This window comes from Nitrospirillum iridis (assembly GCF_014205765.1).
GTDB classification, from domain to species: domain Bacteria; phylum Pseudomonadota; class Alphaproteobacteria; order Azospirillales; family Azospirillaceae; genus Nitrospirillum; species Nitrospirillum iridis.
The window spans coordinates 114,577-283,006 of record NZ_JACIIZ010000010.1 but is presented as its reverse complement, the minus strand read 5'-3'; the positions used below and the strand labels follow the sequence as shown (position 1 = coordinate 283,006).

Genomic DNA, 168,430 nt, shown 5'->3' with positions numbered 1-168,430 from the left:
CCCCGTGATCTGCGACCGCTTCGCCCGCGCCATCTTCACCTCCATCATTCCCAAATTTTAGGGTGATGGCTCTCCACTTTTCCAGGGCAAGTCCAATGGCAAGACCACCGGATTCGCAGGTGATGTCCGAGCAGGGCCGTTTGTGGTTCATTCGCTTATGAGAGCTGGCCTCAACTGCCGTTAGCGGATCAGTCCCCTGCTATAAATATCTAACGGCATCTCGGTCGTATCCATATCACCCTTGAGCAGGCTGATGCGGGCGGCCGATCAACACGCCACACCAACCTAATCTCCGACTGAACCTGGGGGCCATTCTGGCAGCCTCACCGGCGAAACTTCTTGCGTAGCGCAGTCGCGATCTCCCAAAGCGCTAGGGCAGCGCCCGCACCTGCCACGATTGCCAGCAGAGGAGGGTGTTCGGCGAGAAAGTCGCCAATGACCTCGCTGATCTTATCCATGCCGAAAATGCGAAAGTGTTCCATCAGGTGATCTATGACGATCTCGATGAATTTCTCGAATACTTCCATTTGCCTACAATTTCATCAAAGATTTTTGCGTAAAGTTGCCAGCACTCAAGATCAGGATGGAAGAGTAGCCCGCACGAAACACCAGTAATGATTACGCCAGAAGATTTCTGTTTTACCAACATGCTATTTGTGGCTAGATGCTTTATCGGCTTCTCAATGGTCACGAATTGCATACCCCGAATGTATATTTGGGAGGGGGCAGTATGTCGGCGACTAACTGGCAGTGTGCGCTGTGCGGAGCGGTCAATCCCGGAGAATCCGTGTTCTGCGGCAATTGCGGGACGGCTTCGGCGACGCAGAGCGGCCTGGCGCCTGGGAAGAGCCCCGCCGCGGGTGCCGTGGAAAACACGGCGAAGACCATCGGTGGCGCCGCGGCGCCTGAAATCCTGTCCTCGTCCGTTCACGGGCAGCGCTCGGCACCCGGCCGGCTGCTCGGCGGTCTCAAGGTCTATACCGGCGTGGTCACGGTCGCGGAGCGCAACATTGAAAAGCACACTGAGACCCAGAGCGTCTACGGCGAACCGGGGCATGTGGTGGCGACGCATACGATCGATACCTTCACGCACGACATCCGCTTCCGCCTCATCGTGCAAGACGCTGGCCGGTCGCTCCAAATCCCCGTTCAGGTCAATATCGACCGGACCTTTCTATTTGTTCAGGACGGCGATCTCGTCACCCTGATTGGTCGCCCCGCTCGGGAGGGATTGTTCGAGGATCCGGCTATTCTCAATCACGCCGGCCGTTTCACCATGATGCCGGCAGGCTGGCGCTGGCGCGCCATCATTTCCGCATGGCTCGCCGTGATCGGGGGCTACTATTCGTGGTCCTTCACCACCCCGCTCCTCGAACAGGATCTGCAGCAACAATACCGATATCTGTTCAACCTGCTGCACTGGGGCGGGGGCATCGCCTGCCTTGTGGCCGCTTTCCTTCTCGCCCGGCACTGGTGGCGTCGTGGCACCCTGAAGAGGGCGGTTAGGCAAATCACAGCTAACTTCGGCGAGAGTTGGACCAGGCGGCGCTACCAAAATCCGACAGGCACGGTGGAGGGCGTGTTCGCCTTTTCGCGTGGCACGTCGCAACCGACCGAGTGGATCAGTTTCCGCCTTGGCCTGGCGGGACAGGATGGGAAGGTGCAGGACTGGATCGCGGCGGCGGCACCGCAGCGCGAACTGGTCACTGATTTGCGTCGCGGTGATCAGGTCGAACTCCATGGAAGGTTCGCCACCGGCATCATCCATCAGCCCAGACGCATCACGCTTTCGGTGGGGACATGAACGCGTCGGCGGGGATCAGCGGCTTCCGGACAGTCGGCGCCGGCGACCTTGATGCTCTGCAGCGGATGGATCCGCCGCCTTCTTTCCGCCTTGATCGGCCGGTCTCGCCGATCCCGCTCGAGGCGCGCATCCTCTTTCGTCTCGACGAGGTGGGTACCACCTTCGGGACGGGTCCTCGCGAGCGGCCCCCCCCGTCGGGAGAGGCGGCCGCCCCCCCCCCCGGATGGGCGCCGCAATCGCTGGCCTGTACCAAGCGGCGACGCGCATCGCCTTCGGCATCGAGGAACGCGACCAGGCGCTGCGTGTCACCCTGGGAAGTTGGGGTGCGAACACCGCCCCCTCCGGCGGGGTGCTCCTCCGCTCGCTTCGCGGCGTGTTCGCGCCAGTGCGTGCGACGCGCCTCGCCGTTGAGCCGCCGCCGGCCACGCTGACCCGGTGGGGCCTGCTGCGGGGCGTGCCAGCGCCCGCCGACCCAGGCAGCAGCGATCCTGGCGGCAGCCGGATGGACCAGCTTGTCCGTGCCATGGCGGGGCAACCTTGGGCGTTTTCGGTTGTCGCCACGCCGGTACCAGCCGACGAAATCTCGCGGATCCGGCTTAGCCTGCTTGAGGAGATGCGGCAGGTGGAATCGGCCAGCGCCGCGATGGGGGCTGTCAACCGGCTGACCGCTCTGTACCTCGACTATCTCGATCGCCATCTCGCCGATGTCGCGCTTGGCCTTGGCACGGGGCTCTGGCGGACGGCGGTCTATGTCGGCGGTACCGACGATGGTTACCCGGCGTTGGCCGGCTTCGTGACCGGCGTCTTCTCGGGCGAGCGCGCCGTGCATGCGCCGCTGCGCGCCCTTGAGCACAGGGTTGTCGCCGGGTGGGCCGCCGACTGGGTCCTTCCCGATGAGCGCGGCGGCGACCTGGCCAACCCTTACCCCTACCAGACGCTGATGACCTCGGCTCGTCTCGCCGCCTTGGTCGACCTGCCGACGGTCGAGGCCAACGGCTTCGCAATTCGCCGTAACGCCCGGTTCGACGTGGCCCGCCAGCGTGTCGCGACGGGTTCAAACACGCTCCTGCTGGGCCGGATCAAGGACAATGGCATCCCAGCGGCCGATTACAGCGTGGGGCTCCCGGGCCTCAACCGTCATGCGTTCATCACCGGCGTCACCGGGTCCGGCAAGACCAATACGATGATGCAGCTGCTACGGCAGCTGGATGCCGCGAAACTACCTTTCCTGGTGATGGAGCCGAGCAAGAACGAATATCGCGCGCTCGCCATTGAGCCCCAATTCCGCGGGCGGATGCGCGTCTTCACCGTGGGCGACGAGCGCTATGTGCCCCTGCGGCTCAATCCCTTCGAGGTGGTGGGCTGGCCGGAGATGCCGCTCAGCGTGCATATCGATCTGCTCCGCTCCTGCTTTGTCGCCAGCTTTGGCACGTGGACGCCACTGCCCCAGATCCTTGAACGGGCGCTGCACGAAATTTACCGCGATCGTGGATGGGACCCGATCAGCAATACCAATGCGCGATTGCCCAAGGGCGCCGATCCCGCCGCCGCCTTCCCCACGCTCGCGGATCTGGCGCGCAAGGCGGACCTGATCGTCGCGACGCTTGGCTACGACGAGCGCGTGCGCAACGACATGCGCGCGGCACTGCTCACGCGCATCAACGGCCTGCGCGTCGGTGGCAAAGGCGCGATGTTCGACTGCGCGCGGTCGACGCCGATGGCCGAACTGCTGGACGGGCCGGTTCTCCTCGAACTTCAGAATATCGGCGACGATGACGACAAGGCCTTCTTCATGGCGCTGCTGTTTATGCGGCTGGTCGAGCATCGCCGCGCGTCCGGGACCCCGGATGGCGGCTTCGCCCACCTTCTTGTGATCGAGGAGGCGCATCGGCTGCTCGCCAACACCGGCCCGGCCGGTGGCTCCGGCGGCGACACCGTGGAATCCGATCCGCGCGGCAAGGCGGTTGAAACCTTCTCGAACCTCATTTCGGAGGTCCGCGCCTACGGACAGGGGCTGGCGGTCGTTGATCAGGTCCCGACCAAGCTCGCGCCCGACGTCATCAAAAATACCAACATCAAGATCGTCCATCGCGTCGTCGCCGCGGACGATCGGGCGGTGCTGGCCGGGGCGATGGCGATGACGGAGGAGCAGAAGGCGGCGATGGCCGTGCTGGCGGTCGGCGACGCGATCCTGTTCGAAGAGGGCGAGGACGCGCCCCTCCTGGTCGCCATTCCCCGCGCCAAGGACCTGCCGGGCCAGACACCCCTCGTCGACGCGGCGCTGCGGGACCTGATCGCGGCGGCCGAGGCCGAGAGCCTCGGCAGCTGCGGCGGCGTTTGCGCGGGCGGCGCGGCCGGGTGCCGCGAAGCGGCGGCGGCGGCCGACCAGCCACTGATCGCCCGGACCTTCTCGAAACTCGTCGTCTCCATGCTCGTCGATGCCGCAGCCCGCGGACGGCTGTGGCCGGACCTCATGGAGACTGTGCGTATCAAACGGCCGGAAGCGGCGGCGGCCGCTTGTCGGCCATGCCTGGTTCGGCACCTTGCGACCCGTCTGGCCGACCGTTGGGGTGCCCGGCGGCGCTGGACCTATCCCGAGACGGCCGCCTTCCGCGCGACATTGCTCGATCTGATGGGTGACGGTGACGTGCCTGGGCCTGCGCCGGCCCAGGCGATGGCCCAGGCACTGGCGAGGATCTCGGCCGGCGCACCCGTCTGTACCGCCTGCGTCGTCGTCGCGACCCGCTTCGGCGACATCTCGATCTGCCTGCCGCGGCTCGCGGTTGATGACCTGATTGATGAGGAACTGTTCGCCGCGACCTTCGCCAAGGCCGACGAGGATGATGTCGCTGACGATGCCGCCGCCGGGCGCGTCCACGGTATTTGCAACAGTGCCGCTTTCGAGCTCGTTGAATATCCGAATACCGCGCAGGATCCGGCCGCCCGCCCCGCGATCACCGTCAATGCCCGACGCGCCCTCGTTTGCTTCGGCTACCAGATGCTCGCGCGCAATTATTCCCGCGCGCCGTGGATCATCAACGGGCGCCTTGACCGCCTGCTGGCGGCGCAGGCCCCCTCCAACGAGCCGGATACGGAATCCGACACCACCGAAAGGACAGACGGCGATGAGAGGCAATGACGCCAGTGACCGGTCGATCGCGGCGGCCCGCCCGGACAAGCCCAACGGGGCGGGGGTGCCGGCGCCCGAGCTGTGCACGCCCCAGTTTCAGAGCGGAGATGCCACCGTCGCCAGCACCGAAAATCCGATGATCAAGCCGGGCCGGGATGCGAAGCTGAAGCGCCGCTCTTGAGTCCGTCGAATATCCGAATACCGCGCAGGATACAGCCGCACGCCCCGTGATCACGGTCAACGCCCAGCGCGCCCTTGTTTGCTTCGGCTGCCAGATGTTCACGCGCGGTTAGTCCCGCGCGCCGTGGATCATCAACGGGCGCCTTGATCGCCTGGTGGCGGCGCAGCCCCCCAACGAGCCGGATACTGAATCCGACACCACCGAAAGAGCGGACGGCGATGGGAAGCAATGACGCCAGCGACAGGTTGATCGTGGTGACCCACACGGACCAGCCCAATGGGGCGGGCGCGCGGGCGCCCGACCTGCCCAATCCCCCGTCTCCGAGTGGAGATGCCGCCGTCGCCAAGGGGGCGCAGGCGACGGCGGACAAATCGGCGGCGGGGACCGAAAATCCGATGGTCAAGGCGGGCCGGGATGCGAAGCTGAAGGAAATCGATCACCGCGATCCCGAAAAGACCAAGGGAAAGGGCATCGTTGACAGTCTCGAACGCGGCTTGATCCGGCGCGACCCCAAATGGGAAGCGATCGCGCAGACGATGAAGGGCCTGTTCTTCAAGAGCGATGGGACGCTGCGCAGCAAGGAGACCGTCCTCGACGCGCGCGTGACGCTCGACATGAATAAAGGCGACATGACCCGGCTGCTCGGGATGGTCGCTCCGCTACGTCCGCTTTCCAATGATACGACGATCTATTGGGCGCCCGACGGCGGCCCCAACGGTACCACGGCCGATATCGAAACGCGGATGCGCCAGGATGCCTTCAAGGCGACCCTCGGACACACCACGACCACGGGGCAGCTCGCCGCCATCGCCGCTTTCCTGCGTGGGGAGAGCCCACAGGACGTGCAGCGCAAGGGGCAGGCAGGGGATCAGGCGCAGAGCATGGCCGGCATCGTCTCCACCGTTGAAACAGGGAAGGCCGCCGGCGTCGAAACGGGCCGCCGGGCGACGGCCGACCAGGCCGCCACCCGCAACCAACCGCGGGTCGAAGCGCCTGCCAAGGCGGCGGGAGACACCGCCGCGACCAAGTCGCCCAAACCCGGTGGAACGCCCGGGGCGACGGCGGAGGGGCGTGAGGGATCGTCGCCCAAGGCATCCCCCGAGGCGAAGGCTGGTGGACGACCATCCGGGGGTGAGACGGCGGGGGCGACATCCGACAAGGGCGCGACGACCGCCGGCACGAAGGGCCGATCAAGGGCGGCGACCGCCGCCGGGGACGGTCGGAAACCCTCGGCCGCGCGGGCTGTCGATGGCGCGCGCGGCGACATCGGGGCCGGGGGCCCCGGCGGCGGCAAGAAGCTGCCCGAGACGGTTGAGGAATTCACCAAGGCATTCAATGAAAGCGACGGTAAATTTCTGAACGACCAAGCCAAACAAATTCTGTCGGACCTCTGGGCCGCCCGCAGCGGGAATTACAGTAGGACGATCGCGATCGGTTTCGGGCTAATCGACGGCAAGCTCTCCTATGTCGTGCACGTGAGCGACCTGAATGGCTGGCGGGTTCTCAATGGCCGGCCGGATTTGCTTCGCGGCGCGAGGCTTGGCCCGCCGCCGCCCCTGGTTAACCGCCTTTTGCCGGAAGACCGGCATACTGAGGTCACCGCGGCCCTCCAGCTTCGGGGCGAGGGCGCCCAGGGCGTTGTCGTCGCGACCTCTGGTGCGGCATGCAAGGGCAACTGCGAGGTCATGTGGACAACGCACGGTTCCCCCGATGACGTCTGGCATACCCATATCAACTGGGAACGCGTCAAAGCGAACCAAGCGAAGAACGCGCGGTGATAACCACCTCACGGTATAAACCACGGATATTCAGATGCTCTTGAGACTGATCGGATAGCGGACGATCCGGAGTGTCGTCGGCGGGACGGTGACGTTCGCGCTCCAGGCGAACGCGTCCACCCCGCGTCGCTGGTATCCGATCCTGCCTGCAGGCCTGTCGCTTGTGGGCAAACCGCGTTACGCCGCCGAACCACAGGTGCTCGACCAGCACTATGAGATTGACCGAAACGGGGCGTGGCGCCGTTGGTATGAGTCCGAAAGAGTCCACGCCATGGCCTTGAATGGTTGGCGCGCGTGGCTGTGGTGTCCGTGATGGCCGGTCCCCAATCGGGCCGGCCGCATTCAAGGGAACGACCGCGCTCTGGCCGTCATCAACGACAGGGTGGCCGCCGCCCCGTTGGTTACCGAAGACGGCGGCCCCGACCCCGGCTCACTCCAGCCGGGCCACGCCCAGTCCCAGCACACTGACGCCCGGCGTGGCGCTGGGCGCGCCGCTGGCGGTGCGAATTTGGCCACTGGTGTCGCGGATGCGGATCATCCGGGCCGTCACCGGCGTGCCCTGGTCGGCCAGGCTGAATGTCTGGGTGACGCCAAGTGACCGCCCCACCTCGAACCAATGGGTCCCACCGGTGTCCACGCTGGCCTCGACCACATAAGGCCGGGGCGGCTGATCGGCATGGATGAAGACCGTCAGATCATCATGTCCTTGTCCGACGATGCTGTGTCCGGCGAAGGCCAGGGTGATTTCCCCCAAGGCGCCCAGCGAGACGTAGCCGTGGTCCGGCGCCGTGGTGCAGTCGCCCAGGCAGGCGTCGGCGACCGTATGTTGGTTGGCCCCGGGCGCCGCCTCATACCCCAACTTGACGTTCGCCACCGTGTCCGCGTACCGGAGCTGGCCGGGGTCCACCAACAGGGTCTTCGGCACCACCGTATGTCGGTTCAAGGTGACGCCGACATGGGCGATGTGGCCGTCGGGGTAGGTCAGGACGCGGGTGTAGCTGCCGTCGTGGTTGTCGGTAATGGGCCCCGTGAACGTGGCGCCTGACGCCGGAAACGCCAGCGATGGGTCCAACTGGGGATCCAGCAAGGTCGCGTTGTTGAACCGGTCGCGGGGGTGCACGGTCACGGTCGCCTGGGTCAGCGGCTGCCCGTTTTGCACAATGCGCAGATAGTCGACCTGGAACGGCGTGTTGGCCGCCACGGGTCTGGCGACGATCTCCACCGTGCGGCTTTGCTCCCGGCGGTAGGGGGTGCCATCGGGCAAGGCGCCGACCGCGGTGATGAGGAAGCGGTAGGTGCCGGGGACGGTCGTGTCGTGCAGGGTCGCCCCATAGACGCCGTTGCCCTTGCCGTCGACCATGGGCACGGTGAAGGTATTTTCCACCGCGCTGAATTTCAAACCCGTGGAGATCAGCGCGATCTGTTTGACGCCGATGGAATCGATGTCGGGGTTGCCGCGGCCCTGTCTTTCACGTGCGGCGTTATAGTCCCGGGGCGAGACGGGGGTATTGGCCAACCAGTTGGTGTACGAGGTCGCTGGTGCCGTCACCGTCAGGGTGACGGCGGCGCCGGTCAGCGCCAGCCCCTGGAGCAGGATTTGCGCGGACAGGCCGACGGTGGCGCCGGCGACATAGTTGGGCCGGTTGAACTCCACCCGCAGGTTCAGCCGGGTGTCGGCGATGATCTGGTAATCGTAAGGCTCCTGGCCGCGACCTTCGTGGGTCTGGTCGCGGTCCTGGGCCTTGGGGTCCAGCCGGATGAGCAGGGTCCATGTGCCGTAGCGGGGATTGTCGGGGTCGGCCCTGTTGGCCAGATAGTCCCGATCGAAGGTCAGCATGCGGAAGCGCGGATTGGTATCGACGGTATAGTCAGGCCCCGCCTTTTCCAGCACTTCGCCCAACGGCGTGCGCACCTGGACGATCAGCCGGCCGGGGTTGTAGGTGCTCCACGCCACTATGAAGGACAGCTTGTCATCGTACTCGGTGACTGGGACCTTGTGCACGATCTGGGGGTGGGCTGGCGTCAGCACGCCGCTGGGGTCAGCCAGACTGTCGAGGGTCAGGCCGCTGAACAGCAAGCCCTTGATGAATTTCGCGGTCAGGTCTGGGCCGCTGTCCGCCTCGGCGTAGTGGTAGTTGGCGGCGCTGCCTTGGTAGGCGTTGGTTACGATCTGGTTCAGCAAACCGGTGTTCACGGGTTCCACCGCGGCGTTGGTATTGCCGTAGCCCAAGGCCGCCACCTTGATTTTCTTGGGCACGAACCCTTGGCCCGTCGTCCCGTTGCCGAAGAAATCGTTGGGGAAGGGCGGATGGCTGTTGTCATTGCCGTCCGTCATCAAGATCAGCCACCGCCGGTTCAAGCCCTGGGCGTCCGCTTCGAAATAGCCCCCGAAGGAGCCGGGGTTGGTGCCGATGGCGTGGGCGATGGCGGCCCCCATGGGGGTCGCCGCGGCGTTGAGGCGGGCGAAGTGCAGATCGATCTTGCCCTTGGCGTCGCCGACATTGGCGGGGCTGATCGGAAGCATCGCGGTGAAATCGGCGGCGCTGGGCGAGGCGACGGGCAGGGGGCCGGCATAAGGGCCGGTGGGATCGGCTGGGAAGCCCAGGATGTTGGGATACATGCCGACAGCGAAGTTGCCCTTGTCGGCGCCGAAATTCTGGAGCACGGCCAAGGCCGCCTGGACCCCGGTGACCAATCTGCCCCAGCGGGTGGATTTGTTGTCAATGCCGATGAGGGTAGTTTCCCCAGCCGGGCCGTAAGCCATGCTGCCCGACCCATCGAGCATAAAGGCGATTTCCAGCTTGCCGACGCTGGCGGTCAGCGCAACGCGGCTATTGTGGCCCGCCGCTTTCTGAGCGGTGCCGTCGTTGCTGGTGATGTCCAGCGTGGCCGCCAGGGTCTGGGGCGTGGCCACCGGCAGCAAGGTGACCAGGATGTCCAAATTGCCGTTCGGCGGGATGGAGGCGCCGCCCGGCACGGTGACCATGAAACTGGCGGCGCCGGGGCCGGCGGGGGCGCCGCCGATGCCGGTCAGGGGGCCTGTGCCATGATTGAACAGGCGCAGCGTCTGCGTCGCCGTCTCGCTGATCAGCGCGTTGAAGCCGATGGCGGTCGCCGCCTCGATCCATGGCTGCTTACTGTCGGCGTCGCTGTCCGCGGCGACGAAGGTGAAACCGCGCGCCACCGCGTCGTTGTTGATGATGGTCAGTTTCCAGGTCGACGCCGTCGCGACATACAGGAAGACGCTGATCAGGAAAACGCCGTTGGCCTCGACCGTCAGGAAGGCGTCCGCGACATAGGGGTTGGGCAAGGTGGACGGGTCGTTGATGGGTAGCGCCATGTTGACCATCAAGGCGACGGCGGCGCCAGTACCCGCCTGCAGCTTAAATGTTGGCGCGACCGCCCCGCCGACCAGGGCGACGCGGATATACATCGTCGGCTGGGCCTCGGCGCTGCGCCGTTCCTGCACCAGGTCCACCGTGATGCCGGCACCGCCGGGGGGAACGGTGAGTGGGGCGGTCTGTGGCTGGGGATAGACATCGAAGGCCATGATGCTGGCTCCTTACGTCTTGAGGACTCAGGGGGGGGATATTGGCGGGGATGCACCTCATTGAGCGCCCCCGGTTCGCTGACGCTCACCGGAAAGGCGCCAACTGTTCGCGCTAAGCAGACTTTCCGAACTCCGCCCCCCATGGGCGGGCTCGGAAACCTGCTTAGAGGGCGTTGAACGGTGTGGCGCTGGCGATGGCGCCGGCGCTGGTGTTCACGGTGATGGTGTAGGGGCCGGCCACCAGGGTCGGCACGGTGACGGTGATCTGCGTGGCGCTGGAATTGACGATGACGGCAGGTGTCACGCCGAAGGACACGGCCAGGCCAGGCTGATTGAAGTTCGTGCCGGTGATGACGACGTTCTGACCCTTGGGCCCCGACTTGGGCACGAAGGGGGTCGCCGGATCCAGGGTGGGGCCGTTGACGGGGCCGCCGCCCCCGCCGCCCAGGACGGTGAAATGATCGACGGAGGTCACCGGTCCGCCGCCGTCGGTGCTGATGGAAACAGTGTAGACGCCATTGGGCAGGTTGGGCACCACGACAGCGACCTCCCCGCTGGTCGGGGGTGCCGACAGCACGGCCGCGATGTTGCCGAAGGTGACGGTGGGGGTGCCAATGTTGAAATTGCGTCCTTCCAGCTTGACGACGTTGCCGACCAAGCCGGTTTTGGGTACCAACTGCCCCCCCGGTGCGGAGAAGGCCGGCAGCAGCAACAGGCTTTCCAGCTTGGCCAAGCGCTTTTCCAGGGCGGAAATCGACAACCCCTTGTGCCGGATGTCGGTGATGGCGGTCTGAAGGATGGCGACCGCGGTTGTGGGCGTGATCAACTGGCGGGCGATGACGGCCAGGCCGTAGTACACATGGCCGGCGATGAAATCGGTGTCGCCCGGCGCCGGGATGGTGGTTCCGACCCGCGTGCGGACGCACCATTCGCGGCGCATGCGGGCGCAGCTTTCCGTGCCCAGTCCGCTCAGCACCAGGCTCGGGTCCTCCTGCGCGGTCACCAGCCGCTCTGAAATATCCAGGTAGACCAGAACATTGCCGTTGAGGACCGGGATCGGCTGGATTTTTGGGGCGCCGTCGGGGCCAGGGGCGGTGAACAGGGCCTGACCCTTGTAGGAGATGTCGGCCTGGATCAGGACATCCAGCCCATCGGCGATACAGCGCCCGGTGTTGCGCAGGGCGATGGCGTAGTTGGTCGTGCCTGGGGCCGCCGGCGCCACGCCGGCGCGGATGATGAAGTCGTCGGTGGCGCCGGTGGCATCAATGCGGAAACCGTCGCTGCCATCGGGGATGCCGTCACCGACATACCATTTCAGGAAGGCCCGCAGTTCGAATTTGCGGATGTCGTCCAACTCATTCCAGTCGGCGTCGACGATGGGGACGCCCTGTTGGAGGCGGACATTGCAGCGGGCCTTCAGTGGGTCGAAGGTGCTGTTGGTGATTACCGCCATCTTCCTCTCCCGTGGTGGCACTCAAGCGCAAGGGCGCGGACTTAAAAGACCAGCCAGATCGTGCGGGTCAGCGTGCTGACCGGGTCTTTGACGATCACCGGATGGGTCACATAGTTGATCAGCGACTTGACCCCGCCGATTTGCCCGACCAGGCCGAATTCGCGCAGGTTGGCGGTGGCGTGGTTGCCATCCGGCCAAGGCGGCAGGCCGGGTCCCAGCGTCGCCTTGATCTGCAAGCGGTTGGTCGGCGTCGCCGTCACCGCCGCCCCGTCCAGGAAATCAATCTGCATCGCCGCGGGCGGAACCAGGAAGGGAAAGGGGTCGACCAGCGCCGATTGCGTCGGGGCGCCTGGCGGCGGGCCGGACACGTCCCAGCCGTCGCTGCCCCGGCCGACCCACAGGCCCTGTATGGCCAGGCTGATCCCGCCGCCATGAAGGAAACCGGCCAGCAATCGCCGGCAATCGCTGACGATGGTGTTGCGCTTCCAGCCCCGGTCCCATAACACCCGGCCGTCGGGCGTTGTCAGCGCGTCGTGGTAATGGCCTTGCAGCGCCATCGCCGGATATTCGGCGGGCGGCGGCTCGACCGGTGACGCTGTGGCCGAGGACGTTGTCGTGGCGATCATCCCTCACTCCGTTCGTATTGGCCTTATTGCAAGGGCGGGAAAAAGGTCCGGCGCGTCAGCGTGGTCAGATCGGCTGTATCGGCCGAAACATCGTCCGTCTTGTTGGATTCCAAAATCAGCAGGCCCGGCATGGCGGCGGCGGTGCTGTCGGTGATCGGCGGCATGAGTGAGACGAAGGGGAAGTCGTCGGCATAGCTCTCCGTCGGGCCGCCATCGGGGTAGAGGTATTCGACATCGGTCGCTTCGACGATGATCACCACGGCGCGCAGGTTGATGGGCAGGAAGCGCCTCACCATCTCGCTCAGCCGTTCCGTCTCCTGCCGGGTCAGCGCCGCGCCCTGGGACGCCCGGCGGACATAAAAGCCGACCGTCCCACGGGTGTAGAGTTCGTCGTCGCGCAATGTGCCCGCGCCGTCCGGACGGCTGGGCGTGTAACTCAGCATGTCACCGAAGCTGCGGCGGGTCCGCAGGCGGTTGAGATCGCCCAAGTCCGCAGCGACGGTACCGCCGTATCGCCGTTCCGTTCCATTGTCGGGCACGCGCTGGCTGCCGGGGCGCCCGGCGTCGCCTGTGCCGGCCTGGACCAGTGGGACATTGGCATCGCTGCGATGGAACAGCCAAAGGTCGGTGCCGACCGTGACCGGGGTGGGCGCCCCGTCGGACGATGCCCCGGCCGGAAGCGGCGTCAGCGGACCAATGACGCCGTTGAGGCCAACGTCGACCGACCAAAGGCTTAACCCGCCGCCCCGATCGGACGAGAAGAACACACGCATTCCAGCCGGCAAGGGCTGGATGCCGGGCGCGCGATCCGACGACCGGCCACCCAGGGGCGGCGTGGTGACCACCCTGTCGGGCCCCCAGGTGCTGGTGGGCGGATCGAAGATCCGATGGTGCAGGCCCCAGCTTTCCTGTTCGGTGCCGATGCCGACGCGCTGCGACCAGAACAGCCAGATCCGCTTGGTGGCGTCCACGGCCAACGCGGGTTCGCGGTTGCCGCCCCCGCCGTTGGCCAGTTCCAACGCCGCGGACCAGCCGGTATACGCGGCGCGACCCGCCGGATTGGGGACACCGCCGCCCAGCAGGTCGAGGTTGGTGACCGTGCCATCCGGTGTGATGGTGCTGGTGCCTACGGCCGTTCCGACCCAAGCCGTACCGTCCGGTCCCAGCGAGAGGGCGCGCGCGTCATCACTGTTCAGCCCCATCGTGGTGTCGAACACGCGCCAGGCCCCGGCCGGCGACCTGAGGCTGACGCCGGCCGGGGTGGCGACCCACAGCGTACCGTCCCCGCCGATGGCGACGGCGCGGGTATTGGTGGCCTTGGCCACCGTGACCGCGCCCTCTGGCGCCACGACGGCCAGCCCGGCGGTCGTTGCGATGTACACGGCGCCGTCAGCACCCAAAGCGACATCCTGGACATCGTTGCCGGGCAGCCCCGTGGCGACTGTATGGATCTGAAGCGCGCCGGACGCCCGCCGGCGCACGGCTCCGGCGGCGGTCGCCGCCCACAGCGTGCCGTCGCCGTTTAAAGCCAGGGCCCGGATGTCGTTGGATGGCAGGCCGCCGCCGATGTCCAGTGTGGTGATGGTCCCCTGGGGGGCCAGGAGGACGAGGCCGGCCGCCGTGGCGATCCAGGCGCTGCCGTCGCCGGCCAAGGCCAGGTCGCGGATGTCCGGGGAAGGTAGGCCGGCCACAGTGGTGACGGTGCCGTCGGGATGCCGGACGGCCACGCCGGCGGCGGTGGCGATCCAGGCCGATCCGGCGGCATCCACCATGATCGCCCGGATATCCGCGGCGGGCAGGCCGGGGACGGGCGTCCAGGCGCCGGCGCCATCGCGGCTGAAGGCGCCGTTGGCCGTGCCCGCCATCACCCGGTCATTCCAGTACGCCGTCAGGATTCGCCAGGCCCCCGCGCGATGCGACGCCCAGGCCAGACGCACGCCGCCGGCCGGATTGTTCACCGCCGTCACTTCGGCGTGGCGGCCCCGCCCACCGGCATCCCAAGGGGTGTTCCAATCGATCTGGTCGTCCCAGGACCCGGGTGTGCCGGTGGTGCCGCGGTTGTCGAACCCCAGCGCCCGCGCGGCCCCGCGCGAGTGGCTGAGGTCCACCCCGATGCGGGTCGTGGCGCCGCTGGCGATGGTGCTGAATCGCAGGGAACCGTCCCGCTCGCGTGCGGCGCGGACACGCGTCAACTGCCCGTTCATGGCGGTCACCAACTCGGCGGCGGTGGCTTTCGCAGGGTTGGCGAAATTGGCCGCGTGGACCGTGTACAGGTCCAGCCCCGGCCAATTCCCGGTGAATGCCAGTGTCGCGCCATCGACAAGGGCGAAAGGTTCACTGACACGGCCCGAAATATGGGCCGGTTGCGGCGGTCTGGCCGTGCCCAGCGTCCAGCGCAGCCGGCTGTTCATGGTCAGCGGATCATCAATCCAGGCCAGCCAGATTCGATCATCCGGCAGGACCGCCGCCGCCGGATCGGCCTGCGGTGTCACGCGGCTGGGGTAGACTGGCCGTGAGCCACGCCATGCGCCGTCGGTGAAGGTCTTGTAATGGACCCGACGCATCGCGGCGCCGCCGGCTTCCGCCGCCGCCTCATCCACCGCCACCGCGGATGCGGGCCGTGTGGGCGTTTCCCAGGTTCCGTAGAAGAAGCGCACCCGGCCTATGGAGTCGGTTCCGGCCGACAGCCGCCCCTCTGGCGCGTTTTCCAGGGAAACGAGACTGTTGTTCGCCGGAACCACTTGCAGCCGTGACACCGAGCCGGTGGTCTTCGAGGCGATGACCAGCGTGGCCGCCGCCGCCGTGGCCCTGACTTCGGGAAGGGCGGCGCTTAGGGCGGCGCCGACCTCTGCCGCCGTGGCTTGGCTCATGTCGATGAAGTCCCCGGGGCCGAAGCGGACCGAAACGGGCGGCAGTCCGTCCGCCGCAAGCGTCAGGGACATGCCGGGGCGCAGGGCATAGGGACCGGCCTGCAGGCTGGTCAAGGCGGCGGCGGTGCCCACCGATCCGCTGGCGGCCTGGTTGGCGGCGGGAAAGCCCAGCGCCTGGGCCGCATCATCGGTCCCGTGCCAGCCCAGGCCCCCGGCGTCCGGAGTGATGGCGTAGAGATTGCGCCGTGGCGGCTGGTTAGACTGCGCGATGTTCTGGGCGAATTCCGCCACCTGGGTGGACCAGCCGGTATATTGGGTGACCAGCGCGCGCAGGCCGGGCAGGGTTCCCACCAGGCGGTACAGCCGGCTGGCCGCCTTGATTTCGTTGCGTTGTTGGGGAATGTCGACATCGACGCTGAGATCCCAACCTATCCATTGCGCCAGCGTCGGAAGGTACTTCCCGTCGACCGCGTCGACATCGTGCAGGGTGCGTAGTCCCTCGGCTGTTCCTCGCAAGGAGTCCAGCGCGATGCCGAAGGGGTCGATGAAGCGGCGGAGCTGGCCGAAATTAGGCGACAGCTCCGGTACCGAGGTGCTGCCCGGGGTGTCCGGACGGACCTGGACGTCGTGGCGGCGATAGATTTCTGGCAGTGACAGATACAGGGCCCGGTTCTGGCCGTAGCTGTCCGTGACCTGGGCGGCGCTGCGATAAGGCGTGGCATCGGCACCGCCGTCAGGCAGGGACGCGCTGAAAAGCTGATAATAATAGACTTGGTTGGCCAACAGCGCGCCCGGCGACGCCCCCGCGTCCAGGATTTCCACCTCTTGGCGCCGAGCGACGCCGCCCAAGTCAAACACCGTGGCCGTGGTCCGGCGCAGGATTTCGATGTAGCGTCCACCGGTGAAGATGGCAACGGAGAGGGGTTCGAACACCCTGCGCTCGCCGTCGCCGATTTCCTCCCAGCCGTCCAGGTCGGTGACCGTGAGCACGCCCGCCACCGGTGGCGGCGGGAAGCCGGTGCTGTCATAGACCAGATAGGGATCCGGCGCGCCTGGCGCCGGGTAGGCGTAGTCGCGCCGCTTGCGCCGTAGCGTCACCGGCGGGATGTCGGCCAGTGTCTCGCCCATGCCGGGCACGAATTGCCAGGTGACGCGGATGCGTCTGCCCACTATGTCGGCACGTGCGGCGAAGCCGGTGACTTTCATTGCGCCGCTTCCAGCAAGTCGACGGTCAAGCCGCCCAGCACCGGGATTTCGAAGTCCTGCAAGATGATGCGGCCATCCTGGGCGACATCGATCTGGATCGCGCGGCGCAGCAGGGCGGCGACGTCGATCTGCCGGCCTTGCGGCTGGATGGGCAGGAAGGCCGCCGCCGCCGCGATCTCCTGGTCGGTGAACTGGGTGGTGGGGCTATCGCCACGACGAAACCGGGTCACCGTCATGGCGGTGACGCCCGCCACCGCCTCCACGGTGCCGTAAACGTCGCTGAGATAAAGCGGTCGGCCGAAATCGACGTTGGCGAAGGCCAGAAGCCCCTGCACGGCCGCTTCCGCCGCCTGCCGCACCGCCGCCATCTGATAGCGTTTGTCGTAGACAATCTCGATGCCGACATCGATGGGGATGTATGTGGCATCCAGGATCTCGACGAAGGTACCGGCCATCCGCTTGTCTTCGAAGTAGGCGATCAGGCGCCGGCGCAGTGCTTCTGGAACGGTGGTGGCGACATCGCCCGCCGGCGCCACGTAAAGCTCGATAGTGTTCCAGGTGGGGGCGGATGCACGCACCTTAGCGACACCGCCGGCCTGTTGGGCCAGCGCCACATAGTCGTTCAAGGTCACCGCCCGCTGGCCGGAGCGGAAGGCCAGCGGGCCGAAGGACTTGGCGTGGTTGATGTCCTCATGGTCGGTGCCGCCGGCGGCGGCGGCCGGATTGCTAACCGCCGCCAGCCGGGGGACAGCGGTTTTGAGGGTGGTGATGGTGTTGGCCGGCACATTGCCGGCGCTGCCGCCTCCTACGTGCCAAGTGGCCCGGATATTGTTGGTCGCGGTTGGCGGCACGCGGCCGTAGGTGCCGTCGCCGAAGCACACCCGGGCGATGTCGGCCTCGTCGAATTCCACATAATAGTCGCGATCTTCAGCCCGCGACAGCGTCAACCCACCATCGCTGGCGGTCTCGTAGAGCAGGCTGTCGACCCGGCGCCATGTCACCCAACCGGCGCCCTCGTTCACCTCCACCACCAGCGTGTCCAGGATGACGGGCGTGCTGGGCAGGGCGAAGGACTGGTTGGGCTCCCCGGTGGATGAACCGATGACCGCGGTGGGTTGGACGGCACTTTGCATCACCGGCAGGCCGATATAGGCCAGCTTGCCGTTGGCGGTGGGGACCACCTGGTCGGAGGCGAGATCGATGTCGAGGTCCGCGCCAAGGTATTCGAAGATTTGCGGACCGATTTCGGCCGTCGCGACCGATGTGAACTGCGCGCCCCCCGGCACCGTGACGATGGTCGCGCCGCCCAGCGTGGGGGGCTTGAAGAACAGTGTCAGTTCGGCCGATGCCGCGGTGGGCGGCGCCAGCCCGTATCCCACCAGCCGCAGGGCGTTCAGCACGCTGCGCCGCTCCACCGCGGTTTGCAGGAAGCTCTCATTGGCGATCCGGTCCTGGTAGTACAGGACGACATCGCCCATGTAGGCGAAGAGATCGACCAGGACCATGCCCAGGTCCGCGGGCGATTGGTCGGTCCATTCGGGCAGGCGGTGGTGGGCAAGCGCCAGCATGGCCTGCCGCAGCGACTGGTAATCCTTGTTCGTGTAATCGATGATAGGCGTGCTGGGCATGGCCATCCACTCGTGACAAAAGCGCCTGGAACAGGAGCTTTCAGAACAGGGGCAGGATCAACTGATCGGCTACGGGCTCGGTGGTGAAGGTGTAGTTGAGCACCATTCGCACCTCGCCATCGGATTGCGTGATGGCGGTTTGGGTCACCAGGACGCGCGGCTCGAACTGCAGCAAGGTCTGCTGAACCTGGCTTTGCAGCAGCGACGCCAGGACGTCGTCATTGGGGTCATGGACCAGCGAATGGACGCGCGTGCCGAAGTTGCGCAGCATCGGGCGCTCGCCCACGCGCGTGCCCAGGATCAGCTGTATGTTCTGGCGCAACTTGTCGGCGCCCGTGGCCCAGGCGACGCCGCCGGTGGTGGGGTCGATCTGAAAGGGATAGCCGGGTCCCGCGACATCGCTGATCATGGTGTCCTCACTGGAGTTTGACGCTGCCGGCCTGGCTGCCGGTGCCGATGGGCTGTTGCGCCTGGTTGACGACGGCGACCGTGATGCCAGCGATATCGGCGCTGAGCAGATAGGCGTGCACGGCTGCCGCCAAATCCTGGGACAACTGGTTCAGGATCTGCTCTTGCACCGCGTTGGACTGGGCGGGGTCCGCTGGGGCGGCCGTGTTCTTGGCGGCCTCGAAGGCGGCCTTGATCGCGGCTTGCAGGGTGATGGTGTTCAAGGGCATCGTGGCGGTTCCGGTCAATCGATGGGGCAGGCCGGCGCCGCCGGCAAGGTTGGCAGCGGCGGAAGCGCCGGCAGGGCAGGCAGGCCGGGTATCACCGGCGTCGGCAGTGATGGCGTGGGCAGGGCCGGGGTCGCAGGTAGGCCCAGGGCCGGTGCCGGTAGCGTGGGCAGGGGCGGCAGCGCTGGCAGGGTTGGCAGGCCGGGTATCACCGGCGTTGGCAGCGACGGCGTCGGCAGGGTCGGGATGGCCGGCAGGCCCAGGGCCGGAACAGGTAGTGAGGGCAGGGCCGGCAGCGCCGGCAGGACGGGCAACCCGGGGATCACCGGCGTTGGCAGCGCTATCGACGGCAGGGGTGGAAAGCTGCAGTTGCTCATTTCATCACCGTCCCCGAACTGAGGTAGGGTTGGCCGGGGAGGATCAGCGGACCCGGTGGCGTCGGCGGCCCGGACGGTCCCAGCGCCGTCGCATGGACGTGCAAGGCAAATGCGTTCCACAACGGTGCCAGGGAGGTGGTCAGGAAGGTCGGTTCGGCCGCGGGATCGCCCGTCAGCGATACCACCGGGGCCTGCAGGATGATCTTGCCGCCGGTGATCCGAACCGTATCGTCGGTCAGTTGCACCATCGTCTTGCCGCCCTTCTCGGTGATGACGATGCCGTCACCGCTCATGGTGACGATGTTGCCGTGCTGTTCCACGAAGCTGGCGGTTTGCTCGTCGGTGTCCAATTGAACGTAGGAACCGGTCTGGTTGGCGATCAGCACGCTGCCGTTCTTGTCGATGCTGATGAAGGCGTTGCCCTTGTGGCGGATGACGATCTTTTCCTCACCCGCCTTGTCCATGATCTCAATGGTGTGGCCGGACGCCGTTTGAATGATCCTGTTGTCGGGCGGCGACAGGTCGGCGGGCGCGGGCGTGGCGCCCTTCGGGTACCAAGTGCCGACCCAGATGGCGTAATCCTTGTCCCCGCCCTCGAACTCCACCCACACCATGGCGCCCACGGCCGGGATGAAGAAATGGCCGTAGGGCAGACAGGGACGGGCGGTGATCTGCGCGTCGGCGCCGAAGATCGAGGGCAGGGTGACCACGATGCTGCCCATGTTGTCCGGGTCCTGGTCGTTGGCGACGACCTGGCCGCTGTATTTGCCGTAAAACTTCCCGACGTGATGGCGTAGATCGTCCAGCATGGCATTCACCTCGTGGCCGAAAATTTGGTCTGGAATGTGCTGCCGTCGACGGGCTTGCCCTTCTTGTCGGTCATTGTCAGCCGCCGGTAGACATGGGTGACCTTGTGCACGTACCAGTCGCCCTCGACCCACAACGGCAGGCCCTTGATGGTGATCTTGCCCTTGGCGCGTAGCATGACCGTGCCCCGGCACAGGCCCTGACCCGAATAGCCCAGGATGCGCGTGGGGTCCTGCTGGATGGATTGCTGGGCGCGCGCGGGGTCCGAGGGCTGGGCGCCAACGGTTGTCTTGGGCCGGGAATCGGCCGGCTTGCCCGCCGCCTGCGCCATGGCGCCCGCCGCCTGCGCCAGGGAGGCGTCAGCCTTGGGGTCGACCTCCAGCGGCGGGTCCCCCGGCGGTGGCGTCACCGCCTGCGTCACCGGTTGGCCGGTCGCGGGGTCGACCACGGTGACCGTGCTTTGCGGCGCCGCGCCGCTGCCCACCCGTTGGTAGGTGAACTCGATCAGGGGGCCGATTCCGCCGGGGCAGTAGTGCAGCATGCCCATGGGATCACCCTTCAACAGGCTTTGCTCCGCGACGAAATAGAATTTCGACTTGTTGTTGTTGACCTCGACAAAGGTTCGGGCCTTCCATTTCAGGGCCGCGTCTTGGATGAAGTCCCAGTCGCTTTGCCCCATGGGCTTGCTCCACCGGTTGGTGGCGCTGAAGACGGGATCGGGGTTGGGCAGGATGTCCCCTGGGACCAGATCGCTGTAGTCGGCGACGATCGCTTTCAGCGCGTCGCTCAACTTGCCGGAGATGAAGGTGCGGTCCTTGGTTTTGTTCTGCTTCATCTTGTAGGACAGGTCATAGGCGGTCAGTGTCACCCGTGCTTGGCCCGTCCCGGCGGCCTCCGCCTTCACCGCCATGACGATGCCTTCGAATATCAGGGCGTTCTGATCGGACCAGCCGAGGCTGATCTGGACCTTACTTTGCTCTTGCGTGATCGCCGCGACGCTGTCGGCGCTGTCGAAGACCACCCGGGCGCGGTCGATGGCGCGGTCATGGTCTTCCACGTCGATGGATTCGACCTGCGACTTCATGTCGATGCCTTCGATCTTGACGGTCGCGTAGGGCGTGCTGTCAGCCATCAGCCAAAGCTCCGGTTGCGCACCACGGTGCCAAGGTCGTTGGCGCCGGGAATGTTGATGAGACTGCCGGGGGCCAGATCCAGCGGATAACGCAGGTCGTTGGCCTCCGCGATCCGCCACCACTGCGCGCTGTCGCTGTAATAGCGCCAGGCCAGGTACTCGATGGTCTCCAGGCCCGAAACCAGATGGCGATAGATCGTGGTCCCAGGCATCGGCGATGTCGGCGGCCGGATGGACACCGTTGGGTGGGCGATCCCGGCGGCGTCGGCGACCGGGTAGACCGCCGATTTGTAGTAGCGTGAGGTGATGGCGACCGGCATGGCGCGGCTCCGTTTGCTCAAAGGTCAGGAAAACAGGTTGATAATCGGCGTGGTGGCGAGGAAATCGCTGCCTATCCCCTTCCGGTTGTAGCTTTTGGCGATGTTGATCGTGCGCGTGAAGAACTCGACGATTGGCGTCAGCGAGAAGCTCTGTTCCTTCAGGGTGACGCTGACGTCGGCGCGCAAGGCGTTCCCGTCTTCCTGGAAGGCCGTGACCTTGATGTTCAGGTCGGTCATCACGCAGGTGACGGAAAGCCCGCCGTAGAACAGGTTGCAGGGCGGCGGCTTATTGAGGCAGGGGAAGTCGCCGCCGATCATCTTGATGACATCGACAACGTCGACGGTGGGCACCATGAAGGCGCGCAACACGGCCAGGTCCGGCTCGATACTGCCGCCATAGTGGTCGTCGCCGTCCAACGGGCCCGGTACCGAGGCGTCCAGTGAGAAATCGATGGAGAAGGTGCGCTGGTCGCCGCCCTCCGCCTCCAGCGGCTTGGTGGCGATGATCAGGGAACCGATCTCGTTCAGATCGTTGGATAGGCCGGTAAGGGTGCCGACGAAGCCGGTCGCGGCGCCGGTCTGATCGAATTTCCAACTGCCGAAGCCGTTCGCCTCCTTGTACCGATAGCTTTTCTTCTCCGACAGCAGATCGGGGTTGAACTGGAAGCGGAAGATCAGCGGAGGAAGCGTCGGGATCAGTGAGATGCTGGCGAGATAACCGGTTTTCCGTGTCATGGCGATGGCGTCCCCTTCATACCTGCAGCAGCGGTGAACCCGCGCCGAAGCGCATTCCCCGCTGGTCCATCTCGTGCATCAGCTCGACGATGGCTTGCAGGAACTCTTCCGGTGAGTGGTCCCCCAGCGCCTTCATCACGCCGGGGATGCCGCCCGGCAGCTGGCGATCGGGCGGGGGCATCAGCTCGATCACCAGATCGTCGATTTCCACGGTGGCGCGGGGCCGGTCGATGACGCTGGGTCCGATCGCCTTGGCAGCCAATGATGTCGCGCCCTCCGGCCCGCTGGTCGGTGTCTCCTTGATGAAGGCCGTGATATTGCCCAACAGCGACTTCAGTCCGCTGGGGCTGGACAGCCAGCCTTCGTAAGCGCTGGCGATCAGCGCCAACTCGCTGGATGGCTGGGCGCCCACCGCCGCTTTGGCCGCCGCCTGGGCCGGGTCCAGGGTGCCCGCCAGCGTTTTGGCGCTATCGCGCAGGGTCGCGATGTGTTTATCCAGCGCCGCGGTGAACACCCGGTCACTGGCGGCGCCGTCGAGCTTGTAGCCCACCTGCATCGCCGCCTTGCTGGTGTCGCCGAAAACCGTTCCCATAAGGTCGATGACGTTGGCTAAAGATTTGTCGATGGTATCGCGCAGGCCGCCGACCGCCTTGGGGTCCAGCAACGTGGCCGACACGTCGGGGAATTTCGGCAGTGCCGGGGGGCTGCCGCCGGGGAAGGTCGTCGGTGTGATAGACAACAGCTTGGCGCTGTCCAGGGCGTCGCTGTCCGTCTTACTCAAACTGGTGTTCCGCACCAGCAAGACCAGCGCCGGCAGGATGTAGGGCAGCGACTGGATGGCATAGACGGCGACCCGGAAGATCCGGGTGTCGGCGATGGTGGTCATCGCCGTGACCACGGTTTCAATCAGCCATTTCAGCAGCGCGTCGATGGTGTTGGCCAAGCCCTGGGACAGGAACTGGATGGCCGCCAGGGCGGCATCGAACACGCTGTTGAAGATTTTGAAGATGGAGGTGATGACATCCTGGATCGTGAGGCCAAGAATGCCCAGCACGTTGGCGGCCAGCTTGGCCGCGGCTGACAGCGTGTCGAACAGGATCAACAGGGCGACACCGCGCAGCAGAAGCGCCTCGCGCAGGATGAACTGAAGCAGTTCGATCACGGCCAGCTTGATGGTGTCCAAGCGCGATAGCAGCAGGGCCAGCGTGCCGATCACTTCCGGCAGCAGCAGGGTCAGGCCCTTGATCACCAGGGTGATGCCCCGGACCAGCGCGTCCGCGGTCTGCAAGACCATCAGCCAGCGGGTGGCGCCCGGCGTCAGCGGATTGCTGGTGTCCGCCGCCTTTTTGGGGTCTGATGCGGCCTGGAACAGGGCAGTGAAACTGTCGACCACGTCCTTGATCTCGCCCAGCTTGTCGAACAGGCTGCCGCTTTCGCCCGTCTTCGCGGCCGCGTTTTGGCCGTCTTTGGCTGGTGGCGTGGTGGGGGCGAGGTTCTTGACGATCCGTTCAACCGTGGCGGCGATGCGCTCCACCTGGGCGATCATCACCGGCAAGGCCACGCCGGCGATGGTGCCGCCGATCAGGCCGCCGAACAGGCCCCCGAAAAAGCGTCCGATGCCGCCCAGCAGGCCCTCCAGAAGGCCGCCGCTGGCCGGGGCCAGATCATTGATGTTCACCACCCAGACCTTCAGCGCGCCACCAAACAACGGGGGTTCACCCCAGCGCGGCCCCGCGGTCAGGGCGCTGGCGAAGGTGAAGGTGGTATAGCGCGCCGTGCTGCGCTCGATATCCTCCAGCGAGCGCCGGGTGTAGCGCAGTTGCGTCAGCAGCAGACCAATTTGTTGGATGAGTTCGTCCATCATTCACACATAACTGGAGACGGCATAAAGCTTCAGGCGGGTCTGCCCGTCGCTGTAGGCTTGCTGGACGGCGGCGCGGAACTGGGCCGCCACGGCTTGGGCCAGGGGGACGTCCACCTCACGGCCAGCCGCCTTGATCACCACCTGCTTGACGTGTGACCGGGCCAGGGTCGCGCGTTCCGCCAGGATCCGAGGCGAGGTCATATTCAGCCGCACCGTCGCCTCGTCGCCCCGCGCCGTCTTCTCCGCCCAGAAATCACGCATCTCGCGGAAGTAGGCGGGGATGGCTTCCCCCAGCAGGGCGAAGCCGCCATAAGCCAGCCACTGGCCGAAGGCGTCCGCCACCGGGTCGGCCGGTTGCGTGGCGATCTTGGCCCGCAGAGCGTCGGCATCGACGCCGAAGACGGATTGGGCTTGGCGCACGGCTGTTTCGGCCAGCCTTTGGAACCGGCCGTCGGCCGTCTGGGTGGCGATTTGGCCGGCCTGACTGGCGAACTCATCCCCCAGGATGTTCAGCGCCACCGACCCCACGCCCAGGATGTCCTTGGCGCTTTGCGGCAAGGTGCGCGCCAGCCCGTCGATGGCTTGGCGCAAGGCCGGAAGACCGGGTTTGAAGATGGTGTCGTAAAGATTGGGGGCGCCGTATCCGGCGGGCCATTTGATGGGGGCGGTTTCCGCCGGAAAGCTGGGCGGCTTGCGCAGCATGTTCCAGAACAGGGATGGCAGGGCGTCGACGCGGCCACTGACCGATGGAGGGATGAAAGGTGCATTTTCGATCAGGGTTTTGAGGGCCAGCGAGTAGGCGGTCAGGGCCACGCGGACAGCCGGGCGCGCGATATCGGTGCCAGCGGTGATCAGGTCGTCCAGCGTGATGGACGGCATCAGCGCGGTCACCGGTCCCGCCAGGGTGGACCCGAACGCGGTGCCCAGGACGCCCCCGATAATGGGGCCGAGGTCGAATTGCAGCACCGCGTTGACGGCGCTCAGCACGGTATTCACGTAACCGATATATTTATTCAGGTAGCTGGCGACGGCCTCGAACCAGGTTTTCAGCTCGCTAACCACCAGCTCCGCATAGTCCAGCGCGAACTCGCCGAAGAAACGGACGTGCGCGATGAGGACGATCTGTGCGCTGATGGTGTAGGACAGAACCTTGCGCAGGATCCGGCGAAAGTCGATGAACACGAAGTCCAGCACCAGTTTCCGATAGCCGTTGATCTTGGCTTCAATCCGGGCCAGGGCGCCGATGACGGCCTCTTTGACGCGGATGACCACACTATCCCAGAACGACGTGGCCAAAGCGGGCAGGGCCGGGATCACCAGCACGCCCGCCAGGATGAAGCGGCCGTAGCGGTCGAGCGTATCGGGCAAGGATAGGGCGCCGCCCGCCGCGGGGACGTCACCGGCGGGCGGCGGCGGGGGCAGGATCGCCCGCAGATGGCCGACGAATCCCCGCAGCTGGCTGGTGCTGCCGGCGATGGCGCGCCACGCCAGCGCCGCCTCGCCCCACAGATCTCCGGCGCGCCGCCGGCCGGGATCGGTGCCGTCGACGCCGGAATGGCCGAACAGCCGCTGGCCCATGGCCCCGTCCACCGGTCCGGCGAAGCGCTCCACCGATCGGCCGATGGCGTCAATGGCGTCAGCGAAGGTGGCGAAGGCCGCGGGCAGGATCAGGTCCTGGCTGATCTGCTGTCCGATGGTGCCGATGCCTGCCACGAACCGGCTGCCGGCGTCCCGGGCCCGCTGGGCAAAACCGGGGGCCGGCTCGCTGGGGCCCAAGCCGCGCGCCTGCTGCGCATCCAACCACAAGCTCACCGCGTCGCCCTCGAACCGGAGGACCGGGTAGCCCCGGCTACCAGCCTCCAGTAGGTCGGCGGCCTTCACCCGCTTCTGCAGCCATAGCGACAGCGCTTCAAAGCTATGGGCGATCTGCCGCACCGGCATGAGCAGGAATTGTCGGAAAGCGTCGGTGATCTCCGGGAAGTCCAGGCTGATCGGCATGGCTCATCCCCCCGCCACGGCCAGGCCCTGGGCCGGCCGTTGGGCCGGATAGGCCAGCGCGTTCATCGCTTCTTGCAGGCGTACCTGGAAGGTGTCGGCATCGGCGCGCGCCAGGTCGACACCCCGGATCACCAGGCGGTGGACGATGGGGCGCAGTTGGCCGTTGTCCGGCAGATCCAGGACGGGGAAGTCCTTCTTCTCGGCCTTCAGCTGATAAAGACTGATGTCCAGCTTACGAAAGACGTCCAGTAGGGTTCCCATCTCGACGCGCAGGTCGCCCGGCAACACCCGTCCGACCACGGCGCTCAGCAGGTCGCGCAACCGCAATTGATCGACGCGCAAGGCCGCCAGCGCCTTCCTGGGTTCCTGGCCCAGCCGGCGCGCCAGGACGCCCTGTTCGGCGTCGAAGACCTGGGTCGGCTTCTGCGCCGCCGCGACGCCCGCCTTGGCGGCGTCGCTGAACGGCAGATAATCCTGGAACAGGGCGCCGCCATATTTGATGTCGATCTCCGCCCACTTTTCGATGACGCCCAGGCCGCCGCGGGGCGGCCCGCCCCGCGCGCGCAGGAAGTCTTCCGGCTTGGTCAGTTTCAGGACCGGGAAGTCCTTGGGCAGGCTGGATCCGCCGCCGGAGGACGACGGACCGGGCGACAGCGCGTCGGCGGCGATGGCGAAGGAGATTTTCGCGGATTCGATGCGCACCGCCAGGGGCTGTGCCTGGATGATGGCGATTCCCATCTCCTTCGCGGCCACGGACCAGCCGATGATCGCCTTGCTTCCTTTGTCCACCGCCTCTCCCAATTGGTCGCCGAGATCGGTGAACAAGGAGGTGAAGACCAGATCAAAGACGGGGAAGACCAGCCCCAGTTGGACCACCACGAAATCCAGCCGGTCGGCGGCGAAGGGCAGGATGCGGTATACCGCGCCCCCGATGTCGTCAAAGATGTCGCCGACGGTATCCACGACGGCACCGATCAGGCCCTGGAAAGCCGCCATCTGCTCGGCCAGCGGCTCGATCAGCGGTCCCACCCGCACGATGATGAAGGCGAAAAACGCCAACACGAAGGGCACCAGGCCGGCCAGCTGGTCGAACAGGCCCAGGATGTCGCGCAGTAGCGGGTTGGCGATCTTGTCGCGGGGCCCCAGCAGCACCTTCAGGAAGGCGGTGGCGGCGATCAGGAACAGGGCGGCAGCGCTTAGCAGGGCATACACGTCGCGCAGTTGGCCGGGGTTGGTGATGGCCAGCACCAACCGCTCGAAAACGGCCAGCGGCAGCAGGATGGGGCCAATCACCGGACCCGCCAGCGGTTCCAGGATCAATAGCCAGGCTTTCCAGCCCAGGGCGCCCGATAGCGTCCGCAGCCAATAGGGTAGATCGCGCACCATCACGGCGACCGCCAGCAAGGCCGCCGTGGGGGAAAGGGCGATGCCCAGCACCTCTCCCGCCAGTCCGGACAGGGGTTCGGCCAGATTGGGTCCGCCGATATCCGGTGCCAGGGATGACCGGGCGCGAAAATACTGCGTGCGCAGGGCATCCAGGTTGTCGATCACGACGCTGACGCGTGATCCCCTCAGGGGCAGGGCGCGGCCGAACCAATGGATCAGGAAGGCACCGCGGGCGCGATCGATCAGCAACTCCTCCACCCGCACCAGGTGGTTCCACGGCTCAAGGTGGAACGCCCCCCAGCGCAGGGTGTAGACCGTTTCCTGAAGAAGAAGCGCCAGCGGCATGATGCTAACGCCTTCTCGTCGCGGCGATTTGCGCGTTTTCCCGTTCGATCTGCTCGATCAGCAGGTCGACGAACGCCTTACGTTCGGCAATCTCCAAATCCATTATTTCGCTCCACGGCCAATGCAGGTGGTAGGCCAGGAAAAAAACCTCTTTGCGCAGGTTTTCCTGGTCTACTCCTGGGACAAAAAATTGGTCATATCCAAGCTTGACTTGAACGCGTTGCCGCAATTGGGGCAGCTGATGTCGCGGATCAGGTCGACGCCGGGGGCGGCCTGGTTCAGGGCCCGATCAATCAGCCGGCGGTCGGTCAGCGTCAGTTCCGACAGGATCTTGGGCCCGATCGCCTCCAGCCGATGCCGGGGCAGGTCGCCGAGGGATTTCAGGCAACGCGACAACAGCGCGTTCTTGCCCAGGGACGCGTTCTGGCGCATCTGGGGGGCGACGGCCGCCTCGTCGGCGCCGGTAGGCAGACGCAAGCGCAGCGCGCGGTGCTCCGTGCCGTCCTTGTCGACGTAGCCGTCCTCCAATTCGACGACCACGTCCTCGATCGCCTCTTGGTCGCCCAGGGTGCGCACCGGCAGTTCGTCCAGGTCCTCGACCAATTGGAATGATTCGCTGCAGGACGGACAAGTGTAGTTGGCCTGAAGCTCCGATCCGAAGGTGATGGCCCGCAACTTCAGCAAGAGGAAGTTGCGATCGGCCGAATACATCCCCTCGACGGGCCCCGACCCGTTCTTGGGCATATCGCCCAAGCGGACCAGGCAGCTATGCAGCAACTCGGTCACCAGTTTGCCGCCGTTGCGCTGGTTGCGCCGGTCGGCCAGGATCGCTTCCTCCTTGCCGGTCATCTTGCGCAGTACGGCGTGGCGGTGGGTATGGCCCTCGTCGTCGGTATAGCCGATGGGCAAGGTGAATTCGGCTTCGCGCCGGCCGGAACCCGGGGTCGTGCTCATTCGCGTTTTCTCCGAAGTGTAAGGACGCTGGGGCCGGGCGGCTATTCGCGCGTCAGGCCTTCATGTTCCAGCACGATGGTTTGCTTCATCAGGCTGACCGAACCGGCTTCCAGGTCGGTGAACTTGGACGACTTGACCCAGGCGTTCTTGAACGCGAAGGTCAGGACGACCTGACCGTTGTGCAGCTTGTGGATCATGCCGTTCTTGCGCACGCCGGAGCCGCCGTTCTGCAGCGCGCTCAGGTTGAAGGTGGCGGCGAACCAATCGGCGAACCGCTTATCCTCCGGGCTGCCGTCGACATAGCGCTCCACTGTCAGCGGCTCGAATTTGATCTTTGTCGCCGCGATCTTGTAGACGTGGTTGGAACCGCCATCCGGTTGCTCGATGGTGTCGATCTCGCCTTCGCTCAATCCCGAAATCTTGGTGACGCCGGGGCTGGGTGTGCCGTCGACGTAGAAGATGAACTCGTTGGCGCGGTAGCTTTCGTAGAAGTCGCTGACCTTAGGCATGGGAAAGCCCCCCTCTGTTCTCAGGATTCGCCGGCGCTGGCGCCGCTGGGCTGTTGGCCGACCACGATGACGATCGTTTCCGCGGGCCGGGACGGGTAGAAGTAGATCTCGACGGTCAGGTTGCCCTGGTCGACTTGGTCCGGCGGATTGTTCGAGGCATCGCAGATCACGGTGAAGACCTGCGCCGCCGACCCTGTGCCGAAGGCGCCCTGGCGCCACAGCCCCAACAGGAAGGGTGTCACCGTCTGGATACGGATGGCGTCCCACAGCGTGTCGCGGTTGGGTTCTTGGCGAACCCAGCGCAAACCGGTCTTGAGGCTGCTCTTCACATAGTTGAACAGCAGCCGAACGTTGACATACAGCCAGCGGGTGTCGGTCGACAGTGTGCGCGACGCATCGATGATGACGCCTGAGCCGGGCACCGCGCGGACGCCATTGACGCTACCCTGCTTGACCAATGCTGTATGGTCGGTGTCGCTCAGGCGGTATTCCACGTCCAAGGCGCCCAGCAGGTTGGCCTCGTCGCCGGCCGGTGCCTTCCAGATGCCGCGCGCCGTCGCGACGCGGGCGAAGACGCCCATGACATGGCCGACAGGCGGCAAGGTCTTCAGTGGGCTGGCGCCGATTCCCACCGGGTCGGAGACAACGATCCAGGGGCCGTACAGCGCGCCATAGACTTTCTTGCCTTGGAAGGCTTGCCCGTAAGCGATGGCCTGGCCCGCGGCGACGAAGCCCTGCGGGACGGCGCCCACATACATGCAGTCGCCCCGCCCCGCGCAGTAGGCCAAACCGGCGATGGCGATGGCTGGGTCCGTCCGCTCGCACGTGACCAGTTGCACATCCGACGCGTCGAAGGCGTAAAAGCCCGTATGGGCGGCCTGGTCGCCAATGAAGTCATTCGACGTCGGCGTGCCATCGCGCCCTAGCGTCAGGGGCGTGAAGGCGGCGGTGACCATCGGCACGTTGGCGCCGACGGCGCTGGCGCTGTGCAGATCGGTGGCGTCGACATACCGCGATCCGCTGACGGGATCGTTTATAACCGCGACCGCGTAGTTGGCGGAATCGTGCTCCATCGACAGGGCGGTCCACGTTTCCACGACGTGGGCGTCGTCGTTGCCGCCATAGGCGATGGTGAGGTTGAAGGTCACCCGGGTGACCTTCAACTTCAGCGCATCGAAGGCGGCGATGTTGGCGACCGCAGGCCCCCAGCCGATGGTGTTGGTCTGGGGCGTGATCGTCAGTAGCTTGACCATGGCCGTGTTGGTGCCGTCGCTGATGCGCAGCGCGTCGCCCACCGCGAAGGGGTCCAGACTGGCCAATTGGGTGGCGGTGGTGGTGCGGGCGGCGGGGGTGCCGGAGGTCGGGCTGGCCATCGTCGCCAGGCCCAGCGCCGCGTTATTGGTCGTCACCTGAAGCTGGGTGAAGGTGCCGGACAGTTTGGCGGCGGCGGCGGTGGAGGTCAGGACCAACTGGCTGGTGCCACTGAGCGATGCGATCAGTTGCGTGGTTTGGCGGTTGATCGCGTCGCGTATCTGCGCCGGGGTCGCCAGGGCCGGGCCGCCGGGGAAGTCCGCCGCCTTGAATGTCAGGACGGTGGGGGCGACCTGCCCATCGATGGCGATCGACAAGGGGGGGAAGGCCGACATGTCCACGGCCGCCGCCAGCGCCGTGCCTGTCACGGTGGCGGGCGCCGTTTCCAGCAGCCGGACCGGCGTTTCGGCATGGGTCGCCACGCTGACATACAATTGGCTGCCCCAGGTGCCCGGGTCGTCATGACCACGGAACCCGGCATTCAGCTTCAAGGTGTTGTTGGCACCGCCATCTTGAAGCGACACCGTGGCTGGCAGGGCGCCGGTCAGCGCGTCTGAGGAGACGACGCGGTTGATGTAGGCGGTCTGGCCGCCATTGTCGAAGAACCCTTTAAGCAGGTAAGCCCCCAGGCCCCCGGGGAAATAGCCGCCATAGCGCGCCACGAATTGCGGAAAGCTGGTGACCGCTGCCGGTGCGTTGGGCGCGCCGCGCTGGGTGATGATGTTAAACGCCGCGACCGATGTCGACGCGCCCACGATCGCGGGCGATCCGGTGCCATCGACTTCGACAATGTTAAGCCCGACATTGTAGCCCATTTATGCCTCCACCTTTCGGGCGCCGCGTGACTTCTGCGCGACGGGGGGGGCGGCATCGCCTTCATCGGCGGGTTCCGCGGCCGCGGGGGGATCCGCCTCCTCATGCAGTCCGATCAACCGATCCGCCTGCAGAACCTGCAGTTGGCGCGCGGCCAGATCGCCAACCGACACCGCCAACCGCCCGCGCGGCGGTAGCATCACCAGCCCACTTGGCAGATGCAGTTCTAGAGGCTGGTTCTGGTGGTTTGTGATGATATGACGAACCGGCTGTGCATCGGTCACGGTGCGTTCCCCTCTTGATCGGGGGCACCGCCCAGGCGGTGCCCAGATTACAGCGTCGGGTTTAGGGTGATTTGAAATCCGTGTTGACGGCGATGATCTTGGTGGGTGTCACCCGCGTGCCCGGTCCACCCTGCAGCCGGGTCGAAACCTTGTAGAACAACGGGATCCGGTCATCGCGAAAGCCGCCCAGGCGGTTGATCGGCGGGACGCAAATGCTTTCGAACGGCAACGGATAGCCGTTGACCCGCAATTGCCCCCGCAGCGGCAAGGCTTTGAGGACGAATTCCAGCATGGCGACTTGCGCCGCCCGGTCATCCGCTACCGCGGTGATCTGGTAGTAGAGCTCGAAGGCGCTGCCCGGCGGATTCAGGGCATATCCCTGGTCCGTGAAGTCACCACGCGTCGGTGCCGAGTCCGTGCGGTCGCGGGAATAGGCGGCGTCGTACTGCAGAATTTGGATATAGGGCGGGTTGGTGGCCAGGGGCCCATTTGCCGGATGAAGCACAGCCGGGATGGCGGTCCCCCCGATCGACAATATGCCGTCCAGTTCGGCTTTCAGTGCCGTGTCGACATCGCCGATCATGGCCTCGCGCACGGCGATCAGAGCGTCCAGCCTGCAGTTGAACGGGCTGTCGGCGTTGGCGCACCTCAGTTGAATGGTCGTGACGGCGCTCCCCAAGGCCGCGGGGAGATCCGCCAAGGTGAGGCGGATCGCTTCCCACCGCCCCGCTTGCGACACCGGCAGATAGCGCTGCCAAGTATTGCCAGGATCGTTCAGGGGCACCGCCGCGCTGGCCAAGCGCATCTCCAGGTAGAAGCGCCGCTGCGCCGTGCCGTCCGCGGGCCGGTCGCCATTGAGCCAGAAGCGCAATTCGCTGAACGGGGTGAGGTCGATCGGTCCCAGGTCGCGTCTTAGCGTGTTGTTCAACGCGTTGATGTCGCCGCTCACCTTGGCGGCGGAAACGTTCAAGCTGGCTGGTGGCCCGGGGGGCGTCGACGTCGTGTCCAGCGCCATGGCCAACGCGGTGGATGGCGAGATGCCATCCGGGGCCAGCGCCTTCCATAGGCCCGTGTTGGTTATGGGATCGATGACCATCATAGGCATGGCGCCTCACCGCGCGGTTTGGCTGTTCTCAGCAGCGTTTCGGCCGCCTGACGCTTCTCGGCGTTGAAGCGATAGACGGGATCGATGCCAGTCATGGTGGTTTCTGTCAGGAACGCCTGGTCCACCAGCCAAGCCAAGGCGACGCGTGTCTCATCGACCTTGCGGTACACGGTCTCGTTCAATAGGCGCCACCGTGCGATCCCCTCCAGGCTGTCGGCAGCCATGGGGTTGCGCAGGAAGTAGCGCAGTATCTCCTCGGTGACCTGATCTGGACGGGTGCCGCTCGACATGGGGTGTTACCGCTCGGTGCGATGGGCTTGCTTTCCTTAGGAGCAAGGCGCGTGCCGGGCCGGCCGTGATGACGATTATCTATTTAAAACATTGCATTAAGGGAGTTCTCGGGTACCGTCCGCCATGGGCGGGGTGGGTCCGTATGATCCTGGATTGCGAACAGCCCATCCCCAAAAACGAGAGATATGCTGACGGCAACCTTCTTTGGTTGTAATTGACCCAGGTGGGTCAATTTTGACCCGGTCTCCCAGGCGCGACGGCGGACTTCCAGCGTTCACTCGGGCGGCCCAGCGAAGTCAGATTCCCGTGCGGGGTGTGGAAGCCAATGGAAAGCGGGCGCGGGTTTGCCGCCCGGCGCGTTGGGCGGGGCTGACCGGACTCCGACCGCCGCGAGATTGTCTCAATGTCCGGGGTAGTCGCGGTCGACGCCGTAACGCTTGACCAGCCGCCCAAAGGCGCGGCGGTCCTTCTCGGCGATGCGGGCCGCTTGAGACACGTTGCCGCCGCATTCCCGCATCAAATCTTCGACATACCGTTTTTCAAAGCGCTCGATGGCGTGGGTCCTGGCGATGCGGAAGCTGCCGAGAACCCCAACACCTTTCCCGTTGGGAGATTTTTCCGAGGGGCCGCATGTTTCGGCGATGTCGGTAGCCAGGATCATCGAACCTTCGGAAAAGAGGGCGGCCCGGCGCATGGCGTTGTGCAACTCGCGAACATTGCCGGGCCAATCGTATTCGGTAAGTTTACGCAAGGTGCAGGATGCCAGGATCTTGCGCGGGAGATCGGCTTCCGCGCAGAGGGACGCCAGGAAATGCCGGGCGAGCAGGGGAATGTCGCCTCGCCGTTCACGCAGCGGGACCAAATCCAGGCGCAGGACGTTCAGCCGAAAATAGAGATCTGCGCGGAATTGCCGAGCGTGCACCAATCCTTCGAGGTCGCAATTGCTAGCGGCGATGATCGCCACATTGGTCGACAGGAACCGGCTGGATCCCAAGGGGCGATAGGTTCGCTCCTGAAGCAGGCGCAACAGCTTGGATTGCGCGGTCAGCGAGAGCGAATCGATCTCATCCAGGAACAGCGTGCCGCCCTCCGCCAGCGCCACCAGACCTTTCTGGTCATGTCGCGCGTCTGTGAAGGCACCGGAGACATGTCCGAAGACTTCATTCTCGAAAAGGTGGTCGGGCAGGGTGGCGCAATCGACAGGAATGAACGGAAAAGCGCTGTGGGGGCCGATGCTATGGATGGCACGGGCGCAAAGTTCCTTGCCGGTGCCGGTTTCGCCAGTGACCAGCACCGGTCCCTTGCCACAACGGGCCGCCAGCGGAATTTTCGCGAGGGTTTTCAGAAACGCCGGGTCGCGTCCCACCAGGCCGGACAGGGCGACTTGCCGCGCCAGACGCTCCTTGATCTCGGAGGTTTCGTCGCCTGAACCGTCACTCCAACCGTGGCCGAGCAGCCGAAGGATGCGGTAATGCAATTCGCCGTCGTGCAAAGGCACCACGACGAAGTCGTCCGCGAATTCGGCGGCCAGCCGTATGAGGTCGGCGTCGGTATCATTCCGCAATATGGCGATCATAGGCGCCGTCGCCCGACCGATGGGGGCGGTGCGGAGAACTTTCTCTGCGCGCGCAGGGGCGTGGAGGGCGGATAGCAGAATGAGGTCCGTATCGCCGGTTCCCAGACGATCAACTTGCAATCCGTCCCAAGGGACCTGTTCGCATGTCATCTGCGGGGCCGCCTGTTCCAGGTCGTTCAGGCAGCACCTGATCGCGGCATCGGTCTCCCCGATAAGCAGCAATCGCGGTTTCATGTCTGCCGATCCTTTTGTTCCTGACGACGATGGTCTTAAATAACATCGGCACCATGATGCCCTCATGGGGCATCCGCTATAGCAGAATCGGATCAATGGCAAATTTGTGATGTCATATTAGAGAATAATGAGCATATAATAGTATTTAGAGTTCGCAACACCGTGGGCGTATACTTCATTAGTCGTGAATCTGTAAGATAGATGCTAAGTTTATATTAAAGGATTATGAAATTCGTGCTGCGCGTCAATTTAAAACATCACGGATTTAACCTTAAGATAGCACGTAGTTTGTTGGTTTCAACCAACTCAAAATAAATAGCAAAAATGTACACGCAGGGCTTTTGGAAGCGCATCCAGCTCCAGGGGCCTGTCCCTGAAACCGCTCTCCCCGTGCCGCCCCACGCGCCCGCGTCGACCGTATCTTCAAACGCGAAACCGGCTTCGTCACCCTCGACCGCCTGGACATCCCGGTGGAACCTGCGGGCGACACGGGGCCGGGGGTGCCTCGACGTCTTCCCCGGCCTTGCCAAGACATGCGAAAAGCTGGGCATCTCGTTCCGGGGCCATGTCTCTGGGATGGAGATAGACGAAGCCCATTCCCTGCAGGCGCGCGATCTCGGCCACGCCACTCGGCACCACATCCTCCTCCTTCACGCCATACAGGTCGGAAAGCGCCAGCTTCATTCCCTCCAATGTGTTGCGGCAGATGAGGAAGTGGACCCCTTTCCCCCGCAGCGTATCGATCTGTCGGGCGAGTTCCTGATCCTGATCACGTCCCCTCGCGTGGTGTAACAGGCGCCCGGCCATTTTGATCTCTCGAAGGCTTGGCCAAAATTAAGATTGATTAACGCCCAGAACCCGTAGAACCCCCGGGTCCCCGTTGGCCAGGTCATGCGTTAGAGGACAGAGGGTGCGGGAATAATTTATGCGCGCCGCCTGGCCTGCCAGGGCGACTGGGGCGTCTGCCGGTGACCGCTACCTCCTAATTGCTGGCCGTGACATGGGGGCGAGGCGCTAGAGCCCCCGTGGGCATACAATCAGGGCGTCAGCCCGAAGGCGATATCCCCTCGGCAACGGGGTCTTGCGCCGACCAGCAACCGCCCGTGCCGACCTTTTCTCCTCCCTTTGCGTATTCGTGATCGTCACCGGCGGCAACGCGGGGCCGTCCCCGCAAATCGCCAGCAGCCCGTCGCGATGTCGCCGCCATGAAGAAGGCCCGGGTCGCCCTCACGGGGCAGGGCGACGGCGGCCCCGCCGGCTCCGCGCGTTGCCGGCTGCCTAACGCCGTAGCGAAATCGCCCCCGCGCATCTGTTGGTTGATCTCATTTTTGGCGCACAAAAATGCAGAAAACCCGTTGCATGGAATTTCATAACGTGCCACTGATATTTCAAACAACGGGCACTGGCATCTCGATGTCATAAGCCCATCGATCAAGGGAGAGGACGTTCATAATGAAGCGTACGTTGATGGGGCTCGCCCAAGGTGTCGCGTGCTGCGCCCTGCTGCATGCCATGGTAGGCACGGCCTTCGCCCAGCAGGCGACGGCCCCGGCCACCGCCACCACAGCCACCGGCGACCAGGGCCTGGAAGAGATCGTGGTCACGGGCATCAAACGCTCGCTGCAGATCGCCACCGAGATCAAGCGCAATTCGGTCAACGTCGTCGACAGCATCGCCAGTGAAGACCTGGGCAAGATGCCGGACCAGAACGTGGCCGAATCCCTGCAGCGCATCACCGGTGTCGCCATCGACCGCAACCGCGGCGACGGCCAGTTCATCTCGGTCCGCGGCCTGGGCCCCCAGTTCAACACCGTCACCCTGAACGGCCGCATCCTGGCCACGGAAAACGTGGGGCGTGAGTTCAGCTTCGACGTCCTGCCTTCCGAATTGATTTCCGGCGCCGACGTCTACAAGAGCCCCAGCGCCAACATCAACGGCGCCTCCATTGGCGCCACCGTGAACATCCGCACGGTGCGCCCACTGGACCAGAAGCAGGACCTGGTGGTGGCCGGCAGCGCCCGCGCGCTGTATGGCGAGCTGGCGGACAGCACCAACCCGTCGCTGTCCGGCGTCGTCAGCTGGCACAACCCGGAATCGACCTTCGGCGTGGCGCTGGTGGCCTCCTACGAGAAGCGCGACAGCCGCGATGACGAGTTCGACATCGGCGCCGGCCATGTGAAGCGCGGCAATGTCGACCCCACCGACTACTGGTACGGCCGCACCGCGCCTGCCGTGGGCAGCTTCACCGGCGTGGACATGCCGTCCAACCTGTCGCCCTTCTTCTATGAGACGTCGCGCAAGCGCACCGGCCTGAACGGCACGGTCCAGTACGAGCCGAACGACAACCTGACGTTCACGCTGGACGGCTTCTATACCAAGATGGACCAGATCGACCAGTCGCAGGGCCTGGCCTACGACTTCTCCTCCGGCACGCTGGTCGACCAGGTGGTCAAGAATGGCTCCGCCGTCTATCAGAAGATCGTCGGCGGCACGGTGGATCAGATCGTCACCTACACCCCGCGCCTGACGGAAACGTACCTGGTGGGCCTGAACACCGCCTGGCACAAGGACGCCTTCAAGCTGGTGTTCGACGCCTCCACCTCGCAGGCGACGCGCAAGGGCAAGGAAGACAGCATCTTCTCCACCATCCGCCGCCGCGACATGACCATGACGTTCGACCGGCGCGGCGGCAACCCGATCTACGACTATAACTTCTCCTCGCCCACCATCTCCAACGTCGCGACCGACGTGAACAACGTCGGCGCCCACTACAACCTGTGGGGCGGCACCGACTATAAGGATGAGGTCAACGAGGCGAAGCTGGATGGCACCTGGGATCCGGGCGGCGGCGTTTCCATCTCCGCCGGCGCGTCGCACCAGGAACGCACCAAGACGGCGGACGCCATCAGCCAGCCCGGTTCCGTGGCCTGCGCCTATTGTGGCGGCTCGGTGCTGCTGCCGTCGTCGCTGTTCACGCCGACGACCATGGACTTCTTCTCCAAGTATAAGAGCGACAACATCATCCGCAACTGGATCACCTATGATCCCAAGGCGATGGTGAACTACCTGATGTCCCGGCCGGAGGGCATCTACACCCGGCCCGTGGCCGACCCGGCCGCCAGCTCCCGCGTGAAGGAGAAGGTGAACCTGGGCTATATCATGTTCGACCTGAAGACGGAGATCGGCGGCCTGCCCCTGTCCGTCAACACCGGCGTGCGCATCGAGGACACGACCTACACCAGCGCCGGTGCCGCGCAGACCGTGCTGAGCGCCAAGCCCAACGGCCTGGGCCAGAACATCATCGTCCTGTCGGATGTCCAGCCCATCAGCTTCAGCGGCCACTACACCGACGTGCTGCCCTCGCTGAACGTGAAGCTGGACCTCACGGACGACCTGGTGGCGCGCTTCGCCACCTCCCGCGTCATGACCCGCCCGACCCTGTCCGACCTGTCGCCGGCCCAGACCATCCTGTCCAACCCGGGCAACGAGCAGATCACCAAGGGCAACCCCGACCTCAACCCCTTCCGCGCCTCGCAGGCGGAATTCGGCCTGGAATGGTACTTCCAGCATCTGTCCATGCTGTCGGCCGCCGTGTTCTACAAGAATATCGACAGCTTCGTGGCCCAGGCCACGACGCCGCAGAAGGTGGACCAGGTGGTGTTCCAGGTGACCCAGCCCACCAACGGCAAGGGCGCCACGGTGAAGGGGCTGGAGGTCGGTTACCGCCAGGTGTTCGACATGTTGCCGGGGCCGTTCGACGGCCTGGGCGGGCAGGCCAGCTTCACCTACGTGGAAAGCGACGCCAAGTACGCCAACGCGGTCAGCGGCGCCAGCTACGGCCTGCAGGGCCTGTCCAAATACTCCTACAGCCTGGTCGCCTTCTATGAGAAGCACGGCATCCAGGCGCGCCTGGCGTACACTTGGCGCGACCGCTTCCTGCAGCTGGCCAGCGGCCGCAACGGCGATCCGGAATATTTCGACGCCTACGGCCAGCTGGACGCCAGCCTGTCCTACGACCTGACGGAGAACATCTCCGTCACCCTGGAAGGCCTGAACCTGACGGATGAGGACGAGTTCATCTACTCCACCACGCCCGACCGCACCAAAGAGTACCGCACCACCGGCCGCCGCTTCGCCGCCGGCGTGCGGGTGAAGTTCTAAGCTCATATGTATACGGCATCTGATCGCGGCCGCGATCAGATGCCATCCTCAATCGCCGGGCGCCCGCATCCGCGGGCTTGGCTTCCTCGCTCCGCCCTGCGGTGCTCGCTGCGGGGCCGGCAGTCGCCGGCCTGGGATCAGTTTTCCTGCCCGTCTTCCCAGTACCGTATCCCTTCCACCCGACTATGCCCCCATCCCGGAAACGGGATGGGGTTTCTTTTTGGACGACTGCCGGGGGGCTATTTATCAGCGGCACGAGGTTTGACTCGTGCCGCTGTAGGACGCGACTGCGTCCGCCGGAGCGAGTACCGGAGGAACGGAGCGAGGATCAGCCAAGGCGGACGGATGTCCGCCGCCCGGCGTCTGAGGGGCATTTGAACGGTCACGTTCAAATGCGACGGTATCAGCCCCTCAGCGCAGGCCGCCGCTGGCGGTCAGCCGTTCGCCGGTCAGCCAACGGGCGTCGTCGGAGGCGAGGAAGACGGCGACGGCCGCGATGTCGTCCGGCCGGCCTATGCGGCCCAATGGGGTCTGCGCCACAAAGCCTTGTTCGAGGTCGGAGCCGATGACCCCGGCGGTATGCGTGCCTTCGGTCTCGACAACGCCCGGGTTGATGGCGTTGACCCGGATCTTGCGCGGCCCCAATTCATTGGCCAGCACACCGGTGATGACGTCCACGGCACCCTTGGTCCCGGTATAGACGGCCGAGTTCGGCATGAGCACGCTGGTGGCGGCGGACGAGATGTTGATGATGCTGCCACCCTCGCCCAGGTGCTTCGCAGCCGCCTGGGTGGTCAGCAGGAGGCCCAGCACGTTGACGTCGAATATGCGGCGGTAATGCGCCTCGGTCACTTCCTCGATGGCGGCGAATTCATAAACGCCGGAGTTGTTGACCAGGATGTCCAAGCGGCCGAATTCCTTGACCGCCGCGTCGATCATGCCCTGCACCTGGTCCGCCTTGGTGACATCGCCCTGTACGGCGATGGCCTTGCCGCCGGCCGCCGTGATCGCCTGGACCACCGTGTCCGCGCCGGCCTTGCTGGAGGCGTAGTTGACCACCACGGCGGCCCCTTCCGCCGCCAGCGCTTTTGCGATTCCGGCGCCGATACCTTTGGAGGCGCCCGTCACCACGGCGACCTTTCCTGTGAGCTTGGCCATGTTTTCCATTCCTTTTGAGCGTGGCAGCCACCGACGGGCGGCTTTGTACCATAGTTCGGAATATCGGAACTATTGAAGCGGCCATCAACCCCCCTCATATTAAAAAAATCATGAGACCCCTATTCCACCCGTCCGTTGAAGATGTCCGGCCAGAGGCGATCCTCCACGCCCTGTCCGATCCGGAGCGGGCGGCGATCTTCGCCGAGATTTCCGGGGCCGGGTGCGTGCAGGCGTGCTCGGCGGTCGCGGTCGTCGGTGATCGGACCATCCCGAAGTCATCGCTGTCCCACCACATCAAGGTGCTGCGCGAGGCCGGCCTGATCCGCTGTGAACGCCACGGCGTGGAGATGCGCAACCATTCGCGCTGCGGCGAGATCGACGGGCGCTTCCCCGGCCTTCTGGCCTCGATCCTGAGCGCCTACGCCCTGGTCGCGCGCAAGGTTTGCGGGGGGTGAGCGGGGCCGCGTGCGCCTGTGAGGGCCATGGCGGCCTTCGCGTTCTTCGAGGGGCGCCAGTTGTTGGGTGATGCCAGCCTTGCCCACGTGTAGGGGGACTTGGGGCCCGGACCGGCAGAAATGGGCCGCTAGCAGAACGGCGCCTTTCAGAAGCGGGACAGGTAAAAAACGGAGACTGCCCACAGGTTCAAATCGTGGGCCTGCAACCACCGAAAGCTCATCCGGGCGATAGCCTCAGATCACTATGCTTTCCGTTCGGTCAACTGGCATATCGAGTTGCGCCAACAAGAACCGACCAGAGTGAAGGCGGAGCGTCCAGATACCTTCTGTGTCCAGCCTCACATTGAGAGAATGAAACCCGCGATAACAGCCTCCTGGACTAATCGCCATTGGGACAACCAATGCCTGACGCCTTACCTCGCTACCATCTGGGCGAATGAGAGATAGGAATAGCCCTCGCGGCTCGGACCACTGGCACGCAGACCATCGCAGCGCGTAGACCACGGGCAAAACAATGTCCAATGGAAGGCATGCAGCGCGGAAGTTGCCCCAATCCGCCCCCAGGAGGTACAACAGCCCGTCTCGCATCTCTACGGCATTGGCGATTAGGAACGTTGTAACCCTGAAATTCTCCCGAATATCTGCTATGGTAATTTCAGTGGCACCTTCAGGAAGAGTAGAGCCCCCAGCCTTACCTCCAGAAGCACCAATAGTCTTCAGTACCTTCCCATCCTCGGTCACAAAATTGAGGATGGAATCCTCCCCGTCACCACCATGTACTCCACCCTTACCTACAATGACTTCGACCCGATCCAGACCATCCTTCCGCATCTCAGCCAAATCTATCACGGCTGATACAGCCTCTCCCCCACCTCCGCCATCTCCTCCCGTCGCATCATTACCATTAGCACCACCGCCGCCGCCGCCAACGCCCGGGACAAAATCGACGCTCAGACCAGCTAACTCGTCCAACCCGAGCTGCGTCGGTCGATCTACCGGCCACGGCAAGGTGTAGTTGCCACTATCGATTCGGTGTCCACCACCATCTCCTCCCCTACCACCGCGAGCACCACGGCCAACGGCCCCACCTCCGCCACCGCCTGCCCCAGGTGCCTTACCACCTTCGCCCCCCAGGCTGACTGTCGAGCTACTGATAACGACACCTGTATCTGACTGTGAGGCGTCGATGGCCTCTCGAACCATATCCGCATCAAGTGCCCATCCTTGCTGGACGCGGTCGTACTGCTCTAACTGCCTCTGCTTCCATTCTCGTAGCCGCTCAGGAGGATGGGCTGAAAGCGTTTCAGGAATATCGATTTGAGCAGCGTGCTCTACGCACATCAGAATCAAATTTTGCTGAGCTCGATTATCCTCCGCCGACTGGCTGGGATCCCATCGAGGTCCGCCTTCCCGCCGGGCATGAATGTGGCAAACCCTGGAATTGAGTGTTCTCGTCCCGGTCTCATTGTCCAGCCTATATAGCGTCCGAGAGCAGCCTTCAAACGCACACCCGAACGCATGTGCGTATAATGACTTCACGGTTGCTTCGGTAGGTGGCGGATGCTCAATCGGCATGAGGCAACTCAGCTATATCAGCTGATTTCGCGATACGCCGATCTGCCCCTACAGTCCAGAATTTCCATTGCTAACCACCCCTTGGGAATTGGGGGACACGTTGCTAAACGCGCCCCCAGCGTATGATGCCATCCTGTCAAAGTTCGCTTTCGGGAGATCGCAAAGCCGCTCCCCGCACTCAAGCAGCGGCTTTGCCCTACCCCACCCCTCACGCCAGGATCGACCGGTCGATCTCCTGGATGGTGCGCACGCCGGTGAGGGCCATGGCGACCTTCATTTCCTTGGCGTAGATCTCCAGCAGCTGGGTCACCCCGGCCTCGCCGCGCGCCGCCATGGCGTAGAGCCAGGCGCGGCCCAGCAGCACGCCCTGGGCGCCCAGGGCCAGCATGCGCACCACGTCCAGGCCGGAGCGGACGCCGCCGTCGGCCAGCACGGTCAGGCGGTCGCCCACCGCGTCGGCGATGGCGGGCAGGGCTTGCGCCGAGGACAGCGCCCCGTCCAGCTGCCGGCCGCCGTGGTTGGAGACGACGATGCCGTCGGCGCCGATGTCGGCCGCGGCCCGGGCGTCGTCGGGATCCAGGATGCCCTTGATGATCAGCGGGCCGTCCCAACCCTGGCGGATCCACTCCAGGTCCGACCAGCAGATGGACGGGTCGAAGTTGGACCCCAGCCAGCCCATGTAGTCGTTCAGGCCGCTCTTGTCGCCCAGCACCGGTTCCAGGTTGCCCAGCCGGTGGGGGCGGCCCTGCAGGCCCACGTCCCAGCTCCACCCCGGCTTGCCCATGGATTGCAGCACCCGGCGCAGCGGGGCGTTGGGGCCGGACATGCCGGAATGGGCGTCGCGATAGCGCGTGCCGGGCACCGGCATGTCCACCGTGAAGACCAGGGCTTTGGCCTTCAGCGCCTTGGCCGTGGCCAGCAGGTCGCGCATGAAGGCGCGGTCGCGGATGACGTACAGCTGGAACCACAGCGGCCCATCCGTGCCGGCCTCGACCTCGGTCAGCGAACAGATGGAGACGGTGGACAGGCAGAAGGGCAGGCCCGCCTTGTGCGCCGCCCGTGCCGCCTGCACCTCCCCCCGGCGGCGGAACATGCCGGCGATGCCGACCGGCCCCAGCGCCACGGGCATGGCGACGTCCTGCCCGAACAGGCGGGTCCCCAGCGTGATGTCGGCCACATTCTTCAGCACGCGCTGGCGCAGGGCCAGGGCGCCGAGGTCGGAGACGTTGCGGCGCATCGTCTCCTCCGTCCCCGCACCACCGTCGGCGTAGTCGAACAGAAAGCGCGGGAGGCGGCGGCGGGCCGCCTCCCGGAAATCCCGTGGAGAAGAGATGATCATGCCAGTGGTTCCCATGCCTATTTTACCAACGGCATTTGATCGTGACCGCTCAAACGCCCCCTCAGACGCCGGGCGCCAGCATCCGCTGGCTTGGCTTCCTCGCTGCGCCCCCCCTTTACGCTAACTGGGGGTGCTCGCTCCGGCGGACGCGGTCGCGTCCTACAGCAGCACTGGCTTGAAGCCCGTGCTGCTGGTATCAGGCGTTCGACCAGCCGCCGTCGATGACGTTGATCGTGCCGGTAGTGTAGGAGGAAAGGTCGGAGGCGAGATAGAGGGCCAGTTCGGCGATCTCCTCCGGCCGGCCGATGCGGCCCATGGGCTGGCGGGCGACGAAGGCGGCGCGGGCGGCGTCGGCGTCCCCCGTGGCGGCCAGGCGTTCATCCAGCGACGGCGACTGCACCGTGCCGGGGCAGATGGCGTTGCAGCGCACGCCCTGGCCGACGAAATCCACAGCGACCGACTTGGTCAGGCCGATGATGGCGGCCTTGGTCACGCCATAGGCGAAGCGGTTGGGCACGCCCAGGACCGAGCCCGCCACCGACGACATGTTGACGATGGAGCCGCCGCCGCGCGCGATCATGCCGGGCAGGAAGGCCTGGATCATGCGGAAGGCCGCCTTGACGTTCAGGTCGTAGGAGAAGTCCAGGTCCTTCTCCGCCGTCGTGGCCAGCGTGCCGGCATGGACGTAACCGGCGCAGTTGAACAGCACGTCGATGGCGCCCACCTCCGCCGCCAGCGCCTGGATGGCGTCGCCGTCCAGCAGGTTCAGGGTGCGGGGCTCCACCCCCTTCAGCGTGGCCAGCGCTTCGGCATTGATGTCGAGGGCGATGACCCGCGCGCCCTCGCGGGCGAACAGCTCGGCACTGGACCGGCCGATGCCCTGGCCGGCGGCGGTGACGATGGCGATCTTGCCTTCTAGGCGTCCCATTACGTGTTTCCTTCAGGTTATCCCAGCGGCATGACTATGCCGCTGTAGGCCCCGACCGGGGCCGCCGGAGTTTTGCGGGGAGCGGTAGCGGACTGCAAAACGAGGAAGCCAAGCCGACGGATGTCGGTGCCCGGCGATTGAGGGCGGCATTTGAACGGTTACGTTCAAATGCCGTTGGCATGACTAGACCGGCGCGTCGGCGCGCAGCAGGCCCTGGTGTTTCAGCTCCGCCCACAGGGCGGCGGGGATGGGGTGGCGCATCAGGCTGACGGCCCGTTCCACCTGGCCGGGGCTGTTCATGCCCGGGATGACGGAGGCCACCTGGCCATGGGCCAGGGGGAATTGCAGGGCCGCCGCCGCGAGGGGCACGCCGTGGGCGTCGCACACCGCCTCGATGGCGGCGACGCGGGCCACGATGCCCGGCGGGGCCGGCTGGTACTGGTAGTTGACGGGGCCGGGGCCCTTCACGCCGGTGGCCAGGATGCCGGAATTGTAGGGGCCGCCGATGACGATGCCGACGCCGCGCCGCGCGCACAGCGGCAGGAACACGTCCAGCGGCGACTGGTCCAGCAGGGTGTAGCAGCCGGCCAGCAGCATCAGGTCGTAATCGCCGTGGGCCAGCGCCTCGACGCAGACTTCCCACTCGTTCACGCCCAGGCCGATGGCGCCCACCGCCCCGCCGTCGCGCAATTCCCGCAGGGCGCGATAGCCGCCCGCCATGAACTGCCGGAACGTCTCCGCATGGCGGTCGCCCTGGGCGTAGCGGCCGATGTCGTGGACATAGAGGATGTCGATGCGCTCCCGCCCCAACCGTTGCCGGCTGGCCTCATAGGAGCGCATGACCGCGTCATAGGAATAGTCGAAGCGGCTCTCGAACGGTTCCGGCGTCACGAAGCCCTGGCGGGCCCGGGTCAGGTCCGCCTCCGGCACCGGGTCCAGCCGCCGCCCCACCTTGGTGGAGATGATCAGCGCCTCGTCCGGATCCAGGGCCGGCAGGTAGCGGCCCAGGCGCTTTTCCGACAGGCCGAAGCCGTAGTGCGGGGCCGTGTCCAGGTAGCGGATGCCGGCGTCCAGGGCCGACCGGATGGTGGCCTCGGCATCCTCCTCCGGCATGGCGCGGTAGAGGTTGCCGATGGGCGCGGCGCCGAAGCCGAGGGCGCCTAGGCCAGCGGGGTCGAGGGGCGAAGGGCCGAGGGGGGAAGGGTCGAGGGGGGAAGGGTCGAGCGCCATGCTTATTCCACCGCGCCCCACGCCACCGTGCGCTGGCGCTGGGTGCCCAGGCCGTCGATACCCAGCTCGATCACGTCGCCGGGCTGGAGGTAGGTGGGTGGGGTCTGGCCCAGGCCGACGCCGGCGGGGGTGCCGGTGCTGATGACATCGCCCGGCATCAGGGTCATGTAGCGGCTGATGTAGCTGACCAGGTGGGCGACGCCGAACACCATCTCCGCCGAGGTGCCGTTCTGGTAGCGGTGGCCGTTGACCGTCAGCCACATCCCCAGGGCCTGGGGATCCGCGATCTCCTCCTTGGTCGCCAGGAAGGGGCCGATGGGGCCGAAGGTGTCGCAGCTCTTGCCCTTCACCCACTGGCCGCCATGCTCCAGCTGGAATTCGCGTTCCGACAGGTCGTTGATCAGGACATAGCCGGCGACATGGTCCAGCGCCTTTTCCAGCGGCACGTGGCGGGCGACGTCGCCGATGACCACGCCCAGCTCCACCTCCCAATCCGTCTTCACCGAGCCGTAGGGGATGACGACGTCGTCGTTGGGGCCGCAGATGGCCGTGGTGGCCTTCATGAAAAGGATGGGCTGGGTCGGCAGCGGCAGGTTGGACTCTGCCGCGTGGTCGCGGAAGTTCAGGCCGACGCAGATCATCTTGCCCACGCGTCCCACGGCCGGCCCGATGCGCTGCCCGGCGGGAAGGGCGGGCAGCGTGGCGGGGTCGATGGCCGCCAGCCGCGCCAGGCCGGCGCTGGTCAGCACGTCGCCGGCGATGTCGTCGACGATGCCGGACAGGTCGCGCGGGGTGCCCTGGGCATCCAGCAGGGCGGGGCGTTCGTGGCCGGGGGCGCCGTAACGGGCCAGTTTCATCACATATCCATTCGGTTGAGACGATTGAGTCGCAACTGATATATTAGATACGTATTGTTATATGTCAACGCCGCTGGGCGGCCGATTCAGAACATGCCCAGGATGCGCTGCAAAGCCGCCTGGAAGTGCACGGTCAGCGCCGCCTCCGCCCGGTCGCCGTCGCGGTCGGTGCAGGCGCGCAGCACCTCGATATGCTCATTCAAGGTACGCAGGGCCAGGGGCTGGGTGATCAGCCGTTCCAGGCGGATCAAGGTGACGTAGTTCTTCAGCCGGCGGGCCGTGGTCTCGATCAGCGGGTTGCGCAGGCAGGCGATCATGGCGCCATGGAAACGCTGCTCCAGCCCCTCCAGCGTCTGGATCAGGGCGGGGGTCAGGCCGTCCTTCTCTATGGTGGCGATCAGCGCCTGGTGGTCGGCCAGCAGGCCTGCGATCTCCGCCGCGTCGCCGGTTTCCGCGTAGGTGCGGGCGGCCGCGCGTTCTATGATGGAGCGGAACTGATAGGTGGAACGGGCGAACTCGAAATCCGGCTTCAGGAACTGGATGCCGGAGCGGGGATGGATGGTCAGCACCCCTTCCGCCTCCAGCACGCGCAGCGCGTCGCGCAACGGCTGCACCGGGATGCCCAGCAGCTGCACCAGATCATTTTGCGACACGAAGGCGCCGGCGGGGACCTTGCGGGCGAACAATCCCTCCAGGATGGCGCTGTAGGCGATCTCGCTCAGGCGCTTGCCCTCCGGGGCGCCGCCGGACTCCTCGACCGCCGCGTTTGCCGCTTGCTTTCTGCGTGCCGCTGCCATATCTATTCCATGTCCTGATATTTCAGATATCGATATCTGAATAGAGTGTAGCGGTGAAAATGCAGATCGTCGACTTCCGCATCACACGATTCCAGTTTGCCCGAGATCGGGTCATCGGGGATAGCCAAGTCCGTGCCGATGACGTTCATGTCGCAGCCCTGGAACTGGTGGGTTCCGATGGCTCGGTCGGCCTGGGATTCGTCCAGTCGCTGTTCTTCCCCCTGCCGGAGGAGGGGGAGATCATCCGCGTCTTCCGGTCGGAGGTGTGGCCCGGGCTGGAGGGGCAGCAGTCCGGCGCCCTGGCCCATCGGGTGACCCGGCCGCGCGGCGGCACCGCCCGGCGCCACACCCTGCCGTTCGAGGAGGCATTGCAGCAGGCGGTCTGGGATCTGTTCGCCAAATCCGTAGGCCTGCCGCTGTGGCGGCTGCTGGGGGCCCGCAAGCGGAAGGTGCGGGCCTACGCCTCCGGCCTGGATTTCCACCTGGATGACGGGGCGTTCCAGACTCTGTTCGCCCATGCCGCGTCCGAAGGCTTCACCGCCTTCAAGATCAAGGTCGGCCATCCGGAGATCGAGCGCGACATCCACCGCCTGGATCTGCTGAAGCAGGCCGTCGGTGCTGGCGCCACCGTGATGGTGGACGCCAACGAGGCCTGGTCGCCCAAGCAGACCATCCTGAACCTGGAACTGATGCGCAAGGCGGGGCACGAGATCTTCTGGCTGGAGGATCCCATCCAGCGCAATGATTTCGACGGCCTGCGCCTGCTGCGCCAGACGGCCGGCCGCACCCTGATCAACAGCGGCGAATATCTGGACGTGTCGGGCAAGCGCGCGCTGATCGAGGCGGGCGGGGCCGACATGCTGAACGTCCACGGCCATGTCACCGACGTCATGCGGATCGGCTGGCTGGCGGCGGAGAAGGCGGTGCCGGTGACGCTGGGAAACTCCTTCCTGGAGATCGGCGTCAACATGGCCTTGGCGCTGCCGGAGGTCGAGTGGCTGGAATATTCCTACCAGAACTTCGATCATCTGGTGGAGGAGGGCTACCGCATGGAAGACGGCTACATTCACGGCCGGGAGGCGCCGGGCCACGGCCTGGTGCTGAGCGAGGGCGCGCGGACCCTCTGGCGCCGGCCGGCCATCCTGGACCGCGCCGACCTGGGCGCGGCACCGCCCCAGGTCCGCTTGGCGCCGTGCCGGCTAAGCTGATGCTGATCGACGCCCACCTGCACCTCTGGGATCCGGCGCGCCTGCGCTACGACTGGCTGTCCCACGTCCCGTCCATCGGGGGGGCGCACACGCCGCTCGAATGGGCGGCGCTGGGATTGCCTGTCGAGCAGGCGGTGTTCGTGCAGGCGGACTGCGATCCGGCCCAGGCACTGGATGAGGTGGACTGGGTCGCCGGGTTGGCGGACCGCGTGCCGGTGGGCGGCATCGTGGCTTTCGCGCCGTTGGAACTGGGGGCGGGGGCGCAGGCGGCGATCGACGCCCTGGCGGCGCGGCCACTGGTGCGCGGTGTGCGCCGGTCGGTGCAAAACGAGCCGCTGGCCTTCGTCACCGACCCCGATCACCTGGATGGCATGGTGCGGGCGGCGAAGGCGGGGTTCAGCCTGGACATCTGCGCCCGCGCGCCGCAGCTGCGGGATGTGGCCCAGGCGCTGGACCATCTGTACGCGGCGGTGCCGGACGCCGTCACCGTGCTGGACCACCTGGGCAAGCCCGACATCGCCACCCACGGCGGCGACATCCGGGGCGACGGCTGGGCCGACGCCCTGGCCCGGCTGGCGCGCTTCCCCAACCTGGCCTGCAAAATCTCCGGCCTGACCACCCAGGCGCGGTGGGAGGGCTGGCGGGTGGAGGACTTGCGGCCTTACATCGACCACACCCTGGCCTGCTTTGGCGCCGGGCGCTGCCTGTTCGGCGGTGACTGGCCCGTGGTGGATCTGGCCGGCGGCTACCCGACGTGGCTGGCGGCGTTCCAGGACATCGCCGCCGGCTGGACCCAGGCGGATCGGGACGCGGTGTGCCACGGTGTGGCCCGGCGGGTTTACCGGCTGGGCGGCGGATGACGCGGCGATAAACAATCAATCGACAACGGCCCCACCCAAGAGGGCCCGTCAAGACGGCAGTCAGGGAGAGATCAACCGAAGATGAGCGACATTCCCATGGACGTCCCCCTTCCCTCCGCTGCGGCGGAAGACACCAGCCAGCATGTCGCGGGGCGGCGGCGTTGGGTCCTGCTCTGGTCGCTGCTGACCAATTTTTTCGTGCTGCTGGCCCTCTACAACGGGGTCATCTCCGTGCTGCTGCCCAACCAGGTGGCGGCGCTGGACCCGGCGGCGAAGGCGGCGAACTTCGCCATCGTCATGTCCATCACGTCCATTTTCTCGACGCTGACCACCCCCATCGCCGGCGCCTTGTCCGACCGCACCCGGTCGCGCTGGGGCCGGCGGTCGCCGTGGATCGCCTTGGCCTCGCTCATCGGGTCGATGTGCCTGTTCGGCGTGTCGCTGGTGACGTCCCTGTGGTCCATCACGGTGCTGTGGGTCATGGCGGCCATCGCCTACAACGCCATGCAGGGCCCGCTGTCCACCGTGGTGGCCGACCGCTTCGCGCCGGCCAACCGGGGGACCGCCTCCGGCTTCATCGGGGCGGGCATGACGGCCGGCGGCACGGTGGGCATCATCGTGGCGGGGCACCTGGCCGGCCAGCTGGCGCTGGGCTATCTGGTGTTCGCCCTGGCCGTCGCCGCCTGCTGTGTCGCTTTCGTTTTCTTGAACCGCGAGGCGTCGTCGGCGCATCTGAAGCCAGCGCCCTTCAGCCTGGTGGCCTTCCTGCGCAGCTTCTGGATCGATCCGCGCAAGTATCCCGATTTCGGCTGGGCCTTCCTCGGCCGCTTCACGATCTACATGGGATACCAGGGGGTGGTGACCTACCAGCTCTACATCCTGCGGGACTACATCCACCTGTCGGTGGACCAGGCCAACGTCGTCATCGGCAACATCTCCGCCATCACCTTCGTCATGCTGTTGTTCTCCGGCCTGGTTTCCGGCTTCCTGTCGGACAGGGTGGGGCGGCGCAAGCCCTTCGTCTTCTTCTCCTCCGTCATCATGGCGGCGGCCTGCGTGGTCCCGCTGATCTCCCCGACGGTGGAGGGGATGTACCTCTATGCCGGCATCGTCGGGTTGGGCTACGGCGCGTTCACTGCGGTGGACATGGCGTTGATGACCCAGGTGCTGCCCCGGGACACTGGGTCCACCGGCAAGGACCTGGGCATCCTGACCACCGCCATCAATATTCCGCAGGCCATCAGTCCCGTCATGTCCGCCTGGTTGCTGGGCCTGTCCGGTGGCGATTACAGCGTGCTGTTCATCGCGGCCATCGTCTTCGTCTTCCTGTCCTCGTTCTTCGTGTTGCCGATCCGGTCGGTACGCTGAGGCGGCGAGCGACCGGCGCGTTGGAAACAATGGCTTTAAAGGGGGTTGGGCGATGGGATCGTATGCGGCGCGTCTCGGCCTGTTGGCCTTGCTGTTGACATCGGCGCCGGGGTGGTCGCAGACACCGCCAGCCCCCAACTTGCCCACCCCCGACCTGCCCCCCGCCCATCAGCCGGAACGGCTGTACGGGGAAAAACTGCTGGCGACCATCAGGATACCGCAACGGCCCGTGTCGCCGCCCGTGGTCCTGTCGGTATCGCCCACCGGGTCTGACACGGGCGACGGGTCGCCGGCCCACCCCTTCGCCACGCTGGCCCGTGCCCAGGCCGCCGTGCGGGACCTGAACCGCGACCGGGATGTCGTCGTGCGGCTGGCCGCCGGGGTCTACCGTTTGGCGGAGCCGCTGCGCTTTTCCGCGGCGGATGGCGGGCAGGCGGGGCACCTGGTGCGCTGGGAGGCGGCGGACGGGGCCAAGCCGGTGATTTCCGGCGGCGACACGGTGACCGGCTGGCGGTTGGCCGATCCGGCCAAGGGGATATGGGCGGCCGACATCCCGCGCGGCGTCGATCCGCGCCAGATCTGGGTCAATGACCGGCTGGCCCGCCGGGCGACGCTGGAGGTGCCGCGCCAGGCCTTCCGCTTCCACGACTGGGGGATGGAGATCGTCGATCCGGCTTGGCGGGGCTTGGCCGACGTGCCGGACCAGAAGCGGATCGAGGTCGAGGGTACGGGCTGGTTCACCGACCGGCATGCGATGGTGGAACGGATCGAGGGCGACCGTATCGTCATGCAGCAGCCGGGGTGGCGGAACAACATCATCGGCTATGACACCATCGCCCGGCCGGTTTCCGAGGCTTCGGCCCGGCTTTTCCTGGTCAACGCCCTGGCATTCCTGCGCGAACCCGGCCAGTGGTATGCCGATCCGGCCGCCGGCCGCCTTTACTACAAGCCCCGCGCCGGGGAGGACTTGGGCACGGCTTCGGTGGTTCTGCCGCGCCTGTCGCTGCTGGTTTCCATCGCCGGCACCTATGACACGCCTGTCAAGGATCTGCAATTCAAGGGGCTGAGCTTCCAGCATACCAGCTGGCTGGAGCCATCCGGCCCGCAAGGCTATGCCAGCCAGCAGAGCGGCGCGTTCCTGGCCGGCCACCTTTCCGACTATCCCCCGGAGCCGATACGGGACTGCTCGTGGGGCTGCTGGGCGTTCGAGGCCGCCCGCAACCACTGGCGCCAGCAGCCGGCGGCGATCCAGGTGGCCGCCGCGACGCGCATCCTGTTCGAGGGGGACGAGTTCACGCATCTGGGACAGGTGGCCCTGGGCATAGGCAACAATGCCGATGCCAACGACAGCGGCATCGGCCTGGGCGCCGTCGCCATCGAGGTGTCGGGCAACCTGTTCACCGACCTGTCGGGCGGCGCCATCATGGCGGGCGGCGTCACGCCGGATGCCCACCATCCGCCGCGTCCCGACGTGGCTGTCCGCGACATCCTGATCCGCAACAACCGGATCAGGACCGTGTCACAGGACTATCGGGAGCAGGCGGCCATCCTGGTCACCTATGCGACGGCGCCGGTGATCCTGCATAACGACGTGTCGGACACGCCCTATGACGGGATCGATGTCGGCTGGGGCTGGGGCGTCAATGACCCGGGCGGAAGCTCCGCCTATCGGTCGCGGGAACGCGGCTATTACGACCAGCCGGGCAACCTGGCTTACGACACGCCCACCATCCTGCGCGACGCCGTCATCTTCGGGAACCGCGTGCATTCCGTTAAGCAATGGTATGGGGATGGCGGCGCCATCTACCATCTGTCGGCCGATCCCGGCGGCCTGATCGCCGAGAATTACATATACGACGTCCCCGGCGGCATCGGCATCTACCTGGACGAGGGGTCACGGTATCTGACGGTGCGCAACAACGTCGTCGACAGGGTCGATGTCTGGCTGAACGTCAACACCCTGGACTTCAACCTTCCCCGCCGCACGGCCATGGACGATCTGGCCTTAGGCAACTGGTACCGCGACGGGCGGGCGCGGGGAACGCTGACCGATTACCTCAACAACCGTCTGGTCGACACTGTCGAGGTCAAGGGCGACACATGGCCGGCCGGCGCGCGGGCGGTGATGGAACGCTCAGGCATCCAACGGGATGAGGCGCCGCGGCGCTGACGGTCGCCGCTTCTTGTAGTCACGCCTGTTCCCTCAGGGAATGGATGCGTTCCATGGCGACCCAGGTCTGGCCGGCCGGCGTGCCGGGCAGGGGCTGCTGGAACGTGCCCATCAGCCGCTCCCATTCCAGGACGTCGGGATTGGCTGTGTCGCTGGCCGCCTTGGCCACGGGGTCGAAGTCGGGGCCGACCTCCATGATTAGCACCATGCGCGTGCCGTGCAGCCAGATTTCCAGGTCGCGGATGCCGTCTTTCCGGATGGCGTCGACGACCGGCTTCGGCACGGCGCCCGGCCCATGCCAAGCCTTGTAGCGGGCCATCAACTCCGGGTCGTCCCGCAGGTCCACGGTGAAGCACAGGCGGCGTGTGTCACTCATTTCGCACCTTCTGAAGTTTTTATTTCGATATCTGAGATATCACATTGCGCTTCTGAATTGACAAGGCCGCATTTGGGGGCCTTAATCCCGCAAAACCCCAGCGCCAGAACCAGGCGCCAAAAGCAAGCCCCAAGACCAGACTGACGGAGGATACGGGGATGGTCAGCCTTTACGGACAGGTCCGGTCCCGCCGCGACGTGGCGGCCCACACGGGCTCCCTCTCCCAATTCGCCGGCGTCCGGCTGATGACGCTGGGTGATGGTGTGGAGCGCGGCGTGCGCCTGTTGGAATTCCGCACGGGCACGGGGCTGCGCTTCACCGTCCTGGTCGACCGGGCCATGGACATCGCGGATTGCGAGCATAATGGCCGCGCCGTCGGCTGGCATTCCCCGTCCGGCTTCCGCCATCCTGGCTTGCATGAATATGAGGGGGAGGGCGGCCTGGGCTGGTTCCGCTCCTTCTCCGGCCTGCTGGTCACCTGTGGGCTGGACCACATCCTGTTCATGGATGAGGACGCGGCCGACCATTATGTCTACGGGCCCCGCACGGGCGTCAAATCCTCCCTGCACGGCCGCATTGGCACCATCCCCGCGCGCCTGACCGGTTATGGCGAGCGTTGGGACGGCGATGACTGCTGGCTGTGGGCGGAGGGCGTGGTGCAGCAGTCCACCGTGTTCGGGGAGGACCTGCATCTGATCCGCCGCATCGAGGCCAAGGTGGGCACGGATGAGATCCGGCTGCACGACCGGGTGGTCAACCACGGCTTCTACCGCACGCCGCACATGTACTGTTACCACATCAACGTCGGGCACCCGGTGCTGGCGGAGGGGTCGCGCTACGTGGCGCCCATCCGTGACGTGGTCTGGGCCTCCCACGCTGGCGACGATTACCGCAAACAGGGGGTGGGCTACCGCACCCTGCCGGGGCCGCGCCGCGATTTCCATGAGCAGGTCTGGCAGCATGAAATGGGGGCCGACGCCGCGTCGCGCGTGCCCGTCGCCCTGGTGAACGAGGCCATCGGCTTCGGCCTGGAGGTGGAGACGGACAAGCGCCAGTTCCCCGCCATGTATGAGTGGCAGAACCTGCAGCAGGGCCACTACGCCTTGGGTATCGAGCCCTCCACCAACCACGTCTTCGGCAAGCCCTTCGCCAAGCGGCGCGATGAGCTGATCTGGCTGGAGCATGGGGAGGAGAAGCACTACGACAGCGTTTTCCGCATTCTGCCGGACGCCGCGTCCGTGGCCGCGTCCGTGGCGCGCATCCAGGCCATCGCTCGCCAGCCGGACGCGGACTACCCCGTTCCCTCGGGCGACTTCCGCCCCATCGTGCGCGGTTGAGGGGGAACGGAAGCCATGTCCATTCGGGGCAAAACCATCCTGTACACCGGTGCCGCCGGCGGCCTGGGCCTGCCCGCCACCCTGCACTTCCTGCGCGAAGGCGCCACGGTGCTGGCCGTCGACCATGACGCCGCCAAGCTGGCGGCCCTGGCGGATGCCGCCGCCGGCATCGACGTTGGGCGCCTGGTCCCGATGCGGGCCGACCTGTCGGACCTGGCGGGCTTCCGCGCCCTGCTGTCGGCCCAGGCCACGGCGCTGGGCGGGCTGGACGTGGTCATCAACAACGCCGCCATCTACCCGTCCAAGCCGTTCGAGGATTACAGCGTGGAGGACCACCAGGCCGTCCAGCGCGTGAACGTCGATGCCGGCATCGTGGCGGTGCAGGTGGCGCTGCCCCACATGCGGGCCCGGGGCTGGGGCCGCATCATCAACATCGCCAGCATCACCGTCTATGGCGGCTGGGCCAACCTGTCGCCCTACGTCGCCTCCAAGGGCGCCCTGGTCGGCCTGACGCGGGCCTGGGCGCGGGAGTTCGGCGCCTATGGCGTCACCGTCAACGCCCTGTCCCCCGGCGCCTTCCCTACGGACGCGGAGAAGATTCATCCGGATCCGGAGGGCTACACCCGCTTCGTGCTGGACCATCAGTCGGTGAAGCGGCGCGGCCACCCGGGCGACATCGCGGCGGCCCTGTCCTTCCTGGCGTCGGACGCCGCCGGTTTCATCAGCGGCCAGACCCTGAACGTCGATGGCGGCTGGGTCATGCACTGAGGCGCCGCTTTCCTTCCCTTTGTTTCACTTAGTCCCATTTTTCTTTAGCACCAGGACGACACCATCATGGGCATCCTCAGCGGATACCGCGTTCTTGATTGTTCCATCGCCATGGCCGGCCCCTTCGCGGCCCAGCGCCTGGGCGACCTCGGCGCCGATGTCATCAAGGTGGAACCGACCAGCGGTGAATGGCAGCGCCACGCCTCCGCCGGCGGTGCCCGTGGCAACAGGATCAACGTCTCCTTCCTATCGCTGAACCGCAACAAGCGCTCCCTGGCCGTGGACCTAAAGACGCCGGAGGGGCGGCAGATCCTGCTGGACCTGGTGAAGGACGCCGACGTCTTCCTGCAGAACTACCGTCCCGGCGTGGCCAAGCGCTTAGGCGTGGATTATGAGACGCTGTCGGCCATCAACCCGGGCCTGGTTTACGTCTCCATGTCCGGCTATGGCGAGGACGGCCCCTATGTGAACTATCCGGGGCAGGACCTGCTGTTGCAGGCGCTGTCCGGCGCCATGCTGTCGGCCGGCAGCGCCGACCAGCCGCCGCAGCCGGCCGGCCAATACCTGGTGGACGCCATCACCGCCTACACGGCGTTCGAGGGCGCCCTGGCCGCCCTGCTGCACCGGGAACGGACGGGGGAGGGGCAATTGGTCCAGGTCAACATGCTGGACGCCATCACCACCATCCAGATGCAGGAACTGTCCGTCTTCACCGTGGGCAACAAGCCGCAGACCCGCTCGGCCGAGGCGCACGCCCATTGCTACATCCGGGCCCCCTACGGCGTGTTCAAGACCACCGACGGCCATATCGTCGTCGCCATGGCCGGGCTGGACAAGCTGGGCCGGCTGATCGACGAGCCCTTCCTGCAAGGTCTGAACGACGAGGCCGACAGCTGGACGTTCCGGGACGAGATCTTCGCCTGCATCCGCATCCGGCTGCTGGGCCGCGGCTCGGCGGAGTGGCTGGAGCTGTTCCGCGCCCATGACATCTGGTGCGGCCCGGTCTACGGCTATGCCGACCTGGTGGCCGATCCGCAGATCGCCCATAACGGCACCTTCATCTCCTATGACCACCCGACCGAAGGCCGGGTGAAGACGCCGGGCTTCCCCATCCGCTTCTCCAAGACGCCGGCCACGCTGGAACGCGGCGCCCCGCTGGTGGGTGAGCACACGCGCGAGGTGTTGGAGGGCCTGTCCCTGTCGCAGGCGGATATCGAGCGGCTGCTGGCCGCCGGTGTCGTGGGCGCGCCGTGAGCCCCCTTATGTCGACTGATGCGCCGCATTACCAGGCGCTGACCTGGGACCACCCGCGCGGCTACAACGCCCTGGCGGCGGCCGCCGCCGCGCTGGACCCGGCGCGGGACGGGCTGACCCTGACCTGGGACCGGCATTCGCTGGAGGATTTCGAGAAACACCCCATCGCGGATCTGTGCCGGCGCTATGACCTGATCGTGCTGGACCATCCCCACGTGGGCGACGCCGTGGCCGGCCAGGGCCTGGTGCCGCTGGAGGAGTTGTTCGGGGCTGAGGAGATCGCGGCCTGGGGCCGGGACGTCATCGGTCCCTGCCTGTCCAGCTATCGCTACGCCGGCCGGCACTGGGCCCTGCCGCTGGACGCCGCCACCCAGGTCATGGCCTACCGGCCCGAACTCATCGACGGGCCGGTGCCAGTGACCTGGGACCAGGTGGCGGCGCTGGCCGGGCGGCGCCCGGTGGCGCTGTCGCTGGCCGGGCCGCACGCCGCCCTGTCCTTTCAGTCCATCTGCGTGGCCCTGGGCGAACCGCCGGCGGAGGCCGATCCTGAACGCTTCGTCGGGCGGGCGACGGGCACGGCGGCGCTGGACCTGATGGCACGGCTGGCGGCGACCAGCCCGGCGGCGGTGGCGGACCTGAACCCCATCGGCATCCTGGGCCGCATGGCGACCGGCGATGACGTGGCGCTGTGCCCGCTGATATACGGCTATGTGAACTACACCCGCGCGGGGGCGGGCGGGCACCCGCTGCGCTTCGCCGACGCCCCCCGGCAGGCGCTGGGCGGCCGGCCGGGATCGACCCTGGGCGGGACGGGCATCGGCATCACCGCCCGCGCCCAGGTTACCCCGGCGCTGCTGGACCATCTGCGCTGGCTGATGTCGGCGGCGACGCAGGCGGGCTTCATCCCCGACCATGACGGCCAGCCCAGCCTGCGTTCCGCCTGGGGCGACGTCTGCGTCAACGATCGCTGGGGCGGCTTCTACCGCGACACCGCCGCCACGCTGGAGGCCGCCTTCGTTCGCCCTCGCCATCCTGGCGCCATCCCCTTCCAGACGGCGGCCTCGGCCCTGATCCGGGCGGCCCTGGCTGATGGCCGGTCGCACGGCGCCGTCATCGATGACCTGCAAGACCTGTACGCCGCGTCCCGCCAGCCGGGCCCAGCCGGACATGGGGAGAGATGAATTGACCGATGAAGTGTTGTTCAGCGTGGACGGTCACGTCGCCACCCTGACGCTCAACCGCCCGCAGAAGCTGAACTCCGTCACGCCGGAGATGGCCAAGGCCCTGACCGACGCCGTGCACGCGTGCAACGGCAGCGACACCATCCGCGCCGTCGTCATCACCGGGGCGGGGGAGCGGTCGTTCTGCTGCGGGTCGGACATCAGGGAACTGGACAGCTACGCCACCCCTTGGGACTTCCGCAACCGCGCCGACTATTGCGACGCCATCCACCAGTGCCTGAAGCCCACCATCGCTGCCGTCAACGGTTACGCCTTCGGCGGCGGGCTGGAGACGGCGTTGTCCTGCGACATCCGTATCGCCGCCACCAACGCGCAGTTCGCGGCGCCGGAGATCAAGCTGGGCTGGATCGGCGGCGGCGGTATGGCGGCTTTCCTGGCCCATTCCATCGGCGCCTCCAACGCCGCCCTGATGATCATGACCGGCGATCCCGTCGATGCCGCCCGGGCCCTGGCCTGGGGCCTGGTCAGCGAGGTGGTGGAGCCGGTGGACCTGCTGCCCCGCGCCCAGGCGCTGGCCGCCACCATCGCCGCCCGCGCCCCCATCGCGGCGGAGACGGCCAAGCTGAACCTGCGGGCCGCATTCTCCATGCCGCTGGACCAGGCCATGGCGTATGAGCGCGACCTGCAGACCATCTGCTTCGCCACCGCCGACGCGGCGGAAGGCCGTGCCGCCTTCAAGGAGAAGCGGCCGCCCGTGTTCCGGCGGCGCTGAGGATCCCCGATGATGACCCAGTTGCTTCCCGCCGATCCCCAGGCCCTGCTGTTCGGCCGTGTCTTCCGTCCCGACCGGGGCGGCCCCTCCGTCGTGGCGGTGCGCGATGGGCGGCTGATCGACATCAGCGGCACCTTCGCCACGGCCCGCGACCTGTGTGAGAAGGCGGACCCGGCCCTGGCCCTGCGCGCGGCGGCGGGGGAGGATATCGGCACGCTGGCCGATGTCCATGCCAACACCGACCCCGCGACCCGAGATCCCACCCGCCCCTGGCTGTTGTCGCCCATCGATCTGCAAGCGGTGAAGGCGGCGGGCGTGACCTTCGCCACCTCCCTCCTGGAACGGGTGATCGAGGAGAAGGCGCGGGGCGACGCGGGGGCCGCTGCGGCCATCCGCGTGCAGGTAGAAAGCCTGGTGGGCACGGATCTGCGCTTCCTGCGCCCCGGCTCCCCCGAGGCGATGGCGCTGAAGCAGACGCTGATCGCCGCCGGGGCGTGGAGCCAGTATCTGGAGGTCGGCATCGGCCCGGACGCGGAGATCTTCACCAAGGGCCAGCCGCTGTCCACCGTCGGCACGGGCGTGGAGATCGGCGTACATCCAGCCTCCACCTGGAACAATCCGGAGCCGGAGCTGGTGCTGGTCATCGCCTCCACCGGGCGCATCGTCGGCGCCGCCCTGGGCAACGACGTGAACCTGCGGGATGTGGAGGGCCGATCCGCCCTGCTGCTGGGCAAGGCCAAGGACAACAACGGGGCCGCCGCCGTCGGGCCCTTCGTCCGCCTGTTCGACGACCACTACGGTCTGGAGCAGGTGCGCGGGGCGGAGATCACCTTGCGGGTGTGGGGCGCCGATGGCTACGTGCTGGACGGCCGCTCCTCCCTGTCCCAGATCAGCCGCGACCCGGCTGATCTGGTGGCACAGGCCATCAATGGCCATCACGCCTATCCCGACGGCCTGGTCCTCTACCTGGGCACCCTGTTCGCACCCATCCAGGACCGTGACGTGCCCGGCCGGGGCTTCACCCACAAGGCCGGCGACGTGGTCAGCATCGCATGTGCGGAGCTGGGCACCCTGACCAACCGGGTGGCGGCGACCGACAGGGTGGAGAAATGGACCCTGGGGGCGGCGGCCCTGATGCGGAACCTGGCGGGACGGGGGCTGATCTAGGGCTTATGATGCCCGCCCGTCCCGTCACCGCCTGAACAGGAAGCGCCATGCCCCCGAAAATCCTGCTGACCCGCCGTTGGCCCGACGCCGTGGAGGCGCACCTGCGCCAGCGCTACGACGTCACCGTGGACCCCGCCGACCGGCCGCTGAGCGCCGCCGAGCTGACCGAGGCCATGGGCCGGTACGACGCCATCTGCCCCACGGTCACTGACCGGGTTGGCGCCGCCATCCTGGCCGTCCCGGATGCCCGGGTGCGCATCCTGGGCAACTTCGGCGCCGGCTTCGAGCATATCGACCTGGAGGCGGCCAAGGCCGCCGGCATCGTCGTCACCAACACGCCCGACGTGTTGACCGACGCCACGGCGGATCTGGCCATCCTGTTGATGCTGATGGCCAGCCGCCGCGCGGGCGAGGGGGAGCGGGAGTTGCGCGCCGGCCAGTGGACCGGCTGGCGCCCCACCCACCTGCTGGGCCAGGGGCTGGCGGGCAAGCGGCTGGGCCTGGTGGGCTTCGGCCGCATCGCCCAGGCGACGGCGGCCCGCGCCCGGGCATTCGGCCTATCCATCGCCTATCACAGCCGCCGCCGGGCCGACGTGGGCGTGGAGGCGGCGCTGGACGCCACCCACGTCGACAGCCTGGAGGAATTGGCCGCCACCTCGGATGTCCTTTCCCTGCACTGCCCCGGCGGGCCGGCCACGCGCCACCTGGTGAACGCCACCCTGCTGGCGCGCATGAAACCCACCGCCATCCTGGTCAACACCGCGCGCGGCACCGTGGTGAATGAGGGGGACCTGATCGCGGCCCTGTCCAGCGGCGCCATCGCCGCCGCTGGCCTGGACGTGTTCGAGGGGGAGCCGGCGGTGAACCCCGGCCTGATCGCCCTGCCCAACGCCGTGCTGCTGCCCCACCTGGGCAGTGCCACGCTGGAGACGCGCACCGCCATGGGCATGCGGGTCGCCGCCAACCTGGACCGCTTCTTCGCCGGCGAGGTGCCGCATGACCGCGTCGCTTGACCTGGTGGAGGGCCTGCTGCGCCGGCGCCTGGATGAGGCGGCGCGCCGCCCCTTCATTCTGGGCATCTGCGGTGCCCAGGGCAGCGGCAAGTCCACCCTGGCCGACGGGCTGGCCGAACGGCTGGCGGCCTCCAACCTGCGGGTTGCCGTGCTGTCGCTGGACGACCTGTACCTGACCAAGGGGGAGCGGCAGCATCTGGCCCGCGATGTCCATCCCTTGCTGGCCACGCGCGGTGTGCCCGGCACCCACGACGTGGGCCTGGGCCTGGCGGTGCTGGACGGGCTGGGGACGCCGGGCCGCACGCTGCTGCCGCGCTTCGACAAGGCCGTGGACAGCCGTGCCGTTGAGGGCGCCTGGGTCGAGGGGCCGGTGGATGTGGTGTTGTTCGAGGGCTGGTGCGTGGGCGCCGTGCCGCAGGACGCCGCCGACCTGGACCCGCCGGTGAACGAGCTGGAACGGGACCGCGATGCCGGCGGGGAATGGCGCCGCCATGTCAACGCCGCCCTGGCCGGGGACTATCAGCGGCTGTTCGGCCGCCTGGACGCCCTGGTCCTGCTGGCCGCCCCCGACTTCGCCGTGGTGCGCGGCTGGCGCATCCAGCAGGAGGAGGGTCTGCGCGCCAAGCTGCGGGCGGCGGGCAAGCCCACGGACGGCACCATGACCGACGACCAGGTCAGCCGCTTCATCCAATTCTACGAACGCCTGACCCGACACATCCTGGTCGAGATGCCGGGCCGCGCCGATCTGACCCTGCGCCTGGACGCGGCACGGCAGGTGGTCTGACAACGGTCCGTGCTGGGGCGGGACGATAAACATTAGGGAGCGCCTTCTTATGATCACCCCGCTGCCCTGGACCCGCCTGCTGCTGGCAGGTGTGCTGCTGCTGTTGCCCGGCGTGGCCGCGGCGGCCGAGCCCGTGACCTTTCACGTGGGGCCTGGCGGGGATGATTCCGCACCCGGAACGATGGGAAGACCCTTCCGCACCCTGGTTCGCGCCCAGGCGGCGGTGCGCACCGCCAACCGCGACCATGACGTCACGGTGGAACTGGCGGCCGGCACCTACGCCCTGGACCAGCCGCTGGTCTTCGCCGCCGACGACGGCGGGCAGGGGGACCATCGCGTGGTGTGGAAGGCGGCGGCGGGGACCGAGGCCCTGATTTCGGGCGGCATGCGCGTCACCGGCTGGACGCTGACGGACGCGGAGAACGACATCTACGTCGCCGACGTGCCCAAGGGCCTGGATAGCCGCCAGCTGTGGATCGACGGCACGGCCGCCGACCGGCCAGCCATCGAGATCACCCACCATGATGTGGAGTTCACCGCCCACGGCTTTATCCTCAAAAACCCGGCGCTGGCCCCCATCGCCGCCATCAAGGCGCCGCAACGGCTGGAGGTGGAGGCTACGGGCATCTTCACCGATCGCTATTCCCCAGTGGAGCGGATCGACGGCATGCAGGTCACGCTGAAGCAGCCGGCCTGGGACAACAACAGCTGGGGCTATGACACGCTGAACAAGCCCTTCATGCCTGACCAGGCGCGGCTGTTCCTGGTCAACGCGCCGGAGTTCTTCGGCAAGCGCGGCGAATGGCACCTGAACCAGAACCAGTGGTACATCGACCCGGCCGCCGGCAAGCTGTACGTGAAACCGCGCCCGGATGCCGACATCGCCACCCTGACAATCATCCTGCCCCGGCTGGAGGCGCTGGTCGCCATCGGCGGCAGCTATGACCATCCCATCCGCAACCTGACCTTCCAGGGATTGCGCTTTTCCCATACCAGCTGGATGGGGCCGTCGCGGGCCACCGGCTACGCCAACCAGCAGAGCGGCGCCTATCTCAAGCAGGTCTCCCCCCTCCGCCCGGCGGACGCCTACGCCACCTGCGGCTGGGGCTGCCCGGAGTTCGAGGGCATGCGCCAGAAGTGGGACCAAATCCCCGGTGCCGTGCAGGTCTCGGCCGCGCGCGACATCACCTTCATCGGCAACACCTTCAGCCAACTGGGGCAGGTGGCGCTGGGCATAGGCAACGACGCCAACGCCCACCTGACCGGCGTGGGCCTGGGGACGGAGGGGGTCAAGGTGCTGGGCAACCGCTTCGCCGTCATCGCCGGCGGGGCCATCATGGCCGGCGGCGTGCGGGTGGAGGCGCACCATCCCGCCGACCCACGCCAGGTCAACCGCGACCTGACCATCGCCGACAACGTCATCACCGGCGTGGCCCGCGACTACAAGGACAACGCGGCGGTGCTGGCGACCTACATCGACAGGGCCGACATCCTGCACAACGACATCTCCGACGCCAATTACGATGGCATCGCCATCGGCTGGGGCTGGGGTTACAACGACGTGGGCGGCAACCGGAACTACCGGGAAAATCAAAAGGGCTATCTGCATAACCCGGCGTTTGACCAGCCGACCGTGCTGCGGAACATGACGGTGGCGGGCAACCGCATCCATGGTGTGAAGAAATGGTTCTTCGACGGCGGCGCCATTTATAACCTGTCAGCCAACCCCGGCACGGCGATCCGCGACAACCACGTCTTCGACATCGCTGACCGCATCGGCATCTACCTCGATGAGGGCAGCAAACACCTGCGGGTGCAGGGCAACGTGGTGGAGACCGACGGCTATTGGCTGAACGCCAACACCGTGGGTAAGAACTTCGCCTGGGGCATCACCGCCGACAACGCCGCCACCGGCAACTGGCACAATTCGTCCCGCGTCGGCGGCCGCTGGCGGGCGGAGATCGGCATGCGGGTGGAGGATGACCACCTGGTGCCCGATCGCGCTTGGCCGGCGGCGGCGCTGGCGGTGATCCGCCAGGCGGGCCCGCGTCCCGGGACGGATTGAGGCGCCGCCGGGTTCAGGTGTCCGGTTCTGAGCCGGGCGGAGCGAGGTTCCGGCTGCTGGGGGTGGACAGGGCCCAGGCTGAAGCGCTGCCGAAGCTTCGAACCTGCCGTTCCCAGGTGGTATCCCTTCCGCCGGACAGAGCGGAATAGACAGCCTTGCCAGGAACGCGACCAAGCGCGGGGCGTGACGCGCCACCCTTTTGTTCGAACCGCGTGGCCGCGTCAGCGAGTTTCCGCCTCGGCACCTGGTCCGCCCGCGCTGTCGGCCGTTCCACAACCATCGTCAGGTCGCACCGGTGGCGCGGGATGGTCCGGGCCGCATGACCGCTCCCGGACCAGTCCCCCCCATCCGGATTCTCTGGCGCGGACGCCCCTCAGTGGGAAACGCGGCGTTCCAGCGTCCAATCCCAGCGTTTGGTCGGCTGATCATCATCCAACGACTGTTGCAGGCTGTCCTGCCACTCGCCGTAGGCGGCGCCGATTTCCGCCGCCGCCATCTGCAGCGCCGGCAGGTACTTGCTGCGGAACATCACTTCGGGAACCGCCTTTTCCATGAAGCGCATGCCGACGCAGCCCAGCAAGGTGCCGTCATTGAACACGGGCACGGCCGCCGTGGATTCCCCGCGGTATTGGCGGATATTGATGGCGTAGCCCGCCTTGCGGATATTGGACAGCAGCTTGTCGATCAGGTCGCGCTGCCGCCCCGCCCCTTCCATCTCGCCATCCGAACCCAGCGCGATGTCCAGCAAGGCAGCGCGCTGGGGCGGCGGGCTGAACGCCAGATAGGTCCGTCCGGACGCGCTGTTCAACAGGGGCAGCCGGACGCCGGCGCCGTACCGCTCCAGCGCCAGCGGGCTGTGCTTGTCGGTGGTGTGGCGCACCAGCATCGCATTGCCCTGGTTCGTGCTGAACGACACCGGCCAAATCAAATTCTTGCCCAGTTGGGATATGATGGGCTGCGCCACATCCGCCACCCATGATTCATCGTCGTAGCCGTCGGACAGGCAGCGGACCAGCACGGTCAGGCGATAACGGTCGTCTGAGGTGTCGCGGACAGCGTATCCCGCCGAACAAAGGGTTTCCAGAACCCGGTAGGCTGTCGTTCTGGGCAGGTCGATCGCATTGGCGACGTCGGTGACGCTCACGCCATTACGGCTGTTCAGCACCTGCAAAACGTCAAGCACACGCAGCATGGCCCGTACAGGCTTAACCTTTTCCATTCCCAAACCCCCTGCTCTGCCAATTGTGCACTGGCAAATTATATATCCGAACATATAGCACGGGAGGGGCGGCCAAGTTAGCCTATAAATAGACCATTAGATCATTTTTGCCGCGACAGCCGGCGACGCCTCACGCGTTGGCGCGTCCGCGCTGTGCTGTGAAGTTCGCGCGTCCGCGCTGTGGACAGGTCGCGCGGGCGCCCTCGCCAGCCGCCCCGAATCCAAGCCCAATGCGAGAGAGAGGGGCAAGTTCCGCGCCGTGCCGGAATGCCTGGGCGGGAATCCCTGGCGCGCGTATCCGAATGACCGCTGGCGAAGGGCTTGCCCCGCCGGCGTTGTTTGTGTTGCGTGCCCGTGATGGCGTGGAAGAAAACGAGGGAGGAAGCCGGGATGACGCGACAGGCCGACCGCTACGCGGCGAGAACGATGACCGCCGAGGCAGCCGTGGGGTTGATCCCCTCCGGCGCCCGCATCGTCATGGGGTTGGCCGTCGCGGGGCCGCCGGCCTTGCTCCGCGCCTTGGCGGACCGCGCCGAGCGGGGGCTGGTGGAGGGCCTTTCGCTGTACTATCTCCTCGCGTCCGCCAACGCGGCGCCGGTCCTGCGGAACGAATTGCGGCACCGAATCCGGCCGGTCAGCCTTTTCCACAGCGCCATCGAGCGCAAGCTGGACCAGGAGGCGGCGCGGTTTGGCCTGCCACCGACGGACTTCTTGCCAACCGCGTTCAGCCAGGCGCCGGACGTGCTGAGCCGCCAGGTCGATGCCGACGTCCTGCTGACCACGGTGTCGCCGATGGATGAGGAGGGGTGCTTCAGCCTTGGCACCAACGCCGACTACGCCCTGGCGGTTTCGCGGACGGCGCGGCAGGTGATCCTCGAAGTGAACCCGGCGATGCCGCGAACCCCGGGCAATTGCCGCATCCCGCTTGAGCGGGTCACCGCCATCGTCGAGAATCCGACGCCGCTTCTTGAAATCCCGCCCGCGGCGATCCGCGAGAAGGACATCATGATCGGCCGGCTCATCGCCGATCTGGTGGACGATGGCGCGTGCCTGCAGATGGGTATCGGCGCCCTGCCGGACGCGGTTTGCGCCGCGCTTGAGGATCGGCGCCACTTGGGAATCCACACGGAGCTGATGACGCCCCGGCTGGCGTCGTTGATGCGGCAGGGGGTGGTCGACAACAGCCGCAAGACGATCCACCGGGGGCGCGCGGTGTTCACCTTCGCCGCCGGGGACAGGGCGCTCTATGATTTCCTGGACAACAACCCGGACTGCGAGGCGCATCCGGTCGACTATGTGAACAACCCCTCCGTCATCGCCCAGAACGACAACATGGTGTCGGTCAACGCCACGCTGGAGGTTGACCTGCAGGGCGCGTGCAATTCGGAATGCGTCGCCGGCCGTCAGTACAGCGGCGCCGGCGGACAGCTGGATTTCGTCCGCGGCGCCTCGGCGTCCAAGGGGGGCAAGTCGATCATCGCCTGCCACTCCACGGCGGCGAATGGCACCGCCTCGCGCATCGTTTCCCGATTGAGCGGCCCGGTGACCACGCCGCGCAACGACGTGCAGTACGTGGCGACCGAATTTGGCATCGTCAATCTTCGCGGTCTGTCGCTGGCCGAGCGCGCCAAGGCCCTGATCGGCATCGCCCACCCTGATTTTCGCGAGGCGCTGGAGCGCGAAGCCTTCGCCAGCGGCCCCCGGCCTTAAGCCAGCGGCGGGGGATTCCGACCCCTGGTGCCGTCCGCCGTGCGGACAACGCCCCCGGCCGTCCTGGCCGCCCGTCGCCGGTCACCGCCTAATCCCCCCTGAACCGGCGGGGGATGCCGGCGACCAGACTGAGGGCGGGCCATGAGCAAGGCGTGTGTGACGATCGTTGGCGGTGGTATTGGCGGCTTGACGGCGGCGATCGCGCTGCTGGACCAGGGGTTCCCGGTGACGCTTTTGGAATCGGCCCCCGCTTTCGCCGAGGTCGGGGCGGGTGTCACCCTGGCGCCCAACGCCATGCGCGGCTACATCCACCTGGGCTTGGCGGAAGCCATCGCGCAAGCGGGCGTGGAACCGTCCCGCCAGCGTATCCAGCATTGGGCGGATGGCCGGGTGCTGCGGACGGTCGAGCGCGGGGACGTGCGCGAACGCCACGGCGCCCCCTATGTCTATATCCATCGCGCCGACCTGCACGCCATCCTGGTGGAGGCGGCGCGCCAGCGGGGCGGTCGCCTGCTGACCGGCGCCGCCGTGGTCGCCGTCGAGGGGACGACGGCGGTGCTGTCCGACGGCCGGACCATTGAGGGCGATGTCCTGATCGGCGCCGACGGCGTCAAATCGGTGGTGCGGCGCGGGTTCGAGGAGAAGGCGCCGCATTTCACCGGCCACGTCGCCTGGCGTGCCCTGGTGCCGGTGGATGACACGCTGGCCGACCTGGCGGCCTGGCCGGGCGTGCACATCGGTCCGCAGCGCATGGTCGTGCGCTATCCCGTCCGGGGGTCGAAAATCCTGAACCTGGTCTTTTTCGCCCGGCAGGAAGGGTGGACCCAGGATGGCTGGACCATTCCCGCCAGCCGGTCGGACCTGGAGGGCACCTTCGCCGGGTGGGCGTCGGAGGTGCAGACCATGATCGCGGCCGTGCGCGAGGGCGAGTTCTACAAGTGGGCCATCAACGCCCGCCAGCCGCTTTCCACCTGGGTTCAGGGCCGCGTCGCGCTGCTGGGTGACGCCGCCCATGGCATGACGCCCTTCCTGGGCCAAGGTGCGGCCTGCGCCATCGAGGACGCGATCGTCCTGGCCCGCGCGCTGGCCGCCAGCGCCACCCCGGAGGAGGGGTTGCGGCGCTATCAGGGCGCCCGGCACGAGCGGGCCACCTTCATCCAATTGGAATCGAACGCCAACGCCGATCGCATGCAGGCGGAGGACACCGATCTGTTCGGGCTGCGCGCGGTGCGCAACGAGGATACGTTGGGCCTGTTCGACTATGACTGCGCCACCGTGCCGGTCTGATCCGCCGCCCCCGCTCGGCTCTCCCTTTCCCGCTCGCTGGAGGTTCCATGTCCACCCCCGCCCTGCCTTTCGACGGCCTTCCCGTGCTGGAGGGCGTGCGCGCCTTCCTTGGGGAGCGGCACGGCCTTTTCATTGGCGGCGCCTGGCGGTCGGGGCGGGAGCGGATCACCACCAGCGATCCGGCGACCGGCCTTCCCCTGGCCGAGGTTGATATCGGCGGCGTGGCGGACATCGACGACGCGGTGGCGGCGGCGGCCGGCGCCTTCCAGGGGGGCTGGGGCCGCACCCAGGGGCCCGAACGGGCGCGCCTGCTGACCCGGCTGGCCCGGCTGCTGGAAGGCCATGCGCGGATGTTCACCGAGCTGGAGATCCTCGACAACGGCATGCCGGCCTTCATCGCCGGCCTGACGGTCAGCAACAGCGTGGAGATGGTGGATTATTATGCCGGCTGGGCGTTGCGGATCGAGGGGGTGACCACCACGCCGCCGGCCCATGTCGCCGCCGTGGCCGAGGCCTTGACCTACACCGTGCGTGAACCGGTGGGCGTCGTCGGCCTCATCGTCCCGTGGAACGTCCCGCTGTCCACCCTGATCCTGAAGCTGGCGCCGGCCTTGGCCGCCGGTTGCACCGTGATCGTCAAGCCGGCGGAGGAGACGCCCCTGTCGGCCCTGCTGCTGGCGCGGCTGGTCGCCGAGGCCGGTTTCCCGCCGGGGGTGGTGAACGTGGTCAACGGCGTGGGCGAGGTGGTCGGCGCCGCCCTGGCCGCCCATCCCAAGGTGGACAAAATCAGTTTCACCGGATCGACGGAGGTCGGGCGCAAGATCGTCCACGCCGCCGCCGGCAATCTGAAGAAGGTGTCGCTGGAACTGGGGGGCAAGTCGCCGGTCGTCATCATGCCCGATGCGGATCTGGCATTGGCCGTGCCGGGCGTCGCCATGGCGACCTTTTTCCTGCAAGGCCAGAATTGCATGGCCGGGACACGGATTTTCGCCCATGCCGCCATCCACGACCAGCTGGTGGAGGGCATGGCGGCGTTCAGCAACGCGCTGACCCTGGGGCATGGCCTGGATCCGGCGGTGCAGTTCGGCCCCCTGATCAGCGCCGGCCATGCCAACCGCGTCATGGGATATGTCGAGCGTGGCTTGGCCCAGGGCGCGCGGCTGGTGGCGGGGGGCGCGCGTCCCGACCGTCCCGGCCATTTCGTCCCGCCCACCATCTTCACCGATGTGCAGCCCGACATGGACATCTTCCGGGAGGAGATTTTCGGTCCGGTCATGGCCATCCACCGGCTGGAAACCTCGGACATCGATGAGATCGCCGCCCTGGCCAACGACAGCGACTACGGGCTGTCGGGCAGTGTCTGGACGCGCGAGCTGTCCACCGCCCACCGCCTGGCGTCGCGCATCCGTTCCGGTCAGGTCTCGATCAACTGCCATGGCGCCATCGGCACCAACATTCCGTTCGGTGGCTACCGGCAATCGGGCTGGGGGCGTGAATTCGGGCGGGAGGGGCTGGACGCCTATCTTGAAACCAAGGCGGTCACCGCCCGCTTGTGAACCATGGACGTGTCGGTCGGGGCCGCCGGAGCTTGCCGGGGAGCGTAGCGGACTGGAAGGCGAGGAAGCCAAGCGACCGGATGGTCGCGCCCGGCGATTGAGGGGCGGTATTTGACCGGTCACGTTCAAATACCGTCGGTATAAGAACAGGGGGGACGAAATGAAACGTTTGGCGATGATCCTGTGCGCGGCGACGATGCTGGCGCCGCCGTTGGCGGTCGCCCGTGCCGATACGCCGGCCGCCGTTGCCGGCCAGGCCGTGCGGGTCCTGGCCCCTGAACGGCTGTGGCCCGGGCCCGCGCCCTTGGCCGCCGATTGGCCGGGCAAGGCCGCCCGGCCGGTGGTTGAGGCCACCAGCCCGGATGGCGAGCGGGTGACCAACGTCACCGATCCGATTTACCAGGCCTATCTGCCCGACCCGGCCCGCGCCACCGGCGCCGCCGTCATTATCGCCCCCGGTGGCGGCTTCCGTTTCCTGGCCATCCGTAACGAGGGAGTGGCGGTCGCCGAGTGGCTGGCGGAGCGTGGGGTGGCCGCCTTCATTCTGAAATACCGTCTGGTCCAGCAGGACGGGCCGGAGGACGATATCCGGCGCCGGTTCCAGGGCGTGCCGGTGGAGGTGCAGGGCGACCCGGGCGTGGCGGACGGGATCCAGGCGCTGAAGCGCATCCGTGACCGCGCCCGCGATTATGGCATCGACCCGCACCGGGTGGCGGCCATCGGCTTTTCCGCCGGGGCGCATGTCGTGTCGATGATGGGGTTGAATCCCGTTCCGGCCGACCGGCCGGATTACGTGGCACCCATTTATGGTGGGGCCTTCACCACCGGTGAGTACAATCTGCCGCCCGCCAACCTGCCGCCGGAACCGGGGACGCCGACGGAGCCCTGGCTGGCACCGCCAGCCAAGCCGGCACCCGGCCGCCTGCCGCCCTTCTTTCTGGCCATGGCCCAGGACGACGTGTTCGTCGGCCAGGGCGTGCGCCGCTTTTATGACGCGCTGTTCGCCGCCGGCTATCGGCCTGAGCTACACCTTTATTTTCGCGGCAACCACGGCTTTGGCATGAAGCCGCAGGGCAGCACGTCGGACCATTTCCTGCAGGAATTCCTGTGGTGGCTGGACGCCCAGGGGGCGACCACCGGGGCGACCACGCCGGCGGCCCCACGCTGATGGTATGCGGCTGACGGGCGGCCTGCCCGTCAGCCGGTCTTAAGGGATGGGCTGCGGCGCCAGCGGGGGCGGAGCGACCAGGCCGCGCAGCAGCAGATTGGGTAGCCGGGCATTGTCCCAGTCCAGGGACTTGGGGGGCGTCGGCCCCATGCGCAGCACGATCAGGCCGGTGGCGGGCGAGACATGGACGGTCTGGTTGCCGTTGCCATCGAACAGATAGAGATCGCGGTCCAGGTAAGGCTCGCCGTGGCGGACGCTGGGGCCGGGCGCGCCCGGGGCGCCGAATCCCCGCCGCTCCACATAAGGGCCGGCCACCCACACCCCCAGGCCATAGCGCGGGTTCTCAGCCGTTGGCGTCACCATCCCGCGCACGTAGAAGGGCGGCAGGATGCGCCGGCCATCCGCCACGCCATCCTCCAGCAGCAGGCGGGCCAGCCGTAGCCAGCTTTCCGCCGGCAACAGGATGCAGCAGCCGGAGTGGGCCAACCCGGCTGCCTGGCTTACCCAGATGACGCCGCCGGGCGATCCGATGGGCGACAGCACCTCATGCCCCAGGAATTCGGCGTAGCGCCGGCCAGTGGCGCGCTCCACCACCAGGGCGACCAGATCGGCCGTGGCGTTGGAATAGGCGAAGCGCGTCCCGGGCGCGTCGGTCATGGGGTAGTCGGCGACAATGTAACGCCCGTGGTCGGGGCTGAGGTAGGCGCGGTTCCACGGGCTGTCGGGATCCGCGCTGACGCCCTGGTCCAGCAGCCCGGACCGCATGTCCAGCAGGTGCCGGACCAGGATCGCCGCCTTGGGGGTTCCCCGCCATTCCGGGATGAAGTCGGCCACCGGCTGGTCCAGTGATCGGATGTAGCCCAGGAAGATGGCCCGGCCCACCGCCACCGCCGCCAGTGGCTTGGACAGCGATTTGGAGGGCAGCGGGGTGGTGGCCGTCACCCCATCGAAGTAGCGCTCGGCCACCAGCTCGCCCTGATGCCATACCAGGAAGGCGCTGGCTTTGCTGTCGGCGGCATACGCCTCGGCGGCGGCCAGCGCCCCGGCGCGGATGCCGCCGATGATGGAGGGGTGGGTGCCCGATCGGACGGACGGCGCGCGTGGCAAGGCGGTCGACGCGGGCACCCCCGGCACGTCCTCCAGCGGCTGGTAGATCGATTCCGGTGCCGCCCCCCCCATCAGCGCCGCCAGGCGCTGGCGGTAGAGCGCTTCCGCCGCGTCGGTCGCCTCCGCCGCGTGGGAGCAGACCGGCTGGGCGAACAGCAGCGGTGCCAGAAGCAGAAGGAAACGGATGCGGCGCATGCGGCGGCTCCTGCGGAGGACCGGAAAGGGGAGGGGGTTCACGGTGCCGCCGATCCCGTCTCACGCTTGAGGATGGTGATCAGCGCCTTCAGCCGTTCCGGATCGGTGATGTTGCCCGAAGACACGACCATGGCGGTTCCGGGCGCGAACTTGTCGGGGTCGGACAGGAAGGCGGCCAGGGCCTCATCCGTCCACACCTCGCCAGTCTTTCCCCGGGCGGCCAGGCTGGCGCCATAGGGGTAATTGGGCGCCGCCGCCATGCGTTGACCGAAGACGGCGTACAGGTTGGGGCCAGTGCCATGGGCGCCGCCCTTGTTCATGGTGTGGCAGAACACGCACCACTTGAACGTCTCCGCCCGCACCTGGCGTTCGAAGTCGGTTTCGGGCGGCAGGTCGACGACCACCGGCGGGTCCAGCCGCGACGTGGCGCCATTGTCGGCCTGGACCACATGGCCGGTCGCGAAGGGTGAAACGCGGAACAAGGCATGCGGGCCATAGAGGCCGACGCCGATCAGCGCCAGTGTCGCGACCGCCGCCGGTATCCGGCCCCGGTAGCCGGTGGGCGGCTGCCGCTCGGCGCGGCGGCGATGGATCAGGGCGCCCAAACCCCAGAGGATGGCGGCGAGCGCCAGGTACTCCCCGACCACGACGGGTCCCCGGTCATAGGATTTGAAGGTGCTGAGCGCGAACAGCGAGCATCCCATGCTGATCAGGGCGTAGAGGCCGAAGCCGCGGGGAAAGGCGGTGAACAGCCCTTTGCCATGCCGGAACAGGAAGTAGACCGCCGACAGCAGGATGGTGGCCTTCAGCACCAGCAGGCTGGTGCCGGTGGCCGAATGGAAATAGCCGGTGAACAGCCAAAGGTCGCGGTCCTCGGCTATGGGCGCGGGCAGGGCGGGCAAGGGGCCGAAATGCAGGCCCATGCCATGGCTCCACACCACGAAAACGCCCAGGATGGGGGTTAGGCACAGACAGCCGTAGGTCGCCAGCACCAGGCCCATGGCCCAGGCGCGGGCACGCGGCGGCAGGGCGGGCGTTGGCAGCGGCGGCAGCCCCCGCTGCCAACGCCACAGGCGGATGATGGCCAGGAGGAACAGCAGACCGCCGACCAGGTAATGCCACCCACGCAATTGCTCACGCAGGGGGGACATCTTGTCCATGCGCGGCATGAGTGTCGTCAGGACATCCTGCGCCAGCACCAGTGCCGGCAGCGCGTAATCCAACGCGATCTCGATCGGGCGCCGCGCCCGGTCTTCCTGATTGTTCATCGTGTCCCCCAGAGGTTCATGCCCGTTTTTCGCCGCCCCGGGCGGCGTTTCATTGGTGGGCCGGCGTCAATTGCCGGCGTTGAAGGCCTGGATGCGCTGCGCGACGTTCGCGCGGATATCGGCATAAAACAGGCCGTAGTCGTGGTAGTGCATCAGGCCGCCGGGCAGGGGCTTGAGCCCCAGGTCGGGTGCCGGGTCCACCACCAGGTAACCCCGGTCGCAGCGCGCGCCGACGGCATGTGGCCGCAAGGGCTGCAACGGGCCTTCGCCTGGGTCGCCGGGCACCGCCCCTTGCGACTGCTCAGCCGTGGCGGCGGGTTGGCCCGTGTCGAAGGTCAAGGGGTTGACGCACAGCAGCGTCTTGCCCGGGTTGTCGCCGTGACGCTGGACATAACGCGCCTCACCCGCCTTGGCGAACAGGGCGATGTCGGCCTCGGGCAACACGGAATTCCAGCCGATGACGCAATGGGTCTTGGTCGGCGTGTCGCAAATGCCCAGCGTCTTGTAGGTGCGGGGAAAATCCCCCTCCGACAGGTTGGTGCCGATGGTGTAGGCGGCCACCAGTCGCCGCGCCAGGGGCGTGCCGTCGATGCGGCGTTCCAGCAGGCGGGTCAGATGCACCGCACCCTGGCTGTGACCCGCCAGGATGAAGGGGCGCCCACCGTTCTCATGGGCGATGTAATGGTCGAAGGCCCGCTCCACATCGCTGTAGGCGAGGTCGAACGCCTTGCTGCCGTCGCCCGCCATGGTGCTGAACGCCAGGGAGGAGCCTTGGCGGTACCGGGGCGCGAAAATGCGGCAGCAGCCATTGAAAACGCTGGCCTGCCGGGCGATCACGCTGGCGTCGGTCCAGGCGTTGACCGTCGCGTCGGCCACATCCTGGTTCCAGCGGTCGCGGCTGCGATAGGTTGTTGGATGGACATAGAACACGTCGACGCCGGCGGTGACGCTGGCAACGGGACTGGCGCCCGCAGGCACGGCCGCGGCGGCGGCGGGGGCGCCGGGACGCGCGGCCCAGCTTTCCGGCCGGTCGTAATCGGGCGCCGGGGGCGGCGCTTGTTCATTGAAGGGCTGCGCCGCCATGTCGGCGGCAAGGGTCGGGCCAACGGGCCAGACCAGAGCCAGGGCCAGCAGGCAAGCGGAGGCGATCTTCATGGTGGACCTTCCACAGCTATGATCCATAACGATTAACATTTCGGCCCGTTCACCGGTTTCGGCCCATGACATCCTGACCGCTGGGTGGATAGCCTATGGCGTTGGCAAGAGGGTAGCCGCGCGGCCGCCCTGGTATCCGCCACGCGGACAGCCTGCCGATCGGGCTTTGGTTCCCGTTGTGATGGGCGGAGCATCAGGGCTTGCCGTTGGGGATGGTGCGCCCGCCGCCCATCCGCGCGGCCTTTTCCCCCAATCAAGGCCGGAAAGACCGATTCCATGTCCCAGGGTGTCCGCTCCTTTCTTCCCTCCCGTCGCGCCGTCGTCGGTGGTCTGCTCGCGTCCGCGCCGCTGTTGGGCTCCGCCCGCGCTTGGGCCAAGGGGCCGCAAAGCGTCGATGTCGTCATCATCGGCGCTGGTTTGGCCGGCCTGAACGCCGCCGCCATTCTGGAAGGGCAGGGGTTGTCGGTGCAGGTGGTCGAGGCGTCGGATCGCGTCGGTGGCCGGTTGCGCACCGGCCGGGCGGACGGCTACCAGGCGGAACTCGGCGCCAGTGAGGTTGGGGCGCTGTATGGTCGCGTGCGGGACGCCTGTTCCCGCCTGAACGTCGGCCTGACCAACAAGGGCGGCATCCCGACGGACTTCCTGCTGCATGTCAACGGCGCCTCCCTCCGGCCAGAGGATTGGGCCACCGCCCCCGTCAACATGACGCGCGGGGCGGAGCGGACCATCCTGCCCTACATCCTGCAAACCGGCCTGTTCCAGCGCTGGCTGCCCTTCAAGGACACCGCGGCCTGGCTGGACCCGTCCAACCTCGCCTATGACGTGTCGGCGGCGGAGTTCATGCGGGCCAAGGGCGTCTCCGAGGCGGCCATCCGCCTGGCCGACATCGACGTCAACGGCCCCAGCCTGGAAAGCATCTCGGCCCTCAGCATCTTCCGTGACCTGGCCCGCGCCCGGGCGGAGGGTTTCACCGACCCCAACAAGCCGCAGTACGGCGTCAACAACATGGAGCGCAGCTACATCGTCGGTGGTTCCGACGTGCTGCCCAAGGCGATGGCCGCTGCGCTGAAGACCCCGGTGCGCCTGCTCAGCCCGGCCGTCGCCGTGGACCAGGGCGATGACAAGGTCCGCGTGCAGCTGGCCAATGGCGACGTGCTGACCGGCAAGCACCTGGTGGTGGCCGCCCCCTATTCGGCGGTGCGCAACATCCGCTTCACCCCGGGCCTGCCGGACGCACAGGCGGACGCCATCGCCGGCGCCCTGTACTCCGCCACCACCCAATTCCATTTCCGTATCACCAAGCCGTACTGGGAAAAGGATGGCCTGCCGCCGTCATTGTGGACCGATCTGCCGTTCGAACGCGCCTTCGCCCTGAAAAGCCCGGAGACGGGCGCCATCGACACGCTGATCGTCTGGGTCAACGGCGACGGCGCCACGCGCTGGGACGACCGCGAGGTCGAGCTGCAGTCCGACCTCGTCAGGGCCGAACTGGCCAAGGTGCGGCCATCGATGGTCGGATCCCTGGAGTACATCCTGGGCTACAGCTGGGGTCGCAACCCCTATGTCAGGGGCAACAAGCACGTCTTCGGCCCCGGGCAGGTCAAGCGCTTCGCGACGGAAATGGGCAAGCCGGTGGGGCGCATCCACTTCGCGGGCGAACACCTTCGGCGGCTGGAACATGGCATGGAATCCGCCATGGAGACGGGTGAGGCCGCCGCTTTGGAAATCCTGGAAAAGGCGTGAGGACGCGGCGCGCGTCGGGGGATGGGGCGATGGGTGTGATGGGTTTCGGTTCCCGTGTGGGGCGTCGCGGCTTCCTCGCGGGCGTGGCCACGGCGGCGGTGGCGGGGCGGGTGCGTCCCGCCCGGGCGGAGGCGGGCCGGTTGACGCTGCGCACCGCCGCTGGCCGCGCCGTGGATGTGCGCACCTGGATCGTCGCGGGGGAACGGGGGCGCGTGCTGTTCTCCCACGGCGCCCTGTCGGCGCCGTGGAAGTATCAATCCGTCATCGAAGCGTGGGGGCGTGCCGGCTATAGCGTCTTCGCCCCCCTACATGTCGATTCGACAGACCATCCGGACCAGGCCTCTTTCCCTGGCCTGGCCAGTTGGCCAGCGCGTATCGAGGATGTCCGGGTGTTGTCGGCGCATCTGGGCGGGCCCTACATCGCGGCGGGTCATTCCTACGGCGCCTTGATCGCGCTGGTCCTGGGGGGCGCCTCTCCGGCTGTGCCGGAGGGGGTGTCCCTGCCCCTGCGCGACCCGCGCGCCCAGGTCGCGGTGGCGTTTTCACCACCGGGGGTGGATGGCGGATTTGTGCGGGCGGGCGACTACGCCACGCTGGCGGTGCCCGCCCTGATCCAGACAGGGGACCGCGACATGCCCCCGGGTATGACGGATTGGCGCGGTCACCTGGCGGCCTATGACGAGGCGGCGCCGGGTGGCGAGCGGTACGCGGCGGTGTTGGCGGGGGTTGACCACTATTTCGGTGGCGGCATTTGCCGGCCTGAACTACCGGGCCCCCGGCAGGAGGAGGCGCTGGCCGCCGCGGTATCCTTGTCCATCCTGTTCATGCGGGCCCATGCCGCCGGCGACGCGGCCGCCCTGCAGATCCTGCGCGGACGCTTGGCCGACACCGGACCGGTGCAACTCCACCGCAAGTAGGTAATCCACAAAGGGGCTTTTTGCATCAGTAGCGGGAAATTTTAGAGCTTCACGCCCGAAGGCGAAATCGCCTTTGGGCGTGAAGGCGCCCGTCTATGAGCCAGGGCCGGCTATAGCAGTGCTGTGGGTCCATAATTGGATATGTATGATAAATACCTGTATTTATCATATTGTTTTTGTTGTTGGGTTGACGCAGCCGCCGTAATGTCCCGGAAGGGGACATCGCTGTCATGGCGTGGAACGTTCCAAAACCTGTCACTCTGTTTCTTGCCGTGTGCGCCAGTTTCCACAAGCGCCCGCTGAAATAGAGCACCCAGAAAATCAATAAAAATCCAAAGGCAGCAAAATGCTACTTGAGAATTTGCGTATCTCCAACAAAATAAACGTGGTTGTTGGAATATTTTCAGTGGTCGTGATTGGATTGATCGTGGTCAGCGCTATGCGGATGACCGCAGTTGATAACGCCTATTCCGACCTTATCACGCGGGTAGACCGATCCGCGACGATGTCTGTTCGTGCCAATCGCTATGTCAACGTCTACCTCGCCGCCGCCTTCCAGCTGGCAACCGAAACCACCGACGATGGCAACGCCAAGCTGTTGGCTCAGGCTGATGACGCCAAGCGGCTGTACGCGGAGTTGATCGCCGGCGTGCGGAAAAACCTGCCGGAATGGGCCAGCCGGCTCGATCCGATCGACAAGGCGGTTAAACAGGGTTTCGCCGGCTGCGGCCCATCCATCACCGCCGCGCGCAAGGCGGTGACGGCGGATGAGAATATGAAAGTTGCGGCACAGCTCAAGGCTGAGTGTGGCGTCCCCTTGGACAAGGCCCTTGCCGACTTCATGACCTTCAATAATGATTTGTTGAAGGCGTCGGCCGATTCCGCCAATGCCCTCAATGCCGATACCAGAAATACCATCCGTCTTCAGGCGATCGGCGCCGGTGTCGCTGTCCTTTTCACGCTGCTGCTGGCTCTTTGGATCAGCCGTGCGGGCCTGACCGCACCCATCGCGGCCTTGCGCCTTGTCATGGATCGCCTGGCGGGCAACGAGCTCTCCGCCGAGGTGCCGGGCCAGGCTCGGCGGGATGAGATTGGCGCCATGGCGCGGAGTGTCCAGGTCTTCAAGAGCAACGCGCTGGAGGTTGAGCGGCTGCGCGCCGCCCAGCGGGAGCAGGAGGCCAGGGCGGTCGAGGAACAGCGTGCGGCCCTGCACCGCATGGCCGACGCGTTCGAGGCCAAGGTGATGGACGTCGTGCGTGCGGTTTCCAAGACGTCGGGAGAATTGCAGCAGACCGCCCGGGGCATGTCATCGACCGCCAGCGAGGCGACCGCGCAGGCGACCACCGTGGCCGCCGCCGCCGAGCAGGCGTCGTCGAACGTCCAGACCGTGGCCGCCGCGTCGGAACAACTGTCGTCCTCCATCAGTGAGATCGCGCGGCAGGTGGTCGAATCCACCCGCATCGCCAATGTCGCGTCGGATGGCGCCGTTCGCAGTACCGGCCTGGTCCAGGGTTTGGCGACGGCGGCGGACCGCATCGGCGAGGTCGTGCAGCTCATCGACGCCATCGCGGCGCAGACCAATCTTCTGGCGCTCAACGCGACCATCGAAGCCGCGCGCGCGGGGGAGGCCGGCAAGGGCTTCGCCGTGGTGGCCGGTGAGGTCAAGAGCTTGGCCGGCCAAACCGCCCGCGCGACCAGCGAGATAAGCCAGCAGATCGCGACGGTGCAGGAGGAGACCCGCCGCACCGTCACGGCGATTGACGACATCGCCCAAGTCATCAACCAGATACAGGGCATTTCGACCGGCATCTCATCGGCGGTGGAGGAGCAGGGGGCGGCGACACGGGAGATCGCCCGCAATGTGCAGGAAGCGGCCCAAGGCACCCAGGATGTCAGCGAGACCATCACCGGTGTTTCGGACGCCGCCGGCATGACCGGGGCGGCGGCGGAACAGGTCCTGGCCTCGGCCAACCAGCTTGCCGGCGATTCACAGCGCCTGAGAACGGAAGTCCAGGATTTCCTGGCGACCGTGCGGGCCGCCTGACGTCGGCTGTCGCCGCCTGGGGTCCAAGCGAGGGGGGTAATGCGAGGGGGCGCCGTCCAGACGGGCGGGGCCCCCTCGCACCGTCATGGGGTCGCGATCTCCTCGATCGTGCGATTGAAGCGCTCGGTGGTGTCGGCGTGCGCCGCCTCCGCCGCCTCCTTGCGCTGCAGATAGAACAGCCGGTCAAGGAAGTCCTGGCGCCAGGCTTCCCGGGCTTCCAGGGCGGGCTGCTCCAGGACCAGCGTCTCGATACCCGCGGCCAGGTCCAGGTCGTGGGCTTTCGCCACCCGTTCGGCACTGTCCAAGCGGTCGCGCAGCACGGAAATCTCGTTGGCCAGCACCAGGATCATGGACATCGCCTGGTCCAGGCCGGGGGCTTCGTAGAAGGTCGGGCGTTTGCCTTTGGCGTCCTTCACGACATGGGGACGGGGCGTGGTCATCAGGCGGCATCCTTGACTGCGGCGGTATCGGACTTGTGGGCGATCAGGACCTCCCAACCGCCGCCGGGGGCGTACTCGCCGGCGGCGAATTCGCGTTCGGCCACGGAGGAGGCCGCTTCCTCGCTGTACCCGGCGGCGGCTTGGGCCGCGAACTCCATCACCGCCATCGGGGCCGTGTCGAACCGCACTTCGGCGCGGTCGAAGCCGGCGCGTTCCGCCAGGTCGTACTGGTTCATCTCGCGCATCGCGCCCCAGAAGGGCTCGTTGTTGTACCAGGTCTCGTTGTCCAGGATGAACTGGGTGAACGGATCCATCAGGTCGAAGGGTGGAAGGTCGGCATGGATCATGTAGCCGCCCGGCGCCAGGAGGCGATGGCATTCCTGGAAGATCCGCGGCATGGCCTTGGCGCTGGTCTCATGCAGCAGGATATGGCTGACCACCAGGTCGAAATGCCCGTCGGGGAAGCGGGTCTCCTCGGCGTTCATCTGGGCGAAGTTGACCTCCAGCCCCAGGCCAGCCGCCCGGGCGTGGGCATAGCGCACCACCGGCGCGCCGACATCGATGCCCCAGACCTCGGCATCCGGGAACAACTCCTTGTACGGCAAGGTGGCGTGGCCGACGGTGCAGCCCATGTCCAGGATGCGCTTCGGTTTGAAGTCCGGCATCCGCCGCTTCAGGTAGTTGCAGACCGACCGGCCCATGTCGTCGTTCAGGGGCCCCATATAGCCCATGGCGTAGAGATAGACGCCGCGATCATACAGCGCGCCGACCGAAATATCGCCCGGGGCCACTTCCGAGGTGTAGCCGCCCGGCATGCAATGGATGTCCACGGCCGTGACATACCGGGGCGGCGTGAAGCCCTCGGGAATGTCCAGGATGGCCGTGGTCTTGGCGGACAGTTCTGCGGCCGTGGCGTTCAGGTCCGGCAACTGCCGGTCCACCGTCAGGTTGGTGGATTCCCACAGCAGTTCCTGTGCGATGCGGTTGGCGGCGGCGTAGTGCTGGAAATAGAGGTCGCGGACCATGCCCGCGCGGATGTCGCGCCGATCGGCCGGCGGGCGGCCGTGCGTGCGCTCGAAGGCCGGCGCCACGCGGTTCCGATAGACCGGCGTCAGGCCCGGCAGCAACTTCTGTTGGATGAAGTTCTTGAAGCTTTTGGTGAATTCCTGCCGTGCCGCCTCATCGTGCGTGGGCGTCGGCAGCGCCGGATGCGTGAGTTGTTGGAAGGTGTTGAGCATGGCCGCTCCCGGGTCGGTGGTGTGCGTCGCCGGAATTGGAGGCGTATAATGCGGCCAGGCCAAGCCGGGGCCCCGCCTTGTCCACCTGATGGTTGGCGCCGGGCCTGAACCTTCCAACGGTGAACCATTCCGGGTCACGCTCTTTATCAAGACCGGCAGGTGTCCTGGCCGGTAAGGCAGGCAGGAATGGGAGAGACTGGGGTCATGAGTGGTCCGGAACTGACCAGGCGGGAAAGCCTGGGTTTGGCGACGATGGCGGCGGCTGCCGGTGCGCTGGGGCTGGCGTCGCCAGCGCGGGCGGCGGCGCCCGCCTTCCTCACCCGCATTGACTTCAAGGATCCCAAGTGGAACCGGGACGCCTATGCGCGCCTGGACATGGACGTCGATCCGACCAAGCAGAAGGTTGGCTGGTTCCGTGGCGCCGTCTATGGGGTGCGCGACAATGAGGCCGTGCGGTCGCTTTTCTCGGTGGACGGTTTCAGCGTCGTCCGGTCGCAGCAGCTGCCCGATGGCAGCTGGCGGCGGATGCTGCGTGAGATCGGCTTCTACCGCGATCTCCAGACCGGTCAGTTGATGGACACCTGGCACAACCCCTACACCAACGAGGATGTGCGGGTCGTTCCCATCGCCAACGATCCTTTCAACTTCACCATCAGCGAGTTCCTGCCGGAGCCGCCGTCCTATGGCGGCCTGAACAAGGACAAGCCGCCCAAGCGGCCGTTCCTGATGAACTGGACCGATGGGCCGGACGGCACGGTGCATTTGTCGACCGACATCCACCTGTTCTATCCGTCGGCCCTTCAGCCCGACAAATGGCCGCGCGAATCCACCGGCGCGTTCAACCGGGTCTCGGAAATGTTCCATTACGTGGTCAAGCGCCAGGACCTGGAAAACCCGGCCATGACCCACGTGCCCGCCGTCGGCTCCTGGTCGCGCATCACGCCCTGGCTGCCCTGGATGCTGATGGGCCAGGCCGCCGGGTGCATCAGCTATTTCTGCAGTTTTGGCACCGTGTCGGGCATCGACCAGTTGCCGGCCGACTTGGTGGCCAAGGCCCGGGCGATGGACCCCAAATGGCTGAGCGCGCCGGACAGCGACTATGGCCCGTCGCTTTCCAGCCTGGAGAACTACGCCCGTCAGCAGACGCCGGCGGCTGTGCCTGCCGGTTGGGCGCCCCCCAGTCCGCCGCCGCCGCGCACGCTGCCCGGTCGCTGACCGTGCCGGGGCGCCGGTCATCCGGTCGCCGCTAGACGGGATTTTGCGAAGGGACGGTCGTGCGCGTCGCGGCCGTCCCTTCTTCTTTAAGCCGCGGGCCCCTTCCTCCTTCCGACCTCAAGGAACATCCAAGTCATGAGCATCGCGCTTTCCGAAGAAGGGTCCGTGTCGCCTGGCCGCCTGGGCCTGTTGGCCCAGGCCGGTTATGGGGTGGGGCAGATCGCCGGGCAGGTCTTCCGCGACGTGCCCTCGCTGTTGCTGATGTTCTTCATGACCAATGTCCTGGGCATTGAACCGGCGCTGGCCGGGGCGGCGATCTTCGTGCCCAAGCTGGTCTGGGGCGTGGGCTGCGATTTGCTGGTCGGCATCCTGTCGGATCGGTGGAAGCATCGCTTCGCCCGCCGGGGGTGGCTGCTGGTGGGGGCGTTGGGGGCGCCGGTGGCCCTGATCCTGCTGTTTCATGTGCCCGACCTGTCCGTGACCGGCCGCGTCGCCTATGTGGCGGTCGCCTTCAGCCTGTACATGGCCGTGTTCGCGTGCTTTTCCGTCCCCTATCTGGCCATCGCCGGAGAGCTGTCCGGTGATCCGCATCAGCGCACCGTGCTGATGGCCTGGCGCCTGGTTTTCACCGCCATCGGCGTGCTGGTCGGCGGGGCCCTGTCCCCTTACCTGGTGCAAAGCCTGGGCGGCGGGCAGGCGGCCTATGAAGGCATGTCCAAATTCCTGGCGGTCGTCTGTCCCACGGCGCTGGTCCTGGCCTATTTCGGGTCTGGGCGCGCCCGGCGCCAGGCCGCCGCCCTTCCGCCGCCGGCCGCCCATCGCCGCCTGGCCGTGCGCGAGGTGGTGGCGATCCTGACGGCACCCCGCTTCTCCGTCCTGCTGCTCGCCAACCTGCTGCAATTGGCGGGATCGGGCATGGCCTATGCCTCGATGCTGTATTTCCTCACCTACAACATGGCGCGTTCCGACGCCTTTCAGCTGATCGGTGGTCTGGTCATCATCGCCTGCGCCGGCATCGTCGCGGCCCAGCCGGCCTGGGTCGCGCTCGCCCGCCGCATTGGCAAGAAGCCCGTCTACATCCTCGCGGCGGCCGGCTACGGCGTGGCCTACCTGGGCTGGTCCATGAGCGCTGGTGCGGGAACGGTCGTGGCCTACGCCTTCTCCTTCGCCGCCGCGATCTTCAATTCCGGATGGACGCTGCTGGGCTTTTCCATGATGTCGGATGTCGCCGGGGATGATCAGGCCCACGCCGGGCTTTATTCCGCCGCCTGGATCGCGGTGGACAAGGTCGGCTTCGCGCTGGGGGGCACCCTGCTGGTCGGCATCGTCCTGTCCGGGTTCGGTTTCGACGCCGCGCGGGCGGTGTCTGGCCAGCCGCAGACCGATCTGGCGCTGACCGGGGTCATGCTGGCCTTCGGCGTGGTTCCGGCGCTGTTGAACCTGTCCTCGGCGGTGCTGTTCTGGCGTTTCGGCCGGGTTTGAGACACGGTCATCATCCCGCCCGGACGGGGTGGGCTTTCAGGCAAGGTAGGGGGCGATGGAGGAATTCCGCAAGGGCTGGCGTCTGGTGTTGGCGGCGGCGACCGGGGTCGGGCTGGGTATCACCGGCCTCACCTTTTACACCTTGGGCATCTTCATCGGCCCGCTGTCGCAGGAGTTTGGCTGGTCGCGCACGGCTATTTCCAGCGCCACGCTGCTGACCACCGCCACCACCATGCTGTTGGGGCCGGTCGTCGGCCGCCTGGTGGACCGTTTCGGCGGCCGCCGGGTCGGGATGCTGTCCCTGTTCCTGCTGGCCGTGGGCCTGGTCGGTCTCAGCCGCATCGGCCCGTCGCTCGCCAGCTTCTACCTGGCGTTCGGCGTCGCCATGGTGCTGGGGGCCGGCACCTTGCCCATCGTGTGGACACGCGCCGTCAATGCCAGCTTTGATCGCTCCCGGGGGTTGGCGCTGGGCCTGACGCTGACGGGTACCGGCGTGTGCGGCATCCTGGCGCCCCCCTTCACCCAATGGCTGATCGCGACCCAGGGCTGGCGCGTCGCCTATCTGGGCCAGGCGGCGCTGGTGGCTGGGCTGGGGCTGGCCGTTGTCGGGCTGTTCTTCCGCGACGCCGCGGGGACGGCCCGCGCCGGCCGTGCCCAGCTGTCATCCGGGCCGGCTGGCCTGCATCTGGCCGAGGCGCGCCGCACCCGCCAGTTCTGGGGCCTGGGTATCGGGCTGTTGTTCGCCTCCTTCGCCGTCGCCAGCCTGATCGTGCATCTCGTGCCCATGCTGTCCGGCGCGGGTATCGAGCGCTCCACGGCCGTCTGGTACGCCAGCGTGCTGGGCATCGCCATCATCATCGGCCGGTTGGGGGTGGGGGGGCTGGTGGATCGCCTGCATCCGCCGGCAGTCGCGGCGACTGTCATGGCCGCGGCCGCCCTGGGCTGCGTCCTGCTGGCGCTTCCCGGCGCCGGCACCCTGCTGGTCCTGCCGGCGGTCCTGCTCATCGGCTTCGCCGCCGGTGCCGAGGTCGATCTGGTCGCCTTCATGGTCAGCCGCTATTTCGGCCTGCGCAGCTATGGCGAGATTTATGGCTGGCAGTTGGGATTCTTCGCCCTGGGGGCGGGGTTGGGTCCCATGGGGATAGGCCGGCTCTACGATCTGACGGGGGGCTATGGCCCCGGCTTGGGCGCCTGCGCCGCCGGTTTCGTCGTCGGCGCCGTGGCCTTGGGCACGCTGGGCCCCGTTCCCAAGCACGATGGCGCCGAAGCGGTTTGTCCACAGGCCGGATAGTCGGGCGGGCGGGGCGAGGCGGGGCGGGGGACCGCTGGCATGGTGGGGCCGTTGATTTTCCGCTTCGCGTTGAAGGACGGCCCCCATGATCCAGACCGCCTCGCCCCTGGCCCAAACCGATGACCCCCTGGTCCGCGACCTTCAGGCGCGTTTGGGCGCGGAGGGCGTCCTGACCGACCCGGCATCCTTGGCGTTCCATGGCCAGGATGTCTATGCGGCGGGTGCGCCGCTGCGCGCCGTGGTGCGGCCCGCCACGCGCGACGCCTTGGCCCAGGCCATGGCCATTCTCGCCGCCGCCGGCGTGGCGATCGTGCCCCGGGGCGGCGGCATGTCCTATTCCGGTGGCTATCTGGCGCCCGCCGCCGGGGCGGTGCTGGTGGATACCGGCCGGCTGGACCGCATCATCGAGATCAACGCCCACGACATGTATGTCGTGGCCGAGGCGGGCGTGACCTGGGCGGCGCTGGACGCGGCGCTGGCGCCCCATGGCCTGCGCACCCCGTTCTGGGGGCCCTTCTCCGGCATCCGGGCCACCATCGGCGGGTCGCTGTCACAGAACGCCGTGACCTATGGCACCGGCATCCACGGCACCGCCGTTGATAGCATGGTGGGGCTGGAGGTGGCGCTGGGCGACGGTCGGCTGGTGCGCACCGGCAGCTGGGGCCATGGCTCGGCCGGGGCCTTCTTCCGCCATTTCGGTCCGGACCTCACCGGTCTCTTCGGGGGCGATGCCGGGGCGCTGGGGATCAAGACGGCGGCGGCCTTCCGCCTGGTCAAGCGCCGCCCGGTCAGCACCGGTCTGTCGTTTTGCTTCCAGGATTTCAACGGCCTGCTGGGCGCCATGGCGGCGGTGGCGCGCGAGGGTGTCACGTCCGAGGGATTCGGGCTGGATCCCTTCCTGCAGAAGCAGCGCCTGGGCATGGGGGATTTGAAATCCGACCTCAAGATGCTGCTGGCCGTGGGCAAGGCGGGCCGGGGCCCCGTCGAGGCCTTGTGGCAGATGGCGAAGATCGCCATCGCGGGCCGGGGCTTCCTCAAGGACGTGAACTATTCGGCCCACTACACCGTGGATGCCGCCGACCGGGATGAAGAGCGGTCGATGCTGCGCCGGGTGCGCGCCGCCGCCCAGCCTTTCGGGCGCGAGATCGAGAATTCGATGCCCACCCTGGTCAGGGCATATCCCTTCCCGCCCTTGAACCACATCATGGGCCCCAAGGGGGAACGGTGGGTGCCGGTGCATGGCATCCTGCCCTTCAGCCGGGTGGCCGACTTCCGCGAGGCGCTGGAGGGGCTGTACGCCGGCCAGGCCGAGGCGATGGCGCGGCACAAGGTGCAGGTGGCCGCCATGTTCAGCACCGTGTCCACCAACGCCTTCCTCTATGAGATCGCGATCTATTGGGAGGAGGCGCGGGCCGTCTTCCATGACCGGGTGCTGGAACCGTCGGCCGCCGCCAGCCTGGCTCGCTACCCCGCCAACCCCGAGGGCACCGAACTGGTGGAGGCGCTGAAGGCCGACATCGTCGCCTTGTTCCATCGTCATGGTGCCGCACACCTGCAGGTTGGCCGCCTGTACCCCCTGTCCCAGGACCGGGACCCCGCGGCCACCGAGTTGCTGGAGGCGGTGAAGCGCTGGGCCGATCCACGCGGCATCGTCAACCCCGGCGCCCTGGGGCTCTAAAGCGGTGGAAAGGATGGACGGCCATGGATAGGGGGGTGCCCATCCGGGCGATCAGTCGCGCCATCGCGGTCCTGAAGGCGATCAACCGCCACGGCTCCCTGAGCATGATGGACATCGCCCGCACCGCCGATCTGCCCTATCCCACCACCTGCCGTCTGGTGCAGACGCTGATCTTCGAGGGCCTGATCGAGCAGGAGCCGGACCGCAAGCGGTACCGTCCCACCGCCATGGTGCAAAGCCTGGCTTACGGCTTCCAGGATGACGACCGGCTGGTGGAGGTGGCGCGGCCGCACATCGCCGCCCTGACGCGCCGCATCGGCTGGCCCGTCTCCATCGCGGCGCGGGTGGGCGCCACGATGATGGTGCGGGACAGCACCCATGCCAAGACGGCCCTGACCTTTGAACGGTACTACCCGGGATTCACCCTGCCACTGCTGGAAAGCGCGTCGGGCAAATTGTCGATGGCCCACGCCCCCGATGAGGAGCGGGCGGCGCTGTTGGCCTGGATGGAGGCGGCCGGCACCGTGGCCCCGGACTATCTGCGCGCCGCCGCCGCGCTGCTGAACGTGGCGCGAATCCGGGAACAGGGCTACGCCGTCCAGGATCTCAACCACCATAACCTGACGCCGGGCAAGACCTCCTCGATCGCGGTGCCCATCTTCATGGGCGAACAGTTCAAGGCGGCCATGACCATGATCTTTTTCGCCGCGTCGATGGAGGTGGGCACGGCCCTGGACCGCTATCTGGGCGACCTGAAGATCACCGCCCAGGCCATCGGCGCCGACCTGCGCCATGTGATGGGGCCGAAGCGCGGCGCGGCGGGCGCCTGATCCGGGGCGCCCGGCCGTCATTTATCCACTGGGTGGCCAAACCGGGGGTCCTCTGTCGACCATAGGTGCCCGCCCTGGTCAGATTGGGCCAACGATCGCGATCACGAGGCGATCGGTTCCCGGCCATACGAAATCACGCTGACTTGTGGAGGCATCCTTGAATTCCGCTGGTGGTAAGAAAGCCGGTCATGTCTTTGGTCGGCGGCTTGTTCCCGCCATCCTGGCCCTGGGGATGGCCTTGCCGACCTCCGGCGCGCTGGCCCAGACGGCGACCGAGAAGGGCGAAAAGCTCTCCATCCGCTGCCGCACCTGTCATGAGTTCGCGGCCGGCAAACCCCATAAGGTCGGCCCCAACCTTCACGGCCTGTTCGGCCGCAAGGCGGGCCAGGAGCCTGGCTTCAATTATTCAAAGGCGCTGCGCGAGAGCGGCATCGTCTGGGATGAGAAGGCGCTGGACGCCTGGCTGACGCGGCCCAGCGGCCTGGTCACTGGCACGACGATGGCCTTCATGGGCCTTCCCGACAAGGCGGACCGCGACGCCCTGATCGCCTGGCTGCGTGACGCGACCCGCTGACGCATTTCCCTTTCCACAGGCCCGCCGTCCCGCGGGCCCGGTTTCAAAGGTTGATCCCCATGATCAGAACGCAGGTGGTGATCGCCGGCGCCGGCCCGGTTGGCACGGTGGCGGCCTATTTCCTGGCGCAACAGGGCATCGACGTCCTGGTGCTGGAGGCGGGCGCCGATTGCGCCCTGGATTTGCGCGCCTCCACCTTCCATCCCCCGACGCTGGAGATGCTCGACACCCTGGGCATCACCCCCTTCCTGCTGGAACGGGGCCTGAAGGCGCCGGTGTACCATTATCGTGACCGCGGCACCGGCGACGTCGTCGACTTCGACCTCGGCGAACTGCACGACGTCACCCGCTATCCGTTCCGCCTGCAGTGCGAGCAGTACCATCTGGCGCGCGCGTTGGCCGAACGGCTGGATCAGCACCCCAAGGCCACCGTCCGCTTCGGCCATCGGCTGGTCCAGGTGGCGCAGGATGAGACCGGTGTCGATCTGGCGGTCGAAACCTCGTTGGGCATCGAGCGGGTCCGGGCCGACTGGCTGATCGGCGCCGACGGCGCCGGGTCGACCGTGCGCAAGTGGCTGGGCGTGGGCTTCGAGGGCTTCACCTACCCCGAAAAGTTCCTCTGCCTGTCGACCACCGAACCCTTGGAGGACTACCTCCCCAACCTGGCCTACGTGAACTACGTGGCCGATCCCGCCGAGTGGCTGGTGCTGCTGCGCGTGCCGTCCGTCTGGCGCATCCTGCTGCCGGCCGACCCGGACTCCTCGGACAGCGAGCTGGTGTCCGACGCCAACCGCGACCGGGTGTTCAAGCACCTGATCGGCAAGACCGGCGTGCCCACCCAGCACCGCACCATCTACCGCATGCACCAGCGTGTGGCCGAGCGGTTCCGCGACGGCCGGGTCATGCTGGTGGGCGACAGCGCGCACCTGAACAACCCGCTGGGCGGCTTCGGCATGAACAGCGGCATCCATGACGCCTTCAACCTGTGCCAGCGCCTGGTGCGCATCACCAATGGCACCGAGGACGCGGCGTCCCTGGACCAGTTCGACCGGCAGCGCCGGGGCGCCGCGCGCAGCTTCATCCAGGCGCAGACCATCCAGACGATGGAGATGATGAAGCAAGGCCTGGCCACCGGCCAGGACCGCCGCCGCGAGGAGCTGTTGCGCACCCGCGCGGATCCGGCGCTGCGCCGTCAGTTCCTGTTGCGCCAGGCCATGTTCCAGAGCCTGCGCGACGCCGAAGCCATCGCTTGACCCGTCGCCCCGACGCGACGCGCTGATAAGGACTGAAAACCATGCAGACTGACGCCAAGGACAGCCGCGGCTGGCGCCGCCTTTTCGGTGTGCTGGGCCCCAGCACCAACACCAGCGTGCAGCCCGACTACGACGACATGCGGCCGGCGGGTGTCACCAACCACTACAGCCGCATCGTCGTGCCGGACGCCCAGGCCATCAGCGATGAGACCTTCCTGGCCGGCACCCAGCAGATCGCCGACAACACCATCGAGGCGGTCAAGTCGGTGATGACCTGCAAGCCGCATTACCTGGTCATGGGCATGTCGGCCATCACCTTCTACGGCGGGGCGGAGGGGGCGGCGAAGTTCCGCCACCAGATCCACGAAGTCGCCGGGGTCGATCTCTCCACCGGTTCGGAATCCCTGGCGGCGGCGATCGCGGCCTATGGCGGGGTGAAGCGCGTCGCCTTCGTGTCGCCCTACTACCCGGTGGCCAACGCCCAGGTGCGCAACTTCCTGTCCGACTACGGCTATGAGACCGTGCGCGACATTCCGTTGCGCTGCCCGTCCTGGACCTCCATCGCCAAGGTGGACACGCCCACCCTGCGCCAGGCCTTGCATCAGCTGGACGGCGACGACGTCGACGCCATCCTGCAGGTCGGCACCAACCTGTCCATGGTGCGCCTGGCGGCGGCGGCGGAGATGTGGCTGGGCAAGCCCGTCATCGCCATCAACACCGCGACCTACTGGCACGCGCTGCGCGCCAACGGCATCCAGGACAAGGTGTATGGCTTCGGCCGCCTGCTGGAGGAGTTCTGATCCATGCTGCGGTATGATTATGTGCCGATGACGGCACGGGGGCCTTTGCGCCTGCCGGAAGGCAAGCGCGTCGCGCTGATCCTGACCTTCAACCTGGAAACCTGGGACCTGACCAAGGACACGGACCGCCCCTACTATGCCGGCGGTCCCGCCATCCTGCCCGACGTGCTGCCCGGCGACACGCCCGACTTCCCCAACTTCACCTGGCGCGAATACGGACAGCGGGTCGGCATCTGGCGGCTGTATGACCTGTTCGACGAGATGGGCGTCAAGGCCAGCTGCACCACCAACGCCGTGACGTTCGAGCGGCGCGGCGCCATGACCGACGCCTGCCTGGAACGCGGCTGGGAGTTGCTGGCCCACAATTACGAGCAGGGTGAGCTGCTGACCAACTTCGCCAAGGATCCGGCGAAGGAGCGGGACGTGATCCTGCGCACCATCGAGACCTATGAGCGCCATGTCGGGCGGCGGCCCCTGGGCTGGCTGTCCTCGTCGCTGCGCGGGACCCTCAACACCGCCAGCATCCTGGCGGAACAGGGCTTCCTGTTTTATTGCGACATCATGAACGACGACCAGCCCTACCGGCTCGACACCGCCGCGGGCCCGCTGGTTTCCGTCCCCTATTCCAATGAGATCAACGACTTCACCTTGCTGACCCGGCGGGGCCTCAGCACGGACGCGTTCCGCGACGTCCTGATCGAGGAATTGTCGGTGCTGCATGCCGAAGGCGCCAAGAGCGCCCGCCTGATGAATGTGGGCCTGCATCCCCACGTCTCCGGCCGCGCCTATCGCATCCGCGCCCTGCGCGAGTTTCTGGAGTTCGCGAAGGGGCTGGATGGCGTCTGGTGGCCAACCCGTGAGGAGTTGGCCCGCTGGTACCTGGAGAACAGCGCCGGCCACATGCCGGGCTGACCGGGCCCGGCGCCCAAAAGAGAACAAGGAGGCATAAATGGTGGAGTTGCTGCAGGCGCCGGCGCCGGCGACCGAGGTGGCGCGGGCGGTGTTGGCCGCCCCGTTCGCAGGGGCCATGCTGATCGGCAGGCGTTGGGTGCAGGCGGCGAGCGGCCGCTCCATCCCATCGATCGACCCGGCCACCGGCCAGGTGCTGGCCCATATTCCCGACGCCGATGGCGTTGACGTCGACGCCGCGGTGCGGGCCGCCCGGGCCGCCTTCCCCGCCTGGGCCGACATGGTGCCGGCGCAACGCGCGGCCATCCTGTGGCGGGTGGCCGACGTGCTGGAGGCCCATATCGACGAATTGGCGGAGTTGGAGACCCTGGACCAGGGCAAGCCCCTGTATGTCGGACGCTGGGCCGAAATCCCCGGCGCCGTCGCCCAGTTCCGCTACTACGCCGGGCAGGCCTTGAGCATCGAGGGCCGGACCATCAGCCCGTCGGTGACCTACCAGCCGGCGGGCAAGCTGGTCCAGGCGTGGACCTTGCGTGAGCCGGTGGGCGTCGTGGCCGCCATCGTGCCCTGGAACTCCCCCCTGGTGCTGACGGCGATGAAGCTGGCCCCGGCCTTGGCCGCCGGCTGCACCGTGGTGCTGAAGCCGGCGGAGGACACCTCCCTGACCGCCCTGCGGCTGGGGGAATTGATGGTGGAGGCCGGGCTGCCGGATGGCGTCCTGAACATCGTCACCGGGCGCGGGGCCACGGCCGGCGCGGCCCTGGCCGCCCACCCGGACGTCGACAAGGTGGCCTTCACCGGTTCCACCGCCACCGGTCGCGCCATCCTGGACGCGTCGAAGGGCAATCTGAAGCGGGTGACCCTGGAACTGGGTGGCAAGTCCCCGGTCATCGTCCTGCCGGACGCCGATCTCGATCTGGCACTGCCGGGCGTGGCGAACGCCATCTTCTTCAATGGCGGCCAGGTGTGCGTGGCGGGGTCCCGCGCCTATGTCCATGCCGACATCTATGACCGGGTGCTGGAAGGGCTGGTGGCCCAGGCCCAGGCCTTGCGCCTGGGTCACGGCCTCAATCCCGAAACCCAGATGGGTCCCCTGGTGTCGGCCCGACAGGCCGAACGGGTGGCGGGCTTGATCGACGGCGCCCGTGCCGCCGGGGCGGCGGTGCTGTCCGGGGGCCAGCGCCTGGGGCCGGCCGGCACCTTCGTCGAGCCCACGGTCATCGCCAAGGTCGATCCCGCCATGGAGATCGTGCGCGAGGAGGTCTTCGGCCCCGTGCTGGTGGTCCAGCGCTACACCGACCTGGACGCCGTGGTGGCGGCCGCCAACGACAGCGTCTATGGCCTGGCGGCCAGCGTATGGACCCAGTCGCTGTCCCACGCCCACCGCCTGTCCCGCCGCCTGCAGGCCGGCACCGTCTGGATCAACACCCATTCCATGTATGACGCCAGCCTGCCCATCGGCGGCGTCAAGCACTCCGGCTATGGCCGCGACAGTGGCTTGGCGGCGCTGGACAATTACCTGGAATGGAAGACGGTTTGCGCCGTCGTCTGATCCGGTCCTGAAAGACATCGCCCCCAAAGGCATGGGGCCCCGGCCGTGGCGATCACCACGGCCGGGGCTTTTGTTTTTCAGAAGGTGTAGCGGATCGTGCCCAGCACCGTCCGGGGATCCAGGTTGAAGCGCGGCTGGATGACGGAGAAGCCGAACCCGGTGACATAGCCGCTTTGATTGAGCAGGTTCTTGCCGGTCAGGCGATAGGTCCACGCCCCTGTTTCATAACTGACATAGGCGTTCAGGAAACTTTGCCCCGGCACATGGCCGATGGCGCCATTGTCGATGGTGGAATAGACGTCGCTGCGGAACAGGGCATCGGCCCCGACGCTGACGGCGCCCCGATTGAGGCTGACCGTGTAGTCCGCGCCGATGTTGAACTGGGTGTCGGGCAGGTTCACCACCTTCTTGCCCTGCACGTTGACGGTGGCGGCCCCGCCGCCCCGCGTGTACGTGCCATCGTTGAACGAGGCGTTGCCCCACAGCGTCAGGCCGGCCGCCACGCGCCACGACAGCTCCGCCTCCAGGCCGCGGATGCGGGCGTCGAAGTTGTCTACCAGGAAGGTGCCGTCGGCCAGGTTGAACAGCTGCTGGATGTCGTGCACGTCGTTTTGGAACAGCGCCAGGTTCGCCTTAACCCGGTTGTCGAACAGTTCCATCTTCAGGCCCGCCTCCTTGGCCTCGGTCACCTCCGGGCGGAAGGGGGCGTTGATCTGGGCGACGCTGCCGGCCAGTCCGTTGTAGCCGCCGGCCTTGAAGCCCTCGCTATAGGTGAAATACGCCAGCGTGTCGGCGGTGATCTTGTAGGTCAGTCCCGTCTTGGGGGTGAAACGGACGAAGGTGTCGTCCCGCTGGATGGCGGCGGCGTTGTAATACGCGGAGAGATGCTTCTGATCCATGGTGTAGCGGCCGCCGGCGATCACGGCCAGCCTATCGGTCAGGTTGGCGGTGACCTGGCCGAAGGCGGCGTAACTGTCGGTGTCGACGGCGTATCCCTGGCTGGATGGCGCCAGGAAGATGGATTGCTGGATATCCTGGCTGGTGGATTCCGTGAAGTAGTAGATGCCGCCGACATAGTCGAGGAAGCCGCCGAAGGCTTTGCCAGCCGCCTGCAATTCCTGGCTGATCTGATGCTGGTTGGACTTGCTGTCACGGATGTAGAGGGCGAGGTAACCGCCGCCCGTCATGCCCAGGGCCGACGCGGGCACGCCGCCAGAGAAATCTTGCGCCCAATTGTTGACCAGGTGCGAGTAGCCGGTGATGGAGGTGACCGTGCCGCCGTCATAGTCCGCGCCGACGTTGACCGTCGTGCCGTACTGCCGGGTGTGGGTGTAGGACGGGTAGGGCGTCAGGGTGGTGTTGTAGGAACCGGACAGCGTGCTGATCTGGCTTTCCACGCCATTGGCGTAAGGGTTGGTGGAGATGGCGTACTGCCCATCGGAATCAAGGTTGGTGTAGAAAGCGCTGAACCGGCCGTGCACGGGGCTGTCGCCCTTATAGGCCACGTCGGCCTGCAGGCCTTGGAACTCCTCCGCGCCTACGTCCTTTTTCAAGGTCGCGTCGTACTGGCGGCCGCCGTCGCGGCCCCGCGCCATGCCATTCAGGGATGCCGTCCAATCACCGCTTTCGCTGATGGCGTCGGTGACATAGCCCTTCAGCCGCCGTTCGTTCCAGGTGCCGTAGCCACCTTCGACGAAACCGGCAAGGTCCGGCTCCGGCGCCCGTGTCACCAGCTTGACCGCCCCGGCGGAGGAATTGCGCCCGTAGAGGACGCCCTGCGGCCCGCGCAGCACCTCCACCCGGTCCAGATCCAGGAAATCCATGACCGCCGCCGACAGGCGGGCGCGGTACACGTCGTCCACATAGATGCCTACGGCTGATTCCGAGGTGACGTTGCCGCCATCGCTGACGCCGCCCCCTCGGATATAAGGGCGTAGCTGGGTGGAACCGCCGCTGCCGCTGGTGAAGTTGACGTTGGGCGCGATGCGGCCCAGATCATTGGCGGTGGTGATGGCCATCCGATCCAGCGACGCGCCGGTCAGCGCGGTGACGGCCACCGGCACGTCCTGCAAGCGCTGCCCCACCCGTTGGGCGGTGATGGTGATGTCCTCCAGCTGGTCCTCATTGGCTGCCGTGTCGGCGGCCAAAGCCGGCCCGTGCATGGCCAGCATGGCGAAAAGCACCAGCGTGGACGACTGGTGTTTGAAACCCGAATTCATGCCCTGCCTCCTGATTTTATTGGCTCGCCATAGAGCAGCACCATCTTTCCGCCACGGAAATGATCGTCCCTGTAATTATCCGCAGGTTGGCCACTTGCCATCTTCGCCCTGGCGCCGCGACGAAAACGGCCAATTGATTTATTGGTATATCTACATATCATATGTCGCGACGCATCGGGAAGGGGGCGGCATGGGTGTGCGGATTGCGAGAGGCTATGTCCGGACGCGGATGGGCGAGGTGCACTATCGCCGCGCGGGCGCTGGGCCGGCGGTCGTCCTGCTGCATGATTCCCCCCGATCCTCGCTGTTGCACCTGCCGCTGTTGCGGGCCCTGGGCGACCGCTTCACCGTGTTCGCGCTGGACACGCCGGGCTATGGTGCCTCCACGCCCCTCGATTTGGGCCGCGCGCCGGTCATCGCGGACTTCGCCGAGGCGCTGGAACTGACGCTGTCGGCGCTGGGGATCGGGCGCGCCGCCTTCTACGCCTGTCATACCGGATCAAAGATCCTGCTTGATTTCGCCGTCCGGTGGCCGGCCCGCGTGGGGGTGGCGGTGCTGGACGGTCTGTCCATTCCCGCCGGCGATCCCGCTGGGGGTTTCCCCAATGAGGGTTTCCCCAATGAGGGTTTCATCGAACGGTACATGCGGCCTTTTGAACTTGATGCGGAGGGTGCCTGGCTAGGGCGGGAATGGACCCGGGTCAAGGACACACTGCGGTGGTTCCCCTGGTTCACGGCCGACCAGGCCGGCCGCATGCCCATCGACCTGCCCCCGCTCGAGGACATCCAGGCCTACTGCCTGGATTACTTCATGGCTGGGCCCCATTACGCCGACGCCTATCGCGCGGCCATGCGGCACAACCCGCTGGACAACGTCGCGCGGGCCGTGGCGCCGGTGGTCTACACCGCCCGGGCGGATGATGTCCTTTTCTCCCATCTCGACCGTCTTCCGCCCCATCGCCGGATCGACCGCCTGCCGGCCGACAGGACGGTGTGGCTTGCGGCGATCGGCCGCCATCTGGCCGCGGCCGCCGGCACCGAACCATATCGGGAACCGGCGGGGGCGGAGGGGCCGGGCCCATCGCGCTTCCATGCCGGCCTGCCCCATGGGCAAATCCGCCTGCACCGCTTTGGCCGGGCGCGGGACCGGCGCCCGCTTCTGTGGTTGCACGATCCGCCCGGCGGGGCGGCGGCCGACGGCCCCCTGCTGTCCGCGTTGGGAAGGGGGCGTCTGGTCCTTGCCCCCGATCTGCCCGGATGTGGCCAATCCGATCCCCTGCCGGATCCGGGCCTGGCGGCTTACGTCGACGCCTTGGCCGGCCTCCTGGATGTTTTGGCCATCGGCATGGTCGACATCGCGGCGGAGGGCATGGCGACACCCATCGCCCTGGCCCTGATGGCGGCCCATCCGGGGCGGGTGGGGGCGGCCATCCTGGATGGTGCCGTCCTGGCCGACGACGCCGGGCGGGATGACATGGCGCGACGCTATTGCCCACCGCTGGTCCTCAGCGGCGGGGGCGCCCATTGGCATGAGGCCTGGCATCTGCTGCGCGATCGTGAGGCGCAGTTCCCCTGGTATGGGTCCGGCGCGGCGTCCATCCGGCACCGCACCCCGGATCTGGCGGCCGGCCGGCTGCGCGCCTTGTTGCTGGATGTGATGGCGCAGCCGGCCCGCTATGGCGACGCCGTCCATGCAGCGGTCAGCCGCGACGTTCGCCCTTTACTTCCCGGCCTTGGTCATCCGGTGCTGCTGTGCGCCGATTCAGGGGATCCCCGCCAGGGCTGGTCCCACCGTGCGGCGGCCGACCTTTCCCACGCCATCGTTCGCCAACGGCCGGCGACGCCGGAGGAAAGGGCCCGCCTTTACCTAGACTTTCTTGAAAGGGCCAGTGATGCGGATTCATGAGGTGGTGTTACGCAAGCCGGTGGGCGATCTGCCGGTCGCCACCGATTTCGAGATCAGGGAGCGGCCGCTTCCCGATCCCCGGCCGGGGCAAGAACTACTGGTGCGGGTGCTTTACCTGTCATTTGATCCCTATATCGGGTCGCGCCTGCGCGGTCGCCACATGGGTCTGCCGGCACCGCTGCCTGGGGAGTCCTTGCCGGGTGAGTGCGTGGCGGAAGTGCTGCGTTCCATCCATCCCGATTTCAAGGCCGGCGACCTGGTGGCGGGCGAAGTCGGCTGGGCCGATTTCGGCCTGTTGCCCGCCGCCGGCGCGCGCCGGCTGGTGACGGTCGCCAGGCCGTCGACGCATCTGGGTGTCCTGGGCATGCCGGGGCTGACGGCCTGGGCCGGCGTGACCCAGCTGGCCCGGGTGCGGGCTGGCGATGTCTTCAGCGTCAACGCCGCCGCCGGGCCCGTGGGCGGAACCGCCGGCCAGATCGCGCGCCTGCTGGGCGCCCGGACGGTTGGCATCGCCGGCGGGGCGGAGAAATGCGCGCTGGTGCGGGACATCTACGGCTTCGACGCCTGCGTCGACTACCATGCGGCGGATTGGACCACGGCTTACGCCGCTGCCCTGGGCGCCGGATCGACGGTTCATTTCGAGAATGTGGGCGCCACCCTGTTGGCGACCGCCCTTTCCCACATCCAGATCGGCGCCCGGCTGGTGCTTTGCGGTCTGGTGGAGCACTACCATGGCGGCCCCACGCCGCAGGTGCCGATAATCCCCATCATCGCCAAGCGGGCGCAGGTCCTGGGCTTGGTCGTTTATGACTTTTACGCGCGTTGGGGCGAATGGCTGGATGTCGCCATTCCTTGGGTGGAGGAGGGGCGTCTGCGCGTCGTCGAGGACGTGGCCGAAGGCCTGTCCAACGCGCCCCTTCATTTCGAGGCGCTGATGCTGGGGCGCAATCGCGGCAAGTCGCTGGTTAAGGTGGCACCCGACGCGCCCTGAGGGCGGCCGGGGGCGTGGCGGCGGCGCCACGCCGGCGGACGATCGTTGGGCAGGGCGCCGCGCCCCCAAAAAAGGGCTTTCCAAAAAGATCTAAACATATATCAATAGACTCACAAATGGCGCGGGATAAACCGCGTCCGCAGAACAGGAGGCATTGGGCATGCTGAAAAAGGAATGGGCGCTGGGCGCGTCCGCCGCTGTGATCGCTTTGTTCGCAACCGTGGCGCCGGTGTTGGCCGCTGATGATGATGGCTTGCAGGAGGTGGTGGTCACCGCCCGCCGCCGGGCCGAGACCCTGCAGTCCGTGCCCCAGGCCGTGTCCGCTTTCACCGCGGACGACATGGCCAACCGCCAGGTCAGTTCCACCCTGGATCTGGTGCGCATGGTCCCGAACCTGTTCGGCAGCAGCAACACCGGTATCCCGGGGGCCAACACCTACTACATCCGTGGCTTGGGCTCGACCGAGCAGATCGCCACCATCGACCCGGCGGTTTCCACCTATGTCGATGACGTGGTGGTCCCCCGGCAGAACGCGAACAACTACGGCCTGTTCGATATCGAGCAGATGGAGGTGCTGCGCGGGCCGCAGGGCACCACCTTCGGCCGCAATTCCACCGGCGGCGCCATCAGCGTGCGCCTGAAAAAGCCGTCCGAGGACTTCGGCGGCTATGCGGAGGCCACCTATGGCTCCTACGAACAACGCACGTTCCGGGGCGACATCAACGTCCCGGTGACGCCGAAGATCCTGACCAAGTTCACAGGCTATTACAGCCAGGACGACGGCTGGATGACGAACCAGGCGAATGGCGAGAACCTGAACGCCTTGAAGAGCTACGGCGGCCGGGGTGCGGTGCGCCTGCTGCCCAACGACGACATCACGGTAGACCTCAGTGTGGAGCACACCGGCGGTTCGGGCACATACATGCGGTCCTACTACGACGATCCCACGCAAACCCGCCTGGCCGCCACCACGTCCGGCGGCACCGGCAACGTGCTGGCCGACGCCCTGGCCAACCGGGGGCTGGGCTCCTCCGCCCAGTCGACGGCCGTGACCGCGAACCTGGAATGGCGTCTGCCGTCGGTGACGCTGAACGCCATCACCGGGTACCGCACGATCAATCAGAAGTTCATGATGGACTTCTCCTTGCCGTCGTCGCGCACCATCAACCCGACGCCCTATTACCTGACCAACGATGGCCGTTACGACATGGTCTCGCAGGAACTGAAGGCGGTCGGGTCCTTTTTCGATGACAAGCTGCGCTATGTCGCCGGGCTCTATTATTTCAACGAGGATAACCGCACCGCCGCCGGGCAGGTGTTCGGCACCTCCATCTCGTGCAGCGCCGGTCTCTATGGCGACGGCAACATGAGCTGCGGCGGCAAGCCCGGCTATTCCAGCGTGCGCGACATCCGCAACCAGACGGACTCCTACGCCGCCTATGCCCAGGCCGACCTGGACCTGACCGACACGATCACGGCCATCGCCGGCGCCCGCGTGACCCATGAGGTGAAGGCGTTGCAACTGCCCGCCACCTCGTACGGTGGCGCGACCACGGCGGATTTGAAGCGCTATGGCATCGCCACCGACCTGGAAACCAACGTCATCACGCCCAAGTTCGGCCTGAACTACAAGCCCATGGAAGACGTCCTGCTGTTCGTCAGTGCGACCAACGGCTACAAGGGCGGCGGCTGGAACTCCCGCACCGCCTATCTGCCGCAGCAGTTCACCGCGATGAAGCCGGAGACCACCTGGTCCTATGAGGCTGGCGTCAAGAGCACCTTCCTGGACCACAAGCTGCAGGTGAACGTGACCGGCTTCCTGGCCGACACCAAGAACCTTCAGCTTTCCTACACCACGCCGGGTCCCATCGCCGGCACCACCCTGTCGACCCAGGACAACGCCGGCAATATTGAGGTGAAGGGGCTGGAGTTCGAGGTTCGGGCGAGGCCCTTCCACGCCCTCGACCTGTTCGGCACGCTGGGCATCCAGCAGGGCGAGTACACTTATGTGAACCCGCGCGCGCAGTCCTTCGTCAGCGGCACCGGCGCCTACGTCAACGCCATCGATCTGTCCGACCAGCTGTCGCGCTTCCCCAAGCGCAGCGCCGCCGTGGGGGGGACCTACACCTTGCCGGTGCCGTCCTGGGACGCCAGCTTCGCGCTGACGGCGGAGCTGGATTACACCGGTGGCTTCTGGACCACGGCCGCCAACTCCGCGCCGTCGACCCTGACGCCGACGGCGCTCAACAGTTACGCCAGCAACTACACGCTGGTGAACCTGTCGCTCACGTTCACCACCGATGACGATCTATGGCGGGTCAAGCTGGACTGCAAGAACTGTGGGGACAAGACCTATCTGACCTCGGTCTTCAACGGCTACTACTACGGCGAGCCCCGCCGTGTCACCGCGACGTTGACCCGCCGCTTCTGAACGGCAAGAAAGGAATAGTCAGCCCTATGACGACTGCCCCGACCATCAAGCGCCGGTTCGTCGACACCAGCTTTGGCCAGGTCCACTATCGGACCGTGGGCGAGGACGGACCGGTGCTGGTGATGCACCACGCCTCCCCCGGCAGCGCGAAGCAGTTGGAGGCGCTGATGCGCCTCCTGGCGGCGCGCTACCGTGTCGTCGCCTTGGACACCCCCGGCAACGGCGACAGCAGCCCTCTGCCGCTGGAGACGCCGACCATCACCGACCTGGCGCTGGGCCTGCTTGAGGCCATCCGGGCGCTGGGCCTGCGGGATATCAGCGTCTACGGGTCCCACACCGGCGCCGACGTGGCGCTGGAGGTGGCGATCGCGGCGCCGGACCTGGTCCGCAAGGTCATCGTCGACGGCGTCGCCGTCTTCACGCCCGGACAGCGCGACGACTACCTGGAGAACTATGCGCTGCCGTTCACACCGGACCTGGACGGCGCCTATCTGATGCGCTGCTTCATGTTCTGCCGGGACCAGTACCTGTTCTTCCCCTGGTTCAAGCGCGACCGGGCCCATCGGCGTGACAACGGCCTGGGCACGCCCCAGGCGCTGCGCGACTGGGTGGTGGAGGTGTTGAAGACGGGCGAAACCTATTTCCGTCCGTATCGCGCCGCCTTCGCCTATGAGCCGCTGCAACGCATCGGCCTGGTGAGCCAGCCCATCCTGGCCCTGTCGTCGGTGGAGGATCCGTTGTTGGATACCACCCGCCAGGCGGCGGCCCAGGTGGACGCCCTGTTCCGTACCCTGCCCGGCTTCCGCGATCCGGAATTCGGGCCCGCCTTGCGCGACGAGGTTTTCAGCTTCGTCGGTTGACAGTCAGGAGACGCCTTCATGCAGCACCGCACCTTGCGCGGCCGCATCCTTTACACTTCCCGCAAGCCTGAACGCCTGGGGGAGGAGCGGGGGCGCGAAAGATTCACCATCACCCGTCATACCGACAACAAGGTCACCATCCGCGCGATGTGCGAGATCGAGGAGCCGGCACCCACGGTGCTGCGCGACGTGATCTATTCCCTGGATGAGAATGACCGCCCCATGGATTGCCACGTCCGCCTGACGGTGGGCGATCGTTACATGGGCAGCGGCTGGTTCCGCATGACGCCCGACCAGATCGAATGCGTCAGCCATGGCCCCACCATCGGCCGTGTCTCCCAGGTCATGCCGGTGAATGGCCACTATGACGGGTTCGGCACGCATCCCATCATCGGTGACGCCTACATGACCCGCTGCATGGATGTCTCCCAAGGGCCGCACAAGCGGCCCCTGCGCGCCTTCCTGCCGTCCCCCGACCATCGCGGCGCGACGCCGCCCCTGATCGCGGAAACCAATTTGTTCCTGGAATATGTCGGGGACGAAACGGTGACGGTGGCCGCGGGCACCTTTGACTGCCGGCATTTCCGCTTCACGGACGAGAATGCCAGCATGGTCAGCAAGGATGGCGCGCACCCGCCGTACGATGTCTGGGTCACCCGGGACGACGACTCCCTGTTCGTCCAGGGCGGGGTCGGGGGTTACATGCTGACCTGGTACGAGCTGGTGGAATTGGAGCGCTGATCCAGGTTCCCACCGCGAAAGCGAAGGGCCCGCGGAACCGGTCATTCGGTCCCGCGGGCCCTTTGTCATCACGTGGACCAGGGCCCCCGTGTCAGAGGCCCCCCGGATCAGAGACCAAGAACGCCGGGGTTCAGGCCGTTCGTCGGATCCAGGACCTGCTTCACCCCGCGCAGCAGATCGACGCTGACGGCATCGCGCGAGGACAGGTAGGGGTAGGTGCGGCCGACCTGGAAATGGCCCACGCCTTCCCGTTGGAACAACTCCAGCAGGCGCTGGCGCACCTTTTCCACCACGGCCGCCGCCGCCGCGTTGGGTGGATTGACCGGCAACTTGGCCAGGTGGCCCGGCTCGACCGAGGTGCGGTGCAGGTCCATCAGCGCGTCCGGCCAATAGAGGGTGGGTTCGATGATCAGGGCGTTGGTGGACATGGCCGCGAACAGATAGGCGTTCTCCACCCCATGCTCGCGGAACTCCGGCTCCATGGCGGCGAACACGGCCTCCATGGCTTCGAAGATCCGGTGGGCTTGGGACAAGGGCACCAGGCAGTGGATGGGGACCCAGCGTTCGCCATTGGGCCCCACCATCGAGTTGACGGCGACGAAGGGCTGGGCGCGCATCACCTTGGGGATGGTGTTCTCCACCTCCTGGCCCTTGTGCCGGGCGACGATGGCCCGCGCCTCCGCCAGATCGTCGGCCACGCCGGCGGCCGACCGGCCCTCGAACACCAGATGCAGGGCGAAGTCGCCCTCGTCGATGAAGCCACGGCCGGCCAGCGCGACCTTTGCCGCTTCCTTCAAGCCGCCCAGCAGGGACGACTGCTTGCCGACGACGCTTTTCAGGGCTCCGAGATCGGCCGCCAAGGAGGCGCGCTTCAGGCGGATGCGCGTCAGGCGGGGGTCGAAACCGCAAAGCTCACACGCGATGCCGGCGCGGGTGACGTCGGCCATGGCCCCGAACATCGCGGCGCTGTCCTTGAACGAGAACGACGCGTAGGCCTCATGCTTGGGCAGGGGGATCAGCCGCAAGGTGATCTCGGCCTTGATGGCGAAGGCGCCGCAGTCCCCCGTGAACAGGCCGGCCAGGTCGGGACCGTAGTGACGGTAGAAGGGGCTGTCGCCATCCGCCCCGCGCGCGCCGGTGCGCATCACGCGGCCGTCGGGCAGCACAAGGGTCATGGCCACGACGCTTTCCCCGCCGGTGCCATGGTGTCCGGCGCCGAAGAACGCGTTGCCCTGCGAGATTCCACCCCCCACGGTGGAGATCAGGCCGGACAGCGGGCCCCAGAAGGGCGTGCGCAAACCCAGGGGCGCCAGCGTCTCATAGAGCGTCTTCCAGGTGCAGCCCGCCTGAACCGTCACCACCATGTCGTCGGCGCGCACCGCCAGCACCTTGTCCATGCGCGACAGGTCCAGGGCCACGGTGAGGGGCGTGGCCGGCACGTACCCCTTGGTGTAGCTCATGCCACCACCCCGGGGGGCGCAATCGTAGCCGTGGCGCCGCGCGGCGGCCGCGACCGCCGCCAGTTGCGCGGTATCGGCCGGTGCCGCGACCAGGACGACGGTGTCGGCGGCCCGCGCGTATATATCCTGGGAGAAGAGGTTGCGCCCGCCGGCATCCTTGCGGACGTGCGCGGCGCCGACGATATCCGCGAGGTCGCGGACCAGTGGGGTTTCGTCGAGGGGGATTTCGTCGGCCGTGGCCGTCTGGGCGGTGTAGGTTGTCATCAATGCCGTCCCGTTGTTCCAGTTCCAGTGACGTTTATTATTGATCTAATCATATATCTATATACCATACGACTCAAGGCCTGCCGGAAAGCGGCGAGGGCGCCAAGATGGGGACGGGCATGGCGAACAGGGTAAGGCCGGCGGGTTGGCAGCCCAAGCCGGAAAGTCGGGGATGTCCACTGGTTGGAGCCGAAGGGGGGCGGGCATGACCGCCTCAAGCCGTGCCACGGGCTTCGATAGTCATGGCCGGATCAAGGCCGGCACCGTGGCGACCGCGACCTTCGACACCTCGCTGGCGGATTACCGTGACACGCTGGGCCTGACCGTGCTGGAGACGGGCGTCGTTCCCGACGACCTGGCGCAAGCCTGGGCTGCCCCCGCCGCCGCCGGTGCCCGCATGGCCTTGCTGGCCCCCGTCAGCGGCAACGGCTGCTTCCTGCGGCTGGTCGAGGCGCCGCCGGTCCCCGGCTATCGCCCCGCGCGCAGTTTCGGCTGGGCCGCCTTCGAGATCACGGTGGCCGATGTCTTCGCCCTGCACGAGCGGTTGGCGGGCAGCGGCTTCACCGTCATCGGTCCCCCGAAAAAGGTGTCGGGCTTCAACAATTTCATCCCCATGCAGGTGGTCGGGCGCGGGGGGGAGATCCTGTACCTCAACCAGGTGCTGGAGGATATGGCCGACCTGGATCTGCCGCTGGCGGGGTCTCCGGTCGATGTGATCTTCATCGCCGTGCTGGCCGCCTCCGACCACGCCCAGACGCTGGCCTTCCAGCGGGACAAGCTGGGGCTGGAGCAGGGGGGCACGTTCAGCATCCCTTATGGCGTCATCAACAACGCCTTTGGCCTGCCGGCCGATCATCGCAGCACGTTGACGATGACCAAGGTTGGCCGGCTGCCGGTGGCGGAGATCGACCAGTATCCCGAGGACGCGGTGGCCAGGCCCCGGCCGCCCGGGGGGCTGGCGCCGGGAAACGCCATCATCAGCCTGGGCGTCGACCGGCTGGACCGGGTGGCCGCCCCCCTGCTGGCGCCCGCCGCGGCTCGTCCCGGCCCCCTGTACGCCGGTCGCCGGTCCGCCTGTGTCGCGGGCCCGGACGGCGAGATTTACGAATTGATCGAAATGGGAGAGGTCGGCGATGCGTGAGACGCAAACGGGTGAGTTCCGGCAGGGATGGAGGGTGCTTCTGGCCGCCACCCTGGGAACCATGTGCGGCGCGTCGCCGCTGCCGTACAACACCATCGGTTCGCTGCTGCAGCCCCTGATGCGGGAGTTCGGCTGGAACGCGGGCGACATCATGACCGGCATCATGTGTTACGGCCTGACCGGTTGCGTCTTCGCGCCCATCGTCGGCGCGCTGGCGGACCGGTACGGCGCGCGCGTCGTCGCCCTCTGGTCCTTGTTCGCTTTCGCGCTGGTCTTCGCCGCCCTCAGCCTGACGCAGTCGCTGACCTGGTTTTATGCCTGCTACCTGCTGATCGGCGTCGTCGGCGTGGGGTCCACCCCGGTCACCTGGTCGCGCGCCATCAATTTATGGTTCAGCCGAAACCGGGGCTTGGCGTTGGGCATCATGCTCACCGGCACGGGCCTGGCCGCCTTCGTGCTGCCGGTCACCACCGTGTTGCTGATCAAGACCTGGGGCTGGCGCTGGACCTACGCCCTGCTGGCCCTGTTCCCGCTGGCCTTGGCCTTGCCGGTCGCCTGGGCGTTCATGCGTGAGCCTGCCGATGGCGCCGCCGGGCCGCGGGAGGCCGCCCCCGTCAAGACCGGTCTGACCCTGGCCCAGGCCATCCGCCTGCCCCGGTTCTGGATCATGATGGTGGCCTTCCTGCTGGTGTCGGTCGCCTATGGCGGCTTTCACACCAACCTGCAGAACATGATGCGGCTCAAGGGCCTCAGCAGCGAGGAAGGCGCCCTGATCGCCGGCGGCGTCGGCCTTGCCATCATCGTCGGCCGCCTGGGCACCGGGCTGCTGGTCGACCGGGTCTGGGCGCCGGCCGCGGCCGTGCCCCTGCTGTCCATGCCGGCCATCGCTTGCGCCATCTTCATGAGCGACACCACCTCCATCTGGCTGATCGGGCTGGCCGCGATCCTGCTGGGGGGCGCCGCTGGCGCCGAGACCGACTTCATCTCCTACCTGGCTGGCCGGCATTTCGGCATGGCCTATTACGGCCGCATCTACGGCATGCTCTACGCCGTCTTCGCCGGCGGCGCCGCGGCGTCGGCCCCCCTCTACGGCTACGTCTTCGCCGCGCACGGCAGCTACACGCCCATCCTGGCCATCGCGGCGGCCATGTTCGTGGGCGGTTCCCTGTTGCTGCTGCTGACGGGGCGCTACCCCACCACCTTCCCGGTCATCAAGGCCGCCTAATCGCCAGAAAGGGTTTCCCCATGTCCAGCCGCATCATCGCCCTGTTCAACCTGAAGCCGGGCGTCAGCGTCGCCGACTATGAGGCCTGGGCCAAGGCGCAGGATATCCCCACCGTCAACGGCCTGGCCTCGATCGACAGCTTCGAGGTGTTCCGCGTCACCGGCCTGTTCGGCGGCGGCCAGCCGCCCTACCAGTATGTGGAGGTGCTGGACGTCGGCGATATGGCCGCGTTCGGCCAGGACATCGCCACCAGCCGCATGCAGGAGATCGCGGCCAAGTTCCAATCCATGGCCGACGTCATCTTCATGACCACGGACAAGCTGGGCTGACACCCGGCCGACACGCCCGGCCGGCGCCTCACGACGCCGGCCGGGCGTCCCGTCAGCCCGCCAGGGCGGCCCACAGGGCGCCGCCGGCATCCTCGGCATTCGCCAGGGTCAGGCAGGTGTCGGCCAAGCGCTGGTGCGTCGACTCCATCCCGGCGAAGGCCAAGCAGCGGCGGGCCTTTTCCATATGCTCATCCCGCGTCAGCGGCCATTCCGGCGCCCCGAACTGCACGGTCACGTCCTTGGACAGGACCTGGCCATCGGCCAGCAGCGCTGCGGCCCGGGCCGGAACGAAGGCTGCGGGGTCCGGGTTGCCATCGCTTTCCACGCTGATCCGGGCCGCCAACTGGGCGATCGTCGGATCGCGCAGCCGTTCAGGCGTGAAATCGGCCAGGTCTATCGTTCCCCGCGTCAGGACCACGGCGCCCAGATAGGGGAAACACAGGCGGGCATAGGCCGGGGTCATGTCCGGGATGATCGGCCGTCCGACGAGGCGGGCGATCAAGGGCGGGGCGCGATAGACCAGCTTTTCCAGATTCAGGGCGTGCATCCCGTGCTGGTGCATCAGCTGCTGGGTCGCGACGATGGCGCCATGGGCGGCGCGGCCGGTGGGGAATGGCTTCCAGCTGACCTGTTCGATACGGTGTGGCCCGGCCAAGCCATCGATCAGGCGCCGGATGTCGTGCTTGTCCTCAAACAGGGTCAGATAGCCGAACGGCCCGTCGATGGACCCATCCGGTCCGGGCAGGCCGGCGACCGCCAGGTCGATCGCCTGGATCGCCGACCGCGCCGCGCCGGCGATCTGCAGGGGCAGGGTGGCCTTGCCCTCCACATGCGCCTGCATGGTGCCCGACGCGCAGGCCAGGGCCAGCCCCATGGCATCCAGCGCCGCGCGACGGGACATCCCCTTCAGCCGCGCCAAGGCGGCCACGCAACCGAAGATGCCAGCGGTGGCCGGGCGGAAGAACTTGACGGGGGAGGTGGCGGCGACGCCCAGACCGGCAGCGACGTCCACGCCGGCGACCAGCGCCGTCAGCAGATTTTCGCCGTCATAGGGGCCGCTGCGGTCGGTTTCGGCCAGCACCGCCGAAAGGATGGTCGCCATGGGGTGGACCACCGCCGGCTCATGCACGCAGTCGAATTCCTGGGAATGGATCTGGAACGCGTTCAGGAACGCGGCGCTGGGTGCGGGCAGGCGCAGATCGGGCCGTCCCAGCACATGGCCGCCCCGCCCGCCCTCCTGCCCCCCCGCTTGCCCCCAGGCCAGCGTGGCCGACAGCACCTCGTTGGCGAAGGGCGCCTTGCGGCCCGCGACGCCCACCACCACGCTGTCATGCAGGAAGGTCGCGGCGGCGGTGCGGGTGCTGGCCGGAAGCTGTTCCCAGCTCAGCGCCAAGGCGTGGTCGATCAGCAGCTCGGCGGCGTTCGGCACGGGACGGTCTCCAATCAAGGGCGGATGTTCATGATCCTTGAAAAGGAATAATAGTATGCCATTATACCAATAACAATATCGGTGGGCGGGCTTTAGCATGTCAATTATCTCGGGTCGCGACACACCTTTTGAGGTCACTGTCCCCCTGCTGGTCATCGGCGGCGGCGCCTGTGGGCTGGTGGCGGCCCTGGCGGCGCGGGATGCCGGTGTCGACGTGGTGGTGGTGGAGCGGGACGCCCTGCCCCAGGGTAGCACGTCGATGTCGCTGGGCGCCTTGTGCGCCTCAGGGTCGGCGGAACAGCGCCGCCATGGCGTCGACGACGGCGCCGACCGTTTTTTTGACGACGTCATGGCCAAGACGGGCGGCCACGCCGACCCGCTGTTGGCCCGGTTGGTGGGGGCCCGTTCCGGGCCCACGCTGGACTGGCTGTCGCAAAAGCACGGGGTGCCGCTGCTGTTGGAGACGGGGTGGAAGCCCGCCTTCGGCCATAGCGTGATGCGCATGCACGTCACGCCTGGCCGGACCGGGCAGGATCTCATGCAACGTCTGCTATCGGCCTGCCAGGCCGCCGGGGTCGACATCCTGACCAGCGCCCACGTGACCGACATCCATGCCGATGGCGAACGGGTGACGGGCGTGCGCCTGGGTCGGCCTGACGGCAGTGTCGAGGACATCGGTTGCCAGGCCTTGATTTTGGCGACCTGTGGTTTCGGCGGCAACGCCGCCATGGTGCGCCGGTTCATCCCCACCATGGCCGATGCCCCCTATTTCGGGTGGGAAGGCAACCAGGGTGAAGGCATCGCCTGGGGCCAGGCCCTGGGCGCGGCGCTGGCGGATATGGATGCCTATCAGGGGCTGGGCCTGCTCGCCTCCCCGGCCGCCATCGACGTCAACCCGCGTTTCCTGATCGAGGGTGGGATCCAGGTTAACCGTCTGGGCGCGCGCTTCGCGCACGAGCTTGAGGACGTGTCGGGCGCTGGCGCCCGCGTCATCGCCCAGCCCGACGGTTTGGCCTGGGTGATCTATGACCAGCGCATCCATGAAAGCTGCGCCAGCCTGCCGCAATATGTGGCGCTGCGCGAGGCGGGGGGCGTCCGCCAGGCGGATGGCGTCGCGGCCCTGGCGGCGTTGGCGGGCATAGAGCCGGCCGGCCTGTCCGCGACGTTGGCGCAGGTGGCGACCCATATCGCCGATGGCGGGGTGGACGCGTTCGGCCGGCGCTTCACCGGCCCCGTCCTGGCGCCGCCCTACTATGCCATCCGTGTGACCGGCGCCCTGTTCCATACCCAGGGCGGTTTGGTGGTTGACGCCGATGCCCGGGTGCAGCGGGCGTCGGGCGGGTCCCTGCCCAACCTGTTCGCGGGCGGCGGGGCGGCCCGCAGCATCGGCGGCCCCGGTCCCTCAGGCTATCTGCCGGGGGCCGGGCTTTGCATGGCCGTGACGCTGGGACGGGTGGCGGGGGACGCCGCCGCCCGGTTGCTTGCCGCCACTTGAGGGCATTGAGGAAAGGGAGAGCGAGGGAATGCAACACCAAGGGCAGGGCCGCTTCGCCGGCAAGGTCGCGGTCGTCACCGGCGCCGGGCGCCGCAAGGGACTGGGCGAGGCGATCGCCCGGCGGCTGGCCGCCGATGGCGCCGCCGTCATCCTGTCGGATATCGGCCGTGCGGCCGACGCGGCGACGCCGGACGGCATGATCGGTGCCGTTTCCGAACTTCAGGCCGTGGCGGCGGACATCGCCGCCGACACCGGCGCCCGCATCGAAACCTTCATCTGCGACGTGCGGGACATGGACCAGATGCGCGCCCTGGCCACCTTCGCGGTGGAGCGCCTGGGCGGCCTGGACTTCTGGATCAACAACGCCGGCATCGGCTATTTGATGAAGCCGCTGCTGGAGACCGACGTGTCGGAATGGCAGGCGGTCATCGATGTCAACCTGACGGGCTGTTTCAACGGCCTGAAGGCGGCGGCGGAAGTGATGGCGCCGGCCGGGCGGGGCGGGCGCGTGATCAACATCGCCAGCCAGGCGGCGAAGTCCGGCTTTCCGTTCGCGGCCGCCTATTGCTCATCCAAGCACGGTCTGGTCGGGCTGGTGCGGTCGGCCGCCATCGAGCTGGGACGGCACGGCATCACTGTCAACAATGTCTGCCCCAACCATGTGACCACCGGTTTGGGCGCCTGGCAGAACGAGTATTTCTCCAAGCAACTCGGCCTGACGATGGAGCAGTATCTGGAGGCGATGAAGGGCCGCATCCCGATGGGGCGGCCAGGCCTGCCCCAGGACACCGCCAACGCCGTCGCCTTCCTGTGCTCCGATGAAGCCGTCTACATCACCGCTGAAAGCATGAACGTTTCGGGCGGCGAGGAGCCGCACTGAGGTCGATGACGCCCCCGCCGGCAGTGGCGGGGGCGGTCACCCCTCTGACTTCCAGCCGCCGATGGCCTTGCGGCCCGACCGCATGTGGTATTTGAACCGGTCGGGGCGATAATTGGCGTGGATGATCTGCACGCCACGACCGCTTTTATCCCGCACCACCCGCTCCACGCGCAGCACCGGCGCGCCCGGCGCCATTTCCAGGGCCGTCGCCACCGGCGGCTCGGCGCCGACGGCCGTAATCCACTGTTCGGCCTCATGCGGCGCGAAGCCCGCGCGCTCCAGCGACACCAGCGTCGGCACCGTCTCCATGTCAGCCCGGCTGATGCGGGCGGCGACATCCAAGGGCATGTACTGGACGATGTGGGAAAACGGCTCGCCCGACAGTTTGCGCAGGCGCGCCACCCGCTGTACCGGGGTTCCCGCGTCGATGTCCAGCAGGCCGGCCACGGCGGGGGGCGCCGGCAGTTCCGCCACGTCCAGCACCTCGACCTCGGTTTCCAGGCCCAGGGTTTTCAGGCTCTCGATCAGGTTATCGAAACTGCCGTGCACCTGGGGCAGGGTGGCCGACGCCGTCACAACCGTGCCGCGTCCGCGATGCCGGGTGACCAGGTCATGGGCCGCAAGCTCATTCAGCGATCGCTTCACCGTGATGCGCGACACGTTGAACAGCTTGGCCAGCTCCTGTTCCCCCGGCATGACGGAGTTGGGCGGGAACTCGCCATTGCGGATCTTCTCGCGCAGGACGAGGTAGATCTGGTGATACAGCGGCGTGGGCGCCGTGTGATCCAGCTGGTCGGGGTTCAGTCCCGTGTCGTGTGCGGAATGGTCCATGAATCCTATCGGATGCGGTTCGGTGGCGAAGTTCTTATGGCTGTGGAAGGCTAGGGGGCAAACGGCGCGGGTGCAAGCACGACCCGCGCCGGTTTCAACCCTCAACCACTGGTTAGATCGCCGGGGCGCACGCCGCCGCAGCCGGGCCTCGTCAGCACACCCCTCAGGCTATCCTCCAGCGCCTTGACGCGATAGGGCAATCCGCAGACATAAGGCCGGACGGTCAGGGTCAGCAGGCGCGGGCTGGATTGGGCGCGCGCTTCGGCCAGCAGCCAATCCGCCGCGTCCGACACCTGCGCCACCAGTTCCTGCTCGGGCCGGGCATGGGCGATCAGAATCTGCCAGTCGTCCAACTCGTTGGAGAGGGGCAGGGCCGTGAGATCGCCCGCCTCGGTATGGAAAGCCGTCGGCAGATCGTCATGGGCCCAGTCGGCGAACCAGCGGATCCCGGCGGCGGCCAGGCGTGCCGGCGTCTGGAAGCCTTCCGCCCGCGCCGGGCTGATCCAGCCGTCAGGGCGCTGACCCGTCACCGCTGTCACCGCCTCCAGGGTACGCTGGATGTAGTGCTGCTCGCGTTCCGCCGTGAGGGCGGAATGGTGCAGGCTGTCGGTGTCCCAGCCGTGGGCGCAGATGTCATGGCCATCCGCCACCACGTCGCGCACCAGCGCGGGATAGCGCTCCGCCACAGCGCCTTGGACGGCGAAGGTGACCTTCAGGCCCAGCTTGCCGAACAGTTTCAGCAGCCGGTAGGCGCCGACGCGGTTGCCATAGTCGCGGGTGGTGTAATGCCGCAGGTCCGGATAGGGCGTCTGCATGGCCCCCGGCGCCTTGAAGGGCTGGCCCGAGGGATTGAGGGGGAAGAATTCCAGCGGCACGACGACCCAGAGTCCCAGGGACAGGTCGCCGGGCAGCCGGATGGGCGGGCGCCCGGGCAAGGGCGCCGCAGGGTAATGACCATGATCCGGCCCGGCATGACGGTGCGGATAGGTCAGGTAGCTGTCGGGAAGGATGCTCATCAGCGGGCCCCCTCGGCCGATTCGGCGGGCGCGGGGTTGAAACCGGTGCCGGCGCGGGCGCAGCCGCGCGCCTGGATGTCGGCCAGCGTCTGGTCGTAATGGTTGGCCAGGTAGAATTCGGCGATGTCCTTGGCCGTCGTGACCCACACGTCGTCCCGGTGGCCGGTGATATAACGCAGGGCGTCGCGGAAGGGTCCGATGCGGTGCGGGTGGCTCACCAGGTAGGCGTGCAACGGGATGCACATGACCGTGCCGGTCTCCGCCCCTTCTTCCAGCAACTGGTCGAAGTGGCGCATCAGGGTGTCCGCGTAGGCGCGCGGGCTCTGGTGATAGACGCCATAGGTGATGACGTCGTTGACCTCCAGGCTGTAGGGCATGGAGATCAGCCGCTTGTCGCCCTTGACCTTCAGCGGCTGTGGCTGGTCGTCCTGGAACAGGTCGCAGCTGTACCAGAAGTCGTATTCGGCCAGCAGATCCAGCGTCCGCTCGGTGTGCGTCAGGGCCGGGGCGAGGTAGCCGCGGATGCGCTGCCCGGTCGCGTCCCGCACCGATTTGATGCTGTCCTCGATCACCGCCCGTTCCTGCGCCTCGGTCATGCCGTAGGAATAGCGGGTGTTGTAGATGCCGTGGCTGAAGAACTCCCAATCCCGGTCGACGCAGGCGCGGATGATTTCGGGATGATGGTCCAGCATGGCGACCGACAGGCTGACGCTGCCGCGCACGCCGCATTCGTCCATCACGTCCATTATGCGCCAGTGGCCCACCCGGTTGCCCCAGTCGCGGGCGGAATAGGGCACGACATCCGGGTGGGGGCGACCCCAGGGCTTGCGGGATGGGTTGCCGGGTGGGTCCAGCTCGTAAAACTCGATGTTGGGCGCCACCCAGAAGGCCACCTTCTTGCCGCCCGGCCAGGTGATCTTGGGCCGGTCGCGGTAGGGCCAGAAATCGTAAAGGTTGGGATCGCCGTGCATGGATGGGCTCCCGGTTTCTTGGGATGGGGGAAAGGGCCTCAGCCCCGCAATGCCGCCAGGTGGGCGTCGACCTCGGCCGCCTTGACCACGTCGGCGTATTTCAGCAGCAGGTCGGTCAGGTTAGCGAAGTGATAGGATTCGTGCTTGTCGGCCACGCATTCCTCCGGAACGATGGTCCGGTAGCCATGGGACAGGCTGTCCACCGCCGTTGCGCGCACGCAGCCGGACGTGCTGCCGCCGGTCACCACCACGGTGTCGATCTTGTGCCAAACCAGATAGCTGGCGAGCGGGCTTTCAAAAAAGGCCGACGGCATACGCTTGTCATAGACCAGGTCCACCGCCGTATCGATTTCCACACGCGGATCGAAGGCATGCCGATCGCTGTCGCGGCGGATGTTCTGCAGGCTGTCCGGCGTGTTGGTCCGCGTGCCCCAGACCCCGGCGTCGCCGCCATCGGCCTTGTAGGCCACCCGTGTCCAGACGACGGGGAAGCCGGCGGCGCGCGCCGCGGCGCTGATGCGGTTCACGTGGGCGATCTGGTCGGGATCGGTGACATAGGCGGTCTTGGGGAACAGATCCGGGCGGGTATAGGCCTGCTGGAAGTCGACGTTGACGATGGCCAGCCGCTGGCCAAAGCCGAACTTGGCGCGCACGGGGTTGGCCCTGACCTCCTCGAAAATCTCGCGCGCGGTCTTCCGCTCGCGCACCATCGTTGGCTCAAAGCGCATGCTGCCGTCCCTTTCTGACCTGGTTCTTTATTGGTATATCTTTATGCCTTTCTAAGGCATGAGCGGCCCCGACTCAACCCTGAAACGACGATGCCGGTGTTATCGGTCGATGTCGGGCCGCTCGCGGGTGTAGCTTGTGACGTAGGCGAAACGATCTGCGGGATGGACGGTTTCCGTCGCCAGGTAAAGCCGCCCCGTCGCGTCGCGGTATTGGCGCTGGGTGTGCAGGGCGGCGCTGCCTTCCGGCGCGCCCAGCAACTGCGCCAGCAGGGACGACAATGTCAGCGCGCTGATGCGCTGGTCCACCCGGCTGGCCACCACGCCGAAGCGCGCCTCGATCGCCCCGGCGACCGAGCTGGCGCCGTCGATGTCGCTCCCCGTCGGGGCGCAATCCTTGCGGATCAGCATGCGGGTCAGGCCCACGGTTTGGGCGCCCTTTCCCCGGTAGCCGCGCAGCTCGCGCCAGTCATCGGGCAGCAGATCCAGGGTCTGGGCCAGGCCGTCGGCCGGCGCCGGACCGTAATAGATGATTCTCAGCCGCGCCTCGCCCGCGTACTGCAACAGGTCCTCGAATCCCCCCAAGGGCTGCACGAACGTGGCTGGGCCCGGCGGCGCGGTCACCATGGTGCCGGCCCGGCGTCGGCGCACCACCAGGCCTTCGTCCGTCAGCAGGCGCAGGGCGTCACGCGCGGTGTGGCGGGAGATGTCGTAGAGGGCGCACAGTTCGATCTCGCCGGGCAGCAGGTCACCCACCTTGTAGGTGCCGTTGCCGATGGCGGCGCGCAGAATCTGGGCGATCTGACGGTAGCGGGGGGCCGTTCCGACCGGCCTGCGCTTCAAGGTGTTCACCAGCGTCCGCTCATTCTATGTCGCCGCCGGCCCGCCGGGCTTCCTCCTGCAGGATGGCGATCAGATCGGTTGCCGCCGCCGAGGACACGGCCCGTCGGCGCCGCATGGCGATCAAGGGGGTGGTCCAGCCGCCTTGGGCCAGGTCGCGCCCCATCAGGCCGGGGGCCGCCACGACCATGGACCGGGGAAGGATGGCCAGCATGTCGGTCGCCTCCAACACCGATATGGCGAAGGGCAGCGATGTGGTGATGATACGGGGCTGGATGGGGGGGACGCCAGCGGCCAGGAAATGCTCGTCCACTGGTTGGCCAAGGCCTTCCGGCAACTTGCCGAAAATCCAATCGGCGCCACCCAGGTCGGCGATGGACCGGGCCCGCGTCAGCATCGGGTTGCCCCGCCGGCCCACCACCAGCCAGCGCTCATCGCCCAGGGCCGTGACCATGATTTGCGGATCGACATCACCGCCACCGGTGGTCACCGCCAGGTCGATTTCGCCCGCCAGCAACAGGCGGACGAACTGTGGCGCCAGTCCGCCCTCGATCCGCAGGTTCAGACGCGGATAGCGCTGTTGCAACCGGATCACGGCGTTGCGGCCGACGCCAGCGGACGCGACCGGGCTCAACGCCAAGGCCAGTTGGCTGGTGCTGCGCCCCAGCGCCACGTCGACGTCGCGGCGGAAGTGCGAGACTTCCGCCAGCACCGTCTGGGCCCGGATGCGCAGCGCCTCCCCCATCCCGGTCAGCAACACGCCCTTGGGCGTGCGCTCCAGCAAGGGAACCCCCAGTTCCCCCTCCAACCGCGCCAGCGATTTGGACAAAGCCTGCTGGCTGAGGCCGCGTTGCTGGGCGGCCAGGGTGAAGCTGCCGGATTCCGCCACAGCCAGGAAATACTCAAGGTCACGCAGTTCCATGGGCGCCCATGTCAGAACGGCTTCACCGTGCCCAGGAAGGCCATGGTGATGATGCCGGCCCAGTAGAAGTAAGCCAGCTTGCGGGAGAATGCCATGAGCGACGCCAGGCGGTCCTCCAGCTCAGGCGTGGAGCCCTCGGCCGCCAGCTTGCGGAAGGCGATGACCCAGTCGCGCATGACGTAACGCAGGATCAGGCCGATGACCAGCAGGCCGGAGAACAAGGTGGCTTTGGCCGCGTACCAGTGGGCGCTGAAGGGGCCGCCGGTGACCAGGCTGTAGACGCCCGTCAGGAACAGGGCCGGAATGACGACGTAGCGAATGGCCTCGTCCGCCTTGGTCAGGCGAATGCCGAGGTCGGTGCCCCGCTTGAAGAAGGCCGTCAGCGCCAGCCCCACCCAGACGGCGACGAAAATCCACATGCCCACCAGCCAGGGGCCGCCCAGCGGCTGGGTGCCCAGGTTGTGCCCCATGTGCAGGCCCAGGGGCAGCAGCAGGATGATGCCCGTGCGCGGCAGGATGTCGATGCGATAGGCCGTCTCCATGTGACGGCGCCGTTCCGCCAGCGTCAGGCTGGGGTTCGTGATGTTGCGCGCGGCGTTGAACACCCCCCACTCGCCACCCAGCCAATAGGCCATGGCGATGATGTGCAGCCATCGCAGCAGCAAATGCTCATCCAGATACATTCCAAGCAATTCCATGACGTGCCTATACCCTGTTATCGGGCACCCCCATCGTCGGGTGCCGGGTTTCCCGGCGGCGGCCGGTGGGGGCGACCCCCATATGTCCAGACATATTCGGAAGCGGGGCGGGCCTCGGTCCAATCACCGGCAGTAAAATCCGCACAAACGCGGATTGTGGGTACACCAACCCCCTTGCCCAACCACTTTGATTTGTGTCGAAGGACAACTGGATGTGGGGGCGGCGGCGGGCTGCGGGCCTACCTTTGGGCAGGCGGCTCCCGATCTCCCCGACCAATTTCGAAGGGCGGCAGGCCCGCCGTGAACGGGATGGCGACGACAGGGCGCCGACAGGGGCGCACCCCCGGGTGTCCGCAGGCTTCGTGGAGGCGATGAATGGACGGATCAGGCAAACCAGTTTCCGATGGCGCGGCCCAGGCGGCCTATGACGGCCCCCCGGATTACCGCGTGGTCGGCCGGCACGGCATTTTCCCCGAGCTGACGCATGACGAGGTCGAACGGTTCAATTTCCTGGCGCAGATGAACCGCCATCTGGCGGCGCGGGTGCTGCCCGGTGTGAAGAGCGCGTTCGACAGCCGCGTGGCGCCGGCCTTCAAGACCGAGCACGGGCGCGATTTCAAGGACCGGCACGAGGTGCGCCGCGCCCTGACCAAGGATCCCTATTGGCGGCTGTGGTCGGCGCTGCGGCGTTCCACCATGGAGATCCGGCAGCAGGCGGGCCGGTGGGCCACCCTGCGCCAGCGTGAGGCCCTGGCCGATCGCGCCAAGGCGCTGATCGGGGACGACCAGGACCGCCTGGTCCTGGATCCGGCCATGACGCTGCCGCGCTACATCGCCGCCATCGACCATCACTGCATGCCGGGCAGCTACCACACGGAATATGGCGCCGGCGACGTGGCCAACGCCGCGAACTACGACTCCGGCCTGTTCGCCACCACCGGCGGCATGCTGGGCCGTTACAACGATGGCGGCGGCCAGGCGGTGGTGCAGTGGGTCAAGACCAACCTGCCGGACTTCAAGCCCAAGCGCATCCTGGACATCGGCTGTGGCCTCGGCCACAACGCCGTTCCCATCGCCCAGGCCTTCCCGGATGCCGAGGTGGTGGCGGTTGACGTCGGCGCGCCCATGCTGCGCTACGGCCTCGCCCGCGCCAAGAGCCTGGGGGTGGACAACATCCGTTTCGTCCAGGCCAATGTGGAGAGCCTGCCGCAGTTCGCCGACGCCAGTTTCGACTGGGTGCAGTCGACGATGTTCTTGCACGAAACCAGTTACGCCTCCATGAAGCGGATCTTCGCCGAATCCTTCCGCTTGCTGGCGCCCGGCGGCTTCGTCCTGCATGTCGAGCAGCCGCAATACGCGCCCACCATGCCCTTGTTCGAGCAGGCGATGCGCGATTGGGACGCGTTCTATAACGCCGAGCCCTTCTGGACCAAGATGCACGAGATCGACCTCGACGCCTGGATGACGGAGGCGGGATTCCCTGCCGAAACCATCCTGCATGGCGGGGTCATGGCGGTGGTGGATACCACGCTGTTCCCCGCCGTGGCCGAGGAGAAGGGCGAGGATTACGGCCGCAAGGCGGCCTGGCATGTCGTTGGCGCCCGTAAGGAGGTGGTGTGATGTCCATTCAAGAAGCCCTGGCCCACGCGTCGGCCAAGCCGACGGGCAAGCGCCCCCGCTTCCTGGAAAGCCGGGAAAACGAGCGCCTGCTGTGCATCAGCATGGCGCTTGCCAGCGAGCTGTCGGTGGCGCGCCTGCGCCTCGACACGCTGGAGCGCCTGCTGGCCTCCAAGGGTGTGGTCACGCCGGACGAGATCGAGGCGTTCGCGCCCACCAAGCTGGCGGCGGCGGAACGCGGCCTGTGGCAACAGGAGTTCCTGGCCCGGGTGCTGCGCGTCGTTCAGCAGGAGGAGGAGGCGTTGACCGCCCAGGACAGCAGCAGCGAGGACATCGCCGACGAACTGGCGCGCTGACCAAGCTGCCCCGCGCGGATGAGGAAAGGGCGCCGCCCCATGCCGGGGCGGCGCCCTGCCGCTTACGGCGCCACCGGGCCCGACGCGCCATCGGTCCCGGCCTCGTGGGGGGACACGGTGCCGTAAGCGCACCCTGGGACATATCCCTTCGGCAGGCCGGCATCGGGCACGAAGCCATAAAGCTCCACATCCGGCAGGGCGGCCCGCACCACCTGGCGCACCGCCAGCAGACGCTCCAGGTCTATGCCGGTGTCGAAGCCCATGGCCGCCAGCATGAAGGCGAGGTCCTCGGTGACGATGTTGCCGGACGCGCCCGGGGCGAAGGGGCAGCCGCCGATCCCGCCCAGGGAACTGTCCAAGGTGGTGATTCCCTCCTCCAGCGCGGCCAGCGCGTTGGCCAGGCCCAGGCCGCGGGTGTTGTGCAGGTGCACGCCGGCGCACGCGGCATCGCCTACCACGCCGCGCACCGCCCGGATCAAGCGCCGCACCTGTGCCGGATTGGCATAGCCCGTCGTGTCGGACAGGCCGACCTCATCACAACCCGCGTCCATCAGGGCTTCGGCCAGGGCCAAGACCTTGGCCTCGGGCACGATGCCCTCCAGCGTGCAGCCGAAGGCCGTTGACAGGCCGCCCTCCAGCTTGGGCCGGCTTTCGGCGGGCAGGTCCCGGATCAGGGCGGCGATCGCCGCCGTTTCCTCCAGCATCTGCGCGTGCGTGCGCCGCACGTTGCGCAGGCTGTGGGTCTCACTGACCGACAGCGGGATGGTGATCTTGTGCGCGCCGGCGGCCACCGCCGCCTGCGCGCCTTTCAGGTTGGGAACCAGCACCGCGACCGTCAGCCCCGGGATGGTGCGGGCGTATGCCACGATCTCGGCGGTGTCGGCCAGTTGCGGCAGGATCTTGGCGGGGACGAACGACCCCACCTCGATCTCGCGCACGCCGGCCGCGGCTTCAGCGGCGATCCACGCCTTTTTCGCCTCGGTGGGCATGATGGCGCTGATGCTTTGCAAGCCGTCGCGGGGCCCCACCTCGGAAATCTCGATGGCCGTGCCGCTCATCGTCATCCTCCTTCGTTTCGGTTCGGGGTCAGCCCGCGGCCAGGCCGCGCGCCACCAGGTCGGCGATCTCGGCCTCGCCATAGCCCAGTTGGGCCAGGACTTCGCGCGTGTGTTGGCCTGGCTTGGCCAGGTCACGCACCAGGCCGGGGCGATGGCCGTCCAGTTCGACCGGCAGGGCCGGCAGGCGGATGGGCCGGTCATCGGGCAGGGTCAGGTCCAGCAGGCCGCCGGCGGCATTCAGGTGCGGATCGTCGAACAGGTCTTCCGGCCGGTTGATGGGGGCGAAGGGCAGGCCGATGGCCTCCAGCCGGCGCAGCAGCTCGGCCTTGTCGATGTCGGCGAACAGGGCCTGCACGCGGGGGATCAACTGCTCGCGCGCCTGGACCCGGCCAGTGTTGCGCGCCAGCGTCTCGTCGGCCAGCAGGTCCTCAAGGCCGAAGGATTTGCAGAAGGCCTGCCACTGGCCATCGGTCACGACGCCGACGAAGACCTGCTCCCCGTCGCGGGTGGTGAACAGGTCATAGATGGCCCAGGCGGAAATGCGCACCGGCATGGGGCGGGGGGCGACGCCCGTCACCACCTTCTGCGCCATGTGTTGGCCAACCATGAAGACGCAGTTCTCAAACAGGGCGCTTTTCACCGACTGGCCACGCCCCAGCGTGCCGCGCTGGATCAGCGCCGCCAGCACGCCGATGACCCCGAACAGCCCCCCCATGACGTCGATGACCGAGGAACCGGCGCGCAGGGGCCGGCCGGGCGGGCCCGTCATATAGGCCAGCCCCCCCATCATCTGCGCCACCTCGTCCAGGGCGGCGCGATGTTCATAGGGGCCGGACAGGAAGCCCTTGGCCGAGCAGTAGACCAGACCGGGGTTGCGGGCCGCCATGGCCGCCTCGCCAAAGCCCAGGGCATCCATCGCGCCCGGCCGGAAATTCTCAATCAGGACATCGGCCTCGTCGATCAGCCGCAACGCCGCCTCGCGGCCTTCCGGTGATTTCAGGTCCAGGCAGATGCTCCGCTTGTTGCGGTTGTACATGGGGAAATAGCCGGCACCCGACCCCATCAGGCGGCGGGTGTTGTCGCCGGCCAGCGGCTCGACCTTGACGACGTCCGCGCCCAGGTCGCCCAGCACCAGGCCGACGGCTGGCCCCATCACCATATGGGTGAATTCGACGACTTTCAGGCCCGCCAGCGGCGGGGCGGCATGTTCGTCCGCTTCATTGGACATGGAAGAACCTCGGCATGATCAAATCCAGGAATGGCGGCTCAAATGATCCGCCTCGAAGGCGATGATGGCGGGCAGCCGCTTCAGCGTGACGCCGATCGGGTCCAGGCCCTCCAGCAGCATTTGCCGGTCCGCCGGCGGTATGGTGAAGGTCAGCGCGTCGCCGGACGGCAAGGTCACGGTCAGCGCGTCAAGGTCGATGGTCAGCGGCCGATGGTCGGCGGCGGCGGCCAGGGCGGTGACATGTCCTTCGGCCAGCACCAGGGGCAGGATGCCGTTACGCACGCAGTTGCCCTGGAAGATCGCGCCGAACGACGGCGCGATGACGCAGCGGACGCCATAGTCCTTCAAGGCCCATACGGCATGTTCCCGCGAGGAACCACAGCCGAAATTGGCGCCGCCGATGAGGATGGGCGCGCGGTCGAACGGCGGGCGGTTCAGGACGAAATCCGGGTTGGGGACGCGGGCCGCCACGTCGCTGTAGCGCCAGTCGGCGAACAGGCCTTCGCCCAGCCCCTCCTTGGACACCCGCTTCATCTCCCGCGAGGGGATGATGGCGTCGGTGTCGATGTTGGGGCGGGGCAGGGGGGCGGCGACACCGGTCAGGCGGATGAATTTTTCCATGGCGTCACACCCCTCCCGTCGGTGCCGGCGTCGTGTGGCCGCGGGCGTCCGCCAGGCGTCCGGCGATGGCGGACGCCGCCACGGTCGCCGGACTGGCGAGGTGGGAGCGGGTGCCCGGTCCCTGCCGGTTCTCGAAATTGCGGTTGGTGGTGGTCACCACCCGTTCCGACTGGCCGAAATGTTCACCGCCGGCGAAGAAGCACATGGAGCAGCCGCTTTCTCGCCACTCGAATCCGGCGTCCAGAAAAATGGTGTGCAGGCCTTCAGCCTCCGCCGCCGCCTTGACCCGCATGGATCCGGGCACGCAGATGGCGCGCACGCCGGGGGCGACCTTGCGGCCGCGCAACACCTCGGCCGCCGCGCGCAGGTCGGAAAGGCGGCTGTTGGTGCAACTGCCGATGAAGGCGCCATCGATGGGCAGGCCGGCCAGCGGCTGGCCGGGGTTCAGGCCCATGTAGGACAAGGCCCGCTGCCAGGCCGCCGCCGCCGTGGCGTCGCGCGCCTCATCCAGCGCCGGCACCTGGCCGGTGATGGGGACGGCGTGTTGCGGGCTGGTGCCCCAGGTGACGTAGGGGGCGATGTCGGCGCAGTCGATGACGATCTCACGGTCGAACACCGCGTCGGCGTCGCTATGCAGGTCGGCCCAATCCGCGACCGCGGCCACCCAAGCGTCCTCTTTCGGGGCGTGCGGGCGGCCTTCGATCCAGGCGATGGTCTTGGCGTCCGGCGCGCACAGGCCGGTCCAGGCGGCGAACTCCACCGCCATGTTGCACAGGGTCATGCGCCCTTCGACCGGCAGGGCGGTGACGGCCGGGCCGCAGAATTCCACCGCATGGCCGGCGCCGCCATCGGCGCCGTGCGTGGCGATCAGATGCAGGATCATGTCCTTGGGGCTTACCCCGGGGCCTGGCGTGCCCTCGAACCGCACCCGCATCTGGCGCGGGCGCCGCACCACCAGGGTTTGGGTCGCCAGCGCGTGCGCGGCTTCGCTGGAGCCGATGCCCCAGGCCAACGCGCCCAGGCCGCCCTGGGTGCAGGTGTGGCTGTCGGGGCAGACCAGGGTCAGGCCCGGCAGGGCGATGCCCTGCTCCGGTGACACGACATGGACGATGCCCTGGTTGTCGTGACCGATATCGAAAACATGGATGCCGGCGGCGGTGGCGGCGGCCCGCGTCTCCCGGATGAAGGCGGTGCCGCCGGGCATGACCGTCTCATCGCCCCGGCCGGGGCGGGTGTCGACGATATGATCCATGCAAACGAAGGCGCGGCCGGGGTGGCGTACCGCCCGGCCCTTCTCCGCCAGTTCCTTCAGGGCGATGGAACCCGTGCGCTCGTGCAGCAGGACACGATCGACATAGAGCAGATCCGTGCCGTCCCCCAGGTCGGCGACGCGATGCCGCGACCACAGCTTCTCAACCAGTGTCGATCCCATGCGGGTGGTGTCCCTGCCCCTAGCTAATCTGTGTTCCATCAAATGGCATAATGATATACTCTTTATCAACCCCTTCCTAAGGGATATCGTCCGCTTGCGGGCGGACCGGTCGGGAAGGGGCTGGTGTCCATCGTCGGGGCGGCCGCGCCGCCCTGTCGCGAGGGCGCCGTTCACGCAGGGCACAGTTGACCGCAAAAGCCGTCCGCCCGGGATCATCGTTCCTTCTGAAAACCGCAGAGTGGACAGGGGGACGCTTGGTCCGCGCCGGGTGGCTGGGGCGGGGAATACGGTTGCCCGATCCGGCAGGGGTGCGGCGCGGTCGCGCCCCATCGCACTAACAACAGTTCGGGGACGACATGGCGTATCGATTGGGTGTAGACGTCGGAGGAACCTTTACCGACCTGCTTTTGCTGGATCAGGGCAGCGGGAATTTCTGGCGGCACAAGACGCCGTCAACGCCGCGCGACAGTTCCATCGGCATCCTGAGCGGTGTCGAGGCCGTTTGCGCCAAGGCCGGTATCACCCCCGCCGACGTGGAATTCTTCCTTCATGGCACGACCGTGGCCACCAACGCGGTGTTGGAGGGCAAGGGCGCGCGCGTCGGCCTGATCGTGACCGAGGGCTATCGGCAGATCATGCAGATCGCCCGCAGCTTCGTGCCGGGCGGCCTGGCGGGCTGGATCGTGTGGCCCAAGCCCACGCCGCTGGCGGCGCTGGAGGACACGGTCGAGATCAAGGGCCGCGTCGGCGCGCAAGGTGAGGAGGTGCGCCCGGTCGACGACGCGGACATCCGCGCCGCGCTGGAGACGCTGAAGGCGCAAGGGGTGGAAGCCCTGACCGTGTCGCTGATCAACGCCTATCTCAACGGCGCGCATGAGCGCCGGGTGGCGGAACTGGCGGCCGAGATCCTGCCGGATGTCCCCATCTCCCTCAGCCATGTCGTCCTGCCCGAGATGCAGGAATATGAGCGCACGTTGACGACGGTGGCCAACGCGTCGGTGCGGCCCATCGTCGGCAACTACGTCCGCAACCTGCGGTCCAAGCTGCGCGATGCCGGCATGGCGGGCTCGCTGTCGCTGCTGCGGTCGGACGGCGGCCTGATGTCGTCGGAAAAGTCCGAGGAGCATCCCGTTTCCCTGCTGATGTCGGGACCCGCCGGCGGCGTGACCGGCGCCCTTTGGGTGGCGAAGAACGCCGGCATCAAGAACATCCTGACCCTGGACGTCGGCGGCACCTCGACCGACGTGGCCCTGATCGAGAACCTGGAACCCCGGCGCGTGCGCACGACCGAGGTCGGCCACCTGTCGGTGCGCGCCTCCTCGCTGGACGTCAAGACGGTGGGTGCGGGCGGCGGCTCCATCGCTTATGTCCCGGAGCTGACCAAGGCGCTGCGCGTCGGCCCGCAGTCGGCCGGCGCCGTGCCGGGGCCGGTGGCCTATGGCAAGGGCGGCACCCTGCCGACCGTCACCGACGCCAACGTGGTGCTGGGCTACCTGCCCGAAGCCTTGCTGGGCGGCACCTTCAAGCTGGACCGTGAAGGCGCCACGCGCGCGGTGCAGACCATCGCCGACGCGCTGGGCATCGGACTGATGGAGGCGGCACGCGGCATCATCGACATCGTCAACGAGAACATGTTCGGCGCCCTGCGCATGATCTCGGTGCAGCAGGGCTATGACCCCCGCCACTTCGCCCTGATGGGCTTTGGCGGCGCCGGTCCGCTGCATGTCAACGCCGTCGCCCGCCTGATGGGCAGCTGGCCCGCCGTGTCGCCGGTCAGCCCCGGCGTGCTGTGCGCGCTGGGCGACGCCACCACCCGCATGCGCACCGAAACGGCCCGCAGCTTCTCCCGCCGCTTCATCGACACCAACCAGGAGGAGGTGTTGGCCCTGCTGGAGGAGATGGCGGCGCAGACCCGTTCCGAACTGGCGGCCGAAGGCATCGCCGATCAGGACATCACCACCCAGTTCGAGCTGGACGTCCGTTACGACGGCCAGGCCTTCGAGGTGCCGTTGTCGATCGACACCGAGACCCTGCGGCGTGACGGGCTGGCGGGCGTGACGGCCCGGTTCGACGAGGAACACCACCGGCTGTTCACCTTCAACATGGACAGCCCGCACGAGCTGGTGAACCTGCGCGCCGTGGCGCTGGGCCCGATCCTGGAACTGCAGGCCCATCGCCTGCCGGAAGGCGACGGTGATCCGTCGGCGGCCAAGATCCGCGATCATGAGCTGTGGGCCGATGGCGCCATGCGGCCGGCGGTGATCTACGATCGCGCCCGGCTGCGGGCCGGCGACATCGTTCCGGGCCCGGCGATCGTGATCGAGATGGACTCCACGACGCTCATCGAATTGGGCTGCGTCGGCACGGTCGACGCGGTCGGCAACATCCTCATCAATCCGGCCTGACAGGGGGAACGCATCCATGCCCGCAACCATTATCCAGGCCAACGCCACCCCGTTCAACCAGGTCACCGTCGATCCGGTGACGCTGGAAGTGATCGAGAACGCGCTGCGCAACGCCCGTATCGAGATGGACGCCACGTTGGTCCGCACGGCCATGTCGCCCGGCATCCGCGAACAGGGCGACGCGTTCCCGTTGATCGCCGACCATAAGGGCCGCATGATCGTCGGCCAGTTCGGCAGCTATATCGGGCCCTTCCTCGACGGCTTCGACGGCACGGTCGAGGAAGGCGACATGATCTTCCTGTCCGACCCCTATTCCGTCGGCGGCGCCATCAGCCATTGCAATGACTGGCTGGTGCTGTTGCCCGTGTTCAAGGACGGTCGCCTGCTGGCCTACACGTCGATGTTCGGCCACCAGTCCGACATCGGCGGCATGGTCCCGGGGTCGATGCCCATCGACGCCACCAGCATCTTCCAGGAAGGGGTGCGCATCCCTCCGGTGAAGATTTGGAAGAAGGGCGTCTATAACGAGGACCTGGTGAAGCTGGTGATGCACCAGGTGCGCACGCCCGCCTGGTGCAAGGCCGACCTGAACGCGCTGATCGCCTCCTGCCGCGTCGCCGCCCGCCGCGTGGTCGAGATGGCGGAACGTTTCGGCGACGATATCTATGTCTCCGCCACGGAAATGCTGCTGGACCGTAACTTCCGGGCCATGCAGCACCTGATCGAAACCTCGGTCAGCGAGGAACCGGTCAGCTTCCAGGATTATGTCTGCGACGACGGCCTGGGCTACGGCCCCTACAAGATCAAGTGCACCATGTGGCGTGAGAATGGCCGCGTGGTCCTGGATTTCGATGGAACCGACCCCCAGTCCTCTGCGTCCATCAATTTCTTCCTGAACGAAAACATGATGAAGATGTTCTTCGGCATCTACATGATCATGGTTTTCGATCCGCAGATCCTGTTCAACGATGGCTATTACGACCTGATCGAGGTGCGGATACCGGAAGGCTCGCTGCTGAAGCCACGCTTCCCGGCGGCGCTGTCGGGGCGTACCCACGCCTTGGGCCGCCTGTTCGACATCCTGGGCGGCCTGCTGGGGCAGAAGACGCCGCAGTTCCTGAACGCGGCGGGCTTTTCCTCCAGTCCGCACCTGTTCTACGCCGGCACGGACAAGCAGGGTAAGTGGTTCCAGCTGTTCCAGATCGGCTTTGGCGGCATCCCCGGCCGTCCCCTGGGCGATGGGCCGGACGGCCACTCGCTGTGGCCGGGCTTCACCAATGTGCCCAACGAGTTCCTGGAGCGGTACTTCCCCCTGCGTATCGAGCGCTATGAGACGGTGCCGGACAGTGGCGGGGCGGGCCTGCACCGCGGGGGCAACGGCATCAACATGGTCTACCGCTTCCTGGAGCCGGGCGTCATCGCCATCCATGACGACCGCTGGTTCGTTCCCCCTTGGGGCGTGAACGGTGGCGAGCCGGGTGCCCGGGCGCGCAAGGTGCTGGTGAAGGCCGATGGCACCGAGATCGTGCTGGGCAACAAGCTGGAGGAATACCAGGTCGAGGCCGGCGACCAGCTGCGCTTCATCACCTGGGGCGGCGGCGGTTGGGGTGACCCGTTGGAGCGTGACCCCGCCCTGCTGGTCAAGGAACTGCGCCAGGGCCTGGTGACGGTGGACGGCGCCCGCCGCTACGGCGTGGTGCTGGTCGACGGCGCGGTGGACGCGGCGGCGACGGAGGCTCTGCGCGCGCAGATGCGGGCCGCCCGTGGCGCCAGCCTGCCCACCTTCAACTTCGGCGCGGACATCGAGACGCTGCGCGCCAATTGCGAGGCGGAGACCGGCTTGCCGGCACCCCGCCAGCCCGTGTGGCATCCCACGGCCGTCGCCGCCGAGTGATCGCCCCATTCCCCGCCGCGCCCGGCGCGGCGGGGCTTACCCTAGATCAGAGTGCTGTGAAAAATGCCCAACCCCATCCTTCGCGAGAAGCTGGCCTCCGGTAAGTTCTTCGTTGTGCCCGGCGTCCAGGACATGATCGCCACCGTCATCGCCGACAAGGTCGGCTTCGACGTGATCTACGGCACCGGCTATTGGCTGACGGCGTCGGCCTATGGCCTGCCCGATGCCGGCATCGCCAGCTATACCCAGATGGTCGACCGCATGGCGACCGTCGCCCGGACCAGCAAGGCCGCCCTGATCGCCGATGCCGACACCGGCTATGGCGGGCTGCTGAACGTGCATCACACCGTGCGCGGCTATGAGCAGGCGGGCGTGACGGCCATCCAGCTGGAAGACCAGGAATTCCCCAAGAAGTGCGGCCACACGCCTTATAAGCGCCTGATCCCGCTCGAGGACATGGTCCAGAAGATCAAGGTCGCCTGCGATGCCCGCGACGACAAGCGGAACACCCTGATCATCGCCCGCACCGACGCGCGGCAGAGCGAGGGGCTGGATGGCACCTTGCGCCGCCTGGAGGCTTATTCCAAGGCGGGCGCTGACGTGCTGTTCCCCGAGGCGCTGACCAGCGAGGAGGAGATGCGGACCGCTTGCGCCGCCTTTGACAAGCCGGTCATGGCCAACATGGCCAATGGCGGCCTGACCCCGGTGCCCAACGCGACGGTGCTGGCGGAACTGGGCTACGCTTTCGCGATCTATCCGTCCTTGACCAGCCTGGTCGCGGCCGCCGCCATGGAAAAGGCCCTGGTTGATCTGAAGGAACGCGGAGAGGGCGATCCGCCGGGCATCGCCAACTTCAAGGAATTCTGTTCCTTGATCGGCTTTGAGGATGTCTGGGCCTTCGAGGCCAAGTGGGCCCCGCCCGCCTGAGCGGCGGGCGCATTCCCACAAGGACAGGGCCAACGGCAAGCAGTAGGGAGGGACGACCCATGGACATCACGGCGGCGGTATTGACCCGGTGCGGCGACAACCAGCGGCCTTATGGCGCCAGCACGCCGCTGGCGGTGAAGACGGTGCGGCTGGACGATCCCCGGCCCGGGGAATTGCTGGTGCGCATCGACGCGGCCGGCATCTGCCATTCCGACCTGTCGGTCATCAATGGCGATCGGCCACGCCCCATGCCCATGGCCTTGGGTCATGAGGCGGCGGGCACGGTCGTCGCCGTCGGGGATCCGGAAGACACCGGCTTCGCCGCCGGTGACCGGGTGGTCCTGGTGTTCCTCCCGTCCTGTGGGCAATGTCCGGCATGCGCCGCCGGCCAGGGCTATCTCTGCCCGCACGGCGCCGCCGCCAATGGCGAGGGGCGACTGATGCGGGGTGGCAGGCGGCTGTCCTTCCTGGGCGAGCCCATCAACCACCATCTGGGCGTGTCCGCCTTCGCCACCCATGCGGTGGTCGACCGGCGGTCGGCGGTCAAGATCGACGCCGACGTGCCGGTCGAGGTGGCGGCCTTGTTTGGTTGCGCCGTCCTGACCGGCGTGGGCGCCGTCATGAACACCGCTCAGGTGCGCCCGGGCGAAAGCCTGCGCGTCTATGGTCTGGGCGGGGTGGGGCTGGCGGCCCTGCTGGGTGCCCTGGCCGCCGGCGCGCAGCCGGTCACGGCCATCGACCCGTCACCGGAAAAGCGCGCCCTGGCGCTGGAGTTGGGCGCCGCCCAGGCCGTGGCGCCGGATGAGGCGGCGACGCTGCCGGCCGCCGACGTGGTGATCGAGACGGTGGGCAAGGCCGCCGTCCTGGCCCAGGCCTATGCCGCGGCCCGGCGCGGCGGGCGTATCGTCACCGTGGGCCTGCCCAATCCATCGGAGATGCTGACCATTCCGGCGGTGTCGCTGGTGGCCGACGGCAAGACGCTGATGGGCAGCTATATGGGCTCCTCCATCCCCGCCCGGGACATCCCGCGCTACATCGCCCTCTGGCGGGCGGGCCGCCTTCCGGTCGATCGACTGCTGACCTCGACCAGCCCCTTGTCCAAGATCAACGAGCTGATGGACGTCCTGGCCGAGGGCAAGGCCGTCCGCCAGATCGTTACCCCCTTCTGAACCCAACCGCCTGAACCCATCGCGGGGGCACACGCCCGCCGCCCCCTGACCGCGTGGCGGCCAGCGGCCCCGCCCGGCGTCGACCTGACGCCGGGGCGCGGGGCAGCGTGGCCCGATCCACCCTGCCGGATCCACCCTGATCGACGAATGCCGCAGCCCATGACCACCGAACCCGTCGCCTACGACCGTTTCCTGAAGCAGCAGGCCTACATCGCGGGGCGCTGGTGCGACGCCGACAGCGGACGCGTGCTGTCGGTGACCAATCCCGCCACCGGGGCGGTGCTGGGTGTCGTGCCCGACATGGGCGCGGCCGAGACCACGCGGGCGGTGGCGGCGGCGGAAGAGGCGCGCCATGCATGGGCGGCGCGCACCGCCAATGACCGCGCCCGGGTGCTGCGCCGCCTGTACGATCTGATGCTGGTCCACCAGGACGCCCTGGCGGAGCTGCTGACGCGGGAACAGGGCAAGCCCCTGGCGGAGGCCCGGGGCGAAATCGCCTATGCCGCCGCGTTCATCGAATGGTTCGCGGAGGAGGGCAAGCGCGCGTATGGCGACGTCATCCCATCGCACGCCGCCAACCGCCGCATCGTCTGCCTGAAGCAGCCCATCGGCGTGGTCGGGGCCATCACGCCCTGGAATTTCCCCTCCGCCATGATCACGCGCAAGCTGGGGCCCGCCCTGGCGGCGGGGTGCGCCATGGTGCTGAAGCCCGCGTCACAGACCCCGTTTTCCGCCCTGGCGCTGGCCATGCTGGCGGAGGAGGCCGGCGTGCCGCCGGGCGTGTTCAGCGTCGTCACCGGCAGCGCCCGCGCCATTGGTGGGGCCCTGACCGCCGATCCCCTGGTGCGCAAGATCAGCTTCACCGGTTCCACCGAGGTGGGCCGCGCGCTGATGCGCCAGTCGGCCGACACCATCAAGCGGATGTCGCTGGAGTTGGGCGGCAACGCGCCCTTCCTGGTGTTCGACGACGCCGATGTCGATGCGGCGGTGGAGGGGGCGGTGGTGTCCAAGTTCCGCAATGGTGGCCAGACTTGCGTCTGCACCAACCGCTTTTACGTGCAGGCCGGCATCCATGACCGGTTCGTCGAGAAGCTGGCCGCCCGGGTCGCCGGGCTGCGGGTGGGGGACGGGCTCATGCCCGACGTCGAGGTCGGGCCCCTGATCGATGGCGCGGCGGTCGACAAGGTGGCGGAGCATGTCGCTGACGCCGTGGCCAAGGGCGCCCGCGTTGTGGTGGGCGGCGAGCGGCATGGCCTGGGCGGCACCTACTTCGCCCCCACCGTGCTGTGCGGCGTCACCGCCGGCATGCGCCTGACGGAGGAGGAGACCTTCGGCCCGCTGGCCGGCGTCGTCCGCTTCGAGGAGGAGGCGGACGCCATCGCCCAGGCCAACGCCAGCGACTATGGCCTGGCCAGCTATGTCTACACCCGCGACATCGGCCGCGTGTGGCGCGTGGCCGAGGCGCTGGAGGCGGGCATGGTCGGCGTCAACACCGGCTTGATCTCGACAGAGGTGGCGCCCTTTGGCGGCGTCAAGCAGTCCGGGCTGGGGCGCGAGGGCTCGCGCTACGGCCTCGAGGACTATCTGGAGGTCAAATACCTGTGCATGGGGCTTTGAGGGTTCGCACTAGGGCACCTGGGACGCGAAATCCAACAATGGGGTGGACAGTGGGCATGGGCGGGAAAGCGGCTGGGTCTTGGCTGGCGCGGGGTGGCGTTTGCCTGTGGGTGCTATTGGCGGCGGGCGCTGGCCAGACGCGGGAGGTGCCGCCGTGGCTTGATCCCGCCCTGCCGACGCCGCGACGCGTCGATCTGGTGTTGGGCCAGATGACCCTGGACGAGAAGATCGGCATGGTCCACGGCAACTTCGGCTCCATCCTCAGGAAGAGCCGGCCGGACGACAAGCGCATCGGCGCCGGCCATGTGCCCGGGGTGCCCCGCCTGGGCATCCCGGACCTTTATGAGAGCGACGCCAGCCTGGGCGTGGCCAACGGCGGCACCATGCGCCCCGGGGATGTGGCCACGGCGCTGCCCGCCAGCCTGGCCACCGCCGCCAGCTTCGACCCCGATATCGCCTATGAGGGGGGCGCCATGATCGGGGCCGAGGCGCGGGCCAAGGGCTTCAACGTCCTGTTGGCCGGCGGCGCCAATCTGACCCGCGACCCCTGGAACGGCCGCAACTTCGAATACATGGGCGAGGACACGTGGCTGACCGGGGTGATGGCCGGGGCCGCGATCCGGGGCGTGCAGGACAATGGCATCATCTCCACCGTCAAGCATTTCGCCCTGAACGCGCAGGAGAGCGGCCGTTATGTGCTGGATGCGCGGATCGAGGAGCCGGCCTTGCGCGAAAGCGACCTGCTGGCCTTTCAGCTGGCCATGGAGCGGGGCCAGCCGGACTCCGTCATGTGCGCCTATAACAAGGTGAATGGCGACTGGTCGTGCGAGAACGACTGGCTGCTGAACCAGGTGCTGAAGCGCGACTGGGGTTTCAGCGGCTGGGTCATGTCCGACTGGGGCGGGGTGCATTCCACCGCCAAGGCCGCGCTGGCGGGGCTGGACCAGGAGTCCGGTCAGGAGTTGGACCAGGAGGTTTATTTCGGCGAGCCGCTGCGGGCGGCGGTGCAAAGCGGGGCCGTTCCGGCGGCCCGGCTGGACGACATGGTTCGCCGCATCCTGGGGCGGCTGTTCGACCGGGGGTTGGTCGACCGGCCGGCGCCCGAGACGCCGCAAGCCATAGACTATGCCGCCCATGGCCAGGTGGCCAGGCGCGCGGCGGAGGCCGGCGCCGTCCTGCTGCGCAATGAGGGCGGGCTGTTGCCGCTGTCGACCGCGCTGAAGCGGGTGGTGGTGATCGGTGGGCACGCCGATATCGGCGTCCTGTCGGGTGGCGGATCCTCGCAGGTCCAGGCCGTCAGCGGCACGCCGCTGCGCCTGCCCATCCCCAATGGACCCGCCAACCTGGGCTTCATCAAGGTCACCTATCACGGCTCATCCCCCCTGGCGGCCATCAAGGCCCGCTTGCCTGGAGCCCAGGTTTCATACCTGGACGGTCACGATCCGGCCGCCGCGGCGGTCGCGGCGAGGGATGCCGACGCCGTCCTGGTTTTCGCCGAGCAATGGCGGACCGAGGCGATCGACCTGGAAAGCCCGGCCCTGCCGGATGGCCAGGACGCCCTGATCGCCGCCGTCGCCGCGGCCAACCCCCGCACCACGGTGGTGCTGGAGACGGGTGGCGCGGTGCTGATGCCCTGGCTGGGCAAGGTTGGCGCGGTGCTGGAGGCCTGGTACCCCGGTGACCAGGGGGGCGAGGCCATCGCCCGTGTCCTGTTCGGCGAGGTCGATGCCGGTGGTCGCCTGCCGCTCACCTTCCCCGCGACCGAGGCGCAGGCGCCCCGGCCGCGCGTTCCCGGCCTGGCCAACGTCAAGGCGGCGGCGGCCCAGCAGGCGGCCAAGCCGCGCACGCCCGGCGCCACCACCGTGGACATCACCGGCGGGGTCCAGGGCTTCGACGTCCCCTATGTCGAGGGCGCCGACGTCGGCTACCGCTGGTATGAGCGCCAGGGGAGCAAGCCACTGTTCCCCTTCGGCCATGGGCTGTCCTACAGCCGCTTCCGCCATGGCGGCTTCACCGCGCAGGGGGGCGCGCGGCCCACGGTTCGCTTCACGGTCACCAACATTGGGTCCCGTCCGGGCGTCGATGTTCCCCAGGTCTACGCCGTGGCGGCGGGCGCCGATGGCAAGCCGCTGCGCCGGCTGGTGGCCTTCAAGCGGGTGGAATTGGCGCCCGGCCAGAGCGTCACGGTGACCTTGCCCATCGATCCCCGCCTCATCGCCCGGTATGACGCCGGCGCCTGGACGGTAAGGGGCGGCCCGGTGCCGGTCGTCCTGGCGCGTGACGCCGGGGATGCGGGGCAGACCGCCAGCCTGACCCTTCCCGCCTTGACCCTCAAACCCTGATCCTGGACCGGAGTCCGCCACCATGCCCGCCCACCTCGTCGCCACCATCCGCATCACCGATCCCGCGCGGTTCGGTCATTACCTGAAGGCCATCAACGGCCCGGCGGAGGCGCATGGCGGGGAATACGTGCTGCGCGGCAAGGTGGCCGAGGTGATGGAGGGGGCGGTGGACCCCGAGGAACGGGTGGTCGTCATCCGCTTCCCCACGATGGAAGCCGCCAAGGGCTATGTCGGTTCGGACGCCTATCGCGCGGCGACGGCGCACCGGGTGGGGGCCGGCAGGGTCGAGACCCGGCTGCTGGCCGATCCACCTTCTCAGCAGGAATGAGTTCCCATGCCCCAGACGCTGTATGAAAAGCTGTGGAACAGCCACGTGGTGGCCGACCTCCCCGGGGGGGAGGCGCTGCTCTACATCGATCGGCACCTGGTCCACGAGGTCAGCAGTCCACAGGCCTTCGCCTCGCTGCGCGACGGTGGCCGCCGGCTGCGCCGGTCCGGCACCCACCTGGCCGTGGCCGACCACGCCGTGCCGACGCGGACGCGGGGCGGGATCATCGACGATCCCCTGGCCCGGGCACAGGTCGCCGAGTTGGAGGACAACGCGCGGAGCTTCGATGTCCCCTACCGGCCGCTGGACGGCGAGCTGCAGGGCATCGTCCATGTCATCGGACCGGAGCAGGGCTACACCCTGCCGGGCATGACCCTGGTGTGCGGCGACAGCCATACCACCACCCACGGTGCCTTTGGCGCCCTGGCCTTCGGCATCGGCGCCAGCGAGTGCGGCACGGTGATGGCGGCGCAATGCCTGAAGCAGCGTCGCGCCCGGACCATGCGCGTGGAATTGCTGGGCCAGGCGGATCCCCTGGTGACGGCCAAGGACATCGCCCTGGCGGTCATCGCCCGCGTGGGCGCCCTGGGTGCCAGCGGCCACGCCGTGGAATATGCCGGCCCGGCGGTGGAAGCCATGTCCATGGCGGCCCGCATGACCCTGTGCAACATGACCATTGAGGCCGGTGGCCGCGTGGGCCTGGTCGCGCCTGACGACGTCACCTTCGCCTACCTCAAGGACAGACCCTTGGCGCCCAAGGGCGCCCTGTGGGATCAGGCCGTCGCCTATTGGCGCGGCTTACGCTCCGACCCGGGCGCGGTGTTCGACCAGGTCGTCACCCTGGACGTGTCCGGGCTGGCCCCCCATGTCAGCTGGGGGACAAGCCCGGACGAGGCCGCACCGATCACCGCCCGCATCCCCGACCCGGCCACCCTGGGCGCCGACAGCGCGCGGCGGCATGCGGAAAAGGCGCTGGCCTACATGGATCTCCAGCCCGGCACCGCGTTGACCGACATCCCGATCCAGCGGGTTTTCATCGGCTCCTGCACCAACGGCCGCATCGAGGATCTGCGCGCCGCCGCCGCCGTGGCGCGCGGGCGCCAGGTGGCCCCGGGCGTCCGGGCCATCGTCGTGCCCGGGTCGACGGCGACCAAACACCTGGCGGAGGCGGAGGGGCTGGATGCCGTGTTCATGGCGGCGGGGTTCGAGTGGCGCCACGCCGGCTGTTCCCTGTGCGTCGCCATGAACGACGACCGCCTTGCCGCCGGCGAGCGCTGCGCCAGCACGTCCAACCGCAATTTCGAGGGGCGCCAGGGCCCCGGCGGCCGCACCCACCTGATGAGCCCGGCCATGGCCGCCGCCGCCGCCGTGACCGGCCGCCTGACCGATGTGCGTGATTTGATGGCGCCAGGGGAGATGACGCGATGATACAGCCCTTCATCCGTGTGGACGGCCCGGCGGCGGCGCTGCCGGAAGAGAACGTCGACACCGACATCATCTATCCCGCGCGCTTCCTGCTGATCACCGCCCGCCTGGGCCTTGGGCCCTACGCCTTCCATGACCGCCGGTTTCGCGCCGACGGCACGGAGGTCGCGGAGTTCGTCCTGAACCGGCCCGAATGGCGCGAGGCGCCCATCCTGGTCGCCGGCGCCAACTTCGGGTCGGGATCCAGCCGTGAGCAGGCGGTTTGGGCCCTTCTGGGCCGGGGTATACGCTGCGTCATCGCCCCCAGCTTCGGCGAGATCTTCCAGGCCAACTGTTATCGCAACGGCGTCCTGCCCATCACTCTGCCGCCGGCCCAGGTCGCGGCATTGAGCGCCGCCGCCGCGGCCGCCCACCCGTTCGCGGTGGACCTGGAGGCGGGGACGGTGACGGTCGCGGGACGGCCCCCCATCCCGTTCAGCGTCGATCTGGAGCGCCGGCTGGCGCTGCTGAACGGCTGGGATGAGACGGCGACGCTGCTGAACGCCTACGGCGCCGACATCGGCACATTCGAGGAACGACACCGGCGGCACCAGCCCTGGCTGTTTGAAGGGGAGAACGACGCATGACTGACGATCTGACCGCCAATTACGCCCGCGCCTACGGCACGCGGGTTGGCTTCGGAAAGCGCCCGGCGCTGATCATGATCGATTTTTGCCAGGGCTATTTCGATCCGTCCTGCGACCTCTACGCGGGCGTGGAGGATGCGCTCGCCTCCGCTTTGCGGGTCCGCTCGGCGGCGCGGGCGGCCGGCGTGCCGGTCATCCTGACGAACGTCGTCTATCATCCCAAGGCCATCGACGGCGGCCGGTTCTACGAGAAGGCCGCGCCCCTGCGTTACTTCCTGAAGGGCAATCCCATGGGCGGCTGGCCCGCCGGCCTGGTGCCGGAGGAGGATGAACTGGTGGTCAGCAAGCAGTATCCCAGCGCCTTTTTCGGCACGTCGCTCGCCTCCACCCTGACGGCCCTGGGGGTCGACAGCGTGCTGCTGACCGGGTTGACCACCAGCGGCTGCGTCCGCGCCACCTGCGTCGACGCCATGTCCCACGGCTTCCGCACGTCGGTCATCGCCGATGCCTGCGGCGACCGCCACCAGGCCCCGCATGACGCCAACCTGTTCGACATGAACGCCAAGTACGCCGACGTGGTGGGCGAGGCTGATGTGATCACCTTCCTTCACACCCTATAGCCGGCTACAGCTGAGTCTGTCCGGGGGCAGCTTCACGCCCAAAGGCGATTCCACCTTTGGGCGATCTGCTCTGAAGCGCTGAAACGAACGCCGCCTGGCCAGCGACCCGGCCAGGCGGCGTTATTGATCCGAGGCCCGCCTCAGCGGAACAGGCGCGGGGCGAAATCTTCCAGGTAGGCCCGCCAGTTGATCCAGGTGTGGCCGCCGGTGCTTTCGTTGTAGACGTACTTGATGCCGTACTGGTCCAGCACCTTGCGCGTGGGCGCCACGCCGCTGAACACGGGGTCGCTTTTGCCCACGGCGTAGTAGACCAGGCCCGAGGTCTTGGCCCGCGCCTTCAGGTTGGCGTCGTTGGCGGCCGTATAGCGCGCCGCCTGCTCGTCGCCGAACAGGCCGATGCTGAAGACGCCGATGGAGCCGAAGATCTCCGGATGGGGAAGCCCGAACTGGATGGTGTGCGCACCCCCCATGGACAGGCCGGCCATGGCGCGCGTCTCGGGCTTGGCCATCGTACGGAAATGCGCATCGACGTAGGGCACCAGATCCTTGAGCAGGTCCGCGCCGAAATCGGTGTTCTCCATCCCCTGGACGCCTTCGCGCATGGGGGTATGGCCCTGGGGCATCACCACGATCATCGGCTTGACCTTACCGGCGGCGATCAGGTTGTCCAGGATGTGATTGGCGTTGCCCTTGGCGGTCCAGGCATCGTCGCTGTCGCTGTAGCCATGAACCAGGTACAGGACGGGATAACGTTCCTTGCCGCCGGCCTCATAGCCGGGCGGGGTGTAGACATGGGCGCGGCGGCGCATGCCCAGGCTGGACGATTGGTAATCCACCACCGACACCAGGCCATGGGCGACGTCAGCCTTGTACAGCTGGTTGGCCACGTCCGGCCCGGCGATCTCGAACACCGACTGCGGCCCGCCGAAGCCTTCGGCGAAGCGCGCGCCCTGCGGATCGGCGACCCGCATTCCATCGACCTTGAACGCGTAGGTGTAGACGCCCGGGGCCACCGGCGCGGCGGTCGTCGCCGACCAGTAGCCCTGCTCATCCAGGGCCATGGCCAGGCCGGGCGGCGTGCCGTCCAGGCCGGTGGGCACGCCGTTGACCTCGCCGGCGAAGACACGCGCCTCGCGCACGCCCTTGGCGCAAAGGCGGAAGGTGACGCGCCCGTCCGCCTGCGGTTCCACCGACGGGTAGAACAGCGGCGGCTGCATGAAGGAGCGTTCCTCGCACGCCGACGGCACGGCCGCAACCGCGCTGGCGGAAATGGAAAGCAATAGGGATGAAGTAATAAACGGAATAACTCGACGCATCATCGCTCCGCAGTTTTATCAGGGCCAGAGTAGGAAAATTGGAAAGGCAAACCGGCAATAAAAAAGGCGCACGCGGATCGTTCGCGTGCGCCCTTTGCGGTTGATTAGAACTTGTATTTCATCTGCAGGCCCAGGGTGCGATGCTCGCGCAGACCAACCCGGATCGTGGCGTTGTTGTAATAGGTCGAACTCGGGTTGAACAGGATGCCGTCGTTGGCGGAAACGTAGCTGGTGTTATCGAAGAGGTTGTTCACGAAGAAGTCGACCGACACCGGTCCCTTCGTGATACCCGTACGGAAGTTAAAGACATGGGCGTCCTGCGTCTTAACGACGTTGGCGACGTCCGTCCAGAAGCCGGATTTGTAGCTGTAGTCCAGGCGGCTGAACCAGGTGGCGTTCCCCCAGCTCTTGAAGTCTCCGTTGAAATTAATGCCCGCTGTTGCCGAGTATTTCGATACATTGGGCAGTTCTTTGCCCTTGAAATTGCTGATGCCGGAGTAGTTGGTCACTAGTGGGTCGTTGTATTTCTGCACGTCGCTGTTGGTGTAGGCGCCAGCGGCGTTCAGGGTGATCATGTGGTTCAGGCGATAACTGCCCTGAAGCTCCAGACCCGTCATATCGGTGCTGCCGGCATTGATGGTGCCGTAGACGCTTCCGAAGCCGCCGCCGGAGAGGACGAAGGTTTGGATGACCTGGTTCAGCTGGTCGCGCCACTGCGAGTAATAGGCGGCGGCGGTGAAGTTCATCTGACCCTCAAGGGCCTTGCCCTTGATACCGAATTCATAGGTCGTGACCTTTTCCGGCCTCACAAAGAGGTCAACGCCCAGGCTTTTGGCGACGGTCGCGGTCTGGCCGCTGTAATAGGCGACACCGGTATTCAGCGCGGCCGTGTTCACGCCCTTCGCCACGGAGATGTAGCTCATCAGATCGTCCGTCCAGTTATACTGGACGATGAAACGCGGCAGGAAATTCGTGTAGTCGCGACTGCCCAGCAACGACCCGGCCTTGTAAGTGCCCGCCGGAATGAAGGTGCTGTCGGTGACGGTCAGGTCGCCGGTCGACGCGATGTACGAATACAGCTTGTCCACCTGATAGCGGCCTTCGGCGCTGGCCGTCAGTTTGCTGGTGATATCGTAGGTTATGCCGAAAAAGCCGCTTAACGTCTCGGTCTCGGACTTGCCCGACGGGGTGACCTGCTTGTTGGCGACGATGTTGTCCAGCGAGTCGACGGTCCGGAGGTTGTCGCTGTTCAGATAGCTGAAACCGGCGACCCCGCGCAGGGGGCCCGCGTTGTCGTAGCTGAGGCGCAGCTCTTGCGACCAATCTTTGGTCACGCTCTCCACCAGGTACGCGGCGCTGTAGTAGCTGCGCTGGCCATTGGCCGCGGTGTAGGTCGGATTCGCGATCCCGGAACCATCATAGTTCACGATGTCGGACAGGGAGCTCCACTGTTCACGGTTGTAGCCGGTCAGTGAGCTGACGGTGAAGCTGGTATCGGGGATTTCGTAATCGACCGTCAGATGGCCGTGCTTGTAATCACGCACGAGGCCGTATTTCTGGACACCCTCTCCCGAATCGATGATGCGATTCTTGGTGACCGCCAGAGCCTTGCGCACATAGCTGTCGGCAACGGCGTCGGTGGCGGGGGAGCCAGACGGAAGGGAAGGCGTGGTACCGCAGAAGAAAGGATGGCCGTTGAGCGTGCAGTTGCTCTGGTTGGGAACCACGATGTTGCCGCTGGAATCCTTCACCTGGATCGCGCTCAGCAGGCCCATGGCGGCGGGGCCGTCATCGTCATGCGAGATCAGGCCGAACGCCTTGATCGACAGGTTTTCCGTCGGCTTCACGGTCAGCAGCGCGTTGCCGCTGGTCGACGACTGGTCGCCCAGGGTCTGGCTGGGATTGGCGGCGTTCTTGTAGGAACCGTCCTTGGAATAGTGGTCGGCGCCGATACGGAAGCCCACCTTGTCATCGACGATGGGGCCGTCCACCTCCGCCTGAAGGCGGCGGTTGTTGTGCGTGCCCACCATGGCGGTGACGCTGCCGCCGTAATCATTGCCCGGCAGTTTGTTGACCACGTTCAGGGCGCCAGCGAAGGCGTTGCGGCCGAAATAGGCCGACTGCGGTCCGCGCAGCAACTCGACACGCTCGGGGTTCGACACGCTCATCACCGCGGTCGGCGAGGAGACGGGCACGCCGTCGATGAAGGTGGCGACAGGCGTGGAATCCGTGGTGGCGGGTGTAAAGCCACGCAGGATGATTTGCTGGAACGAGCGGTCGGAGCGGCCCGAGCTGTTGTTGTTGATGTTCAGACCCGCCGTTTGATCCGCCAGGTTGTTGATCGAAACGATGCCCTTCTGGTCGATTTCGGCGCCGGTTATGGCGGCCACGGAAACGGGAGTCTTCAGGATGTCTTCCTCGCGCTTACGCGCGGTGACGACGATCTCCTGCAACTCCATCGACTCTTCATTTTTCTTTTTATCGCTGGGCTCATCGGCGGCGATGGCGGACGTGGCGGCCATCACCACCCCCATCGCGGCCAACAACGAAATCCGAGAGGTCCCACGCAGTCCGTCAGTCCGTATAATAGCCATCTTCTTCTCCCAGTTTTAGCCCACGTTTTTCGTGCGAAGGCTGGCTTCCCCTGACAATATTTTCCCATCTTTAATGATGGGATTCGGCTTACCCCCCCGAAACGCCCGCATCTTTTTAAAATGACTTGGATGGTTTTGGGTTGATTTCCCGAATGATTGGCTCTCAGGCCAAACGCCTCAAGCGGCGCCGTCGGGCTGTCCATTAGGTGGGCAATGGGGTTGGGGGAGATCGCGAGCGGGCATGCGCCGTCAGCGCCGGCGGGAAGTTCCCGCTAAGCGATTTTCCCCTGTCATGGGATGGGTATCAATGGTTGCGCGCCCACGGCGGGCGGACTGCTTTGTGTCCGCATGGCCGGGGCGGCGGATCGGTGGACCTGGCAGCGGCCTGGGTCGTCCGCGCTATCAAGAGGGATCAACGGTCGCTCTCCACCGGCACCGTGGGCGGCGGCGGTGGGGGGGCACCGAAACGCCCCCGCCCCGACCGGGACGGGGGCGTCATGGCAAGCGTCAGGGCACCGCCACAACGGCGGTGGCCGGCTGGGTGTTCCAGCCGCGCAAGGCCACCTTGGGCCGGCCCTGCGCCAGGGCCGCCGGATAGGCGATGGTGAGCTCGCGCCGGTCGCCCGGCAGCAGCGAGATGTAGTTGTCGCTGGCGTAAGCCGGCAGCAGGCGGCTGCCATCGGCGTTCTGCAGGGTCAGCTTGTTCATCAGGGCGGCGCCGGTGCCGGTGTTGGTCAGGGTCACGTGCACCTTGATCTCGTCGCCCGCGCGCTCCGCCGTGGTCGTCACGGTGACCGGCTGGGGCGCCAGGTCGTTCAGATGGCGGGTGCTGGCCTCATCTGCCACCCGCCAGTAGACGTTCTGCGACACCGTGCCCTTGGCGTCCGCCAGTTCCAGTTCCACCAGCACCAGGCCGTTGGCCTGAAGGGCGGCGGCCAGGTCCAGCGTCGTCACCACCGTGGCGGCGTCCACCGGGGCGTCCACCTTCTGGCTGCGGTCGCTGACGGTCTTGCCGTCCACCGTCAGGACACGGGCGCGCAAGCTCAGGCCCTTGGCCGCCGTGCGGGTGTTGTTGACCACGGCGACGGCATCGTCGGGCGCGTTCAGCTGCACGTGCAGGGGCTCCGCCGCCTTCTGCACGCCGTAGAAGGCGCCGTGGGTGTCGTAGTCGTGGCTCATGATCTGCCAGTTGGTGCTAGGCCAGGCCGGCTGCGTCATCCACAACAGGCGTCCGCTGTTCACCGTCCACAGGCCGGCGTTCATGCCCTCGAAAATGGCCCGGTGGCTTTCATAGTTCATCAGCTGGGCCTTGCGCTCGAAGTCGGCCAGGCTGGTGGCCGCCCCCAGCTTACGGTCCATGGCGGCCATAAAGCCGTGGGTGTCGCCGTTCCCGCTCTGGTGCCAGTCGTGATAGGCCCAATTGTCGCTGAGCGGCCAGCGATCCGCCTCGGGCACCGCCGCCTCGAACGCCTCCAGCGTGGGGAAGGAGGGCGTGCCCACCTCCACCGCGAAGCCGCGCGACAGCTTGGTGAAGTACAATGAGGGGTCGCGGTAGTCGTAGGGGCCGCTGTCCTGCAGGTTCACCCGGTTGGAACTGCCGCTGTAATAGCGGGTGCCGTCCAGGGTGGTGACCAGCTTTTCCAACCCCTCGTTCAGCACCGGCTGCGGCACGCCCTCGTTGCGGCCGAACCACAGCACGATGGACGGGTGGTTGCGATACCGGCGGATGACGTCGGCGGCGTTGTCGAGGAACAGGGGAACGTCCTGCGCCTCGATGTTGTAGTCCTGGGTGCTTTCCCAGAAATCGTTCAGCACCATCAGGCCGTACTCGTCGGCCAGGTCGAAGAACACATCCTCGGTGTTCTGGCCCACCCAGTTGCGGATGATGTTGACGTGGGCCTCGCGGTGCAGGCGGAAGAACGGCTCCAGCCGCTCACGCGACACGCGCTTGCGCCAGTCATCCGTGCCCCAGCTGCCGCCGCGCGCCGGCACGCGCACGCCGTTGACCTTCAGCACCATGTAAGGCGCCAGGCTGCTCTCCTCCAGCGGCTTCACCGCCGGCGACTTTTCGGCCCCCGGCACCAGGGAAGAGACCCAACCGCCGGCGATCTTGTGGATGCCGGTGTGGCTGCCGTCCACCACCTGCTGGCCCGGTGCCAGGGTGGGGTCGATCTCCACCCGGCGCACATGGCCGCCGCTGTCCATCAGGGACAGCTCATAGCTGACCTCGCGGATGCCGAAGCGGGTGTGCTTCTCATCCGACTTGGCGCCGCCCCCCTGGGCGTCTGTGACCACGGCCGTCAGGGTCAGGCCGTGCAGCGCCGGCTCGCCCAGGCCATTGGGCCACCACAGCTTGGGGTTCTTCACGCTCAGTTGGGGGAATTCAGCCGGGCTCAGGGTGACGCTGCCGGATCCGGGCGCCAGGGTCACGGTCTTGGCCACGGTCACATCGTCGAAGCCGGCGCGGATCTCGGCCTGCACCGGCTGGTTGGTCAGGTTCTCCACCGGCACGGTGATGGTGACGTCGGCCTTGGAGGTATCGGGCAGGGGCAGCTTGGTCACCACCTGGCTGTCACCAATGCGCACGGGGCCGGTGGCGGTCAGGGTCACCTCCTGCCACAGGCCGGTGTTGCGGTCGCGGACGGCCGGGATCCAGTCCCAGCCCTCGCTGGCGATGAAGGTGGGGCCGTCCAGGGCCTGCATGCCGCCGTTCTCGCCCACCCCGGCGGCGATGGACTGTTCATGCGGCAGGCCCGGATGGGGCGGCGGGGAGATCCTGACCGCCAGCACGTTCTTCTGCCCGGGGCGCAGCCGGCCGGTCACGTCGAACTGGCCGCGGATGAAGGCGCCCCTCACGCCACCCAGCCGTTCGCCGTTCAGCCAGACTTCAGCCGCGTAATTGATGCCCTTGAAGGTCAGCAGCGGATGGCGGCCGGCCAGGGTGGCCGGCGCGTCGAATTCCGTGCGGTACCAGTAGTCCTGCTTGTTCAGGCTCTCCGGGATGGCCAGGTTGTCCAGGCCATGGTCCGGGTCCGGGTAGACACCGCGGTCGACCAGCGTGGTCAGCACCGTGCCGGGTACCGTTGCCACATACCAGGATCCCGTGTCGAAGCCGGGCTGGGAGATGCGGGCGCCGTCGCCCCGCACCGTGGGCGCCTCCGCCAGCCGCCAGCCGCCCACGGTCCAATTATTATCGCTTCCGGGGGGGCCGTCGGCCTTCAGCGCCGGGCCGGTGGGCAAGGGCTTGGCCACGGGCTTGGAGAAGGCGGCGTTGCTTTTAGGCAGGGTCCAGGCGTCCTGCGGCGTCACCTGGCCCATCATCTGCTTCACCTGCACCGGCCAGGTGGGGCTGGCGGCCTCGAAATTGATCAGGCTGGCGTCGGGCTTGCCCTGGGCGGCGGACTTGGCCTCATCGGCGCTGAGCGCCTTGGCCGTCACGGTGAAGCCCGCGATGCGGCCTGCGAAGGCGCCGCCGGCTCGCGGCGCCAGGCCCACGACCGGGGCCACGGCGTTTTGCGCCGCCGGTCCGTGCGCGACTTCCGCCCCATCCAGGAACAGGCGCGCGGTTTTGCCGTCGATGCTGGCCAGGGCATGATGCCAGATGCCGGCCTTCACGGCCGTGCCGCCGGTGATGGCCTCGCCGGCGCCGGTGCGCAAGGCCAGCTTGCCGCCGCTCAGCGCCAAATAGCGGCCCTGGGCGGGATCGCCCACGCCGGCGATCAGCACGGTGCCGGGGGCGATCTCATCGGCCTGGAACCAAGTGGACAATGTCCAGGGCCCGCCAGCGGGCAGGGAGGCGCCGGCGAGGGGCTTGGCCAAGCCGTCACCGCCGGCCAGGATGGCGGCGTTGTAAGGGCCGTAACTGACAGCGCTGTCAGACGCGCTGGCGCTCAGCGGCGCGATCCATGCCGTGGACACCATGAGCGAGGCCCACAGCAGGCGCCGGACGGCATTTGTCTTATCGATCCCGTGCATCAAGGATACCCTCCCTCGTTGGCCCGGTGGGCCACCCATTATTCTTCAGGCCGGGGCGCGGGTGCCGGGAGCACCCTTTCCCGATCAGGCCGATTGCCGACACTAGTACAGTCTATCGACAAACCAGCATTGGCAATTTAATAAAACAACTTGGTTAAATAAAAAAGGGGGGAGGGTTCCGGTCATGGCATTTTTGTTCCTCAGCATCGCGACCGCCGCGCTGGCCGGCCTGCTGTTCGGGTTCGACACGGCGGTCATCGCCGGCGTCACCGGTGACCTGCGCGCCTTGATGGGCCTGTCGCCCGGCGCGGTGGGCATCACCGTTTCCAGCGCGCTGGTCGGCACTTGCGTCGGTGCCCTGGCGGCCGGCCGGCCGGGCGACCGCTATGGCAGCCGCGATTGCCTGCGTGTCATGGCCCTGCTGTACCTGATTTCGGGCGTGGGCTCCGCCTGCGCCTGGGATTGGCCCTCCCTGGTTTTCTTCCGCTTCATCGGCGGCCTCGGCATCGGCGGGTCCTCGGTGCTGGCACCCGTCTATATCGCGGAGATCGCCCCACCCCGGCGGCGGGGCGCCCTGGTGGGGCTGTTCCAGCTGAACATCGTGCTGGGCATCCTGGTGGCCTACCTCAGCAACTATGTCGTCGGCGGGCTGGATTTGGGCGCCGTCGAATGGCGATGGAAGCTGGCGGTGACGGTGTTGCCATCGGCCGTCTTCCTGGGCCTTTTGGCCTTCATTCCCAACAGTCCCCGCTGGCTGGCGGCGAAGGGCCGGGCGGATGAAGCGGCCGCCGTGCTGCGGCGCATGGGCGTGGCCCAGGTTCAGGCGGCGGTGGCCGCCCTGGCCGTGGCGGGCCACGCGGAAGGGGGGCGCCTGTCCTGGCGCCACCACCGCCGGCCCATCCTGTTGGCCATCGGCTTGGCGCTGTTCAACCAGTTCAGCGGCATCAACGCCATCCTTTATTACCTCAACGAGATGCAAGAGGCGTAAGGTTCTACACGGGGAACGCACCTGAAACCCGCAGCTTTACTGCGGTGTTCTCTATAGGGAACCATTCTCCATGGCGACACAAAGTAGCCTGAATAGTAATCGTTCCTGGCAGGAATTCGACATAGCGGCCCGGGATGCTCAGGCCCGCTGGGAAACCGAAATGGTCCGCCGGGGCGTCCAGCGGTACCGGGATGAACTGGACCGCGTTGACCTGGCCCAGCACGCCCTAGGCGAACAGTTCATGCGGTGCCTCATGGGCACCAAGGATCACCAAGGGCTGGTGAACGCTATACAAACGTACCAAGACGTGGTTCCCGAAAAGGCCTTGGGGGAAGCCTACTGGACCACCAAAGAAGAGGACATCCTCATATCGGCCCTGCCTGCCGATGTGGTCGCCTTTCTGACGCTTCGTTGCGTCCTCTCGTTCCGCGCGCCCGATGACGGGCTGTGGGGGGCGCCTCTAACCGCTGTCCAGCTTCAGCTTGCGAAAGCGCTAAGGGATGAAATGACCGTTCGGGCGGCCATTGATAGGGCAGGCACTGACGCGGGCTTGGCTGATGTAGCCGATAAGATCAAGAAAGCGGCCACCCGGGGTCAGTTGGGTTCATCCACGCTGGCGAAGCTCCGCAAGACTCAGCGCGCAGTGCTCGACCTTGACCAAGAATGGCCAATTGCCCTTGGGCTGAAGGCGGCGGCTATTCTCCTGGGGCTTGCCGAAGCAGCGACGCGGGGCGCCGTATGTGTCGCCACGGTCGCCGCAGGCGGACGGACTCAGAAGCGGGTCATCCTCTCCGACGAAGCGAAAGCCGCAATCCTGGCCAATCGGGACCGGGACGAACTGACGCGCCCCTATCTGCTGCCCATGATCGCCCCGCCGTTGGACTGGCGGATGGAAATGGACGCGTCCGGAAAGACGCGCGCGGCGGGCGGTTACGTGCTGTTGAAGAATGATCTTGTGCGGCACAGCGTGCACCGACACACGGCGGCACATCCCGAGGGGCTATCCCAAGCAGCCCTGAGGGCCATCAACAGTGTCCAGGCGACACCCTGGCGGATCAACGGGTTCATCCTGGAAACGGCGCAAGCGATGCTGGCGGCGGATCATCCGATGATCCCGCAATACGCCCCTAAGGCCCTGCCGCCGAAGATGCCAGACGCGGACTTTGAGGCCCTGGGCGACGATGGCCGCAGGGCATACCTGAAGACCCGTCAGGATATCCACAAGACAAACTCAAAGATGTTTTCCGATGCCTGCGAATTTATGCGTAAGATCGGCATCGCGGAAGACCTGAAGGAACGCGAAGCTATCTGGTTTCCTCACTTCTTTGATTTCCGACTAAGGATGTATCCATTACCTCAAGACTTATCGCCGCAGGGGGATGGCCTCAGCCAATCGCTATTACACTTTGCGGAAGGTAAGCGCCTGGGCACTCGGGGCCTATACTGGCTGGCCGTGCGGATCGCGGGCGACGCGGGGCAGGACAAGTTGCCCTTTGATGACCGGGTGCGGTGGGTGCTCGACCATGAGTCCCAAATCATCGCGGTCGCTGCGGACCCGCTCGCAAACACATGGTGGACCGAACAGGACAGCCCTTGGCGGTTTCTGGCCGGGTGCCACGAGTGGGCACAGGCGCACACCTACGGCGGGCGGGCGGCTGACTTTGTGTCCCACCTGTCGGTACCTATGGATGGCAGTGTCAACGGCTGTCAGCACCTCAGCATGATGGGGCGTGATCCTATCGGCGCCGCCGCGACCAACTGCCGGAACCTCCCCGACCGCCGGGACCTATATCAGGCGGTGGCCGACCGGGTGAAGGCGCGGGTGGACGCTGACGACGCTGGTGAAGGTGACGCGGCCACCCGGAAGATTGGGAAGGACGGTCCGACCGCTCAGGTCGTCGCGGCGCTGTGGGTGGGCCGTGTGTCCCGCAACACGGTCAAGCGGGCGGTGATGACCACCCCGTATGGCGTAACGACCCGAGGTATCACCGAATTCCAGCTGTCGGACGGTCATGTAAACCATATCGAAGATCGCGCCCTTAAGATTGCCGCCGCGCGATACATGCAACAGGCCATCAGCGCCGGGCTTGATGAGGCGATGGAAAACGGCCGGGCGATCATGGGGTATCTTCAGGATGTCGCTAAGGCCCTGGCGGACCATCAAATTCCCTTCCGCTGGCAGACGCCCAACGGGGCCGTATGCTGGCAAACCTATCGCAAACTGACCGTGCGGGAGGTTGATACTTCGCTGGGGCGGTTGAAGTTGTGGCGCGAGGATGACGAAGCCAGGCTGGACGCAAACAAGATGGCCCTGGCCGCCGCCCCCAATGTCATTCACTCGCTTGACGGCTGCATGCTTCAGAACACCGTCAATGCCCTGACGCCATCCGGCGTCCGCGATTTCCATATGATCCACGACAGTTATGGCACCCACGCTTGCGACGTGGACAGGTTGCGGGACGTGATCCGTCAGCAGGCGTATGCCATGTATCGGGGCGACTGGTTGGCGGAATTCCAGGCCTATGTCGCGGATTATGCCCCAGGCGTGGACCTGCCAGACCCGCCGCAACGTGGATCATGGGACGTGGCCGAAGTCCTACAATCCGAATTCTTTTTCTCGTGACCTGAAGCCCCCGCCCTCAAGCGGGGGTTTTTGCATTCGCGCGCGTGTTTCTAAACTATGCCGTATGGCGCCAAAACGTTCCCCGTGGCGATGCTAATTACAGTAATAAAAACAATAAGTTAGATATAGGCGTCCAAATTTCCCGCCTATTGCAGAAACCGCCGGTTCTCCCCTCGGTCTCCTGCCAGCCTCCCCTAAGCCCCCGCCACTCCCCCGGATTATCCAAACTCCGGCCCTGTGTGGCGGGGGTTCCCATTTCTGACCCCTGGGTTCCTGACGCGGCCTGAAGCGTGCCGGACGGACCCGCCTCTTAGGTACCCCGGGGCCTCCCTTCAGGACCCCATGGCCAAACGAGTTTATTTCAACGCCACCTCTCCGGTTGGTGTTGCCGCCTTCCCGCATCTGCACGCCCCGGACACCGAGGGCAAGTTTGCGGACAACAAATTCAAGATTCAGCTGCTTGTCGGTAAGGACGCCGACCTGTCGGCCATGCGCAAAGCCATCAACGACTGTGCGGTTGCCGAATTCGGCCCGGACTATGACCGTGACAACCTGATCACGCCCATCAAGGACGGCGCCGACAAAGCCGACAAGGAAGGCTTTGAGCATTGGGCTCAGAAGTTCGTCATCGTCGCCAAGACCAAGAGCGCGCCCAAGCTATTCGACAGCGCCGGAAAGCCCCTGCCGAAGTCGGTGAAGATCGGCTTCGGTGACGAAGTGCGCATCAAGGTCGCCGCCAGTCCCTTCACCAAGACGGAGAAGGTCCGCGAGAACGGCAAGATGGTTGATGTCACCGTTCAGGGCGTCACCCTCTACCTGAACATGGTCCAGCTGGTCGCCAAGAACAGCGGCGGCATGGACGGCTTTGACGCCTACGAAGGCGGCTATGTGGCCGACGACGCCGACGACAGCGCACCGTTTGACACGGACGGTGGCGACTTCTAATGACCGTCCTGGACCTGTGGGTGCCCGTCGCCCCGGTCCCTGCTGCCAGGCCCCGCGTTAGCAAGTGGGGCACCTACTACCCCGCGACCTATGAGCGCTTCCGCAAGGACTGCGCCGAATGGTTCGCGGGCCAGCAGGGGCCGGGGGTGGTCATGACCGGCCCCCTTTCTGTTTCCCTCGAATGCGTCTGTAAGCGCCCCGCCAACCCCGCCAACCCGTATCCAAACGGGGATGTGGACAATCTGGCAAAGGGGCCGCTGGACGCCATCACGAAGACTGAAAAGTTCTGGGGTGACGACAAGCAAATTGTCCACCTCGACGTGACGAAACGGTACGCGGCCAAAGACGAAGTGCCGGGTTACCAAATAACCATCAAGGAAATCTCAGCATGACCCAGCTTGACTTGCTGGCGCGGCATTTCCGCGTCCGTGGCACCCTGACGCCGTTGGAAGCCTCGCATCTTTATGGGGTGGCGTCGTTTCACCGCCGTATTGCCGATTTGGCGGCCCGTGGATGGGAATTCACCAAGACCCGCAAGCGTGACCTGAATGGCACCCCCTACGTCGAATACCGCGTCGTCACACACCCGCTGGTGGGCCTCAAGAAGGCCCCCGGGGTCCCGATGATCCGCCGCCCGGCCGACAGCCGCATCACCTACGCCTGACGGGGACACCCAACATGACCAGCAACAGCAGCCACGTTTCCGTTTCTCTCTCCGAGACCCTTGATAACGGGGACGTGAACACCACGCACATGTCTGCGTCCGCACCGGTCCTGACGCTCGACATGATCTTGGGGACCACTCTGCGTGCCCTTAAGGCCGCTGGCTTCTCCGCTGACAGCCTGACCGTTCGATCCGGCGGCAACGTGTTCGAGGCCTTCGAGTGACCGCCCCGACCCTTGACCTAGCCAAGTTGGGCCGGGACCTGGACCGTGATGAGGGGCGCCGCTTCACGGTGTATTACGACACCGCCCGCGTCCCCACCATAGGCGTAGGCCACAACCTGCTGACCGGCCCATTGGACACCGCGTTGCGGGACCACCTGGGTATCCCCGAGGACACCCCATTGCATGCCCTGGTCCTGACAGACGAACAGATAGACGAACTCCGGGACTACGACATTCACCGCACCCTGGACGCGATGGATCGCGGCTTGGGCCTGTGGTGGCGTCAGCTGTCCGAAGGGCGCCAACGGGCCTTGGCGAACATGGCGTTCAACCTGGGCGTCGCCAAGCTGAAGACCTTCAAGGGCACCCTGGCCGCCCTGCAATCCAACGACTTCAACACCGCCGCCGTGCACGCCATGGACAGCCTATGGGCGCGTCAGGTGGGCCAGCGCGCCAACCGCATCGCCGCCCTTTTCCGGTTCGGCTGAAAGACGAAGACATGACCACCGAAGTCAACACCATCACCCATTACGACCTGACCGAAGACGGCTACGGCGCTTGCATGCGCGTGTCGGCTGGCCCGCACGATGACATGATCACTATCATGACCGGCCACGGAGGCGCTGTGGTGGACCAGATGACCGACACCAAGGGCCTGCGCGACCTGGCCAGGGGCCTGGTGATCGTGGCGGATCGCATCGACGGCAAGGACGAACAGTCCGAAGCCAAACCGGTTCCCCGGGCGGCCGATGTGGAACGCGGCGGGTTCACGCTCACGGATGACGGCGATACCACGCTGATCCTGACCCGCACGTCCGGTGTGGGCATCGTCATCGAGAAGGACGGGGATGGCTTCTACCTGCACGCCGGGCGGCCGGGGCGTGGCCCCGGTTGTCAGGTCACCAGCAACGTTGAAGCCCTATTTCAGCTGGCGGATGGCATCCGCGCCTACGCGGAACAGCAGTCCGGCCGGACCTTGGCGACCCCCGAGGTGAAGGCGGAACCGAAGCTCTACAAATCCACCTTCCCCGACCGCGACACCACCATCATCAACGCACCCGGCCTGTGGGGCGGTGAACTGCGTATCGAAAAGGACGACAGCGACAGCACTTTCAAGCTGTCCTTCGACAACGGCACCGACCCCATTGATTACGAATGGGTCAAGAAGGATGCCTTCTACGCCTTCGCCCAGGCCCTGAAGGACTACGCGGACGCCCTGTGATCCATGTCTAAGTGGGCGGCCCTACATCTGCCCTGTAAAGCCTGCGGATCATCAGACGGCCTGTGTGTGGACCACGAAGGCGGGACTTTCTGTTTCGCCTGCAACAAGCCCGGACGCCCGTCCGGTGACCGCCCCTCAGGGGGTCGAAATATCAGCAAAGAAGTACAATTCGTCAGCGGAGAGGCCCAGGCGTTAGTAAAACGCGGCATCTCTGAAGACACCGCCAAGAAATGGCGATACGAAGTCGGGACCGATCACGGCAAGCCCGTCCAAATCGCGAACTACTACGACAAGAACGGTGCCCTAACCGGCCAGAAAATCCGCTACCCAGATAAGACGTTCCGCGTCGTGGGGAAGCTGTCAGGCCTCTATGGCCAGCACCTATGGGGCGGCGGTAAGCGCATCGTGATCACCGAGGGCGAGATTGACGCCCTGTCGGTCAGCCAGGCTCAGAATAACAGCTGGCCCGTCGTGTCCGTCCCCAACGGTGCGGCGGGGGCGAAGGCGAGTATTGAGAAGGCCTTAGACTACCTCGATAAATTCGAGGAAATCGTACTGGCCTTCGACAACGACGAACCGGGCCGCAAGGCATCGGCCGAGTGCGCCCCCCTCCTGCCGCCGGGGCGCGTCAAGATTGCCGCATGGCCCCTCAAGGACGCTTCGGACCTGTTGCAGGCGGGGCGGGTCAAAGACCTGACAACCGCCATTTGGAACGCCGCGCCGTGGCGGCCCGATGGCATCGTGAACGCGGCGGACCTATGGGATTCCATCGCGGATCGCACCGAGGCGTTCTCGGTCCCGTACCCATGGGAAGACCTGAATTCTGTCACCTACGGCCTGAGGGTCGGTGAACTGGTCACGGTCACCGCCGGGTCGGGCGTGGGTAAGTCGGCTATCGTCCGCGAAGTCGCCCACCACCTCTTAAAGCGGGGTGAGCGGGTCGGGATGCTGATGCTTGAGGAAAGCATTCGCCGCACTGCCCTGGGCATGCTGGGCCTTGAGCTAAACACCCGGCTGCACGTCAGCATGGCCGGGGTGAATGACAGCGACCTACGGGCAGCCTTCGACCGGACTTTCAGCAGCGGCAACCTGTTCCTGTATGACCACTTCGGTTCAACTGAAATCGACAACCTGCTGTCTCGGGTCCGCTACCTGGCCCACGCCTGCAAATGCCGGTGGATCATCCTTGACCATATCTCAATCGTGGTCTCGGGCATGGGGGACGGCGACGAACGCCGGTTGATCGATAACGCGATGACCGCGTTACGAACCCTGGTCCAGGAATTAGGCATTGGGCTGATCTTGGTGACGCACCTCAAGCGGCCTGAAGGCAAGGGCCATGAGGAAGGCGCCCTGACCAGCCTGTCGCAGCTGCGCGGTTCCGCCAGCATCGCCCAGCTGTCGGACATCGTGATTGGTGCCGAACGAAACCAGCAGGGCGACCGGCCGAACCTCACAACCCTCCGTGTCCTCAAAAACCGGTTCTCTGGTGACACGGGTATCGGCGGGTACCTTGAGTACCACAAGGACACCGGACGCCTGATAGAAGCAGACGCCCCGGACACTGGTGACGCACCTCCCGATGACTCGGAATTCTAAACCGAGGCCGGGTCACGTCTATGTCATCGCAAATACCGCTTGGCCCGGCTGGTACAAAGTGGGGCGTGCCTCACGTCTGCACCAGCGCCTTGAGTCTTATCAAACAGGCTCCCCGCACCGCGATTACTTCCTTGTCCAGTCCTTCAAGGTCCGGGACGCGGTGTTTGCGGAAGCCGCCGCCCATCAACTTTTAGCGTCGCGGCACGAGCGGCAACACGAGTGGTTCCGGATCAAGGAACTGCCGTCCGCCCTCGACGCCCTTTCCGAACTCGTGGAGAAATCGAATGCTTGAGAAATTTGGCACTTATCTGTGGTCACGCGCCAAGGAACCTAGCAGCTGGTCCGCCGTCGCCGCTGCGCTGGCCGCCATTGGCAGCATCGCCAACTATGACCCCGCCGGTCAGGTGGCCCGGATCATTGGCAACACCGCCGCCGCTGTGGCCGGTTCCCCGGATCAGGCGGGCGCCGTGGGCGCGGTCCTGACGGGGGGCGCCGCGGCCCTGGGCTTCTTCCTGAAGGAAACCCAGAAGACCCCAGCGGCCTGAGGGTAACCCGACAGGGACCCTGCACCGCCTCAATCACCATCACCAGTAAACCGAACGAAAAACATCAACATGACCAACACCCATACCGCCCTGATCACCATTTCCCTGCCCGTCGCCTCGACCGAAATCGAACGCGCCGCGACCGTGGCCGCCGCCGCCAATGCCGTCTATGCGCTGAAGGACCACGAAGCCCTGAAGGGCGCGGAATTCGGCATGACCGTCCAGGCCCCGAAGGTCACCCGCAAGCCCCGCGCGAAGAAGGCCGCTCCCGCCGCCTGAACCCGCGTCGTCTGACGCCATCACCCCGCCTGGTATCCACTGCGATGCCGGGCGGGTTCTCATGATCAGGAACATCGTTGACCACCGTCCTCTATGACATTGAGACGGATGGACTTTTGCATGAGTTGACCCGAATTTGGTGTCTCTCCATCGGGGACCTACACGGTAAAACGGAAGTCTATTCGGACCACGGGGACGGTCGTTATCGGCCCCTCCGTGAAGGACTGAAGCGCCTTAAAGGCGCCAGTCAAGTAATCGCCCACAATGGCAATGGCTTCGACTTTTGGGCCATTGAGCGCTTATTCCCGGGGACTATCGACCCCAGCAAACAAATCGACACCCTTATGTTGTCCCGGATGCGGGACCCCCGAGGCGCCCACGCCCTGGCGGATTGGGGTGAACGCCTAGGGTTCCCCAAAGGCGACCATAGCGACTGGACACAGTTCAGCTATGAGATGGCTGAATACTGCCGCCGGGACGTGGACGTTACCCGCAAGGTCTGGGAAGCCCTTGAGGCCTACCGGAACGCCTTCCCCGGCCCATGTGCCTGTGAGCATCGCGTGGGCCTGATCCTGGCCCAGCAGGAACAGCACGGCTTCAAGCTGGACCGTGAGCTTGCCCGGGGGATCGAAGGGGACCTTCGGCAGGAACTGACGGATATCGAGCGCGAACTACAGCAGATTTTCCCGCCGATCATTCATGAGCGCTACAGCGCGAAGACCGGGAAGCGCCTCAAGGACAAGATTGAGGTCTTCAACCCCGGAAGCCGCCCGCAAATCGCCAAGCGGCTGAAGGATAAATACGATTGGGAAAGCCCCGAGTTCACGCCCCAGGGCGCCCCGAAGATTGATGAAAGCACCTTGGCCCAAGCCCTCTTTCCTGAGGCTAAAGCCCTGCTGCGGTACTTCCGGTGCCTCAAGATGCTGGGCCAGGTCAGCGACGGCGATAACGCCTGGCTGAAGCTGGAACGGCAAGGCTACGTCCACGGCGCCGTCAACCAGTGCGGCGCGGGCACCCACCGCATGTCCCACTTCAAGCCCAACGTGGCCCAGGTGGACAAAGACAGCCTCATGCGGTCCTGCTGGGGTCCTGATCCCGGGCACGTCCAGGTTGGGTGTGACGCGGAAGGCTTGGAAGCCCGCATGTTGGGCCACTACCTGGCCCGCTACGACGGTGGCGCGTTTGCTGACCGTGTGCTGAACGGCGACAAGGCCAAAGGCACTGATATCCATTCGGTGAACCTCAAGGCCCTGTCGAACCTCATGGTTCACGCCTGGTCCGGCAAGAGCATCACCATCGGCCTGCGGACCCGAGACGGCGCCAAGACCTACCTCTATGCCCTCATGTACGGGGCCGGGCTGTGGAAGTTGGGATTCACCATCCTGTCGGACATGCGCGCCGCTGGTGTGGACTTCCCCGCCGCCTGGCTGAAGAAGGGTTCCAAGCAATGCACCGCCATCGGCAAGCTGAGTAGCAAGGCCATCACGGCGGGCATGACGGGTATCGACAAGCTGATAGCCGATGTCCAACAGGCCGCAAAGCGGGGCCATCTCCGTGCCCTGGACGGCCGACACCTGAACGTCCGCAGTGCCCATAGCGCCCTGAACACGCTGCTTCAGGGGGGTGGCGCCATTGTCATGAAGTACGCCCTGGTGATCCTCGCGGATCGCCTTGAGGCCGCAGGGCTCTATCAGCCTTACCGGCCGGTCCTGAAGGACGCCCTGCTACGGGGTGACTATCGGGATTGGGTGCACTTCCTGGCCAACGTCCACGACGAATGGCAGATGTCCTGCCCCCCGGAACACGCCCAGCGCGTCGGGGAAATCGCAAAGCAATCAATCACCGATGCCGGGGTCAGGCTGGGGGTCAAGTGCCGCCTGGACGGGTCTTTTGATGTCGGGAGCAATTGGAAGGAAACCCACTAAATGCAACTTCCCGTCATCTGGACGGAAACCCTTCACCGCCTGCACGACAAGGGAGTTGCGGCGGTGATCGCTGGGGGGTGCTTGCGGGACCTGGATAACGGGCGGCCCATCAAGGATATCGACGTGATGGTCACGGCCTTGCCGCCACCTGATGACATCCTTCGGCCGAATAGCCGGTCCTGTGTGGAAACCACGGTCGCGCGGCTGGACCAGCTTCTAGGGGTCTCAGGGTCCCCTGTGGTCAGCGTCGGGGGCTGCGAGTACGTCACCGGCCTGTCCCCCGAAGTCCTGGCCGTTTACGACTACAGCGGCGCTTTCGGGCCGGATCATCCGTACCCAGTCCAAGTCATCATCCTGGACCCTGCGGAAATGGGGGACATGCGGATGGTGGACCGGATGGACTTCGGTATTTGCCGCGTTGCCTACACGGGTGGCGCGGTGGTGAAGACCCCGGAATACGAGCGGGATAAGACGCTTCAGCGCTTTACCCTGTGTCGCGAACCGCGATCCGCTGAAGACGTGGACCGGGCTCGGCGGCGGTTCGACCGGCTGTCTGAGAAATACCCGGGGTGGATCTTCGTGAACCCCTACGCCTGATGACCACCCTTCTCATTGACGCGGATGTGCTGCTTTATCAAGCCGCCGTCCTTTCCGAAGACGAATTCGACCCCGGCCAGCGGGTCTATGACGTAGAGGCCGCGAAGCAGGAATTCGACAAGCGGCTAGAGACGTGGCGCAAGGCCGACCCCTGGGGCGACTTCGTGCTGTGCATTTCGTCGGCCGTGCCAAACTTCCGCCGGGAGATGTCCGACGACTACAAGGCAGGCCGCCGGGAAAAGCCCCTAGCCTATGCCGAACTGCTGGCGTGGGTGCTGGGCCGGTATCCGTGTGAACGGGTGGACCGTCTTGAGGCGGATGACGTGATGGGCCTGCTGTCCGGCCCTGGGAAGACCATCGTAAGCCCTGACAAGGACATGAAGACCATCCCGGGCCGCCTGTATAACCCCTTGGCGGAAAAGGTCGTGGTCATCTCGCCCCATGAGGCGGACTGGTGGTGGATGTACCAGGTCATCTGCGGGGACCCCGTGGACGGCTACAAGGGCATTCCCCGGGCCGGTGACAAGGCCGCCCGCCGCATCCTGGGCGACACCCCACGACCCGCCGCCGACCTGTGGCCCGCCGTCCTGGCCGCCTATAGGTCGAAGCAGCTGCCCGACGACTACGCAACCCTACAAGCCCGCCTGGCCCGAATTCTCAGGCCGGGCGATTTCGATTGGAAAGCCGGGGCGATTGCCCTGTGGGAACCTGAAGGAATGACCGAATGAAGACGGATTACACGCCCCTTGCGCACACCGCTTCGACCGCCGCCGACCTGAAGCCGGGTACCTTCTTCCGTGATGGTGACGGCGACCTGTGTTTGCGCGTTGACGGTGATCACATCGTCTGTTTCTGGACCCGGCGCGAGGACTACACACCCGCCCCCATGGCTGCGAGCGACGCTCAGGTAACCGAGGTGGTCCCCGCCGGCACCGCCGTGACCCTCTATGCGATGTGAGGTGACGCCATGGGCTACACCATCATGCGAGGGCCTGGGCCGATAGACTTCGGCACTGCCGAGGGCCTGACCAACGGTACGTGGTTTGTTGATACGGATGACGATCTATGCCTACGCACCAACCAAGGCGTGGTGTACTTCAAGTCGGACTGGGTGGGCACCGTTGACGATCCATGGGAAGTCCTGGTGAAGGAAATCCTTCCGGACGGCTCGCGCGTCACCTTTACTCAGGGGGACCGGGAATGAGTAAGCCCCTGACCGGCGGATCGTCGGACTACTACAAGGTTCCCATCGCCCACCCCGCGACCCCCGGCGTGGCCCCGTACACGGCCGAATGCCTGGACATCATCGAAGCGCTGGACATGACGTTTGCCGAAGGCAACGCCTTCAAGGCCATCTGGCGCCTGGCGGCGGCCCGCATGGGCAACGGCAAGCCCGGCAACACGGCCCTGTATGACGCCGAAAAGGTGGAATTCTTCGGGGCGCGTATGGTCGCCCAGGCGAAGCCCGCCAGCAGCCCGCCGGACGATGCCGATGAGGATGGCTGGCGGGTCCCTGCGGCCTGGCTGGTGACGCCGGATACCTTCATGGGTGGACCGGTGACCGTGCCCCCACCGCGACCCTAAAGCCACCTCCCCGACAACCTGACGGCCCCTTGAGGCCCAAGGCTAGACCCGCGCGCCGGGTCGAAAGGATTTCCCATGCTCGATTTCACGAAGCCTGTTCAGACCCGCGATGGCCGCGAGGTGGTCATACTGTCCACGGAAGCGCCCGGCATATGTCCCATCGTTGGCTACCTCAAGGGGGAAATGACCCTTCGGCGGTGGTGCCGGGGCGGATCATACGTGGTGGACGCCTACGCGGAACACCCCATGGACCTGATCCAGGTCCCGCAACCGTTCAAGGTGATCCGGTACATCAACGTGTACTCGGTAACGTCACCGTGTGTCTCCGTGGTTTCCTCTCACGCCACGCGGCAAATCGCGGACGACCGGGCGGGCGCGGATCGCATCGCCTGTGTCCGCGTCGAAGTGGACGCGGTCGAGGGCCGTTTCGATGCCTAAGCGGGTCCGCCCGTTCCTGCCTGAGCCCCTTCAGGACCACCCCACCGTCTTCGTCAACCTGTACGCGGACGGGACCGTAGGCCAGCCCTGGAACTACCGCATTTCCGCCCAGCTGGAACCCCTGCGCCTTCAGCGGCGCCGCGTGGCGGTCCTGCGGATCATCCCCAAGGACCCCTGACGCCTACCCGGCGGGGACCGGGTGACCAACCCCACCACTCAAGAGGAAAAGCCTGATGTTTGATCCTACCAAGCCGGTGCAGACCCGTGACGGTCGCGCCGTGGAAATCGTGTACCGCAACGTGTCCGGCGAATACCCCTTGGCGGGGATCGTCACGGAGCGCGACGGCACCAAGCGCGTTGAACTGTGGACCCGCGAGGGCAACGACTTCGTGGGCCAAGAGTGCGACAGCCCGGACGACTTGGTGAACGTCCCCGAGGCCTTCAAGGGCTCACGCCGCGTCCTCATCAACGTCTACGCCAACGGCGCCATGTCCGCCCACCGCGATAGCGGCGAAGCCCACCGCCGGGCCTACATGGGCGCCTGGCCGGTCGTGGCGCGCACCACAGCAATCATTGAGTGGACCGAAGGTGTCTTCGCGTCCTGAAGGAACCCCAATGTCTGACCTGATACCGTTCTCTTTCGAGGACCACCCCGTGCGCTTGCTTCAGCGCGAGGGGGAACCCTGGTTTGTCCTGGCGGATGTCTGCCGGGCGCTCAATCTGACCAACCCCAGCATGGCGGCGGGTCGCCTGGACGACGACGAAAAGATGACCATCAGCAATACTGAGGGTCATTCCGGACGGCGTGGCGGCGCCCAAGCATTCACCATCGTCAGCGAAAGCGGTCTGTACACCATCATCCTTCGCTGTCAGGGCGCGATGACGCCCGGATCAGTCCCCCACCGCTTTCGCAAGTGGGTGACCGGGGAAGTCCTCCCCGCTATCCGCAAGACCGGCGGGTACATGGTCGCGGCCCCCGAGGAAACCCCCGAGCAATTGGCTTTGAGGGCCATGGCGGTCCTTCAAGCCACCGTTGACCGCCAGAAAGCCCAACTTGCCGAGGCTCAGCCCAAGGTCGAGGTTCACGACCGCATCATTGAGGCGGATGGCAGCTTGACCGTGACGGAGGCCGCGAAGGCCCTTCAGGTGGCCCCCAAGACCCTGTTCACGTTCCTGTCGCGCAACGGGTGGATCTACAAGCGGCCCGGCGCGGTTCGCTGGCTGGGGTATCAGACCCGCACCACGAACGGCGACCTGGAACACAAGATCACGGCTGTCCGATGGAGCTACGGGGAACCCCGTGTCCATGAGCAAGTCCGGGTGACACCGCAAGGGTTGGCCAAGCTGGCCCGGCTGGTTCCTCAGGGGTCCCGATGATCGTCAACATCCTGTGCCTGCTGCTGTTTTTCGCGGCCCTGGGCGGGATCGCGGCCACCTTCACCTAGGCCGTCGAGCGGTTCACCGCCCGTTACTACCTCGCCCTACTGGTGGCCGAGATTGCCGACCGTCCTGACCGTCCCCGGCGTGGGCCCCGCTAATGCCTGAGGCCCCTCCCTTGCACCTAAGCAGGCTTGAGAGGGGCCTTATTTTCTTGTAATTACCTTGATTTACCAATGCAATGATATGCTTCCACTCTTTGATCCACGGTGTATGTTGTAGTAAGCGCCGCCGACTTCATACTCGTGGCCGTTTTGCAATTTAATGAGAACCGTCATTCCGACATTCCATTCGTCATCATTATCCATACTCCACTCATAAACTATCGAACTTACGTCACGGGCTAATATATTAAAGCCAGAAATATCAAATCTTTGACCCCAATCTGTGTTGTGATCTCGATAGCATAAATCCCGTCCCCATGATTGATTACTTCCAAGAACTTCACGTCCTCTTTTGTATGTTTCTGAAATACCATCATCTTTGTCCTTGTCGTTGTCATTTGTTTGAAAACGACAGACAATCGAAGCAATCACCGTCTCCGCATCGCCGCCCCGAGACTGAGCTGATGCAGCAGTTTCAAGCGTCATGATACCCTCCACATCGATAAAATGACTCGTGTAAGTGGCATTCTACAACACAATGCATCGCATTAGGAGTCGTTTGCGGGCGTTATTGACCGCATCTACGGACAAGAATATTCCTTGCGCATTCTAAAAGGATGCCTCGGGGGGGGGGGCTTATGAGCAAGCTGGTTGAACTTCTGGTCGGGTTAGCGGCTTTGGTATACCTGAAGGAACATCAGGAAGCCTGGGCAGGGCCTTGGATCGCATGTGGGTTGGCGGAGTAGTCGGCGCTGTCGCGTTACTGTGGATGATTGCAAAGGCGCGAGAATTCAACGACCGCCTGCGTCTTGCGCAACATCGGGCCAGAGTAGCTAAGGTAAAGGCGCAAAATAAGCCTTGAACTAGAAAGGCAACACACCACGAATTTGAGTTCGCGGTGTGTTGCCCTTATGAGTCATGCGTGGTATAAACTGCCCCAGCAGGGCCCGGTTTTGGAGACCGGCCCCTGCGGGAGCGGCGCCAGGCCCTTGGACCCTTGTGTAGGGGCCCAGGCCGTTGCCCACTGAACTGCCTCGCCCTGCCATGGTGAGTTTGTCCGTTGTGTGGCGCCGGAAGTTTCTTCCGGTGACCACATATACGCGATTCTGGCAGGCGGGTGAAGCGATTTTTCGGGCGATGATCGATTTTACGCAAGTTTTGGCGCCCGAATGCCAAGTTCTCGCCCCTGGCCGCGCGCTGAGAACGGATATGAGTTTTTCTCATTAAGGAAACGATTGCCTTGGAATTCCATAGATTGATGGGCACTCATTTCAACAGGTTATTGAATTACAGTGCGACAGGTTATGTTGGTTATAGCGCTCCTAAACTAAATTTAGACGTTGCTTAACGTAGCTTAATCTGAATTAGCTACCTCGGGTTATTCCAGCACCGTGAGGTAGCTAGTGCTATTCCAACACCGTGAGGTAGGCGGCTCTATTCCAGTAGCATGTCGAGCTGTAGTAGTAGAAAAAAGCCCCCTTCCCGATACCCGCAAGGGCGTCGTGGAAGGGGGCTTTTTTTCGCCTTACGGCATCAGGTGGTTTACTGCATAGGCCCCGAAGGACCCCGCCAGGGTGCTTATCGCTGCTGCGGCGCCCAGCTGACGGGCACGGGCATTCTCCAGCACCTTCAGGCGTTTCTCATGGTCAGCGGTCAGGCCCAGGGCCGTGTCCAGCTTGGCGTCCATCCGGCCGAGTAGCAGCAGGATGTCGTTGGGGATGTCAGGCATTCCTTCGTGGTTCCTTTACGCCTGCAACAGGCCGTGGGCATGGTTGGGATTATCATTCATTACGTCACCGCCGTACCGTCCGCGAAAATCCAGGCGGTACCGTTGGACCACACGGGGCGGTACGCGCGGTCACTGACCAGGATGTTCATACCGGCCGCGATGGAAGCCGCCGGGAGATTGGCCAGGGTTCGGATGGGGGTGACGGGGATGCCCACATGATTCACCAGGCCGTCCGATACGATGATCATGTCTGATCCTGCACCCGTCTGGATACGGACCTGACCACGGGTGGTGCCAGCGCCGCCACGGATATAGACGTTGCCGCCCACACCGCCCGACGCACCAGCGCCGCCAACGATGTTGACAGCACCACCGGCCCCCGTGGAACCACCGCCGGTACCGCCCGCCAGCAGGGCTTGCCCGCCGGGGCCATTCGTAGGACCGCCGGTACCGCCGACACCTTGAAACCAGCCGCCAGCCCAACCGCCATCAGCAGCACCGCCGATAGCTTTCACGGACCCCGCCGTTCCGCCGTTGCCACTCCCCGCGTTCTTGCCGCCAGTAATGACGACTTCGCCGGGGATGCCACCGTTGATCGTGCCGCCCGCCGTAATGCTGACGCCACTGCCGTTGTGGGTAGCGCCGGTGCTCGACGCTGCGTCCGAACAGGCAATCGCGATGTAACCGCCCGCGCCTTCAACAGACCCGCCAGTGGTCACCAGGACCGGGCCGGAGTATCCGGAAGTGTTGCACGCACCCGAACGGATGTTGACGCCCCCTGTCCCGCCCGTTGGGGCGTTCCCCGAGGCGAGCGTGATGACGCCACTTGAACCTGTCCCTGTAGTCGCGCCAGAAAAGATGTTTAAGGGGCCACCAGTGCCCGTAGCGCCACCGTTTCCCCCCGAAATGTTGACGGCCCCGCCGTTGCCCGAGCCGTCGCCGTTCCCACCATTGAGGTTAGCCGCCCCGCCCGCCCCATTGGATCCGGACGCGGCATAACCGCCCCAAAGATACGCCCCACCACCCCGGCCCGGCTGACCTACGTTGCGGCTACCATGGGCACCCTCAATGCGGATGTGCCCGGTCTTACTGACCAGCACGACGCCGTTGTCGGTCACGGTGTTGGGAGATGTGGTCGGATTGCCATCAGCCGTCAGCGCCCCGGCCTTGCTGATAGAGCCTGCCAGCAGCGTAGCGGCATCAAGGGTGGTCGTAAGGATGCCTGTGCCACCAGGGGCCAGTATGGGGGCCGTGACGGTGCCTGTGAATGTTGGGCTGACCAGTGGCGCCCGGCTGGTATCCGTGGGGTGGACGTGATCCCCCCGCGACCAGCGGGTGCTACCGCCTGCGGAAGCCGTACCGGCCATGTTGGGGGTCGCGGCACTAGCCTGCCCCAGCACATAGGCCGTCGTGGCCAACTGACCGGTATTGGTATCCTGGGCAGCCGTTGGCGCGCCCACGGCGCCCCCAAACGTGAAAGCCGAGGTCATGCTATTGTAGGCGACCTGATTGCCATTGAACTTGAAGCTAGTCAGGTCGGCAGACAGCACGTTGCCGCGAAAAGCGAAATGGTTCAGGTCCGCGTACAGCACCGAAGTCCAGGTGATGGCCGCACCCGCCGCCGAAGAATGGCCATCAAACGAACGAAATTCGAAGAGGCCGCCATCGCCAGTATTGGTCGTGCTTAGTCTTATATTGGCGGCATCCTCGCTAGACGTCACCAAGGTCGGGCTAGAGCCCCCAGCCGTATTCCAATACCAATTCTGACGGCCGGTGCCATCCGTCGTGAGCCAGAATGCCTGAACGCCGGTTTGAATGCCCGCCGCCGCGTTGATCTTGCCACTAACCGCCAGCGTGCCCGGTAGCGTAGGGTTATTAGCCAGCACCACGGCACCCGAACCCGTCACTCCATTGGAGATGTCAGAGGCGGCCAGGGGGCCCACCGTAACGGGGGCGCCAGCTGAGGCTTGTTTCAGGACCTGGCCAGCGCCACCAGTCGCGGAAAGGTCGGCGTTGGTTCCCCCATACGTCAGTCCGATCTTGGCGGCGGTCCATGCCGTGGTGCCAGAGACCGTCCCGCCGGTCACCGCCACCGCGTTGTACCCCTGGGTAGCCATAGAGCCAAGCCCAAGGTTCCCCCGGGCCGCTGCGGGGTCACCAAGGTCCGCGAGGTTCCGGACGGATGACAGCAGGGTGCCTGAGGTCGGTAGGGTGACGCTGCTGTTACCCGTCGCGGTTAGGCTGACCGAGTAGCCGCCAATTACGGTAGGCGTGCGCGCGGTGATCGCCTGCATGGCGGTCAGGGCGGCGGTGGCACCGCTGGCCGCCTGGTTTGCCGTTATGGCGGCTGTCTGCGCCGTCGTGGCGGAACCGGCGGCGGCTGTTGCTGAGGTGTCAGCGTCGCTGGCTTTCCGTGTCGCCGTGGTGGCGGCGTCTCGGGCGGTCGCAACAAACCCGGTAGCATCCGCTACCAAGGCCTGGGCCGCGACCGCACGCTGATCCGCCAGCATCGCGGATGTTGAAGATATCGCCGCCGCACTCTGGGCCTCACTAGCCTTCTGAGTTGCCGTCGCGGCTGCATCCTGCGCGGTCGTCGCGCTGGTCTGGGTGGTACTGATGGCCGCGCGCGCTTGGGCGCTGAGTTCGTCAATGGTGACCTGTTGGGGTGCAGAGACCCCATCAAGGCCGAAGAAGGAGGAATTACCCATGTTCAGCAGTTCGTTGGATCAATAGCCCGCGTATCCGTCGTTGGCGTCGTAGGCGGCAGGTACCGCCATCACCGCGCCGCTCATTTCCAGGCTCTCAGCCTGGGCCATGATGTCGGATAGGATGGACTGATAACGGGCCTCCCAAGATGCCTGCCGGTCATCCACAAAGTGGTCAGCGGCAACCGAGAGGGCGGCGTAAGTGATCAGGTCAGGGGATGCTTCGGTCAGGGCGTTCTTATCGCTGTCGGCGATCAACGCGCCGAAGGCGGCATAGTAGTTGAGATAGACGGAAACACCTGGACGGGGTGTCCCCCGAACTAGGAAGCGCGGCCCCATGCGCGTGAAGACACGCGGCGTATCGTGAGGATGCATCCGAAGAAACTCCGGAAGCGCGACACGGCGTAACTCCGTGTGGTCCAGAAAGACCGCGCGTAGGTCCAGGAAGTCATTAGGTATGTCAATACCAGTAAATCCATCACTTACCCCGACAGTGAACAGCTGTTCCATAGAGGGAATGCGAAGCACACGCCCGATGCGGGTCATGGCTTCGTCAACAAATTGGGCCGCTAGGTCGTCCGAAAGGTCTTTGCGGTTCACGCGCGACTTGATGCGGCCCTTAATGTCGCCGTAGTTCATCGCCCTAGATCCGTCGTTTCGTGGCGATGAATGCGTCAAGGCCTTCATCGCGCAGGCGCTTCAGGGTTCTGCGGATGGGCTCGCGGGTGCAGTCGTAGCCCTCGCGCAACCACTTCTCATGGACGGCGGCGGGGACGGAGGCGGTCAGGTGATGGTTGCCCATAGGGGCCTCAACGGAGGCGTCACGGAGGGCCTGAAGGTGGTCCGTGAATTCCCTGGGGATTTCCTGGGTACGGTGGATGGCATAGCCCGCAGCGTCGCCCACAAGGCGCGCATGGGCGGTGATGAAGTCGGTCATTTACTCAGGGGGTAAGAAGCCCCCGCCACGGATTGGCGTAGCGGGGGCGGATGGGCTTACAGCAGGCCAGTGATCAGGCCGGAGGCCTTGAAGTTGTCATGCTTCAGAGAGAATTCGCCCACGATCATGGTGCTGGACGCGTCGCCGGTCTTGGCCAGCGCGGTGCGGGTCCAGGGGCGCAGCACCTTCCGGCGCCAGTGGTCGGGATCGAACAGCAAGGCGTCGGTTGCCCGCAAGAAGCGGTTCATGACCACCTTCAACTCGCCGTAGGGCGAGACATACAGGTTGACCGCATTGGTCACCGTCTTTGCCCCGCCGTCGAACTGCCGATAGCGGCCAGCGGCACCGGTCCAACCGGCAATGACGCGGCTGTCATGAGGCTTCACCATCAACAGGCTGGCCTCGCCACCGCCCGTGTACAGGGTTTCCGACAGGTCCAGGACGGCGCCTTCGGTTAGCGCCGTCTTGTTCGCGGCGACACCGCCCGACAGGTCCGTCTTGACCGAGGCGTCAATCTGGGCCTGATAGCCCGCCATCTTGCGCTTCAGGCCGGTGACAGACTGAGCCTGGCCAGTGCCGACAAAGGCGCGCTCAAGGTCGCGCTTAAGTTCCTTCGACTTCTTCGCGATCTGATAGGCGGTTTCCTTGGCACGGCCATAGGCCGACACGGTGTCAGCCGTATCAGACACCTTCACCGTGGTGGACATGATTTGGGTGACGTTGGATCGCATGGTGGTGGGCGTCAGTGTGACGGCCGACGCCTCGAAACCTTCGTCCATCGCATTGTCATCGTTCGGGGCCGCCAGGCTGTCTTCCTGCCACTGAAACAGGGTATTGTCGACGGTCTCGCTCTTAACCGCCGTCTGAAACGGCGTGTCGGTGGGGCTCAGGTTGGTGATGACATCGGAAATGTCTTCCTTCTTGCCGACCTGATCAAAGCTGGTGTACGTAGCCATTAGATAATACTTTCCTGAAGGCGCGCGCGTATCTTTGCAGCGCGCCGAGATAATTTACGGATTCTTGAGAGTTCTTAGGGGTGACTGGTTAGTCAGCCCAGCGGCCCATGAGGGCGGCCACGGCGTCATCCGTGGAACCGGTGGAGCGCAGGCGCTTCAGGGCGTCGGTCGCGCGGGTGTCGGCGGTAGTCGTCGGCGCCGTGGCGGACGGACGCAAGGGCGCCGTGGGCACCTTCTTGGCGGTGGTCACGGCGGCGGCGGCCTTGGCCTGAGCCTGGTCATAGGCGCGGGCCTTGTGGACCAGCTGGATCAGCCGGGGGTCGGTCACATTGTGGAATTCGTCGGCGGTGAAGCCGCTGGTAACCGCGTAGTCCCGCAAGGTGCCGTAGTGATCCGAGGACCATTCCGGGATGAGCGTGGGCAGAACCTCAAGGGCCGCCTTCGCGCGTTCACGGTAGGCGTGCTGGGCCTGGGCCTGCTGTTCCGCCATGACCGCGGACGCCTCGCGCTCGACAAAGCGCAAGTTATCTTCCGCCTTCTGCATCGCCTGGCGCAGGGCCTGAAAGGACGTGGGGTCCATCTCCCGGGACGCCATGAACAGGTCAACCTTGGCGAAGGGCTCATATTCGGACCTGGCCCGCTGCACCAGGGCGTCCAGGCGTGTGGCCATTGCCGACGTAGCGTCTTCAGCAGCCTTACGGGCCGCAGCGGTTTCCTGCGCCTTCCGGGTAAGGGCCGCTTCCTGGCCCCAAAGACGCTTCAGGTCTTTGACGGCCACCCGGTGCTTCTGCCCGTCAACCTCAATCTCGGTTTCGAGGTCGTCGGGGACAGCCTCGGCCGGGGCCGGTTCGGGCGCCTCGGGGGTACCTTCAGGCTCGACGCCCGGGGTCGTGGCGTCTTCCGCCGGGGCGGTGTCCGTGGCGCCCTCGGTTGGCCGGTCTTCAAACTGCTGCAACAACGCCTCAACGGCGGCGTCGGTGCTGGTGTCAATCTCGTCCGGATGGATAGAGATGTCATTCATAGTGCTGGGATTCTCCGTAGGCCTCGGAAGCCGCTTGGGACTTCAAGAGTTCGTAATAGGCGGTGATTTTGGTGCGGATGGTGCCCACCAGGCCGCGAAGGGCCCGATGGGTCAGGTAAATTTCTTCCCGCCGTCCCTTGTCGAGTTCGTCGGTGGACAACCAGTCCTGAAACATCGTCAGTTCGGTTTCCGCGACGGCGCGGGAAAGGAAGCCGTTGAGGGCTTCGGCGGTGATGCCATCTTGGATCACCGCGAGTTCTTCGGGGGTCATACGCTCACAATAGTGCGGCGGTCGGGGGCCGGGGTCTGCTGGGCCATCGCCAGTTCTGCCGCGTCCAGGACCATCTTGTGTTCAAACTCGGCTTGCCTCAGGCTGATTTCTGAAGCGTGCTGTTGGGCGGTCGCCTGTGTCTTCGCAAAGCCAATCTCGATATCCTTTTGGATTTTCGCGATGTTGGCCTTCATCAACTCGATTTCGAGTTGCGCGCGGGGATCGGGCGGCGGCGGCGGGATGGTCGCGGGGTCCGTCAGGATCGCCTTGGCGTCCTTGATCCCCTGCTTTTCCAGGATGCGGATCAGCAGATTGTACCGGTTGGATTGCTGGTACATCGGACCAAGGCGAGGGTCGGCCGACAGGTACTGGTCCACCTGGATCAGCTTAGCGGCCTCCCGGTCGGCTTCGCCGTATCCCAAGGCCAGATTGATTTCAGCGTCCTTACGCTCGCCCCAGGCGGTCGGGTCAATCTCAACCCAATTTCCGGCAACCTGGATAATCGCCTGCCGGTCCTCGTTTTTGATCACCAAGTCATAGACCCGCAGGAACAGGCGTCGCATGAAGTCGGCCAGCGCGCGCGCAATCACCTTCTGCCGGACCTGTGACACGCTGATCAGCTGTTCAACCATCCCTTGGCTGTTCTGGCTGCTGATCGCGTCCTTGTTCAGACCCTGCGATAATCGGGACAGGCCTGTCACTTCCTCCTTGTCGTCGTCCAACAGGGAGATGGTTTGGAACACAAACGGGTTAAGGGACCCCTGCATCAGGGGCAGGATACCGTCTGGCCGCGACACATTGACGATGCCGCCTAGGCGGTTCTCAAGGAGTTCCTTAGGGTTCGTCAGGGTCCCCCGGACGACCTGATATCGGGGGTTCGTAGTCGTGACGGTGTGATCCACGATGGCGCGTGTCAGCGCTGTGCGGGCGTTCTGGGTTGGGATGACGTGGCCCGCGTACCAGCCGCCGTAAAAGGCATGCGGGATGCGGAGTGGTACAAATTCCTCAAACGGGAAGGCGTCCACCGGCTGCTTCTTGAACACGGTCTTTCCAGCGTACATGAATTGCCAGCGGCTGGTTTTACCGGTGCCCTCAAGGTCCAGCTGCATGTAGACTTCATAGACCATGACCTTGCGGTTCTGAGGCTGCATCTCGTCATCGTCGCCCGACATCAGCCGTTCGCTGCGGGCATTGTCTTCCAAGTCTTGGCTTAGGGCGCCCTCGCTGTTCAGCGCGTCAACACTGCCCCGGGGGAAGCCCATTTTGAGAAGATCGGATACCGTGAGCCGCTGGCGGTGATAGACGTATTCCGCGTCTTGGATGCAGCGCGCGCCGCTGGCGATGCCGAAGTCTTCGGGCGGCACCGCTTCAATGCGAACCTGTGGGGCACTGACAGGGGTCCGGAAAGTTCCGGACAGCAGGCCTGTGTCTTCGGCTAGGGTCAGGTCTTTCACGTCGGCGTCCGGCCGGTCAACCAACGCCGCGCCTAAACCGCCCATGTCGAGGTTGTCAAAGGTCTCGTCCTTGTAGTCCGACACATAGCGGTCGTCCCACCACACCTTAGCGACACCCGCACGGCACATCAGGCCGTCCGTGATCACGTCATAGATGACATCGGCGCCCTTGTTCTGCCGGTAGACAACGAAATTGGTGTACTCCGTGGCGATGCGTGCGGGCTCAACGTCGTCGGCCTGCTGGGGGCTGAAGTAGGCGGGGGAGCTATTGCCGCTGACCGCTTCGACCAGTTGGGAGCGCATCCCATCGACCGCGTCGTAAACGTCCATAGAGACGTAACGGCTGTTTCCCCTGTGCATGGGGGCAGGTAGTTCGCCACTATAGTATCGATAGGCGTCGCGGCGTTCTTTTGAAAGTCTGGTGGAGTAATACCGGCCACCGTCCGTAACAGCACGTTCGATAATCGCGGACAGTTCGTCGTCCGTGTACTTCTTGTACTCAGGCATTCGTATTGGGGGCTCAGTGCTACGGGGTTACTTTAGAGCCCAGGAATCGTTAGAGGGCTTCGTAATAGTAATGGTCATCAACAACCAAAGGCGGCTTGTAGCCTTCCCAAATGTGATTTGCTAAGGCGAGTGCCATAACGGTGTCATCGTGTTCACCCCGTTCCGCTTCCATGGAACCGTTTTCGGTGGTGATGAAGGTTTGCAGTTCCCGGAGCGTATCCCGGTCGTAAAGCGTGATGTCGCGATCACGGATCGTGGCGCGTAACTTGTTGATCACTAAGGGCTTGGTTTTCACGCTCGTCGTGAAACCTAGCTTGACCGTCTCGCGGTCGGTGATCTTGTCCACAACCATTTCGG

General features: G+C 66.4%; 145 protein-coding genes and 1 pseudogene (1 of these 146 cut by a window edge). 81 read left to right on the top strand and 65 right to left on the bottom strand.

What is annotated here, in order from left to right; all coding sequences use genetic code 11:
- Positions 1-323 precede the first annotated feature (323 nt).
- The gene (locus FHS74_RS18515; protein WP_184803297.1) at positions 324-527 is read right to left on the bottom strand and encodes a hypothetical protein; all 204 of its coding nucleotides are present in this window, start codon (positions 525-527) and stop codon (positions 324-326) included.
- Positions 528-730: 203 nt separating this feature from the next.
- Between FHS74_RS18515 and FHS74_RS18510 the strand changes: the two genes are divergently transcribed.
- The 4 genes from FHS74_RS18510 (at position 731) to FHS74_RS18495 (ending at position 6,893) form a co-directional block, all read left to right on the top strand.
- Complete coding sequence (locus FHS74_RS18510) at positions 731-1,804, top strand: zinc ribbon domain-containing protein (RefSeq protein WP_184803295.1); 1,074 nt, start codon at positions 731-733, stop codon at positions 1,802-1,804.
- A gap of 223 nt (positions 1,805-2,027) precedes the next feature.
- Complete coding sequence (locus FHS74_RS18505) at positions 2,028-4,943, top strand: ATP-binding protein (RefSeq protein WP_184803293.1); 2,916 nt, start codon at positions 2,028-2,030, stop codon at positions 4,941-4,943.
- Positions 4,930-5,115: a hypothetical protein gene (locus tag FHS74_RS18500; protein ID WP_184803291.1), complete on the top strand. Its 186-nt coding sequence runs from the start codon at positions 4,930-4,932 to the stop codon at positions 5,113-5,115. The genes FHS74_RS18505 and FHS74_RS18500 overlap by 14 nt, the downstream gene beginning before the upstream one ends.
- A gap of 218 nt (positions 5,116-5,333) precedes the next feature.
- Complete coding sequence (locus FHS74_RS18495) at positions 5,334-6,893, top strand: hypothetical protein (protein ID WP_184803289.1); 1,560 nt, start codon at positions 5,334-5,336, stop codon at positions 6,891-6,893.
- A gap of 430 nt (positions 6,894-7,323) precedes the next feature.
- On the opposite strand, the gene FHS74_RS18490 is transcribed toward FHS74_RS18495, so the two are convergent.
- From FHS74_RS18490 to FHS74_RS18380, 24 genes are all read right to left on the bottom strand, one after another.
- A complete protein-coding gene (locus tag FHS74_RS18490) occupies positions 7,324-10,443 on the bottom strand; it encodes a hypothetical protein (RefSeq protein ID WP_184803287.1) in 3,120 nt (1,039 codons plus the stop codon).
- A 163-nt stretch (positions 10,444-10,606) separates the two neighbouring features.
- Positions 10,607-11,896: an IPT/TIG domain-containing protein gene (locus FHS74_RS18485; protein ID WP_184803285.1), complete on the bottom strand. Its 1,290-nt coding sequence runs from the start codon at positions 11,894-11,896 to the stop codon at positions 10,607-10,609.
- 41 nt (positions 11,897-11,937) lie between these two features.
- Positions 11,938-12,522, bottom strand: a complete 585-nt coding sequence (locus tag FHS74_RS18480) for a hypothetical protein (protein WP_184803283.1) — start codon at positions 12,520-12,522, stop codon at positions 11,938-11,940.
- Between the two features lie 23 nt (positions 12,523-12,545).
- Positions 12,546-16,598 carry a phage tail protein gene (locus FHS74_RS18475; protein ID WP_184803281.1) on the bottom strand — a complete coding sequence of 1,351 codons (4,053 nt, stop codon included), beginning with the start codon at positions 16,596-16,598 and terminating at the stop codon, positions 12,546-12,548.
- Positions 16,595-18,226 (bottom strand): putative baseplate assembly protein, encoded by a 1,632-nt coding sequence (locus FHS74_RS18470; RefSeq protein WP_184803279.1) that lies wholly within the window; start codon positions 18,224-18,226, stop codon positions 16,595-16,597. The genes FHS74_RS18475 and FHS74_RS18470 overlap by 4 nt, the downstream gene beginning before the upstream one ends.
- Positions 18,227-18,266: 40 nt before the next feature.
- A complete protein-coding gene (locus FHS74_RS18465; RefSeq protein WP_184803277.1) occupies positions 18,267-18,635 on the bottom strand; it encodes a GPW/gp25 family protein in 369 nt (122 codons plus the stop codon).
- A 7-nt stretch (positions 18,636-18,642) separates the two neighbouring features.
- Entirely contained in the window at positions 18,643-18,903 is a 261-nt protein-coding gene (locus tag FHS74_RS18460) for a hypothetical protein (protein ID WP_184803275.1), read from the bottom strand.
- 14 nt (positions 18,904-18,917) lie between these two features.
- Positions 18,918-19,277: a hypothetical protein gene (locus tag FHS74_RS18455; protein ID WP_184803273.1), complete on the bottom strand. Its 360-nt coding sequence runs from the start codon at positions 19,275-19,277 to the stop codon at positions 18,918-18,920.
- The gene (locus tag FHS74_RS18450) at positions 19,274-20,086 is read right to left on the bottom strand and encodes a phage baseplate assembly protein V (protein WP_184803271.1); all 813 of its coding nucleotides are present in this window, start codon (positions 20,084-20,086) and stop codon (positions 19,274-19,276) included. The genes FHS74_RS18455 and FHS74_RS18450 overlap by 4 nt, the downstream gene beginning before the upstream one ends.
- A 5-nt stretch (positions 20,087-20,091) precedes the next feature.
- A complete protein-coding gene (locus tag FHS74_RS18445; RefSeq protein WP_184803269.1) occupies positions 20,092-21,216 on the bottom strand; it encodes a hypothetical protein in 1,125 nt (374 codons plus the stop codon).
- Positions 21,216-21,536 carry a LysM peptidoglycan-binding domain-containing protein gene (locus FHS74_RS18440; protein ID WP_184803267.1) on the bottom strand — a complete coding sequence of 107 codons (321 nt, stop codon included), beginning with the start codon at positions 21,534-21,536 and terminating at the stop codon, positions 21,216-21,218. Before FHS74_RS18440 ends, FHS74_RS18445 begins: the two co-directional genes overlap by 1 nt.
- Before the next feature lie 24 nt (positions 21,537-21,560).
- Entirely contained in the window at positions 21,561-22,271 is a 711-nt protein-coding gene (locus tag FHS74_RS18435; RefSeq protein WP_184803265.1) for a CIS tube protein, read from the bottom strand.
- Positions 22,272-22,287: 16 nt separating this feature from the next.
- On the bottom strand, positions 22,288-24,135 hold the full coding sequence (locus tag FHS74_RS18430; protein ID WP_184803263.1) for a hypothetical protein: 1,848 nt from the start codon (positions 24,133-24,135) through the stop codon (positions 22,288-22,290).
- On the bottom strand, positions 24,136-26,133 hold the full coding sequence (locus FHS74_RS18425; RefSeq protein ID WP_184803261.1) for a hypothetical protein: 1,998 nt from the start codon (positions 26,131-26,133) through the stop codon (positions 24,136-24,138).
- A gap of 3 nt (positions 26,134-26,136) precedes the next feature.
- Positions 26,137-27,864 (bottom strand): hypothetical protein, encoded by a 1,728-nt coding sequence (locus FHS74_RS18420; protein ID WP_184803259.1) that lies wholly within the window; start codon positions 27,862-27,864, stop codon positions 26,137-26,139.
- Between the two features lie 4 nt (positions 27,865-27,868).
- A complete protein-coding gene (locus FHS74_RS31175) occupies positions 27,869-28,093 on the bottom strand; it encodes a DUF6760 family protein (protein WP_343066942.1) in 225 nt (74 codons plus the stop codon).
- Entirely contained in the window at positions 28,036-28,818 is a 783-nt protein-coding gene (locus FHS74_RS18415; protein ID WP_184803257.1) for a T4 family baseplate hub assembly chaperone, read from the bottom strand. Before FHS74_RS18415 ends, FHS74_RS31175 begins: the two co-directional genes overlap by 58 nt.
- A gap of 41 nt (positions 28,819-28,859) precedes the next feature.
- Positions 28,860-29,327, bottom strand: a complete 468-nt coding sequence (locus tag FHS74_RS18410; RefSeq protein WP_184803255.1) for a phage tail protein — start codon at positions 29,325-29,327, stop codon at positions 28,860-28,862.
- 20 nt (positions 29,328-29,347) lie between these two features.
- Positions 29,348-31,453 carry a phage tail sheath family protein gene (locus FHS74_RS18405; RefSeq protein ID WP_184803253.1) on the bottom strand — a complete coding sequence of 702 codons (2,106 nt, stop codon included), beginning with the start codon at positions 31,451-31,453 and terminating at the stop codon, positions 29,348-29,350.
- Positions 31,454-31,735, bottom strand: coding sequence for a hypothetical protein (locus FHS74_RS18400; RefSeq protein ID WP_184803251.1), 282 nt, complete (start codon positions 31,733-31,735; stop codon positions 31,454-31,456). It abuts the gene before it with no gap.
- A gap of 61 nt (positions 31,736-31,796) precedes the next feature.
- Positions 31,797-32,840 (bottom strand): hypothetical protein, encoded by a 1,044-nt coding sequence (locus FHS74_RS18395; protein WP_184803249.1) that lies wholly within the window; start codon positions 32,838-32,840, stop codon positions 31,797-31,799.
- The gene (locus FHS74_RS18390; protein ID WP_184803247.1) at positions 32,831-33,130 is read right to left on the bottom strand and encodes a hypothetical protein; all 300 of its coding nucleotides are present in this window, start codon (positions 33,128-33,130) and stop codon (positions 32,831-32,833) included. The genes FHS74_RS18395 and FHS74_RS18390 overlap by 10 nt, the downstream gene beginning before the upstream one ends.
- Positions 33,131-33,531: 401 nt before the next feature.
- The gene (locus FHS74_RS18385) at positions 33,532-34,941 is read right to left on the bottom strand and encodes a sigma-54 interaction domain-containing protein (RefSeq protein ID WP_184803245.1); all 1,410 of its coding nucleotides are present in this window, start codon (positions 34,939-34,941) and stop codon (positions 33,532-33,534) included.
- 444 nt (positions 34,942-35,385) lie between these two features.
- Positions 35,386-35,748: a DsrE family protein gene (locus FHS74_RS18380; protein ID WP_184803243.1), complete on the bottom strand. Its 363-nt coding sequence runs from the start codon at positions 35,746-35,748 to the stop codon at positions 35,386-35,388.
- A 645-nt stretch (positions 35,749-36,393) separates the two neighbouring features.
- Here FHS74_RS18380 and FHS74_RS18375 point away from each other — a divergent pair.
- Positions 36,394-39,102, top strand: a complete 2,709-nt coding sequence (locus tag FHS74_RS18375) for a TonB-dependent receptor (RefSeq protein WP_211106388.1) — start codon at positions 36,394-36,396, stop codon at positions 39,100-39,102.
- A gap of 411 nt (positions 39,103-39,513) precedes the next feature.
- On the opposite strand, the gene FHS74_RS18370 is transcribed toward FHS74_RS18375, so the two are convergent.
- Positions 39,514-40,260 carry a glucose 1-dehydrogenase gene (locus FHS74_RS18370; protein WP_184803241.1) on the bottom strand — a complete coding sequence of 249 codons (747 nt, stop codon included), beginning with the start codon at positions 40,258-40,260 and terminating at the stop codon, positions 39,514-39,516.
- 110 nt (positions 40,261-40,370) lie between these two features.
- Here FHS74_RS18370 and FHS74_RS18365 point away from each other — a divergent pair, with 110 nt between their 5' ends.
- Positions 40,371-40,715, top strand: coding sequence for an ArsR/SmtB family transcription factor (locus FHS74_RS18365; RefSeq protein WP_184803239.1), 345 nt, complete (start codon positions 40,371-40,373; stop codon positions 40,713-40,715).
- Positions 40,716-42,498: 1,783 nt separating this feature from the next.
- On the opposite strand, the gene lldD is transcribed toward FHS74_RS18365, so the two are convergent.
- The 5 genes from lldD to FHS74_RS18340 form a co-directional block, all read right to left on the bottom strand.
- Positions 42,499-43,629, bottom strand: coding sequence for an FMN-dependent L-lactate dehydrogenase LldD (gene lldD / locus FHS74_RS18360; protein WP_184803237.1), 1,131 nt, complete (start codon positions 43,627-43,629; stop codon positions 42,499-42,501).
- 196 nt (positions 43,630-43,825) lie between these two features.
- The gene (locus FHS74_RS18355) at positions 43,826-44,557 is read right to left on the bottom strand and encodes an SDR family oxidoreductase (protein ID WP_184803235.1); all 732 of its coding nucleotides are present in this window, start codon (positions 44,555-44,557) and stop codon (positions 43,826-43,828) included.
- A 183-nt stretch (positions 44,558-44,740) separates the two neighbouring features.
- Positions 44,741-45,787, bottom strand: coding sequence for an aldo/keto reductase (locus FHS74_RS18350; protein WP_184803233.1), 1,047 nt, complete (start codon positions 45,785-45,787; stop codon positions 44,741-44,743).
- A gap of 2 nt (positions 45,788-45,789) precedes the next feature.
- Complete coding sequence (locus FHS74_RS18345; protein WP_184803230.1) at positions 45,790-46,644, bottom strand: fumarylacetoacetate hydrolase family protein; 855 nt, start codon at positions 46,642-46,644, stop codon at positions 45,790-45,792.
- 86 nt (positions 46,645-46,730) lie between these two features.
- The gene (locus FHS74_RS18340; RefSeq protein ID WP_184803228.1) at positions 46,731-47,441 is read right to left on the bottom strand and encodes a GntR family transcriptional regulator; all 711 of its coding nucleotides are present in this window, start codon (positions 47,439-47,441) and stop codon (positions 46,731-46,733) included.
- A 59-nt stretch (positions 47,442-47,500) separates the two neighbouring features.
- On the opposite strand from FHS74_RS18340, the gene FHS74_RS18335 reads away from it, so the two are divergent.
- The 4 genes from FHS74_RS18335 to FHS74_RS18320 all read left to right on the top strand — a co-directional run bounded on the left by FHS74_RS18335 (position 47,501) and on the right by FHS74_RS18320 (position 53,047).
- Positions 47,501-48,649 (top strand): mandelate racemase/muconate lactonizing enzyme family protein, encoded by a 1,149-nt coding sequence (locus tag FHS74_RS18335; RefSeq protein ID WP_184803330.1) that lies wholly within the window; start codon positions 47,501-47,503, stop codon positions 48,647-48,649.
- Complete coding sequence (locus FHS74_RS18330; RefSeq protein ID WP_211106386.1) at positions 48,634-49,509, top strand: amidohydrolase family protein; 876 nt, start codon at positions 48,634-48,636, stop codon at positions 49,507-49,509. The genes FHS74_RS18335 and FHS74_RS18330 overlap by 16 nt, the downstream gene beginning before the upstream one ends.
- An 81-nt stretch (positions 49,510-49,590) precedes the next feature.
- Positions 49,591-50,877, top strand: a complete 1,287-nt coding sequence (locus FHS74_RS18325; protein ID WP_184803226.1) for an MFS transporter — start codon at positions 49,591-49,593, stop codon at positions 50,875-50,877.
- Between the two features lie 52 nt (positions 50,878-50,929).
- Positions 50,930-53,047: a right-handed parallel beta-helix repeat-containing protein gene (locus FHS74_RS18320; protein ID WP_184803224.1), complete on the top strand. Its 2,118-nt coding sequence runs from the start codon at positions 50,930-50,932 to the stop codon at positions 53,045-53,047.
- A 19-nt stretch (positions 53,048-53,066) separates the two neighbouring features.
- On the opposite strand, the gene FHS74_RS18315 is transcribed toward FHS74_RS18320, so the two are convergent.
- Entirely contained in the window at positions 53,067-53,423 is a 357-nt protein-coding gene (locus FHS74_RS18315) for an L-rhamnose mutarotase (RefSeq protein WP_184803222.1), read from the bottom strand.
- A gap of 158 nt (positions 53,424-53,581) precedes the next feature.
- Between FHS74_RS18315 and FHS74_RS18310 the strand changes: the two genes are divergently transcribed.
- The 9 genes from FHS74_RS18310 to FHS74_RS18270 all read left to right on the top strand — a co-directional run bounded on the left by FHS74_RS18310 (position 53,582) and on the right by FHS74_RS18270 (position 63,764).
- Positions 53,582-54,760 (top strand): aldose 1-epimerase family protein, encoded by a 1,179-nt coding sequence (locus FHS74_RS18310; protein WP_184803220.1) that lies wholly within the window; start codon positions 53,582-53,584, stop codon positions 54,758-54,760.
- A 15-nt stretch (positions 54,761-54,775) separates the two neighbouring features.
- Positions 54,776-55,528 (top strand): SDR family NAD(P)-dependent oxidoreductase, encoded by a 753-nt coding sequence (locus FHS74_RS18305; protein WP_184803218.1) that lies wholly within the window; start codon positions 54,776-54,778, stop codon positions 55,526-55,528.
- A gap of 66 nt (positions 55,529-55,594) precedes the next feature.
- On the top strand, positions 55,595-56,782 hold the full coding sequence (locus FHS74_RS18300) for a CaiB/BaiF CoA transferase family protein (RefSeq protein WP_184803216.1): 1,188 nt from the start codon (positions 55,595-55,597) through the stop codon (positions 56,780-56,782).
- An 8-nt stretch (positions 56,783-56,790) separates the two neighbouring features.
- Positions 56,791-57,963, top strand: coding sequence for an ABC transporter substrate-binding protein (locus FHS74_RS18295; protein ID WP_184803214.1), 1,173 nt, complete (start codon positions 56,791-56,793; stop codon positions 57,961-57,963).
- A 1-nt stretch (position 57,964) separates the two neighbouring features.
- A complete protein-coding gene (locus FHS74_RS18290) occupies positions 57,965-58,735 on the top strand; it encodes an enoyl-CoA hydratase/isomerase family protein (protein WP_184803212.1) in 771 nt (256 codons plus the stop codon).
- A gap of 12 nt (positions 58,736-58,747) precedes the next feature.
- Positions 58,748-59,902, top strand: coding sequence for a fumarylacetoacetate hydrolase family protein (locus tag FHS74_RS18285; RefSeq protein ID WP_246463224.1), 1,155 nt, complete (start codon positions 58,748-58,750; stop codon positions 59,900-59,902).
- 47 nt (positions 59,903-59,949) lie between these two features.
- Positions 59,950-60,915, top strand: coding sequence for a 2-hydroxyacid dehydrogenase (locus FHS74_RS18280; RefSeq protein WP_184803208.1), 966 nt, complete (start codon positions 59,950-59,952; stop codon positions 60,913-60,915).
- Positions 60,899-61,699, top strand: a complete 801-nt coding sequence (locus FHS74_RS18275) for a kinase (RefSeq protein ID WP_184803206.1) — start codon at positions 60,899-60,901, stop codon at positions 61,697-61,699. Before FHS74_RS18280 ends, FHS74_RS18275 begins: the two co-directional genes overlap by 17 nt.
- A 49-nt stretch (positions 61,700-61,748) precedes the next feature.
- A complete protein-coding gene (locus FHS74_RS18270) occupies positions 61,749-63,764 on the top strand; it encodes a right-handed parallel beta-helix repeat-containing protein (protein ID WP_184803204.1) in 2,016 nt (671 codons plus the stop codon).
- A gap of 373 nt (positions 63,765-64,137) precedes the next feature.
- Here FHS74_RS18270 and FHS74_RS18265 read toward each other — a convergent pair whose 3' ends face one another.
- Positions 64,138-64,983, bottom strand: coding sequence for a helix-turn-helix domain-containing protein (locus FHS74_RS18265; protein ID WP_184803203.1), 846 nt, complete (start codon positions 64,981-64,983; stop codon positions 64,138-64,140).
- A 390-nt stretch (positions 64,984-65,373) separates the two neighbouring features.
- Here FHS74_RS18265 and FHS74_RS18260 point away from each other — a divergent pair, with 390 nt between their 5' ends.
- The 4 genes from FHS74_RS18260 to FHS74_RS18245 all read left to right on the top strand — a co-directional run bounded on the left by FHS74_RS18260 (position 65,374) and on the right by FHS74_RS18245 (position 70,704).
- A complete protein-coding gene (locus FHS74_RS18260) occupies positions 65,374-66,693 on the top strand; it encodes an acetyl-CoA hydrolase/transferase family protein (protein ID WP_184803201.1) in 1,320 nt (439 codons plus the stop codon).
- Between the two features lie 141 nt (positions 66,694-66,834).
- Positions 66,835-67,980: an FAD-dependent monooxygenase gene (locus FHS74_RS18255; protein ID WP_184803199.1), complete on the top strand. Its 1,146-nt coding sequence runs from the start codon at positions 66,835-66,837 to the stop codon at positions 67,978-67,980.
- A 47-nt stretch (positions 67,981-68,027) separates the two neighbouring features.
- Positions 68,028-69,536: an aldehyde dehydrogenase family protein gene (locus tag FHS74_RS18250; RefSeq protein WP_184803197.1), complete on the top strand. Its 1,509-nt coding sequence runs from the start codon at positions 68,028-68,030 to the stop codon at positions 69,534-69,536.
- Between the two features lie 160 nt (positions 69,537-69,696).
- Positions 69,697-70,704: an alpha/beta hydrolase gene (locus FHS74_RS18245; RefSeq protein WP_184803195.1), complete on the top strand. Its 1,008-nt coding sequence runs from the start codon at positions 69,697-69,699 to the stop codon at positions 70,702-70,704.
- Positions 70,705-70,743: 39 nt separating this feature from the next.
- Here the strand turns inward: FHS74_RS18245 and FHS74_RS18240 are convergent, their stop codons facing one another.
- The 3 genes from FHS74_RS18240 to FHS74_RS18230 all read right to left on the bottom strand — a co-directional run bounded on the left by FHS74_RS18240 (position 70,744) and on the right by FHS74_RS18230 (position 74,429).
- Positions 70,744-72,006: a serine hydrolase domain-containing protein gene (locus tag FHS74_RS18240; RefSeq protein WP_184803193.1), complete on the bottom strand. Its 1,263-nt coding sequence runs from the start codon at positions 72,004-72,006 to the stop codon at positions 70,744-70,746.
- A 38-nt stretch (positions 72,007-72,044) separates the two neighbouring features.
- Complete coding sequence (locus tag FHS74_RS18235; protein ID WP_184803191.1) at positions 72,045-73,274, bottom strand: c-type cytochrome; 1,230 nt, start codon at positions 73,272-73,274, stop codon at positions 72,045-72,047.
- Between the two features lie 66 nt (positions 73,275-73,340).
- Entirely contained in the window at positions 73,341-74,429 is a 1,089-nt protein-coding gene (locus FHS74_RS18230; RefSeq protein WP_184803189.1) for a DUF3089 domain-containing protein, read from the bottom strand.
- Positions 74,430-74,705: 276 nt separating this feature from the next.
- On the opposite strand from FHS74_RS18230, the gene FHS74_RS18225 reads away from it, so the two are divergent.
- The 3 genes from FHS74_RS18225 to FHS74_RS18215 all read left to right on the top strand — a co-directional run bounded on the left by FHS74_RS18225 (position 74,706) and on the right by FHS74_RS18215 (position 79,133).
- Positions 74,706-76,172 (top strand): flavin monoamine oxidase family protein, encoded by a 1,467-nt coding sequence (locus tag FHS74_RS18225; RefSeq protein WP_184803187.1) that lies wholly within the window; start codon positions 74,706-74,708, stop codon positions 76,170-76,172.
- Between the two features lie 29 nt (positions 76,173-76,201).
- The gene (locus tag FHS74_RS18220; protein WP_184803185.1) at positions 76,202-77,089 is read left to right on the top strand and encodes an alpha/beta hydrolase; all 888 of its coding nucleotides are present in this window, start codon (positions 76,202-76,204) and stop codon (positions 77,087-77,089) included.
- Between the two features lie 346 nt (positions 77,090-77,435).
- The gene (locus FHS74_RS18215) at positions 77,436-79,133 is read left to right on the top strand and encodes a methyl-accepting chemotaxis protein (protein ID WP_184803183.1); all 1,698 of its coding nucleotides are present in this window, start codon (positions 77,436-77,438) and stop codon (positions 79,131-79,133) included.
- 83 nt (positions 79,134-79,216) lie between these two features.
- Here the strand turns inward: FHS74_RS18215 and FHS74_RS18210 are convergent, their stop codons facing one another.
- Positions 79,217-79,573, bottom strand: a complete 357-nt coding sequence (locus FHS74_RS18210; protein ID WP_184803181.1) for a hypothetical protein — start codon at positions 79,571-79,573, stop codon at positions 79,217-79,219.
- Positions 79,573-80,811 (bottom strand): class I SAM-dependent methyltransferase, encoded by a 1,239-nt coding sequence (locus FHS74_RS18205; RefSeq protein ID WP_184803179.1) that lies wholly within the window; start codon positions 80,809-80,811, stop codon positions 79,573-79,575. The genes FHS74_RS18210 and FHS74_RS18205 overlap by 1 nt, the downstream gene beginning before the upstream one ends.
- 204 nt (positions 80,812-81,015) lie before the next feature.
- On the opposite strand from FHS74_RS18205, the gene FHS74_RS18200 reads away from it, so the two are divergent.
- From FHS74_RS18200 to FHS74_RS18155, 10 genes are all read left to right on the top strand, one after another.
- Positions 81,016-82,026, top strand: coding sequence for a DUF1838 family protein (locus tag FHS74_RS18200; protein ID WP_184803177.1), 1,011 nt, complete (start codon positions 81,016-81,018; stop codon positions 82,024-82,026).
- Between the two features lie 135 nt (positions 82,027-82,161).
- A complete protein-coding gene (locus tag FHS74_RS18195) occupies positions 82,162-83,508 on the top strand; it encodes an MFS transporter (RefSeq protein ID WP_184803175.1) in 1,347 nt (448 codons plus the stop codon).
- Positions 83,509-83,563: 55 nt separating this feature from the next.
- Positions 83,564-84,799, top strand: a complete 1,236-nt coding sequence (locus FHS74_RS18190; RefSeq protein ID WP_184803174.1) for an MFS transporter — start codon at positions 83,564-83,566, stop codon at positions 84,797-84,799.
- 85 nt (positions 84,800-84,884) lie between these two features.
- Complete coding sequence (locus tag FHS74_RS18185; RefSeq protein WP_184803172.1) at positions 84,885-86,477, top strand: FAD-binding oxidoreductase; 1,593 nt, start codon at positions 84,885-84,887, stop codon at positions 86,475-86,477.
- 23 nt (positions 86,478-86,500) lie between these two features.
- The gene (locus FHS74_RS18180) at positions 86,501-87,307 is read left to right on the top strand and encodes a helix-turn-helix domain-containing protein (RefSeq protein WP_184803170.1); all 807 of its coding nucleotides are present in this window, start codon (positions 86,501-86,503) and stop codon (positions 87,305-87,307) included.
- A gap of 157 nt (positions 87,308-87,464) precedes the next feature.
- Positions 87,465-87,881, top strand: coding sequence for a c-type cytochrome (locus tag FHS74_RS18175; protein WP_211106384.1), 417 nt, complete (start codon positions 87,465-87,467; stop codon positions 87,879-87,881).
- A 59-nt stretch (positions 87,882-87,940) separates the two neighbouring features.
- Entirely contained in the window at positions 87,941-89,134 is a 1,194-nt protein-coding gene (locus FHS74_RS18170) for an FAD-dependent oxidoreductase (RefSeq protein ID WP_211106383.1), read from the top strand.
- Positions 89,135-89,175: 41 nt separating this feature from the next.
- Complete coding sequence (locus FHS74_RS18165) at positions 89,176-89,934, top strand: maleate cis-trans isomerase family protein (RefSeq protein WP_184803166.1); 759 nt, start codon at positions 89,176-89,178, stop codon at positions 89,932-89,934.
- A gap of 3 nt (positions 89,935-89,937) precedes the next feature.
- A complete protein-coding gene (locus FHS74_RS18160; protein WP_211106382.1) occupies positions 89,938-90,846 on the top strand; it encodes a polysaccharide deacetylase family protein in 909 nt (302 codons plus the stop codon).
- A 37-nt stretch (positions 90,847-90,883) separates the two neighbouring features.
- Complete coding sequence (locus tag FHS74_RS18155) at positions 90,884-92,395, top strand: aldehyde dehydrogenase family protein (protein ID WP_184803164.1); 1,512 nt, start codon at positions 90,884-90,886, stop codon at positions 92,393-92,395.
- Between the two features lie 77 nt (positions 92,396-92,472).
- On the opposite strand, the gene FHS74_RS18150 is transcribed toward FHS74_RS18155, so the two are convergent.
- Complete coding sequence (locus FHS74_RS18150; protein WP_184803162.1) at positions 92,473-94,614, bottom strand: TonB-dependent receptor; 2,142 nt, start codon at positions 94,612-94,614, stop codon at positions 92,473-92,475.
- Positions 94,615-94,804: 190 nt separating this feature from the next.
- On the opposite strand from FHS74_RS18150, the gene FHS74_RS18145 reads away from it, so the two are divergent.
- The 5 genes from FHS74_RS18145 to FHS74_RS18125 all read left to right on the top strand — a co-directional run bounded on the left by FHS74_RS18145 (position 94,805) and on the right by FHS74_RS18125 (position 101,543).
- Positions 94,805-96,520, top strand: a complete 1,716-nt coding sequence (locus FHS74_RS18145; RefSeq protein ID WP_184803160.1) for an alpha/beta fold hydrolase — start codon at positions 94,805-94,807, stop codon at positions 96,518-96,520.
- Positions 96,507-97,511 (top strand): MDR family NADP-dependent oxidoreductase, encoded by a 1,005-nt coding sequence (locus FHS74_RS18140; RefSeq protein ID WP_184803158.1) that lies wholly within the window; start codon positions 96,507-96,509, stop codon positions 97,509-97,511. Before FHS74_RS18145 ends, FHS74_RS18140 begins: the two co-directional genes overlap by 14 nt.
- 160 nt (positions 97,512-97,671) lie before the next feature.
- Positions 97,672-99,942 carry a TonB-dependent receptor gene (locus FHS74_RS18135; protein WP_184803156.1) on the top strand — a complete coding sequence of 757 codons (2,271 nt, stop codon included), beginning with the start codon at positions 97,672-97,674 and terminating at the stop codon, positions 99,940-99,942.
- Between the two features lie 26 nt (positions 99,943-99,968).
- Positions 99,969-100,802: an alpha/beta hydrolase gene (locus tag FHS74_RS18130; RefSeq protein WP_184803154.1), complete on the top strand. Its 834-nt coding sequence runs from the start codon at positions 99,969-99,971 to the stop codon at positions 100,800-100,802.
- A gap of 18 nt (positions 100,803-100,820) precedes the next feature.
- Positions 100,821-101,543 (top strand): DUF3108 domain-containing protein, encoded by a 723-nt coding sequence (locus tag FHS74_RS18125; protein WP_184803152.1) that lies wholly within the window; start codon positions 100,821-100,823, stop codon positions 101,541-101,543.
- Between the two features lie 107 nt (positions 101,544-101,650).
- On the opposite strand, the gene FHS74_RS18120 is transcribed toward FHS74_RS18125, so the two are convergent.
- Complete coding sequence (locus FHS74_RS18120; RefSeq protein ID WP_184803150.1) at positions 101,651-103,267, bottom strand: FAD-binding oxidoreductase; 1,617 nt, start codon at positions 103,265-103,267, stop codon at positions 101,651-101,653.
- Positions 103,268-103,472: 205 nt separating this feature from the next.
- Here FHS74_RS18120 and FHS74_RS18115 point away from each other — a divergent pair, with 205 nt between their 5' ends.
- Genes FHS74_RS18115 through FHS74_RS18105 form a run of 3 tightly spaced genes read left to right on the top strand, consistent with a single transcriptional unit; the run spans position 103,473 to position 105,962 of the window.
- Entirely contained in the window at positions 103,473-104,408 is a 936-nt protein-coding gene (locus FHS74_RS18115) for a VOC family protein (RefSeq protein ID WP_184803148.1), read from the top strand.
- Positions 104,401-105,633 carry an MFS transporter gene (locus FHS74_RS18110; protein WP_184803146.1) on the top strand — a complete coding sequence of 411 codons (1,233 nt, stop codon included), beginning with the start codon at positions 104,401-104,403 and terminating at the stop codon, positions 105,631-105,633. Before FHS74_RS18115 ends, FHS74_RS18110 begins: the two co-directional genes overlap by 8 nt.
- Positions 105,634-105,653: 20 nt before the next feature.
- Positions 105,654-105,962, top strand: a complete 309-nt coding sequence (locus FHS74_RS18105; protein WP_184803144.1) for an REDY-like protein HapK — start codon at positions 105,654-105,656, stop codon at positions 105,960-105,962.
- Positions 105,963-106,014: 52 nt separating this feature from the next.
- On the opposite strand, the gene FHS74_RS18100 is transcribed toward FHS74_RS18105, so the two are convergent.
- Positions 106,015-107,391 (bottom strand): MmgE/PrpD family protein, encoded by a 1,377-nt coding sequence (locus FHS74_RS18100; RefSeq protein WP_211106381.1) that lies wholly within the window; start codon positions 107,389-107,391, stop codon positions 106,015-106,017.
- Positions 107,392-107,488: 97 nt separating this feature from the next.
- Between FHS74_RS18100 and FHS74_RS18095 the strand changes: the two genes are divergently transcribed.
- Both FHS74_RS18095 and FHS74_RS18090 read left to right on the top strand, forming a co-directional pair.
- The gene (locus FHS74_RS18095; protein WP_184803142.1) at positions 107,489-108,886 is read left to right on the top strand and encodes an FAD-dependent oxidoreductase; all 1,398 of its coding nucleotides are present in this window, start codon (positions 107,489-107,491) and stop codon (positions 108,884-108,886) included.
- A gap of 28 nt (positions 108,887-108,914) precedes the next feature.
- On the top strand, positions 108,915-109,766 hold the full coding sequence (locus tag FHS74_RS18090) for an SDR family NAD(P)-dependent oxidoreductase (protein WP_184803140.1): 852 nt from the start codon (positions 108,915-108,917) through the stop codon (positions 109,764-109,766).
- A gap of 36 nt (positions 109,767-109,802) precedes the next feature.
- On the opposite strand, the gene FHS74_RS18085 is transcribed toward FHS74_RS18090, so the two are convergent.
- From FHS74_RS18085 to FHS74_RS18055, 7 genes are all read right to left on the bottom strand, one after another.
- Entirely contained in the window at positions 109,803-110,597 is a 795-nt protein-coding gene (locus tag FHS74_RS18085; protein WP_184803138.1) for a GntR family transcriptional regulator, read from the bottom strand.
- Between the two features lie 101 nt (positions 110,598-110,698).
- Complete coding sequence (locus FHS74_RS18080; protein WP_184803136.1) at positions 110,699-111,613, bottom strand: polysaccharide deacetylase family protein; 915 nt, start codon at positions 111,611-111,613, stop codon at positions 110,699-110,701.
- A complete protein-coding gene (locus tag FHS74_RS18075) occupies positions 111,613-112,584 on the bottom strand; it encodes a polysaccharide deacetylase family protein (RefSeq protein ID WP_184803134.1) in 972 nt (323 codons plus the stop codon). The genes FHS74_RS18080 and FHS74_RS18075 overlap by 1 nt, the downstream gene beginning before the upstream one ends.
- A gap of 38 nt (positions 112,585-112,622) precedes the next feature.
- Complete coding sequence (locus FHS74_RS18070) at positions 112,623-113,312, bottom strand: isochorismatase family protein (protein WP_246463222.1); 690 nt, start codon at positions 113,310-113,312, stop codon at positions 112,623-112,625.
- A gap of 99 nt (positions 113,313-113,411) precedes the next feature.
- On the bottom strand, positions 113,412-114,161 hold the full coding sequence (locus FHS74_RS18065; protein ID WP_184803132.1) for a GntR family transcriptional regulator: 750 nt from the start codon (positions 114,159-114,161) through the stop codon (positions 113,412-113,414).
- A 10-nt stretch (positions 114,162-114,171) separates the two neighbouring features.
- Positions 114,172-115,071, bottom strand: a complete 900-nt coding sequence (locus FHS74_RS18060; RefSeq protein ID WP_184803130.1) for a LysR family transcriptional regulator — start codon at positions 115,069-115,071, stop codon at positions 114,172-114,174.
- 11 nt (positions 115,072-115,082) lie between these two features.
- Positions 115,083-115,769 carry a hypothetical protein gene (locus tag FHS74_RS18055; RefSeq protein ID WP_184803128.1) on the bottom strand — a complete coding sequence of 229 codons (687 nt, stop codon included), beginning with the start codon at positions 115,767-115,769 and terminating at the stop codon, positions 115,083-115,085.
- Between the two features lie 375 nt (positions 115,770-116,144).
- Between FHS74_RS18055 and FHS74_RS18050 the strand changes: the two genes are divergently transcribed.
- Together FHS74_RS18050 and FHS74_RS18045 are read left to right on the top strand one after the other, a co-directional pair.
- Positions 116,145-117,389 carry a class I SAM-dependent methyltransferase gene (locus FHS74_RS18050; RefSeq protein ID WP_184803126.1) on the top strand — a complete coding sequence of 415 codons (1,245 nt, stop codon included), beginning with the start codon at positions 116,145-116,147 and terminating at the stop codon, positions 117,387-117,389.
- Positions 117,389-117,742 (top strand): hypothetical protein, encoded by a 354-nt coding sequence (locus FHS74_RS18045; RefSeq protein WP_184803124.1) that lies wholly within the window; start codon positions 117,389-117,391, stop codon positions 117,740-117,742. The genes FHS74_RS18050 and FHS74_RS18045 overlap by 1 nt, the downstream gene beginning before the upstream one ends.
- Positions 117,743-117,804: 62 nt before the next feature.
- Here FHS74_RS18045 and FHS74_RS18040 read toward each other — a convergent pair whose 3' ends face one another.
- The 4 genes from FHS74_RS18040 to FHS74_RS18025 are packed head-to-tail and all read right to left on the bottom strand — an operon-like array spanning position 117,805 to position 122,081.
- Positions 117,805-118,800, bottom strand: coding sequence for a hydroxymethylglutaryl-CoA lyase (locus tag FHS74_RS18040; RefSeq protein WP_184803122.1), 996 nt, complete (start codon positions 118,798-118,800; stop codon positions 117,805-117,807).
- Between the two features lie 28 nt (positions 118,801-118,828).
- Positions 118,829-120,028: a CaiB/BaiF CoA transferase family protein gene (locus FHS74_RS18035; RefSeq protein WP_184803120.1), complete on the bottom strand. Its 1,200-nt coding sequence runs from the start codon at positions 120,026-120,028 to the stop codon at positions 118,829-118,831.
- A gap of 18 nt (positions 120,029-120,046) precedes the next feature.
- Positions 120,047-120,649, bottom strand: coding sequence for a 3-isopropylmalate dehydratase small subunit (gene leuD, locus FHS74_RS18030; protein WP_184803118.1), 603 nt, complete (start codon positions 120,647-120,649; stop codon positions 120,047-120,049).
- Positions 120,650-120,653: 4 nt separating this feature from the next.
- Positions 120,654-122,081, bottom strand: coding sequence for a 3-isopropylmalate dehydratase large subunit (locus FHS74_RS18025; RefSeq protein ID WP_184803116.1), 1,428 nt, complete (start codon positions 122,079-122,081; stop codon positions 120,654-120,656).
- Positions 122,082-122,449: 368 nt separating this feature from the next.
- On the opposite strand from FHS74_RS18025, the gene FHS74_RS18020 reads away from it, so the two are divergent.
- The 10 genes from FHS74_RS18020 to FHS74_RS17975 all read left to right on the top strand — a co-directional run bounded on the left by FHS74_RS18020 (position 122,450) and on the right by FHS74_RS17975 (position 135,434).
- Positions 122,450-124,486, top strand: coding sequence for a hydantoinase/oxoprolinase family protein (locus FHS74_RS18020; RefSeq protein ID WP_211106380.1), 2,037 nt, complete (start codon positions 122,450-122,452; stop codon positions 124,484-124,486).
- A 16-nt stretch (positions 124,487-124,502) separates the two neighbouring features.
- Positions 124,503-126,380 (top strand): hydantoinase B/oxoprolinase family protein, encoded by a 1,878-nt coding sequence (locus FHS74_RS18015; RefSeq protein ID WP_184803112.1) that lies wholly within the window; start codon positions 124,503-124,505, stop codon positions 126,378-126,380.
- Positions 126,381-126,443: 63 nt separating this feature from the next.
- Positions 126,444-127,307, top strand: a complete 864-nt coding sequence (locus FHS74_RS18010) for an isocitrate lyase/PEP mutase family protein (RefSeq protein ID WP_184803110.1) — start codon at positions 126,444-126,446, stop codon at positions 127,305-127,307.
- Positions 127,308-127,366: 59 nt separating this feature from the next.
- Positions 127,367-128,476 (top strand): alcohol dehydrogenase catalytic domain-containing protein, encoded by a 1,110-nt coding sequence (locus FHS74_RS18005; RefSeq protein ID WP_184803108.1) that lies wholly within the window; start codon positions 127,367-127,369, stop codon positions 128,474-128,476.
- Between the two features lie 159 nt (positions 128,477-128,635).
- Positions 128,636-130,093: an NAD-dependent succinate-semialdehyde dehydrogenase gene (locus FHS74_RS18000; protein ID WP_184803106.1), complete on the top strand. Its 1,458-nt coding sequence runs from the start codon at positions 128,636-128,638 to the stop codon at positions 130,091-130,093.
- A 56-nt stretch (positions 130,094-130,149) separates the two neighbouring features.
- Positions 130,150-132,435 (top strand): beta-glucosidase family protein, encoded by a 2,286-nt coding sequence (locus FHS74_RS17995; RefSeq protein WP_184803104.1) that lies wholly within the window; start codon positions 130,150-130,152, stop codon positions 132,433-132,435.
- 22 nt (positions 132,436-132,457) lie between these two features.
- Entirely contained in the window at positions 132,458-132,763 is a 306-nt protein-coding gene (locus tag FHS74_RS17990) for a DUF1330 domain-containing protein (protein WP_184803102.1), read from the top strand.
- A gap of 6 nt (positions 132,764-132,769) precedes the next feature.
- Positions 132,770-134,191, top strand: coding sequence for a 3-isopropylmalate dehydratase large subunit (leuC, locus tag FHS74_RS17985; RefSeq protein WP_184803099.1), 1,422 nt, complete (start codon positions 132,770-132,772; stop codon positions 134,189-134,191).
- Positions 134,188-134,814: a 3-isopropylmalate dehydratase small subunit gene (gene leuD, locus FHS74_RS17980; RefSeq protein WP_184803097.1), complete on the top strand. Its 627-nt coding sequence runs from the start codon at positions 134,188-134,190 to the stop codon at positions 134,812-134,814. The genes leuC and leuD (FHS74_RS17980) overlap by 4 nt, the downstream gene beginning before the upstream one ends.
- Complete coding sequence (locus FHS74_RS17975; RefSeq protein WP_184803096.1) at positions 134,811-135,434, top strand: isochorismatase family protein; 624 nt, start codon at positions 134,811-134,813, stop codon at positions 135,432-135,434. Before leuD (FHS74_RS17980) ends, FHS74_RS17975 begins: the two co-directional genes overlap by 4 nt.
- A 140-nt stretch (positions 135,435-135,574) precedes the next feature.
- Here the strand turns inward: FHS74_RS17975 and FHS74_RS17970 are convergent, their stop codons facing one another.
- The 3 genes from FHS74_RS17970 to FHS74_RS17960 form a co-directional block, all read right to left on the bottom strand.
- The gene (locus tag FHS74_RS17970; RefSeq protein ID WP_211106379.1) at positions 135,575-136,651 is read right to left on the bottom strand and encodes an alpha/beta hydrolase; all 1,077 of its coding nucleotides are present in this window, start codon (positions 136,649-136,651) and stop codon (positions 135,575-135,577) included.
- A gap of 203 nt (positions 136,652-136,854) precedes the next feature.
- Positions 136,855-139,272, bottom strand: a complete 2,418-nt coding sequence (locus tag FHS74_RS17965; protein WP_184803092.1) for a TonB-dependent receptor — start codon at positions 139,270-139,272, stop codon at positions 136,855-136,857.
- 579 nt (positions 139,273-139,851) lie between these two features.
- Positions 139,852-143,319 carry a glycosyl hydrolase 2 galactose-binding domain-containing protein gene (locus FHS74_RS17960; RefSeq protein ID WP_211106378.1) on the bottom strand — a complete coding sequence of 1,156 codons (3,468 nt, stop codon included), beginning with the start codon at positions 143,317-143,319 and terminating at the stop codon, positions 139,852-139,854.
- Between the two features lie 184 nt (positions 143,320-143,503).
- Here FHS74_RS17960 and FHS74_RS17955 point away from each other — a divergent pair, with 184 nt between their 5' ends.
- From FHS74_RS17955 to FHS74_RS17850, 23 genes and pseudogenes are all read left to right on the top strand, one after another.
- Positions 143,504-144,307 carry an MFS transporter gene (locus tag FHS74_RS17955; protein WP_184803090.1) on the top strand — a complete coding sequence of 268 codons (804 nt, stop codon included), beginning with the start codon at positions 143,504-143,506 and terminating at the stop codon, positions 144,305-144,307.
- A gap of 70 nt (positions 144,308-144,377) precedes the next feature.
- Positions 144,378-146,930 (top strand): DNA-directed RNA polymerase, encoded by a 2,553-nt coding sequence (locus FHS74_RS17950; protein WP_184803088.1) that lies wholly within the window; start codon positions 144,378-144,380, stop codon positions 146,928-146,930.
- A gap of 342 nt (positions 146,931-147,272) precedes the next feature.
- Positions 147,273-147,875 (top strand): ssDNA-binding protein, encoded by a 603-nt coding sequence (locus tag FHS74_RS17945; RefSeq protein ID WP_184803086.1) that lies wholly within the window; start codon positions 147,273-147,275, stop codon positions 147,873-147,875.
- Positions 147,875-148,267 (top strand): RusA family crossover junction endodeoxyribonuclease, encoded by a 393-nt coding sequence (locus FHS74_RS17940; protein ID WP_184803084.1) that lies wholly within the window; start codon positions 147,875-147,877, stop codon positions 148,265-148,267. The genes FHS74_RS17945 and FHS74_RS17940 overlap by 1 nt, the downstream gene beginning before the upstream one ends.
- Positions 148,264-148,539 (top strand): helix-turn-helix domain-containing protein, encoded by a 276-nt coding sequence (locus tag FHS74_RS17935; protein ID WP_184803082.1) that lies wholly within the window; start codon positions 148,264-148,266, stop codon positions 148,537-148,539. The genes FHS74_RS17940 and FHS74_RS17935 overlap by 4 nt, the downstream gene beginning before the upstream one ends.
- Before the next feature lie 14 nt (positions 148,540-148,553).
- Complete coding sequence (locus FHS74_RS17930; RefSeq protein ID WP_184803080.1) at positions 148,554-148,763, top strand: hypothetical protein; 210 nt, start codon at positions 148,554-148,556, stop codon at positions 148,761-148,763.
- Positions 148,760-149,251: a glycoside hydrolase family protein gene (locus FHS74_RS17925; protein WP_184803078.1), complete on the top strand. Its 492-nt coding sequence runs from the start codon at positions 148,760-148,762 to the stop codon at positions 149,249-149,251. The genes FHS74_RS17930 and FHS74_RS17925 overlap by 4 nt, the downstream gene beginning before the upstream one ends.
- A gap of 11 nt (positions 149,252-149,262) precedes the next feature.
- Positions 149,263-149,985 (top strand): hypothetical protein, encoded by a 723-nt coding sequence (locus FHS74_RS17920; RefSeq protein WP_184803076.1) that lies wholly within the window; start codon positions 149,263-149,265, stop codon positions 149,983-149,985.
- A 66-nt stretch (positions 149,986-150,051) separates the two neighbouring features.
- Positions 150,052-151,584, top strand: coding sequence for a DnaB-like helicase C-terminal domain-containing protein (locus FHS74_RS17915; RefSeq protein WP_211106377.1), 1,533 nt, complete (start codon positions 150,052-150,054; stop codon positions 151,582-151,584).
- Positions 151,568-151,876 carry a GIY-YIG nuclease family protein gene (locus FHS74_RS31320; RefSeq protein ID WP_184803072.1) on the top strand — a complete coding sequence of 103 codons (309 nt, stop codon included), beginning with the start codon at positions 151,568-151,570 and terminating at the stop codon, positions 151,874-151,876. Before FHS74_RS17915 ends, FHS74_RS31320 begins: the two co-directional genes overlap by 17 nt.
- Entirely contained in the window at positions 151,869-152,129 is a 261-nt protein-coding gene (locus FHS74_RS17905) for a hypothetical protein (RefSeq protein ID WP_184803070.1), read from the top strand. The genes FHS74_RS31320 and FHS74_RS17905 overlap by 8 nt, the downstream gene beginning before the upstream one ends.
- A 69-nt stretch (positions 152,130-152,198) precedes the next feature.
- Positions 152,199-152,408 carry a hypothetical protein gene (locus FHS74_RS17900; RefSeq protein WP_184803068.1) on the top strand — a complete coding sequence of 70 codons (210 nt, stop codon included), beginning with the start codon at positions 152,199-152,201 and terminating at the stop codon, positions 152,406-152,408.
- A gap of 77 nt (positions 152,409-152,485) precedes the next feature.
- Positions 152,486-152,731: pseudogene (locus FHS74_RS31315) on the top strand (ribonuclease H-like domain-containing protein); the annotation flags it as partial.
- A 33-nt stretch (positions 152,732-152,764) separates the two neighbouring features.
- Complete coding sequence (locus FHS74_RS17895) at positions 152,765-154,333, top strand: DNA polymerase (RefSeq protein WP_246463221.1); 1,569 nt, start codon at positions 152,765-152,767, stop codon at positions 154,331-154,333.
- The gene (locus tag FHS74_RS17890; protein WP_184803064.1) at positions 154,334-154,930 is read left to right on the top strand and encodes a nucleotidyltransferase family protein; all 597 of its coding nucleotides are present in this window, start codon (positions 154,334-154,336) and stop codon (positions 154,928-154,930) included.
- Positions 154,930-155,658, top strand: a complete 729-nt coding sequence (locus FHS74_RS17885) for a hypothetical protein (protein WP_184803062.1) — start codon at positions 154,930-154,932, stop codon at positions 155,656-155,658. The genes FHS74_RS17890 and FHS74_RS17885 overlap by 1 nt, the downstream gene beginning before the upstream one ends.
- Positions 155,655-155,888, top strand: a complete 234-nt coding sequence (locus tag FHS74_RS17880) for a hypothetical protein (protein ID WP_184803060.1) — start codon at positions 155,655-155,657, stop codon at positions 155,886-155,888. Before FHS74_RS17885 ends, FHS74_RS17880 begins: the two co-directional genes overlap by 4 nt.
- A 9-nt stretch (positions 155,889-155,897) precedes the next feature.
- Entirely contained in the window at positions 155,898-156,134 is a 237-nt protein-coding gene (locus FHS74_RS17875) for a hypothetical protein (RefSeq protein WP_184803057.1), read from the top strand.
- Positions 156,131-156,514, top strand: a complete 384-nt coding sequence (locus FHS74_RS17870) for a hypothetical protein (protein WP_184803055.1) — start codon at positions 156,131-156,133, stop codon at positions 156,512-156,514. The genes FHS74_RS17875 and FHS74_RS17870 overlap by 4 nt, the downstream gene beginning before the upstream one ends.
- A gap of 75 nt (positions 156,515-156,589) precedes the next feature.
- The gene (locus FHS74_RS17865) at positions 156,590-156,952 is read left to right on the top strand and encodes a hypothetical protein (protein ID WP_184803053.1); all 363 of its coding nucleotides are present in this window, start codon (positions 156,590-156,592) and stop codon (positions 156,950-156,952) included.
- Complete coding sequence (locus FHS74_RS17860) at positions 156,945-157,130, top strand: hypothetical protein (protein ID WP_184803051.1); 186 nt, start codon at positions 156,945-156,947, stop codon at positions 157,128-157,130. The genes FHS74_RS17865 and FHS74_RS17860 overlap by 8 nt, the downstream gene beginning before the upstream one ends.
- A gap of 55 nt (positions 157,131-157,185) precedes the next feature.
- The gene (locus tag FHS74_RS17855; protein WP_184803049.1) at positions 157,186-157,557 is read left to right on the top strand and encodes a hypothetical protein; all 372 of its coding nucleotides are present in this window, start codon (positions 157,186-157,188) and stop codon (positions 157,555-157,557) included.
- A 55-nt stretch (positions 157,558-157,612) separates the two neighbouring features.
- Positions 157,613-158,329: a phage antirepressor KilAC domain-containing protein gene (locus tag FHS74_RS17850; protein WP_246463220.1), complete on the top strand. Its 717-nt coding sequence runs from the start codon at positions 157,613-157,615 to the stop codon at positions 158,327-158,329.
- A 230-nt stretch (positions 158,330-158,559) separates the two neighbouring features.
- On the opposite strand, the gene FHS74_RS17845 is transcribed toward FHS74_RS17850, so the two are convergent.
- The 10 genes from FHS74_RS17845 to FHS74_RS17800 all read right to left on the bottom strand — a co-directional run.
- Positions 158,560-158,979: a hypothetical protein gene (locus FHS74_RS17845; RefSeq protein ID WP_184803047.1), complete on the bottom strand. Its 420-nt coding sequence runs from the start codon at positions 158,977-158,979 to the stop codon at positions 158,560-158,562.
- Positions 158,980-160,018: 1,039 nt separating this feature from the next.
- Positions 160,019-160,222: a hypothetical protein gene (locus tag FHS74_RS17840; RefSeq protein ID WP_184803045.1), complete on the bottom strand. Its 204-nt coding sequence runs from the start codon at positions 160,220-160,222 to the stop codon at positions 160,019-160,021.
- A 59-nt stretch (positions 160,223-160,281) separates the two neighbouring features.
- Positions 160,282-162,930, bottom strand: a complete 2,649-nt coding sequence (locus FHS74_RS30985) for a beta strand repeat-containing protein (RefSeq protein WP_184803042.1) — start codon at positions 162,928-162,930, stop codon at positions 160,282-160,284.
- 18 nt (positions 162,931-162,948) lie between these two features.
- Positions 162,949-163,566 (bottom strand): phage adaptor protein, encoded by a 618-nt coding sequence (locus tag FHS74_RS17830; RefSeq protein ID WP_184803040.1) that lies wholly within the window; start codon positions 163,564-163,566, stop codon positions 162,949-162,951.
- 4 nt (positions 163,567-163,570) lie between these two features.
- A complete protein-coding gene (locus FHS74_RS17825; protein WP_184803038.1) occupies positions 163,571-163,864 on the bottom strand; it encodes a hypothetical protein in 294 nt (97 codons plus the stop codon).
- Between the two features lie 56 nt (positions 163,865-163,920).
- Positions 163,921-164,820, bottom strand: a complete 900-nt coding sequence (locus tag FHS74_RS17820) for an SU10 major capsid protein (protein ID WP_184803036.1) — start codon at positions 164,818-164,820, stop codon at positions 163,921-163,923.
- Positions 164,821-164,908: 88 nt separating this feature from the next.
- Positions 164,909-165,841, bottom strand: coding sequence for a hypothetical protein (locus FHS74_RS17815; protein WP_184803034.1), 933 nt, complete (start codon positions 165,839-165,841; stop codon positions 164,909-164,911).
- On the bottom strand, positions 165,834-166,112 hold the full coding sequence (locus FHS74_RS17810; RefSeq protein WP_184803032.1) for a hypothetical protein: 279 nt from the start codon (positions 166,110-166,112) through the stop codon (positions 165,834-165,836). Before FHS74_RS17810 ends, FHS74_RS17815 begins: the two co-directional genes overlap by 8 nt.
- Positions 166,109-168,073: a portal protein gene (locus FHS74_RS17805; protein WP_184803030.1), complete on the bottom strand. Its 1,965-nt coding sequence runs from the start codon at positions 168,071-168,073 to the stop codon at positions 166,109-166,111. Before FHS74_RS17805 ends, FHS74_RS17810 begins: the two co-directional genes overlap by 4 nt.
- 49 nt (positions 168,074-168,122) lie before the next feature.
- Positions 168,123-168,430 carry the 3' portion of a terminase large subunit gene (locus FHS74_RS17800; protein WP_184803028.1) on the bottom strand. It continues 1,291 nt past the right edge of the window, so 308 of the gene's 1,599 nt are visible here — the last part of the coding sequence; its start codon lies off the right edge, out of view; it ends in the stop codon at positions 168,123-168,125.

Coding starts and splice junctions, on each gene's coding strand:
- FHS74_RS18515 (WP_184803297.1), bottom strand. CDS start 527: ATGGAAGTATTCGAGAAATTCATCGAGATCGTCATAGATCACCTGATG.
- FHS74_RS18510 (WP_184803295.1), top strand. CDS start 731: ATGTCGGCGACTAACTGGCAGTGTGCGCTGTGCGGAGCGGTCAATCCC.
- FHS74_RS18505 (WP_184803293.1), top strand. CDS start 2,028: ATGGGCGCCGCAATCGCTGGCCTGTACCAAGCGGCGACGCGCATCGCC.
- FHS74_RS18500 (WP_184803291.1), top strand. CDS start 4,930: ATGAGAGGCAATGACGCCAGTGACCGGTCGATCGCGGCGGCCCGCCCG.
- FHS74_RS18495 (WP_184803289.1), top strand. CDS start 5,334: ATGGGAAGCAATGACGCCAGCGACAGGTTGATCGTGGTGACCCACACG.
- FHS74_RS18490 (WP_184803287.1), bottom strand. CDS start 10,443: ATGGCCTTCGATGTCTATCCCCAGCCACAGACCGCCCCACTCACCGTT.
- FHS74_RS18485 (WP_184803285.1), bottom strand. CDS start 11,896: ATGGCGGTAATCACCAACAGCACCTTCGACCCACTGAAGGCCCGCTGC.
- FHS74_RS18480 (WP_184803283.1), bottom strand. CDS start 12,522: ATGATCGCCACGACAACGTCCTCGGCCACAGCGTCACCGGTCGAGCCG.
- FHS74_RS18475 (WP_184803281.1), bottom strand. CDS start 16,598: ATGAAAGTCACCGGCTTCGCCGCACGTGCCGACATAGTGGGCAGACGC.
- FHS74_RS18470 (WP_184803279.1), bottom strand. CDS start 18,226: ATGCCCAGCACGCCTATCATCGATTACACGAACAAGGATTACCAGTCG.
- FHS74_RS18465 (WP_184803277.1), bottom strand. CDS start 18,635: ATGATCAGCGATGTCGCGGGACCCGGCTATCCCTTTCAGATCGACCCC.
- FHS74_RS18460 (WP_184803275.1), bottom strand. CDS start 18,903: ATGCCCTTGAACACCATCACCCTGCAAGCCGCGATCAAGGCCGCCTTC.
- FHS74_RS18455 (WP_184803273.1), bottom strand. CDS start 19,277: ATGAGCAACTGCAGCTTTCCACCCCTGCCGTCGATAGCGCTGCCAACG.
- FHS74_RS18450 (WP_184803271.1), bottom strand. CDS start 20,086: ATGCTGGACGATCTACGCCATCACGTCGGGAAGTTTTACGGCAAATAC.
- FHS74_RS18445 (WP_184803269.1), bottom strand. CDS start 21,216: ATGGCTGACAGCACGCCCTACGCGACCGTCAAGATCGAAGGCATCGAC.
- FHS74_RS18440 (WP_184803267.1), bottom strand. CDS start 21,536: ATGCCGGTCGCCATCACCTCACGCTACTACAAATCGGCGGTCTACCCG.
- FHS74_RS18435 (WP_184803265.1), bottom strand. CDS start 22,271: ATGACACGGAAAACCGGTTATCTCGCCAGCATCTCACTGATCCCGACG.
- FHS74_RS18430 (WP_184803263.1), bottom strand. CDS start 24,135: ATGATGGACGAACTCATCCAACAAATTGGTCTGCTGCTGACGCAACTG.
- FHS74_RS18425 (WP_184803261.1), bottom strand. CDS start 26,133: ATGCCGATCAGCCTGGACTTCCCGGAGATCACCGACGCTTTCCGACAA.
- FHS74_RS18420 (WP_184803259.1), bottom strand. CDS start 27,864: ATGCCGCTGGCGCTTCTTCTTCAGGAAACGGTCTACACCCTGCGCTGG.
- FHS74_RS18415 (WP_184803257.1), bottom strand. CDS start 28,818: ATGAGCACGACCCCGGGTTCCGGCCGGCGCGAAGCCGAATTCACCTTG.
- FHS74_RS18410 (WP_184803255.1), bottom strand. CDS start 29,327: ATGCCTAAGGTCAGCGACTTCTACGAAAGCTACCGCGCCAACGAGTTC.
- FHS74_RS18405 (WP_184803253.1), bottom strand. CDS start 31,453: ATGGGCTACAATGTCGGGCTTAACATTGTCGAAGTCGATGGCACCGGA.
- FHS74_RS18395 (WP_184803249.1), bottom strand. CDS start 32,840: ATGCCTATGATGGTCATCGATCCCATAACCAACACGGGCCTATGGAAG.
- FHS74_RS18390 (WP_184803247.1), bottom strand. CDS start 33,130: ATGTCGAGCGGCACCCGTCCAGATCAGGTCACCGAGGAGATACTGCGC.
- FHS74_RS18385 (WP_184803245.1), bottom strand. CDS start 34,941: ATGAAACCGCGATTGCTGCTTATCGGGGAGACCGATGCCGCGATCAGG.
- FHS74_RS18380 (WP_184803243.1), bottom strand. CDS start 35,748: ATGGCCGGGCGCCTGTTACACCACGCGAGGGGACGTGATCAGGATCAG.
- FHS74_RS18375 (WP_211106388.1), top strand. CDS start 36,394: ATGAAGCGTACGTTGATGGGGCTCGCCCAAGGTGTCGCGTGCTGCGCC.
- FHS74_RS18370 (WP_184803241.1), bottom strand. CDS start 40,260: ATGGCCAAGCTCACAGGAAAGGTCGCCGTGGTGACGGGCGCCTCCAAA.
- FHS74_RS18365 (WP_184803239.1), top strand. CDS start 40,371: ATGAGACCCCTATTCCACCCGTCCGTTGAAGATGTCCGGCCAGAGGCG.
- lldD (WP_184803237.1), bottom strand. CDS start 43,629: ATGATCATCTCTTCTCCACGGGATTTCCGGGAGGCGGCCCGCCGCCGC.
- FHS74_RS18355 (WP_184803235.1), bottom strand. CDS start 44,557: ATGGGACGCCTAGAAGGCAAGATCGCCATCGTCACCGCCGCCGGCCAG.
- FHS74_RS18350 (WP_184803233.1), bottom strand. CDS start 45,787: ATGGCGCTCGACCCTTCCCCCCTCGACCCTTCCCCCCTCGGCCCTTCG.
- FHS74_RS18345 (WP_184803230.1), bottom strand. CDS start 46,644: ATGAAACTGGCCCGTTACGGCGCCCCCGGCCACGAACGCCCCGCCCTG.
- FHS74_RS18340 (WP_184803228.1), bottom strand. CDS start 47,441: ATGGCAGCGGCACGCAGAAAGCAAGCGGCAAACGCGGCGGTCGAGGAG.
- FHS74_RS18335 (WP_184803330.1), top strand. CDS start 47,501: ATGCAGATCGTCGACTTCCGCATCACACGATTCCAGTTTGCCCGAGAT.
- FHS74_RS18325 (WP_184803226.1), top strand. CDS start 49,591: ATGAGCGACATTCCCATGGACGTCCCCCTTCCCTCCGCTGCGGCGGAA.
- FHS74_RS18320 (WP_184803224.1), top strand. CDS start 50,930: ATGGGATCGTATGCGGCGCGTCTCGGCCTGTTGGCCTTGCTGTTGACA.
- FHS74_RS18315 (WP_184803222.1), bottom strand. CDS start 53,423: ATGAGTGACACACGCCGCCTGTGCTTCACCGTGGACCTGCGGGACGAC.
- FHS74_RS18310 (WP_184803220.1), top strand. CDS start 53,582: ATGGTCAGCCTTTACGGACAGGTCCGGTCCCGCCGCGACGTGGCGGCC.
- FHS74_RS18305 (WP_184803218.1), top strand. CDS start 54,776: ATGTCCATTCGGGGCAAAACCATCCTGTACACCGGTGCCGCCGGCGGC.
- FHS74_RS18300 (WP_184803216.1), top strand. CDS start 55,595: ATGGGCATCCTCAGCGGATACCGCGTTCTTGATTGTTCCATCGCCATG.
- FHS74_RS18295 (WP_184803214.1), top strand. CDS start 56,791: ATGTCGACTGATGCGCCGCATTACCAGGCGCTGACCTGGGACCACCCG.
- FHS74_RS18285 (WP_246463224.1), top strand. CDS start 58,748: ATGACCCAGTTGCTTCCCGCCGATCCCCAGGCCCTGCTGTTCGGCCGT.
- FHS74_RS18280 (WP_184803208.1), top strand. CDS start 59,950: ATGCCCCCGAAAATCCTGCTGACCCGCCGTTGGCCCGACGCCGTGGAG.
- FHS74_RS18275 (WP_184803206.1), top strand. CDS start 60,899: ATGACCGCGTCGCTTGACCTGGTGGAGGGCCTGCTGCGCCGGCGCCTG.
- FHS74_RS18270 (WP_184803204.1), top strand. CDS start 61,749: ATGATCACCCCGCTGCCCTGGACCCGCCTGCTGCTGGCAGGTGTGCTG.
- FHS74_RS18265 (WP_184803203.1), bottom strand. CDS start 64,983: ATGGAAAAGGTTAAGCCTGTACGGGCCATGCTGCGTGTGCTTGACGTT.
- FHS74_RS18260 (WP_184803201.1), top strand. CDS start 65,374: ATGACGCGACAGGCCGACCGCTACGCGGCGAGAACGATGACCGCCGAG.
- FHS74_RS18255 (WP_184803199.1), top strand. CDS start 66,835: ATGAGCAAGGCGTGTGTGACGATCGTTGGCGGTGGTATTGGCGGCTTG.
- FHS74_RS18250 (WP_184803197.1), top strand. CDS start 68,028: ATGTCCACCCCCGCCCTGCCTTTCGACGGCCTTCCCGTGCTGGAGGGC.
- FHS74_RS18245 (WP_184803195.1), top strand. CDS start 69,697: ATGAAACGTTTGGCGATGATCCTGTGCGCGGCGACGATGCTGGCGCCG.
- FHS74_RS18240 (WP_184803193.1), bottom strand. CDS start 72,006: ATGCGCCGCATCCGTTTCCTTCTGCTTCTGGCACCGCTGCTGTTCGCC.
- FHS74_RS18235 (WP_184803191.1), bottom strand. CDS start 73,274: ATGAACAATCAGGAAGACCGGGCGCGGCGCCCGATCGAGATCGCGTTG.
- FHS74_RS18230 (WP_184803189.1), bottom strand. CDS start 74,429: ATGAAGATCGCCTCCGCTTGCCTGCTGGCCCTGGCTCTGGTCTGGCCC.
- FHS74_RS18225 (WP_184803187.1), top strand. CDS start 74,706: ATGTCCCAGGGTGTCCGCTCCTTTCTTCCCTCCCGTCGCGCCGTCGTC.
- FHS74_RS18220 (WP_184803185.1), top strand. CDS start 76,202: ATGGGTGTGATGGGTTTCGGTTCCCGTGTGGGGCGTCGCGGCTTCCTC.
- FHS74_RS18215 (WP_184803183.1), top strand. CDS start 77,436: ATGCTACTTGAGAATTTGCGTATCTCCAACAAAATAAACGTGGTTGTT.
- FHS74_RS18210 (WP_184803181.1), bottom strand. CDS start 79,573: ATGACCACGCCCCGTCCCCATGTCGTGAAGGACGCCAAAGGCAAACGC.
- FHS74_RS18205 (WP_184803179.1), bottom strand. CDS start 80,811: ATGCTCAACACCTTCCAACAACTCACGCATCCGGCGCTGCCGACGCCC.
- FHS74_RS18200 (WP_184803177.1), top strand. CDS start 81,016: ATGAGTGGTCCGGAACTGACCAGGCGGGAAAGCCTGGGTTTGGCGACG.
- FHS74_RS18195 (WP_184803175.1), top strand. CDS start 82,162: ATGAGCATCGCGCTTTCCGAAGAAGGGTCCGTGTCGCCTGGCCGCCTG.
- FHS74_RS18190 (WP_184803174.1), top strand. CDS start 83,564: ATGGAGGAATTCCGCAAGGGCTGGCGTCTGGTGTTGGCGGCGGCGACC.
- FHS74_RS18185 (WP_184803172.1), top strand. CDS start 84,885: ATGATCCAGACCGCCTCGCCCCTGGCCCAAACCGATGACCCCCTGGTC.
- FHS74_RS18180 (WP_184803170.1), top strand. CDS start 86,501: ATGGATAGGGGGGTGCCCATCCGGGCGATCAGTCGCGCCATCGCGGTC.
- FHS74_RS18170 (WP_211106383.1), top strand. CDS start 87,941: ATGATCAGAACGCAGGTGGTGATCGCCGGCGCCGGCCCGGTTGGCACG.
- FHS74_RS18165 (WP_184803166.1), top strand. CDS start 89,176: ATGCAGACTGACGCCAAGGACAGCCGCGGCTGGCGCCGCCTTTTCGGT.
- FHS74_RS18160 (WP_211106382.1), top strand. CDS start 89,938: ATGCTGCGGTATGATTATGTGCCGATGACGGCACGGGGGCCTTTGCGC.
- FHS74_RS18155 (WP_184803164.1), top strand. CDS start 90,884: ATGGTGGAGTTGCTGCAGGCGCCGGCGCCGGCGACCGAGGTGGCGCGG.
- FHS74_RS18150 (WP_184803162.1), bottom strand. CDS start 94,614: ATGAATTCGGGTTTCAAACACCAGTCGTCCACGCTGGTGCTTTTCGCC.
- FHS74_RS18145 (WP_184803160.1), top strand. CDS start 94,805: ATGGGTGTGCGGATTGCGAGAGGCTATGTCCGGACGCGGATGGGCGAG.
- FHS74_RS18140 (WP_184803158.1), top strand. CDS start 96,507: ATGCGGATTCATGAGGTGGTGTTACGCAAGCCGGTGGGCGATCTGCCG.
- FHS74_RS18135 (WP_184803156.1), top strand. CDS start 97,672: ATGCTGAAAAAGGAATGGGCGCTGGGCGCGTCCGCCGCTGTGATCGCT.
- FHS74_RS18130 (WP_184803154.1), top strand. CDS start 99,969: ATGACGACTGCCCCGACCATCAAGCGCCGGTTCGTCGACACCAGCTTT.
- FHS74_RS18125 (WP_184803152.1), top strand. CDS start 100,821: ATGCAGCACCGCACCTTGCGCGGCCGCATCCTTTACACTTCCCGCAAG.
- FHS74_RS18120 (WP_184803150.1), bottom strand. CDS start 103,267: ATGACAACCTACACCGCCCAGACGGCCACGGCCGACGAAATCCCCCTC.
- FHS74_RS18115 (WP_184803148.1), top strand. CDS start 103,473: ATGACCGCCTCAAGCCGTGCCACGGGCTTCGATAGTCATGGCCGGATC.
- FHS74_RS18110 (WP_184803146.1), top strand. CDS start 104,401: ATGCGTGAGACGCAAACGGGTGAGTTCCGGCAGGGATGGAGGGTGCTT.
- FHS74_RS18105 (WP_184803144.1), top strand. CDS start 105,654: ATGTCCAGCCGCATCATCGCCCTGTTCAACCTGAAGCCGGGCGTCAGC.
- FHS74_RS18095 (WP_184803142.1), top strand. CDS start 107,489: ATGTCAATTATCTCGGGTCGCGACACACCTTTTGAGGTCACTGTCCCC.
- FHS74_RS18090 (WP_184803140.1), top strand. CDS start 108,915: ATGCAACACCAAGGGCAGGGCCGCTTCGCCGGCAAGGTCGCGGTCGTC.
- FHS74_RS18085 (WP_184803138.1), bottom strand. CDS start 110,597: ATGGACCATTCCGCACACGACACGGGACTGAACCCCGACCAGCTGGAT.
- FHS74_RS18080 (WP_184803136.1), bottom strand. CDS start 111,613: ATGAGCATCCTTCCCGACAGCTACCTGACCTATCCGCACCGTCATGCC.
- FHS74_RS18075 (WP_184803134.1), bottom strand. CDS start 112,584: ATGCACGGCGATCCCAACCTTTACGATTTCTGGCCCTACCGCGACCGG.
- FHS74_RS18070 (WP_246463222.1), bottom strand. CDS start 113,312: ATGCGCTTTGAGCCAACGATGGTGCGCGAGCGGAAGACCGCGCGCGAG.
- FHS74_RS18060 (WP_184803130.1), bottom strand. CDS start 115,071: ATGGAACTGCGTGACCTTGAGTATTTCCTGGCTGTGGCGGAATCCGGC.
- FHS74_RS18055 (WP_184803128.1), bottom strand. CDS start 115,769: ATGGAATTGCTTGGAATGTATCTGGATGAGCATTTGCTGCTGCGATGG.
- FHS74_RS18050 (WP_184803126.1), top strand. CDS start 116,145: ATGGACGGATCAGGCAAACCAGTTTCCGATGGCGCGGCCCAGGCGGCC.
- FHS74_RS18045 (WP_184803124.1), top strand. CDS start 117,389: ATGTCCATTCAAGAAGCCCTGGCCCACGCGTCGGCCAAGCCGACGGGC.
- FHS74_RS18040 (WP_184803122.1), bottom strand. CDS start 118,800: ATGAGCGGCACGGCCATCGAGATTTCCGAGGTGGGGCCCCGCGACGGC.
- FHS74_RS18035 (WP_184803120.1), bottom strand. CDS start 120,028: ATGTCCAATGAAGCGGACGAACATGCCGCCCCGCCGCTGGCGGGCCTG.
- leuD (WP_184803118.1), bottom strand. CDS start 120,649: ATGGAAAAATTCATCCGCCTGACCGGTGTCGCCGCCCCCCTGCCCCGC.
- FHS74_RS18025 (WP_184803116.1), bottom strand. CDS start 122,081: ATGGGATCGACACTGGTTGAGAAGCTGTGGTCGCGGCATCGCGTCGCC.
- FHS74_RS18015 (WP_184803112.1), top strand. CDS start 124,503: ATGCCCGCAACCATTATCCAGGCCAACGCCACCCCGTTCAACCAGGTC.
- FHS74_RS18010 (WP_184803110.1), top strand. CDS start 126,444: ATGCCCAACCCCATCCTTCGCGAGAAGCTGGCCTCCGGTAAGTTCTTC.
- FHS74_RS18005 (WP_184803108.1), top strand. CDS start 127,367: ATGGACATCACGGCGGCGGTATTGACCCGGTGCGGCGACAACCAGCGG.
- FHS74_RS18000 (WP_184803106.1), top strand. CDS start 128,636: ATGACCACCGAACCCGTCGCCTACGACCGTTTCCTGAAGCAGCAGGCC.
- FHS74_RS17995 (WP_184803104.1), top strand. CDS start 130,150: ATGGGCGGGAAAGCGGCTGGGTCTTGGCTGGCGCGGGGTGGCGTTTGC.
- FHS74_RS17990 (WP_184803102.1), top strand. CDS start 132,458: ATGCCCGCCCACCTCGTCGCCACCATCCGCATCACCGATCCCGCGCGG.
- leuC (WP_184803099.1), top strand. CDS start 132,770: ATGCCCCAGACGCTGTATGAAAAGCTGTGGAACAGCCACGTGGTGGCC.
- leuD (WP_184803097.1), top strand. CDS start 134,188: ATGATACAGCCCTTCATCCGTGTGGACGGCCCGGCGGCGGCGCTGCCG.
- FHS74_RS17975 (WP_184803096.1), top strand. CDS start 134,811: ATGACTGACGATCTGACCGCCAATTACGCCCGCGCCTACGGCACGCGG.
- FHS74_RS17970 (WP_211106379.1), bottom strand. CDS start 136,651: ATGCAGCCGCCGCTGTTCTACCCGTCGGTGGAACCGCAGGCGGACGGG.
- FHS74_RS17965 (WP_184803092.1), bottom strand. CDS start 139,272: ATGGCCGCCACGTCCGCCATCGCCGCCGATGAGCCCAGCGATAAAAAG.
- FHS74_RS17960 (WP_211106378.1), bottom strand. CDS start 143,319: ATGCACGGGATCGATAAGACAAATGCCGTCCGGCGCCTGCTGTGGGCC.
- FHS74_RS17955 (WP_184803090.1), top strand. CDS start 143,504: ATGGCATTTTTGTTCCTCAGCATCGCGACCGCCGCGCTGGCCGGCCTG.
- FHS74_RS17950 (WP_184803088.1), top strand. CDS start 144,378: ATGGCGACACAAAGTAGCCTGAATAGTAATCGTTCCTGGCAGGAATTC.
- FHS74_RS17945 (WP_184803086.1), top strand. CDS start 147,273: ATGGCCAAACGAGTTTATTTCAACGCCACCTCTCCGGTTGGTGTTGCC.
- FHS74_RS17940 (WP_184803084.1), top strand. CDS start 147,875: ATGACCGTCCTGGACCTGTGGGTGCCCGTCGCCCCGGTCCCTGCTGCC.
- FHS74_RS17935 (WP_184803082.1), top strand. CDS start 148,264: ATGACCCAGCTTGACTTGCTGGCGCGGCATTTCCGCGTCCGTGGCACC.
- FHS74_RS17930 (WP_184803080.1), top strand. CDS start 148,554: ATGACCAGCAACAGCAGCCACGTTTCCGTTTCTCTCTCCGAGACCCTT.
- FHS74_RS17920 (WP_184803076.1), top strand. CDS start 149,263: ATGACCACCGAAGTCAACACCATCACCCATTACGACCTGACCGAAGAC.
- FHS74_RS31320 (WP_184803072.1), top strand. CDS start 151,568: ATGACTCGGAATTCTAAACCGAGGCCGGGTCACGTCTATGTCATCGCA.
- FHS74_RS17905 (WP_184803070.1), top strand. CDS start 151,869: ATGCTTGAGAAATTTGGCACTTATCTGTGGTCACGCGCCAAGGAACCT.
- FHS74_RS17900 (WP_184803068.1), top strand. CDS start 152,199: ATGACCAACACCCATACCGCCCTGATCACCATTTCCCTGCCCGTCGCC.
- FHS74_RS17895 (WP_246463221.1), top strand. CDS start 152,765: ATGCGGGACCCCCGAGGCGCCCACGCCCTGGCGGATTGGGGTGAACGC.
- FHS74_RS17890 (WP_184803064.1), top strand. CDS start 154,334: ATGCAACTTCCCGTCATCTGGACGGAAACCCTTCACCGCCTGCACGAC.
- FHS74_RS17885 (WP_184803062.1), top strand. CDS start 154,930: ATGACCACCCTTCTCATTGACGCGGATGTGCTGCTTTATCAAGCCGCC.
- FHS74_RS17880 (WP_184803060.1), top strand. CDS start 155,655: ATGAAGACGGATTACACGCCCCTTGCGCACACCGCTTCGACCGCCGCC.
- FHS74_RS17875 (WP_184803057.1), top strand. CDS start 155,898: ATGGGCTACACCATCATGCGAGGGCCTGGGCCGATAGACTTCGGCACT.
- FHS74_RS17870 (WP_184803055.1), top strand. CDS start 156,131: ATGAGTAAGCCCCTGACCGGCGGATCGTCGGACTACTACAAGGTTCCC.
- FHS74_RS17865 (WP_184803053.1), top strand. CDS start 156,590: ATGCTCGATTTCACGAAGCCTGTTCAGACCCGCGATGGCCGCGAGGTG.
- FHS74_RS17860 (WP_184803051.1), top strand. CDS start 156,945: ATGCCTAAGCGGGTCCGCCCGTTCCTGCCTGAGCCCCTTCAGGACCAC.
- FHS74_RS17855 (WP_184803049.1), top strand. CDS start 157,186: ATGTTTGATCCTACCAAGCCGGTGCAGACCCGTGACGGTCGCGCCGTG.
- FHS74_RS17845 (WP_184803047.1), bottom strand. CDS start 158,979: ATGACGCTTGAAACTGCTGCATCAGCTCAGTCTCGGGGCGGCGATGCG.
- FHS74_RS17840 (WP_184803045.1), bottom strand. CDS start 160,222: ATGCCTGACATCCCCAACGACATCCTGCTGCTACTCGGCCGGATGGAC.
- FHS74_RS30985 (WP_184803042.1), bottom strand. CDS start 162,930: ATGGGTAATTCCTCCTTCTTCGGCCTTGATGGGGTCTCTGCACCCCAA.
- FHS74_RS17830 (WP_184803040.1), bottom strand. CDS start 163,566: ATGAACTACGGCGACATTAAGGGCCGCATCAAGTCGCGCGTGAACCGC.
- FHS74_RS17825 (WP_184803038.1), bottom strand. CDS start 163,864: ATGACCGACTTCATCACCGCCCATGCGCGCCTTGTGGGCGACGCTGCG.
- FHS74_RS17820 (WP_184803036.1), bottom strand. CDS start 164,820: ATGGCTACGTACACCAGCTTTGATCAGGTCGGCAAGAAGGAAGACATT.
- FHS74_RS17815 (WP_184803034.1), bottom strand. CDS start 165,841: ATGAATGACATCTCTATCCATCCGGACGAGATTGACACCAGCACCGAC.
- FHS74_RS17810 (WP_184803032.1), bottom strand. CDS start 166,112: ATGACCCCCGAAGAACTCGCGGTGATCCAAGATGGCATCACCGCCGAA.
- FHS74_RS17805 (WP_184803030.1), bottom strand. CDS start 168,073: ATGCCTGAGTACAAGAAGTACACGGACGACGAACTGTCCGCGATTATC.